The organism is Enterobacter sp. PL_is379 (assembly GCF_055817355.1).
Genome location: NZ_JBVPGT010000030.1, coordinates 56,901 through 286,232, shown reverse-complemented (window position 1 = coordinate 286,232; position 229,332 = coordinate 56,901). Strand labels below are relative to the sequence as shown.

Below are 229,332 nucleotides of genomic sequence, written 5' to 3'. Positions count from 1 at the left end.
TCGTATCGTGCTTGTTGTACCACGCTGCCAGCTGAATACCCGAATTCAGCGAGACGGTTTCCCGCAGGACCGCATTCTGTTGGCAAAGCGTTTCAAAGGTATCGTAAGCGTGAGACATAACCGTTAGCGCGTGATTGACCGGAATCTCAGTCTAAGAAGAGTTGTCTCCCGTTGCCAGTCCCCGCGGAAGAAAAAAGCGCAAGATTTTGCAAGTCACCCGCAAGCCGGTGAAAGCCCGTTACGCATCTCAGCGCCATACTGCGTGCTTTCGGGGTTTGAGAAGAGAAAAATATGAACGCATTACTCTATGGACTGGTGGTGGTCATCTGGGGAACCACCTGGATTGCCATTTTTCTGCAGCAGGGTTCCGTGGCGGCGCCCGTCTCTATTTTCTGGCGTTTCGCCGTCGCCAGCCTCACGATGATGATGGTGTTAATCGCCCTGCGACGCCTGCGCACGCTGGCGCTGCGGGATCACCTATATTGCATACTCCAGGGATGCTGCGTTTTCTGCTTTAACTTCTGGTGTTTTTACACCGCAGCCTCGCACATCAACACCGGGCTGGAGTCGGTGATCTTCTCCATGGCGGTACTCTATAACGCCATTAACAGCTTTATTTTCTTCGGGCAGCGCCCGCCCGCGCGGTTCTGGACGGCGGCGGCACTGGGGCTGGTTGGGATCATCACCCTCTTCTGGGACGATCTTCTGGCCAGCGGCTGGAGCGCGTCACTCCTGACCGGGATTGGGCTTTCCGCACTCGGTACCTACGGCTTCTCGCTGGGCAATATGATCAGCATGCGCCATCAGCGCAGAGGACTGGAAACCATGACCACCAACGCCTGGGCGATGCTCTATGGCACGCTGGTGATGGGCTGCATTGCCCTGTTCAGAGGCGACAGCTTTGTGCCGGAATGGACGGTGAGCTATCTCGGTGCGCTGGTGTATCTGGCTCTGTTTGGCTCGGTGATTGCTTTTGGTGCCTACTTCACGCTGGTGGGACGCATTGGTCCAGGCAAAGCGGCCTATAGCACGCTGCTCTTCCCGCTGGTGGCGCTCTCCATCTCCACGGTGTATGAAGGGTACGTCTGGCATATCAACGGTATCGTGGGGTTAGTGCTGATTCTGGGAGGTAATATGGTGATGTTTACCAAACCGGAAACCTGGTTCAGGCGCTTACGGATGGCATAAATAAAAAGGCCTGCATTACGCAGGCCGTTTTATTTTATTTTGCGGTCTTTTTCACATCAAACATGGTGGCATCCGTCGCCATGTCATCAACAACCTGCTTCAGCGTTGCAAAGGTCATTGGTGTGCTTTCGTTATTCAGCTCTTTACCTTCGCCTTTACGAACCACTTTAATGACCGGCTTGCCGGTTTTCGCATCAATTAACTCACCTTCAAAGTACAGGTGGGTATCCATTGTACGGTGACCCGTCGCCATTTGCGTACCCGCTACAACCAGCGCAACAGGCACCACTTCATAGAATTGCAGACCTTCTTTCTTCGAGCTTACCCCGGTAATCGCACCGCGGAAGATCAGGCTGCGCGGCCCTGGCGTAGTGACGATAGGTTTACGCTGGCCAACCGCGGTTTTCATTTTGTTATTGGTATAACTCAGCAACTCATCCAGCGTTTTTTGACCAATCTGCGTAGTTGGTTTTGGAACGGGATAATACGTAATCGGATTCCAGACGATACTGTCATAATTGGCTTCGTTATATGACGGGTCAACCCAACGCAATGTTGGTTTGCCCGTTGCTGACGTGGTTTCCTTCAAGCCAGAATAGTTTTTTAAATAGCCTGAGTATTGTTCCGGGGCGGCGACTTTTGAAGAACAGCCCGCTAACGCCAACAGACCAGTAAGCACTGCAACTTTAAAAAAAGTTTGAGTACGCATGATAGTTTTCCATGTTATCTGCAAGTATGCATTTGAAGTTATAGCAAAAGACTGGCGGGTTTGTTGTGACAAAAAATGATGCGGTGAGCACAAATTGCAAAAAGACTGCCCGGAGGCGCACCGGGCAGTGAAAAATTACTGATTTATATCCAGTTGCCAGAACAGATGTTTGCCAAACGGGTCGATTTCATAGCCCGTCACCTCCTTGCGCACCGGTTCGAAAATGGTTGAATGCGCAATCATCACCGCGGGCATCTGGTCATGCATCATCTGCTGAGCCTCTTTATACAGCGCCACGCGTTTATCGCGATCGGTCGTTGATTTTGCTTCCGCAATAATTTTATCAAAGGGCTTATAGCACCATTTCGCCGAATTTGAGCCGCCGTTTGCCGAGGTACAGGTAAACAGCGGACCAAAGAAGTTATCGGGATCGCCCGTTGCGGTCGTCCAGCCCATCAGCGCGGCCTGATGTTCGCCGCCCTTCACGCGCTTAAGGTATTCACCCCATTCGTAGGTGACGATTTTGGTCTGTACGCCAATTTTCGACCAGTCCGCCTGAATCATCTCCGCCATGCGTTTCGCATTCGGATTGTACGGACGCTGCACCGGCATCGCCCACAGGTCGACGCTCACGCCACTGGCAAAACCGGCCTCTTTCAGCAGAGCTTTCGCCTTTTCGGGATCGTAATCATAATCCTTAAGCTCGCTGTCGGCGCTCCAGACGCCCGGCGGCAGCAGATTCTTCGCCACGGTGCCGGTACCGTGGAACACCGCATCAATAATCGCCGGTTTGTTGATGGCCATCGCCAGCGCCTGACGGACCTTCACGTTATCCAGCGGCGGCTTCTGCGTGTTGAACGCCAGGAAGCCGGTATTCAGCCCCGCCTTACTCATCAGATTAATGTCTTTGTTGGCCTTCATGCGCGGCAGATCGGCCGGATTCGGGAACGGCATCACCTGACATTCATTCTTCTCAATTTTGGCAAAACGCACTGAGGCATCCGGGGTGATGCTGAACACCAGCCTGTCCAGCTTCGATTTTCCCTGCCAGTAGTCGGCAAACGCAGTGAACAGGATCCGGGAGTCCTTCTGATATTGCGCCAGCTTAAACGGCCCGGTGCCGATGGGTTCCATATCCACCTTCTCCGGCGTGCCTGCTTTCAGCATCGCGTCGGCATACTCCGCTGAAAGGATTGAGGCAAAATACCAGGCCAGATCGGCGACAAACGGCGCTTCCGGGTGCGCCAGGGTAAAGCGCACGGTATGGTCATCGACTTTATCAATGCTGGTTATCAGGCTGCCAAACTCCAGGCTTTCGAAGTTGGAGTAGCTGCCGTTAGAGACCTTGTGGTAAGGATGATTCACGTCTTTCTGCCGCATAAACGAGAAAATCACGTCGTCGGCGTTAAAGTCTCGGGTCGGCGTAAAGGATTTATTGCTCTGGAACTTCACGCCTTTACGCAGATGGAAGGTATAAACCTTGCCGTCGTCGCTCACCTCCCAGCGCTCCGCCAGGCTCGGCACCAGCTCCGTGGTACCGGGTTTGAAATCAACCAGACGGTTATAGACCGGCACGGCGCTGGCGTCCACGCTGGTTCCCGAGGTGTATAATTGAGGATTAAAGTTTTCCGGCGATCCTTCGGAACAATACACCAGCGTTTTCGCGGCAACGGCGGAACTGACCGTGAGTGCAGCGAGTGCCAGCGCTATAGTTGTGAGTTTGCTTTTCATCATTTATTCCTGTCTTTTTAATTCGACGGCTAATTAATTCTTTTGCCATTTCATAAATAACATTAAAGTGAAGTGGCAAACACCTGAAAAATAAATAAGGAATAAATCACTATGGGCTCGCCGCTTTCCAGACAATTAACGCACCGTTTTTTCCGCTATCTCGCGATCACCAGCCAGAGCGATCCCAAAGTCAAAACCCTGCCCTCAACGCCGGGCCAGCACGACATGGCGCGGGAGCTTGCGCAGGAGCTGGCACAGCTGGGGTTAGACGATATTGTGATTGATGAATTCGCCACGGTAACGGCGGTAAAAAAAGGCAACGTGCCCGGTGCGCCGCGCATCGGCTTTATTACCCATATTGATACCGTCGACGTGGGACTTTCACCGGATATTCATCCACAAATATTAACCTTTACCGGTGAAGATCTCTGTCTGAATAAAGAGAAAGACATCTGGCTGCGGGTTAAAGAGCATCCGGAAATTCTGGCTTATCCGAATGAGGAGATTATTTTCAGCGACGGAACCAGCGTATTGGGCGCGGATAATAAATCGGCGGTCACGGTGGTCATGACGGTGCTGGAAAACCTGTCGGCAGAACATCGGCATGGGGATATCGTCGTGGCGTTTGTGCCTGACGAAGAGATCGGCCTGAACGGCGCCAAAGCGCTGGATCTTACGCGCTTTGACGTCGATTTTGCCTGGACCATCGACTGCTGCGAGCTGGGGGAAATTGTCTACGAGAATTTTAACGCGGCGGCCGCGGAGATCCGTTTTACCGGCGTTACGGCGCACCCGATGTCCGCCAAAGGCGTGCTGGTGAATCCCCTGCTGATGGCGACTGACTACATCAACCATTTTGACCGCCAGCAAACGCCGGAGTGCACCGAGGGGCGTGAAGGCTATATCTGGTTTAACGGCATTCAGGCCGGACAGAACGAGGCCGTTCTAAAGGCCAATATCCGCGACTTTGACAAGGACAGCTTTGCCGCCCGCAAGCAGCAGATTGCCGACGTTGCCGCGCTGATTGCCGCCCAACATCCAACAGCCAGGGTGGACTATCGCATTGAAGATACCTACAGCAATATCAGCAATGCGATTGGCGAAGACCGACGCGCCATCGATCTGATGTTCGAGGCAATGGAATCGCTAGGCATCACGCCGAAACCGACGCCGATGCGCGGCGGCACCGACGGCGCGGCGCTCTCGGCTAAAGGGCTACTCACCCCGAACTTCTTCACCGGGGCGCATAACTTCCACTCGAAGTTTGAATTCCTGCCGTTGTCGTCGTTCGAGGCGTCTTACAAGACTGCTCTCCAGCTCTGCCTGCTGGCCGCCCGTTAAGCGGGCTTGCGCGCCAGCATTGTGGCAAAGCGCAGCTTGATGCGGTTGCCGTTTTCATCGGTACGGTGCAGTTCGCCAACGTCTTCGTTGTATTTGAGCAACTCCCAGCCTTCGTAGTAGTTGCTCAGCTCACCGCTTTTAAACGCAAACGGGAAGCCGACGGTGCACGGGTAATCCGCCGTATCCATGGCGGCAACGATCAGGTTGTAACCGCCCGGCCTCGTGCAGCGCTGCATGTTGGCAATAAGGCCCGGGATGGTTTTTGACTCCAGGAACATTAGCACCACGGTGGAGAGAATAAAATCGTACTCGCCGTCAAAGCTCAGGTTGTTCAAATCCTTAATCGCGGTATGCAGATTAGCGATCCCTTCTTCCGCTTTGATGAGCTCGATATTGTCGATGCTCATCGGGTTCTTGTCCCATGCGGTCACGTCGTACCCGTTGGCCGCGAGGTACAGGCTGTTACGGCCGTTGCCGCAGCCCAGATCGAGCGTTTTACCGGGCTTCACAATCTCCGCGCTGTACAGCACCTCTGAATGGGTACGAGTTAAGCCATATTTCTCTGTGAAGTAATTCTCATCGACGGTCATTGTTTTTCCTGCGTTCGCATAAATTTAAAGTGCATTTTACATGCCATTTTAAGGCGTTTACCGTCTGGTTGCCAGCCGTTCTAAAACCGAAAAATTTGCTACGTTTAGTGAAGACGCTTACCAGAGATCAAACGATGAAAAAATACCGGCTCAGCGATGAAACCCGCCTCTGGCAATGGAAAAACGGCGAAACCACCCACTCTGCGACGTTGCGGCAGATCGTCGCGACGGCGGACTTTAACGACGTGACGGCCGGCACGAAAGGCGGCTGGATTGACGATGAGCACGCCCTCGCGCAGGACGGCGACTGCTGGATCTACGACGAAAACAGCGTGGTGTTCGCGGGTGCAACCGTGTCCGGCAACGCGCGCCTTACCCTTCCATGCATCATCAGCCATGACGCGCATATCGGCGACAGCTGCTGGCTGGACGGCGCGGAGGTCAGCCACGGGGCGCGCATAAGTGACAACGTCACCATTCAGCAGTCCTGCGTACGCGGCGAATGCCATATTTACGGCGAAGCGCGCGTGCTGCATCACAGCGTGGTGATTGCTGCCAAAGGGTTAACGCCGGACCATGAACAGATCCTACAAATCTACGATAAGGCGACGGTCAGCCAGTCGCGGATTGTGCACCAGGCGCAAATCTACGGTGAGGCAATGGTTAATTTTGCCTTTGTTGAGCACCGGGCCGAAGTCTTCGACAACGCGATCCTCGAGGGTAACGACCTGAATAACGTCTGGGTGTGCGACTGCGCAAAGGTCTATGGTAACGCCCGCGTGATTGCCGGTTTTGACGACGATGCCATTCCGACGGTACGCTACAGCTCGCAGATTGCGGAGAATGCCGTGGTGGAAGGAAACTGCATCATCAAGCACCACGTCCTGATTGGTGGTCAGGCGTGGCTGCGCGGCGGGCCGATCATGCTGGATGACAAAGTGGTGATCCAGGGACGCGCGCGCATCAGCGGTGATGTGCTTATCGAGCATCGGGTCGAAATCACCGATAACGCGGTCATTGAAGCGTTTGCCGGCGAGAGCATTCACCTGCGCGGCGAAAAAGTGATTAACGGCGACCAGCGCATCACCCGCACGCCGCTGCTGGGGGCGTTATAGGGTACAGATCCTGCCGTAGATATTCACATCGTCAAAGCGACCGTTCAGGTATTCCGCTTCCCGCAGGCAGCCTTCCAGCGTAAAACCGTTGCGCACGGCAACGCTGTTGCTGTGCTGATTCGCCACCCGACACTTGATCACAAAACGGCGGATCTCACCGCGTTCGACGTAGTAGCGCATAAACGCCTGCAGAGACCGGGAGAGAATGCCCTGCCCCTGGTGGTCTTCATCCAGCCAGTAGCCGATGTAGCCGGCTTTGTTGGTCGGTTCAATCGTGTTGAACGACAGCACGCCAACCAGCGCACCATCCTTGAAGATCAAAAACATTTTGGCGTAGCCGCGCTGGTGCAGCATCTGGTTACTCTGCACGTTACGGCGGGTATCCTCTTCGCTGCCCACGTGCTGCGCCCAGTCAAAGGCGGTTTGCAGGAAGGTTTTGTTTTTGACGACGAGATTGTGCAGGTCGGTGGCGTAATGTTCTTCGACGGAACGCAGTTCGATAACGTGGGTAACGGGGATGATTTCTGAAGACATGGTGCCTCTCAATTGCCGGGTGGCGCTAGCGCTTACCCGGCCTACAGTATCGAAACACAGGCCGGGTAAGGCGAAGCCGCCACCCGGCACAAGGGTTAACGCATCACCCTATCATCAACATACTGACGTTTATCCGGCGCCGGCGGGAAATACTGGTACAGCCAGGTTTCGCTGATGGCGTCGCCCTGGCAGCGCAGGAACAGGCGCATATCCACCGGCTCCGTCGAATCCGACGTTGGGTACCAGTCAAACAGAATGCGGTAGCCGTCAAACGGCTCAACGTAGAGGATCTCCACCTGCTTGGCTTCACCGCTGGAGAGCGTGATCACCGGCTCGATGCCTTTTGGCGCAGCGGCCTTCAGGTCGCCGCCGACGAAGTCGATGGCAAAGCGACGGGCCCACACTTTCGGGTAGTTTTCGCCCGGTGCCCAGCCTTCCGGGAAGCCGCCCATACCGGTACGGGTGGCGAAGACGTTGGCCAGCGGGGAGCGCACCGGCGGCATCGCGCTCCAGTAAAGGCGATATTTGAAGTCCAGCTCATCGCCCGCTTTGACAGCTTTTTCCGGCTGCCAGAAGCAGACCACGTTATCCAGCGTTTCGCCGGTGGTCGGGATCTCCATCAGGCCAACCGCGCCTTTACCCCAGTCGTTACGCGGTTCAACCCACAGGCTCGGGCGTTTGTTATACCAGCCCATCACGTCCTGATAGTGCGAGAAATCGCGATCGAGCTGCAGCAGGCCGAACCCTTTCGGGTTTTTGTCCATATAGGCATTGAACTGCAGCTTCTGCGGGTTGTTCAGCGGACGACAGATCCACTCCCCGTTGCCGCGCCACATTGCCAGGCGGTCGGAGTCATGAATTTGCGGGTGAATGGTATCACACATGCGGCGTTCGTTATTGCCGCAGCTGAACATGCTGGTCATCGGTGCGATGCCGAGCTGCTTGATGTCCTTACGCGCATAGAGATGGTTTTCCACCTCCATGATCACCTGGCTCTTCTCGCAGTGGATCACAAACTTATAGGCGCCGGTAATGCTCGGACTGTCCAGCAGCGTATAGACGGTAAAGGTTGTGTCGCCGGGTTTGACGGTTTCAAACCAGAAGGAGGTAAAGTCCGGGAACTCTTCCGGCGTGTCGGTAAAGGTATCTACCGCCAGACCGCGGGCAGAAAGGCCGTACTGGTAGGTGTCATCCACTGCGCGGAAATAGCTCGCGCCCAGGAAAGAGACGATATCGCGACGCGCCAGCTCCGGCGCCTTAAACGCGCGGAAGCCCGCAAAGCCGAGATCGCTTTGCCCTTCCAGCTGTTTGGTATCCACACCCGTTTCGCCGTAGCTGAACAGCTCCGGACGGAAGTGGATCTCGCGCGCCATAGAGGTGGACTGGTCCAGCGAGAACATCCGCACGCGACGGCGGAACCCCATTCCCATATGGAAGAACTGCACGTCCAGCTGACGCCCTTCAATGTTGTTCCACAGTGACTGTTTTTCATCGTAGCGGATGGCGTTGTACGCCTGCGGCGTCATCGTCGCCAGCGTCTCCGGCAGCGGACGCGGTGCGCCACCCCACGGGGTTTTCGCCAGGTCATGCGCCATGGATTGCAGTACGGAGAAGTCAAAACGACGGCTCTGGCCGTCAGCAATGTCAGAGTCGGCAGCATATGCCGCTTTGGAAAACAGGGAAGCAAGGCCGGATGTGCCGCTCAGGGCTGCCACTGCCAGCGAGCCTTTTAGAAAACGTCTGCGATTCATGCCTGGAAAAACGTCCTTATGGTCGTGTGAATGTGTTCCGCGCTCGGCGAAATGACGGCAAGAAAGAACGCACAGCCTAAACAAAAATGGTTAAGAATCCAATTGTTGGCCGGTGATTATCTGAACAAAGTGAGAAATATTTTCTGTCGACCAGAACGGCCCGAAAGTGGTGTAAAGAAAGCCTGGAAAATGTGTATAAAAATGCCCCGGCGCGACATCGTTCGCCGGGGCCAATGAGGAGGTTATTTTACGCTGACATCGATACCCGGGAAGTACTTATCAGCGAGTTTAGCGATAGTGCCGTCGGCACGTACTTTATCAATTGCGGCATCAAGCTGCTTTTTGGTAGCCTCGTCACCCTTACGCAACCCAAAACCGATCCCACTGCCGAGGATAGTGTCGTCAGACACCGGTTTGCCGATGAAGCCAAACCCTTTCCCCTGCGGCTTGCTGAGGAAACCTGCCTGCCCGGCCGCGGACATGACCAGCGAGGCGTCGATACGGCCATTCAGCAGATCGCCCCAGGCCATATTCTGATCTTTATAAGACACCACGGTGACACCCTGCTTTTCCCAGTGCTCTTTGGCATAGGTTTCCTGAATGGAGCCCTGCAGCACGCCGATGGTTTTGCCCTTCAGCCCTTCAGGCGTCGCCTCAACTGCCGTACCGGCCTTGCCGACCAGCTGTGACGGAATACGGTAGATTGGCTGGGTAAAATCAATGCTCTTGCGGCGCTGCTCGGTAATGTTCATCGCCGAGTTGATGGCGTCGAATTTCTTCGCCACCAGCCCCGGGATCAGCGCATCAAACGAGGTTTCCACCCAGCTGCACTTCAGCGCTGCCGCTTTGCAGATGGCATTCCCCAGCTCAACGTCAAACCCTTCCAGCTCGCCTGCCGCATTGCGGCTTTCAAACGGCGGATACTCTGCTTCCAGACCGTAACGCAGCTCGGACGCCGCGAAGGAGGAAAAGGTACACAGCAATCCCATGCCGACAACTAGCGCGCGTAATTTCATCTCAAACTCCTTAGCGTGGTTTAACCCGACACAGGGCCTGGGCACCTGCCCGTAACGTCGCCTCATCTTTCGCAAAAGAGAGACGAATCAATTTATTATCCGTACCGTCCGCATAAAACGCCGACAGCGGAATGGTAGCAACACCGTACTCGACGATCAGCCGTTTCACCAGCTCGCTGTCGCGCTCGTCGCTGAACTGGCTGTAGTCCGCCAGCATGAAGAACGATCCGGCGCTCGGCAGCAGCGTAAACGGCGAATCGGCCAGCAGGCTGTGCAGCAGATCGCGCTTGCGCTGGTAAAACGCCGACAGCGCAAGCCAGGTTTGCGGATCGACCATATGCTCAGCAAACGCGTGCTGCATTGGCGTATCGGCAGAAAACATTAAAAATTGATGGACTTTACAAATCTCGTCCATCAGCACCGCCGGTGCAACACAGTAACCCACGCGCCACCCGGTGACGTGATAGGTTTTTCCGAAAGAGGAAATAATCACGCTACGCTCCGCCAGCTGCGGGTGCGTGGCCATCCCGTGGTGCGGTTCACCATCAAAAACGACGTGTTCGTACACTTCGTCAGACAAAATAATGATGTCGGTATTGCGCGTCAGGGCCGCCAGCTGCTGCAGGTCACTGGCGGAGAAGACCTGACCGCTCGGGTTGTGCGGCGTATTGATGATAATCATGCGCGTGCGCGGGGTGATCGCGGCGCGAACCTCATCCCAGTTGACGGCAAAATCCGGCACGGTGAGCTTGATGGCAATCGGCGTTGCCCCCTGCAGACGGACAATCGGCGCGTAGCTGTCAAATGACGGTTCAAAGTAGATCACCTCATCACCCGGATGCACCAGCCCGCTTATTGCCGAATAGAGCCCTTCGCTGGCGCTGGCGGTCACCAGCACCTCGCTGGCAGGGTCATACCGCGTGCCGTAGAGCGTGGCAATTTTATCGGCAATACGTTCTTTTAGCGGCTGCAGGCCGGTCATTGACGCATACTGGTTATGCCCCGCCTCCATTGCGCGGGTGACGCCCGCAATCAGCTTCGGGTCGCAGGAAAAATTCGGTGCGCCCTGAGAAAGGTTAATCGCGTTATGCTGCGCCGAGAGCTGGCCGATAACGGTAAAAATGGTGGTGCCCACATCGGGCAGTTTGGAGCGCGTTTGCACAGGCGTTCGTAAAGTCATCCTCTTTCCCTTCTCATGGACATTGCATAACTATTCAAACAACATCTGTGCTGTCGGGACAATCGAATTGTTGTCATAATAGCCATGAGAAAAATGCATAGCTGAGGATTTTCCATGTCGCGCCGTTCGCTCCCGCTTAACGCCATCGACGCATTTTTAGTCACCGCGCGTCACCTGAATCTGACCCATGCCGCCGCAGAACTGTGTCTGACGCAGGGGGCCGTGAGCCGCAAGATTGCCTCCCTTGAGGCGTGGTTTGGTTTTCCGCTTTTTGAACGCCACGCGCGCGGGCTGCGCCTCTCACCGCAGGGCAGCGCTCTGCTTCCGGAGCTGCAGTCCGCTTTCGAGCAGCTGCTGTCCGTGGCCGACCAGGCCCGCAGCCAGCACACCGTGATCCGGCTCAAGGCCCCCACCTGCGCCATGCGCTGGCTGGTGCCGCGCCTGCTGGAGGTGGAGCGCGAGCATCCGGATCTGCAAATTGCGCTGACCACCACCACCGATCACAACGTCAATTTCAAAACCGAATCTTACGACGCGGCCATCGTGTTCGGCACGCACATGAGCGCAGGCGATCTGCTGTTCGAAGAGGCGCTAACCCCGGTGATAAGCCCGGTGCGGGCAGGAGCAGCGCTGGGATCGCTGACGTTCCTGCACCCCACAAGGGATAAGACAGACTGGTCGCTGTGGCTGACGAAACAGGAAGGTCCGGGCTTTGTCATGCACAAACATCAACACTTCGACACGATGGATCTCGCCATTACGGCCGCCATTCAGGGGCTGGGCGTTGCCATCGCCGACGAAACGCTGGTGGAAGAAGATGTCCGCGCGGGAAGGCTGCTACGGCCCTATGAAACCAGCATAAAAACCGGCGCAAGCTACCGGCTGGTGCTGCGCGAAACGCCAGGCGAAGAAAATGGACTGGCGGCGTTTCGCGCCTGTTTGCTTAATCGAGGCTGACGTGGTGCTTCATCACCCGTTTGAAGAGGCTCATGCGGGCGCGCATAAAGCGGTTTTCAAGCCTGAAAGCTGCATGTTTATTCACACCAATGCGTAACAGAACGTCCCGCCCTTTGCGACACGCGGGCCAGTGCGTCGGCCCGGGCAGGGTGTCGCGAAGCCCTGCGTATCGCGCGAAGCTCACCCAGTAATCCGCCACCTGGGCTGCAAACTGCAGATCCCGTTCGTTGACATACTGGCGTGAAGGCTCCACCTGGCCGAGGGTATCGAAGACGTAGGGCACTTCGTTGCCGTGCCAGGCGCCGTTGATATACGTGCCATGTTCCGCCTCGGCGACATAGTCAAACCAGTAACGCCAGCACAATCCACCCACGCGCTGCTGAGCCTGCATCACCACATAGCCCATCGTGGTAAATGCCATGTCGCGGCACACCTGTCTGCCCAACTCTTCATCGCCTTTCACGCCCGGATAGAGCAGCTTAATCAGCCCCAGCCCGAAGCGACGCTCCCGGCGAAGCTTCTGAATTTGTTCGGCGAGATCGATGCCAAACACCGCCATCACGCTGGCTTCATCGCTGTTGGAGCCAATCATCACCGGCACGGGATGCTGGCGGGCAGCGAAAAAGACGTCCAGCATCGCTTCGGGCAGAACGCAGTCCCCGACGATGGGCGCCGGGGCGACGTTCAGCGGCGCGGTGAGCGGCCAGAACGCCTCAGGCGGAATGGCACGCAGCTGGTCAGCAGTCGCCTTTTCCAGGCCAAAATGGGCGGCCAGCGCTTCCCCTTTTTGCAGCGCCTGTTCACGCGGCGTGTCCGGCAAGGTGTATCCGCTTTGCACTATCGCCTTATGGAATAATCCTGCTGCCAGCGGCGAGGCCAGCAGAGAGAGCACGCTGCGCGCGCCGGCGGATTCGCCAAACAGGGTCACATTGTCTGGGTCGCCACCAAACCCGGCGATGTTCTCCCGCACCCATTCGAGGGCGGCGATTTGATCCAGCAGGGCAAAATTATGCACCACGCGTCCTTCCTCGCCTTCCAGCGCGGGATGGGCGAAAAAGCCGAGATGACCGAGACGGTAGTTGATCGTCACGACAACCACGCCGCGCGTGGCCAGCGCTTTGCCGTTATACGGCGGCAGGCCTCCGGCACCAATCGTAAACCCGCCCCCGTGCAGCCAGACCATAACCGGAAGCGCCCCGGTGCGCTCTTTGGGGGACCAGACGTTAAGGTAGAGACAATCTTCGGAAAACTGGCCCGGATCGCCGCCGCCCAGCTCCTGACAATATTCGCTGCTTTGCCAGCTTGAGAGCGAGAAAGCCGTAGCCTCGCGCAGGCCATCCCAGCGTTCAGGCGGCCGAGGAGAGCGCCAGCGCCACTCCCCCACGGGCGGTGCGGCGTAGGGAATACCGCACCAGACGTGGACATTTTCATCGGTTAAACCAGAGAGTGCGCCCTGGCGCGTTTCAACCACAGGGGCGGAAGGATTTTGCATAACGACCTTATTTTTTCCATCACACCCCAGCAGAGTAACGATTTCAGAGCAAACCGCAACGCTGTTTGCTGCGGGTTTCAGCCTCCTGATAGAGCGCAAACTCGTCATACACCGGACAGCCCAGCGCGTCTTCAAACTCATCGCGGCTGGCGTTACCGTGGCTGCGGGCCTGGGTTTCATTCCCGAGATTGGACTGGAAAATCCCCGCAGCGCTGACCGGGAGGAAATCTTCGTAGGTGATCGGCTGGGCAACCACCCATCCGCGCTCAATCAGCGGCTGCGGATCGTCTCCCGGCCGGAACGCGTGGCGATGCGCTTCACCCGCAGGCGTCAGACGGTAGCGGAAATACGCCAGCTCCTGACGGCGCATTAACAGCTCGCTGTCCGGGAAAGCGCCAAAGATCTCCCGCAAATGCAGCTGGTGCGTGAGGTTATCTTTGCCGGTACCGGCCTGGGCGAGAAGGCTATCGTACAGTTCCCGGCCTTTCGGCGTCAGCGCCACGCCGCGCTGCTCAATCTCACCGAAGCGCGCGGTGTGGGTGCCCTTATGTTCCCCGGCAAACAGCACCGGCTCTTCCAGTGCCTTAAAGCTGGTTTGACGCAGTAAGACGGGCACCTCGCGACGCGGCGGGCCTTCAATCAGAATTTTTGGCTCGATACCGTACTTCGGCATCAGCTCCTGCACCCGGTCAATATCCAGCGTGCGCGGCGTGAGGTGGTTAATATGGCAGCCCGGGAAGCAGACCACGTCGGCAATCAGGCGATGCTCGTTGCTCAGGGCCAGATAGGTCTCCTGATCGACCGTCGCATGGCGGTGCCAGCGGAAGGTTTCCAACGCTTCCTGTACAAACTCGTGGGCCTGTGCGTCAGTAAAGTGCCCTTCCGACTCGTGGAGGTCGATCAGTTCCAGACAGCGGGGGCTAAAGATGTTCCGGTGAGAGAGGATCTCTGCGGCACGTTCGCGCAGCGCGACGTTTTCAATCAGCTCAAGACGCAGCAGCGAGGTAAAGATACGAAACGGATTTCGACACAGCGCCGCATCATCGATCGGGCGAAACGCCGTTGAGTGGACCGGTACCCCCGCCTGAGAGAGATCGTAATAGCTGACCGGGTACATCCCCATAATGGCAAACATACGACGCAGGGTTGAAAGTTCCTGTGCCGTGCCGACGCGGATCGCCCCGTGACGCTCAACGTTCAGGCGCGCAAGCTCATCGGCGTTAGCGAGTTGCTCATGTAATAGTGGATTATTTTCCAGAACCGCCAGGTTTACGTCCGCAACCAGTTCGAGCAAGGTGCCGTACTGCGGAACTTCCTGCTGGTACATCGCCGACATAGCCTGCGAAAAGTGTTCTCGAATGTCATCAGCCGTGATGGTGTTCGCCATGATGTCATGCCTCCAGTGAATATTACCTGGAGTGTAGAGAAACCCGTTCCTTCCGGGGGGAAGAATTTCTGATTTGTGATCTTAAGACGACAGTGGTCAAACCGTGTGCTACTGGCCACCGAACGGAACCGCCCTTTCGACCTGAACGCTTTTATCCAGGATTTTCCTTATAATTATTTAGGGTTCCGCTTTCTAGCTATAAAGGAGTATTTTTTCTTTTTCTCCTGACTGCAAATTAATCAATTTGAGCACGCCATTATTTTTATCCTCACCTTTCAAATTTTTAGCTCGAAGTTAGGATTAATCCGAATGGTTGTTTACAAGTCCTTCCTGCCTATCCATATTTCCATTTTAAGCGAAGCGCAAATTTACAAATACTTAAAAATAACGCAACCGCAAATAGCAAAACGCATTTGACGGATGACGCACAGCGACTAGAGTTATTACTCGAACGACGAGTGATACGGAAATATTTTCGTATCGTACTGACATAACCAATATATGAATATGAGGTTTAATATGGCAGAGCATCGTGGTGGTTCCGGTAATTTCGCTGAAGACCGTGAAAAAGCATCAGAAGCTGGACGTAAAGGTGGCCAGCACAGCGGTGGTAATTTTAAAAACGATCCGCAACGCGCATCTGAAGCGGGTAAGAAAGGGGGACAGAACAGTCACGGCGGAGGCCGTAAGTCTGATAACTCCTGATCTTATTTAGTACTCTTTTAATAAAACCAGAGAGCATGCTGCGGGCTGAAAAGCTCGCAGTACCCTTTCTTTATTTTACCGGAGCGTAATTATTATGAATATGAAAAGTGTTGAGGATGTATTTATTCATCTTCTGTCGGATACCTACAGCGCAGAAAAGCAGCTTACCCGCGCGCTGAGCAAGCTCGCCCGCGCCGCATCCAGCGAGAAGCTGAGCGCCGCCTTTACCGCACACCTGGAAGAGACGCAGGGCCAGATCGAACGTATTGACCAGATCGTCGAGCAGGAAGACGGTATTAAGATCAAACGCATGAAGTGCGTGGCGATGGAAGGCTTAATTGAAGAAGCCAACGAAGTTATCGAGAGCACGGAAAAAAATGAGGTGCGTGATGCCGCATTAATTGCCGCGGCACAAAAAGTTGAGCATTACGAAATAGCCAGCTACGGTACCCTTGCCACATTAGCAGAACAACTGGGCTATAAAAAAGCCGTTAAACTTCTTGCCGAAACCCTGGAAGAAGAAAAAGAGACCGACCTTAAACTCACCGACCTGGCCGTTGGAAATATTAACCAAAAAGCGCAGAAATGACGCAATAATACAGGTTAAATAAAATGAGCATCAGTCCCAGGACAATTAAACGGTGCCATTTAACGGCAGCCATAATATGGTTCATTCTCGCCATCCCTTCCGTAATATGGTGGAAGAACAGCGTGCTGTGGGTCATCATCATCAGTATTTACGCCAATATTGTCGGCCATTTATCTGGCTACAGTGCCGCGCGTGCCGATCAGGCTGCTGAAAGTGAGACCAAATAAGCGAACCCTAATGAGGATACAATGATGAATCACGTAGAACACTACCATGACTGGCTACGCGATGCCCATGCGATGGAAAAGCAAGCCGAATCTATGCTGGAATCCATGGCCAGCCGTATCGATAATTATCCTGATGTTCGCGCCAGAATTGAACAGCATATTAATGAGACAAAACGGCAAATCACATTGCTGGAGGAAATCCTCGACCGTAATGATATTTCTCGTTCGGTCTTAAAAGACTCGATGAGCAAAATGGCGGCGCTGGGGCAATCCATCGGCGGCATGTTCCCTTCAGACGAAATCGTGAAGGGCTCGATCAGCGGATATGTTTTCGAACAGTTTGAAATCGCCTGCTATACCTCCCTGCTGGCAGCGGCCAAAAAAGCCGGGGACACCGCTTCGATACCCGCTATTGAGACGATCCTCGCAGAAGAGCGCGAAATGGCCGACTGGCTGATTCGCCATATCCCGCAAACGACGGAACAGTTCCTGCTGCGCTCAGGCGCATCGGGTGTCGAAGCGAAAAAATAATCCACAGGAGAGTGCCTATGTTTCGACACGTCAAACAGCTGCAATACACGGTTCGCGTCGCCGAACCCAACCCCGGCCTTGCCAACCTTTTACTGGAACAGTTTGGCGGACCGCAGGGTGAACTGGCCGCCGCCTGCCGCTACTTTACGCAAGGGTTGAGCGATGACGATCCGGGCCGCAAGGATATGCTGATGGATATCGCGACCGAGGAGTTAAGCCACCTCGAAATCATCGGTACCCTGGTCGGCATGCTGAATAAAGGTGCCAAAGGCGCGCTGGCGGAAGGGGTCGAAAATGAGGCCGAGCTGTATCGCTCCATGACCGAAAACGGGAATGACAGCCACATCACCTCCCTGCTCTACGGCGGCGGTACCCCGCTCACTAACTCTGCGGGCGTACCCTGGACCGCGGCCTACGTCGATACCATCGGGGAGCCGACGGCGGACCTGCGCTCAAACGTGGCGGCCGAGGCCAGAGCGAAAATCATCTATGAACGGCTGATCAACGTGACCGACGATCCCGGCGTAAAGGACGCGCTGGCGTTTCTGATGACGCGTGAGGCGGCGCATCAGCTCTCCTTTGAGAAGGCTCTGCAGTCCATCCGTAATAATTTCCCGCCGGGGAAACTGCCGCCAATCGAGGAATTCACCAACAAGTACTACAATATGTCTGAAGGTGGAGAGGTTCGCGGAAGCTGGAACAGCGATAAACACTTCGATTACGTTGAGTCCCCCCAGCCTGCGGTGGATGGCGGCGATGGCAGTGCCAGCGTCACGCTCACAACCGAGCAGGCAACCCTGGTCAAGGCGATGTCTGCCCGCACGAAATCCGATCCACATTCCGACCCGCTGACCGGTGCCGAGCTGGGTGCCGGTAAGACTAAACCGTAATCGGTTTGCCGGGCAGGCCTGAACTGCCCGGCAATTCGCGTGCCCCATCGTCTCAGAGGTACGGACCATGTTCGAACTCGATGCATTTCATCTGGCCAGAATTCAGTTCGCTTTTACCGTCTCGTTCCACATCCTGTTTCCCGCGATCACCATCGGCCTTGCCAGCTATCTGGTGGTGCTGGAGGGCATGTGGTTGCGCACCAAAAACGACGTCTGGCGATCGCTATACCATTTCTGGCTCAAGATATTTGCCGTTAACTTCGGCATGGGCGTCGTTTCCGGGCTGGTGATGGCGTACCAGTTTGGCACCAACTGGAGCGGGTTCTCGCAGTTCGCGGGCAGTATTACCGGCCCACTCCTGACCTATGAGGTCTTAACCGCCTTCTTCCTGGAGGCCGGATTCCTTGGCGTCATGATGTTCGGCTGGAACAAAGTCGGCCCCGGGCTGCACTTCTTTTCGACCTGCATGGTGGCGCTCGGCACGCTGATGTCGACCTTCTGGATCCTCGCCTCCAACAGCTGGATGCACACGCCACAGGGTTTTACTATCGAGAACGGCCAGGTGATCCCGCAGGACTGGCTGGCCATCGTCTTTAACCCCTCCTTCCCTTACCGTCTTATTCATATGGCTATCGCCGCGTTTCTCAGCAGCGCGCTATTTGTCGGGGCATCGGGGGCATGGCATCTGCTGCGCGGTAACGATACGCCTGCCGTCCGCACCATGTTTTCCATGGCGATGTGGATGGCGCTGCTGGTCGCACCCATTCAGGCGGTGGTGGGCGATATGCACGGCCTGAACACGCTTGAACATCAGCCGGCAAAAATTGCCGCCATTGAGGGCCACTGGGAAAATCCCCCCGGCGAGGCCACCCCGCTGCTGCTGTTTGGTCTGCCGGATATGGAGGAAGAGCGCACCAAATACGGCCTGGAGATCCCCGCGCTCGGCAGCCTGATTCTTACGCACAGTCTGGACAAGCAGGTCCCGGCGCTGAAAGACTTTCCGAAAGAGGATCGGCCAAACTCGACCATCGTTTTCTGGTCGTTCCGCGTGATGGTCGGGATGGGACTGCTGATGATTACCCTCGGTCTTGTCAGCCTCTGGCTACGCTATCGCCATCGACTTTACCACTCGCGTCCGTTCCAGTGGTTTGCCCTCTGCATGGGGCCTGCCGGCCTGCTGGCGCTGCTCGCCGGATGGGTGACCACCGAAGTGGGACGTCAGCCATGGGTCGTCTATGGTTACCTGCGCACCATCGACGCGGTATCGCTGCATAGCACCCTACAGATGAGCATCAGCCTGCTGGCGTTCTTCGTTGTCTACTCATCCGTGTTTGGCGTGGGCTATGTTTATCTCATCCGGCTGATTAAGAAAGGACCTCAGCCCGTCGATACGCTGACGTCAAACACCTCGGGCACGCCTGCCCGTCCGCTGTCTGCCGCTGAGTCTGTTCCGGAAGAGGAGAGAATCTGATGGGCGTCGATATCTCAGTGATTTGGTTTGCCATTATCGTGTTTGCCACGCTGATGTACATCATTATGGATGGCTTCGATCTGGGCATTGGCCTGCTGTTTAACTTCGTGGGCGATGCGAAAGAGCGCGATGTGATGGTCAACAGCGTAGCGCCCGTCTGGGACGGCAACGAGACCTGGCTGGTGCTCGGCGGTGCGGGGCTGTTCGGCGCGTTTCCGCTGGCCTACGCGGTCATTATTGATGCGCTGACGATCCCCCTCACCGCGATGCTGATCGGTCTCATTTTTCGCGGCGTCGCCTTTGAGTTCCGCTTCAAAGCCACACCCTCACACCGCCGGTTCTGGGACTACTCCTTTGCCGGCGGCTCCCTGCTCGCCACCTTTAGCCAGGGCGTGGTGGTGGGGGCGGTGATCAACGGCTTTGACGTGGAGGGCCGACGCTTTGTCGGCTCTGCGCTGGACTGGCTCACGCCTTTCAACCTCTTCTGCGGCATCGGTCTGGTCGTCGCCTACACGCTGCTGGGCACCACCTGGCTCATTATGAAAAGCGAAGGCGCGCTGCAACAACGCATGCGCGAGCTGACCCGCCACGTGCTGCTGGCGCTGATGGTGGTTATCGCGGTAGTCAGCGTCTGGACGCCGCTCGGCTGGCAGTACGTCGCCGACCGCTGGTTTACCCTGCCCAACTTCTTCTGGTTCCTGCCGGTTCCTCTGCTGGTCGGTATCTTCAGCGTGCTGATCTGGCGCCTGACCCGCAATCCGGACAGCCACTCTCGCCCTTTCCTGCTGACGCTGGGGCTGATTTTCCTCGGGTTTAGCGGGCTGGGCATCAGCCTCTGGCCAAACATTATTCCGCCGCGCATCACCCTGTGGGAGGCCGCAGCCCCGCCTGCCAGCCAGCTGTTTATGCTGGTTGGGACGTTACTGATTATTCCGGTGATCCTGGTGTACACCGCCTGGAGCTACTACGTTTTCCGGGGCAAGGTCTCGGATACTGAAGGCTATCACTGAGGAACGCTATGACGGACTGGCATACACGGGCCATTATTTACCAGATTGATACCGCACTCTTTTATGATTTGAACGGCGATGGCTGCGGAGACATCGCCGGGATAGCGGCCAAGCTGCGCTACATTCGCCGGATGGGGGCGACGGTTATCTGGATCACCCCGTTTTACCTAACCCCCTTTCTCGATGAAGGCTATGACGTCAGCGACCATCTCCAGGTGGACCCTCGCTTCGGAAAGCTGGCCGATATCATTGCCCTTATCGAACAGGCCCGCGAGCTGGGCATGCAGGTCATTATTGAGCTGCTGATCCAGCACACCTCCGACGCGAACCCCTGGTTCCAGCAGGCCCGCCGTAACCCGGCGTCACCCTACCGGGATTACTACCTCTGGTCAGATACTGACGAGGACGATACGCCCCCGATGTTTCCCGGCGTGGAGGAGAGCATCTGGAGCTGGGATGACGAGGCGGGACAATACTACCGGCACATGTTCTATCGCCACGAACCGGACCTGAACCTGACCTCTCCCGCGGTGCTGAAAGAGATTGAGAACATCATCCTCTTCTGGCTCAAGCTGGGCGTGTCGGGGTTCCGCCTGGATGCCGCCTCCCACCTGACCACGCAGGCGGGAAATGGTGATGAAAAAAAGGGTCTGTGGATCCTCGAGCATATGCGCCGTCTTATTGAGGAGCATAATCCGGAGGCGATCCTGCTGGGTGAAGTGGACGTCGAGGTAGAGGCCTATCAGGACTACTTTGGCAATAATGACCGCCTGAATCTGGTGCTGAATTTCTGGCTCAACAAGTATTTCTACGTCAGCCTGGCCCGCAAAAGCGCCCGCCCGCTGCGCAACGCGGTGAAGAAGATGATCGTCCCGCCTGACGCCTGCTGTTTTGCCAACTGGCTGCGCAATCACGACGAACTGGATCTGGAAGGCCTCAGCCAGAAAGACAAACAGTTTGTACTCGATACCTTCGCCCCTGATGAGGAGATGAACGTCTATCAGCGCGGGATCCGCCGCCGCCTGGCGCCGATGCTTAATGGCGATCGGAAGCGGCTGGCGTTCTGTCACGCGGTGCTGTTTTCCCTGCCGGGTGTCCCGGTGATGCGCTACGGCGACGAGATAGGTATGGGTGACGACCTGGAGCTGGAGGAGCGCTACGCCGTTCGCACCCCGATGCAGTGGGCGGGGTCACAAGGGGGCGGTTTCTCCGCGGCCGACCCTGAAAAATTTATCGCCCCGATTATCGACCATGGCCCTTACCGCTATCAGAAAGTCAACGTCGCCGATTCGCTCCTTCACCACAACTCGCTCCTGCACCGGATAATCGATATTGCCAATACCCGCTCGGAGTTCCCCGAAATTGCCGTTGCGCCTTTTCGACTTATCACAATCGATAATGCCGCAGTGCTGGGGATCTATTACGAGACCGACGAGCGCAGCATCCTGACCTTCGTCAACTTTAGCGACCAGCCGGTGCAGTTCACGGCAAAAGGGATCCGCAACGCCACCTGGACCGCCTGTCTCGAGGACAAGCGCTACGATGACGCGCTGATTTGCGGCAAAACCGTTGAGCTCAGCCTTGGCGGCTACGGCTATCGCTGGTTCTGGACGCACCGTAGCGCGCTGCGCTGATTACGGTTTCCGGCGGGTTATCAGACGCGTCAGCACTATCCCTGCCACCGCGAGGGCGCCCAGCGCCACTTTACCCGGCATGCCGGAGGTAACGGACGGCGCGCGGGTTTTCGCCTCGTCGGTAAAGCGGCCATGGATTTTATGCAGATCGTTAACCGGCTGGTCGAGGTAGTCCCGGCGATCCGGCGCATTGAGGTCGTCGGTCATCTGGCCTTCCCAGGCTTTCCTGACCATCAGCCGGTCCAGAAAACCCGGGAAGAGAAACTGCCCGACAATCGACTGAATGGTGCTGCTGCCTACCCACAGCTCGCGAACCGGTTTTTGCGCCACCCTGAAGATAGCGCTGGCGGCCACCTCAGGCTCAAAGACCGGCGGCACCGGCCGCATCGCCCAGGCGAACTTGTTCCTCGCCCATTCGAACTGCGGAGTATTGAGCCCCGGCATCTGCACCATCGAAAGCTGAACCCGGCTGTTCTCATGCATCAGTTCCGTACGCACCGCATCGGTAAACCCGCGGATCGCCGCTTTGGCACCACAATAGGCTGACTGCAATGGAATGGAACGGTAGGCCAGCGCGGACCCCACCTGGATAATCACGCCCCTGTCGCGCGGAATCATCAGTTCGAGAGCGGCGCGGGTGCCGTTCACGTAGCCGAGGTACGTCACCTCAGTCACGCGACGAAACTCGTCCGGCGTAAGGGTGCGAAACGGTGCCAGCACGGCCCCCATGGCGTTGTTCACCCAGACATCAATTGCGCCGAGGCGATACTCAATTTCGTTAGCCGCATCCACCATCGCCTGACTGTCGGCGACGTCAGCCTGCACGGCGTGCGCATTCACGCCGAAGCGGCGCAACTCTTCCTGGGTGGAGTGCAGGCTTGCCTCATCGCGGGCGATGAGCCCGACATCGTAACCTACCTTTGCAAAGTGCAGCGCCGTGGCTTTTCCTACACCCGCCGTCCCACCGGTAATCACTATGACCGCCATAGAACCTCCACGTGAAATCAACCGTTATGCCCGTCCGACAATGCTGCCAGCAGCTCGGCCAGCGAGAAATGCACCGCTTTTTCCACCACGTCCTGACAGTCACCGGAGAAAAGCACGGTGCGAGTCTTCGTCTCGCCGCGGATGTTCCACGCAAAACAGACCGTCCCCGCCGCCGTGCCGTCGTCGCCCCCTTCCGGGCCTGCGTAGCCGCTGATGGCGATGCTGATATCCGCCTGGGCGATGTCGCGAATACTGGCAGCCATCTCGGTAACCGTCTGTTCACTGACGGCGGTATAGCGCGCGAGCGTTTCAGGGCGCACGCCGAGGATCCGCGTCTTGGCTTCATCGCTGAACACGACCAGGCCGACGTCATAAAATTCGGCGGTGTTTTCCTCTGCGCAAAGCGCCACCGAGAGCTTGCCGCCCGTGCAGGATTCCGCTGTGGTTAAGCGAAGTCCGAGATCGGTTAATTTGCTTGCCAGCTTTTTTGTTAGTTCACCCACGGTATAATTGTTGTCGTGAAAAAGATTGCTCATCTTTCCGCCTCTTATTTCTCGAAAGGAATGATCGAAATATGTCCATTGCGTTCAAGTATGGCATATTTAATATCACTTATTTCTGTAATGCCATTATTTTGCCGGGCTGACACCAGAATATCATCGCAGGAGACATCCACTTTTTTCAGTTTGTCGGCTAACGGCACGCCTTTCTCAACCAGAATCACGGGAGTCCCATCCAGAATATTCTCAACCGGGGAAAAATATTTCTTCATCAGTCCGAATATAATATCTACCACCACCAGCGTGGTAATGGTAATCATCGCGCCGGTGACGGAGAAATCTTGTCCGAGAAGCGCCTGCTGAGTAGCTTCACTAATTATCAGGAGCAGAATGAGATCAAAGCTGGTCATCTGCAACAGCGCGCGACGTCCGGCCACTTTAAATACCACCATGAGGAACAGATAAATCGCCAGCGCGCGAAAGACCATATCCATATCAGCCTCCTACGGGTAAATGAATTGCCAGATGTTAATCTCCGGCTCGCTGTTGACGCGGATGACTGTGTTCCATTTACCGGCTCTGGAAGGTGTCGTGAAGAGTAACACAGTGAAGCTGTCTGACTTTTTCAGATTGTTATAGACAAAATAGAGGGTCTTCCCTCGGCTGAACATGCTGTCAGGCTGCGGCCAGACGCTGCCAGGCTCGTAAACCTCGCTGCTCTCGCTGGTCATGCTGAGGACATACTTTCCCTCTGTCTGCACCGGGAACGCCAGCTCCATTCGCGTTTCTGTCTCCCGCCGTCCAAAGCGTTCATAGTTTATGGTCAGTGATTTAGCGGAATTCATTTTGACCGTGTCGCTGACCATTCCACTGGAAAACAGACCGGCAATCGCCGCGACGATAATAGCCAACAGAACAATAAAACCGACCTGACGAAACGCGTATTCAAACGTCAGCAAACGATAACGCTCATCTATCCCAGGTAACTTTTCATTTTCACGCTTCATGGTCATCGTCACCGTTTCGCTTATTATCCGATAAGTTTGATTTTTCACGCGAATGTTTTTAGGACTTATCACATTTGCCACATAAAGGAATAGCAACAATACTTAATAAGTCAAGACACCCAAAATGAAGGATATCGGATGAAATTATCACTTATTTCCGCTTTATTGATATTTCTGGTTCCAACCGCATGGGCTGATAATAACGGCGGGTTACAAAAAGGTGAAGCCCCGCCGCCACCGCACGCGCTTGATAGCGGATATCGCGGAACCGACGATGCGCGTATTATGACCATCGATCAGGCAAAACAAATGCACGACGGTGCGACAATTTCATTACGCGGTAATCTTATTGATGGTAGCGGCGATAAGTTTGTATTTCAGGATAAAACCGGAAAAATCGACGTTATTATTCCCCAGGCAGTTTTCGACGGCAGAACGGTAAAACCCGACCAGATGATCAGTATCAACGGTTCGCTTGATAAAAAATCATCTCCTGCCGTCGTCCGTGTTGATCGTTTGCAGAAATAATTCAGCGAAGCGTTAACGCTGCAGTTATCCATCAAATCTCACCCCTTGGCTTAAGGAGTCAGCTATGAGTGATACAAAACAACGTACGAACGCTTACCCGCAGCCCCCGTTCCCGGAACAGCCGCAAACGCCGCCGGGACTGGCATCCGAAATGCAGCCTGTACCCGACCACGGGGAAAAAAGCTATAAAGGACATGGCCGCCTTGCCGGCAAAAAAGCGCTGATTACCGGCGGAGACTCCGGTATTGGTCGCGCGGTCGCTATCGCCTATGCCCGTGAAGGTGCTGACGTTGCCATCAACTATCTGCCTGAAGAAGAAAAAGATGCCTCTGAGGTCATCGACCTGATCGAAGCGGAAGGTCGCAAGGCCGTCGCGCTGCCTGGGGATGTCCGGGACGAAACCTTCTGTCAGAATCTGGTCGAAGAAGCCGTGTCGAAACTGGGCGGGCTGGACATTCTGGTCAATAACGCGGGGCGTCAGCAGTTCCGTGAATCGCTTGAAGACCTGACCACCGAGGATTTTGACGCGACGTTTAAAACCAACGTCTATGCCCCTTTCTGGATCACCAAAGCGGCCCTGCGCCACCTGAAAGCCTCCTCCGTTATCATTAATACCTCCTCCGTTCAGGCGGTGAAGCCCAGCCCCGTTTTGCTGGACTACGCCCAGACGAAAGCCTGTCTGGCGGTATTTACCAAATCCTTAGCCAAACAGCTGGGTCCAAAAGGCATTCGCGTCAACGCGGTTGCCCCTGGGCCTTACTGGACGGTACTGCAGTCCAGCGGCGGGCAGCCGATGGAAAAAGTGAAGGAGTTTGGCGGAGATACACCGCTGGGGCGTCCGGGTCAGCCCGTCGAGATTGCCCCGCTGTACGTCACGCTGGCCTCGGATGAATGTTCATTTACGTCCGGCCAGGTGTGGTGTTCTGACGGCGGTGACGGCGTGATCTAACCGCTTAACCCTTCCTCCTCAGTAAAGAGCAATAAATGAACAAGGACGTTCACTCTTATTCCCCTGCCGAAAAACATGTTGTAACTCAAACAGATCAAATGTTAAAAATATTTTGCTATCAGGTTATCAAAATTAAACAACTTAACTTGTCACCCGCATCGCTCTGTTTTTAACATCGCCTATGGAAAAAAATGGTCTGTTCAGTCAGCGCATACGCTTGCGCCATTTGCATACATTTGTAGCCGTCGCTCAACAGGGAACGCTGGGGCGTGCGGCTGAAACTCTTAACCTGAGCCAGCCTGCGCTCTCGAAAACCCTCAACGAGCTGGAACAGCTGACCGGTGCCCGTCTTTTTGACCGCGGGCGGCTGGGCGCACAGCTTACCATCGTGGGCGAACAGTTCCTTACGCACGCCGTAAAAGTGCTGGATGCGCTCAATACCGCGGGCCAGTCCCTGCATCGAAAAGAAGCGCAATCCAGTGAGGTGGTACGCGTGGGCGCCTTGCCTACCGCAGCGCTGGGTATTCTTCCGCCGGTTATCGGCCAGTTCCACAAGCAGCAGCGGCATACCACAATTCAGGTTGCCACCATGAATAACACCATGCTGCTCGCGGGGCTGAAATCGGGCGAGCTGGATATCGGTATCGGTCGCATGTCCGACCCAGAACTGATGGGCGGTCTCAATTACGAACTGTTATTCCTGGAGTCCCTGAAGCTGGTGGTTCGTCCCAATCATCCCCTGCTGCAGGACACGGTGACGCTAAGCCGCGTTATGGAGTGGCCGGTAGTGGTATGCCCGAAAGGGACCGTCCCCCGCCAGACCGCCGAATCCTTGCTGCAGATGCAGGGATGTACGCTCCCTTCAGGGTGTATCGAAACGCTGTCGGCCTCGCTTTCACGCCAGCTCACCCTGGATTATGACTACGTCTGGTTCGTTCCCTCCGGCGCGGTAAAAGATGATTTACGCCAGGGAACTCTGATCGCCCTGCCGATTACCTCCCCAGGTGCCGGCGAACCCATCGGCATTTTGACCCGGGTGGATACCCCCCTTTCCACGGGCGCACAGACGCTGCTGAGCGCTATCCGTAAATCAATGCCGGTATAACACCTTTTTCACCCCTCACCCTAACCCTCTCCCCTTAGGGAGAGGGGACTAGCCCGTGCGTTAATCAATTAATGCGGAATAATTCATTAACAATTGCGTAAAACAATTTAACAGTTTTATCATAACGGTGAATTCACCAAATGGTTCGCAAATCATTTTATAAAACCGAATTCACTCGTATTAATCATTATTCCTCCCGCAATTATTACCCAACTGGTACATACCCGACGCTGCGGGGGATCGAAAGGAGAAAGACATGGCATTTGGCAGCGCGCCGCGCGGGATACCTCGTATTCTGCAGTGGCTTCTTGCCGGACTGATGATGCTCATCGGTCTGGCGGTCGGCGGGTTGGGCTTTAAGCTCGCCACCGTAGGCGGAAGTGGATACTTCCTGATCATGGGCGTGGTGATGGTGATTGCCGCGATCCTGATTTTCCTCAACCACACCAGCGGGATCGTGCTTTACAGCATCGCATTTATTGCCTCGCTGTTTTGGGCGGTAAGCGATGCGGGCTGGGATTTCTGGCCGCTGTTCTCTCGCCTGTTTACCTTTGCCGTTCTGGCCTTCCTCTGCGCCATCGTCTGGCCTTTCCTGCGTGCTGCGAACCGCAGCGCCGCGAACAAGGCGCCCGCTTTTGGCGTCGCGGCCGTGCTCGCGCTGGCCATGCTGGTCAGCCTGGGCTGGATGTTTAAGCCGCAAACCCTCGTGGCAGCGAACGAACCCGTGCCGGTGAAACCCGTCGCACCCGGCGAGCAGCAAAAGAACTGGGAGCACTGGGGCAACACCACCCACGGCGACCGTTTCGCCGCGCTGGACCAGATTAACAAGCAAAACGTCAGCTCGCTGAAGGTCGCGTGGGTTGCGCACACCGGCGATATTCCGCAGAGCAACGGCTCGGGCGCGGAAGATCAGAACACGCCTCTGCAGATTGGCGACACGCTGTATGTCTGTACCCCATACAGTAAAGTGCTGGCGCTGGACGTGGATTCCGGTAAAGAAAAATGGCGTTATGATTCCAAAGCCACCGCACCGAACTGGCAGCGCTGCCGCGGTCTGGGCTACTTTGAAGATAATGCAAACGTGACGGCGTCACAGACCGGGACATCACCAGCAGCATGCCCTCGCCGCCTGTTCCTGCCCACCACCGATGCCCGTCTGATTGCCATCAACGCGGATAACGGCAAGGTCTGCGAAGACTTTGGCGACCATGGCACCGTGGATCTTAGCGTTGGCATGGGCGAGATCAAGCCCGGGTATTATCAGCAGACCTCCACGCCGCTGGTTGCCGGGAACGTTGTTGTCGTCGGCGGTCGCGTCGCGGATAACTACTCTACCGGCGAACCGCCGGGCGTGGTGCGCGCCTACGACGTTCATACCGGTAAGCTGGCCTGGGCGTGGGATCCGGGTAATCCGAACCTGACCGGCCTGCCGCCGGAAGGCCAGACCTACACCCGTGGTACGCCGAACGTCTGGTCTGCGATGTCTTACGACGCCAAACTGAACCTGATCTACCTGCCAACCGGCAACGCCACGCCAGACTTCTGGGCAGGCGAGCGTACCGCGCTGGACGATAAGTACAGTTCCTCCATCGTCGCCGTCGACGCGGCCACCGGTCAGGTCCGCTGGCATTTCCAGACCACCCACCACGATCTCTGGGACTTCGATCTGCCTTCCCAGCCGCTGCTGTACGACCTGCCTGACGGTAAGGGCGGCACCACGCCGGTGCTGGTGCAGACCAGCAAGCAGGGCATGATCTTCATGCTTAACCGCGAAACCGGCAAGCCGGTGGCGAAGGTAGAGGAACGCCCTGTCCCGGCGGGCAACGTTGAAGGTGAACGCTACTCCCCAACCCAGCCGTACTCCGTAGGCATGCCGATGATTGGCAACCAGACTCTCACCGAGTCCGACATGTGGGGCGCGACGCCAGTCGACCTGCTGCTGTGCCGCATTCAGTTTAAAGAGATGCGTCATCAGGGCGTCTTTACCCCGCCTGGTCTCGATCGTTCCCTGCAGTTCCCTGGCTCACTCGGCGGGATGAACTGGGGCAGCGTCTCCGTTGACCCGAACAACAGCCTGATGTTCGTCAACGATATGCGCCTGGGTCTGGCGAACTATATGGTGCCGCGCGCGAACGTGGCGAAAAATGCCAGCGGTATCGAGATGGGGATTGTTCCCATGGACGGCACGCCGTTCGGCGCGATGCGTGAACGCTTCCTGTCACCGCTGGGCATTCCGTGCCAGAAGCCGCCGTTTGGCACCATGTCAGCCGTTGACCTGAAAACCGGCAAGCTGGTGTGGCAGGTTCCTGTCGGTACGGTGGAAGATACCGGCCCGCTGGGCATTCGCATGCACATGCCAATCCCAATCGGTATGCCGACCCTGGGCGCGTCGCTCTCTACCCAGTCCGGTCTGCTGTTCTTTGCCGGTACCCAGGATTTCTACCTGCGCGCGTTTGATACCGCCACCGGGAAAGAGATCTGGAAAGATCGCCTGCCGGTTGGCAGCCAATCCGGCCCGATGACCTACGTGTCCCCGAAAACCGGTAAGCAGTACATCATCATTAACGCCGGTGGCGCCCGTCAGTCGCCGGACCGCGGTGATTACGTTATCGCGTACGCACTACCTGATAAGAAATAAGATGTGAAAAAGGGACCGAAAGGTCCCTTTTTTTGCCCGGTGGCGCTACGCTTACCGGGCCTACCGTTATACGTAGGTCGGGTAAGGCGAAGCCGCCACCCGACGCAACACGCCACTCAGAACGTCTCCCAGTTATCCACGGAAACCGTCGCCGCCGGGCGCAACGGTACGTTCTGCGCCACCGGTGCAGCCGTCACCACGCGGCTCTGCTTTGCGCTGCTCAACCGAAACGCGCCAACCGCCTCGGTCAGACGCGCGCCCTGTTCTTCCAGAGACGCCGCCGCCGCGGAGGCTTCTTCCACCAGCGAGGCGTTCTGCTGGGTCACTTTATCCATCTCAGAAATCGCCTGGCTCACCTGCACAATACCGCGGCTCTGCTCATCGGACGCCGCGGCGATCTCCAGCATGATGTCGGTAACGCGTTTCACCGCGTCGACAATCTCATTCATGGTGTTACCGGCGGCCACAACCTCGCCGGAGCCCTGGTCAATCAGCGATACCGATTCGTTAATCAGGCTTTCGATCTCTTTTGCGGCGTTCGCACTGCGGCTTGCCAGGGTGCGCACTTCACTTGCCACCACGGCAAATCCGCGCCCTTGTTCACCCGCACGGGCCGCTTCTACCGCCGCGTTAAGCGCCAGGATATTGGTCTGGAAGGCAATGCTGTTAATCACGGCGGTGATTTCAGAGATCTTCTTCGAGCTGCTGGAGATATTGCCCATGGTTTTCACCACGCCGGAGACCATCTGGCCGCCGCGGGTCGCTTTGCCAGAAGCATCTTCCGCCAGCTTGCTGGCATGATGGGCGTTATCGGCGTTCTGCTTCACCGTCGCGGTCAGCTGTTCCATGCTCGCGGCGGTTTGCTCGATGGCGGCAGCCTGCTGCTCGGTGCGGGAAGAGAGATCGGTGTTACCGGCTGAAATTTCGCTGGTGCCACGGTAGATTTCCTCCGCCCCCTGACGTACGGTGCCCACGGTGTTTTCAAGCGAGTGCTGCATGGTTTGCAGATCGCGCGTCAGGCGACCAATTTCGCTGCGCCCCGCCACGTCGTCCGGCATCGTCAGGTCGCCCTTAGCGATATTCTCGATACGTTTCGCTGCCCGCTGCAGCGGATTGATTACCGTGCGGCGCAGCACGACAAAGGTCATCGCCGTCAGCACCAGCGCCAGCGCAAACGCGCCCACCATAAACATCAGGCCCAGCTGCGTGCGGCTGTGCGCCTGCGCCGTCAGCGCATTGGCACGGTCGGTACGGATCTTAATCGCCTTCAGCAGTACGGCGTTATAAGCGTCATCCAGCGGACGCGCCGTTTCGTTTTCGTGATTGATGATCGCTTCGAACATGCCGTTTTTGGCGAATTTCACCATCGGCTGCATGCCAGCGATATAGGCGTCGTAACGCGCCTTGAGATCCGCGTCCAGCGCTGCGCCCTCGGCGGTGCGCACGGCACGATTCATGTAGGCGGTAAAGCTCTCCTGGGACTGCTTAATGCGCGTTTCCGCCTCGCTGATGTTCTGCTTCATGGCGTCCATCTCCGCGATACGGCTTGCCGCACCGGCGTGGATCAGATTGATACGCGCGGTTCGAAGATGGTTTGAGCTGTTCGACAGCCCCATACGCACCTGAATTTCAGCTGTGACATCCTGCTGATCGTTATCGGCCTGCAGCAGGAAATAACCCGCCAGACCCGAGCTCAAGGCAAAGAGAAGAATAATGCCACCGAGAATGGAGGAAAACAGCGGAACCAGCCTGATGTGATGCAAGAAGCTCAGCTTGCGCTGCGCCAGCATCGAAGTAGTGTTGTCCATGACCGTCGACTCTCTTGTAGGTAAGATGCGTAAAAACACGCCTGTTAAATAGTCATCGGCACGGCACAGATTAAGATTACGGCTAAAAACGCCGCACTGGTCACACTTTAGAGAAGATTATTAAAGAAATGCCAGCGGCTAAAAACCGCTGGCAGAAGAGTTACTTGTCGCCGAAATGGATAACGGTACGGATGGATTTTCCTTCGTGCATCAGATCGAACGCCTCGTTGATCTGCTCCAGCGGTAAACGGTGGGTAATGAACGGATCGAGCTGAATCTTGCCGACCATGGCATCTTCAACCATACCCGGAAGCTGGGTACGCCCCTTCACGCCGCCAAACGCGGAACCGCGCCATACGCGCCCGGTGACCAGCTGGAATGGACGGGTTTTAATCTCCTGACCCGCTCCGGCCACGCCAATGATGATGCTCTCGCCCCAGCCTTTGTGGCAGCACTCCAGCGCGGAACGCATCACGTTCACGTTGCCGATACACTCGAAGCTGAAGTCCACGCCGCCGTCGGTCATCTCGACGATGACGTCCTGAATCGGCTTCTCGTGATCTTTCGGGTTCACGAAATCGGTCGCGCCCATTTCACCCGCCAGCCTGAATTTCTCAGGGTTGGTGTCGACCGCGATGATACGACCGGCCTTCGCCTGCACCGCGCCCTGAATCACCGCCAGACCAATACCGCCGAGACCGAACACCGCCACGGTATCGCCCTCTTTGACCTTTGCCGTGTTATGCACCGCGCCAATACCGGTGGTCACGCCGCAGCCCAGCAGGCAGACTTTATCCAGCGGCGCCTGCGGGTTTACCTTCGCCAGCGAGATCTCCGCGCAAACGGTGTATTCGCTGAAGGTGCTGGTGCCCATGTAGTGATAAACAGGCTCGCCGTTATAAGAGAAACGGGTAGTGCCGTCCGGCATCAGCCCTTTCCCTTGGGTGGCGCGCACCGCCTGGCAGAGGTTGGTCTTGCCGGATTTACAGAACTTACACTCGCCGCATTCCGCCGTGTACAGCGGGATCACATGGTCCCCCGGTTTCAGGCTGGTCACGCCCTCACCCACTTCCACCACAATTCCGCCGCCTTCATGGCCGAGTACCGCCGGGAAGACGCCTTCAGGATCGTCCCCCGACAGCGTAAACGCATCGGTATGGCACACGCCGGTATGGGTGATTTTGATCAGCACTTCGCCTTTCTTCGGCGGTGCCACGTCGATTTCAACGATTTTCAGCGGCTGGCCGGGACCAAATGCAACTGCAGCGCGAGATTTCATCATGTCTTCCCTTTTTGTCAGGTGTGTGGGTTTATTTTAGATAAGAGCGCAGCAAATGGCCGACTTCAGCCATGCGTACGGCTCGCTGATCCGGCGTGGTTTCCCCCGCTACCAGCTCGTCTTTGAGGTGAATTTCAACCATTTCGCCCATCAGGCCATTGGCAGCCCCGCGCACGGCAGCGATTTGCTGCAGGATGGCCAGACAGGGGTCACCCGACTCCAGCGCGCGTTCAAGGGCATCAACCTGGCCCCGAATGCGACGGACGCGGGTAAGAATACGTTTTTTATCTTCGGGTGAATGCGGCATACGCCCTCCTGATACTATAGGGGGGTATGGTATTTAACTTTCCTGTCGATGTAAACCTTCTGTTTTCGTTGCAACAGCAGCGTATCTACTGCATATCATCAACCAGGCAAATGAAACATCAAAAAGATATAAGATACTGAAATATATAATTTTTTAATGACATTATTTGCCTAACCGGATTGTAGCTTCCGTTGTTTAGTGACGATTTCATATACAACAGGAGTTAACAAATGGCATGGAACAAACACGCAGCAGCCCTGCACGCACGCCAGAATGCGGGAACTTCATCGCAAAGACGCTGTGGAGAATTTACGCGTAAGGCAATACGTGCAGGTGGCGTGGATATTGGCAATGCACCTAACGCAAAGGACTATGGCAGTAACCTTGAACGAGCAGGTTTTCGAGTTTTAGGGCAAGGTGAAACATTACAGGAAGGCGATGTGGTTGTTACTCAGCCCTATGATGGCGGTAATCCTGCGGGTCACATGGCAATTTATGACGGCACTACCTGGTACTCTGACTTCAGACAAAGAGATATGTGGGGTGGCCCCGGATATCGCTCCGCACGCCCCGCTTACAAAATTTACAGGAAAAGCTGATGCGTTACGTTCTCTTGATGTGCCTGTTTCTTACGGGATGTTCAACACAAATGGATGCGCCGGAAAAACGTACTCATGACTTTTACAAGTTTTACCTCACTGCTTTCGTTACAGACAGCAAAGAAGATAATCTCGATTCACCAAAAATGCGTGACTATATTGCGCAAGACACACTCTCCCGACTGCAGAAAATTTCCTCTCTTTATGAACAAGAAATTATCGGTTCCGACTATTTTACCTATACGCAGGACTATGCGGCTGAGTGGATCCCTGACCTAAGCGTAAGCAATGCGATTAACTCTGCGTCCGGGAAAGTTGTTAACGTTCAGTTGGGTGTGGGTAATGAGCGGAAACTGCAGCTAAAAGTGTATCTGCGCATAGAAGACGGTAAATGGAAAATTTATCGCGTCACCGATGCAAGCCATCATTTCGAACAGTATATTTTTGACGACAGCGCGATTGCTGCCGCACAACGGTATGCGGCCAGTATAACTTCTCCATAATTAGCAAGATCGGTCAGGATTCTGGCCGTTCGCTGAGGCAAAGTGGGTCATCAGGAGGATGCAATGAACGATGCAATCAAAACGGCTTACCGCGAGCGCTTCACGATGGTGTGCGACTATATCGCCAGCCATCTCGATGAACCGCTCACGCTGGAGAAGCTCAGCGCGTTAGCCTGCTGTTCGCCTTATCATTTTCACCGGCAGTTTCTGGCATTTAGCGGTCAGCCTCTGTATCGCTATATCCAGTGGCTACGCCTGCGTCATGCTTCCTGGCGGCTGGCGTTTAACCCTCAGGATAAGGTGATTGATATTGCGCTCGATGCCGGCTTCCAGAGCCCTGAATCGTTCAGTCGCGCCTTCAGAAATGCGTTTGGAAAAAGCCCGCGTCAGTTTCGGCAACAGCCGGACTGGCTGAACTGGCACCAGCGCGTACCGAAAATGACCTTTCAGGAGCAAAAAACGATGGAAGTTAAGATTGTCGATTTCCCACAGACCCGAGTGGCAATGCTGCAGCACCGTGGCAGCGCGGATCGGGTTAATGACAGCGCGGCGAAATTTATTGCCTGGCGTAAAACCACGGGCTTGTCGCCAGTGCACAAAAGCAGCACGTTTGGCATTGCCTGGGATGACCCGGCAACCACGCCAGCAGACGCCTTTCGTTTCGATATCTGCGGCAGTATCGCTGAAGCGATACCAGAGAATGAATTTGGGGTTTCCAATGGTGAAATCGACGGCGGACGTTACGCCGTCGGCCGTCACACGGGTTCTCTGGATACCATTTCCGCCACGGTGTGGGCGATGTTTCGTGACTGGCTCCCGGCCAGCGGCGAAACGCTGCGCGATGCCCCGGTATTTTTCCACTACCTCAACTTTATTCACGAGGTGCCAGAACATGCGCTGCAAACGGATATCTACCTGCCGTTAAATTGACGATCCCTTGTTTACCACCTTATTTCCGTTTTATCACAAGCGCTGTTATATGCCTGACTCAGGAACCGCACGCATTACATAAATTATATTAGGATCCGTTACTTATGGGCCACCCGCGCCTGCCGATTGCTTGCGGCAGGCGCTACCCCGCGACTGCGCGATCTGTGCAAAAAATCAAACACACCTTTAGATAAATACCACTTACTGTGACGTATGTTCCCAGGTAGTATTCAGAAACATGACGAATAAAGTCGCGACTTAATCGTCGCAGCACCTCTAATACAGATAAGCCAACACGCGGAGATAAAATGCTGTTCATTTTCACAATGTTTATATTTTCACTGACGCTTTCATTTTCTCCTGGCCCCGTTAATATGGTAATTATATCGTCTGGGGCCGCTCACGGTTTTAGAAAGACCTTCTCATTTGTCTCCGGTGCAACAATAGGGTTTACGTTATTACTTATCTTTATTTGTTTCGGTTTTTACGCTGCAATCGAAAAACACCCTTTGTTCTTCCGTTACCTTAATATTGTCGGTTCTTTATTTATAATGTATCTGGGCTATAAGATAGCGTCATCCCGTCCCGATATATCATTAACAAAAACAGATTCTCCTGGTTTTGCTCAGGGTTTTGTCATGCAATGGATCAACCCTAAGGCATGGACCGCGTGCGCCTCAGGGGCAGCGATGTTTTCCGAACCCTCAAACCCTGCGACAGCATTCGTCTTTGTAACGGTCTATTTTTTAGTCTGTTACCTGTCGCTATCCGCATGGGCATTAATGGGAGCAAAGGTGTCGGTGCTGCTCAGGAGCACACAGCAGATCCGTACGTTTAACGTGTTGATGGGCGGACTGTTGCTTATTACGGCGTGTTACATGCTCGCTTTAGCATTTTAAACCCTTTATAACGAGTGAAACTCAATCGCGTTATAAATATCGTTAATCAATTTGTAGGCAATACTGCTGGTCGACATATTAGAAGGCCATACGGCATAGACTTTCAGCGGTTCTAATGACCAGTCAGGGAGTATTTCCTGCATGTCTCCACGCTTAACGTCCTCTTCGCTTAAATAACGGGGAGGTGCTGCGAGACCAATTTGTTGCCTGGCAAGCGCATAAGCGGCTTCGACATTATCTACATACACGCCAGGCGTATACGTTACGACCGCCACTTCCCCATTTTTATGGCGAAATTCCCGGCTATTCTGCCGCATATTGAGTCCTATCCATGGCAGTTGCGCCAGGTCATCAGGATGCGTAATCGTCGGATAATGGCTGAGCAAATCACGGGAAGCAACGACCTGGCGCGGCAGCACAAAAAGATGGCGCGCTTTCAGTGAACTGTCCGGCAGTTCGCCGATTCTAAATGCAACATCAATGCCGTCGGCAATAATATCTCTGCGCGTATCACTGTAAGAGATATTCAGTAAAATGCCCGGATGTCGCTTTATAAAATCGGCCAGATGCCGGGTAAACGCACTCTTCAAAAAAACGGCAGGAAGTGAAACAGTAAGCTTATTCGCCGTTGATATCGAACGCTGCTTGAATTCAATGACCCCCTGCTCATACAGCGCCAGCATCGATTTAGCCGTTTCCAGCAAATTTGCGCCATCGTGAGTCAGAGAAAGTTTGCGGGTGTTTCTGTAGAGCAGCGCGCAGCCAAGATTTTTTTCCAGCTTTGATAAATGCGTGCTTGCCGTTGCGGTTGTAAGCCCTAACGCTTCTGCCCCACCTGAAATGGATCCAGCTTCAGCAATCTTTGCAAACACTATCAGATAACGGATGTCATCAATCATTTATCGTCCTGTTGCGACGGCGTTCCTGCGAACTCCTCATTCAATCATAGAGTTACGATATCGTACTTTCCTCCACGGCCGCATCTCTTTTTGTAGTGAGAGCTTTAGCGCCCTACCAATTTTAGTGTAAAACAATAAATGTTTATTGTTAAACGATAAACTCCAGGCTAGCCTGCACGCACTTCAACTTACTTTTTGCCTGGAGAGGCATCGAATGAAAAGAAGTCTGCTGTATGGCGTTTTGCTCGCGGGGATCGTGCTTTGCGCCCCCTTACACGGTGCGGAGCTGTCCGGTTACGCGGGTCTGGGCGTCGCGGTCAGTCCCGTTTATTCGGGATCGCGGCATTACGCACCCGGACCGCTACTGAAGGGCGGCCTGAGTCTGAAGAGTAAAGACTGGGGGCAATGGGATCTCTCAACGCAGGGGCTGGCATGGACATATCACCCCGACGCCCCGTTTGCCGTGAGCCTGCTGCTGGCCTCTGATGAGGGGCGAAAAGAGACGGTTAACTATCCCTTCTCCGCTCGAAAAAACCGTGATCTCCAGGGAATGGGTGATATGGCCGACATGCTGATGGCGGGCACGGAAATGCGTTATCAACGCGAGGACTGGATGATATGGCTGCGCGCGTTAAGTGCAACGCAAAAACACCGGTACGGTGGCGAGACGCAGCAGCTGGCGAGGACCGTGAACAGCGGCGTAAAGTCCACCCTCTGGCGCGGGCAGGACGTCGAATTTTCGGTCGCAGGTGACATCACCTGGGCGAACAGCGGCTATCAGCAGCGCCATTATGGCGTCACCGCGAACCAGTCTCAGCGCACCGGGTTTGAGGCGTATTCCCCATCTTCGGGTTTACAGGAAGCTGGAGTCGATAGCGAACTGGTCTGGCACATCAGTGAAAATCTGGCGGCTGGGGTGACCGGTCGCGCAGCCTGCCTGCTTGATGAAGCGGGTAAAAGCCCGCTGGTTAACAGCCGCATGCAGTACACCCTGTCATCAATGATCCAGTACGAGTTCTGAGGCGCAGACCATGAATAAACAGTATGTATACAGCCGCAGGCGAGTGTTAGCCGCAGGGGTGGTTTTTGTGTCGCTGATTGCCGCAGGCATCTACCTGCAGCCGGGCGTCAGCACGCCGTCCCCGCGCCAGACGGGTGATGCAACCATCGTCTCGTTCCTGACGCCACTCCTCAGCGGGGCGCGTGGCAGCGTTGCCGTCGCACTTATCACGCCAAAAGGCGTGCAGTACGCCCTGTGGGACAGCGATTTTACAAAACAGTATGAAATCGCCAGCCTGACCAAAACCATGACCAGCAGCCTGTTGATTGAGGCGCAGCGACGCGGCGAGGCGACTCCGCAAACCCGCGTCGGTGAACTTATTCCGGAGATCGCAGGCCCGGCGAGCGATATTACCCTGGCGCAGCTGGCTTCACATCGCTCCGGCCTGCCGCCGCTGGCGACGTCGTTACCCGAGAAAGTTCAGGTTATTAAGTCCATCATCCTGCGTGACAATTTCTGGGACTTCGATGAGGAGACATTAATAGACATGGTGAATAAAGCCAGCGTCGAACGCCCGGCCGGATTTGACTATTCCAACACCGGTTATGCGCTGCTGGGACTGGCGCTGGCGCGTGCATCGCATCAATCTTTTGCTGACCTCCTGCAAACGCGCGTATTCGCTCAGGCGCACATGACAGACTCCGTCGTCGCCAGTGATACAACGCCCGCCTCTTCAACGTTCAGCCGGGGCCGGTCCGCTTCCGGCCTGAGCGAAGCGCCGTGGATAATGCACGCATTTGCCCCTGCAGGAGGCGTGCGTTCAACCATTGTCGACATGGCCCATTACGCTCAGTCGCTGCTGGCAGGACAGCTCGCATGGCGCGACGCAATGACGCCGCAGTTTGCAACTGACGATCCCGATTCACGCGTGGGCTATGGCTGGTTCACCACACGCATTCAGGGGCGCGATATCACCTGGCATGATGGTGAATCGTCGGGGTTCGCTTCCGCTATCGCCTTCGACCGACAGCGTAAAAGCGCCGTGGTGATCCTCTCCGACACCGCGTGGCCGGTGGTTGTCCCGGCCATGCGGCTGCTATTAACCCAGTCATCTCATACAGCAGAGGCGCATCATGAACTGGATTGATATTCTCTGGGCGATACTGACCTTGGTTTCGGCCCTGCTGTTTGGGCGCGGAACGTGGGCCGCGCAGTATAAACTTCGGCTGATGAACACAATGCTGAGCGATGGGCTCATTCTTTATTGCATGGAAATGATGCAGACCATCACCCATCTGAGCAGTTCAGGCTACCTGTTCAGAATGCTCACCTGGGTGATTCAGGCGTCTTATCTCGCCTTTTGCGTCTATCATGTGTGGCCAAAACCCTGGATGAAACGCGCCGCTAACTGGCTGAACGGCGGTAAGATTGCCATCGCGCTAATGCTTATGTCATGCTTGTGCATGCTGGTCTTAAAATAATATGAAACACTCAGGAAGGTTCGATGTGAATGGTGCGAGGGGTAAACTCAGTCTGGTGTTCATCGCAGGGGTGCTGCCGCTATTTCTCATCCTGGCATTAATCACCCCTTTATGGATTTATTTCACCGGCGAGTCGTTTTTTATTTCCACTCTGCTAAAGCTTGCCGAGGTTCAGAAAGACGATCTGGCTGTTGCAACGGTTTCGTCGCTGCGCCAGATACTCCTGCTGGCGATCCTTTATCTTCCGGTGGGGCTGTTTGCCTTTGCTGTCTGGCAGGGAATGAGCGTCACGCGGCAGGTTCGTCAAAAACAGATCCTCTCCCGGGCTCTGGCAAACAGCGTTCGCAAGATTGCCATCGCGATGTTAAGCCTTGGGATCGCACTGCCGGTCTGTCGCTTTTTGATCCCGCTGACGATCGCGTGGCCGGGACATTACTACCAGGTCACCCTTTTGCTTGGGGATTTTGTTCTGTTATTAACAGGCGGTTTGCTGCTGGTAACCTTTCACTCCCTGGTCGAAGGGATCAAAGCGGAAGAAGAAAATAAGGAGTTCATCTAATTATGGCTGTCGTGGTTCACCTGGACAAAATGCTGGTAGAGAAGAAAATGACGTCCAGAGCACTGGCAGCCTTTGTGGGGATCACTGAGCAAAACCTGTCGCTGCTCAAGTCCGGCAAGGTGAAAGGGATACGTTTTGATACGCTGGCGAAAATATGCGAGGCACTGCAGTGTCAACCGGGCGATATCCTCTCCTGGGAGCCGGACAGCCCGGAATGACGCGCCAACCCCCACTCTCTGTGGGAGTCCCCCGCACAGAGATATATCCGAAAACCACCCTGTTGGGTGCTGAAATTAACCTTTCGTCTCTCACATCCGCAAAGAACGGCTATCCTTTAATTATCAACAAAAGGAGGCAAAAATGTCTGATATCGGTACTGATAAAAACACCCAGTTTGCTGAAGACAAAGCAAAAAATAAACTTGATGAACTTGCAGGTTCGGCGCAGCAGCAGTTTGGTGAGTTCGTTGATTCACCAAAGCATCAGGTAAAAGGTGCGGCAAAAAAATATGCCGCGCAGGCCAGCGATGCTGTTTCCGATGTTACTGAAGCGGTCAGAAATAATCCCCTCACCGGCCTCGTCGCAGCGGGTGCGGTCGGTATTGTTCTCGGCCTGTTGCTGGGTCGAAAATAATAAAAGGCCCTTCGGGGCTTTATTTTTTGTTAACTGAACAACCTGACCATGCGGTCTAACTCTTCCTCTTTCACAGCACGCGATAAATAATAACCCTGAAAGTTTTTGACGCCCAGCGCGACTAATTTTTCGAATTTCTCTTCACTATCAACCCCCTCTGCAATGCAGTCTGCCCCGGTCATGTCGCTATAAATCTGTATCGCTTTAATCAAGTTATAGTCATTGTCGTTTGCCACAAAATGCTCGACGATGTCCCGATCCAGTTTGAGTCCGTCAAAATGCACCTGGCGCACCGGGAAAATGGTTTGGTGGTTAGAGAAACAGTCATCCAGAAACAATCGACACCCCGTATTGCGTAAATGCCGCATGGTTTCAGGGATCCTTTTGTCCTTCGTCACGTCAATATCTTCTGCAAATTCAAAGACCAGCTTTTCGGCCCACTGCGGTTTGAGCAGCATGCCGATGGCTTTTCTCGCCATATCTGGCAAGGCATTGCCGGAAGCCAGACGAGGCGGGATATTCACTGAAAAATAGTATTTCCCGTTATACTTATTAATTCCTGATACGGCGGCATGGATGACTAGCGCCGTTATTTTTAGCCATATCTCATAACTGGAAATATCCGTAAAAAAACTGGTTGGCTTGACAATCTTACCATTCTTATTCCAGCGAATGAGTATCTCAAACCCTACACCTTTTTTATCACGATCGGTAATGATCTGATAGGCAGGAAATATCTCTTTGTTATGCAACGCATTGAAGATTTCTGCTTCCTTATCCGTAAACTCCGTTTTTTGACTTCGCCGATTAATGCTTCCCTCCGTTTTTAAATTGTGCGGATCGTGTAGCCATCGCTTAATTAATCTTAATTTCAGCACACCTTCCTTGCGGTGGGTGTAAACCGTTTTATTAGAGAGTCCCATTCTATCGCACATTTCTTTTACGGACATGCCGCGGTAGAAATTTAACAATACATCAATCTCTCTTTTTGTAAGCCATTTAATATTTTCATGCGGAGAAATATCCGTACTGCGTTCGCGTAATAAACGTGAGCGGTCCTTAAACCCGTTATGGTGGGTGTGAAAACAGGTTATTACATCTGAAACATGGGCTATACGAATTAATGACAATTGATAGCGGTTATTTAAAAGACTGCTAAGGGTGCGATACAACCAGCCATCCGGTATGTCACCATACAGGGTGACGCGTCGAATAACGGGGAGTGCATTGAGCACGGATGCCAGTCGCTTCAGGCTCTCCAGAAGATCGACAATACCTTTGCCGAGAAAAGCTACAATATGAGCATTCTGATTTATAAGGATATTTTGCAGTTCCTGTTGAGAGACCTCATCCCCCTCAAAGTGAATATGCGTGGCCTGTACTCCGTACCTGCTAAGGATCTCACGATATCCCTGGAATGTGAACGCGCAGGCTGAAACGACAAATTTTTGTTCATCGCACGCCCCATTTCTGAGAAAAACTTTGTGGATCATAACCAGCTCCTGGGCACCAAAAGCGCCGTTTCCATTTGTGAATAAATTAAATTTATTGCACACGTTGAGAACAGTAATTTTATCCTGGAGCCTCAGGGTAAGATACAGTTATCAGCCTGATTCACTGGAACATCTTTGCGTTAATCACCAGTTCGCAAATATACCTTTCTTTGCAAATAACAACGGCAAATATCTCATTCTCAGGGTATAATGAGAATTCCGAAAAAGAAGACTGAACACTTCATCTATCGGCTCATTAAAATACGAGAAAAATGCTATGGATAATCACATCTCATCCAGGGCCTTGCTACATCGAAGGGATGTTATAAAGAACAATCCGCGATTCGGTGAGGCAATATTAGAGCACTACACAATTAATGACACCATCTATAAAAAACAACCTCTTTTCTACAAGACAATGCTGCAGGAATCACGATTTAACATTATCCTCTCTATGTGTTGTTTTATTTTTGGAAATCAGGCGGAGTCAGTTTCAGAGATTAAAGATTTATGTTCTCGCTATAAGATAGCCAGCCCCAACAGCGTTATTGCGATCATTACGATACTGAGAACCACCGGGCGCATCAGGACCTGGCGCTGTACGGAAGACAGACGCAAAACGAGAATCGCGCCAACTGAAAAAGGCCTGAATGAACTTAAGCGTTATATGTCCGGCGCTTTTTTACCCGTCAGTATTCTTTACCCGACATTCAATATTAACGTGAACCTGCTGGACAATGATATTTTGAGAAATAACTTCTTCCGCCGCGCGGCAGAATATCTTTTTCGGGGATTAACGTTCAGGAAGGTGTTGCCTGAAGTGGGATTATTTATCGATAAAGATGGCGGACGTATGATTATGCTTTATCTTTACCTGCAGGCTATGAAAAATAAATCTGCCCATGGTGCCGTCATCGACTATTCAGCCAGCACGCTCGCAAAAGAATTTTTCGTTTCGCGTATCCACGTCAACCGGATTATCAAATCAGCTCAGGAGGCAGGCTACCTGAAAGATCGGGGTGATGGTCGGCTATCGATATACCCGGCGTTTATCGAACTCGTCGAAAATTATGTCGGGTTATATTTTGCCTATGTTACGCATTACATCAACGTTGTACCCAAAGAGCGACGCCACGCTCACAACGTGACGTCAACCGTATAATCCTCCAGGCGTTCGGTCTCCCGAACGCCCTTCACCTATCGTTCCCGCAGCGCCTCTTTTGCCTTGTTCAGCGGTTTCAACAGATAATCCAGAATGGTTTTGCTGCCGGTTTTAATATCAACGGTAGCAATCATGCCCGGAAAGACCGGAAATTCCTGCCCTTGCTTATTGGTCAGATGGTTACTGTCGGTACGAATATAGACGCGATAATAGTAGACATCTCTTTTCACCTCATCCTGCAGGGTGTCCGGGGAAATCATGGTCACTTCCCCTTCCAGCCCACCGTAAATGGAGTAGTCATAGGCCGTCACTTTCACCAGCGCCTTCTGACCGGGATGGATAAACGCCACATCGCGCGGCGATATTTTCGCTTCGACCACCATCTGATCGTCAAGCGGGACCAGGCTCATCAGCTTGCCGTTCGGCGGGATAACGCCTCCCACGGTCGTGACGTCAATGTCCTTCACGATCCCACGAACCGGCGCATTGAAGGTCAGCCGGGTCAGGGAGTCCTCACGCCCTTTCATCACCGAACGCTGGGCTTCAATCTCCGCGTTGGCTTTCGCCAGCTCTTCACGGGCGCGAACGTAATACTGGTTTTTCATCTCGGTGATTTTATTCTCAAGCTCATTCTTTTGACGCTCAAGACGCAACACCTCAACCTTGCTGGCCGCCCCCTGGGTCACCAGCGGCCGGGTTAACGACAGCTCGCGCTGCACCAGCTCGGCACCCTGACGCAACCCGGCCAGCCCTTTTTCGAGGCTTTCACGACGGGACTGGTAGAGTGCCGTTTCCTGTTTGACCAGTTCAACGTCGTCATCCAGCTCACCCGGAAACGCCAGTTCCGTGTCGTTCACCTCGGCCTTCAGGCGCGCAGCCGTGGCCATCGCCGCATTCAGACGAGACTCACTCTCCAGCACGCTCGACTCGGTTTTTGTCCGGTCTAGCTGCGCAAGCTGCTGGCCGCGTTCCACAATGTCGCCTTCGCGCACCATCAGGCTGTGGATAATGCCGCCTTCCAGGGACTGGATGACCTGCTCATGCGAAGACGGTATCACCTTGCCGCTGCCGGTCGTCACCTCATCAAGATGGAACAGGCTCGCCCAGGCGATAAACGCCGCCAGCAGGGCGAACAGGGACCATGCCACCAGGGTAGAGCGCGGCAGGCGTGGCTCCTTCAGTCGGCTATTGAAACGGGAGAAATCATTCATGCCGCGCCCTCCTCGGCAACCGCCGCCGGCTTCATGGTCACGGTGCGCTGCGCTGTCTTTTGCGGCGCCATTCCGTGCTGGTGCAGGATGGCGTCGCGCGGGCCGTCCATCACCACCTTGCCGTTTTCCAGCACGATGATGCGGTCGACCAGGTCCAGGATCGGCAGGCGATGCGTCGCCACCACCAGCGTCCGGCGTTTACCCAGCCATGTGTGAAGATGCTGAATAAACTGCTTCTCGCTCATTTCGTCCAGCCAGGCCGTTGGCTCGTCCAGCAGCAGGATAGTCGGCGAGGTGATCAGGGCACGCGCCAGCAGCAGCGCCTGACGCTGTCCGCCGGAGAGGCCAGCCCCGCCCTCGTTGATGATATAGTTCAGCCCCATTTTCTGTTTGCGCACAAACTCCAGCGCGCCGCTGTTAACCAGCGCCTGATGAATTTCGTCATCGGTCGCCAGCGGGTTCCCCATCAGGATGTTGTCCCGCACGGAGCCAAAGAACAGACGGGCCTGCTGGCTCAGCAGCTGCATGTCGCGACGCACGTCGGCCGGGTCGAGGTGATTGAGGGCAATATCATCCAGCAGAATGCTGCCCTGCTGCGGCTCCTGCATGCCCGCCAGAAGCTGTAACAGCGTGCTTTTACCGGAGCCATTACGTCCGAGCACCGCCACGCGCTCTCCGGCGCGGATCTGCAGCTTGCTGATGTTAAGTACGGTAAGTTTCTCTTCCTCGTCGTAATAAAACCCGACGTCCTCAAGCGCGTAGTCGCCGCGCAGGTGGGCCTTGTGCACCTTTTTGCCGTGCTGCGGATCGTCAATCGGCCGCTGCATCAGATCGTCCAGCCCCTTGCGGGCCACTTTTGCCGACTGCCAGCGCGAGAGCACGCCTGAGATCTGCGACAGCGGCGCAATGGTCCGTGACGCCAGAATCGAGGTACCCACCAGCGCACCGGTGGTCATGTCACCGCTGATGACCAGGTAACAGCCCACCAGCAGTACCACCGCATAGACGATAGACTGCACCTCCTGGGTCCAGGTGAGCAGCAGGCCCGTCAGCCAGCGCTGCTTCATGCCGACGCTGGCGGCAACGTCGTTGGTGTTATTCCACTGGTTCTGGAAACGCTGCTCGGCGCGCATCAGCTTGATGTCTTCAATGCCCTGCACCGCTTCCACCAGCGTGGCGTTGCGAATGGCGGATTCACGCATCCCTTCGCTGGAGAGTTTTCCCAGCGGGCGCTGCACCAGCAGGCCCGGAATAAGCAGTAGCGGCACGGCGAGCAGAACCACCAGCACCAGCGGACCGCCAATCATCCACAGAATGAAGACGAACAGCAGGAAGAACGGCAGATCGGAGAGGGCCGCAATGGTCGTCGAGGTGATCAGCTCGCGCACCGACTCCAGCTCGCGGATCTGCGCGATAAACGATCCGGTTGATTTCGAGCGTGCGCCGTTTTTAATCCGCAGCGCGTGGGCAAAGACGCGTTCAGAGATGCGCAGATCGGCGCGCTTCCCCACCACGTCAGAAATGTGTACGCGCAGCATGCGCATGATGAATTCGAACACGATGGCAATCATCACGCCGCCAAACAGCACCCACAGCGTGGCTTCTGACTGCGACGGTACCACCCTGTCGTAGACCTGCATGGAGAAGACCATGCCGGAAAGCGCCAGCACGTTGGCGACCAGCGCCACCAGCATAATGTCGCTGTAGCGTCGCCAGTCCTTCAGCGCCAGCTGCCAGAACCAGTTTTTCTCATACGGTTTGATGTAGTCGTCCACGCGGGCATCCGGCGTGGATTCGAGCGGGCGCAACACCATCAGCCCCTTTAGCCGCGCCCCGAGCTCGTCACGCGTCAGCGTTGTCTCCAGCCCCGCGTCGCCGCTGAACTGCAGGCTGACGTTGCCTTCGCTGTCCATGCGGTTAATGACCGCGATTTGTCCGCCAGTGAATTCCGCCAGCAGCGGCAGGCGCCACGGATCGAGGGATACCGCTTCTGCCGCCACCATACGCATCCCAAGCCCAAGCTGGCGCGCCATCTCCTCCAGCACCAGCTGGCGCGGAGACTGGCTTTCATGGTTAATCGTGACCCGAACATGCTCCGCTGAGAAATCCAGCCGATAGTATTTCGCGATGATAAGCATGCCCTGCAGCCAGGGTTCGTACTGTGGATGTGTCTTCATAATCTCCGGGTTAACGCAATTCGTGTAAAGAAACGCCAAAAGGCCGCGGGGATCGCTCCCCGCGGCGCTGGTTTACGCAATTAACAGCTGATGGTTCGCCAGCAGCGTCGCCAGATCCGTCTGCACGCCGTTCAGGGTCACCAGAGTGGTTGGCGAGAACTGGCCGCCTGTACCGTCGAGGTCAACCTGGATCTCGGTATTGCTGCCGTTCTGCACCACGCGGATGTAATCGCTGATATTGCCCGCGCTGCTGTCCAGCGTGGCCACGCCGTTCACGTAGCTCGCCGAACCCGTGCCGGTATAGCCGCTGCCGGAGAGCAGATCGCGCAGGTCAATACGATCCGTGTCCGCGGTCCCTTCCCAGGTGCCGACCGTAAAGCCGTTCACCACGTCGTGACCGTTACCGCCCGTGGCATCCGAGGCGTTGATCAGCTTGTAGAGCAACGTATCGTGACCGCCGCTGCCGATGTTGAAGGTGTCGTTCCCGCCGCGGCCTTCGAACCGGTTATCACCGCTGTTGCCGGTAATGACGTCGTCGAAGTTCGAGCCGTTGATCCCCTCAATGTTCAGCAGTCGTGACGTACCGAATCCGGTGTTCTGCGCGGTTGAGAGGCGCAAATCAACGGTTACGCCGGAGGTCGCATTGCGGTAATCCACCACGTCCATCCCACCGGTGTTGCTCCAGGTGTCATGGTCGGAATGGGTAGTCCAGCCGCCGGAGCCGTTGTAGGTATAAGTGCCATTTTCGGCGATAAAGGTGTCGTTATACCCGGTTCCGGTAATGGTTCCGCTGTGGCCGCCGGTGGCCGCTTCGGCCGTCAGGACGTAGCCCTCTTTGCCGTTGCCCGCCTCCAGACCGCTCCAGGTGACGTTATCCGACACGCCGTTGGTGATCTTCAGGATCTCGGCCGAGTAGGTTTCATTCGGATCCAGCCCGTAGAAACTCACCAGCGCAGAGGTATCGTTCGAACCGATACCGGACTGGGCGTTGATGATCTGCGAGGCCACCAGTACGCCCGCGGCGTTGTACAGATTGACCGTATTGCCGTAGTAGGCGTTGATGCCCTCGCTGTCGGCAATGTGCAGGTGCATCGCGGTGCCGTCAGCAATGGTTTTGCTGTTTTGTACCAGCACCACCTTGCCGTTCTGCTGAGAGACCAGCAGATCCTGCGCACCGTCCCAGTTGTAGTCCACTGCCGCCACGCCGGTGACGTTCGCCAGTCCGGAAGCCAGCTGGCTTGCAGTCCAGGTCGAGCCGTAACCGTTGTTGGTGAACAGCGTTGCCGTCTGCGAGCCGCCATAGCTGCTGAGCTTGACGATGTCCATCTGCCCGTCACCGTTCCAGTCCACCGCCACCGACAGATACCCCGCCGTGGCGTTAGAGGCCTCGACCGCGCTCTTGGTGGTTGAGAGCTTCCCGGTACCGTCGTTGTAGTAGATCACCCCGCCGTTGTTGTTGTAGCTGCTGCCCAGGTACAGATCCATGTAGCCATCGCCGTTGAAGTCCGCCCACGTCATGGACGCCGCCGTGGTGGTATTCGAGGCGTTGGCCACAAACACGTTCGTCAGGTTCTGACCGATAGAGAGCGTGCCGTTACCGTTGTTGTTGATCACGGTTAACGAGTACGCGCCGCTGCGGTTGGTGTGCTGAACCACATCCACGGTGCCGTCATTGTTAATATCGACGCCGGAGATTTCACGCATGGTGGTGAACTGTCCCCAGAACCCCGCGCCGCCGTACGTGCCGTCAGGCGAGAGTACCCCGTTGTTGTTGATCAGATAGGTAATGGAGTCCGCGCCGGAGTCGCCGTACGCCAGATCCAGATAGCCATCCCCGGTTTTGTCGTACGCAATCACGCCGCCGTACCAGATGGTGGTCCCCATCGCCAGCTGGCTGGCGTTATAGGTGCTGCCATCGTAGGTCCACATCACCTGCGTGGATCCTGAGTAGGTGGTCTCCGTGGCGAAAATATCCTGCGTGCCGTTACGGTCAAAGTCGGCGGCGGTCTGGCTCACCACGTAGTAGCCGCGGGTGTTGGTCAGGGTATTCCCGGCATAGGTCGAGCTATCGCTGCTGGAATAAGACTGGCCGTTAGCAATGATGTTCCACAGACCGCTGCTGTTCATGCCGAGGGTCATGGTGGAGTTGTTGCTGTTCCCCGCCGTGGTCGCCCAGTCGGTATTCACCGAAGTGGTGTCAATCACCAGGCTGCCGGTTGCCGTACCGGTGGTATTGCCGTTACCCGCGCTGCTCTTCACCTGCGCCGTCACGCTGTAGCTCGCCACGCTCAGCGCATCGCCGTCCGGGATCTGCAGATACCAGGTGTTGTGATCCGGATCGACCACCACCGCGCCGCCGGTCTGCGAGGTGTAGGTTTTGCCGTTCACCGTCACCACCAGGTATTCACCGTTCACCAGGTCAGCGGAGACGGTGCCGGTGACAATCGGCGTGGTGTCCGACGTGGTCTGCGCGGTAATCGCCGCCGTGGTGGTCGGGATGCTGGTATCAACGTTCAGCATAAAGCCGTCAGACTCGGTGTAGTTACCGGCCCTGTCGGTGACGCGCACAATGTAGGTGTGATTTCCGTCGCTCAGGCCGTTGTCCTGGAAGGACCAGCTTGCGCTGCCGTTCATGGTCACCTGGCCGAGCAGGACCCCGTCACGATAGAGCTGTACAATTTCGCCGTCGTCCGGAGCGCGGTTAAGCGTCCCGTTGATCAGCGGCGAGTTATCGTCCGTTGCCACCGCGCTGCCAAAGGTGCCCTGACGCTCGCCTTCACCGTCGGTATAGCTCACGACCGTACCCACCGTGGTCGGCGGCGTGGTGTCCACCGTCACCACCTGAGAGGCCGTGGAGCCCACGTTGCCCGCCTGGTCGATAATCCGCACCTGGTAGGTGTAGTCACCGTCAGGCAGATCGCGGGTATCGGTGTAGCTCCAGCGCTGGTTGGTGACCGTGGTATCGAGCCAGGTGTTCCCGCCGTCCAGGCTTATCTGTACGCGCTCGTCGCTTGCCAGCGCGCTGCCCAGCGAACCGTTGATGGTCAGCGTGGTGTCCATGGTGATGAAATCACTGCCGGACTGGCCGGTATCTTCGCTGATGCTGTCGATGGTGATGCCGTACTGCGGCGCCTGCGTATCCACCGTCACCGCCTGCGAGGTGGTTGCCCCAACGTTCCCCGCCTGGTCAACGACCCGCACCTGGTAGTTATGGCTGCCGTCGGTCAGGGTACGCGTGTCGCTGTAGCTCCACTGCGTCCCGCTGACGGTGGCGTATACCCAGGTCGTGCCGCCGTCCATGCTCACCTGCACGTACTCTCCCGCCCCTAACGCTGCGCCAAGCGTTCCGTGCAGCGTGTACGAGGTCGAACTGGTCAGGAAGTCGTTATTGTCGAATCCGGTATCCACGGTGATGTTATCCACGGTCACCGTAATCGCCGCATCCGGGGCGACCGTATCGACGGTCACCTGCTGATGGGCGCTGGCACCCACGTTGCCCGCCGCATCCACCACGCGAACGTAGTAGTCATAGGTCTGGTTACCCAGCGTGCGGCCATCGACGTAGTACCAGCTGTTGCCGGTGACGATGACGTTCTGCCAGGTCACGCCGCCGTCGATGCTGATCTGGGCATACTCGCCGTCGGCCAGCGTCGCGCCGAGCGAGCCGTGCAGCGTCAGGGACGTATCGTTGGTGATAAAGTCGCTGCTGCTCAGGCCGGTATCGTCACTGATGCTGTCGATGGCGATGGTTTTGCTCGCGTCCGGCGCAACCGTATCAATGGTCACCACCTGGCTGGCGGTGGCGCTGATATTGCCCGCGTCGTCAATCACGCGCAGCTGGTAGTTGTAATCCCCGTCGGCCAGCGTGCGGCCATCAACATACGTCCAGCTCAGGCCGCTGACGCTGACGTCGGTCCAGGTGACGCCCCCGTCAAGGCTGATCTGCGCGTGGTCGCCGCTGCCCAGCGCCGCGCCGAGCGTCCCTTTCAGGCTGATCTGGTTGTCGCTGGTGATAAAGTCGCTGCCGGACAGGCCGGTATCCTGCGTAATGGAATCCACGGTAATGGTGGTTGCCGCAGGCTTCGTCAGGTCAATCACCACGTCCTGGCTATCCGTAGCCCCTACGTTGCCCGCGTTATCAATCACGCGGACCTGGTACTGATACGTACCGTCCGTCAGGGTGCGGCCATCGGCGTAGCGCCAGGTGGTGCCGGTCACGGTCAGGTCGATCCAGGTGACGCCGCCGTCGAGGCTGATCTGCGCCTTCTCGTTATTGCCGAGCTGCGCGGTCAGCGAGCCGTTGACGACGACCTGGCTGTCGTTGGTGATGAAATCCGTTGCGCTCAGGCCGGTGTCGTTTTGCAGCGAATCAATAGCGATCCCCATCGACGGCGCGGTGAGATCCACCGTGACGGTATGGTTATCGCTGGCGCTGTTGCCGATGGTATTGCTGACCTGCGCGTTAATCACGTACGAGCCGCCGTCTGCCAGCGCGGTCACGTCAGCGCTTCCCACCGTGTAGCTCCAGGTACCGTCATTCTGCACGGTCGCCGTATAGGTTTTACCGTTCAGCGTGATGGTCACCGTCTGGCCTACAGGCGCGTCGGTGGTGCCGCTGATGACCAGCGGCGTGCCGTGCTCGGCGGCGTTGACGATATCGTCCTGCGCAAAGGTATTAATGGTGATGGTTGGGACATCGCCGTTCAGCGTCACGTCGTGCGTTGCGCTGCCCGGGTTGCCCGCCCTGTCGCTTACCGAAGCGGTGATGGTGTACTCCCCGTCGCTCAGGCCGAGGAAATCACGGCCCGGCACGAAGACCGACCACGATCCGTCCGCCCCGACGGTCGCCTGATAGCTGTGCCCGTTGAAGGAGACGGTCACCGTCTGGCCCTGTTCCGCCGTGGTCGTGCCACGGATGGTCTGGCCCGCCAGCTGCTCGGCGTTGTTGACGATATCGTCATCGGCCACGGTGCTGATGGTTACGGCTGGCGCGACGGTGTCTACCGTTAAGGTGTGCGTGGTCTGGCCGTTATTACCCGCTTTATCGTTGACCGAGGCGGTCACCGTCAGCGCACCCTGGCTCAGCGCAGCCAGATCGGCTGCCGGCACGTCGAGCGTCCAGGTGCCGTCGCTGCCGACAAGCGCAGTGTAGGTTTTGCCGCCCAGCGTCACGGTAACGGTCTGACCCGCCTCCGCGCTGGAAGAGCCGTGCACGGTCAGCGGCAGCTGCGCTTCCGCGGCGTTCAGCATGTCGTCAGCCGACAGCGTCGCAATGCTCACCACCGGCGCAGTGGTATCCACGCTGATGCCGTGGGTCGCCGACGCGCTGTTGCCCGCGCTGTCCTGCGCCGACACGGACACCTGATAGCGCGCGCCATCGGCCAGGGCACCCACGTCTGCGGCCGGAACGGTGGTCGTCCAGCTGCCGTCGCTCTGGATGGTGGCCGTATAGCTCTTGCCGTTCAGCGTCACGGTAACCTGCGTCCCGCTGGCAAGCTGGGCGCTGGAGCCGTTAATCACCAGGGACGAACCGGCTTCAGCCGCGTTGATGACGTCGTCACCGCTAACGGTGTTCACCGTCAGCGCCACGGAGGCGGTGTTGACCACCACGTCATGGGTCTGGGTGCTGCTGTTGCCCGCGCTGTCGGTAATGGTCGCGCTGAGGGTCACGGTGCCGTCGGTCAGGGCGGAAATCACGCTGGCCGGAACGCCCACGCTCCAGTTGCCGCTGGCGTCAACGGTGGTGGTGTACTGGTGCGAACCGAGGGTGATAACCACTTTATCACCGACGTTCGCGCCGGTTGCCGACCCGCTGACGATCTGCGCCTGGCCGTGCTCCACGCTGTTAATCACGTCATCGCCCGCCACCACGTTAAAGCTGACGGTCGGCGGCGTGGTATCAAGCGTAATCGTCTTACCCGCGCTGCCCGGATTACCCGCCGCGTCGCTCACGCTCACCTGCACGGTGTAGCCGCTATCCGCCAGTGCGGTCAGATCGCTGCCCGGAACGTTCACGCTCCAGACGCCGCCCTGCTGCACCTGGGCTGTATAGCTCTTACCGCCCAGCGTCACGGTGACCGTCTGCCCGGCTTCCACCGTGGTGGTGCCGGAGATAGCAACGCCCGCAGCCGCTTCGCTGCCGTTAATCACGTTATCGCCTGCGACCGTATCAATGGTCACGGTTGGCGCAGTCGCGTCCACGCTGTACTCCCGGCCCGCCGTGGCGCTGTTGCCGTGCGCGTTGGTGACGCTCACCTGCACGCTGGCGTCACCGTCTTTCAGGCCCGCGAGATCCGCGGACGGCACGGTGGCCGTCCAGTTACCGTCAGCATCCACCTTCGCGGTATACGTCTTGCCGCCGAAGGTAATGGTAACGGTCTGGTTTTCCTCCACGTTCGAGGTGCTGCCGGAGAGCACCAGTTCCGTACCTTTCTCCGCCGCGTTAATCACGTCGTCGGTGGCAATCGCATCGATGCTGATAGCCACCGCCGCCAGATCGACGGTCACGTCATGGCTGATGGTCACCGGGTTACCCGCCGCGCTCTGGCCTGCAACGGTCACGGTGACCGTACCTGCTGCGAAGGCCGCGACGTCTGCCGCCGGGATCGCCGCGATCCAGGAACCGTCTGCCAGCACGGAGGCCGCATAGGTTTTGCCATTGACGGTCACGGTGAGCGTTGTACCTGCCGCCAGCCCGTCGCTGGAGCCGGAGACGATCAGGTTTTGAGTATGTTCGATGCTGTTGATCACATCGTCGCCCGCTACCGTATCAACGCGCAGGCCCGGCAGGTTAGCGTCGATCGCGATCTCGCGCTCGCCGGTCCCGGTATTGCCATGGCCGTTGGTGACGGTTGCTGACACGGTCAAATCGCCATTGCCCAGCGCCGTCAGGACGGACTCCGGCACGTTCACGGACCACGTCAGATCGCTCTGCACCGTCGCGGTGTAGGTGTTGCCGCCAATGGTCACGGTGACGGTATTGCCCGCTTCCGCGTTCGTTACCTTGCCGCTGAGGGTCTGGCCCGCGGCCACTTCCGCCGCGTTGATAACGTTATCGCCCGCGATGGTGTTGATGGTGACGCCCGGCAGCGCGGTATCGACCAGCAGATTCGCGGTGTTGCTGACGCTGTTGCCCACGCCGTTGGTGGCGGTCGCGTTCAGGGTGTAGTTGGCCTGGCCGAGACCCGCCAGATCCGCCGCCGGGACCGTCAGGCTCCAGGTGCCGTCTGCGGCGGTCGTCGCCGTGTAGTTATTACCGTTGAGGGTCACGGTCACCACGGTGCCTTCCGACAGGTTGGCGCTGGTGCCGCTGACGCTCAGATCCTGCCCCTTCTCCACCGCGTTCAGCACGTTATCGCCGCTGATGGCGTTGAAGGCCACGGACGGCAGGCCGGTGTCAACGGTCACGTTATGGCTGCCGGTGCCGGTATTGCCCGCCGCGTCGGTGACCGACGCCGTGACGGTTACGGTGCCGTCGCTGAGGCCGGAAATCACGCTCGCCGAAACGCCCACGCTCCAGTTCCCCGCCGCGTCCAGCACGGTGGTGTACGTCTGGCCACCAATGGTGACGGTGACCTTATCACCCGCGGCTGCGCCGGTGGCGGTGCCGCTGACGATGTGCGCCTGGCTGTGTTCTGCGAGGTTAATGACATCATCGCCCGCCACGGTATTGATGGTCACCGCAGGCACGGTCACGTCCACCGTCAGAGTGTGATCAACCGACGCCGGGTTGCCCGCCTTGTCGCTTACCGATGCGGTCACGGTCACACTGCCGTCCGTCAGGGCCGCAACATCGGCCGCCGGAACGCTCAGCGTCCAGCTGCCGTCCGCGCCTGCGGTTGTGGTGTAGTCTTTGCCGTTCAGCGTCACGGTCACCGTCTGGCCCGCTTCGGCGGTGGTGGTGCCGGACACGGTCAGATCGGACTGCGCTTCTGCGGCATTCAGAATATCGTCAGCCGCAAGGGTATGAATGGTCACGGACGGCGCGGTCGCATCCACGCTGTACTCACGCCCCGCCGAGGCGCTGTTGCCGTTCACGTTGGTGACGCTCACCTGCACGCTGGCATCGCCGTCCTTCAGGCCAGCCAGATCCGCAGACGGTACGGTCCAGGTCCAGTTGCCGCTGTCGTCCACTGTCGCACTATATATTTTGCCGTTCAGGCTGATGGTCACGGTCTGCCCGGCTTCCACGTTGATGACCGCACCGGACAGCACCAGATTCGCGCCTTTCTCCGCCGCGTTAATCACGTCGTCGGTCGCAATCGCATTGATGCTGATGGCAACGGTCGCCAGATCCACCGTCACATCGTGGCTGATGGTAATCGGATTGCCCGCAGCGCTGTCGCCAGTGACGCTGATTTTGACGGTGCCTTCCGGCCACGCGCTCACGTCCGCAGCCGGGATCGCCGCGCTCCAGCTGCCGTCCGCCAGCACCGTGGCCGCATAGTCTTTGCCGTTGATGGTGACGGTCAGCGCCGTGCCTGGCGCCAGCCCGTCGCTGGAGCCGGTAACAATGAGGTTCTGCGCATGCTCAATGCTGTTGACCACGTTGTCGCCCGCCACGGTGTCCACGCGCAGGCCCGGCAGGTTAGCGTCGATCGCGATCTCGCGCTCGCCGGTGCCGGTGTTGCCGTGGCCGTTGGTGACGGTCGCCGTCACGCTCAGGCTGCCGTTGCCCAGCGCGGTCAGCACGTCAGACGGCACGTTGATGGACCAGGTCAGATCGTTCTGCACTGTTGCGGTGTAGCTGTTGCCGCCAATGGTCACGGTCACGGTGTTGCCCGCTTCGGCATTCGCCACGGTACCGCTCAGGGTCTGGCCTGCGGCCACTTCCGCCGCATTAATGACGTTATCGCCCGCCACGGTGTTAATGGTGACCGTTGGCAGCGCGGTGTCTACCAGCAGGTTCGCGGTGTTGCTCACGCTGTTGCCCACGCCGTTGGTGGCGGCCGCGCTCAGGGTGTAGTTGGCTTCGCCCAGGCTCGCCAGATCCGCCGCCGGGACCGTCAGGCTCCAGGTGCCGTCTGCCGCGGTTGTCGCCGTGTAGTTTTTGCCGTTCAGGGTCACGGTCACCACGGTGCCTTCCGCCAGGTTGGCGCTGGTGCCGCTGACGCTCAGATCCTGACCTTTCTCCACCGCGTTCAGCACGTTGTCGCCGCTGATGGCGTTGAAGGCCACGGACGGCAGACCGGTATCGACGGTCACGTTATGCGTGCCGGTGCCGGTATTGCCCGCCGCGTCGGTGACCGACGCCGTGACGGTCACGGTGCCGTCGCTGAGGCCGGAAATCACGCTCGCCGGGACGCCGACGCTCCAGTTGCCCGCCGCGTCCAGCACGGTGGTGTAAGTCTGGCCGCCGATGGTGACGGTGACCTTATCGCCCGCTGCCGCGCCGGTGGCGGTGCCGCTGATGATTTGCGCCTGGCCGTGCTCAGCGATGTTAATCACGTCGTCGCCCGCCACGGTATTGATGGTCACCGCAGGCACGGTGATATCTACCGCCAGGTTGTGATCCACCGATGCCGGGTTGCCCGCTTTATCGCTGACCGATGCGGTGACGGTCACGCTGCCGTCCGTCAGGGCCGCAACATCGGCCGCCGGAACGTTCAGCGTCCAGCTGCCGTCTGCGCCGACGGTTGTGGTGTAGTCTTTGCCGTTCAGCGATACGGTGACCGTCTGGCCCGCTTCGGCGGTGGTGGTACCGGAAACGCTCAGATCGCTCTTCGCTTCGGTGTCATTCAGAATGTCGTCCGTCGCCAGGGTGTTAATGGTCACGGACGGTGCGGTCGCATCCACGCTGTACTCGCGGCCCGCCGAGGCGCTGTTGCCGTTGACGTTGGTGACGCTCACCTGCACGCTGGCGTCGCCGTCTTTCAGACCCGCCAGGTCGGCGGCTGGCACCGTGGTCGTCCATTTGCCGTCGGCGCCTACGGTCGCGGTGTAGCTCTTGCCGCCGAAGGTGATGGTAACGGTCTGGTTTTCCTCAACGTTCGAGGTCGCCCCGGAGAGCACCAGATCCGCGCCCTTCTCGGCGGCATTAATCACGTCGTCGGCGGCAATCGCATCGATGCTGATGGCAACGGTCGCCAGATCCACCGTCACATCGTGGCTGATGGAAACCGGGTTACCGGCGCTGCTCTGGCCTGCCACGGTCACGGTAACCGTGCCTGCACTCAGTGCGCCGACGTCCGCCGCCGGGATCGCCGCGCGCCAGGTGCCGTCCGCCAGCACGGTCGCCGGATAGGTTTTGCCGTTGACGGTCACGGTCAGCGCCGCGCCCGCCGCCAGCCCGTCGCTGGTGCCGGTAATAATCAGGTTCTGCCCGTGTTCGATACTGTTGATCACGTCGTCGCCCGCCACGGTATCCACGCGCAGGCCCGGCAGGTTAGCGTCTATCACGATTTCGCGCTCAGCGGATCCGCTGTTGCCGACGCCGTTGGTCACGCTGGCTGACACGGTCAAATCGCCGTTGCCCAGCGCGGTCAGCACGTCGGACGGCACGTTAACGGACCAGGTCAGATCGCTCTGCACCGTTGCGGTGTAGCTGTTACCGCCAATGGTCACGGTCACGGTATTGCCCGCTTCGGCATTCACCACCTTACCGCTGATGGTCTGGCCGGCTGCCAGCTCCGCCGCGTTAATAATGTCGTCGCCCGCAATGGTGTTGACGATCACGCCCGGCAGAACGGATTCCACGTTCACGGTGTGTGACGTGCTGGTATTGTTGCCGACGCTGTCCGTTGCCGATGCGGTAACGGTATACAACGCTTCGCCCAGTTGGCTCACCTGATCCGCCGGAACGGTAGTCGTCCATTTCCCGTTATCGTCCACCAGCGCGCTGTACGCTTTGCCGTTCAGCATCACGGTCACCGCCGCGCCTGCCGCCAGGCCGGAAGCCGTACCGGAAATCGTCAGATCCTGGGTTTTCTCGCTGTTATTGATCACATCGTCACCGGAAACGGTGTCAATGGTCAGCACAGGCGCGGTCAGGTTCACCTCCACGCCGTGCGTGGCGCTGTTGCTGTTGCCCGCTTTATCAGTCAGCGCCGCGGTAATGGTGTAATCCCCGGCGGCCAGCGCGGTGACGTCCGCCGCAGGCACGCCCACGCTCCAGTTGCCGGAGGCGTCCAGGGTAGCGGTGTACGATTTGCCGTTGAGGGTAACGGTGACCACGTCGCCCGCCGCCGCGCCGGTCACGGAACCGGTGACAATCAGGGCCTGCGCATGCTCGGCACTGTTGATCACGTCGTCGTCGGAAACGGTGTGAATGGTCAGCTGTGGAACGGTGGTATCAACCAGCACGTCGCGGTCCGCGGAGGCCGGGTTGCCCGCTTTGTCCGATACGGCGGCGCTGACGGTGTAGTTCCCGTCGGTAATACCGCTCAGATCCGCGGACGGCACGGTCACGCTCCAGCTGCCGTTGGCCTGAACGGTGGTGGTGTAGTCCACGCCGTTCAGCGTCACGGTGACGGTCTGGCCCGCTTCGGCGTTGGTGACGCCGTTAATCACCAGATCCTGCTGCGCTTCAGCCGCATTGATGATGTTGTTGTCGCTGATGATTTCAATAGACACCGTCGGCGCGGTCGCGTCCACGCTGTACTCGCGGCCCGCCGACGCGCTGTTGCCGTTCACGTTGGTCACGCTCACTTGCACGCTGGCATCGCCGTCCTTCAGGCTGCCCACGTCGGCAGACGGTACGGTAGCCGTCCAGTTGCCGTCGGCATCGACCGTCGCGGTGTACGACTTGCCGCCGAAGGTGATGGTAACGGTCTGGTTTTCTTCCACGTTGGTGGTGGAGCCAGACAGCACCAGGTCCGCGCCTTTCTCCGCCGCGTTAATCACGTCGTCAGAGGCAATCGGGTTAATGCTGATGGCGACTGCCGCCAGATCCACCTTCACGTCATGGCTGATGGTCACCGGATTCCCCGCGGTGCTTTGCCCCTCCACGGTCACGGTAACCGTGCCCGCAGCCAGCGCGCTGACGTCTGCCGCCGGAATGGCCGCCGTCCAGGTGCCGTCCGCCAGTACGGTGGCCGCGTAGGTTTTGCCGTTGACGGTGACTGTCAGCGCCGCGCCCGTTGCCAGACCGTCGCTGGAGCCGGTGATAATCAGGTTTTGAGCGTGTTCGATGCTATTGATCACATCGTCGCCCGCCACGGTATCGACGCGCAGGCCCGGCAGGTTTGCGTCTATAACGATTTCGCGCTCGCCCGTTCCGGTGTTGCCGTGGCCGTTGGTGACGCTGGCTGACACCGTCAGATCGCCGTTACCGATGGCGGTTAAGACCGTGGACAGCACGTTGACCGACCAGCTCAGGTCGTCCTGAACCGTCGCGGTCCAGGTATTGCCACCGACTGAAACAGTGACAGTGTCACCGCTCGCCGCGCCGCTCACTTTCCCGCTCAGGGTCTGCCCGCTAGCCACTTCCGCCGCGTTAATGACATCGTCCGTGGCCACAGGGTTGATGGTGACCTGCGGCAGCGCGCTGTCGACCAGCACGCTGTGCCCGGTGCTCGCGCTGTTCCCCGCGCTGTCGGTCACGCTCGCCGTCACGGCGTAGCTCGCTTCGCCCAGCGCCGAGACGTTTGCCGCCGGAACGGTCACGCTCCAGTTCCCGCTCGCGTCGGCGGTGGCCGTATAGCTGATGCCGTTCAGGGTCACCGTAATGGTCGTGCCGTCCGGCTGGTTACTGGTGCCGGACACCAGCAGATCCTGGCCTTTCTCAGTCGCGTTGATCACGTCATCAGCCGCCAGGGTATTGATGGCAATCACCGGCGCGGTCAGGGAGACGTCAAACTCGTGCGTCGCGGTGGTGCTGTTACCGGCTTTGTCGGTGAGGGTCGCAGAGATCGTCTGCTCGCCGTTTGCCAGCGCGCCCACGTCCGCCGCAGGAACGCCCACGCTCCAGCTGCCGGACGCGTCCAGCATGGCGGTGTAGTCTTTGCCGTTCAGGGTCACGGTAATCACGTCGCCCGCCTGCGCGCCCGTCACCTTGCCGGAGACGATCAGAGCCTGGCCGTGCTCGGCAATATTCACGATGTCGTCGCCCGCAACGATGTTGAAGGTGATCTGCGGCACGGTGGTGTCGACCAGCACCGAGGAACCTGCGCTGGCCGGGTTACCTGCTTTGTCGGACACGGTCGCCGTGACCGCCGCGCTGCCGTCGGTGATGCCCGCCAGATCCGCCGCCGGAACGTCGAGCGTCCAGCTGCCGTCCGCCTGCACCTGCGCGGTGTACTGATTGCCGTTGAAGGTCACGGTGACCGTCTGGCCCGCTTCGGCAGTAGACGTCCCGCTCAGGGTCAGATCCTGCGCCGCCTCTGCCGCGTTCAGCATATTGTCATTGCTGATGGTGTTGATAGTCACCGTCGGCGCGGTGGTATCGACGCTGAATTCCTGCACCGAAGAGGCCGCGTTGCCGTTCACGTTGGTGACGCTGACCTGCACGCTGGCGCCACCGTCCTTCAGGGCACTCAGATCGGCAGCCGGAACGGTCCAGGTCCAGTCGCCGTTGCCATCTACCGTCGTGGTGTACGTTTTCCCTGCAAAGGTGATGGTGACGGTCTGACCCGCTTCCACGTTGGACGTGGTGCCGGACAGCACGAGGCCCTGGCCTTTTTCCGCCGCGTTAAGCACGTTGTCGTCGGTCACGCTGCTGATGGTGATGGCGACCGGCGCGAGATCGACGTCCACGACGGTGCCGATGGTCACCGGGTTGCCGGAGGCATCCTGCGCGCTTGCCTTGATATCCAGCGAGCCATCCGCCCACTGGGACACGTCCGCCGCCGGTACCGCGGCCTGCCAGGTGCCGTCGGCCAGCACCGTTGCGGAATACGCTTTGCCGTTAATGGTCACGGTGACGGCGCTGCCCGCCGCCAGATCGGTGCTGGTGCCGGAGACAATCAGATTCTGGGCGTGTTCGATGACGTTAATCACGTCGTCCCCTGCGACCGTATCAATACGCAGTCCCGGAAGCTGGGCGTCGATGGTGAAGTCGAGAGAAGAAGAGCCGGTATTACCGTGCGCGTTGGTCACGCTGGCGGAGACGGTGAGGTCGCCGTTGCCGAGCGCGGTAAGCTGGCTTTCGCTTAACGGCAGGCTCCAGGTCAGATCGTCCTGTACGGTAGCGGTGTATGTCTGGCCGCCAAGGATAATTGTGACAGTGTCACCTGGCGCCGCGTTCGTTACCTTGCCGGTCAGGGTTTGCCCTGCCGCCACTTCCGCTGCGTTAACGATATTGTCGCCCGCCAGCGTGCCGATCGTCACCACCGGCAGCGAGCTGTCCACCAGCACATCGTGTGAGGTAGAGGCGCTGTTGCCTACGCTATCCGTAACGCTCGCCGTCACGGTGTAATGGGCTTCTCCCAGCGCGCCTACGGCCGAGGCCGGTACGGTCACGCTCCAGTTACCGCTGGCGTCGGTGGTGGCGGTGTAGTTGATGCCGTTCAGGTTAACGGTGACGCGCGTGCCTTCCGGCTGGTTGCTGGTGCCGGAGAGCAGCAGATCTTCGCCCTTCTCGGTCGCATTGATTACGTCGTCCGCCGCCAGCGTGCTGATACCAATAACAGGCGTCACGGTATTCACCACCACATCCAGTGAACTGCTTCCGGTGTTGCCGGATCGGTCGGTCACGGAGACGTCGATGGTCCAGGTGCCGTCCGCCAGACCCTGCACGACGGATGCGGGCAGGCCGAGGCTCCAGTTGCCCGATGCATCCACCACGGTAGTGTAATCGACGCTATTAATGGTAATGGTCACAAGGTCGCCCGCTGCCGCACCGGTGACGGAGCCGCTCAGGATCTGCGCCTGTGAATGGGCGAGCTGGTTAACGGTATTGGTGCCGGTAACAAAGTCGTTAATGGTCACCTGCGGTACGGTCGCATCCACCAGACCCACGCGATCGGCGCTGCTGCTGTTGCCCGCCACGTCGCTCACGGTTGCCGTCACGGTAACGATGCCGTCCGTCAGGGCACCGACGTCAGCCGCCGGGACGCTCAGCTGCCAGCTACCGTCCGTCTGGACCGTGGTCTGATACGTTTTTCCGTTCAGCGTCACGGTGACCGTCTGGCCGGGTTCCGCACTGCTGCTGCCGCTTAACAGTAAATCCTGCTGCGCTTCTGCCGCATTAATGATGTTGTCGGCGGTCAGGTTATCGAGCGTAATCGCCGGTGGCTGCGTATCCACCGTGACAACGCGCGCCGCTTCCGCGCTATTGCCGCTGACGTTAGTGACGTTGACGCTCACCTGCGCGCGCCCGTCGGTCAGGGTTTCCATGGCGCTGGCGGGTACGGTCAGGCTCCAGGAGCCATCCTGCTGCACCTGCGCGGTAAAGGTCTGGTCAGCGAATTTCACCACCACGGTCTGCCCCGCTTCCACGCCCTGCGTCTGGCCGGAAAGGGTTAAATCACCGCCTTTTTCTGCCGCATTCAGCAGGTCGTCGCCGGAGACGGTATCAATGGTGACCGCCACGGCGTTCAGATCGAGTTCAATCGGGTGTTCAGCCGCAACGGGATTGCCCCAGGCATCTACCGCGCTGACGCTCACCGTCATGCCGCCCGCCGTCCAGGCCTGCAGGTCCGCCGCCGGAACGCCGATCTGCCAGTTGCCGCTGGCGTTTACCGCGGTAACGTACTCAACGTTGTTGATGGTGACGATAATCTGCGTGCCCGCGGCCAGATGGGTGCTGGAGCCGGTGACGGTCAGATCCTGCTGCTGCTCAATGGCGTTGACCACGTCATCGCCGGAAATGGTGTTCACGCGCAGACCCGGCAGCTCCGCGTTGATATTGATATCACGCTCGCCGGTGCCGGTATTGCCGTGCCCGTTGGTCACCGACGCGGTGAAGGTTAAATCGCCGTCGCCGAACGCTTGAAGATCCGCTGATGGGATCTTCACGCTCCAGGTCAGATCGCTGCCAACCGTTGCGGTGTAGCTCTTGCCGCCTGCGGTGATGGAGACGGTATCGCCCGCCGCCGCGCCGGTAACGCGACCGCTGAGGGTTTGATCGACGCCCGCTTCGGCGTTATTGACCAGGTTGTCGCCCGCAAACGTATTGATGATGACCTGCGGAAGGACGGTATCCACCAGCAGATTCGCTTCGGCAGAACCGCTGTTACCCACGCTGTCGGTACCGCTGACGCTGACGGTGTAAAGGGTGTTTGCCAGATTCAGGACGTCGGACACCGGCACCTGGATCGCCCAGATACCGTTTTCGACGGTGGCCTGATAGTTGACGTTGTTCAGCGTCACGGTGACGGTGGTGCCGTCCGGCAGGTTGCTGGTGCCGGTCAGGCTCAGCGGCTGCATCGCCTCTTGGGCATTCAGGACGTTATCCTGGCTGATGGCGTCAATCGTAAATTCTGGCGGATGTCCACTCAGCGTAATGTTGTGCGTGGCGCTGCCGGTGTTGCCTGCCGCATCAGTGACGGAAACCGAAAGCGTATGGTTGCCTTCGCCCAGCGCGCCCAGCACGGACGCCGGCACGCCCACGCTCCAGCTGCCGTCCGCCAGCACCACGCCGGTGAAGGTCTGACCGCCAAGGGTTACGGTGACCACATCGCCCGCGGCGGCACCGCTCGCCTGGCCGGAAATAATGTGCGCCTGGCCCTGCTCGCTGATATTGAGGATATCGTCGCCCGCCACGGTATGGATGGTGATGACCGGCGCGACGGTATCCACCGTGAAATCTGCCGTCACGGACGAGCCGTTGCCCGCTTTGTCGCTAACGTTCACCGTCAGGGTGTGATTGCCCTCTCTGAGCGCCTGCACGTCGCCAGCCTCCAGCGTGACGGACCAGGTGCCGTCGCTGCCCACCGTGGCGTTATAATTTTTACCGTTCAGGGTGACCGTGACGATCTGACCGGCTTCCGCATTCGTTTTACCGGTTAGCGTCAGCGGCTGATTATGCTCAGCCGCATTAATGATGTTGTCCTGTGCGAGGGTATCGACAGAGAGGGTTGGCGCGGTGGTATCCACGCCAATCGTCTGGCTTCCGCTGACGGTATTACCCGCCGCGTCTTTGCCGCTGACGTTGACGGTCCAGGTACCATCGACCAGCGCCTGGGCGTCGGCCGCGGGTACGTTAACGCTCCACGCGCCGTCTGCCCCGACTTCAGCCGCGTAGGTTTTGCCGTTCAGCGTCACGGTGAGTTCGGTACCCTGCGCCAGATTTTTGCTGGCGCCGGAGAGCGTAAAGCCCGCAGATTGCTCGCTGGCGTTCAGCACGTTATCGCCCGCCGTGGTGGCAAGCGTAATGGCGGCCTCGGCGGTCGAGACCGTTACGGTGATGTTGCCCGCATTGGTGGTTTTACTGCCGTCGATCTGCACGACCGACCAGGTGTGCTCCCCGTCCGTCTGGGTCGGTAATATTACCGTCCACGTGCCGTCTTTACCGACCATGGTGCTGGCAATGGTGCTGCCGCTGCTGTCTTTGATCTGAATGGTCGCGCCCGGCTGACCGGTGCCGCTAAAGGTTGGGTTGCTGTCGTCCGTGATCTCGTTTGCACTCAGCACGCCCTGCTTGTCACCCGCTTTATCCGACAGCAAGAAGGTCGGCGTGGCGCTTTCAACTTCTTTGGTATTATCAATGACTTTTGTTTTCGTCTCGCCGTCACCGCCGTTTGCCAGCAGTGCCCCGATGGCACCGCCGCCTAACGCAGCTCCCGCAATCCAGCCCCACGGCGCGTCGCTTAAAACACTTTCCTGCTCGAGGAAAGGTTGAATGCTGCTAATCGGTGTGGCCTGCGCGGTTAACTCGGTCACCGCAACGCCTGACGCTTCCCCGGCATCGGCAAAAGAAATATGTGTCAGTTCCTGACGGTCGTTGAATACCAGTTCTGACTGGTTATGCGTCTCTGAATCTTCGACAAAATAGTTGTTGCAGCGAATAACGCTGCCATCTTTCATATAAATGAGGAGGTCTTTCCCCTGACGGACATAACGCGCCACATCCTGAGCAGAACCCTGGATTTCAATCACGCTCGGCGATGAAATAGAGACCGACAGATTTCCTTCGCCGGTTAATTTCGTTTTCTCCGCCGTTTTGCGAATGATGACATCAACAACCTTTACGTTACTCATTTCTTCTCCTTGCAGGTGTGCGGATTCCTGTGGATATGTCCACCAGACGGATGTAGCTATCCCTGGGAAAAAACACCCATTATTTTCAGACTTATTTTTGCGCAACACTGCGCGTCTTTTTTTAACTCAAGTCAGGTAATTTTGCGGCAGCGTTTTTCTCTATTCCAATAAGCGGCATTAAATTATCAACCGCGGAAGCATAATTAATTGCCGAACTCCAGCCATCATACTCAGCGATTATTTTCGCTGATGTGGCCTGCCAGACATCCTGCTCAACGCTGAGCAGATCGTTAATGCTCCGCTTGCTCAGGGTGTATTCATTTTTGTAAACATCGCGGGCGCGCAGCGCATTTTCCAGCTGCTGTTTCCCGGCCTCCATTCTTCCCCGTGCACCAGCCCAGTCCGCCTGCGCGACGGAGGCTTTTTGCAGAACATCGAAACGCGCCTGATCGACCTGAGAGGAGGCCATGGCCCGTGCGCCTTCCGCCTGCCGAACGCGAGCGGAAACCGCGCCCCCCTGATACAGCGGAGCATCGATATTGAGCTGTATCTGGTCGTCCCAGTATGAACGGTTGTCCGATTCATAACGGGTGCGCCCCCCTTTCAGGCTTAACGTCGGCCAGTGCTGGGACTTCGCCGTTTCCACGCCATACTGAGCCGAACGTTCCATATTCTGCGCGGCCATCACAGCCGGTATTAACGAATAATCAATACGGTTGAGCGAATCTGGCTCAACCGCGAGGTTCGCAGGCACTGGCGAAAAGGCTTCTGCCTGCATCCCCGTTAATACCGCAAGCCTTGCGCGCGCGCTGTTTAAGGCGGCGTGATACTGCGCGACCGTCGCCTGCATGCCGGCAATACGCGTGCGGGTCTGGAGCTCATCGGAGGTCGAACTCACGCCCGCGTCAGCGCGCAGCTTCGCCAGTTGCTCAACGTTTTGGAGCGCCAGAACGTTCTCCTTTGCCGCCTGCAGCAGATCGGAATAGCGTTTGACCTCTACATAGCTCAGCGCCGTTTTTTCCGCCACGTCCGAAAGCGTGCCCATCAGCTGATAGCGGTAGCTATCGCGCTGGGCGGAAGACTGGCTGATGCTGTTATTGGTCTTACCAAAATCGTACAGCAACTGCGTCAGGCTCAGCCCCCAGGCGGCGGAATTCTTCAGCGACCCGCTGGAATCGGTGGTCTGGCTGTGCCCTGTACTCCCGTTCAGCGATATTTGTGGCATCCAGCCGCTGCGCGCTTCATCTATTTGTGCCTGGCCAATACCTAATTGCGCGGCCTGCTGACTAATTGACGGATCGCGATCGATAGCAAAAAGAATACTTTCTTTTAAGGTTGTGGTTGCCACCGGGGCAATTCCCACCTGACTACTATTGGCGTACGCCGTATTTATGGCTAATAAAATGAATGCCAGTGCTGCTGTAAATCGGCGTAACATAGGCTTTCGTAATATCGTCATGTTATCTCCCTGACTCTGAGTGATACTCAAGCAAATACCCAAAAAGAGGTACAGATAATTAGACAAATATCTTATTAAGCTACCATGCTGAATTTTAGGTAATAATCCCCATACCCATTTCCATTGGAGATGAGATCTGCCTGTGTCTTATTTCAATTAAGAATTTACTTATTTCTTAAACTGGTTAGCAGCATAACAAAATGTGGTATAGCCCACTACACCCACAATGTTAATGTGGTGTTACAAGTAAGAAAAAACATGGGGTTTCTGGACAAAACTCTAAAAGTCTCCTTTCAGATGAAACATATAAACCTCCTGTTATCTAAGGAAAATTCTTAATTCTTTCTGTGCACATTTTTGCGTTAATTTCATAGCGGGTCAGACACAAAGATTTTCAAAGAAATGTCAATTTAAGTAACCAAAGGGGTATATTTAAAATTAAAAGCTTTTAAAAAACTAATTAAAGCAATTAAAAACTGCATTATTTTAATTTAACAGCATTTAAAACCACACAATGACAATACGTTGGTTACATAGCCCAAATCGTTAAATAAAACATAACAATAACATTGTGATTAACATTCAAAACGGCTTCCTTATACCTGCTTAATAAAATTTTAATAATCACCTATCTGAATCATCACACCGCTGTACATCGTCATGACCACAATCCTCTTCTCTCTGCGTCAAAATGCTGTATTATGCAAACTATTGCGACATTTTGCAGGAATGTACTCCCATGCACAAAACCGCTCGTCAACGCTACGTCCTGGATATCCTCAGCGAGCATGGCCAGGCCAGCATCACCGACCTGGCCGAAAAGCTGCAGGTTTCAGCCGATACTATCCGTCGGGATCTGACCGACCTGGAAAACCAGGGCCTTGCGCAGAAAAACCACGGCGGAGCCATCGCGCTCAACCTCTCCGCCATGAACCGTCAGGGCCGCAATACGCTGCTGCCAGAGACCAAACAGCGCCTGGGTAAACAGGTCGCACAGCGGGTTCCACCGGGTTCCACCCTGTTTCTGGATGCCGGAAGCACGGTGATGGCCGTCGCCACCTTTCTTCAGGGGCCGCTCACCGTCATTACCACATCGCTGGATATCGCCCAGCACTTTAGCGACCGGGAAGACGTTGAGCTGATCCTGCTCGGTGGAAAATGGGACCACAAGCAGCGCCTGTTTGCCGGCAGCGCCACGCTGTCTTTACTGTCCCGCTATCGGGCAGATATCGCCATCCTCGGGGCATGCGCCATTCATGCCGAACTGGGGTTGAGCGCCGGTAAAGAAGCGGATGCCGAGGTGAAACGCGCGATGCTCGACGCCAGCCATGCGCACTGGATTGTCGCGGATCACCTGAAAATTAACCGCTGCGAGCCGTATCTGGTATCCGGGTTATCCGGCATTCAACAACTCTTTTTAGATCGTCCCTGGCCTGAGCTTGGGGACCATAGCGCACTGCAGGTCACGGTGTGCGCGAATTAACGTGGAGAAGGTCATGAGTAACGTTCAAACAATCAACATTGCGCTGATCGGGTATGGATTTGTCGGTAAAACCTTCCATGCCCCGCTGATCCAGTCTGTGGACGGGATTAAGCTGGCAGTGGTCTCTTCTCGTGATGAAGAGAAGGTTAAACGCGATCTGCCGGACGTACAGGTGGTGGCGACACCGGAAGAGGCCATTCAGCATCCTGATATCGATCTGGTGGTGATTGCCTCCCCCAATGCCACGCACGCCCCGCTGGCGACGCTGGCCCTGAACTCGGGTAAACACGTGGTCGTGGATAAGCCTTTCACCCTCGACATGCAGGAAGCCCGCGACCTGATTGCGCTGGCGGACGAAAAGCAGCTGCTGCTCTCCGTCTTCCATAACCGCCGCTGGGACAGCGATTTCCTCGGCATTAAGCAGATTATTGAGCAAGGCACGCTCGGCAAGGTTAAACACCTGGAGTCGCATATTGACCGCTTCCGCCCGGAAGTGCGCGTGCGCTGGCGCGAGCAGAACGTCCCCGGGAGCGGCCTGTGGTTTGACCTGGGCCCACATCTTATCGACCAGACGCTACAGCTCTTTGGCCTGCCGCAGTCGGTTCAGGGGAATATCGCGACGCTGCGCGACGGCGCAGAAATTAACGACTGGGCGCACGTGGTCTTAAACTACCCGGAGCATAAGGTGATTCTGCACGCCAGCATGCTGGTGGCTGGCGGCACGGCGCGCTTTACCGTCCACGGGGACAAAGGCAGCGTGGTGAAGGCCAGAATCGATCAGCAGGAAGCACAGCTGCTGTCAGGGGTGATCCCGGGCAGTGAAGCCTGGGGCGAAGACAGCGACAGTATGGTGTTCTTTGGGGCTGACGGTGCACCACAGACGATCCCTACCCCGAAAGGCGATCAGCGCCAGTATTACATCAGCGTACGTGATGCGTTACGCGGGAAAATCACCAACCCTGTCCACCCTGTTGAGGCGCTGGCGGTCATGGCCGTGCTGGAAGCGGTGGTGAAGTCGTCGGAGACGGGGTCAACGCAGGCGCTGGCGTTAACGGCTGAAGAGCGTGCTCTGTTGGGTTAAAAACAAGCCGGGTGGCGCTGCGCTTACCCGGCCTACGATTCAGAGCCGTTTGTAGGCCCGTGAAAGCGAAGCGCCGCCGGGCGAGAAGACTACGAACGCTTTTTCGGCATCATGCGCAGAAGAGTATTATCTTTCCAGAAATAGTGATGCATCAGCGCCGCCGCCGCGTGCAGGCCAATCACAAAATAGCCCAGGTTTGCCAGCGTCTCGTGCCACTCCTTCAGCGTATCCACCAGATCAAAATTGGACTCCGCCGCATGCGGCATCGCCAGGCCAAAGGCAAACCAGTCGCTGCCCCGGTTGTACATCATCACAATCCCGATCAGCGGCAGCGCAATAAACAGCAGATACACCACCAGGTGCCCCAGATGAGACATCCCCGTCACCATCGCTTTTGGCTTCGGCTGAATCGGGGGCGCACGGAATTTCAGGCGAACCAGCAGACGCGTCACCATCAGCACCAGAATACCGATCCCGCATGACACGTGGATCATATTGATCGCCGGACGCGCGGTGCGCGGGAAGAAACCTTTGAACTCCATGGCGCAGTAGGCGACGATGATTAACAGAAACACCAGCCAGTGGATGCCGATTTGCAGGCTTGTATATTTAGTGCGCATGTGATTTCCCGATTAAAAACAGTTACCGCGCCAACATAATCCCCTTTCCTTAAAAATTCATTAACTTTTCTGTATGGTTTTTCAAATACTTCCTCCCGCATGAAGCATCTTCAATTGCCGCCCTGCCCGTGATGGTCTAAGCCTGGATGAGTTCAAACTGTCGCATCGACACGTTTACAGGAGAACACCATGAGTAAAATTGGCATTAACGGCTTTGGACGCATTGGGCGCCTTGTCCTGCGTCGCCTTCTTGAAACCCAGGACAGTAATACCGTCGTCGCCATCAACGACCTCACCTCCCCGAAAGTGCTGGCCTACCTGCTCAGGCATGATTCCAACTACGGTGGCTTCCCGTGGAGCGTGGATTTCACCGAGGATGCGCTGATTGTTGACGGTAAAACCATTGCGGTGTACGCCGAAAAAGAGGCGAAGCACATTCCGTGGAAATCCGCCGGTGTGGATATCGTCGTGGAGTGCACCGGCTTTTATACCTCTGAAGAGAAATCACGGGCGCACCTGGACGCCGGCGCGAAGAAAGTGCTGATCTCTGCCCCTGCGGGTGACATGAAAACCATCGTCTACAGCGTGAACGACGACACCATTGACGCTGGTGATACCATCATCTCCGTCGCCTCCTGCACCACCAACTGCCTCGCCCCGCTGGCCAAAGCCCTGAACGATGCGTTTGAAATAAAAGTGGGCACCATGACCACCATTCACGCCTATACCGGTACGCAGGCGCTGGTGGATGGCCCGCGCGGGAAAGATCTTCGCGCCTCGCGGGCGGCGGCAGAGAATATCATTCCGCATACCACCGGTGCCGCCAAAGCCATTGGTCTGGTGATCCCTGCGCTCAGCGGCAAACTGAAAGGCCACGCGCAGCGCGTGCCGGTTAAAACGGGTTCGGTAACCGAGCTGGTGGCCATTCTGGGCAAGAAAGTGACCGTTGAGGAGATCAACGCCGCGCTGAAAAAGGCGACGCAGGGCAATAAATCGTTCGGGTATACCGATGAAGAGATTGTCTCATCAGATGTGATTGGTTCACATTATGGTTCGGTGTTTGACGCCACGCAGACGGAGGTGTCAGAAGCGGGAGAGCTGCAGCTGGTGAAAGCCGTCGCGTGGTATGACAACGAGTATGGTTTCGTGACGCAGCTGGTGCGGACGCTGGATAAGTTTGCGGCGCTGTGATTTTTCCTACCTACCCCTCACCCTAACCCTCTCCCCAAAGGGGCGAGGGGATTGTTCCGTGCCTAAATTATATTACGTGCACCCGTCAGGACAGGATCCTGCTGCAGCTGTTTCCATGCGGCGGTGACGGCCTCAGGGAATTCAACGTGCGTGATAAAATCCCGCCCGGCCGGGCCATAGCCGTTGGCGTCATCATACAGGCGCGGCAGTTCCCCCATAACCAGTGAAAGATAACGGTCAACGGGCCACAGGCCGGTGTTGCCCTCGCTGAATTCCACGCCCTCGTTACCGTTTTGCAGCGTCGGCGTAAACCCGGGATGGCTGACCCACTGCGGCGAAACGGGCTCATCCCGACAAACGCGGGCAAACGTCGCCATCGTGCGGCGCTGCATCGTGGGATCCTGCACCACCAGCACCCGCCCGGTCGTTCGATGATGCTGTTTCAGCATGTTCCAGCTAAAGCGCGCGTTTTCACCGCAGTTGGTGGAGCGATCCTCAACCCACAGCTGCGCCTCGGGGATCTGCCAGAACGCCCGCGCAATGTCGGCAAGAATGCTCGCTTCAGCCCGCCCGGTGACCGGTACGGTGTGGTAACACGGATGATTGCCAATCGCGGTATATAAAAAGCTAGTCGAATGCCCGATGCCGCCGCTAATCAGAAGCGGCACGTCTTGCTGAGAGGCCATCCGGCAGGCCGCGTCAATGGTTGGGATCACCGCGTTTCCTGCCAGAATCACCGCATCGACTTCCGGGAGCGGACGCGTCGCGCTCAGGTCATCCTGCGCCAGCCATTCACCGACAGTATTGATGGCCGCCAGCGTGGCATTCGCCAGAACGGGAAAATGGGGCTGAACCATGGTGAACTCCTCACGTTGTTGAAGCACCGAATTTATCATTTTTCTGAAATAACCAGAAACATCCAAAAATCATCGGGTTGCACCTGCCTATTATGCTTTTGATTTCCAGCCTTACAAAACATTGTATTGTACAGGCGTCATGAAAAAGCACCCAGCGCTACTTATTTCACCGTGATCTGACCAGTTTTATCCCCCCTGCGCTTGCCAAACGCAACATCCAACCCTAAGTTGCTTAACAATTTCACAACCTTTTTCATCATCACAGGTTGCACCTGAAGCGCGCCAGGTGACACCTCTCTCATCATCAACGTGGCGGGGTTTCTGGTCATGACAGAACATGAAAGTACGACGACGGTATTACGAAAAAATAAAAAGGTGTTAATCGCCAGCCTTACCGGGAGCGCCATTGAATGGTTTGACTATTTTCTCTACGGTACGGCGGCCGCGCTGGTCTTCAATAAGATCTTTTTCCCGATGGTCGATCCGGTGATCGGACTCATTCTCTCTTATCTCTCTTTCTCCTTAACCTTCTTTATTCGCCCCATTGGTGGGGTACTTTTCGCCCACATTGGCGACCGCATCGGACGTAAAAAAACCCTCGTGTTGACCCTCTCTTTGATGGGAGGTGCAACCGTCATGATTGGCCTGCTGCCCACGTATGAGATGATTGGCCTGTGGGCGCCCGCTCTGCTGATCCTGATGCGTATCATTCAGGGGATGGGCATTGGCGGTGAATGGGGCGGCGCGCTACTGCTGGCCTATGAATATGCGCCAGAAAAACGTAAAGGCTTCTTCGGCAGTATTCCGCAGGCGGGCGTCACCATCGGTATGCTGATGGCAACTTTTATCGTTTCGCTGATGACCCTGTTCAGCGAGGCGGATTTCCTCTCCTGGGGCTGGCGCATCCCGTTCCTGCTAAGCTCGGTTCTGGTGTTGCTCGGCCTGTGGATCCGCAAAGATATTGATGAAACGCCCGATTTTAAGCGAGTCAAAGCGTCCGGTCAGGTGGCTAAGGCCCCGCTGCGCGATACGCTGAAGCATCACTGGCGTGAAGTGTTGATTGCCGCCGGTCTGAAGGTGGTTGAAACCGCCCCCTTCTACATCTTCTCGACCTTCGTGGTGAGCTATGCCACCAGCACGCTGACGTATCAGAAATCGCAGGCGCTGGAAGCCGTGACGCTGGGTGCGCTGGTGGCGACCATTATGATCCCGCTAATGGGGCTGCTCTCCGATAAGGTAGGCCGTCAGCGCATGTACGCGATCAGCGTCTTCGTGCTGGGCCTGTTTATCGTACCGTGGTTTATGCTGCTCAATACCGGCACCACATGGGGTATCGTGCTCGCGACGATCATCGCCTTTGGCGTGCTGTGGGCCCCTGTCACCGCGGTACTGGGCACGCTGTGCTCTGAAATCTTTAGTGCAAACGTGCGCTACACCGGCATTACTCTAGGCTATCAGCTGGGTGCCGCGCTGGCAGGCGGTACCGCGCCGCTGATTGCGACCGGACTGCTGGCAAAATACGACGGCGACTGGGTGCCGGTGGCCTGGTATCTTGCCGTCACGGTGACCATTTCTTTAATCGCGATTTTCTGCGCCAGCCGCGTTAAGCGCGCCACTCTCATCCAGGCGCAGCCCGAACGTCTCTGACCCTTCCCGGCCCGTCCTGCGGGCCGCTCTTTTTCCTTAAATTTCCCTTCACCATTTGATTAACATGCGTAAATCATATTCACTTGAATTATCATTTGCGGCAGACGTAGAATCGCTAGCCCGCTAATTATTCAATTATTTCTAAGGTAAACGACGTTATGCGCCTGCCCGAACGCGACCCTTATGCTCCTCGCGAGTGGCAGCCACATGAGAAACCCGCTCTGCTGGGTTCGCCCTCCACGCCCGAACACAGTACGCCAAAACGCATTGCCTACGGCGTCGTGGGCCTGCTGGTGTGCCTGACGGGGGCGCTGGGAAATGCGGTGGTGACCGCCAACCTGCAAAATCTGCAGGGGACCTTCGGGGCCTGGTCGACCGAAATCGCCTGGCTGCCCGCGGTCTATGTGATGACCAACATCTCCATCAACCTGCTGCTGGTTAAATTCCGCCAGCAGTACGGCCTGCGCGCCTTTACGGAAGGTTTTCTGGTGCTGTACGTGCTGGTGACCTTTTTCCACCTGTTCGTGAACGACCTCAGCTCGGCGCTGATGGTTCGCGCCGCGCACGGGATGGTGGCCGCCGCGCTCAGCTCGCTGGGGATTTACTATCAGATCCAGGCCTGGCCGGCGAAGCACCGCCTCAAGGCGCTGACCATCGGCATCACCGGATCGTCACTCGCCATCCCGCTGGCCCGCCTGTTTTCGACCGAACTGCTGCAGCTGGACGAGTGGCGCGGGCTCTATTTCTTTGAGCTGGGACTGGCGCTGATCTCCCTGGCCTGCGTCATCGCCTTAAAACTACCGCCGGGCGACCGGCGCAAGGTCTTTGAGAAAAAAGACTTCATCACCTTCTTTTTAATGGCCCCCGGTATGGCCCTGCTCTGCGCCGTGCTCTCCTTAGGCCGTCTTGACTGGTGGTTCGAAGCGCCGTGGATCGGCTGGTCGCTGGCGCTATCGCTGGTGCTGATTGTGGCTGCCATCGTCTTTGAACATAACCGTGCCAACCCGCTGCTGAACACCCGCTGGCTGTCGAGCGGCAGCATCGTTCGTCTGGGGCTGATTATGCTGCTGATCCGTATCGTGCTGGCAGAGCAAAACACCGGCGTCATCGGCTGGCTGCAGTATGTGGGATTACAGAATGAGCAGATGACCTACCTGGCGTGGTCCATTTTCGCCGGGATCGTCTTCGGGATTGTCACCAGCTGTCTCACCATCAAGCCGACGAAACTGGCGTGGCCAATCATCACCTCTCTGGCCCTGATGATTGTTGCCTCGCTGCTGGACAGCCAGTCCAACAACCTGACCCGGCCGGATCAGCTGATGTTGAGCCAGTTCCTGCTGGGCTTTGGCAGCGCCTTCTTCCTGGCGCCCGCCATGCTGGCCGCCATTGGCGGGGTGATCGCCGACCCGCGCAACCTGGTCAGCTTCTCGGTGATGTTTGGCATGAGCCAGAACCTGGGCGGTCTGCTGGGCTCCGCGATCCTCGGCACCTTCCAGACCTGGCGCGAGAAGTACCACTCCAGCCTGCTGGCGGACCAGCTCACCACGCTCAACCCGCTGGTCAACGAGCGAATTCAACTTTATACCCAGATGTATAAAAGCCTGATTGGCGACAGCGCGCTGCTGGGAACGCAGGCGATAACGCAGCTGCAAACGGTCACCGCGCTGGAGGCGAATATTCTGGCTTACAACGATACTTATCTGCTAACGGCGAGCATCGCTGCAGCCACGCTGGTCTGGATTTTATGGCGCTTGCTGCGCCTGCGCATCACTGCCCGTCTGGCGCTGAAGAACGCCACCGGCAACAAATAATTAAAATATTTCTGGAGAGTTTATGAGTCAGCAGGATGCCGCCAAAGAGCAGGCCAACACCCGCAAAAATGTGCGCATTGTTTCCGTTTTCACCGCCGCTGCCATCGGTATTGTCGGCGTTCTGGTGATCCTTTATGCGTGGCAGCTGCCGCCGTTCACTCGCCACGCGCAGTTTACCGATAACGCCTACGTGCGTGGCCAGACGACGTTTATCAGCCCCCAGGTGAATGGCTATATCACCGAGGTGAAGGTTCAGGACTTTGTGCAGGTCAAAAAAGGCGACCTGCTGCTGCAGATTGATGACCGCATTTATCGTCAGCGCGTGCACCAGGCCGAGGCACAGCTGGCGATGAAAATTGCCGCCCTCAATAACAACCTGCAGCAGCGTAAAAGCGCCGAAGCCGTCATCGCAAAAAATGACGCGGCGCTGAAAAACGCCCGCGCCCAGAGCCTGAAAACGCAGGCGGATTTAAAGCGGGTGAAAGAGCTGACGTCAGACGGCTCGCTCTCGATTCGCGAGCGCGACGCGGCGCTGGCCAGTGCCGCTCAGGGTAGCGCCGACATCGACCAGGCGAAAGCGGCGCTTGAGATGTCGCGTCAGGATCTGCAGACGGTGATTGTCAATCGCGGTGCGCTGGAGGCGGATGTTGAAAACGCAAAAGCGGCGCTGGAGCTGGCGCAGATTGACCTGCAAAACACCCGCATTGTGGCGCTGCGTGACGGTCAGCTCGGCCAGATCGCCGTGCGTCTCGGGGCGTATGTGACCGCCGGGACCCATCTCACCACCCTTGTGCCGCCTCAGCACTGGGTCATTGCCAATATTAAAGAGACCCAGCTCGCGGAGCTACGCGTCGGTCAGCCTGTAAAATTCACCGTCGATGCCCTGAACGACAAAGCGTATCAGGGCCGCGTGGAGAGCATTTCGCCTGCAACCGGGGTTGAATTCAGCGCCATCACGCCGGACAACGCCACCGGCAACTTTGTCAAAATAGCCCAGCGTATCCCGGTGCGCATCGAGGTGCTCGGCAAGCCAGAAGATTCCGCGCTGCTGCGTCCGGGTATGTCGGTACAGGTGACCATTGATACGCGGGAGGCGAAGTAATGATCCTTCGCCCGATAGCCGCGCTGGTGGCAGCGGTCATGCTGGCCGGGTGCCAGTCCGTCGATGTCAAACCGGCGCAGCCGACGCTGCACATCCCCACCCAGTGGCGAGCTGACGCCGGCCCTGCCAGCCCGGCGGAGCAGCTCTGGTGGCGCAATTTCCATGACAACAACCTCAACCGCTATGTGGATCAGGCGCTTAAGAATAACAGCGACGTGCTGATCGCCCGCGAACGAATTAACGAGTATCAGGCGCGGGTCTTCGCGGCCGACGGCAGCCTGTTTCCTTCGCTTGACGCGGGCGTAACGGGGACGCGCGCCCGTTCGCAATCCGCCGCGACCGGGCTGCCGGTCTACGGCACGCTGTACAGAGGGAGCCTGACGGCGAGCTATGACGTTGATATCTGGGGCGTCAACCGCAGCACGGCCAATGCCGCCGAAGCCTCGCTGGAGGCGCAAAAAGCCGCCGCTGCCGCCGCGGATTTGACCGTCGCGTCTTCCGTTGCATCCGGCTATGTCACCCTGCTCTCGCTTGACGAACAGCTGCGCGTGACGGAGTCCACGCTGAAATCGCGCGAAGAGGCATTTAACCTTGCGAAACGTCAGTTTGAGACGGGCTACAGTTCGCGCCTGGAGCTGATGCAGTCGGATTCCGAACTTCGCTCAACGCGGGCGCAGGTGCCCGTGCTGCAGCACCAGATTGCGCAGCAGGAGAATGCCCTGAGCCTGCTGCTGGGAAGCAATCCCGGCGCGGTGGCACGCAGCGAAAGCTTTGCGGCGCTGACGCCGCTGACGCTGCCGTCGCAGCTGCCTTCTACGCTCCTGAATCGTCGACCGGATATCGTTCAGGCCGAACGCCAGCTGGTGGCGGCGGATGCCTCGCTCGCGGCGTCACGTGCCAGCCTGCTGCCGTCGATCAACCTGACCGCCACCGGATCGGTTCAGGATCGCACCCTTTCAGGCCTGCTGGACAACCCGCTTCAACTCTGGAGCGTCGGGGGCAGTATTCTCGCCCCGCTGCTGAACCGCCAGGCGCTGAATGCGCAGGTGGATATTTCTCAGTCCCAGCGGAACCAGGCGCTGTACGCCTATGAAAAAACCGTGCGTAACGCGTTTGCCGAAGTGAACAACAGCCTTGATGCGATAAGTCGCTATCAGGAACAGCTGACGGAACTGCTTGCCCAGCAGGATGTGGCCCAGGATACGCTGCGCATTGCGCAGAATCGCTATCGCAACGGTTATTCCTCCTATCTTGACGTGCTGGACGCGCAGCGCACGCTGTTCTCGGTTCAGACCAGCGTGGTGCAGGTGAAAAATAACCTGCTGCTGGCGCAGATTGATTTGTATAAAGCGCTGGGCGGCGGCTGGAAGAGTGCATGAACCCGGCTTGCGCGCTGATGCCCTCACCCCGACCCTCTCCCACAGGGAGAGGGAGAAAAATCCAAGGAGTCAATCTATGCAACAACAATGGTCTGCAGTAGATAATTACATGATTTCTTCGCTTATTCCTGACGATGACGTACTTCAGCAGGTACTGGAAAACAACAAACGCGCCGGGTTACCTGAACACGATGTCGCGGCCAATCAGGGGCAACTGCTGGCGCTGTTCGTGCGCATGACGCAGGCAAGGCGCATTTTTGAGATCGGGACGCTGGGTGCCTATAGCTCTATCTGGATGGCGCGCGCCCTGCCGCCGGACGGAAAGCTGATTACGCTTGAGGCCGATCCCGCGCATGCCAGCGTTGCGCGCCAGAATATTCATCTCGCGGGGCTAAACGAACGTATTGAATTAATTGAAGGCCCGGCCCTGAGCTCGCTGGAGAATTTCGGTGACGTTCCACCGTTCGACCTGATCTTTATCGATGCCGATAAGCCAAACAATCCCGGCTATCTGGAGTGGGCGCTGCACTATTCCCGTCCCGGCACGGTAATCATTGGCGATAACGTGGTGCGCGACGGCGAGGTCATTAACGGGCAAAGCGACGACGCGCGCGTGCTGGGCGTGCGTCGGTTTATTGAGATGACTGGAGATAATCCGCGCTTAACCGCCACCGCGCTGCAAACGGTGGGGGTTAAGGGATGGGATGGGTTTACGCTGGCAATGGTGAACGGGTGAAAAAATGTGCGGGCTGATGCCCTCTCCCACAGGGAGAGGGAGAAAACCGGGTTTTAACCGGAAATCTGCTCCATCGCCTGCAGGATACGTTTATCCGAAATCGGATACGGCGTACCGAGCTGCTGGGCAAAGAAGCTGACGCGCAGCTCCTCGATCATCCAGCGGATCGCCTGCACGTCTTCATCGTCGCGGCGGGCAGGCGGTAGCTTGTTGAGCCACTGCTGCCACGCCTGCTGCACGCTCTCCACTTTCAACATCTGCGCGCGATCGCGGTGCGGGTCGATAGCCATTTTTTCCAGACGTTTTTCAATCGCCTGCAGATAGCGCAGCGTATCGCCCAGGCGCTTAAAGCCGTTGCCGGTGACAAAGCCGCGATAGACCAGCCCCGCCATCTGCGCCTTCACGTCCGAGAGCCCCAGCGCCATGGTCATATCCACGCGCCCCTTCAGGCGCTTGTTGATGTTGAACACGGCGGTGAGGATCTGCTCGACCTGTTTGGCAATCTCCACCACGGTGTCGTTCAGCTCCGCGCGCACCTTTTCATGAAGCTGAGCAAAGCCCTCTTCCGTCCAGACCGGACCGCCCGCCTCGTGGATGAGTTTGTCCACGCCGCAGGAGATGCAGTCGTCAATCAGATCCAGCACCTTGCCGTACGGGTTAAAGTAGAGCCCCAGCTTGGCCTTGTTCGGCAGCTTCTCGTGCAGATACTTGATCGGCGACGGGATGTTGAGCAGCAGCAGGCGACGCAGCCCGCGCCACATCATCTGCTGCTGTTCCTGCGGGTTATCAAACAGTTTGATCGCCACGCTGTCGCGCTCGTCCACCAGCGCAGGCCAGGCTTTCACCTTATAGTTGCCGCGCTTCTGCTCGTAGCTTTCCGGAAGTTGGCCAAAGCTCCAGATGTGCAGCCCGCTCTGCTCGATACCGTCGTCCGCCACCGCAGAGAGCGTCTCCTGGACTTTGCCTTTCAGCGCCTCTTTCAGCTCGCTCAGGGAACGCCCTTCCAGCAGCTTTTTGTTTTTATCGTCCACCACGCGGAAGCTGATTTTCAGGTGATCGGGCACCTGATCCCAGTTCCAGTCGTCGCGGTCGATGGTCGTCCCGGTCATGCGGCGGAATTCACGTTCCAGCGCGTCCAGCAGCGGCAGCTCCAGCGGCGTGACGCGGCCTAAAAACGCTTCCGCGTAGTTTGGCGCAGGCACAAAGTTGCGGCGCACTGGTTTCGGCAGGGATTTGATCAGCGCAATCACCAGCTCGCGGCGCAGGCCGGGGATTTGCCACTCGAACCCGCTCTCGTCCACCTGGTTTAACAGCGGCAGCGGAATGTGGACGGTCACGCCGTCCGCGTCTGCCCCCGGCTCAAACTGATAGGTCAGACGCAGCTTGAGGTTGCCCTGATGCCAGAAGTTCGGGTAGTCGAGCTTGCTGACCGACTCCGCCCCCTCTTTAATCAGCATGCTCTTTTCGAAGTTGAGCAGGTCCGGCGTCTCTTTGCTGGCCTTCTTCCACCAGCTGTCGAAGTGGCGGGCAGAGATAACATCGTGGCTGATACGCTGATCGTAAAACTCAAACAGCGCCTCGTCGTCCACCAGAATGTCGCGGCGGCGGGACTTGTGCTCCAGCTCCTCCACTTCGGCGCGCAGCTTCAGGTTTTCACGGAAGAAGGCGTGGCGCGTCTGCCAGTCGCCCTCCACCAGCGCGTGGCGGATAAACAGCTCGCGACTGAGCGCAGGGTCAATCTGGCTGTAGTTGACCTTACGCGCGGCGACCACCGGCAGGCCGTAAACGGTCACTTTCTCGGTCGCCATCACCGCGCCCTGCGCGCGCTCCCAGTGCGGTTCACTGTACGAGCGCTTAAGCAGGTGCTGCGCCACCGGCTCCACCCATTCCGGATCGATACGTGCGGCAATGCGCCCCCACAGGCGGCTGGTTTCCACCAGCTCCGCAACCATGGTCCATTTCGGCGGCTTCCTGAACAAGCCGGAACCCGGGAAGATGGAGAAACGGGCGTTACGCGCGCCGGTATACTCCTGCTTTTCGGCGTCCTTCATCCCAATGTGGGACAGCAGGCCGGTCAGCAACGCGATATGAATTTCGCGGTACTCCGCCGGTTCGCTGTTGACCGGAATGCCCAGCTCTTTCACCACCTGGCGAAGCTGGGTGTAGATATCCTGCCACTCGCGCACGCGCAGGTAGTTGAGGAAATCCACGCGGCACTGGCGGCGGAACTGGTTCGAGGAGAGCGCCTTCTGCTGCTCGCCGAGGTAGTTCCACAGGTTCACAAAGGCGAGGAAATCGGACTCTTTGTCGTGGAAGCGGCGGTGCTTTTCGTCCGACGCCTGCTGTTTGTCCATCGGACGCTCGCGCGGATCCTGAATGGAGAGCGCCGAGGTAATGATCATCGCCTCGCGCACGCAGCCGTGCTTTTGCGCTTCCAGCACCATGCGTGCCAGACGCGGGTCGACCGGCAACTGGCTGAGCTGGCGACCCAGCGGCGTCAGCTTGTAGACCGTCGCCTGCTCGTCGGTGGTAATCGCCCCGAGCTCTTCCAGCAGACGCACACCGTCCTGAATGTTGCGTTTGTCCGGCGCTTCGACGAACGGGAACGCCGCGATGTCGCCCAGCCCCAGGGCGGTCATCTGCAGGATAACGGACGCCAGGTTGGTGCGCAGAATTTCCGGGTCGGTGAATTCCGGACGCGACAGGAAATCGTCTTCGGAATAGAGACGAATACAGATCCCTTCAGACACGCGCCCGCAGCGGCCCTTACGCTGGTTAGCAGACGCCTGCGAAACGGGCTCAATCGGCAGGCGCTGGACCTTGGTGCGGTAGCTGTAGCGGCTGATGCGCGCCGTACCCGGATCGATCACGTATTTAATGCCCGGCACGGTGAGCGAGGTTTCCGCCACGTTGGTCGCCAGGACGATGCGGCGTCCGCTGTGCGGCTGGAAGACGCGGTTCTGTTCGCTATTGGACAGGCGGGCATACAGCGGCAGGATCTCGGTGTGGCGCAGGTCGCGCTTGCTGAGCGCATCGGCGGTATCGCGAATTTCGCGCTCGCCGCTCATGAAGATCAGAATATCGCCCGCGCTTTCGTTACCCAGCTCGTCAACGGCATCAAAAATCGCCTGCAGCTGGTCGCGCTCGGTATCATCCGCCTCTTCAACAATCGGGCGATAGCGCACCTCGACCGGATAGGTACGACCAGAGACTTCGATAATCGGCGCATTGTTGAAGTGCTTCGAGAAGCGCTCCGGGTCGATGGTCGCGGAGGTGATGATAACTTTCAGATCCGGGCGACGCGGCAGCAGCTCTTTCAGGTAGCCGAGCAGGAAATCAATGTTCAGGCTACGCTCGTGCGCTTCGTCAATGATGATGGTGTCATACTGCATCAGCAGGCGATCCTGCTGAATTTCCGCCAGCAGAATACCGTCGGTCATCAGCTTGACCATGGTGTTATCGCTAACGTGGTCGCTGAATCGCACCTTGTAGCCGATGCAGCCGCCCGGCTCCGTCTGCAGCTCTTCGGCAATACGGTTGGCAACGGTGCGCGCCGCCAGACGACGCGGCTGGGTGTGGCCAATCAGGCCTTTGATCCCGCGGCCCAGCTCCATACAGATTTTCGGCAGCTGGGTGGTTTTCCCCGAACCGGTTTCCCCCGCGACAATCACCACCTGGTGGTCGCGTACGGCCTCGAGAATGTCCTGTTTCTTCTGGCTGACGGGCAGGTTTTCCGGATAGGTAATCGCCGGACGTGCGGCTTCGCGCAGCACAACTTTCCCTGCAGCCTGTTCAATCTCTTTCGCCATCTCCTGGTAAATGGCCTGTTGTGCATCAGGATTTTTAACCTTCTTGACGCCGTGCAGACGGCGGGCGAAGCGCTGTTTGTCGCGCAGCGTCAGAGAATCAAGCTGTTGCAGGAGCATCGGGAAGGTGAATTTTTGTTGTTCTGTCATAGCGTTAAAGGGCAGTACACGCCCTGATAAACTCTCTTTTTAATGATTGCTATAGAGTACCACATCGGCGCCTTTCGCGCCTTATTCAAAAAATTCGAACATAGGCTTCGATATATTGCGCTATCTCTGTGGCAGGATTGTGAATAGAGTGTCAACAAGCAACGGGGCAACCCCCTTCAATCAAATGCAACAACAGGAATCACCCATGAGCAAAGTATTAGTTTTGAAATCCAGCATTCTGGCAGGGTACTCTCAGTCTGGTCAGCTGTCTGATTACTTCGTTGAACAGTGGCGTGAACAGCATTCTGCTGACGAAATCACCGTGCGTGACCTGGCTGCAAACCCAATTCCTGTGCTGGACGGTGAGCTGGTTGGCGCGCTGCGCCCAAGCGATGCACCGCTGTCTCCGCGTCAGCAGGAAGCGCTGGCCCTGTCCGACGAACTGATTGCTGAGCTGCAGGCGCACGACGTTATCGTCATCAACGCCCCAATGTACAACTTCAACATCCCAACCCAGCTGAAGAACTACTTCGACCTGGTAGCGCGCGCTGGCGTAACCTTCCGTTACACCGAGAACGGCCCGGAAGGTCTGGTGAAAGGTAAACGTGCGATCGTCCTGACCAGCCGCGGTGGCATCCATAAAGACACCCCAACCGACCTGGTTGCGCCATACCTGAGCCTGTTCCTCGGCTTCATCGGCATCACTGACGTGAACTTCGTGTTCGCGGAAGGTATCGCTTACGGTCCGGAAGTGGCGACCAAAGCGCAAACCGACGCGAAAGCCGCAATCGACAGCCTGGTTGCAGCGTAAGACTTCACCCTCTCACCGCCCGGTGGGAGGGTTTTTCTTTTCCCCGCTTTTCGTTATCATCCGCTCCCACTCTCCAGCCGGGCGGCCTGATGTCTGTAATCGTCGATAACTTTATTGCCCCACCTTGTCTCGATGAGATCGAAATTCTCTGGCAGGACGAGCATCTGCTGCTGATCGATAAGCCTTCCGGCCTGCTCAGCCTCTCGGGCAAAAATCCGCAAAACCTTGATTCCGTCCATTATCGTCTGGTTCAGACGTTCCCCGGCTGCACGCTGGTGCACCGTCTGGATTTTGGCACGTCCGGGCTGATGGTGGTTGCGCGCAATAAAGCCATCAACGCGGCGCTGTGCCAGCAGTTCAGCCAGCGCAGCGTGGAGAAAGCCTACAGCGCCCTGCTTTGCGGACATGTGGAAAATGACGAAGGTGTAATCGATGCGCCGATTGCCAAAGACCCGGCGCTGTTCCCGCTGATGTCGATCTGCGCCATCACCGGTAAACCCGCCCGCTCCCGCTATCGGGTGGTGGAACGGTTTTATCAGGGGACGGGGCTGCCGTTAACGCGGGTGAAACTGATCCCGGAGACCGGGCGAACCCATCAGCTGCGTATTCACTGCCAGCAGCTGGGGCACCCTATTCTGGGCTGCGATCTGTATGGCGGTCTTGACGTGCCGGGCGCTGAAGAAACGCCCCGGCTGATGCTGCATGCCAGCGAGCTGAATTTTATTCATCCCGTGAGCGGCGAGCCGGTTAACGCCCGTCACGCCGCCCCGTTCTGAATGCGGTTTACCACATCAAATCGTCAGGGATTTTGAAGTCCGCGTACGGATCGTCTTCGTCCTGCTCTTCCTGGCTGAGCGCGCTGTTTAACACGATGCTGTCGGCATCGCGCTGGGCAATTTTATCGGCCACCACTGCCGGAATGATCGCGTAGTCGCAGTCACCGTTAGCATTTAGCACCAGACGCGCAATCGCCAGACGGCCATTGATCAGCTGGGTCTGCGTTTGCTTATCGACTTCAATCTTTTTAATCAGCGTACCGTCGGTAAAGTTAAAGGTGATGTTGCCTTTTGCCACGGTGATGCGGTTCATCTCAATTAGCTGCTTCACCTGCGCCTTAAACTCTTTCGCCAGCACGGCCTGCTTCTGCTGCTCGCTCAGCAGCTTGTCACGCTCGATCTGCGCCTTCTTGTTCTCTTCGACCGCTTCACGGGCCTCACGCGCCTGCACGCGTGATTTCTTTGCCGTACGCTGCACTTTCGCCGCTTTCTTGCTGCTGACGAGGCCCGCTTTCAGCATCTGCTCTTGTAAGGTGAGTTTTGTCATGATTGTTTCTAAACCGGTTGGAAATTTTGGGGATTATAGCGGGAATTGAGGAAAGAGTGCGACATTAGCAGAATCGTAGGCCGGGTAAGCGCAGCGACACCTCGCGCATTACACTTCATGAAGTTCGCTCATGTTGCAGTGAAATTAAGTCACTTCCCCTGCGCCGCGGGCTCAGGCATAAATTATGCATTGGTAACTTCTTAGCAACATGAACTTAGGATGCATAACCACAATGAGCAAAGCTTTCACATATAACCTTAAGCGCAGTTGCTTCGATGAGAATTACAACCCGTCAGAAAATACGCGTACGACCACTAACTTTGCCAACCTGGCCCGCGGGGAAAAACGTCAGGAGAACCTGCGCAATACCCTGGTGATGATCAACAACCGCTTCAACGCCTTAGCGCGCTGGGATAACCCAAATGCCGATCGCTACGCGGTTGAGCTTGAAATCATCTCTGTCGATTTGAACATTGGCGCGGAAAAACCGTTCCCGGCCATTGAGATATTGCAAACGTATATTGTCGACAAGAAAAACAACCAGCGCATCCCTGGCATCGTCGGGAATAACTTCTCGTCTTACGTGCGGGATTATGATTTCAGCGTCCTGCTGCTGGAGCATAACAAGAACCAGCAGCACTTCAGCATTCCGGAAAAGTTTGGCGAGCTGCACGGCAATATTTTCCGCCACTTTGTGAACTCACCGGAATACAAAGAGAACTTCACAAAAGGACCGGTGATTTGCCTGAGCGTCTCCAGCAAAGACACCTACCGCCGCACCGGTAATCAGCACCCCGTGCTGGGCGTTGAGTATCAGCCGGATGGCGAATCGCTAACGGAGCAGTACTTCGCGAAGATGGGCCTGAGCGTGCGCTACTTCATGCCGGAACACAGCGTGGCGCCGTTCGCGTTCTTCTTTACCGGGGATTTGCTGAGCGATTACACCGATCTGGAACTGATTGCCACCATCAGCACGATGGAGACGTTCCAGAAGATCTATCGCCCGGAAATTTATAACGCCAACTCGGCGGCCGGACTGTTCTACCGACCGGATCTGAACCAGCAGGATCACTCCTTAACCAAAATTGTGTATGACCGGGAAGAGCGAAGCCGTCTGGCGATTGAACAGGGTCGATTTACTGAAGAGTACTTCATTAAGCCTTACAAACACATTCTTGAGCAGTGGTCTGATAACTACACGCTTTAATACTTCAAAAAAGGTCTCTTATTATGAAAACATTGCTCCCGACTTCAACGGCTGGCAGCCTGCCTAAGCCGACCTGGCTTGCGCAACCTGAAACGCTGTGGTCACCCTGGAAATTGCAGGATCAGGAACTGCTGGCGGGCAAGCAGGATGCGCTGCGCCTGTCTCTGGATGAGCAGATCCGTGCGGGAATCGATATCGTCAGCGACGGGGAACAGACCCGTCAGCACTTCGTCACCACCTTTATTGAACACCTGAGCGGCGTCGATTTTGAGAACCGCCAGACGGTGCGCATTCGTAACCGCTATGACGCCAGCGTGCCGACCGTGGTCTCCGCCGTCGCGCGCCAGAAACCGGTCTTCGTCGGCGATGCAAAATACCTGCGCCAGCTCACGGACAAGCCAATCAAATGGGCCCTGCCCGGGCCGATGACCATGATCGATACCCTTTACGACGCGCACTATAAAAGCCGCGAAAAGCTGGCCTGGGAATTCGCCAAAATCCTCAATCAGGAAGCGCGAGAGCTAGAGGCCGCAGGCGTGGATATTATCCAGTTTGATGAACCGGCGTTTAACGTCTTTTTTGATGAGGTCAACGACTGGGGTATTGCCGCGCTGGAGCGCGCCATTGAAGGGCTGAAGTGCGAGACCGCGGTACACATCTGCTACGGCTACGGCATCAAGGCCAATACCGACTGGAAAAAGACGCTCGGATCCGAGTGGCGCCAGTACGAAGAGGCCTTCCCTAAGCTGCAGACCTCTAACATCGACATCATCTCTCTGGAGTGCCACAACTCCCGCGTGCCGATGGATCTGCTGGAGCTGATCCGCGGCAAGAAAGTGATGGTTGGCGCGATTGACGTGGCAACCAACACGGTTGAAACGCCGGAGGAAGTGGCCGATACGCTGCGTAAAGCGCTGCAGTTTGTCGATGCCGACAAGCTGTATCCGTCAACCAACTGCGGTATGGCTCCCCTCTCCCGTGAGGTCGCTAACGGCAAGCTGAAAGCACTTAGCGCTGGCGCAGAGATTATCCGCAAAGAGCTTGGCGCGTAATCCCCTTACCTTTGCCAGTAAAGCGGCGTACCAAAGCGCTCGACGTAATAATCAATTACCGCCCTGACGTTCAGGGGCGGATGTCGGGCATCAGGATAGATCGCCGCAATAGCCTGCTGTTCCGTATTGATGGCACACTCCAGCGCGGGCAGGAGCGGAATCAGCTCACCGCGCTGGAGCTGTTCACTCACCAGCCAGTCCGGGAACAGCACGATCCCCATTCCACCCAGCGCCGCAGCGAGTAACGCCTCCGCATTATTGGAGGTCATCAATGGCGTCACGGGATAGTGTATCCACGCCTCGCCCTTCCTGCGAAAGAGCCAGCGGTTTGGCCCTGACGATCCGCGATAGACAAGACAGTGATGACGGTTCAGATCGTCCGGTCCGTCAGGTGCACCATGTTTACGCACGTAATCCGGCGACGCGGCCAGATGATAAACCTGCTGCCCGAACACTCGCGCATGAAACGAGGAGTCCGTCAGCACGCCAATCCGAAATATAACATCCGCCGCATCCCGGTGGGGATCGATAAAATCATCGGTCAGCGTCAGCTCTACGCTCAGGCGAGGATAGCGTTCCGACAGGCCGGGAAGTCCTGGGGCTATGTGCTTCTGGCCGAAAAACACCGGTCCGTTAATGCGGATCGCACCGGACGGTTCCACCGCACGCGCGTCCAGCTCCCGGCGCGCCTCTTCCAGATTTTCCGCCATCGACCGGGCGTAGCGAACAAACAGATGACCGCTTTCCGTGGGAATGACGGCCCGCGTATTGCGATAGAAAAGCTGCTGCCCGAGCGCGTCCTCAAGCTGGTGGATCACGCGCGATATCTGCGAGGCCGATATCCCCTGCCGCCGCGCCACGACGGAGAAGTTCTGCGCTTCATACACATCGATAAAGATCAGCAGCGCGCGGATGTTGATGTTGCTGGCGTCAACCATTAATGCATTTCTCGCAAAGGTGTTTCCAGCATTATGGCATTTTTCTCATTGAACAACCCACGTAATCTTCTCCGCCTGAAAACGGAGGAAGAAGAATGCAGTTTGTTTTGATTTTACTGGTGATTGCCGGCGGGATGGGCCTCTCCGTCGAGGCGGGACTGCTGGGACCGCTGGGGGGAAAGGTCGGGGATTTGTGGGCGACGTTCAGCATTTTTGGCGTCGGCGCCGCGCTAACGTTTCTGCTGATGCTGTTTTTCAGCCCGCGCAACAGCCCGTCATTTTTCGCACAGCCCGGCTGGCAGCTGCTCGGTGGCGTGCTCGGGCCAGTGTACGTGGTCATCCTGACCGTGGCGACACCCACCATCGGCATCGCCATGACCATGATTGGCATTCTGGCCGGCCAGGTCTTTAAAAGCCTGATCATTGACCATTATGGTCTGCTGGGTTCGCCACACAGGAAGATAAACGCGAAGCGCATTATTGCACTGGTTTTCATCATTGCGGCACTGATTCTGGTCGCACAGGGGTAACGTATGACACTGATTATGATCCTTCTGGCCGTGTGCGGCGGCGCGACGCTGAGCATTCAGGCCGCCATTAACGGACAGCTCGGCAGCAGCGTGGGCGTTTTTAAAAGCGCGTTTCTGACGTTTTCCGTCGGCGCGCTGGTGACCGCCCTGCTCATTTTCTTCTTTGAGCCTGAGCAGTCGGCTACGCTGCTGGACGTGCCGAAATGGCAGCTTCTCGGAGCAATGTTCGGCGTGCCCTATATCGTGATTATGGTACTCGCCGTACAGCGCATCGGCACCGCCGTCGCCACGGTGGCGGTCATCTTTGGCCAGCTCGCCATGAGCATGCTGATTGATCACTTTGGCTGGCTGGGTAATCCCGCCATTTCCTTTTCAACGAGTCGTCTGGGGGCGGTAGTCTGCCTGGGGATTGCGCTTGTCTTTATTTACTCGGGTAGTAAAACCCGTTCTGCCGGGGCATGACATCACACCTTGCGGACACAGCGTAGACACGAAACAGTTCCCTCGCCCCTTTGGGGAGAGGGTTAGGGTGAGGGGGAACATACGGCTGTAGTGGTCATTCCGTTCACTTTATGTTCCTTGCTACTCTGTAACGACATGACCTGTGAACGTGCCAGGGTGGCTCAATCGCCACCACCCTGGCGACCCGGGCTCCCGGCGGTAAATCGCCGCTTCGCGGTCCCTTCGGCTTATTCCTTCCGGCTTATCGGGGACGGGCGGAGGTAACATCCCTGTAAAGCCCGCCCTCTCGGCGCATCCCTGCGCCTCGCCCCGGCCTGCAGGAAACGCCTCAGCGATTTACAGCCGGACCAGGTCATCGCTGCAAAATAATCATGTCATTTAAAAAATCCGAATCGCTTCTGGTTACAAATTGAGTGGGGATCCCTTATCCCTTGGTGAAAAACAGCGTCACCGTGGCGACGGTGACGCCCAGTTTCTTCATCTCGGTTTTATTAAACAGATGGTTCTCATCCTGCAGGTACATCCAGTCGTCAAAGTTCAGTAGCCAGGTGCTGCCGTTGGCCTTCACGTTCATGCTGTAATGCCAGTTGAACGCGTTGCCTGCGGCCTGCCCCGTCGCCACCCCTTCGATATCTCCCGCCGTGCCCTCATAGCGATCGTTCCCCAGGCGCCGGATATGCCAGACCCGCTGCTGCTTCTCACCGTCGTCGTAAACAAAATGTTCGTTGAGCGTCAGCGTATCGCCGATAACGTCTCCGGCAATCTCAACGTGAAAACGTCGGATCTGCTTGCCGCTGCGATCCTGCACCATCCCCCACGCTTCGGTTTTTCCCTGGAAGTAATGGAAAATATCAAGCCGCGGCTGCTGCTGGCGGTACTCGGTCACCTCCGTGCTACAGCCCGCCAGCAGCATCGTTAATGCCAGCACCATCATCAGAAAACGTTTCATTTTTGGCCTCCGATTAACTGCTGACGCAGCTCAGGATATTGCGTACGGGGAGCCAGCCAGATGGCCAGAAAGCGGGTACTGAACGCTTCTGACTGGCGTGGTCCCAGGGGAATAAAGGTTTTCTGAAGGACCGGATCGCGGTACCAGAACTGCCCCTGCTGGTCATCAAGGACAAACGCCAGCTGTGAGCCCGGTCGAACATCCGGCCACAGCGACCGGAGCATCCGCAGCCAGGCTTCGCTTTGCGGTTCCTGCGCCAGGATCCCCTGCGCCTGCCACTGGTCGCGGGTCGCCTCAACCAGCTCATCGCGATCGATGTCGCGCGCATAGGTAATTATCAGCGCCTGATCCTGGTTCTCCCGACCGTAACGCCCGTCCGGCGTGCGCAGCTGGGAGGTATAGACGGTGAACGGCCCCCAGGTAAGCGTGGCATCGCCCACCTTACGCCACGCCAGCCAGTCGGCGGCCTGGGCCGCGGGCATGGCGATGAGCCAAAGCAGCAAAATCGCAGCTCTCATTTTTGTCTCCCCATCAGCAGGTGGAAAAACAGCATCAGCACCAGCCAGCCCGGCGCCATCCAGCTGACGACGATAAAGGTCGGCTCCAGAAATGTGATGGCATCCAGCCGCTCGCCAATCAGGTACGCCACCGGGCCTCCTACGGCCGCCAGCAGTGTCAGCAGCCACCCGGGCAACGTGGTGGTGCGCGTAAGCTGCGTCCAGACGGTGGCGAACATCAGCCACAATGCCACCATCCATAGCGGCATCAGAGACTCGCCCGTGAAGGCTATCAGTCCCGTCAGCGCCCAGAGCGTATCCAGCAAACTGCCCGCCGCGGCCAGCCCAATGGCGTAAAAACGGTATACAGACGGCAAGAGCAGGCATGCCAGGATCGACAGCGCAAGCCAGACAGTCAGGCCTTGTTCGCGAAAGAGCACCACCAGCGCCCAGTAAAGATCGAACGCGACGGCCAGCAGAAAGACCTGAAGATATCGTTTCATACGCGCTCGGCGGTCAACTGCACCACGCTGATGGTGCGGGCGTTAAACCCGGCTTCGCAGTAGCCAAAGTAATACAGCCACATGCGGCGAAACCGCTCATCAAAGCCGAGCTTTTCAATCTCCTGCCAGGCGTGGACAAAGCGCTGCCGCCAGTGGGCCAGCGTGCGGGCATAGTCGGGACCCATGTCGAACAGATTGCGCACCACGAAATCGGTGTGGCGCGTCATCAGCTCGTTCATCGCGGTAATGCTCGGCAGGAAGCCGCCTGGGAAAATGTAGCGCTGGATAAAATCGACGCTTTTGCTGTAGTCGCGATAGCGCTGATCCTGAATAGTGATGGCCTGAATTGCCATGCGACCTCCCGGGCGCAGCCGCGCCTGGCAGGTACGGAAGAACGTGGGCAGATAGCGCTGCCCGACGGCTTCAATCATCTCTATCGAGACCAGCTTGTCGTACTGTCCGGTGAGGTCGCGATAGTCGCAGAGCAGCACCTCGACCCGATCCTGCAGTCCGGCGCGGGAGATCCGCTCGGTCGCCCAGACGTATTGCTCCTGCGATAGCGTGGTGGTGGTCACCCGACAGCCATAATGACGGGCCGCGTATTCCGCCATCGCGCCCCAGCCGGTGCCAATTTCCAGCAGATGGTCACCCGGGTTTAGCGCCAGCTGTTCACACAGGCGCGCCATTTTGGCCTGCTGAGCCGCAGTGAGATCCTGCTCGTCAGCGGTAAACAGCGCGCTGGAATAGAGCAGCTCCTTATCCAGAAAATGGGCATAGAAGGTGTTACCCAGATCGTAATGGGCGGCAATATTTTCACGCGCCTGCGCGCGGGAGTTTCGTCGCGTCCAGTGGCGTAGCCGCTCCAGCGGCCTGCCGAACAGACGGAACCCGTTTTCGAGACGACCAAGCACCTCGCCGTTGAGCGCCAGAAGTTCCAGTAGCGGCGTGAGGTGCGCGGTTTCCCATTCGCCGTCCATCCAGGCTTCTGCCGCGGCAAGGCTCCCGCCCGTTAAGACGCGCCAGTAAACGCCGGGCGTAAGTATCTGCACGTCGGCATGCAGCGCGGAGGATGTCTCGCCAAAATGAAAGGTCTGTGCCCCTTCACGCAGCGTGAGCGAGCCGCCGCGAATGCCGCTTAACAGACGAAAAAGCAGCCAGCGCGCAAGGCGCACGTTGCGCGGGATATCGGGTTCTAACGCAAAGACGGGATCGGTCATGAGCGTTCACTCCTGCTGACGGGATGGTTATACAGCGGCACGCGCTTGAGCCACAGGCGCAGCGCCTGCCAGTAAATGGCGAAAACGGTTTTCAGGGTCATAAGCGGGATACGCAGGAGCAGCGAACGCAGCGCGGGGCGCGTCAGAGGCTCCCGGCGCAGCGCAAGCGTGGCGTCGAACACCTTCGCCTCCTGATGATTTTCAATGTGCATATGCAGCGTGTTATCCGGGTCGTTGAAGCGCCAGTGGTAGATCATGTCCATCGGGTTGAAGGGAGAAACGTGAAACGCTTTTTCCGTGGGCTGGGCATGTTGCCCGTCGACCGCGTAATAATGACGCTCGTTCCACGGCGTGTTGCGGACCTCCGCCAGCACCCAGCGCAGGGTACCCTTCCCGTCATAGCAGTAGTAAAAGTTGACCGGATTGAAATGGAACCCGAAATAGCGCAACTGCGTCAGGAGCATGACCCGACCGTCCGGACGTTCCCCGGTCAGGCTCTCCAGCCTGCTCAGCACGTTCTCTTTAAGCGGCGTGCCGAGCGGGTAGTCCGCGTCGTGGAACGAGGCGGCGGCAAAGCCATTGCGCCGCACGCCGACGGACGCCAGTAGCGGCAGCTCATCGAGATCCAGCCAGGCCATAAAGACGCTGTAGCGAAACTCATGGGTTTTCGGCTGCAGGCGGCGGTGGCGTAAGATGCCGTGGTAAAGGCAGCTGTTCATCTCAGTTCCCCTCTCCGGCCGCTATCGCATTGACCACGTCCAGCGCGCTGCGCACGCCGTCTTCATGAAAACCGTTGTACCAGTAGGCCCCGCAGAACCAGCTCCGCCGGTGGCCGTTGATCTCGCCGCGCCGTGCCTGCGCCCGCCAGCTTTGAGGGTTAAACAGCGGATGTTCATAGACGAAGCGTTGCAGAACGAAGCGTTCATCCACCGGCGCGTCCGGGTTCAGGGTGACGCAGAACAGCGGACTGCCCGCAGGCAGCCCCTGCAGGATGTTCATGTTGTAGGTGACGCAGGCGCTGGCCTGCGCCTGCTCGCTCAGGCGGTAGTTCCAGCTGGCCCAGGCGCGCGGCCGCACAGGCAGCCAGCGCGGATCGCTGTGTAAAACGACCTCGTTGCGCTGCCAGCCGATATCACCCAGCACTTCGCGCTCGGCGGGCGTCGGGTCATCAAGCATCGCCAGAGCACTGGCGGAGTGGCAGGCAAAGATCACCTGGTCGAAGGTATGGCTGGCGTCGTCGAGCTGGAGGGTGACGCCATCCGCATGGCGTTTCACACGCTGCACCGGCGCGTTCAGGTGCAGCGTCAGCCGGTCGCCCAGCTTATCCAGCATGGCGCGGATATACTCCCGCGAGCCGCCCGGCACTACGTACCACTGCGGACGATGGGTGATATCCAGCAGGCCGTGGTGGTGAAAGAAACGCAGGAAGAGCGGCAGCGGGAAACGCGTCATCTCCTGCAGCGACGAGGACCAGATGGCGGCTCCCATCGGCAGAATGTAGTGTCGCGCAAAAAACGGCGTGAAGCCGTGCTGCTGCAAAAACGTCTGCAGCGTGGCGTTCGGGTCCACCTCCCCGTCCAGCGCCGCTTTCGCCAGGCGATTAAAGCGAACGATCTCGCCCAGCAGCCGCCAGAATGCCGGATTCACCAGGTTTCGACGCTGGGCAAACAGCGATGTCAGGGTGTGTCCGTTGTACTCAAACCCCGTAGCGGGATTGTGCACCGAAAAGCTCATCTGCGTTTTTTGCCCGCTGATGCCCAGCTCGCTGAGCAGACCCATAAAACGCGGATAGGTGCGATCGTTATAGACGATAAACCCGGTATCGATCGCGTATGTGCCCTGTGGCGTTGTCACGTCAACCGTTGCGGTATGGCCGCCCGGCGTGGCGCCTGCTTCAAACAGGGTCACCTGATGGTGCCCGGCCAGCCGCCAGGCGCAGGTCAGCCCGGCAATGCCGCTGCCGATAATCGCAATGTTCATGAACGCACCATCCTGCGCAGCAGCGCGCGCTGAAGAAACGCAGGCAGCCCGGAGAGCAGCCGCAAAATGAAGCCAAACCCGTCAGGAAACGCAATATGCATTTTCCCAGCCGCCAGTCCGATACGGATCGCCTTGACCGCCTCGTCGACGGTCACCCTGCCCGGCATGGCAAAATCGTTTTTTTGCGTCAGGGGCGTATCGACAAAGCCCGGAGAGACAACCGTGACGGCAATCCCTTTTGGCTCCCAGTCCAGGCGCAGACTCTCGGCAAACCAGCTCAACGCTGCTTTGGACGCACCGTAGGCCTCTGCCCGTGGGAAAGGCAGCCAGTGGGCCATCGAGCTCACCAGCACCACGCGATTACCTGCCACCAGCTGCGGCTGGAGCGCTTCAAGGCAGTTCACCGGGCCGAGGAAATTGGTTGCCATCACCCGCTCCACCAGCGCCGCATCCACCACTCCACTGTCGAGGTATTCGCAGGTACCGGCGCAGAGAATAATCAGGTCGGCGTAGCTGCCGGTCAGCGCCTGGCGACAGGCGTCCCTGTCCGTCATATCGAACAGGCGAACGGTGAGATTAGGACAGGTCTGATGCAGCGCTTCCAGACGCGCCGGATCTCGCCCGCAGGCAATCACATGGTAGCCGTCAGCGGAAAAGGATTTTGCCAGCCCGGCGCCAATGCCCGAGCTTGCGCCGGTAATCAGCACCGTCTTCATGATTTGACCCTCCGCTTCACGCCGCGAACCGCCCAGCCAAGCAGAGGAAGATGTTCGTAGATCATCTCTCCCGCATCGTAGTAGTCGCGCTGGTGCGTGATGAGATCGTTTTCCGTCTGCACCACTGAACATCCGGGCAGGTCGAGCGGTTCGCCTCCGGCAATGCGCGGGTGCGACCAGTGCATCACCCAGGTGACAACAAACCGGTTCCCGCTGCACAGCGGCGGATCGATAGAAAAACGGCAGTTCTCGACGTTGGCCAGCAGATGGGTGAAATAGCGCTGAAGCGCAAAAATACCGTTGTGCTCACCAAACGGATCGATAAGCGTGGCGTTCGAATGATAAAGCCCCGCCAGCGCGGACGGCGGCTGGCTATCCAGTGCGGCGTAGTACTCGACAAACCGACTCACGACAGAGGGCAAAGTGCTCATGGGTCACATCCTGGCTGTAAACAACGTGGCGTAATCGCATAATTAAAACTTACACAATTAACGTTATTTGTCCAAGTTTGTGCAAATTTATTTTTTATTACCTATAAATATCAACAACTTGATAACTCAATCGTTTGACGGTTTTGTAGGCCGGGTAAGGCGTAGCCGCCACCCGGCTTTCACTTTCAGGATATCCTTAGGGCAAATTCGTCGGTCTTCTTCCAGGCTTATCCTTTTTATTCAAAAGGATGCCCGTATGAAACGTTTCTTCCTCTCCCTTTTCTCAAGCCCGGAATCCTTACTGCAGGTGATGAGTCAGCAGGAAATTATTGAAGCCGTGGAAGATGGCGATCGCATCATTATCGACCAGGACGGGAACGCCTCGGTGAACTACAAGAGCAACGAGGTGAGGCAGGATTTTCTGCGTCACGTTAACGCGCTGAAGAGGGCCTGATATGGGAACGGCGATATTTATGGTGCTGATGGTCTGCGGGTACTGGTACACCAGCCGCGACCTGTCGACCCGCTTTAAAATCAAGCGTTCCTTCGGCTGGGATGTCTATTTTCTCGTTGCACTTTACGGCTGTATTTTCGTTCTGCAGGGCGTGATTGCCACCGGTCTGCTCTGGCTACTCTTGCTCGCCCTTTCCGCCGCCAACAACGCTTTTCACTTTGCCTCACCGAAATACACCGACTGGCAAATCGACTTTATGAACTGGAGCTTTTTAGGTATTCAGGCGCCGGTGGTCGTGATGCTGGCGTTTGCCATCCTGTTTTGCCTCTACCGCTCTAACTGGGCAGGCAGCGCCAGGCTGGACGGCGAGAGCCGGAAAAAGCTCTACAAACGGCTGGCGCAGTCGAGCGGTATTGAACAGCTGCTGTACCAGTGTATGGAGCAAGGCGAGCTGGCGCAGGTCACGCTGCGCTCGAGGCGGATTTACGTGGGTATGATCCACACCGCGACGCTGGAGTATGAAAAAACGGCCAACATCGTGCTGATCCCGATGTTGAGCGGGTACAGAGACGCGAAGACGATGAACTTTCGCATCGAGAATAATTACAGCCGGTGGTATGCGGAGCATGACATTACGCTCGACTCGGAACCCCGCAGCGCCATGTCATTCCGCAAAGTGATTTTACTCAATCAAATTGAGAGCATCTCGCTGTTCGATCCCGCCAGCGCCAGCGCGCTGTCGCTGGCACAGCATGACTCGCTTTCTAAAGAGGCATCCCCATAATCCTGAGTATGCTCTGCTGTGAGGCGGTTTCGAAAAGGACGTTCTTAACGCAGAGCATGCCCTGCTTCTGGTAGAACCGGTACGCTCCCGCGTTCTGCTCAAGCACCTCCAGCCAGAGATAGTCTTTCCCCCTGCTCCGGGCCATGTCTGTGATGTTGTTGAACATCACCTGACCATAGTTCTTGCCGGTTGCGGCGGGATCAAGGTAGAGCTTATTGAGGAGAACACCCTTCTTGTCCGTTTCTGGAAGCATGGCTTCCCAGGTCACTTTCATGAATCCCACTGGCCGATCGGTCTCTGCAACATACCAGGAAACAGCGTTATCTTTCAGGCTCTGTTCAACTACAGAACGCGCGTACTCTCCGTGCAGAAAATCCTTCATCTCTGCCTTTGACACCCACAGATGCTGAAAATGGGCGGGATAGATGCGATATCCCAGCTCGCTTAACAGCGTTGAATCGGCCCCGGTGGCCTGTCGAATTCGAAGAGACATGGAGGGTGTCCTTACTAACCGCTTTAGGTGTGATGCCGTGCGAAACGAGAAAGACAAAACAGTTACATTCTTGCCGCATATATTATTGCGGTGAACGACGTTAAGTACAGCCCGCGTGTTATGGATCTCGCCCGACACACCAAAACGGGTGGGTGAAAACCCTCACCAGATCGCGCTAGTCTGCCTGTGTTGAATGGATGACCAGGACTAGCGATTAGAACGTATGGAGATTATTTTGATGCGGCATGGAGAACCCCATTATAGGGGGGCGCCAAGGGTCTCGTGCAGGGAAATGACCGAATGGATCGACAGCTATAACCTCTCTTCGACGGGCAGCGACAGGCCGCCTGAAAGGGCTCAAATTCAGGCGTACCGCGCGCTCACGTTTCTCAGCAGCCCTCTCCCGCGAGCCCTTTCATCGTTGAAAACGCTGGGGTGTGAACCGGGCTTAATTGATGAGGTTTTTCGGGAAGCAGAGCTGCCGGTGTTCCGTATTCCAGGGTTACGACTATCGCCTTTTTACTGGGCAGCGCTGTTTCGCGTTCTTTGGCTCTGCGGCCTGTCTGGCGAGGCAGAGTGCGTGAGCGTCGCAAAAGAACGTGCCGTTAAAGCGGCAGAAATCCTGGTGAATGTCGCGAAGGACTCTGATGGCCCCGTCTTGCTCATGGGGCACGGAATGATCAATCGGTTTATTGCGAAGGAACTGATCGCATCAGGCTGGAAAGAACAGACTTCCCCGGGTACCGGTTACTGGGGAGCGGGGGTTTACAGCCTTGCGTAAGGGCACATATGGACACCGAGGATTTTTTCATCCTCGGTGCCTGGGTCATAGCGTCTGGCCAAGAATAACGCGATCGAACAGACGGTCTCCCAGCCAGAGACGCATGCGGATGAGCATCTTTGCATACTTGCCGGCTGCATAGCGTGTACGCGGATGAGGGCTTTTAACGGCGCGGGCAACCACGTCCGCAATCACCTTCGGGTCGCTGCCTCTGCCATTCCCGTATGCATTTTTGACCGATTTAGCCACCTTCTCCACGAGGCGAGCGTAAGGGCCATTTGCTGAACGTTTAACTATATTGCCGCTGACCACATCACCAAAGCCTGTCTCGATTAAACCCGGTTCAACAATCACAACCTTAATGCCAAATTCAGCCACTTCAAGACGCAGACAGTCAGACCATCCCTCAAGCGCATGTTTCGTTGCGTGATACCAGGCTCCCAGAAGGGTGTAAATCTTACCCCCCATAGAGGTGATATTAATAATGTAACCGCTGCGTCTGGCACGCATGGCCGGGATCAGCAGTTGCGTAAGGCGGGCCGCACCAAACACGTTAACCTCAAACTGATAGCGAGCTTCTTCAATACCGATCTCTTCTACCGGTCCATAGAGCCCAAAACCCGCGTTGTTGACCAGTACGTCAACCCCACCTGTCTGCGACATGATGGTATTCACTGCAGCCAAAATGTCTTCATCACGTGAGATATCCATCCGCAGAGGGTACGCGCCAAGCTGGGCGAGATCGTGCATTTTCTCAACGCTACGGGCAGCAGCGTAAACCTGATAGCCATCCTGAATGAGACGACGGGCGATGGCTTTGCCCATACCTGACGATGCACCGGTGACCAGCGCAGTTTTTTTGTCCTGAGTAAACATAGATACCTCGGTGAGTAGACTGCGGCTAGTTTGCTCTCCTTCGACCTCATGTTAACTAGCGTATCGCGCCATGTGACTCGCAAACTGCGCCATCAGAGCGATACATACGCACGTGTTTACTCAAGACGCATGGCTGTCCTGGCCGCTTCAGGAGTCTGACCCGTCCAGGTCATAAATGCGCGATAGAATGAGTTAGGATCTTCGAAACCCAGCAAAAACGCGATCTCATACCCGGAAAGACGCGTATTGCGAAGATAATGACGGGCCAGGTGTTCACGACACGCGTTGACAAGGTTGCGAAAGTTTTCCCCTTCCTGCTCAAGCCTGCGCTGCAGCGTGCGTTTGCTCATTCCCAGACGCTCCGCCGCTTTTTCAATAGTCGCTTCGTTACCGGGAATAAGCTCCAGGAGTACCGCTCGTACACGATCGGCGGTTGAAGCCCGTTCATTTAACTGACCGAGACGACGCTGCAGTTCCGGTTCAAACACCTGCCACATCCCCTCATTGACCGTTAAAAAGGGTCGAAGCGCATCGGCTGCGGAAAAGCTGATGGCGGGCTGTTCTCCGTATTGCACGTCAGCACCAAAGAAACGCGAAAAGTGGCTGTTCTGAACCGATGACGGTAGCGCAGAAACGCAGATCCGTAAGGGGTTAACCGGTTCGCGAGTTCCCAGCCGCAGAAGCTTGAGCAGGAAGCCCAGTTCTGCCACCTGGAGAAACGGCGGAATAGTTGTCGCAAAAAGCCAACGCGGTGAGACGGTAAGGTTGCCGTTTTGGTCGACCGTTGTCTCCAGAACCATGGGAGCAATAAGCTGTTTATATCTGGCCAGACGCTGGACAGCCTGCATCATATTGCTGCTACACAGTGCGGCAAAAAGGGGCGGATCAAACACATCCGCAGAGATCAACTCAATGAGCGGGACGGGAAAGGCAGGATCGTTCGTTTCAGCCTCCAGCGCGTTCCAGAAGCGAATGTATTCATTCGTATCGAGTCCGCGCGCTTTTTGCAAAAAGAGATCGTCAGGTAATCCTGCCCTGCGGAGAATGCGTTCTGGCTCAAGCCCCGCGTCTTTCAGCAGCGTTTTCCAGCTTATATCGAGAGCGAAAGTACGGTTAGAAGCCATTTGCTCATTCCCGGTTGAAGGTTATGTAACGCTTAGCGTTATTGTTCATCGACGGATGAACGGGCGCTATGCAGTATGGTTGGCTGGCAGGTCACCGGGAAATTCAGTGAGTTAGCAATAAAGCAAAGCTCATGCGCGCGGTGATGAAGTGCCACAGCGCGATCGATATCATCCCCTGGGCGAAGCGTGATTTGAGGCTTCAGGACTATAGAGGTGAAACCCCCCTTTTCTCCTTCGCGCATCGTTCCTTCCGCCCAGTCAATATAGGTATAAACGCTTATCCCCGCTTCCGCGCAAAGATGCAAATACCATAATTTGTGACAGGCAGAGGCTGACGCGACAAGAAGATCTTCAGGATTCCAGCATGATGCATCCCCCAGAAATGCAGGGTCTGATGAACCTGAAATCGGAGATTTATCACCCGCCGTGATGTCATAAAGACGATCGTAGGCTTTATAGGATTCCGTCCCCCGGCCTTTGTTCCCTTTCCACTCGACCTTAACCTGATAATGATGCTCACGATGGCTCATCTTGATGCTCCCGATAATGATATCCGATGGATTTTGCTGGGGATGCTTGTTCGCAATCACCTGTCTCGACGTAAGCTATCAGATGGTATACCATTATTCTATCTTTTCAGGAGAAACAGTATGCAACTTAACGCCCTTTCGACCCCGGACGTGCTCGCCAGTGAATTAAGAAAGATGATAAACAGCGGTCGTCTGCGTGATGGAGAGAGGCTTGTTGAAAGGGATCTTGCCAGTCATTTTTCTGTCAGCCGAATCCCAATGAGAGAAGCAATCAGGCAGCTTGAACGCGATGGGCTGGTGGAAATTTTCAGGAACCGCGGCGCTGTTGTCAGAACGCTTTCTGTTGATGATCTGGATGAGATTTACTCCCTGCGTGCCTTACTGGAAGGGGAAGCCGTCTTTCAAAGCGTGAAAAACCTGAGCTCTGATACGCTGGCGAGGGCCGAACTGACGCATACGCTTCTCGCCAGAACGACTGAATTTGACATGCAGGGCACACTTAACCGGGAGTTCCACGATCTTGTCTACAGTGGGTGCAAAAACCAACGCCTGCTGAGGCTGATTAATGATACCCGCAATCAGATAGAGCGGTATGAATACCTTCAGCGAAAGCTCCTTTCCGCAACACCGGTTTTTCAGGATGACCATGCAGGTATCCTTACAGCCTGCAGGGAACGGGATGCCGGGAATGCACGAGCTGAAGTCATGCGACATATTCTCAGTGCCGGAGAAATGCTTAAAACGTTTATCAGCCGTCGCGACGAAGGTTAAGGGGAAATCCCGTTAACCCGGCTAATGCCCGCTTCAACGGAGTGATGACATCATCCGTCTCCATGCCCATTTGCGCATGAATAATGGCACCGTCAATGAGCAGCATGATTTCATTGACGACGCGCTCATCCGCGATCTTCGTCAGCGACGCAATAATATTCTTTGTTTCGATTTTATGATCGCGACATATCTCTTTTATTTCGCTTTCAATATCTTCCGATTTTGCCTCAGCGCTAGCATTAATAAATGCGCAGCCGTGGAACTCAGGCGAAATAAACCATTCGTAAAGCGTTGCCGATATTGCATCAGAAGGTATTTCACCTTCATCAAGATGTCGACGCAGCGTGGTTTCAAACCAGCCAATCCATATTTCGTGCCGATAGCGCAGATAGGCGAGAATAAGTAAACTTTTACTCGGAAAATGGCGATAAAACGTCACCTTGGTCACCTGCGATGCTTTAATCAGCGTATCCACGCCCGTCGCCCTGAAGCCTGTGGAATAAAACAGATCGTGCGCCGTAAGTAATATCTTATCTCTGACGCTGATTTTGGTATCGTTGCCTGCGGATTCTGTTTTCACTTTTGGGTAGCCTCAAAACGGATGTTGACAGCGTTATTTTACAGGCATAGATTACCGCATGTAGACAGATCTGTCTACATAATATAACACTGAGGTAATCGCCATGAACACACGTCCTCCTTTACCGCCCTTCACGCGTGAAAGCGCCATCGAAAAAGTCAGACTGGCAGAAGATGGCTGGAACAGTCGCGACCCGGCGAAAGTCGCGCTGGCCTATACGCTGGACACCCAATGGCGCAACCGCGCGGAGTTCGCCACTAACCGTGAAGAAGCCCGGGCATTTCTGGAGCGGAAATGGAAAAAAGAGCTGGACTATCGTCTGATTAAAGAACTCTGGGCATTTACGGATAACCGCATCGCGGTGCGCTATGCCTATGAATGGCATGATGATTCCGGCAACTGGTTCCGCTCGTATGGCAATGAAAACTGGGAGTTTGAGCCGGACGGGTTGATGAAGCGACGCTTTGCCTGCGTAAACGATATGCCAATAAAAGAATCCGAGCGGCTGTTCCACTGGCCGCTGGGCAGACGCCCGGACGATCACCCTTCGCTGAGCGATCTTGGCTTATAGGATTTTCGCATCACTCCGGGCCGCCCCGGAGTGATGAATTTACAGGGCGCCCAGCTGTTTCATCAGCGTCAGGTTGTCCTCAATATGCCAGTTAGCCGCAATCTTGCCGTCAGCGATCTCATAAATATCCGTGGCGATAAAATCTATTTTCTGCCCCTTTCCCTTCAGCTTGCCAAATGTCCCGGTGAAGGTGCCGTGAAAATGTAAATGCGAGACCACGCGATTGCCTGAAATAATCATTTGCTCAACGTCGCAGCGTAAATCAGGCACGGCTGTACGAAACGCACGGGAGGCTAAAATAGCGCCTTCGGGACCTTGCTTACGACCTTCCGGAGGCGTTTTATCAATGAAATTCACTGCCAGCGCATCACGCCCCAGGGACTCTTCTCCCGTATTCCAGAAGGTTGCATATTCTCTGGCAACGGCTTCATTCGCTCTTAATTGCGCCTGGGGTAGGCTCTTATCAACAATAAGCTGTTTCGGTGGAAGCCATTCCAGCTGCGCCGAAAATGCGGTGCCGGACAGACCGGCAAGAATAAGCATCGCCACAGCTGGACGAAAACACGTCGTATATTTCATGATATCTCTCAATAGAGTATTACATTACCCGCAGTCGATTTCCTGCGGTTCAAATTCGCGAGGGTCAGTTAATTAACGCCCCGCCCTCAATATCAATGATCGACCCCGTGACAAAGGGATTATCAATGGCGAAAAGATACCCTTGCGCGATGTCCTCCGCCCTTCCCCAGGCTTTGGCTGGCAGGGTTTCCGCCGCACCGGCAAGCATTTTTTCCCGCGCGGCGGAGTCCATGCCCGCGTACGCCTCCGTGTCGGTCAGCCCCGGACTCACGACGTTGACGCGCAGCGGTGAAAGCTCTTTCGCCAGCGCTTTTGTCGCGGCCTCAATCGCGGCATTCATCGTCGTTTTAACAATGGCACCCGCTACGGTGCGACGCGCCACGAAGCCGCTGGTGAACGTCAGCGTACCGCGGGGAGCGATGTTCCCGCTGAGATAGCGGGCGACATTGATGCTTCCCCAGAATTTTGTATCAAAGGCCAGCCTTGCAGCGCGGAGATCCAGCCCGGAAAGAAGCCCTCCCGGAGCCTGTGAGCCCGCGGTAACGACAATATTATTGACCTCACCCAGCGTTTCACCGAGCGCGACAAGCTCTGCCTCACGGCTGATATCCAGCACGAGGGTGTGAACAGACGCGGCGTGAGTGCTCAGCCGCTGCCGCGCAGCGTTCAGCTTCGCGCCGTCGCGGCCCGCAAGAATAATTTCCTCGCCTCGCCCGGCAAGCAGGCTGCCCACGGCGAAACCGATGCCCGACGCGCCGCCAATAATTAAGGTTCTACGGGTCATAACGTTTCCTCCTGCAGGGTGTAAATGGGGTAATCGGTATAGCCCGTCGCGGTGCCGCCAAACAGCGTGGCGGGGTCGCGAACCTGGGCCAGAGGCAGCTGGTGCGCCAGCCGGTGCGGTAAATCCGGGTTGGCAATAAACGGTCGTCCGAAGGCAATCAAATCGGCATAGCCGGCAGCAAGGATCTTTTCCGCTTTTTCAAGGTCATAGTTACCCGCAACGATAAGGGTTCCGCTAAACGTCTCGCGAAGCGATCGACGGAACTGTTCAGGTACCTGCGGCGCATCGTCCCAGTCGGCTTCCGCCAGGTGGATGAAAGCAATGCCTTTTTGCTCACACCAGGCCGCGAGCGCGAGTATGGCTTCCGTCACCTGCGGATCGTTCATCCCGCGCTGGGTAATAAACGGGGAAAGGCGAATGCCCGTACGCTCGCGGCCAATGGCCTCAGCAATGGCGCTTAACACCTCCTGAGCAAAGCGGATCCGGTTCTCCAGCGTGCCGCCGTACTCATCCGTGCGTTTATTGGATGTCTGACGCAGAAACTGGTCGATCAGATAGCCGTTTCCGCCGTGGATCTCCACGCCATCAAACCCGGCCTGGACGGCATTCAGTGCCGCCTGACGATAGTCCGCAACGATGCTGTGAATCTCCTTGCGCGAGAGCGTTCTCGGCTGCGGGCAGTCAACCATCTGGCCTTCCCCCTGTTCATTCACCACCCACACCTGCGCGTCCGGCGCCAGTGCTGACGGCGCAACGGGCTGACCATCCTGATGAAAACGGGCGTGCGACATTCGCCCCACGTGCCAGAGCTGAGAAAAAATAACCCCGCCCGCCTGATGCACGGCACCCGTCGTGAGCTGCCATCCTGAAACCTGCTCCGGCGAATGGATGCCGGGTGTCCATGAGTATCCCTGGCCCTGAGGCGAGATCTGCGTGGCTTCCGTGATGATTAATCCGGCGCTGGCCCGCTGCCGGTAATACTCTGCCATCAGCGTGGAGGGAATATTGCCCGGTTGAAGGGAGCGTGCGCGGGTCATCGGCGCCATGACGATACGGTTTTTCAGGTCTTGCTGCCCCAGCCTGTAGCGTTCAAAAAGTGAGGTACGGTTCATGTTTTCATCCCTTATGGTTTGGATGAAATCACTTTACAGACGGGATCTGGTTTTGATAATTACGCTAAAAGCAGATGCACTTTTCGGAAAATATGAATAATGGGCAAACTTGAAGACATGGCATTACTGGTTGAAGTGGCCGAGGCTGGCGGTCTTTCTGCCGCCGGACGACGTCTGTCGCTTTCCCCCGCCACCATGACGGCCAGGCTGAAGGCGATTGAGGAGCGTTACCAGACACGTCTGTTTCACCGCTCAACGCGGTCCATCACGCTGACCCGCGCCGCGGAAGAGTTTTACCATGCCGCGCTGCGCGTGCTGGAGGAGGCGCGTCACGCCGAGTCGTTACTGACGCAAAAAGAAGGCGTGCTCAGCGGCAACATTCGCCTTTCTGCCCCCTCGGACTTTGGCAGACAGTATCTTAGCCCCGCCGTCGTGGAATTCTCCCGACGCCATCCTGACGTTAAATTTTTCATCTCGTTAAAAGAACACGTTGAGGACCTGGTCGCTAACCGGTTGGATATGAGCGTGCGTTTCGGCAACCTGCCGGACAGCAGCCTTGTCGTCAGAAACATCCGCCCGAACCATCGGGTACTGGTCGCCTCCGGGGAGTACCTTAACGAACGCGGCATCCCCGCCACGTTTGCAGATTTGGCTCAGCATCGGTGCCTGGCACTTGAGTCTCAGGGTGTGGTGATGAACGAATGGCGCTTTGAAACCAATGGCGAAGAAAGCATTGTACGCGTAGAGCCTGCCATGGTGTGCGACGACGGAGCATTGCTTCGCCAGTGGGCGCTCAGCGGGGCTGGCATCGCGGGGAAATCGTGGTGGGATGTAAAAGACGATGTTGATACAGGCAGACTCACAGTACTGTTTGCCCACAGCTTCACCGGTTTCAGTCGGTACGATCGCAAAGATGTCGGGCTGCAGTTTGTTTACCCGCAGCGCAAGCTGCAGCCGCTTCAGGTCACTGCGTTTAGCCAGTTTTTTCTCGACTGGCTAAAAAAACAATAACGCAATAAACAGTGATACACTCGCCCGATATAACTCATTATCCCGTCTTAACGGCTTATGACTACAAATATTGCTTTTTTCGACTTCGATGGAACGATAACGTTTTCCGACACCTTCACCCCGTTTATTTATCGCTCTGCTGATGAAAAAACGCTACGGCGTGGAAAGCTGCGCCTTCTTCCCTACATCCTCGCCTATAAAATCGGTGCGTTGTCGGGGTCGGTTTTACGAAAAAAAGTGGTAAGAATAGCGTTAGCTGGCAAATCTGAAGCTGAATTAAAAAAGGCCGGGCTTTTCTACAGTAAAACCGAAATTCCTGCCCTGTTGCGGGAGGATGCCATGAAGAAAATCAGCTGGCATAAGTCTCAAGGGGATACGGTGGTAGTGGTCTCAGCCTCGCTTGATTTATACCTTAAACCGTGGTGCGAGCAGAATGGTCTGGAACTCTTATGCAGTGAAGTGGCATTTTCAGGTGGAAAAGCAACCGGAAAATACAAAAAGGGTGATTGCAGCGCCCGCTTAAAAAAACGAAGATAATTGATCATTATGATTTATCTTCCTACAACATCATCTATGCCTATGGCGATACGAAGGAAGATTTAGACATGCTCTCGCTTGCCTCGAAAAAATTTTATCAGTGGAAAGAGATGGCCTGACCCCGCCATGACATATTAATAAAACATCAAAATAAGAGATAGCGCGCATTTCGGTGACAACCTCAGGACTACTCTGGGAGCGGTTTTCAGGAGGTACAAAACATGAAAAAGCTTCTGATATGTTGTTTGTTTGGTAATACCGCAAACTCTCTCGCCAAAAAGATGCAGTCTCTGGCAGAACGTGAAGGCTATCCGCTGATGATTAGCGCTGTTGGGCTGGATAACTTCGCCAGTGTCGCTCCCGCTTTCGATGGTTTCCTCGTCGCACCGCACATTCAGTACAAACTCGATGAGATAAAAGAGACGGTGGGTAATACGCGTTCAATCGCCATTATTGAGAGCCTGCCCTATGCGTCCCTGGACGCGAAGAGGGTGTTGAATTTCGTGAAGGAACAGATGCCTGAACTGGCTGCGTGATAGATAAGGCCGCATCGGTTTTGCGGCCTCCGCTCAAAACTCGTCGATACAAGGTTGACCAACCTTATTAATCGCATTGATTATCCTGGCTCTGAGTTCAATTAACGCCGCTTCTTTCTCTTCCAGCTGCTGCAGCTTGCGGCGCAGGGACGCTTGTTTTTGCTCAGCGGTAAATTTGTCGTCAATCCAGACAGCTAAAACCTCTGAGATTTCGGCTAAGGTAAAACCCAGCATTTTGGCATGCTTGATCATGTTTAAACGCTGTAAATCAACGGCGGAATAGACTTTGTAGTTATTGCTGCGATTAGGTTGCGGGATATTCTCTAATAGCCCTTGCCGCTCATAGTAACGCACCGTCTCTTTCGATAATCCCGTTTTCGCACACAGTTCACCAATTCGCATCGCGCCGCCCTCACCTTGTAAAAATCACGCTTGACCGTGTACCTAAGTGCACGGTTTATCCTGTGCGGCATACATTAGGGAAACGGGATTAAAAATATGAATTCTTTTGATTATACAGGAAAAACAGCGCTGGTTACCGGAGCGTCTTCGGGCATAGGTCGTGATTTTGCAAGGCAGCTCGCGGCCCGCGGCGTGGCCTTGATCCTGATCGCCCGCTCCGAACCAAAGCTGCAGGCGCTTGCCGCAGAGTTAGTCAGAAAGCATGGCGTATCCATCACGATTATTGTGCAGGATTTAGTGAAACCGGAAGCCATTCCCCACATTGTGGAACGGCTTGAAACCTTAAGGCGTATTCCCGACATTCTGATCAACTGCGCCGGGTTCGCCACCTATGGGCCATTCGAAAAGCTGTCTATCGACAGGCAGCGTGATGAGATAAACGTGAACTGCCTGGCCCCTGTGGAGCTGACGCACGCCATGCTGCCGGGAATGCTCCAGAAAGGCTCGGGGATGATTATTAACGTGGCCTCAACGGCCGCGATGCAACCGGATCCCTATATGGCGATTTATGGCGCAACCAAAGCCTTCCTGCTCTCGTTTTCGAATGCGCTGTGGGGTGAATATCGCTCAAAGGGCATCCGCGTTCTGGCGCTTTGCCCCGGCGCAACGGATACGGCCTTTTTTGATGTGGTGAATGCTGAGGAAGCCTCGGTAGGTAAAAGAATGCCCGCAGACAAGGTGGTCGCCCTGGCGCTAAAGGCCGTGGAGAGTAACCGTAGCACCCTGATTACCGGATGCGGTAACTGGCTTCTGGGGCAGCTACACCGGTTCGTGACGCGAAAGCGTCTGGTGCTCATCGTTGAAAAAATATTGCGTCCACGCTCGGCTTAAGCAAAAACGGCTCTGTTCAGTGCAAGGGAGTTGCGCTGAAATCCTCGCTTATCGCAGACAGATAGATGCCATAGTGCGCGAAAAACAGTGATACACTTACCCCACCTGGTTGATCATCCCGTCTGAAGGGCGCATGATGAATGACGGTAACCAAAGTACGAAATGGTCACTCGTTGTTAATCGTAGCCTGTCACGCTAAGCTTAAATAATGACTAAAAATATGAACCCCCCATCAGCACGTGGTCCACTTGACCACGCTGTCAGAGAGCAAATCGTCGAAGCCGCTTTTGAGCACTTCGGTCACTACGGCTATGAAAAAACCACCGTCGCCGAGCTGGCTAAATCCATCGGTTTTTCTAAGTCCTACATTTATAAGTTTTTCGATTCCAAACAGGCTATCGGCGAGGTGATCTGCGCTAACCGCCTGGAGTTGATCATGGCGGCGGTGCTTTCCGCCATCAAGGATGCGCCGTCAGCAAGCGAAAAATTACGCCGTCTTTTCAAAGCGCTCACCGAAGCGGGAAGCGAGCTGTTTTTCCACGACCGTAAGCTGTACGACATTGCCGCCGTCGCCGCACGCGAGCAGTGGCCGTCGACAGAACGGTATGCAGAAAGCCTGATGAAGCTAATTGAGAGCATCATTATCGAAGGCAGGCAGGCCGGAGAGTTTGAGAGAAAAACGCCGCTGGATGAGGTCACACAGGCTATCCACATGGTGATGTGTCCTTTTATCAATCCCATCCAGCTGCAGTACAACCTCGAAATGGCCCCCACCGCGGCGGTGCTTCTCTCTTCACTGATTTTAAGAAGCCTGGCCCCCTAAATTGTGACCATTGACATTTTTGGTCACTAGTCAGAGAATGCGGATACCGTCCTGTTACGTCAAAAAGGTTTCCCATGCTCAGGCTCACTTCAGCCCGCGTTGCCGTTTGTCTCCTGCCGTTTGCCCTGGTGGCATGCGGCGATATTTCCGCGAGTGACGATCCGCGCACAAAGCCACCGCTCGTCAGATCCGCTTCCGTTGAGCTTGCGAACAATACCGCCCGCGCCTTCACGGGCGTTGTGGTCGCAAGAACGCAAAGCGATTTGGGTTTCAGGGTTCAGGGAAAAATCCTTGAGCGACTGGTTGATACGGGGCAGACCGTCAAACAGGGCCAGCCCTTACTGCGCCTGGATCCCGTTGACCTGAAATTACAGGCTCAGGCGCAGCAGCGCGCGGTAGATGCTGCCCTGGCGCGCGCGCGAAAAGCCTCCAGCGATGAAGCGCGCTATCGCGGCCTTGTGGCATCCGGCGCCGTATCTGCCTCGGAGTATGACCAGATCAAAGCGGCGGCCGATACGGCCAGGGCCGATCTCAGCGCCGCCCGGGCACAGGCCAACGTGGCGCAAAACGCCACGGGCTATGCCGTACTGCTGGCGGATTCAGACGGCGTGGTCATGGAGACGCTCGCCGAGCCGGGTCAGGTCGTCAGTGCCGGACAGGTAGTGATCAGGCTCGCCAGAGCGGGACAGCGCGAAGCGCTCGTGCAGCTTCCGGAAACGCTGCGCCCTGCCGTCGGCAGCGAGGCGCAGGCCACCCTTTATGGCAAAGAAGAAAACCCGGTCACCGCAACGCTGCGCCTGCTGTCTGACTCTGCCGATGCCGCGACCCGCACATATGAAGCCCGCTACGTGCTGGATGGCCTGCTGGCAAACGCGCCGCTGGGGGCGACCGTCACGCTGAACATTCAGGACAATAAAGCGGAAGGTCAGGTCATGCAGGTTCCGCTGGCTTCACTCTATGATGCAGGAAAAGGTCCCGGCGTCTGGCGTATTTCCGCCCAGCCGGCAAAAGTCGCATGGACGCCCGTCAAGGTGCTGAGCGTGGGTGAAGACGCGGTGCAGGTTACGGGCGGCGTGAAGCCCGGTGAGAAAATTGTTGCGTTAGGCGCCCATCTTCTGCACGAAGGTGAGGTCGTCAGGCTTGCTAAACAACGCAATGCCGCCCTGACGGAGAACACGCCATGAGCGGAAGCCGCTTCAACCTGTCAGCGCTGGCCGTCCGCGAACGTTCCATCACGCTGTTTCTGATCGTTCTGGTAACGATAGCCGGAATTTACGCCTTCTTTGGGCTCGGACGCGCGGAAGACCCACCCTTCACGGTAAAGCAAATGACGGTGATAACCGTCTGGCCTGGCGCCACCGCGCAGGAGATCCAGGATCAGGTCGCCGAACCGCTGGAAAAGCGCCTGCAGGAGCTCAAGTGGTACGACCGTACCGAAACCTATACCCGTCCCGGCATGGCGTTTATCACGTTGTCATTGCAGGACAAGACCCCGCCCGCCGAAGTGCAGGAGGAGTTCTATCAGGCGCGTAAGAAGCTTGGAGATGAATCTCAACGTCTTCCGGCGGGCGTCATCGGCCCGATGATCAATGACGAATTCTCGGATGTCACCTTTGCCCTCTTTGCCCTGAAAGCGAAAGGCGAACCGCAGCGGCAGCTGGTACGTGATGCCGAAGGCCTGCGCCAGCAGCTTCTGCACGTTCCCGGCGTGAAAAAAGTGAACATTATCGGCGAACAGGCCGAGCGGATTTATATCTCCTTCTCCCATGACCGTCTGGCGACGATAGGGCTCTCACCCCAGGATATTTTCAATGCGCTCAACAGCCAGAACGCGTTGACCGCGGCGGGTTCCATTGAGACCCGAGGCGCGCAAATTTTTATCCGCCTGGACGGCGCGTTCGATGAACTGCAGAAAATCCGCGATACGCCTTTTGTTGCTCAGGGCAAAACGCTCAAGCTGTCCGACGTGGCAACGGTTGAGCGAGGCTACGAAGATCCCCCGACGATGCTGATACGTAATCAGCATGAACCCGCCCTTCTGCTGGGCATCGTGATGCGCGAAGGCTGGAACGGTCTGGCGCTGGGTAAAGCGCTGGATGCGGAAACGGCAAAAATCAATGATAGCCTGCCGCTTGGCATGTCCCTGACCAAAGTCACCGACCAGTCCGTGAATATTCGCTCGTCGGTCGATGAGTTTATGATCAAATTCTTCGTCGCCCTGCTTGTGGTCATGGTGGTGTGTTTTGTCAGCATGGGCTGGCGCGTGGGGGTGGTGGTTGCGGCGGCGGTCCCGCTGACGCTGGCGGTCGTCTTCGTGGTGATGGAAGCCGCGGGAATAAACTTTGACCGCGTGACATTGGGCTCCCTGATCCTCGCCCTCGGCCTGCTGGTTGACGATGCGATTATCGCTATCGAAATGATGGTGGTAAAAATGGAGGAAGGTTACGACAGAATCAAAGCCTCGGCCTTCGCCTGGAGCCATACCGCCGCGCCCATGCTGGCCGGAACCCTGGTGACGGCCATTGGCTTTATGCCGAATGGTTTTGCCCAGTCGACCGCCGGAGAATACACCAGCAATATGTTCTGGATTGTCGGCCTCGCCCTGATTGCATCGTGGTTTGTCGCGGTGGTGTTCACGCCCTATCTTGGAGTGAAGATCCTGCCGGCGATCCCCAAAGTAGAAGGAGGTCATGCCGCCATCTATAACACGCCTCGCTATAACCGTTTTCGCCAGCTGCTTGGCCGCGTTATCGCCAGGAAATGGCGGGTGGCCGGCGCTGTGGTCGCCATATTCATCCTGGCCGTGCTCGGCATGGGGCTGGTAAAAAAACAATTTTTCCCGACCTCCGATCGCCCGGAAGTGCTGGTTGAAGTGCAGATGCCCTACGGCACCTCGATAGCGCAAACCAGCGCCGCAACGGCAAAAATAGAAGCGTGGCTGGGCCAGCAGCCTGAAGCCAGAATTGTTACCGCCTATATTGGTCAGGGTTCGCCCCGCTTTTATCTGGCGATGGCGCCTGAACTGCCCGATCCGTCTTTTGCGAAAATCGTGATCCTGACAGACAGCGAGACGTCACGCGAGGCGCTCAAGCTCCGGCTGAGAGAAGCGGTCGCCAACGGCCTGGCGCCTGAAGCGCGCGTGCGGGTGACCCAGCTGGTGTTTGGCCCTTACTCACCCTTCCCGGTTGCCTGGCGCGTGACGGGTCCGGATGTCGAACAGGTGCATGACATCGCTGATAAGGTGAAAGCCGTGCTCCAGGCAAGCCCGATGATGAGAACCGTCAACACCGACTGGGGGTCACGCGTTCCCGTATTGCATTTCACCCTCGATCAAAACCGCCTGCAGGCGACCGGCTTAACCTCCAGTGCCGTTGCCGAGCAGCTTCAGTTCCTGCTCTCAGGTGTGCCCGTCACCTCCGTGCGGGAAGATATTCGCTCGGTAGAGGTGATTGGCCGCGCGGCGGGAGATATCCGTCTTGACCCGGCAAAAATCGAGGGCTTTACTCTTGTCGGCAATGCGGGACAGCGCGTTCCGCTGTCTCAAATCGGCAAGATTGAGATTGGTATGGAAGATCCGATCCTGCGTCGTCGCGATCGCACCCCGACGATAACCGTGCGGGGCGATATCGCTAACAATCTTCAGCCACCGGATGTGTCGGTCGCCATCATGAAGCAGCTCCAGCCGATCGTTGATGCGCTGCCGGCCGGATACCGTATCGACATGGCGGGTTCGATTGAGGAATCGGGCAAAGCCACGCAGGCCATGTTGCCGCTGTTCCCGATCATGATTGCCCTGACGCTGCTGATCATCATTTTGCAGGTGCGCTCAATCTCAGCGATGGTGATGGTGTTCTTAACCGCTCCGCTGGGGCTGATTGGCGTGGTGCCTGTACTGTTGATTTTCAATCAGCCGTTTGGCATCAACGCGCTGGTCGGTTTGATCGCCCTTTCCGGCATTCTAATGCGCAATACGCTGATCCTGATCGGTCAAATCGATCATAACCAGAAGGACGGTCTCGAGCCGTTCCAGGCTGTGGTTGAAGCGACGGTCCAGCGCGCGCGCCCGGTCCTGCTGACCGCCATGGCCGCCGTGCTGGCGTTCATTCCCCTGACGCATTCAGTGTTCTGGGGCACGCTGGCCTGGACGCTGATCGGCGGGACGCTGGGCGGGACGATCATCACGCTCGTCTTCCTGCCCGCGATGTATGCGATATGGTTCCGGATCCGCCCTGTGGAACAACGCGTGCAGCGCCCCGCAGAAAGCGTGTAAACTACCATGAGTAGATAACAGTTTTGAGGAAAGTATGGTTGTTAAGCGCTTAAGAAAAGAGGACCGCCGCGTGCAGCTGCTCGAGGTTGCACGCGGAATCGTTCGCCAGCAAGGCACGGAGGCCTTGACGCTTGGCTACCTGGCCGAGCGGGCCAACGTGACCAAGCCTATCCCCTATGACCACTTTGGCGATCGTGAAGGGTTGCTGATGGCGCTGTACCAGGATTATAGCGATCGGCAGCTGGCGAAATTCCGTGAGACGCTGGCGGTCGACAGCAAAACGCTGGAAAAGACGATCCGCTTTTTCAGTGCCGCCTATATCGACTGTGCCATTACTGCCGGGCCTGAAACCGGGCCAATCGCGGCTGCGCTGTCCGGTTCCCACGCGTTGCAGACGTTTCGTGAGGCATGCGTGGCCGAATGTGCCGACTGCCTGCGTACCGCGCTTTCCCCTTTTATCGTCTTAAAAGGCGTTCAGGGGGAAGCGGTACTGACGGCCATCATTGGCGCGGCGGACGCGCTCAGCACCGCGGCGGGCAACGGCGTACTCGCCCGAAATATTGCGGAAGATATGCTCAGCGGCGCCATGACCGGCGTGCTGGAGACCTACGCGAATAGCACAAAATGATCGTCGGGGGCGGATTGACACCTAAGTTACCAATAGTAATATAGGTATCACTTCTCCCCCATTCTGAGGTCGCTATGTCTGCTATACCAGCCATTAATAACGCACTGATCGTGACGGCTCACCCTGTCGACAATTCATTATCCCATTCGCTGGCAACCCATATTGCCGGAAAATTACGCGAGCAAGGTACGCAGGTTGAAATCGCCGATCTGCATGCTGAAGGGTTTAATCCGGCCATGTCTCGCGCCGACCTTGATTTGTATCACGGCGATCCGAGCGCCCTTCCCGACGATATTCTGCGCGAGCAGCAGCGCGTCGAGCGAGCGGATATGCTGGTGTTTGTCTTCCCCGTGTACTGGTGGTCGGTCCCCGCGCTGTTGAAAGGCTGGTTCGATCGCGTATTAACCCTGAACTGGGCGTATAAGGTGGCCGACGACGGACGGATTGTGGGCAACTTACGGGATGTTCCCGTCCGCCTGATTGCCACTGGCGGCAGCGATCTCACCGGATTTGATAAACACGGCTATTCGACGGCGATTCAGACGCAGATTATCGAAGGTGTATTTGGCTTCTGCGGGTTGAAGAACGTTAAGATCGATATCCTTTACCAGGCAGATACGGCGACGCCTGAGCAGGTTGAGGAATTCCTGCAAGGGCTCGGCAGTATTCAATAATATCATCCCAGCGCAATGCTAACGTTGCACCTACTGATGTTGGTGTATTGAAGAGAATCTCTCACCAGCGCTATAACTGTACGCGATAGTTACGCTAACAGCGAAATAAACAAAGGTCATTGCATGTATCAGTCAGTTCAGCCAACAACCACGCTCACCACCACCGGAACCTTCGGCGGCGTGAGTGTATCTGTAGCAAACGACTGACAAACAGAACCTCAATCCCCGCCACTCTGGCCGGGGAAATATCTCTCCGTTCACCACCCTCTGAATGGAGAAATAAAATGGTTTCGTCTGACAATGCACTCCTGGTTATCGACATGCAGCAGGGCCTCTTCCGGGGCCCGGTTTCCCCCTGTTCCGCCGATGCCGTTCTGGAAAATATCCGTTTGTTAATCACCCACGCGCGACGCGCGCAGGTGCCCATCTTTTTTGCCCGCCATATTGGACCAGACGACTCCCCGCTCTCAGAGAAGGGGCCGTTAACACAGCTGATACCCGAGCTGGACGTGAAGGAGCAGGATGTTGTTTTCACCAAGCGCTATCCCTGCTGTTTTAGGGATACGGTATTGCTACAAGAACTTAATCAGCGAGGTGTCAAACAGCTGGTCATTGCCGGGATGAAAACAGAGTTTTGCGTTGATACGACCTGTCGGGCCGCACCGGAGCTGGGGTTCAGGACGGTATTGATTTCTGATGCGCATACCACAATGGATAATGACTATTTATCCGCCAGCGACATTATTGCCCATCACAACAGCACCCTGGCAGGTCCGTTCGTGACGCTGTCGACTGCCAGAGGCTGGCATTTTAATAGGGCGAGTTGAGCTGGCGGGTTCGTCTCTCTCTTCCCCGGTGCGCCTTTGCGCGCCGGGGACATGAGTGCACAATTACAGGGTAAAACCACCGTCACCCACCTGCGCCTGAGCGTACCATTTCATCAGCTCCGCGCTACCGGGTGCGTTCTCAGCCGGTGACCATGGGGCGGTATCGTGCTCAGGAACGGGCTGGTAGCCACCGTGTTTTACCTCAAAAATAACGCCGCCCTTATCCAGCGACAGCACGGCATGCCAGGTACCGGCATCCATCTCCAGCACTTTGCAGTCTTCACCTAACACCACGCGCTGGGTCACGTTACCGCTGTCATCAAAATTCAACACCAGAAAGCGACCGCTCAGCGCCGTCAGCAGTTCAAACGTGTGCGGGTGGCGATGGGGGCGAACATAGGTACCGGGTTCCATCGCGATGGCCAGGCGCTGCACCGGGTCGCTCAGCTCAGGGTGTAAATTGCGATGGGCGCGTAAGCGAGGAGAATTTGCAGCCTGCTCGCTTTGTTGCTGCAGGTCACTGAAAGTAATTTGTTTCATATACACCTTTGTGAATGGGGTCATCTTACGGCAACCCGATTGCCGCAAGACGTTATACCATCCTGAACGGTTGATGGGCGATGGCATTTGTGAAACAAATCGCTGCATGGATAAGCTTTCATATCTCCCGGCAGGAGGATCATCAGTAGAACTGACATGAAAATCGCCATTCCCCTTCTGATGACCGGTGAAAGTAACCGATACCATTATCCGCCCACATCCAGTTTACTTTTTCTTCCGACCCAACCTGAAAAACAAAATCGTCGATTCCCACACCGTGTTGTATCTCAGCAGGAAATCCCCCGACCTTGGTTCCCCTGTAGCGATTAAAGTCCTCAAAAAAACTATCACAGGCCTGCTCATCATCATTTACGCAAGAGAGATCAATAATGTCCCAGGCATCTTCCCATCCAGGTGCATCGTCAATGACACTCAGCCATTGAACAGGAAACGCGCGATACGGCGTGTCCAATTCAGGCAATAACTGAAGCCCTTCAAGGGTGGCATACTCGCGGATTAACCATCCTTCACCGTGCGGTTCGTCAAAGGGATGTTGTTCCAAATTGTGGAATAACACCAGAAGGGCTATCCCCTTTAACTGGTCGGGAATAACAGGAAGCTCGTCGACCCGAATCTGAAGAAGCGGAAACATCGGCTTGCCCTTCCAGGTGGGTAATCCTTCATCTGCAAGAGAAACGCCCTTTAGAAACCAGGATGTCATGGGATCTTCAGACGGCCGGAACCCACCTACCTGCGCGACCGATGCGGGTCTTAGTTTGGTCCGGAGTTCTTCTAAAACTGATGCACTCTCGAATTTCATGTTTGCTCGCTTTGTAGACTCTTTCTGCGTAGAAGTTTTACCACTCATTGTAAGGTAATCATCAGGCTCTAAGAAACGCATAGGATATTAAACCCTATGTTGAGTAAAACTCACATTGATTCCCACTATTTATCGTTTTTCAAAAGTGACGCCCCTGAAATACCATCCATTCATCCCTGGGATAGAAAAAATAAATAATACCAAGCCTGTATGGAGCACCTATGACACTCGATGTTTTATTCCATGTAATGAACATTATCTCGCCTCATAAATTTAGCGCCCAAGCAAATGTGCATGAGTTGATAACGTTACTTTCAACAGAAAAAGAAAGCTCAGAAGCGCTTTCACCTTTCATCCACCGACTGCACCTCCTCTCTTTCGCCCAAAGCAATCCGGGTAACGCCGAAGAGTTGCTCTCAGCGCATTTACCAAAAGAGGATGGGATCCTTCCGCTGCTTGACTTTGCGCAGTGGCCAAAGGTGCATTACGCCGCGTCAGGCGAAGCTCAGACGCGTGAATCCGAGGAGTATTTCCGTGCCATGACCTCGGCAGCCAATCTGTTACGCACTGCGCTGATCGATGCTGAACGTGCAAAAGGGACGCCTGCGCTTTATATTCTCGATAAATTACTTAACCTGAACAGCGCCCTGCCGGAAAGATATAAAAAGATGGCGAATATTCCCTACGCATAAATACGTTCAATATGCGGGATACCCCATAATAAATATTCCGCTATTTATTAAACCCGCTTTTCATTGTAATCAAGACAGACGATATCCAAAGAAGGCACCACCGGCGCGTTAAGGTTAAGCCACGCCAGCAGCCGTTCAATACTCTGTCCTCTGAGCGAATTTTTGGGCCAGACAAGGTAGTAACCGTCCCCTGTTGCTATCGCCTCCCTGAAGGGCAGCCCGAGCAGGCCGCTTTTCAACGCGTCGAGCGTGAGCCGGAGATCGGCCATCGCCACGCCGTGTCCGTGCATGGCCGCAAGGCTTCCCTGCTCCAGGGTGTCGAACACGATTCCGCCGCTCATGTCGAGGCCGGGGAATAAGCCCGTCCTTTTCAGCCAGCGCTTCCAGTCCCGTCTGTCCGGTGACGGATGAATAAGATCGCAATCTGGAAGCGTATGCCGGGCAGACTCCAGCAAAGACGGAGTGCAAACGGGAATAAGCCATTCGCTGAACAGCAGCCTGCTTTCTGTTGACTCGCCGAAATAGCCGTTACCGAGGAGGATCGCACAATCGTAAGGCTCACGACTGAAATCAACCGTGTCGAAGTCCATCCAGACGCTGGCAATTTCGATTTTCGGCTTCGCGTGGTTCTCGCGGAAGGATTTAAGCACATCCAGAAGCCATCGCATCGTCAGCGAGCTGGGTGCTTTAAGGCGCAGAAGGTGGTTTTCACTTTTGAATGCACGACAGGCCCACTCAATATTCGAGAAACTTTCGCTAAGCTGCCCGGCCAGAATACGTCCGGCATCGCTGACCTCCACTCTCGGCCCCTGTCGTTTAAACAATTCGCAATCGAACCACATTTCCAGCGTCTGGACATGCCTGCTGACCGCCCCCGGCGTGATATGGAGTGTTTCAGCCGCTTTGCTGAAGGAGTTCAGCCTTGCGGCAACTTCGAACGCGCGCAGCGCATACAGTGGCGGTAAAGACATACATTCCCTTTCTGTGAGGTTTAACTATGCAGTTTTTGTATTATCGGCACTCGGTGACTTGTCGCCCAGGTCCTCGGACGGAAACGTCAGCAGCAGCTCCCTCAGCAGGGACTCAAGCTGCGCGCGCTGCGCGTCAGACAAGTTGCTCAGCAGCGCATTTTGCGTCTGTGTGTGCACGATCAGCGCCTGTTCGATACGCTCCTGCCCGTGTGCCGTCAGGCTTACGAGGGTACTGCGCTTGTCATCCGGATCGGCAATTCGCCTGATAAGCCCTTGCTTTTCGAGATGGCTGAGCCGGTTCGTCATCGCCCCTGAGGTGATCAACAGCGATTTATACAGCTGTGTGGGGGAAAGGCAGTACGGCTCACCGGCGCGGCGCAGCGTGGCGAGCACGTCAAACTCCCCCTCGCGAAAACCAAACTGCGCCATCGCCTCCGCCCATTCTTTTCCCAAATGCTTCATCAGCCGGAGCATTCGGCCAAAAATTTTCATCGATGAGGCGTCCAGTTCCGGCATGGCACGGTTCCACTGGCCGACAACGAAGTCTACATGGTCTTTCATTTTCACCCCTGATGGCGTGGGTATTTATCCTGTTGTGCGGTACATCTTACGCAAAAACACATTTTATCTTAACGTTAAGATAAATGCTTGTGGCAATTTGCCCGGCCATTCACAACCGAAAAGGATCTCCTGTTGAAACGCACATCGCCTTTACTCTTCGCCGTTATCGCTTTTATCGTCGGGCTGAACCTGCGCCCCATTCTAGCCTCTGTCGGACCGTTGTTTTCCGTGCTGCAGCGCGAAGCGGGGCTAACGGCTACGCAATTTAGCCTGCTGACCACCCTGCCGGTCGCGATGATGGGACTGGCCGCCCTGTGTGGACCCAGCCTTTTAGCCAGAGTTGGTGCCGTACGGGGAATTATGCTCGGGCTCTTCATCCTGCTTGTGGCCTGTTTATTACGCGGTTTTAGCGCCTCACCGGAGAGTCTTATGGGCACCGCGTTACTGGGCGGGGCCAGTATCGGCACGATCCAGGCCTTAATGCCTGCCCTGATAAAAAAGGAATATACGCAAACGGCCAGCACGATAATGTCGCTATTCAGCACGGGCATTATGGCCGGTGCGGCAGTCGCCGCCGCCAGCGCCGAGCCGTTGTTTTCATGGCTGACGCTGAAGCCCGCGCTGGCAATGGCCGGGCTGTTAGCGCTGCTGTCGCTGATACTGTGGTTAACCCTGGTAAAGCATCCTCAGGGGGAAAAAACAGCCCCCGAAACCGTTACGCTCTCCTCCTCCCGTACGGCACTGCTGTTGCTCTTTTTCGGCGTGGGAACGGGAGCCTATACGCTGGTATTGGCCTGGCTGCCCCCGCTTTATATTCAGGCGGGATGGTCCGCACGCAGCAGCGGCTACATGCTGGCCTGGCTGACGTTAACCGAGGTTGTCGCAGGGTTTGCCGTCTCCGCGCTGATCGGTAAATTCCCCGACCGTCGCGTGCCGCTGATCGCCGTATTGTTGCTGCTGCTGGCGGGACTCCTGTGTCTGGTCTTTGCGCCGGGTACAACGCCGGTATTATCCACGTTGCTGCTTGGGACCGGGATCGGCGCCCTCTTCCCGCTGTCGCTCATCGTTACGTTCGATCATGCGCGAACGCCCGCGCAGGCCGGGAAGTTACTATCAAAAGTTCAGGGAGGTGGATACATGATCGCCGCGCTTATGCCGTTAATTGCGGGGATCGTTCGCGACAGTTCGGTCTCGCTGACCAGCGCATGGCTGATCATGAGTGCGGGAGTCGTGCTGCTGATCGTCATCGCGTTGAATTTTAAACCCGTCGTGGGCGTGCAGGCACGATGAATGCGATACCAGAATTGAGAGTCGTATTTCAGCCAGTCGTAATATAAATTCAGGGTGAATTTCACCTCACGCAGGAGTAGATATGTCGCAGACGTTAGCGGGAATGGATGTCTTGTTTGTCGCCGGGTTCGGGCCAATTTCTCGGGATACGGAGTCCAGCACCGCGTTTTATGTCCAGACACTCGGCCTTCCTCTGAAGCCGATGGAGGGGAATACCGATTATCTGCTCACTGAAGAGGGCCAGCTGGCAGGCGTGAAGCATTTTGCCGTCTGGCCGCTCGCACAGGCGGCTATGTCATGTTTTGGCGAAGAACAGTGGCCCGCAGAGCACCCGATACCGCAGGGATGGGTTGAATACGAAGTACAGGATCTCGATTCTGCTACCCGTATTCTGAGTGGAAAAGGCTATCGGTTACTGGTGGCTAACCGTATGGAACCGTGGGGGCAAACCGTCACTCGCCTGCTCAGCCCGGAAGGCTTGCTTACCGGGCTGACGATTACGCCGTGGTTGCGGGGATAATGTCTTATAGCGCGAAGCAGACTTGCATAAGGGCAATGTCTGCTTTGAGCGCGCGTGGACCAGGCAATGAACCGCTAAATATAGCGGTTTTTTCTTAATATTAAATAAGCTCTCACCTGTTTTCGAACCATCCGGATTATCTATAAAAATTTAGGAATTGACTCTTATTGTTCAATCCGCGCGGAGATCGTTCGGGTTTAATATTGTATTGCTGATGTTAAATCTATCGTAACTACATTTGTTAGTTATAACGCTAACTCACCCTCTGCTTATAAAAAGCTTGCACCTCGCAATGGCTAAAGCCTGTTAAAAAGTTAACATCTGGTTTTGCAATCATTTCCGACAAATTGTATTTATAACTCATTCAACCGGCAGGTTTCTGCACTCTTTCAACAAGTTGTTAAAGCTAAATATAACACAGTAAGATGTGTGATGAATTACATTACTAACTAACTATTTAATAGCGGAAGTTTTTCTTAATTGAGCACGAGCAGGAAATCTGTCGCCACATATAATTAACAATCCCTTTTCATTTCATTATATAAGTTTCACAATGGAATATTTAGTTAGCTAAATATAAATTTTTTTAATGCTTTACATTTTTTTTAATCAAGAGTATTACTTTTTAACGCCATATATAGATGAGGAATGGATGATGCATATATCGTATATTGATACGTACTTACCAGGATGTAATATCAACAATGAAGAGCTTGGGAGTAGATTAAACTTCAAACCTCAGTTAATAGAAAAATTATTTGGGAACTATGGGCGTCACTTCTCAACCAATCTAAAAACGGGAGAGAACACAGCATCGTGCACCGATTTAATACACTTAATGATGCAAAAGCTTATTTCGTTAAATGATAATGGAATGAGGGACATTGATTTTGTTCTGGTATCAACAGCTACTCCTGACTTGCTTTTACCCACCAGCATCAATGAAGCGTGTAGCATGATAGGGTTCAAAAATATTGAGACCTACCAAATCATTGGTGGTTGCTCTGGTGCCGTACAAGCATTAAAGATGGCTGATTATATGCTCAAAAGTGGCCAGCACCATAAAGGGTTAGTAATTGGCGTCGAATGTTCAAACAAGTTCCTCAATTTATTTGATGAAACCAAGACTAAAGTTGAACCGAAAGAAATGGTTAACTACTGTCTGTTTGGTGATGGCGTTGGTGGTTGTATTGTTAGCTCTGAAAGAACTTCGGGTTCTGTCTATGTGAAGGGTATTGATTACAAATACAATGGATTGCAGGAAAAAATTGGCCAACTGGCTAACTGGAGCGGCTCAAGGAAAGATTTTGATGATGGGCAACCTATGCTTAAAGAGGAATATAAATTAATTGAATGTTTAGTCCCTAAATTAACAAATGAGACATATACTGAGTTAAAAAACAAATACTCATCCAAACGAGACATCAGATGGTTTATGCCTCCTCAGCTGTCCGGACGTATGGTTAATAACATTTGTAATGGCATGAACATTCATGAGAGTAAAATCCTTTCGCTTGTTCATGAGATCGGTAATTGTGCAAATGCAGCTTTGTATTTTCAACTGAAAGAGTTTTTTGATCTATCAGATGAAGGCGATGAAGGGATTGCCATATCAATCGAATCATCACGGTGGTTATCTTCTGGTTTATATTTAAAAAAGGAATATTAAAATGAACCTCGACTTATTGAAAAAAATAAGAGAAGAGAAAACAAAAAACTATAATGGAATGAAAAAAATAAATAGCCTTTTCTTATGTAACCTCAGTCACAAAGCTGGGCTTTCTCTCATGAAGCATGGCGCTTCAGCGCTTGGTGTATTTCTGGATTTTATAGATATTGAATACAGTGATTTCTTTACCCTTCTAAATTTCAAAAAGGAAGATCTAAAGAGTTACAACCTTCAGAATATATATATTCTTTTGGATGAAAACTACTATCTTGATGAGTTTGGCCATTGCGAGGACATTGCATTAGCCAGACAGAACCTTTCAAAATTAAAAGATGAAATTAACGCCTCTCTGAAGATACTAGAGGAGTTGACTTGCAATAAAATAGACATTGTAATTTCAACTCTTTATTTAAACAGTGAGTGCATAAATGAATATATAAGTTTAGATGAAAGGAACGCACTGTCCGATTTGGTTTTTGACTTCAATATGTTTCTTGCTACAAAGAGGGATGAAAGCAAGCACAGCATACACCTCGTAAGCATGGCAGGGTTTAGAGGTAAAAGCATTGAGAATATTTATTCTGAACACAACACAGTAGCCAGTTTAGATTACCTCAATTTCTTTAGTGAAAAATCAATAAGTTACCTTCGTTTAAGCGAAGGTAAATCATTAAAGTGCATAATCACAGACCTGGATAACACTGTTTGGGGAGGTGTAGCTGCTGAGGGAGAGTATGAGAATAATGACTTGTATAACCAGGGAGCTTACAGGAAATATCAAAAGTGGTTGAAATGCATGCACAGACAAGGTGTTATCCTCTCAATATCCAGTAAAAATGATTTTCATGTAATAAAAGACTTTTTCTCAGAAAAGACACACGCGCTGGAAATTCAGTGGTCGGACTTTTCGTTCCCTGAGATAAACTGGGATAATAAAAGTGATAATATTTTAAAAATATGCAAAAACCTTAACTTAAGCCCTGAGCATGTTCTTTTTGTAGATGATAGTGATTTTGAGTTAGAGGAAGTAACCAACGCCATACCTAACATTAATACATTCCACTTTTCTAAAAATATTGATGAAAACATATCCAAGTTAGTTAATAGCGATTTTTTTATTAAAGGTTCAATCACTTTAGAAGACCGCCTCAGGAATGAAAGCTTTGCCAATAACATGAAAAGAGATGAGTTTTATAAGAGCAATAATTCCAAAGACGATTTTTTAAAAAACATATCCATGGAATTATCTGTCAGTAATTGTACCCCAGAGAATCACCCCAGAACCTCTGATCTAACTATGCGTACCAATCAGTTTAACCTGACAACCATGCGAATGGATACCACAGATGTTCAAAATTACATGTCGGAAAATTCAGGACAAATATTGCTTTTCAGATTCAGTGATAGATTTGGTAGTTATGGGATCATTGGCGCCTCATTTCTAAAAATTGAAGCAGACGCATGTTTGATCGAAAACATTGTCTTGAGTTGCAGAGCATTTGAACGAGGGGTCGAGTTTGCAATCATAAAATCCATAGGTTCTTTTGCTTCAGCAGAAGGTTGTTCTAAACTAATCGGCAGCTTCATTGAAACGATTAAAAATAAAAAATTCAAGAATTTTTATACTGAATGTGGCTTTGGAAAAATTAGCAATAATATATTTAGCATAGACATTGATGATCTTGATGTTTCTGAAAAATGTAAAAATATCACTATACTAAGGAGTTAAAATGGAACCCAATGAATTTATTGATTTTCTTAATCAAAAAACTGGCATGAATTTGAAGCATGACCAGGTTGACACCGATTTGACTCAAATAGCAGAATGGGATTCATTGACCTTTGTATATACAATAATGGAACTGGAATTCAGAAATAGCATCACATTAAATGTTGAAAAAATATTAAAATGCAACACCTTGCGTAAGATATTAAAGGTTGTAAATGATGAAATACAAAAAAATTGATAGCAACAGAAAGCAAACTCTTATTTTTCTGGAGCTGGCTAAAGCCATCAGAGGTGTTGCATTAATCGATGAAATAAAATCCCATCGACAATACACAAAATATGCCACATCACTCCTTATTAAGTCGATTAGTGACGCTCTTGATGAGGAACGACATCTAAATTGCATGATTAAATACGGAAGCGATAATAAACTGATCGAATTACAAGATATATCTGCGAGATTGACCGTATCATACGAAAACGATGGTTTCTCGACTGGAGTCTACTCTTCTGTTATCACCAACACAAATAATATGTCTACGTTAGAAGTATACAGAGCCATATCTGATTTAAAAAGCAAAGGAATAAGCAGTTTTGATGACTCCAAACGAATTAGGATGTTACAGAGATTGCCATATTTTTTTGCAAAATGGGTTTCGAAGTTCATTTTTTACTTTCGCCCTGCCGTTCAACGTGATTTTTTCAGGAGCTTTACTGTCACCTCCTTAGGAAAAAAAAGTTTAAAATTGTGCATCCCTATATCAGGCTCAACGTTTACATTTCAATTAGGATCCCCCAAAATTTTAGATGCAGATGAGTGCTTGTTTAATATTGTCATGATCTACGATCATCGAGTTATTGATGGCATTCAAGCTTCAAATCTGCTGGACAAGATAAAAACCTTTTATTCTAAACATTTAAATGATTTAGGGCAAACAGATGTATTCGTTGAATGAATGTAAGAAATTTGTCTCTTTGCATGCTAAGACATTAAACCTCGGGAAGGATTTTACTAATTCATTATCCCTAATCACTACGCTATCCGACGACTCACCCCATGGTTGGGCAAGAGTGTTTTCAGAGGAGGCTGACAAACAATTAAAGAAAAATCAAACGGAGAAAGCATTAGGTTACTTAAATATTGCACGATTCCCGTATGCAGATACTCCAGTCCAAAAAGAAGCATATAAACGCTATCTTTCACTATTCCATAAAGAATACGTAGAAACAGGCTTTCTGGAATCGAAGAAGACAGATAATGGAAAATCAAGCTTCTATTACAAAAAGGGAAAGTCAAAAGTCACAGTTATCATTTGCGGAGGAATAATCTCTCTTAAAGAACAATGGATTCGGGCATTAAAAACCTTCAATAAGTTGGGGTGTTCAGTAGTGCTGTATGAAATGCCCGGCGTAGGTGAAAATCGCGAAGCTTACGATAATAAATCACTTAATCTATTCTCGCACATCATTGATTCGATAGGTTTTGCTGATGATGAAATATGCCATGTTGTAGGAATAAGCTTTAGTGGTTATTTTGCATTAAAAGATACCTGCACTAACGCAAGAATTAAATCAATAACGATGACAGGAACACCGCTTGTGGATTTTTTCCACGACCGTCAGTCTTTTGACAGGTCGCCGGAAATTACTAAAGATATACTTGCATATTTGATTTCCCAAAAAACATCCCTTAAAAGATTCGCAAAACTCGCTTTATAACTTCCTGGACGAGCACTTCCCAAGAATTAACATTATTAGAAATGACATAGCCATTTACTACTCGCAAAGTAAATTTGATGAGGTTATTTCTGCCAATGAAGTGCAGGCATTAGTCAAAGGTTTTGATGATATTTATTTACTTTTGTTACCTGATGAGCATGGCTCACCAAAATTTTACAAAGTTGTCTTTATGTTCGTTTTATGGAGTATATCAAAAACCATCAATGCCAATTGGTTTGTACCTCGAATGCTAAGAGCGGGGATACATTTACTATATGTTATCCTTTTAATAAAAAATGCTTTCCCTTGCAAACATAAAGAGTCTGCGGGCACAGAGATACCGTCAGTTCAGGGGGAAAATATATAAAGAGTCAGTGGTATTTTGCAACGATCATGAACGGGAATGCGCTGGCTTCTGCTTACTCTCCCATGGCACGTAGCGGACCGCCTGAAGTGCCGAGCGGTCTGCGATGAGCGAGAAGCAAACATCAGTAATAGTCATACGGTCAGTCACCTGACGCACACAGGCTTAAGGGTGTATGCAAAACGATATGAAAATCATAATAAATATGGCTGAAGAATACTTTGTTATCTCTTTCTCCAGGCTGGTTTATAATTGACTGCTTGCTCGAAGCCAAAACGAGGGTAATATGACGCGGTAAGATAGTTCCAGGCACCAAACTATCACCTCCTCAGTGCCTCAACAATTGCCCCCTCCATTTTCTCGGGCGTAGTCATCGGTGCAAAACGCTTGAGCGGTTTACCGTCGCGTCCGATTAGAAACTTAGTAAAGTTCCACTTAATCCGCTCGCCCAGCACGCCGGGCAGTTCGTTTTTCAGATAACGAAACAGCGGATGCGCTGCGTTACCGTTAACCTCGACTTTCTCAAACATCGGGAAGCTCACGCCGTAGTTGATGTAACAGGTTTTCGAGATTTCGTCGGCGCCGCCGGGTTCCTGTTTGCCGAACTGGTTACAGGGGAAGCCCAGCACGACTAATCCTTCATCGGCGTATTTCTTGTATAGCGCTTCAAGGCCACCGTACTGTGGCGTGAAGCCGCACTGGCTGGCGGTATTAACGACCAAAACCACCTTTCCTGCATAGTCGGCCATAGAGATAAGCTGCCCATCCAGACGGGTGGCGGTAAGTTGATAAAAGCGAGTCATACTGAAATCCTCAAAGCAGGCCGAAAAGTCACGGTAACCATCAACGAGCCGCCACCGTGTAGAAAGTTTACATTCACGCAGGCTATTTGTGATACATTCCTGGCGCGCCAATGACCACCACACTCGCTACCAGGTATGCAGAACATAACAAAAAAAATTATCTGGCTTCTGCTTACTCTCCCACTCCTCAGCGGTTGTGGCACGCTCTCGCAAATGTCCTCCCCGGAAGGTACTCAGGAACTTCTCACCCATGATTCACTGGATGGCGACGTTGACAGCGTGGTGCGTCACTACATGGCGCAAAAATCCGTTCCCGGGATGACGGTCGCGGTGATCCATAATCACGGCTCACCGCAGTTTTACACCTGGGGCGTAACCGATGCGGTCAATCGCTATCCGGTCAGGCCAAATACCCTGTTTGCGCTTGGCTCCCTCAGCAAAGGGATCACGGCGGAAGTGGTGGCTTGTCTGGTGAATGAAGGGCAACTGAACTGGAACGATAACCTGGCGACATTGCTTCCGCCGGGGACGCCGCTTAGCGCGGATGCACAAAAAATCACCCTGCTTGAACTGGTAACCCACACCTCCGGCCTGCCGCGTCAGAATATGGATGTTCCGATGCTTGGAAAATTCATCAGCTACTTAAGCACGGGCGATAATTTCTACGGTGAGCTGGATAGCGATAACGTGCTGCGCTACCTCGCCGACTGGCGAGCGCCAAAGAATAAAGTGCCGCAGTACTCCAATACCGGCTACGCCCTGATCGGCTATATCCTGAAACACAAAACCGGCGAAGATATCCAGAGTTTAGCCTCGCGCTATATTTTCCATCCACTGCAAATGGCTAACAGCAGCTTTACACCCCGGCAGCTAAAAGGGTATCCACAGCGGGCGCTTGGCCACGCGGGCGATCAGCCGAAGTTTATCCCGCGCGGGCAGCTCACCCCGGACTGGCATTTTTCCAACAACATGGTGGCGGCAGCGAGCTTATACAGTAACGCCGAAGATCTGGCGATCTATGCCCGCTATCACGTCTTAACGACCCACAATCCCCTGCTGGACAGCGTCTTTGCCGAAGTCAGAAATACCGATATTCAACGTCCCGACGGGGTACAGGGTATTGCCTGGACCACCGACTTTATCGGTCTGGAAAAAATCACCTATCAGGTCGGTTATATCGGCGGCTACTCCAGCTTTATCGGCTATGACAAAGAAAAAGGCAATGCGGTGGTGGTGCTGCAAAATACCTTTAACTGGAGTAATTACATTGGCATCGCGCTATTGATGGATATGGCGAAAAAAGACGGCCTTATTACCTCTGGCAACCGTTTTGCGAGTAATGGGATGCCTGAACGCGTTTATCAGCAATAACGGTGAACGCCCGCCGTCAGATTCAGGCCTGATGTGCCAGATCTTCACGAGTCGGCCCCTGAAAGTAGATGGTACTAATATGGCAACTTCGAGGCTGAGTCAGCACAAAACGCATCGTTTCCCAGATAGACCGTCCATTAACCAGACGCTCCCCCATTCTTGTTTGATTATCGACATGCGCATCTAAACCGGTCAGTTCAAAATCAGGCGGATACAACCCGGTTACCCGAATATTTTCTTTGGATAAGTGTTCTGACAGTTTCGTTGTAAATCCGCTGAGCCCGTGTTTGCTGGCAAAAAAAGCGGGATGGGCAATGGAATCTGTAAAATTCGGAATACCGCATGCGGAAATAATCGCAATGATGTCAGCGCTCTCTGAGCGTCGCAATCCAGGAAGCAGCGCCTGGGTGAGCAGGATTGAACCAGTCAGGCCTGAACTGACGGTACTGACGATTTCTGTGCTCGATTGTTCGTCTATCGTCCCTGACAGCCACTGAGCAGCATTCAGTATTAAAATATCGATTGGCCTGTCTGAACGTAAGACCTGTGAAGAGAACTGAGAAACGGATTCCGGCTGGGCTAAATCGCAGAGATACCCTCTTGCCACACCCCCTTCAGCCGCGATGAGGGCGCAGGTTTTTTCTATATCATCGATCCGACGGGCGCTAAAATCCACGTCAACGCCCTCTCGCGCCAGCCAGACGCAAAGCGCCTGACCAAATCCCCCACCGCCACCCGTGATAACAGCGCGTTTTCCTCTCAGCATAACTCTGCGTCCTCTATCGTGATGAATCTGTGTCGGAGGATTTATAGCATGGTGAGGCGGGGTAACATCTTCCCGTTAGTGCCGTGGCGCGATCTTCCCGTCCTACACCGCCGACTTCGGCCTTAAATTCTCATCAAACGTCAGCCGTTTCCGTTCAGGCTCAACCTCGCGCAGCGGCTCCACCTGGTGCATAGTGAGCTTGCAGCGTTCCACCAAAACCTGATACTCCCGCGTCCCCTGCTGCTTCCATGCCAGCTCCTGCTCGCTCAGCGCGCGAATCGCTTTGGCCGGGCTGCCGATAATCAAATGGTTAGCGGGCATCTCCGCTTTCGCCTTCACGAACGCCGCCGCGCCGACGATGCTGTTTTCGCCGATGACCGCCCCGTCCATCACCACCGCGTTCATGCCCACCAGCGCATTGCGGCGGATCACGCAGCCGTGAAGAATGGCGCTGTGGCCGATATGCCCATCCTCTTCCACCACCGTGTCCTGCTCCGGGAAGCCGTGCATCACGCAGTTATCCTGAATGTTGGCACCGTCTTTCACCACGATACGGCCAAAATCACCGCGCAGGCTGGCGTTAGGACCAACATAGACGCCTTTGCCCAGAATCACGTCGCCAATCAGCACCGCCGTTGGGTGAACGTAGCTCTCGTCAGGTACCACCGGCGTCAGACCATCAATTTGATAAACAGGCATCTTCACTCCTTATGCGCTTGTAAGACCACCAAAGCGTTGATAGTAGAGCGTGCCGGGCACGGGCAGTTCGCCCACGGAGGTTTCGCCCTTCTCGCTGACAAACGCCAGCGCCCCCGGCGCGACACGCTGATAGATATTAATGCAGAGCTGTCGGGCGCTTTGTCCCGCCCAGTGCGCGGGCAGCAACTCTTCCGGCAGCAGCGGGTCTTTCAGCACCACGCGACGATAAAAATGAATCAGCAGCAGCTGGATCTGGAAGCAGCGTTCCGGCGTCAGATCCTCCGGCGCGGCCTCTTTCAGCAGCGGGAGCAGCGGCCGGAACGAGTTGATAAACGACTCGTACATCGCGTTTTGCTCGGTTAACTGCCAGCACTCTTCTACGCGTGAACGCAGCGCGGCGCGGGAGAGCGCCAGCGGCGAGTGGGCTTCAAAGAAAATCACGTTTTCCGCCACCCCGGCATCGTGAAGCAGAGACTGCACGTCTGCCAGATGCTGCGACGGCGAGGCCATCAGGCTCGGGGCCAGCGTGCCAAACCCCTGCCAGATCAGCTGTTTTTTGACGTCGGCGAGGGTGGTTTTGTCCAGCCCTTCTGAGAGCAGCAATAGCCATTTTCCGTCCCAGGCGGGCAGTTCCGCACGGTAGATCTTATTTTCCGCACGGCGCGTCAGGCGCAGCCCCTTATCGCTCAGGCGGTAAAAGCTGCGTCGCCCGAGGCGGGAAACATCCAGCCAGCCCTCTTTGTTAAGGCGAAACAGCGCGGTGCGTACAAAGCGCTCTCCAAATCCCATCCCTTCCAGTAACGCGGCCAGGCTGCCGAGCCAAATCTCTCCGCCGCGATGGGAAAGCGCGTCACCGTATAACGAGGAGATAAGCGAGGTCCCGCTGACGGGAACGGAACTGACCGCGTGCTGGATAAAGGCGTCGAGTTTATTCATGTGATTCATTCTGTTGTTATTTTTGTCCTGGATGAATCATAGCATAGGACCCACACCCTAACCCTCTCCCAAAGGGAGAGGGCCGGGGTGTGGGAAAACTTAACCGTTGGCCGCCGCTTTACGCAGGTCAAACACCCGGCAGGCTTTCCCCTCCGAGCGCGGAATGCTGCCGCAGTTCACGATCGTCACGTCGGTGGAAATCCCCACCATCGACTTAATGCGGTGGCGCAGCTGGTGACACACCTGGCAACGCTGCTCGTGCGTCAGCGTGAGGCTGCTCTCTTTCAGCTCCACCTTCACGGAAAGTGAATCAAGATGCCCGCGACGGTTCACCTCCAGCTGGTAGTGCGGCGAAAGATGTTCGAACTTCACAATCTCCTCTTCCAGCTGCGACGGGAAGACGTTGACGCCGCGAATGATCAGCATATCGTCGCTGCGGCCGCTGATGCGGTCCATACGGCGCATGCTGCGCGCGGTTGCCGGGAGCAGACGCGTCAGGTCGCGGGTGCGGTAGCGGATCACCGGCAGCGCCTCTTTGGTCAGCGTGGTGAACAGCAGTTCGCCCTGCTGGCCGTCATCCAGCGGCGTGCCGTCGTTCGGGTTAACGATCTCCGGGTAGAAGTGGTCTTCCCAGATGGTCGGGCCGTCGACGGTTTCGATACATTCCATCGCCACGCCTGGCCCCATCACTTCGGAGAGGCCATAGATGTCCAGGGCCGTAATCCCTAAGCGTTTTTCAATTTCACGGCGCATGGCCTGCGTCCACGGCTCGGCGCCGAAGACGCCCACGCGCAGGGAACAGGTGCTGGCATCGCCGCCCATCTGACGCTCCAGTTCCTCAATCAGGTTGAGGCAGTAGGATGGCGTCACCATGATCATGTCCGGCTGGAAATCGCGGATCAGCTGCGCCTGCTTCTCCGTCTGGCCGCCGGACATCGGGATCACCGTCGCGCCTAAACGCTCGGCGCCGTAGTGCGCCCCCAGCCCGCCGGTAAAGAGGCCATAGCCATACGCCACGTGAATTTTGTCCTTCGCGCTGCCGCCCGCGGCGCGCAGGGAGCGAGCCACCAGGTTGGCCCAGTTGTCGATGTCACCCTGGGTGTAGCCGACAACCGTCGGTTTGCCGGTGGTGCCGGATGAGGCGTGAATGCGCACCACCTGCTCCATCGGCACGGCGAAGGTATCGAACGGATAATTATCCCGCAGGTCCTGCTTGGTGGTGCACGGGAACTTACGGATATCCGCCAGCTCTTTGAAATCGTCAGGATGAACGCCCGCGGCGTCAAACTTGCGTTTGTACATCGGCACGTTGCTGTAGGCGTGATGCAGCGTCCACTTCAGACGTTCGGTCTGCAGCGCCTGTAACTCGTCAAGGGAGGCCGTTTCAATCGGATCAAGCTTTGTTGTATTTGTCATTGTAGGGTACTCACATTGTTTTTATGCTCAAACACGCTCAAGGATCATGGCAATGCCCTGACCCACACCGATGCACATCGTACACAGCGCGTAGCGCCCGCCGCGTCGGTGCAGTTCGTTACTCGCGGCCAGCGCCAGTCTGGCACCGCTCATGCCCAGCGGGTGGCCCAGCGCAATCGCGCCACCGTTCGGGTTGACGTGCGCGGCATCATCCGGCAGGCCCAGCTGACGCAGCACGCCCAGCACCTGCGCGGCGAAAGCTTCGTTAAGCTCGATCACGTCCATATCGTTAATACTGAGTCCGGCGCGCTCCAGCACCCTGCGAGTGGCCGGTACCGGGCCGAGCCCCATCAGACGTGGCTCCACGCCCGCCGTCGCCATCGCCACGATCCGCGTGCGCGGGATTAACCCCTGAGCCAGCGCCATCTTCTCGCTGGCGACGATCAGCGCCGCAGCGCCGTCGTTGACGCCGGAGGCATTTCCCGCCGTAACCACTCCGTTCTTACGGAACGGCGTTTTCAGACCGGCAAGCTGCTCGAGTGTGGTGTCCGCGCGCGGATGTTCATCCACGCTGAACGCTGTGACTGCCCCTTTTTTGCCCGGCACCAGCACCGGCACAATCTCCTGCGCCAGAATGCCGTTCTGCTGCGCCTGCGCGGTACGCTGCTGGCTGCGCAGCGCGAACGCGTCCTGATCGGCACGGCCGATATTTAACAATTCAGCTACATTCTCTGCCGTTTCCGGCATACTGTCAGTTCCGAATTGCTGATGCATGAGCGGATTCACAAATCGCCAGCCGATGGTGGTATCGAAGATCTCCGCCTGACGCTGAAACGCGGCGGTGGCTTTACCCATCACAAACGGCGCGCGGGACATCGACTCCACGCCGCCCGCGATCAGCAGGTCGCCGTCGCCCGCCTTAATGGTGCGGGCGGCAAAACCAATCGCGTCCAGCCCGGACCCGCACAAGCGGTTAAGGGTGGTCCCGGACACCGTCTGCGGCAGCCCGGCCAGCAGGGAAGACATGCGCGCCACGTTGCGGTTATCTTCCCCCGCCTGGTTGGCGCAGCCGAAAATCACGTCGTCAATCCGCTCGAGGTCGAGCTGGGGATAGCGGGCCAGCAGCGCGCGCAGCGGCACGGCACCGAGATCGTCGGTTCGGACTGCGGCAAGCGAGCCACCGTAGCGCCCCACCGGGGTTCGAACGCCATCACAAATAAATGCGTCACGCATCTGTCTCTCCTGTCACGCTGCCGCCGATGCGGTGAGATTTTCCGCGAAAAAGGGCGACGGTTTTCTGTTGTTGGTTCTGGATTTCAATGTCGTACACGCCGGTCAGCTTGCCCTGATGCTTCACCCGCGCGGTGGCGGTGAGCGTGTCCCCGGCAAAGCCCGGACGCAGAAAATCAATCGAGCAGCCGGAGGCTACCGCCGCCAGCCCCTGGCTGTTGCAGGCGTAGGCAAAGGCGGTGTCCGCCAGCGAAAAAAGCTGGCCGCCGTGGCAGGTTTTATGGCCATTCAGCATCTGCGGGGTGATGGTCATGGTCACCACCGCGTAGCCCTCGTCCATCTCGACAATGTCCATCCCCATCGCCTGCGCGCAGGCGTCCCGTTCGTACATCGCGCGGGCGTTATGCCAGGCGTTATGACTCATAGCTACTCTCCAGAAGCGCGCGCTGGCGCAGCAGTGAACAGGGGCGATAGCGCTCTTCGCCGTAATGACGCTGCAGGTTCTCCAGCAGCGTCAGCAGGCGCTGCCAGCCCAGGCGCTCGCCCCAGGCGATCGGCCCGCTCGGGTAGTTCACGCCGAGGCGCATAGCGGTATCGATGTCCTTCTCGCTGGCGACCCCTTTTTGCAGGGCATCCAGCGCCTCGTTGGCAATCATCGCCAGCGTCCGCCAGATCAGCAGGCCGGGATAATCGGCAATTTGCACCACCCGATGCCCCTGCTGTTGCAGGTAGCGGATGGCTTTTTGCGTCGCGGTGTGCGGGTTGCTGGCCGCGGCGGCAATGACCGCCACGTCACGCTCAATGCGGTCCACCACCACCACCGGGCCGTTGAGCCGCAGCGCCAGCGCCTGCGCGGTCTCTCCCTGCGTTTCAACCAGATAGACATCATCTATTTCCGTGACACCGTCACGTATTTTTTCCACGCGCATCGGGCTATAGCTGTCGTTCACCGACTCAACCCACTGCACGTCAGGTTTGTCACCCTGCCAGTCGTAAACGCCTTTCCCGCTCTTTTTGCCCAGCCTTCCTGCCAGCACTAGCTCCTGCTGCACCAGCGAAGGCAGAAAACGACGCTCCTGCCAGAAGGCGTTAAATACCGAGCAGGTCACCGCAAAGTTCACGTCCTGACCAATCATGTCGGTCAGCTCCAGCGGCCCCATCGGGAAACCGCCGCCTTCCCGCAGGGCGGCATCAATCACCGCCGGCGGAGCGACCTGTTCCTCCAGCGCGCGCCAGGCTTCAGAATAGAACGGACGGGCGACGCGGTTGACGATGAACCCCGGCGTTGACTGGCAGCGAACGGGCTGTTTGCCCCAGTTCAGCGCCAGCTCGCACAGCTCGTCGGCCACTTCCGCAGAGGTCGCCAGCCCGCTAACCACCTCCACCAGCTTCATCACCGGCGCCGGGTTAAAGAAGTGCAGCCCTGCGACCCGCTCCGGGTGGTGGACGTCCGCCGCAATCGCCGTGACGGAGATGGAAGAGGTATTGCTGGTCAGCACCGTCTGGGGCGGGCAGATCTCAGCCAGCTGAGCAAACAGCGCCTTTTTCACCTCCAGACGCTCTGAGGCCGCTTCTATGACCAGATCGGCCGCACAGAGCGCGTCGATATCCGTGACGGGAACCAGCCGGGCCAGGATCTGGCTCCCGGCATCGGCGGAGAGTTTTCCGCGCGTTACCCGGGAGGCCAGACGCTGGCGGATCCCGTCGATAGCGCGCGATATCGCATCGCTGGAGATGTCGTAGATCAGCACCTGATGACCGTGGCTGGCGGCGACTTCGGCAATCCCTGCGCCCATCGTGCCGCTGCCGATCACGGCGACAGTCCGTATATTCAGCATCTTATTTCCCCGTAAAGTTCGGCGCGCGCTTCGCCAGGAAGGCGCTAATGCCCTCGCGGTAATCGTCGCTGCGTCCGGCCAGACGCTGATAGTCGCGCTCCAGATCGAGCTGGTCGTCCAGGGTGTTGGTTTCTGCAGCGTTGATGGCCTGCTTGATCAGCCCCAGCCCGAAGGTCGGCTGCGACGCAAAGTGCAGCGCCATCTGCTGCGCCGTGGTGGAGAGCTGCTCGTCATCCACCACCTGCCAGATCATCCCCCACGCCTGCGCCTGTTCGGCGCTGAGTTTGTCCCCGAGCAGCGCCAGCCCCATGGCGCGGGCGCGTCCCGCCACGCGCGGCAGCAGCCAGGTGCCGCCGCAGTCCGGCACCAGGCCGAGCTTGCTGAAGGCCATCACGAAGTTGGCGGAACGGGCGGCAATGACCATGTCGCACCCCAGCGCCAGCGTGGCCCCCGCACCTGCCGCCACGCCGTTAACGGCACAGATGACCGGTTTAGGCAGCTTTGCCAGGCGGCGAACCAGCGGGTTATAGAAGGTTTCAACGGACATCCCCAGATCCGGCGCCGGGCCGTTGGGGTCGACGTTGCGGTCATTCAGATCCTGACCGGCACAGAAGCCGCGTCCTGCCCCGGTGATCAGCAGACAGCGCACGGTGTCATCACGCTCGGCCTGTTTCAGGCACTCGGCCAGCTGCTGGTGCATCACGTCGTTAAAGCTGTTCAGACGCTCCGGACGGTTCAGCGTAATGGTCATCACGCCCTGTTCTACATGACTGAGAATAAATTCCACAATTAGCGTCCTTTAAAGTCGGGGGTGCGTTTTTGTAAGAAGGCGTCGATGCCTTCCCGGCGGTCTTCAGTGGCGGAAAGTAGCGTAAACAGCTGGCGCTCCTGAGCCAGACCGGCCTGGAGCGGCACCTCCTGTGACTGGCGCAGCGCCTGTTTGGCCGCCTGCAGCGCCAGCGGCGAGTGGCGCGCCATCAGGGCCGCCTGCTTCAGGGCATACTCCAGCGTCAACGCCGCCGGGAAAACATCGCTCACCAGCCCGGCGTTCAGCGCCTGCTCGGCGGAAATGCTCTCGCCGGTCAGCACCATTTTGCTGGCCAGCGATTTCCCGACGCTGCGGATAAGGCGCTGGGTGCCGCCCGCGCCGGGCATGATGCCGAGCGTGATTTCCGGCAGGCCGAAACGGGCGTTGTCACCGGCAATCACCACGTCGCACAGCAGCGCCAGCTCGCAGCCCGCGCCCAGCGCGAAACCGTTCACGGCGGCGATCAGCGGTTTAGGAAAAGCGTTGATACGCGCCCACAGCTGCGGGCGAATATCGTTCAGGGTGGCAGGCAGGTCTTTCTCCGCCATCTCATTGAGATCGGCCCCGGCGGCAAAGCAGCGCTCGCTGCCGTAAATCACGCAGACGGCAATGTCGGCATCCACGGCGGCGGCCTCAAGCTGTTCCGCAAGCTGGGTTAACAGCGCGTTGTTGAGGGCGTTGCGCGCCGCCGGACGGTTGAGCGTCAGCTGCAGCACGCGGCCATGACGGGTAACAGTCAGCTCGCTCATGCCATCCCCTTCGCGTCGAAGTCGACGATCACGTCGGCGGTTAACGGTAATGACTGGCAGCTCAGCACATACCCGGCGGCCAGCTCGTCCGGCTCCAGGCTGTAGTTGGTCGCCATGTCCACCTTCCCGCGCAGCACTTTGCATTTGCAGGTGGCGCAGACGCCGCCCTTGCAGGCATACGGCAGATCTGCCCCCTGACGCAGGGCGGCATCAAGAATGCTTTCGTCGTCCGCCGTCAGGGTAATTTCACGGTCGCGCCCGTCCTGGCGAACGGTCACTTTCTGTCCGCCCGCCTGCACGTGCACCGCGCGCTTAACGGTGATTCCGGAGGTGTTAAAGCGCTCAAGGTGAATGGATTTGTCCTGCATCCCCAGCGCCTTCAGCGTGGCTTCCGCGTCGTCCATCATCGCCGACGGGCCGCAGATAAAGGCCTCGTCATACTGGCGGAAGTTAATCAGGGTTTTCGCCAGCGCCTGCAGTTTTTCCCCGTCGATGCGGCCATAGAGCAGATCGCTGTCCAGCCGCTCCTGGCTGAAGATGGAGAGCAGCTGCAGCCGCTGAGGGTATTTGTCCTTCAGGTCCGCCAGCGCCTGGCGGAACATCATGCTCTGGCTGCTGCGGTTGCCGTAGATCAGGGTGAAATGGCTGTTCGGTTCAGTCGCAAGCGTCGCGGAGATAATCGCCAGCATCGGGGTGATCCCGGAGCCTGCCGCAATCGCCAGGTAGTGGCCTTCACGTTCGGCCTGTGGCTGGTAGCCAAACTGCCCCTGAGGAACCATCACCTCCAGCGCCATGCCCGCTTTGATCTCATCCCGGGCATAGCGGGAAAAGCGCCCGCCGTCGATGGCTTTGACCGCCACGCTGATTTCGCCCGGAGCGGTACTCCGGCAGATGGAGTAGCAGCGGCGCAGCTCGTCTCCGCCAAGCGTCGTTTTTAACGTCAGGTGCTGGCCGGGACGGAAGCGGTAGGCCTCCTGCAGCGCCTGCGGCACCGCAAAGGTAATGGTCACCGCGTCGCGGGTTTCGGGTTCCACTTTTGCCACTGTTAATGAATGAAACGTTGTCATGGCAGCCTCAAATACATTTGAAATAGTCGAAGGGCTCACGGCAGCTATTGCAGCGGTAGAGCGCTTTGCAGGCCGTTGAGCCAAATTCACTGATAAGCGAGGTGTCGGTGCTGGCGCAGCGCGGGCAGCTCACCTCAACCGGGGCGTGCGCGTGACAGCTATGCCCCACCGGTGGACTGATGCCGTACGCCCGCAGGCGCTCGCGCGCGTCGGGGGTCATCCAGTCGGTGGTCCAGGCGGGTTCAAGCTGGAGCACAATGTGCACCGGGGTAAAGCCGTGCGCGGTCATCGCCTCGCGGATCGCCCCCAGCAGGTGTTCCGTCGCCGGACAGCCCGAATAGGTCGGCGTAAAGCCAATGACCCAGCCTTCCCCCTGCGCCTTCACGCTGCGCACCATGCCTAAATCGGTGATGGTTAACACCGGCACTTCCGGGTCCGGGATCTGGCTTAGCAGCGCCCAGATCTGTGGGATTTGCGCGGGCGCGATGTCGACGAGGCGTTGCATAGCGTTCTCCTTTACCACTGCTGACCGGGATACGCGCGCTGGAGATACTGCATTTCCGCCAGCATCGGGCCCAGATGTTCGGTATGCAGCCCCTGCTTGCCCCCGGTGCGGTACGCCATCTCGGCGGGCACCTGCAGGCAGGCTTCATTCAGACCGGCATACACTTCGCTTTCCCACGGCTGGCGCAGGAGGCGCGGGTCAACCGCCACGCCGGACTCAATCAACTCCCGCTCGACGTCATCGGCCTCAAACAGCTCGGCCGTAAAACGCCACAGGTTGTCGATGGCCTGCTGCATTTTTTGCGCGGACGTTTCGGTCCCGTCGCCCAGACGCACCAGCCAGCCGCGGCTGAAGCGCAGGTGGTAGCGCGCCTCTTTAATCGCTTTGGCGGCAATGGCGGCAAGCTGGCCGTCGCGGCTTTGGGCCAGGCGTTCATACAGCGCCACGTTCCAGGCATCCATCAGGTACTGACGGGCAATGGTGTCGGCGAAGCTGCCGTTCGGCTGCTCCACCAGCAGGAGATTGCGGAACTGGCGCTCGTCGCGGCCAAACGCCAGCGTGTCTTCATCGCCCTGGCCTTCCAGCTCCGCGGCATAGGTCAGGAAATTGCGCGCCTGGCCCAGCAGGTCGAGACCGATATTGGCGAGTGCGAGGTCGATCTCCAGCTCCGGCGCGTGGCCGCACCAGGCGCCGAGACGCTGGGAGAGGACCAGACCGTTATCGCCCAGACGCAGGGCATAGGCAGTGACTGAATTCATTCTTTGCCTCACATGTGCTCGATGCCGTCAGGGATGGTGTAGAACGTCGGATGGCGGTAAACCTTGCTTTCCGCCGGGTCGAAGAACTCGCCGCGCTCTTCCGGCTGGGAGGCGACAATCTCGCTCGCTTTAACCACCCAGATAGAACACCCTTCGCTGCGGCGGGTGTAGGCATCACGCGCATTTTCCAGCGCCATGCGATCGTCGGCGGCATGCAGACTACCCACGTGACGGTGGGATAACCCTTGTTTGCTGCGTACGAACACTTCGTACAGCGGCCAGTAGACATTGCTCATCGTGATTCCTCTTAAGCCACTTTGCGGGCGTGTTGTTTTTCCGCGTGCGCCAGTGCGGCTTCCCGCACCCACGCCCCCTCTTCCCAGGCTTTACGTTTGGCGGCCAGGCGTTCGTGGTTGCAGATGCCGCGCCCGTTAATGACCTCGTCAAACTCGTGCCAGCCAATCTCGCCGAAGCGGTAGTGGCCGCTCTCTTCATCAAAACGCAGGTCGGGATCGGGCACCGTCATGCCCAGCATCTCCACCTGCGGCACCGTGTTGTCGACAAAGCGCTGGCGCAGCTCGTCGTTGCCGAAGCGTTTGATTTTCCACGCCAGGCTGCGGGCGCTGTTCGGCGAGTTGTCGTCGTTCGGACCGAACATCATCAGCGCCGGCCACCAGAAGCGGTTGATGGCGTCCTGCAGCATCTGGCGCTGGCCCTCGCTCCCCTGCGCCAGCGCCATGCAGGCTTCAAAGCCCTGACGCTGGTGGAAGCTCTCTTCTTTACAGATTTTCACCATCGCGCGGGCATAGGGACCGTAGGAGGTTCGGCACAGCGCCACCTGGTTGACGATGGCCGCGCCGTCCACCAGCCAGCCGATCACGCCGATATCGGCCCAGCTCAGGGTCGGATAGTTGAAGATGGAGGAGTATTTCATCTTGCCGTCGAGCATCTTCTGGTAGATATCTTCCCGCGCGCAGCCCAGCGTTTCCGCCGCGCTGTAGAGGTAGAGCCCGTGTCCGGCTTCGTCCTGCACCTTCGCCAGCAGGATCGCCTTGCGGCGTAGCGTCGGGGCGCGGGTGATCCAGTTCCCTTCCGGCAGCATGCCGACAATTTCGGAGTGCGCATGCTGACCAATCTGGCGGATCAACGTCTTACGGTAGGCGTCAGGCATCCAGTCCTGAGGCTCAATCGCCGTCTCCTGCGCTATGCGCTGCTCAAACCGTTGTTCTTGCGTCACGTCATCACCTTTATGATTCGTTAGTTTGCAAATTAAAGCGTAATGTTGAATCACTTTGTTTTTTAAAAGTTACACAAAGGTTAAATATAACCCCAAGAATTGTTTCCTTGTTTTGTGATACCGCTCGCAAGGCTTTTACTGCAGGCGTACTGAAGAGCGTCCTCGCGCGCCGCGTTTCATCAGAGCGGATCACAATGTTAACAATTCATTAAAACTCAGCTTGATTTTTATGATTCATGATCAAACTATTAATGGGTAAATTACGTAACATTTGGAGATAAGCGATGCAGCAGTTAGCCAGCTTCTTATCCGGTACCTGGCAGTCTGGCCGGGGCCGCGAACGCACTATTCATCACGCCATCAGTGGCGAAGCGCTGTGGAGCGTGACCAGCGAAGGGCTGGACATGGCGGCCGCCCGTCGCTATGCGATTGAGCGCGGCGGCGAAGCGCTTCACGCGATGACCTTTATCGAACGCGCGGCCATGCTGAAGGCGGTGGCAAAGCACCTGCTTAGCGAGAAAGAGACGTTTTATGCCCTGTCCGCCCAGACCGGCGCCACGAAAGCGGACAGCTGGGTCGATATCGAAGGCGGGATCGGCACCCTCTTCACTTACGCCAGCCTGGGTAGCCGCGAGCTGCCGGATGACACCGTGTGGCCGGAAGACGAGCTGATCCCGCTGTCAAAAGAAGGCGGCTTTGCGGCGCGCCACGTCCTGACCTCAAAATCCGGCGTGGCGGTGCACATCAACGCCTTTAACTTCCCCTGCTGGGGAATGCTGGAAAAGCTGGCGCCGACCTGGCTTGCCGGCATGCCTGCCATCATCAAACCCGCCACCGCCACCGCGCAGGTGACTCAGGCGATGGTGAAATCCATCGTCGACAGCGGGCTGGTGCCGGACGGCGCCATCAGCCTGATCTGCGGCGGCGCCGGGGATCTGCTCGACCAGCTCGACAGCCAGGACGTGGTGACCTTTACCGGCTCCGCCAGCACCGGGCAAAGCCTGCGCGTGCACCCGAATATTGTGGCGAATTCCATTCCGTTCACCATGGAAGCCGACTCCCTGAACTGCTGCGTGCTGGGGGAAGACGTCACGCCGGAGCAGCCGGAGTTTGCCCTGTTCATTCGGGAAGTGGTGCGCGAGATGACCGCCAAAGCCGGGCAGAAATGTACGGCCATTCGCCGCATTATCGTCCCGCAAAACCAGATTGACGCCGTGAGCCAGGCGCTGGTTGCCCGGCTGGAAAAGGTGGTGGTGGGCGACCCGGCGCAGGAAGGGGTAAAGATGGGCGCGCTGGTCAACGCCGAACAGCGTGCGGACGTGCAGGAGAAAGTGGAGCAACTGATCGCCGCAGGCTGCCAGGTCCGCCTGGGTGGCAAAGCGGATCTGCAGGCCGCGGGCGCGTTCTACCCGCCGACCCTGCTGTTCTGCCCGCAGCCGGATGAAACTCCGGCAGTGCACTCCACCGAAGCTTTTGGCCCGGTTGCGACGCTGATGCCGTATCGCAACGCCCGCCACGCGATGCAGCTTGCCCGCGCGGGCGGCGGCAGCCTGGCGGGCACGCTGGTCACCGCTGACCAGGACACTGCCCGCCAGTTTATTCTCGGCGCGGCGCGCGCCCACGGGCGTATTCAGATCCTCAACGAGGAAGCCTCGAAAGAGTCCACCGGCCACGGCTCCCCGCTGCCTCAGCTGGTGCACGGCGGCCCGGGCCGCGCGGGCGGTGGCGAAGAGCTGGGCGGTCTGCGCGCGGTGAAGCACTACCTGCAGCGCACCGCGATTCAGGGCAGTCCGACCATGCTGGCCGCCATCGGCAAACAGTGGGTGCGTGGCGCAACGGTGCAGGAAGATCGCGTGCATCCGTTCCGCAAATACTTTGAGGAACTGCAGCCGGGCGACAGCCTGCTGACGCCGCGTCGCACCCTGACGGAAGCGGACATCGTGAACTTTGCCTGCCTGAGCGGCGACCACTTCTACGCCCATATGGACAAGATCGGCGCGGCAGAGTCGATCTTTGGCGAGCGCGTGGTGCACGGCTACTTCCTGATTTCCGCCGCGGCGGGACTGTTCGTTGATGCGGGCGTCGGGCCGGTGATTGCCAACTACGGCATGGAAAACCTGCGCTTTATCGAGCCGGTTAAACCGGGCGATACCATTCAGGTGCGTCTGACCTGCAAACGTAAAACGCTGAAGAAACAGCGTACCGCGGAGGAAAAACCGACGGGCGTGGTGGAGTGGGCGGTTGAGATCTTCAACCAGCACCAGCAGGCCGTGGCGCTCTACTCCATTCTGACACTGGTGGCGCGCCAGCAGGGTGATTTCAGCTAAGTTCCCTGCTCCTCATCCTCTCCACAATGGCTGAGCGCTCTCAAGTAATGTGCAAGCAGAAGCAATAACGCTGCTTTTAGAATGGCTGAGGGCCTTCAGCGATGCCCTGGTCCGGCTGTAAATCGCTGAGGCGTTTGCCTTCCGGCCGGGGCGAGGCGCAGGGATGCGCCGAGAGGGCGGGCTTTACAGGGATGTTACCTCCGCCCGTACCCGATAAGCCGGAAGGAATAAGCCGAAGGTACCGCGCAGCGGCGATTTACCGCCGGGAGCCCGGGTCGCCAGGGTGGTGGCGACTGAGCCACCCTGGCACGTTCACAGGCCATGTCGTTACAGAGTAGCAAGGAACATAAAGTGAACGGAATGACCACCAGTGCCGTATGTTCCCCCTCACCCCAGCCCTCTCCCTCAAGGGAGAGGGGGCCGTCTGTGCTGACATCATTTGTGGGGTTCCCTCAGCCTCAATGGGGAGGGGAAATGGCCCGGCATGTGATTTACCCCCGCTCTTTTTTTAACCTGGCAAGGCTGACAAATAATCTGGCAGATGCAGGCAAACGCTTTTCTCAGGCGCCTGTCAGGATAAGGCTGTCACAACACAATAAACACAACAAGATGAGGTCTACGATGGGAAGCAATTCTTCTTTTTCTGCCCGTAGAACGGCGCTGGCTATGGCCGTTGCGCTGTGTTGCGCCTGGCAATCCCCTGCTTTCGCCCACGGCAGTGAGGCGCATATGGTCCCGATGGACAAAACGCTGCAGGACTTTGGCGCCGACGTTCAGTGGGATGATTACGCACAGATGTTCACCATTGCGAAAGACGGCGCCTTTGTGAAGGTCAAACCGGGCGCTAAAACCGCCATCGTCAACGGTAAAACCCTCAAGCTCGAGGTGCCGGTGGTAATGAAAGGCAAGAAAGCCTTTATTTCCGATTCCTTTATCAACGATGTTTTCCAGTCAGGCCTCGATCAGACCTTCCAGGTTGAGAAACGCCCTCACCCGTTAAACGCGCTGACGGCGGACGAAATTAAGCAAGCCGTTGAGATTGTGAAAGCCTCGGCGGATTTTAAACCGAATACCCGCTTTACCCAGATTGCCCTTGCTGAGCCAGAGAAAGCCAAAGTGTGGGACTTTGTGCTTAACGGCACGGCGGTGGATGCCCCGCGTCAGGCGAAGATCGTGATGCTCGACGGAAAGCACGTTATCGAAAGCGTGGTGGATTTGAAGGATAAAAAAATCCTGCGCTGGGAGCCGGTGAAAGACGCGCACGGCATGGTGCTGCTGGATGATTTCACCGCGGTTCAGCAAATCATCAACGACAGCACGGAGTTTGCCGAGGTGCTTAAAAAACACGGCATCACCGACCCGAAAAAAGTGATTACCACGCCGCTGACCGTCGGCTATTTCGACGGTAAAGACGGCCTTAAGCAGGAAGATCGCCTGCTGAAGGTAGTGAGCTATCTGGACGTTGGCGACGGCAACTACTGGGCGCACCCGATTGAAAACCTGGTGGCCGTGGTCGATCTTGAGCAGAAGAAAATCCAGAAGATTGAGGAAGGCGCCGTTGTTCCGGTTCCGATGACGCCGCGTCCCTACGATGGCCGCGACCGTATAGAGACGCCGAAAAAACCGCTCGACATCATTGAGCCGGAAGGCAAGAACTACACCATCACCGGCGATATGGTGCACTGGCAGAACTGGGATTTCCACCTGAGCCTGGACTCCCGCGTCGGCCCGATGATTTCAACCGTCACCTATAACGACAACGGCAAAAAACGCCAGATTATGTATCAGGGGTCGCTCGGCGGCATGATCGTCCCTTACGGCGATCCGGACGTGGGCTGGTACTTTAAAGCCTATCTCGACTCCGGCGACTACGGTATGGGCACCCTGACCTCACCGCTGGTGCGCGGCAAAGACGTGCCGTCCAACGCGGTGATGCTCAATGAAACCATCCCGGATTACACCGGCGCGCCGATGGAGATCCCGCGCGCGATCGCCATTTTCGAACGCTACGCGGGGCCGGAATACAAGCATCAGGAGATGGGCCAGCCTAACGTCAGCACCGAGCGCCGCGAGCTGGTGGTGCGCTGGGTGAGTACCGTGGGCAATTACGATTACATCTTCGACTGGGTGTTCCATGAAAATGGCACCATCGGCATTGACGCCGGTGCGACAGGTATCGAAGCGGTGAAAGGCGTACAGGCGAAAACCATGCACGACGCCACCGCCAAAGACGATACAAAATACGGCACGCTGATCGACCATAACATCGTGGGCACCACGCACCAGCACATCTACAACTTCCGGCTTGATATGGACGTGGACGGCATCAACAACAAGCTGGTGGCCATGGATCCGGAAGTGAAGCCGAATACCGCCGGTGGCCCGCGCACCAGCACCATGCAGATCAATCAGTACGATATTGATACCGAGCAGCAGGCGGCGCAGAAATTCGACCCGGGCACCATTCGCCTGCTGAGCAACACCCGTAAAGAGAACCGCATGGGCAACCCGGTCTCGTACCAGATTATCCCTTACGCGGGCGGTACGCACCCGGTGGCGACCGGCGCGAAATTTGCCCCGGACGAGTGGATCTACCATCGCCTGAGCTTTATGGACAAACAGCTGTGGGTGACCCGTTACCACCCGGATGAGCTCTACCCGGAAGGCAAATTCCCGAACCGCTCCGTGCACGACACCGGCCTGGGTCAGTACAGCAAAGATAACGAGTCGCTCAACGATCAGGATGACGTGGTCTGGATGACCACCGGCACCACCCACGTGGCCCGCGCGGAGGAGTGGCCGATCATGCCGACGGAATGGGTGCATACCCTCCTTAAACCGTGGAACTTCTTCGACGAGACACCAACGCTCGGAAAGAAAAAAGACGATAAATAACCATCCGCCGGGTAAATGCCCGGTTTTTTTTGCCCTGGCGTTTGAGGATCGCCCTGGCTTGCTTATAGTTACTGATATCTCACCTGCATGATTTATCCCCCGGACGGGAAAGGGCTTTATGGAAAAAAGAAAAAAACCGACACTTGAACGGGCAACCTGGCCAACGCGCCATGCCATGGTCATGCACGGGCTGGCGATGAACCTGCCGTGGCTGGCCTTCGTCAATATCAGCTTCGCGGTGATGATCCTGCTGCGACACGTTCTGCTTAACGCCAGCGATCCCCTTTATCCCCACTCGCCGCAGCTGACGAGAATGGTCGATGCCTCCATGCTCGGCATTATTATTCTCTCAGCCGCGCTGATCCTGATGGCCTGGCGGCGTATCGCCGGTATTAGCGTGGTGTTGTTTATCTGTAGCGCCATCTGGTCGGTCTCCTGCTTCTGGTTTATCACCCAGCTGCTGCTGCCTCATGTCTGGCCGCTGTGCGTCATTTTATTACTCGCCGGTTTAACGGCGCTCTATTTTTACCCCGAGGGGCTGCTCGCCTTTGTGCTCCCGCTCTGGATCACCCTGCCGATAGCAAGCTGGATACTGAATGATGGTCTCAACCTTCATTTCGTCGTCATCTGGAGTGTGTTTTCGCTGATCCTGATTTGCGGACGTTTTATCCTGTTGAGCTGGTTTGACGAGGCCTGGCGCCGTAACCAGCAGAATCAGCTGCTGATTTCGCGGCTGGATGCGCTGGCGCATCAGGATCCGTTAACCAAAACCGCCAATCGCCGGAAAATGGAGGTGGTGCTGGAGAACGCGGTTGAGCAGAAGAAAACCTTCTCGGTGATTATGCTGGATATCGACTATTTCAAGCTCTACAACGACACGTACGGGCACCAGGCAGGCGACGACTGTCTGACCCGCGTGGCGCGGGTGCTGAAGCAGTCGGTGCGCACACCTGACGATGTGGTGTCGCGTTACGGCGGCGAGGAGTTCGTGGTCATCCTCTTCAATTGCCCGGAAAACATCGCGGAAAAGGTTGCCTTACGCATTCAGGACGGTCTGCGCGCGGAGTCCATACCACACAGCGCGTCAACCGTTAGCGACCATGTCACCGTGAGCATGGGGATTGCGAGCATGGCGGAGGGGTTAGCGGGCACCGAGATCATCGCCCGCGCCGATGCGGCGCTGTATCGGGCGAAGGAGGCCGGGCGGGATCGAGTATGCCGGTGAGAACGGCGGCTATTCCGCATGACGCTCGGCGATCCATTTGCGGTATTGACCGGGCGACATGCCCGTCACCCCCGTAAAAGCGCGCCTGAATGCCGTGTCGTCAGCGTAACCGCAAGCGCCGGCAATTTCCGCGATTGCGTACCCCGGTTGCTCCAGGAGACGCATTGCCTTTTCAATGCGCATGCGCGTCAAAAAGTTTTTAGGGCTTTCATTCATCTCCTCAGCCATTTTTCGGTGAAGGGTACGAGTGGTCATATTCAGCGCCCGGGCAAGCTGTTCTACGGTAATCGCCGGATTTTCATAACGGACGATATGTTCCGCTTTCATTATCATCGGATGGACTGAATTTAAAAAACCTGCTGGCGCGTAAACCTGCTGAGATAACGGCTGGCTGTCAGCCACGGCCATATCGGCCGTCAGACGCGCCAGCTTCTGCCCGGCGTGCAGACGGATGATATGCAACGCCAGGTCAACCCACGAGAGCGGGCCACCGGATGTGATAACCCGTGCGTCCTGCACCAGCGCTTTACCCCAGACAGGTTTGCTCAGCGGATAACGCTGGCGGAAAGTATGGTAAAGCCACCAGGTCGTCGTGCATGCCCGGCCATTGAGGATCCCCGCCTCGGCGAGAACCAACCCACCGGCACAGGCTCCCGCAAGCATCGCGCCTTTATCATACTGGCCGCGCAGCCATGCGCCAGCCTCGAGGACGGCCGCTGACGAGACCGGGCGTTTCTGCTCGTCAAGCTTCATCCCGCAGGCAATCACGAGATCGAAGGTTCCTCCGGTAACAAAGCTCGCTTCGGCCTCGATCGGCCGCCCCTGCGCGTCCGGGACCGGCTTTCCTTCCGCCGTGATGATGACCGCCTCAAAAGGCGAAATGCCCTCGCCGTCCGGCTGCTGGGCAATCACCTCGTTAGCCAGCCAGAACATGTCGCAGAGCCCAGCCACGGCGGATTTCATGCTTCCGGGTAACGCTAAAATGGCAATTCTCATGATTCAGGCCTGAGTAAAATGTCTGATTTCGTATGTTAACAGTCATTTCAGACACTACAAGCCTCTTTGTCCCTCTCGTTACACTGTGCTTCAACGTCTCTCAGGAAATTACGTCACGCTTATGAAACCGACACGCTTGCCCGTTCTTCTTTCTTTGCTTTGCATGGCTGCATCGCAGTCTGTGCAGGCGCGGATTAATAACATCATCCTCGTGCATGGTGCCTTTACCGATGGTTCCGTCTGGCAGGAAGTGATAGGCCGTTTGCAGACCCGGGGCTACCACGTCACGGCAGTGCAAAACCCTCTGACTTCGCTTGAAGAGGACGTCGCCGCCACAGAGCGTGTCATCAACCGTCAGCAAGGGGACGTAGTGCTTGTTGGCCACTCCTGGGCCGGCGCGGTCATCGCTCAGGCAGGCAATAACCCGAAGGTGAAAAAACTGGTTTTTCTCTCCGCCCTTGCCCCCGACAGCGGTGAATCGGTTACCTCTCTTCTTACCCGCCTCAACGCCCCGATGGCCGACATGCGCCCGGATAAAAAAGGGTTAATCTGGCTTGACGATCCCGATGCCTATCAGCGCACGATGGCCAACGATCTGCCCCTCAAACGCGTAAAACTGCTGACGGCAACGCAGCAGCCTATCGCGGCAAGCGCCTTCAGCGAGAAGGTAGAACATGCAGCATGGCGTGAAAAACCCTCATGGTATCTGATAACCGAAGAGGATCGCGCCCTCTCTCCCGGTATCCAGCAGCAGCTCGCCGGCACCATGAACGCCACCGTCCTGCGTATTAAGAGCAGCCATATGTCGATGATTTCCCACCCGCACGCCGTGAGTCAGTTTATCGAACAAGCAACCCAAACCGACGCAAAGGAAACAGAGAAATGAATATCCTGCATATAGATTCAAGTATTAACGGCGAGTTCTCACTTTCACGTCAGCTGACGGCAGAGGTGGTTCGCCAGATCGCGTCAGAGAAGGTGGTCTATCGCGACGTCGTTAAAACCCCCATCGCCCATCTCACCGGCACCGTTGCCGCTGGGTTCCGGCCGCTGCGGATAGCCACCGATGCGACGGCTGAAGATATCCGCGAACACGCGCTGTCCGGGGAACTTGTGAACGAATTTCTCAATAGCGACCTCATCGTGATAGGTGCGCCTATGTATAACTTCTCCGTCTCAACTCAGCTTAAAGCCTGGTTAGATCGACTCGCCCAGCCGGGAAAAACCTTTAGCTATACCCCGACGGGCCCGGTGGGACATGCGACCGGCAAGAGGATTATTGTCGTTTCAACCCGCGGCGGGATATATCACGGTACGCCAATCGAAGACATGGATTTTCAGGAGAGGTACCTGCAGCGATTCTTTGGTTTTCTGGGTATCGACAGAGTGGAATTTGTCCGTGCTGAAGGGGCGACGCGCAGTGAAGAAGTCAGGACTAAAGGCGTTGCGCAGGCGTTTGACGCTATTCCATCGGTCATTGCCGCAGCATTGAAATAGCCGCCGGGTTAAAGCCTGCCGGGTAACCGCAGCGTTACCCGGCAATGTTTTTAATACCGCACGCACACCGACTTGGTTTCGCACCAGCCGTCCAGCCAGTCCGGACCAAAGTCACGCCCCGTACCGGACTGTTTCATGCCGCCGAACGGCAGGTTGGCGTCGATCAGCGTATGGCTGTTTACCCAGACGGTGCCCGCCTGCAGCCGGTCGGTGTACTCCAGCGCCTTGCTGATATTTTGCGTCCAGACGCTGGCCGTCAGGCCATATTCACTGTCGTTTGCCAGCTGAAGCGCCTCTTCCCCGTCCGCGACGCGCACCACGTTGACCACCGGGCCAAACACCTCTTCGCGGGTCAGGCGCAGTGAGGCATCCGGGTTCACCACCAGCGTAGGTGAAACGTAATAACCTTTGCCTTCCGGCCCCCGGTTACCGACGATCAGCTCCGCGTTGCGCGACTTCGCCTCATCAAGGAAGGTCTGCACCTTGTCACAGTGCGCGCGCGACACCAGCGGGTTGATAAACGCCTCCGGCGACATGCCCGGCCCGACGCTCAGGGATTTCACCGCCTGCTCAAACCCGCTGACCAGCGTGTCAAACAGCGGCGCTTCAATGTAGATGCGCGAGCTCGCCGCGCACACCTGCCCCTGGTTCAGGAAGCTGCCGGTCATCAGGCCTTCGATCACCCACGCCGGGTCGGCGTCTTTCAGTACAATAGCCGGGTTTTTCCCACCCAGCTCCAGGGTCACGCCGGTTAACGTGTCCGCCGCCGCACGGGCAATTTGCTTACCCGTCGCCGTTGAGCCGGTGAAGCTCACCTTTGCAATATGCGGATGCGAGGTCAGCGCTGCGCCGCACACCGCGCCGCTCCCGGTCACCACGTTGAACACCCCGTCCGGGATGCCCGCTTCGCTGGCCAGTTCCGCCACGCGCAGCATGGTCAGCGGCGTGGTTTCTGACGGCTTGATGACAATAGAGCAGCCCGCGGCCAGCGCAGGCATCACTTTCCACATCCCGATCATCAGCGGGAAGTTCCAGGGCACAATCCCGGCCACCACGCCAACCGGCTCTTTACGCGTCCACGCCTGATAGCGGGCGCCCTGCGGCAGCGGGATGGAAAGGTCGAGGGTCTTACCCGTAATTTTGGTGGTCAGCCCGGCGGTATAACGCATCCAGTTCAGGGTGCAGCTGACTTCAAACATGCGGGAAATGTTAATGGATTTCCCCTGCTCCAGCGTTTCAAGCTGGGCCAGCTCTTCGCTGTGCTGTTCCACCAGATCGGCGAAATGGAGCAGGATCCGCTCGCGCTCCGCCGGGAGTTTTCCGGCCCAGATGCGGGCGACAAACGCGCGCCAGCCGGACATGACGGCACGGTCAACGTCGTCGACGCTGGCATCGGCAGTCGAGGCAATGACTTCGCCAGTGGCCGGGTTGTAGACGTTCAGCCGCTTTTCACTGTCCGATGCGGCCTGACGCCCTTCAATCCACAGGCCATGCTGTCGGTCTAAAAATTGTTGTACGGCAGGCTGAATGGCCACCTGTGATTCAGACATAGGATACTCCTTCGTTATTCTTCGCAGGGTGTCCATCCAGTCTAAGTGGGGTTTTGCATTCTCGCTTTTGTCTCTGTGACATTCGCTTTGCCACCTGTGACAGGCTCCGCAAATCGCGATAATTGCCGCTTATATCGCTGTTACCGGTGAGTGTTCTTTCCTATAGTCAGCCTCATAGCTCTGACAAAATGCAACACAAATGTAACAATGCGAAAACGTTGACGGTGCAGTGAGAGAAACGATGGCGTGTGCAAGCGAGCAGGAACAGTATCAGCAGTGGCTGGCGCAAATTAACCAGGTTTGCGGGCGTTTTAACGCGCAGCCCACCGAGGGGAAATTCTTCGGCGAGCTGGAGACCAGCTATGCGCGCAGCCTGAAGCTCAGCACCGTGACCGCAGGCGGCGTTAATCTGTTCCGCTCCCGTCAGGAAATTACACAGAGTAACGATGCCTGGTTCTATACCGTGTTCCAGCTAGAAGGCAGCGCGGAAATTGAACAGGATGACCGTCGCGCGCTACTCAGGACCGGTGATATCACGCTGATTGACGCGTCGCGTCCCTGCTCGATCAACTGGCGGGAAAAGTCCCGCCAGATTTCGCTGCTGGTTCCCCGTCAGATAATTGAGCAGCAATGTCGTTTCCAGGAGATAAGCTGCGCGACCGCCCTTTCCCGAACCTTGCCCACGGTACAGCTGAGCCATCGCCTGCTGATGGAGAGCATGAGCAATCCCGACCTGAGTGACCGCGAAAGTGAAGCGGCGCTCGAGGCGATGATCTGTCTTCTGCGTCCCGCTTTCCAGCAGCGTGAAATCATTCAGCCGCGCAAGGAGCGCCAGTTCCAGCATGTGGTGGCGCTGATTGACGACCATATTCAGTCTGAATCGCTGCGCCCGGAATGGATTGCCGCCGAGAGCGGTATGTCCGTGCGCAGCCTCTACCGCATGTTTGCCGAGAAAGGGCTGGTGGTGGCGCAGTACATCAAAAACCGTCGTCTGGATCTGTGCGCGCAGGTACTGCGCGCTGCCGGTGATGATGAAAAGCTGGCGGGCATTGGCTACAGCTGGGGGTTCACCGACCATAGCCATTTTTCAACGGCGTTTAAGCAGCGTTTTGGCGTCTCGCCGGGGGAATACCGCAGGCGCTACCGCTAGCTACTTTTTGAGCCATTTTCCGTTAATGCCCTTCACGTATTCGCCCGGCTGCGCGCGGGCAACCAGTTTCTGCCCTGCCATTTTGGCCACTTCATCGACCGGCAAATTATTGCTGTCAGCCAGCTTCTGGTAGTTTTCCGTGCGCGCCGCGTTGATGCGATTAACCAGCGCCAGCGTTTCCGCGTCCTGTTGAACCGGGGCAAGATAACCGCTGAGGGTTTCCCCCACGCGCCCCTGGGCCCGGGCATCGTTTAAGGTCAGCGCAGCTGCCTGCACGTTCATCCCCAGCGCCAGCAAAATCAGAGCTACTCGTTTCATGGCGTCCTCAGAACAGATCGCTGCGCGACTTCAGCAGGGTTTCAACGTCTTTATCGACCTTGATGTGGATCTCATGTTCGATTTTGACATTCATATTGATGGTAATCGGCTCCTTTGGCGCAGCGACTTCAATACGCGGCGTACAGCCGGTCAGTAGCGCGGCAACGGCAACGGTGAGCACACCAGCCATCTTTTTCATTGTTGTTCCTCACTTTCCTTGCCAGTCGAACTGCGGGGAGCAGGTATCGCCGCATGTTGCTCAAACCAGGTTTGCAGGTTGTCCCCAAAACGCAGGCTGCGCCAGAGGGTAAAGACATTCTCGTCGTGGGTATAGTTCAGGTTGACGGAGCTGCTTTTGCCATCGACCCGGCTGGTCCCCTTGATGGTCGCCTGCATGGTTAATTCACCCAAGTTATCTAAATTGATTCTCGTCCACGAACGCGAAATTTCCATATAGCGGAGCCAGTTAATCGCGGCACCCGCAACCATATTATCTTTCACGATGGCGTCGGCCGTATCTTTGTCGATGCGCAGCGTCATAGGCCCCGGGTTGGTCAGCCAGCCATCTTTAATGATCCATTTTTCGTTGTCCAGCCAGAACGGCAGCGCCCCGCTCACCGGCCCTGACATGGCAAACTGCTTCGGATTGACGGCGCTAATCAGCTCGCTCGAAGAGATATTGTCCACCCGCAGCAGGGCCGGATCGTGCTGCGGCATCCGCAGCTGTTGCATGGTGATCTTCCCGCCGAGGGTTTCCACCTTCACGTTGGTGAGCAGCAGCGGATTGTCCTCCGTCCAGGGATAATCCCCCTGTAAATCCGCGGTAATGTTGCGCGCGGTCACCAGGTTTTCCACTTCGCCGATGCGTAGCGTGACCGGACCGCGCGTGCCGAGGGACCAGGTTCCCTCGCTGAAGCGGAACGGCAGCACAAAGTCGACGCCGTTAATCTGGTTGTCCGACATCCAGGCGCTGCCGGATTTCAGCACGCCGTGCCCGCCCGCTTCAAAGCCCTGATCGGCCGCCGCCGAGAAGGCGACCTGCGCATAAAGCTCCCCGTCGCGCAGCGTCATTTTCCAGTCCGGCGGGATCAAAGGCTGGAATACGGTGAGGGACTGTTTCGGCCACCAGGCCTGCCCGCGAAGGCGCACGCCATCCCAACGACCGTTCACCTGTACCGGACCGATTTTGTCCGCATGGAGGTCGCCCTTAAACTGAAAAATTGTCGGGTCGGTGCCGTCGACGCTGAAGGTCAGGACCGAGGGCGGCAAAACGCTGCCGCCGGAGAAACGGGTTTGTCCTGCATTGAGCGACAGCGCGCCGCTGAAGGCCGGTTTTTCGGCATCGCGCAACCAGCGTACCGGCTGATCCAGCACCAGACGCGGCTTGCTGACCTCCATCGTGCCGTACTGGAGCTTGTCAAAACCGGTGGAGAGCGCCGTCAGCTCAATAAGGTTGTCACGCCACTCGCCTTTCCCGGCGACATCCCAGCGGGCATGCATCGGCGTAAAACCGCCTTTTCCCCAGTAGCGCCACTGCCACAGGCCGTTATCAGGTAAAAAGTCATTGGCCTGGCCGTCCAGGTGGAGTTCAAAATCACCCATCTCGTTTTCATGGGCGCGCAGAATCGCCTGTAAACGACCGTCCACGCCCTTCTGCGTCAGCTTCACGCCCGCCAGCGGCCAGCGGATTTCATCGATATCGAGCGAATTGATGATGCGCCCGCGCGAGCGGAGCAACGCGCCCGGCTCAAAGGCCAGCTGCGGTTCATACAGGCTGCCGGTCAGCGTGGCGGGCAATTTGGCGTAAAGAATGAGATCGTTTTGCTTCGCCTCGCCGCTGAGATGCAGGGGCATTTCGCTGTTTTCCATACTGAGCCTGCCGGGCCCAATATTCAGTACCGCGTTGCCTTTCCCCGCATCGCCGTGCGTCAGCACATTCAGTCGTCCGGTCAGGGTTGTTTTCTCCAGCCCCTGCTGCCAGTTGTCTGCACGAAGGGACACCCGCCCGCTCAGCGGCATACCCGAGAGATCCCAGTTCCAGCGCCCGTCGCTGATGTTCAGCTGCTCCGCCGTGATCTGCCACGGCAGGTCGAGCAGCGGATCGGGGTTGTCCCGCGCCATCACCACCAGCTGTCCCTGATTCTCTTCCCAGTCCAGATCGGCGTCGACCAGGGACGTTAACTGTGGCACGTTAAAGGTCGCCACCGCGTGGCCTTTCACCGGCACGCCGTCCGGAACCAGCGGCAAAGTAAACTCGCCCACCAGCTTAATCGGCTGCGGCTGGTCCGGGAGCTGTACATCAAACTGGCTGACCGAGAGCGTTTGGCCGCGAAGCGTGCCTTTAATGCTGACCTGCTCGCCTTTATAGGCGATCTCCTGGCTGGACGGGGTCAGCGACGCATTAAGCTCACCCTGCCACTGCTGCCAGGGCGACAGCGTCAGGCGGTGAACCGTAAGCCAGGTATTGGGCAATACCGCCTGCCACTGGGCCAGCGTTTTGGGAGCAACCGTTGACGGCGCGGACTGGGGAATTTTGCTGAGGCAGACGGAGTTTAAATCGAGCGTGCCGATATCCAGCTTCCAGCGGCTGGGATGTGACAGCGTCACGTTATCGATGCGGGCAATTTCGCAGTCTTCAACCAGATAGCGAAGATCGGGGATCACCAGCGCGTGGCGAGTCAGTTTCGGACTCTCTTCGAAAGCGATGCGCGTCCCGACGGGCAGCCAGATCCCGGCGAGCGTCGGTACCCACTGGGCGAGCGTCATCAGCAGCGTCAGCGGCAACAATATGAACAGCAGTAAAAGCGCAAGAGCGGCTTTGTATTTACCCTTCATGGGCAGTTAATATCCTGATTTAGCGAAAGAATTAAGCCGGCAGTGCCGATCATTGTCGCATGTTTAGCTGGTCAGTTGAAGTCAAAGCCAGGTTTAAGAATAGATGCTGTAACGTTAAGTTGCGAAACTAGGGCCTGTTCCGAGGCAACGCCAGAAGGTAAAGCATGGCGAATATCAACGACCCCCAATACACCGAGTTGTACCGCCAGGGATCAAAATCAATAAGTAAAAATGCGCTAACAAACTCATAGCCGTTGGCAAAAACGTTAATTTGAATGGCAGCAATGGCTATCACAAACAGCGTATAAGCAATGAACAGTGGATATTTCCGGAGCCGGTTAACTTTCAATTTCCCGAAGTACAATAAGAAGAAAATCACAATAGAAACAATAAAGTAGCACAAAGCAGGCAGCATCGGCGGAGATAAGGACAACTCCAATTGTTGAGACATGCATCATTCTCCCTCTTTATCAGAAACTCACCCAGTTTCTGGTATCGTCCCATCACATCAGGAAGGATTGCAGTTTTCGCACCCTCTTGCCATTCTTTAACGTAATTCAGACAGGCGTTTCTCGCATCCTCTACCCACTTCATTTTCCGCTACATGTCCCGATCAGATCCGCGCCGAAGATTTCTCGTAGTAAGAATATCATGGAGTTAGGGTGCACATATGCTCTAGAATAATTGATAGAACTTATTGAATTCAATAATATTTTATAAATTGTAAGATAATTTTAATCATGCTAACGTGAATGCAAAATCACTGGAGAAAGTCTTATGAAACTCGCGGTATACAGCACAAAGCAGTACGACAAAAAGTATCTGCAACATGTTAACGAGGCTTACGGGTTTGAGCTTGAATTTTTCGACTTTCTGCTGTCCGAAAAAACCGCCAAAACGGCGCACGGCTGTGAAGGCGTCTGCATTTTCGTAAACGATGACGGCAGTCGTCCGGTGCTGGAAGAGTTGAAAAAACAGGGGGTGAAGTACATCGCCCTGCGCTGTGCGGGCTTTAACAACGTGGATCTCGATGCGGCAAAAGAGCTGGGTCTGAAGGTGGTTCGCGTTCCGGCGTACTCCCCGGAAGCGGTCGCGGAACATGCGATTGGCATGATGATGTCCCTCAACCGTCGTATTCACCGCGCTTATCAGCGCACCCGTGACGCCAACTTCTCGCTGGAAGGGCTGACCGGCTTTACCATGTACGGCAAAACCGCTGGCGTGATCGGCACCGGTAAAATTGGCGTGGCTACCCTGCGCATTCTGAAAGGCTTTGGCATGCGTCTGCTGGCATTCGATCCGTACCCAAGCGCTGCAGCGCTGGATCTGGGCGTGGAGTACGTTGACCTGCCGACGCTGTTCTCGCAGTCCGACGTGATCTCCCTGCACTGTCCGCTGACGCCGGAAAACTACCACCTGCTCAATCAGGCGGCGTTTGACCAGATGAAAGATGGCGTGATGATCATCAACACCAGCCGCGGCGGACTGGTTGACTCTCAGGCCGCAATCGAAGCGCTGAAAACCCAGAAAATTGGCGCGCTGGGGATGGACGTGTATGAGAACGAACGCGATCTGTTCTTTGAAGACAAGTCTAATGATGTCATCCAGGACGACGTGTTCCGTCGCCTCTCTGCCTGCCATAACGTCCTGTTTACCGGACACCAGGCGTTTCTGACTGCCGAAGCCCTGATCAGCATTTCGGAAACCACGCTGGGCAATCTTCAGCAGTTAGAACAGGGTGAGCCGTGCCCTAACGAGCTGGCTTAAGTGATACGCCGGGTGGTGGCTAAGCCTCACCCGGCGCGTTTGTTTCCCAGCTGCGGTGCGCAACGCGCCACCAGATCAGAACGGCGGCCAGCGCAATCGCGCTCAGGACACTGAATGCCGTCGCAAACGAGTAATGACCGGCGATCGTCCCGGTTAACGCCGGGCTCATGGATGCCCCTACTCCCTGCATCAGCATCACCACACTCTGCCCGGCATTGACGTGCCCGCTTCCGCGCAGCAGCACCACAACAAACGACGGTACGACGACACCGAGGATCCCGGCAGCCAGGCCGTCGAGAATTTGTACCGGGATCATCATGAACGGCGCGTCCGTGGATGCCGCCAGCGCCGCGCGTACCGGCATGACCAGCAGCGCCAACATAATTAAGCGCCAGTAGCCATAATGTTCGATCCGGCGCGAAGCCCAGATGGCGACGGGGATCATCACGGCCTGCGAGATGATGACGGTACCCGCCGCGTACAAACCGGGGTTGATTGTGGCGGGCGCAGCAGCCACCCTCATGCTCAGCATCGGTAATAGCGCGGCGTTCGCCAGGTGGAACAGCAGCAGCGTCAGTCCGGTCACAAACAGCGCCCGGTTTTTCATCAGCATCGCAAAACCGAGGACCGGCAGGCTCGCTGAAGAGGACAGCCCGCGCGCCGCGTCGTTATCGATATCGCTGTTGCGAATGGCAAGCAGCGCATACAGCGTTAGCAGCGTGGTACAGGTCATCAGCAGGAAAATCCCGCCCACGCCCCAGTACCAGGCAATGCCGCCTGCAATCAGAGCGGTCATGAAATTGCCGCCGTGATTGAACGCCTCGTTTCTGCCCATCTGCGCGCTGAACCCACTCTGCCCGGTCAGCCCCAGAGTAATTCCGGCGATCAACGGCCCGACAAATGCCGCACAGATACCGGTGACGATTTGCGACACGGCGACCACGCCGCTCTGCTGGCTAAACCAGAGCAGAAGCGTGCTTAGCGTGATCAGAATGCACAGCAGCGCGAGCACAGCGCGTTTGTTGCGGGAGGTGTCGGTGATGAATCCCGCCGGCAGCGTGGCCAGTAATCCCGCCAGCCCGCCGGCCGTCATCAGGATGCCGATATCATCAGGGGTCCAGTGGCGTTCGGTCAGAAAAATACCGAGAAAAGGCCCCAGGCCATCGCGAACATCCGCAATGAAAAAACTTGTCAGGCATAACGCCCGCAGCGAACGAAGAGACATACATCCTGCCTTTGTCTGTTATCGCCTGTAAAAAAGGAAATGTAGTATAGCGGGTATTTTTGAAAATCAGATGACGTCTTAAAAAATATGCCTTCCGAACTTAAACAATTCATAACGGACGTTGTTTTTTCACTTTACTCATTATCGACCCTGACTATACTGGCAATAAATTTTCACAGGAGTCCTTCGTTGGAAAGTTATTTTATCGTCGATACGAAGGTAAGCTGACGCGATTTTCTCGCTGCTTACCTTTACGGTGGGCAGCAATCCTCTTTACGTGATTGCATCCCAATACATTATGAACGACCAAATTTGTGGGGCATCACGATGTTCATGTTTAACCATTCACTCTTTCCGCCACCCTCGCGCTGACATGCTTTGCGTTTTAACGGCGTCATACTGTGCTATGTGAAGCACTGACGCTTATCGTTTAATCATGTTAACAGGCGACAGGCTGATGTTCCCTTATATCTCTCATCTGCTCGCAGCGATGCTGCTGGGCGCAATTATCGGCGCGGAAAGACAGTGGCGCCAGCGTATGGCCGGGCTTCGTACCAATGCACTGGTTGCGACGGGCGCTGCCGTGTTTATTTTAAGTTCCATCTCGACGTCACCCGATAGCCCGGGACGCATTGCAGCGCAGATCGTCTCCGGAATAGGTTTCCTTGGCGCTGGCGTCATTATGCGTGAAGGAATGAATATTCGTGGTCTAAATACCGCCGCAACGCTATGGTGTTCGGCCGGAATTGGTGTGCTGTGCGGCTTAGGTCAATTCTGGAATGCCGGTATGGCCAGCGTGATTATTCTTTGTGCCAACATATTGCTTCGCGAAGCTGCGCAACGGATTAATCAACTGCCCGCGCTCCATGAAGGCGAAAAATGCTATGTCCTTAAAATCACCTGTAATGACGAGCATGAAGATGCGGTGCGGCAGAATATTGTCAACATGGCGAAAGAGTTGACGTTAAGTCTGAAAGCCATTTATTGCGATACGGCGCAAGCAGAAGGTAAAACTGAAATACGGGCGGAAGTGATGACCCGGGAGGAATACCGGAAATTACTCGATCTGATTATGGGTAATATTGGCGGGAATAAAATTATCGCGTCCGTCAGCTGTCACGCAATTTAAGTCTATTACCGGGCATTACGCCCGGTACAACCTTTCCGTTTTGCACAGCCTCTGACAATAACGCGGAGAGCTTCATAAGGCAGCACTGATTTTAGCCAGACGTTTCATCATCTCCGTCGTCAGGCTAAGCTGCTCGCTGCCCATTAGTTGGGACAACTCCTGCTTAGCGGATTGCCATACCGGCATGACCTCTTCAAGCAGACGCCAGCCTTCAGCTGTCAGCGTGAGTCGTTTTCCGGCACGTCCACGGCCTCCAGCCGAGTCAATAATGCCCCGGGATTCCAGACTACGGATATTACGACTCAGTGTTGTCGCATCCACCCCTGCTCTGGCGGCGAGTTCCGCAACGGTTTCATTAGGAGAACCCCCGATGCCAACCATCAGACTGAACTGCTCAGCGGTCAGATCAAACGGTCTGAAACAGGCGTTGTAATAGCGCGTAATAGCCCGAGCGGTAGCGCGCGCCTGAAACGCCGGACAGACCTCCGGAATGGTCTCCAACAGCGCCACATCAATGTTGTTCATCATTTCATCTCGACAAGCAATGCTAAAGTTAATACTGTATATACACTATTTATATTACTTGAGGAACCATTATGCCTGCCTTTGTTCATATCAACTTACGGGTCATTGACCCTGCCAGACAGGCCAGCCTGGCCCCTCGCTTCACGTCAGCATTAGAGGAAGCAGGCGGAAAAATTGTCCATTTTGGAGCTGTCGCACAGGCACTGGAAGGGGAAGTAGAGCCGTTACCCTATGCAGGCATTTTTGAATTCCCGACGTTGGATCAGGCCATTGCCTTCTATCATTCGGAAAAATATGCGCCGATTAAGGCTGAACGCCAGCTCGCCCAGGAAGCAAGAATGTTCATTGTCACGACGGAATGACAGGCAGGTTCAACTGTACCTAAATCACAGAACCGAAATTTGTCCCCGTTATGAAAGCCTGCTCTCTGTTTTGCTGGAAATAACGGTTTACCCTGAACTGTGCAAAAAACACTCAGGAGGAACACATGTACAATTCAATTTTGGTTCCCATTGATATCTCCGAGGATAGCCTGACGCACATGGTTATCCCCTTCGTTCAGGCACATACAGCACTTAACACAGCTAAAGTTCACTTTCTTACTGTTATTCCATCTCTTCCTTATTACTCATCATTAGGTTTGGCCTACTCCGTAGAAATGCCGAAGATGAAAGAGTTCCAGCACGCTGCTTTAGCTAAACTGGATGAAATTGTTAAGCAATTCAAAATCCCTGCAGATAAGATTCAGACTCACGCCGTGACGGGATCCCCTAAGGATCAAATCCTTAAGCTCGCTGACACGATCGGCGCCGACCTGATTATCATCGCCTCCCATAAGCCTGACATATCGACCTATCTGCTGGGTTCAAACGCTGCGGCTGTGGTGCGGCATGCGAAATGCCCTGTGCTGGTTGTAAGATAAAAAAACCGGGCGACATGCCCGGTTTTTCATTTACGTTTCCCTGAATGAAAGCACGCTTTAGAGATTGACTCTGTTTGCGTTTAAATTTAAGTCCGCAATAGCGGCCGGTTTTCCAAGCAAGTAGCCCTGAACTTCATCACATTTATTTTTTTTAAGAAAAGAGAGTTGTTCGGCAGTCTCCACCCCTTCTGCGGTTACCGCCATCGAATAGGCTTTACCCAGATCGATAATTTTCTCTACGACTGATTGGTTCTGCGGTGAATCGCCCAGGGTAAAAATAAAACTCTTGTCGAGCTTGAGCCCGTCAAACTGAAACTTCCGGAGATAGCTCAGGGATGCATAGCCGGTACCGAAGTCGTCGATCAGAATGCGGACACCCATCTTTTTGAGAGACTTCATGGTCTGCAAGGTTTTTTCTGGATCGGAAAGCGTGACATTTTCAGTCACTTCTATTTCCAGACGGTTAGGCTCAAGCCCTGTTTCGTGAAGTATCTCTTTTATCCTTTCGGCAAGATCGCTTGCCTGAAATTCGATAGCAGAAATATTTACGGATACCGATAACCCCGGCAATTTATCTTTTGTCTCCGCACACGCTGTACGTATGACCCAGTTGCTGAGGTTAATAATCAGGCCTGTTTCTTCCGCCAGGGTGATGAACTGATCGGGCATCATAGTCCCTCTCTGCGGGTGCTTCCAACGTACCAGCGCTTCGACGGCGTCTATTTTCGAGTATCGGAGGTTATAACGCGGCTGGTAAACAAGATAGAGTTGCTCTTCGCGAATCGCTGTCTTCAGTTCTAATTCCAGTTTTCTCCGTTCGGTCAATTTTTCCGACATATCCGGGCGATAATAGACCCATCTGTTTCTGCCGGATTGTTTCGCCTGGTAAAGCGCAATATCCGCATAGCGTAAAAGATCGTTTGCGCTGCTGCTATCCTGGGGAGCCAGCGCAATACCCATGCTTACGCCTATCGCCACATCATTGCCCTCAATGGAGAAAGGACGGTTAAGTTCTTGCACGATGCGGTGACACACCTCCTCAATGTGCTCTTTTTGGCTGCTGTTGCCGAGGAGCAGCATAAATTCATCCCCTCCCTGCCTTGCGACAAAATCACCTCGACGAACGCAGTTTTTAAGCCGTAAAGCGACCTCGCCAAGCAGAGCATCGCCCGCGGAATGCCCAAAAATATCATTGACGGGTTTAAACTTGTCTAAATCGAGGCAAATCATGGCAAAGGGATAATGATTGACGCCTTCTTTAGCGAACTGGCCTGCAAGAAACTCCTTAATATGATACCGGTTCGGCAGACCGGTTAATTCATCATGGCGTGACAGGAACTCCACACGTTTTGTTGCTTCAACTTCCTGAGAGACGTCGGTTGCCGCGCCCCGCAACACCACCGTTCCGTCAGGCTGTGCAGAAAACTTTGCCAGAAGCGTGCAATAGGACGTGGATTGTTGCGCGTGAGTATAAGGGCAGTTCTTAAATTCAAAGCGTTCAGTTAACTCGCGGCGGCTGACACAGCCATGTAATAATCCAGCTGTCGAGGGAAAGAGTTCATCCAACCTGCGGCCTATCCATTCGCTATTTTCATATCCCGTCACCGTAGAAAAACGACCTGAAAGCCACGTTATCTTTAACGATAAATCTGTTTCCCAGAACCAGTCGCTGGTTGTTTCACTGACGTCCCGGAATCGTTTTTCACTCGTGATGAGATTCAACCGTGCCTGCTCGAGGAGAAAGGTATTTTCGTCAAGCATTCTCGCCTTCTGCATAATATGACGCATGAGAATAACCATCATCGATACCGTCAGAATGACTGAAAGGATGAGTAAGGGTAAAAAATAAATAATCAACGCCTGGCCTGGGTTTTCGCTGTCCCAGATAATTTGCACATCACCATTCTGAGCACTTAAGGTAAATTCAGTCTGGTTGTTTATTTGAGAAGTGACTGGTTCAGGTGAAGTACGAACATTTTTGACGCCGGCATCCTGCCCAATCGTGAGGAGTTTTTTAGCCGTTAGCTTGTCTATAAACACCATTGTCGAAGCTTTCCCCGGTAAGGACTGCACGCTCGTATCATCGCCCGTCGTTATCCATTCCGCAGAAACAATGGCCGGAACGGAATCGATAAGCGTTAGCATAGAAACCGGCAATCCATTTTTTAGGCTCACCTCACGGAGTAAACGGTCTTTGGTGGATTTATCTAACCAGCGATCCAGATCCTGAAGCTTCAGTTTCCCGTCAACCAAGCTGTACCGCGTTCTCCCTTCCGGGGAGAGAACAAACACCCCTTCGTAGCCAAAGTTGTCATAGAGGGACTTACCCAGGTTTTGCTTATCCCATGCCCAGTGAACGTCAGTGTTCAGATGAAGATATTTGTAGGCATCTCCCCACTCTGCATTGTCTTTCAAATGACTTCGCATGCTTTCCTGGCGGGTATCCAGCGCTTTCCTTAACAAAAATTCATCATGCTTGTCGCTGATTTCATTAACATTATCTTTTATTATTAGCAGAGATATTATTGCGGCGATGAAAATACTTATCAACAACGTAACAATATAGGTAAAGGTTTTATTTATCAGGCCTTTAGAAGGCTCGGTATCCGTGAAAGCCGGATTGTTCAGAGGTAGGGTCATCTTTCGCCTTCTTAACTGCTATTACGTCAATATTTATGCCACCTTCATTTATCGGCAAAAAATAATAAAATTTTATAGCAAAAAATCTGAAGCTAAAGAATATGTGGTTTTTACAACCCAGTTCAAATTATTAATCATTAACTCTTTTACAGCCTAAATTCGGTTAATTAAATATACCGGTCAAAGTAAATTATCACCTCAGCGGTTGTATTTACACAGAATGGATATTAAGACTATTTTTTGCTGTAGCGGTCACAGGAACGATGAAACGTATAAAAAAACCGGGCGTAAAGCCCGGTTCTTTTTTTCTGATGAGACTGACTCTATTCGCTCAGCCCGCGATTCTCCAGCATCGGCTCAATCTTCGGATCGTGCCCGCGCCAGTTGCGATACAGTTCGGCTAAATCCGTGCTGTTACCACGGGACAAAATCGCCTCGCGGAATTTTTGCCCGTTTTCACGGGTCAGGCCGCCGTGCTCAACAAACCACTGGTAGCCATCGTCAGCGAGCATCTGCGTCCACAGGTAGGCGTAATACCCCGCCGCGTAGCCGCCGCCAAAAATATGGGCAAAATAGCTGCTGCGGTAGCGCGGCGGCACGGCGGGCAGATCCAGCCCCTCTTTTTTCAACGCAGCCGCTTCAAAATCCTCCACGCTCGAAACGGCCTCACTGATGCCGTGCCAGTTCATGTCCAGCAGCGCGGCAGCCAGCAGCTCCGTCATGTCATAACCCTTGTTGAAATGGGTCGCGTTGAGCATGCTTTCCCGCAGCGCGTCCGGCATCGGCTCACCGGTTTCGTAATGGCGCGCATAATGGGTAAACACCTGTGGATGGCTGGCCCAGTGCTCGTTGATTTGCGACGGGAACTCAACAAAATCACGCGGCGTATTGGTGCCGGAAAGCGTGGCGAACCGCTGGCTGGCAAAGAGACCGTGCAGCGTATGGCCAAACTCGTGGAACAGGGTTATCACGTCATCCCAGGAGAGAAGCGCGACACCGCCATTCGCCGGTTTTTGGTAGTTACAGACGTTGTAGATCACCGGACGGGCAGCAAACTCGAAGGATTGCTCGACGAAATTCCCCATCCATGCCCCGCCCTGTTTGGAATCACGGGCAAAGAAGTCACCGTAAAACAGCGCCATGCCCTCACCGGTGTGGTCGAAAATTTCCCATACGCGGACGTCCGGGTGATACACCGGGATATCGAAGCGTTCGACGAAGCGAATGCCAAACAACTGGCTGGCTGCCCAGAATACGCCATCCTGCAGCACGGTATTGAGCGCAAAGTAGGGCCTGATCTGCGACTCATCAAGGGCATATTTTGCCTGGCGCACGCGCTCCGCATAAAAGGCCCAGTCCCAGGCCTCCACGGTGAAACCGCCCTGCTCATCGTCGATAACGTTCTGAATGTCGGCCTGCTCGCGTTCCGCGCGGGCGCGGGCGGCAGGCACAATGCCGCGCATAAATTCCAGCGCGGCGGCCGGGGTTTTCGCCATCTGGTCAGCGATGCTCCAGCTGGCGTAATCCTCAAAGCCCAGCAGACGGGCCTGTCGCGCACGTAGCGCCGTCAGACGCAGGATCAGCGCGCGAGTATCGTTTTCATCCCCTTTCTGGGTACGCGTCCAGCCTGCGTTGAAGAGGTTTTCGCGCGTCTGACGATTGCGCAGCGCGGAAAGCGCGGGCTGCTGAGTGGTGTTCAAAAGCGGGATCAGCCAGCGATCGTTTAGCCCTCGCTCCGCGGCAGCCTGCGCCGCATCAGCAATCTCACCGGCGCTTAGCCCGTCAAGCTGGTGCGCGTAATCCACCACCAGCCCACCCATTTTATCGGCAGCCAGCAGACGCTGGTTAAACTGGCTGGTCAGGGAGGCCGCCTCGGTATTCAACGCCTTTAGCTCGGCCTTTTCTGTCTCATTCAGACGCGCGCCGGCCAGAATAAACCGCTGATACGTCTCCTCGACCAGACGACGGGATTCAGCGTCCAGCACGGCACGGTCCTGCCAGACGCTCTCCACGCGGGCAAACAGTACGTCATTCAGCCAGATATCGTTTGCCAGCGCGGCAAGCTCGGTGGAGAACTGTTCCTCGAGCTCCTGTAAATACGGATTGGTGTGCGCGGAAGTCATGGCGAAGAACACGCTGCTGACGCGCTGGAGCAAAGCGCCGCTTTTCTCCAGCGCCAGCACGGTGTTAGCGAAGTCAGGCGCAGCGGCCTGAGCGACAATCGCGTCAATGTCCGCCCGCTTCTGGCGAAGGGCTTCATCGAAGGCCGGACGATAGTGGCTGTCGTTGATCTCATCAAAATGGGGGGCCTGGTAAGGCAACAGGCTGATGTTGAAAAAGGGATTCGTGGCCGTCATCTTTCGCTCCTGAGTACGGGTATCCTCCCAGAGTAGGCCAGGCCGCCATCCCCTGCAACGCTGTCATACAAATGTTGCCTTAACGCACCCTCTGCGGCCGTGCTATGTTAGTACAACACAAAAAGCGTTGAGGAACAGTGAGATGATTATTTTAGTTACCGGGGCAACGGCAGGTTTTGGTGAAAGCATCACGCGTCGCTTCGTCGCCAACGGGCACAAGGTTATTGCGACCGGCCGCCGTCAGGAGCGTTTACAGGAGCTCAAAGACGAACTAGGCGACAGCATCCTGACCGCGCAGCTGGACGTGCGTAACCGCGCGGCGATCGAAGAGATGATCGCTAATCTGCCAGCAGAATGGCGCGCCATCGACGTGCTGGTCAACAATGCCGGTCTGGCGCTGGGCATGGAGCCTGCCCACAAAGCCAGCGTGGAAGACTGGGAAAACATGATCGACACCAACAACAAAGGGCTGGTCTATATGACCCGCGCGGTGCTGCCGGGCATGGTCGAGCGCAACCGCGGTCACATTATCAATATCGGTTCCACCGCCGGGAGCTGGCCTTACGCGGGCGGCAACGTCTATGGCGCGACGAAAGCGTTTGTGCGCCAGTTCAGCCTTAACCTGCGTACCGATCTGCACGGCACCGCCATTCGCGTCACCGACATCGAGCCGGGCCTGGTGGGTGGCACCGAGTTTTCCAACGTGCGTTTCAAAGGCGATGACGCGAAAGCGGACAAAACCTATGAAAACGCGAACGCCCTGACGCCGGAAGATGTCACCGAAACGGTCTGGTGGGTGGCGACGCTGCCAAAACACGTCAACATCAATACCGTAGAAATGATGCCAGTCAGCCAGAGTTTTGCCGGACTTAGCGTCCATCGTGGCTAAATCGACCCTTCCCGGCCTGCGGGCCGGGTCTGTTTCGGATTATAAAAGAATGGTAGTATGTTCGGGCTAACTCTCTGAGAAATGACAACTCATGGCCGCTGAATCGCAACTCAATCCCACCCAGCCCGTAAACCAGCAAATCTATCGCATTTTGCGACGTGATATTGTCCATTGTCTGATCCCACCGGGAACGCCGCTTTCAGAAAAAGAGGTCTCCGTGCGGTTTGACGTTTCCCGGCAGCCGGTGCGTGAAGCGTTTATTAAGCTTGCGGAAAACGGTCTAATTCAGATCCGCCCGCAGCGCGGCAGCTACGTCAACAAAATCTCCCTCTCTCAGGTGCGCAACGGCTGTTTCGTTCGCCAGGCCATTGAATGCGCGGTGGCGCGGCGTGCCGCAACGCTCATCAACGACAACCAGTGTTACCTGCTGGAGCAGAACCTGCATCAGCAGCGGATTGCGATTGACCGTAAGCAGCTGAATGACTTCTTCCAGCTTGATGATGAATTCCACCAGAAACTGGCGCAGATTGCCGATTGCCAGCTTGCATGGGACACCATCGAGAACATCAAGGCCAACATCGACCGCGTGCGCTACATGAGCCTCGATCACGTCTCCCCGCCGGAAATGCTGCTCCGACAGCATCATGATATTTTCAGCGCGCTGGAAAAACGCGATGCGGACGCTGTGGAAAAAGCGATGACGCTGCATCTGCAGGAAATCAGCGAATCCGTGCAGCTGATTCGTCAGGAAAATAGCGAGTGGTTTAGCGAAGAGTGATATTCGCCGCCCCTTTCGGGTGCGGCGATGGGTTTAGCGAACGACTAATACCGGAATTGTGGCGTAGCGCAGGATAGATTCCGCATTTGATCCCAGAAGATGGGTAGTGATGCCCGGATTTTTCGACCCGATGACAATCACGTCATATTCCCCTTCCTTGCTCAGCCTGATAATTTCATCGCGGACGTTGCCAAAGCGAACGAGGGTGTCAATTTTCTCCGGCGAGATATCGAACAGTCTTTTTAACGCGTTCATTTTCTTCCCGGATTCTTCAGTCATATATTCTTCGAACTTTTTAATATCGGCGTTAAATCCGCGCAGCAGGGACCGACTGCTGGCCGGCAGAATATTGACCAGGGTAATCGAGGCGCCCTCTGCCTTCGCAAGGTTTGCCGCGTGGCGAACCGCTTTGTCGCTCAAATCCATTTCAAACACATCAACAGGCATCAAAATCTTCTTATACATAAGCCTGACTCCTTATTCCGATGAAAGGGTTATTTCCTGTACCCAGAATGGCACCGGGAATATAAACCAACCCTCAACGCTTCCCTGTCGAAACTATCAATTAATGAAAATAACGGTCTGCTTTGTAAATTGCTGTCGTGAACCGTCAGTGCCCGGCACAATAAAGAAAAAAGTGTGAGTTTGATCAAAAACAAAAACATGTGATGCAGACAGGCGTATTTATATGCTCCGTGAACGGCAACCCTGAAATAGCGCCGTAACGAACAGGTTAGAGAGGAGAAAATACCATGATGACATACGACCGTAACCGCAATGCAATCACCACCGGCAGCCGCGTCATGATTAGCGGCACGGGCAAAACTGGCGTGATTAAAGCGATCCACAGCGACGGGCTGGATGCCGCGCAGGTGCGCCGCAGCAAAACGGTTGAAGTGGAAGGATGCGAAGGTAAGTTCGAGCCGATTGAGCTGATTCGCCTGGGGATGCACTAAGCTGTGCGTAGACATGCCGCCGCGAACGGCGGCATGTGCTGAATTACCGTTGAGAGACGTACTGGGCCACGGTCGCTTTCGCACCCTTTTGCAGCAGCGTCTGGTACGCCTTCATCACCGCATCAACAAAGCCTGCTTCCTGCGGTAACTCTTTGCCGAAGATGGCTTCGATGCCGAGCAGCGCGTTAACCCGGCTTTCCCCTTCCGCACTGCCCTTCACCGCCGCCTGAATCACCGCCAGTTGCGGATCGCTCACGTCAATCGCATTACCCTGCTCGTCCACGCCGCCGACATAGCGCATCCACCCTGCCACGCCCAGCGCCAGCAGCGGGAAAGGCTTCTGATGCACCAGGTGCCAGCGCACGGAATCCAGCATGCGCTGCGGAAGCTTCTGGCTGCCGTCCATCGCAATTTGCCAGGTCCGATGGCGCAGGGCCGGGTTGCTGTAGCGGGCAATCAGGAGATCGGCATAACGACCTAAATCAACGCCTTTGACCTTCAGCGTAGGCGCCTGCTCGTTAAGCATCAGCGCGTGCGCGGCGAGGCGGTAGTTCTTATCTTCCATACAGTCGTTGATATGCTGGTATCCGGCCAGATAGCCCAGATACGCCAGGAACGAGTGGCTGCCGTTGAGCATGCGCAGCTTCATCTCTTCAAACGGGATCACGTCCGACACCAGCTCGGCGCCAGCTTTTTCCCATTCCGGACGGCCCGCAACAAAGTTATCTTCGATCACCCACTGACGGAACGGTTCACAGGCTACTGCCGCCGGATCGCGCACGCCGGTCAGCCGTTCTATTTTATCCAGCGTTTCGGGGGTGACCGCGGGCACGATGCGATCCACCATGGTTGACGGGAAGGTGACGTTAGCCTCGATCCAGTCCGCCAGCTCACCGTCTACCGCCCGGGCATACGCGCAGGTGACATTGCGCATCACGTGACCGTTCTCCGGCATGTTGTCACAGGACATCACGCTAAACGCCGGCAGACCCGCCGCTTTGCGACGCGCCAGCGCTTCCACGACGACACCCGGCGCAGATTTCGGCTGGTGTGGGTTTTGCAGGTCGGCGACGATAAACGGATGATCGAGCATCAGTTGCCCGGTCGCTGGTGAGTGACAGTACCCTTTCTCAGTGATGGTCAGCGAGACAATCGCCACCTGCGGTTCACACAGCGCTGCCAGCACCGTCTCCAGCCCGTCTACCTGCGCATGGAGGGCCTTTTTGACCACGCCCACCACGCGGGAGGTCCACGCATCGGCAGACATCTCCGCCACGGTATAGAGATTATCCTGCGCGTTCAGATCGGCAATCTGCTGCTCGCCGCCAATCAGGTTAACCTCACAGTAACCCCAGTCGCTGCCGTGCTCAGCGGCGAGGATATCGGCATACACTGCCTGATGCGCCCGGTGAAATGCGCCAAAGCCTAAATGAACGATGCGTGCTTTAAGGCTGTCGCGATCGTACTGAGGCAGCGTCGCGTTGGCCTGTAATAAGGTATTTTCCATGATTAAGACTCGTTAATTAGAAAGCTGTGGTTCGCTGCCGCTCTTTCTGAAGCGGCAGCGCCTGCTGACTACACCAACTAGAATGGCAGTTGGGGTAAAAAAATAACTGCCATCAACCATACTGATACTGACGTTTGAGATTTTGATTTATATTAACTTTTGCTCATGTGGTGTGACATAAACATAAAGTTGTGTGATAAATCACTCAAGATATAAGCCATCAGCGCCGCGAGGAGATTGCGCCGTAACCCACACGCTCTTCTGGTGAGGACTCCGCTGCGTCTTGCGCCGCGCTCAAATCACGGTCGCGCACTTCCGGCATCAGGATCGCCGAGAGCAGCCCAATCACGGAATAGGCCACCAGCATGGCAACAATCGGCCACCAGGAGCCGGTCATATTGCAGAAGATCCCCGCCAGTACCGGACCAAAGCCCACAGCTACCAGACCGCCCGCCTCTTTCGAGATGGCCATACGGGTAAAGCGATTTCGCGAGCCAAACATCTCCGCCATGGTGATATTTTCCAGCGCGAACAGACCCAGAACGGCGAAGTTATGGATAACGATGATAGAGAGCATGATCGTCCCCGGCGCATAGCTCTTATCGACAATGATCGACAGCATCGGGTAGGCGAGCAGAATGGCGGAGATATTGAGGATAATGTACGGCAGACGGCGCCCCACTTTATCGGAAAGCCAGCCCAGCAGCGGGATGGAGATAAACCCGAGAATGGAGCTGATCATCAGCGCATCGGTAGGGATGGCCTTATCGAACAGCAGCGTCTGGACCAGATACCCCGCGAGGAACGTCTGGATCAGACCCGAGTTGCCCGCCTGGCCGAAACGCAGGCCAGTCGCCAGCCAGAAGGATTTGCTTTTCACCATTGAACCGAGCGATGTGTCCGGCTGAACGGTTTGTGCATCGTTCACTTTCTCAAAGACCGGGCTCTCCTTGAGGTTCATCCGCAGCCAGATGGCAAAGATCATCACCACGACGCTGGCGAGGAACGGCACGCGCCAGCCCCAGGCGAGCAGCTCTTCACGGTCAAGGACAAAGAACATGATGGCCCAGATCGCCGTGGCGCTTAGCGTCCCGCAGTTAGTGCCCATCGCCACCAGCGAGGAGATGATGCCGCGCTTTCCTTTCGGCGCGTACTCCGCCAGCATGGTCCCGGCTCCGGAAATCTCAGCCCCGGCCCCGAGCCCCTGAATAATGCGCAGCGTCACCAGCAGAACCGGGGCAAAAATCCCGATCTGCGCGTAGGTCGGCAGGACGCCAATCAGCGTGGTGCAGATCCCCATCATGGTGATGGTGATGAACAGCACCTTCTTACGGCCAATGCTGTCGCCCATTCTGCCAAAGATAAAGGCGCCGACAATGCGTGCGATATAGCCTGCGCCGTAGGTGCCCATCGCCAGGATCAGCGCCATCGCGGCTGACTGTTCCGGGAAGAAGATCTCATGGAAGACCAGGGCGGCCCCCAGTGAGTAAAGCTGAAAGTCCATAAACTCCAGAGCGGTGCCGAGCCAGCCGGAAACGGCGGCTTTCACCAGATCGGCAGTGGATCGTTGCGGTTGTGCTTGTGTCATGATGGCTATCTCTGAAAGGTAAGATGCGAACCACATAGAGCCTGTCTGCGCAGGCCCTTAATCGCGTAAATGATTATTGGCCGAACGTGAGTAAGACTTTGCAGCACTGCCGCTGATCTTTCTCAAACAGTTCGATGGCGTCTGTTACGTGGTGATAGTCAAAAGTATGGGTGATCAGTTTTTCCGGGTCGATCAGCCCCCTCTTCAGCCAGTCGATGACGACCGGGAATTTGTTGGCATTGAGGCGCGAGGAGAAGATCGCCAGCTCTTTGCCGGTAATGCCCTGCTGAACAATCTGGCTCGGCTCGCTGGAGAAGCCCATCAGCACGATGCGCGCCGCCGGAGAGGCCAGGGTTATCGCTTCCTGCAAAATAGATGGATGGCAGGCGGCATCAATGATTAACGTCGGTTTGATGCCTTTTTCCTCCAGCGCGTCCTGCAGCGACTGCTCGCCATTATTAAAGACCCAATCCGCGCCGCTGCGCCGGGCCATCTCAAGGCGCTCGTCTATGCGGTCAACCACGATAACCTGCTTCACCTTATAGACGCCTTTCAGCGCCTGCACGGTGACCAGCCCCATCGGGCCAGCGCCGTAAATCAGCGCGACGTCCTGTTCCGTCGGTTTCGCCTGCCCCGTTACGTTGGCGGCAATGGTAAAGGGCTCAACCATGACGGCGTGTCGGTCGGGAATGTCATCCGGGATAGGCCAGGCATTTTTAGCGGGCACTGCCGCATATTCGCTGAAGCCGCCGTCACGGTGAACCCCCAGCACCACCAGCGAGGTGCAGACGTTCGGTTTTCCGACGGAGCACGGATAGCAATGCCCGCAGCTGATCACCGGGTCAACCGAGACGCGCTGGCCCAAGCGGGCACTGTCTACGCCCTCGCCCACGGCGTCAATCACGCCAAAAAATTCGTGGCCGATGACGCGTGGATACTTCGCAAACGGATTATGGCCGCGATAGATGTGGCTGTCCGAACCGCAGATCCCCGCCAGCGTGATTTTGACGCGGACGTCACCTGCGCCTGGCTCCGGGCGTGGCCGCTCTTCAATCACCAGTTCGTTCGGCTGTTGAATCACTACGCTTTTCATCGTTCGCTCCTCGTTTACCAGTTCCACAGCGTGCCGTCTTCAAGACGGGCCACCGGCAGATAGGCCGGATCGTAGGGGTATTTCGCCGCCAGTTTTTCATCAAACTCGATGCCCAGCCCCGGCTTGTCGCCCGGGTGCATATAGCCATTATCAAAGCGCCAGCTGTGCGGGAAGACCTCCAGCATCTGTTCGGAATAGCCCATATACTCCTGGACGCCAAAGTTTGGCACCCACAGGTCGAAATGCAGCGCGGCGGCGTGGCAAACGGGCGAGAGATCCGACGGGCCGTGCGAGCCGGTACGCACCTGATAAAGCGAGGCGAAGTCGGCGATGCGACGCATCCCGGTAATGCCGCCCGCGTGGGTAATGGTGGTGCGAATATAGTCGATAAGCTGCTCTTCGATGAGCTGCTTGCAGTCCCAGATGCTGTTAAACACTTCCCCCACCGCAATGGGCGTAACGGTATGCTGGCGGATCAGGCGGAAGCAGGCCTGGTTTTCCGCAGGCGTTGGGTCTTCCATCCAGAACATGCGGAATGCTTCGATGCTCTTGCCGAAGCGCGCCGCTTCGATTGGCGTCAGGCGGTGGTGCATGTCGTGCAGGAGATGTTCATTAAAGCCGAATTTACTGCGCACCGCGTCGAACAGCTTCGGCGTGAAATCGAGGTATTTTTCGGTGGACCACAGCTGCTCTTCCGGCCAGTCACCTTTGGTCGCAGGCTCGTAGGCCAGCCCCTTCCCTTTGGCCATGCCGTAGGTGGTTTTCATGCCCGGCACGCCGCACTGCACGCGGATCGCCTTAAAGCCCATCTCTTTATGACGGGCGTAGTCTTCCAGCACGTCGTCAATGGTGTGCCCGGTGGTGTGGCAGTAAACCATCACCCCTTCCCGGGAGGCGCCGCCCAGCAGCTGGTAGAGCGGCATGTTGGCCGCCTTGGCTTTGATGTCCCACAGCGCCATGTCCACGGCGGAGATGGCCGACATGGTGACCGGTCCGCGACGCCAGTAGGCGCCCTTATAGAAAAACTGCCAGATGTCTTCGATGCGGTGCGCATCGCGGCCAATCAGCTGGGGGCAAAGGTGATCCTTGAGGTACGAGGCAACGGAGAGCTCGCGTCCGTTTAGCGTAGCGTCACCGAGGCCGACAATCCCCTCATCGGTGGTGATTTTAAGGGTGACAAAGTTCCGCCCCGGGCAGGTAACAAACACGTCAGCCGCGACAATCTTCATAATTCCTTTCCTTACATCGTTCGTTGTGATGCTGGAAATTTACCCATCAACCCTACTACCATACAAGTATAATGATCATAAAATCAGCTAGAGATCACAAAACCCGGGGACTCAGGCGCGCCCCCATCCCGCCACAATAATCAGCATACCGCACAGGGCAATCAGCGCCCCGGCCCAGTCGTATGCGCTGAGCTTGACGCCGTCCACCACGCGTAACCACAGCAGCGCAGTACACACATAAACACCACCGTAAGCCGCGTAAACGCGCCCACTGGCCGCCGGATGCAGCGTTAACAGCCAGACAAACAGGGCCAGCGCGACGCTTGCCGGAATGAGCAACAATACGGTTCCTCCCTTCTTCAGCCAGAGCCAGGGCAGGAAGCAGCCGATGATTTCGCATAGCGCGGTGGCAAAAAAAAGCAGCGTCGTTTTAAGCATATTTCACGTCAGGTGAGGATCTATTTAACCATCATACCTGATGATGCCCTTTACTTTTCCATACTTGCTCCGCGGGTATGCCGTCATTTCGCTTTAGTGTAGAATCTGTACGGGGTAACTTGATTATCTGCACCCATTTAAAAGGAAACGCTATGACCACATTAAGCAAACGCCTTTGTCTGACAGCCCTGCTGGCGCTGTCATCGTTCGCCTTTGCCGCCTCTGCGACAGCGGAAACCAGCAAGCTCGTTATTGAGTCTGGTGACAGCGCGCAAAGCCGCCAGAACGCCGCCATGGACAAAGAACAATGGAATGACACCCGTAACCTTCGTCAGAAGGTCAACAAACGTGCTGAAAAAGAGTGGGACAAAGAAGATGTCGCTTTTGACGCGCGCGATAAGTGTCAGCAAAGTGCAAACGTCAATGCCTACTGGGAGCCTAACACTCTGCGCTGCCTGGATCGCCGCACTGGCCGCACGGTAGCCCCGTAATGTCTGGATCCTGCGACGTTAAACTCCGTCCGCTGGAGCGTGAAGACCTTCGTTTCGTCCACCAGCTCGATAATAATGCCAGCGTGATGCGCTACTGGTTCGAAGAGCCTTACGAGGCGTTTGTCGAGCTATCCGATCTCTACGATAAGCACATTCACGATCAGAGTGAACGTCGGTTTGTGGTGGAGTGTGAAGGCGAAAAAGCCGGTCTTGTTGAGCTGGTTGAAATCAACCACGTTCACCGTCGGGCGGAGTTCCAGATCATCATCTCCCCTGAGCATCAGGGAAAAGGCCTTGCCTCACGGGCAGCGAAGCTGGCAATGGATTACGGATTCAACGTTCTGAATCTCTACAAGCTTTACCTGATTGTGGACAAAGAGAACGAGAAAGCGATCCATATCTACCGCAAGCTGGGCTTTATGGTGGAAGGCGAGCTGATTCACGAGTTCTTTATCAACGGTGAATACCGCAATACCATTCGCATGTGCATCTTCCAGCATCAACACCTGGCCGGGCACAAGCCGTCAGGCGCCAGCCTGCTGAAACCAACCGCGCAGTAACCTGCGCGGTTTTATTCTCAGTAATATTCAATCGTGTTCTTGATGGTGTATTTGCGCTCAACGGCGGGTTTGACGCTTTCGTCCGTGATCGTCAGATCGCAGCTCACCGGGTTATTGTGTCGATCGTAATCGCAGCTCTGCTTGACGTTACCCAGCGGCTTGTCATTCAACATGCTCACCGCCGAGTAATCCATTCTTTTGCGAACATCTTTAGACGGCGTCGACTGGACGGACAGGTGCTGATCGCCGGAGACGGTGGTTTTGCCCAGCGGATAGCCATCCGCATCGTAGCGATACTTCACCTCCATCTCTTTGCCGTGCGCCGCCACCACAAAACCGTTGTCGTCGGTATCCCACGTCACCCCGGCTGACGGCAGTTCGGCCAGCTGGCATTTCCCCTGCAGCTTCACTTTTCGCTGCTGGGTTTCTGCGTCAAGATAGTAATTGGCATCCAGCACCAGCGCCACGCCGGTGTTGGCCTCCAGGTCGTGCAGCTCCAGCGTATCGAAACACCCTTCTGTCGAGACGGTGCCGGTGACCCGTTTGGACACTTCGCCCTTCTCGTTGAACAGCGTCTGAGTAAAGTCTTTGACCGGGCCGCGCAGCGGATCAAAATCAAATTCGTTCGAAAAACTCGCCATCTCGGGCGTAAACGACAGCGGCGCGGAGCTGTTGTCGCACCCCACCAGTGTTGCTGCCAGTAGCGTTATCGCTGCGTATTTCTTCACATTTATTACCGTACAGGGAGATTATTCCCAATCATATTAGCAAATACAGTTGTTTACACGAAGCCTGCTAAAATTAATCTCTACACAGAGAAAAGGAGCTACAGATGAAACGGTTACCCTGGATTACCGCCCTGCTGTTAATGAGTGCCTCAACGGCCGCGCTGGCGGCACCGGATTCCTGCGAGCGCGTGAAAAGCGACATTCAGCAGAAAATTATCAATAACGGCGTGCCTGAATCAGGCTTTACGCTGAGCATTGTGCCTAACGACCAGGCCGATCAGGCGGGCACGCAGGTGGTGGGCCACTGCGCGAACGACACCTTTAAAATTTTGTACACCCGCACAGGCAGTGGTGCGGCAGCTGAACCTCAGTAATTGACCCTCAATCCCCTTTGATTTGATAAGGATTAATATTTAGTCCCCCCAAATCAGTAACACTCACCCCATCATTAGCCCGGATATCATTTCGGGAAAAATAATACGCAATTATAATGATGGGGTGAGCCATGTCCGATATTGAACATCACGGCGGAATTAGCCGTCGAACTCTCGTGAAATCTACGGCGATAGGTTCTCTGGCGCTTGCCGCTGGCGGGATCTCGCTTCCGTTTGGTTTAAAAAGCGCCGCCGCGGCGGTGAAGAACGCCGGCCAGCCGCCTGAAGATACCGTGGTGTGGGGCGCCTGCTCGGTCAACTGCGGCAGCCGCTGTGCGCTGCGTCTGCACGTGCGTGACAATGAAGTGTACTGGGTCGAAACGGACAACACCGGCGAGGATATTTACGGTAACCATCAGGTGCGAGCCTGCCTGCGCGGACGTTCAATTCGCCGTCGTATCAATCACCCTGACCGTCTGAACTACCCGATGAAGCGCGTGGGCAAACGCGGTGAAGGCAAGTTCGAGCGCATAACATGGGATGAGGCACTGAACGCCATTACCGCCAGCCTGAAAGACGTGGTGGCCAAATACGGTAACGAAGCGGTGTATATTAATTATTCCTCCGGCATTGTCGGCGGCTATATCACCCGCTCCTCCCCTTACGCTTCGCTGGTGGCGCGCCTGATGAACTGCTACGGCGGTTTTCTGAGCCACTACGGCACCTACAGCACGGCGCAAATCGCCTGCGCGATGCCCTATACCTACGGCAGCAACGACGGTAACAGCACGTCCGACATCGAAAACACCAAACTGGTGGTCATGTTCGGCAATAACCCGGCGGAAACGCGCATGAGCGGCGGCGGGATTACGTACTATCTGGAACAGGCTCGCGAGCGCTCCAACGCGCGCATGATCGTCATCGACCCGCGCTATACCGATACGGCAGCCGGGCGCGAAGATGAATGGATCCCGATCCGTCCGGGTACCGATGCCGCCCTGGTGGCGGGTATTGCCTGGGTATTAATCGACGAAAACCTGGTCGACCAGCCGTTTCTGGATAAATACTGCGTCGGCTATGATGAAAAAACGCTGCCGGAAGGCGCGCCCGCTAACGGTCACTACAAAGCGTATATTCTCGGCCAGGGTGATGACCACACGGCGAAAACGCCAGAGTGGGCCTCACGCATCACCGGCATTCCGGCGGATCGTATCGTTAAGCTTGCCCGCGAAATCGGCTCCGCGAAGCCGGCCTACATCTGTCAGGGCTGGGGACCACAGCGCCAGGCAAACGGCGAGCTGACGTCCCGCGCCATCGCCATGCTGCCTATTCTGACTGGGAACGTGGGGATTAACGGCGGTAACAGCGGCGCACGTGAGTCAACCTACACCATCACCATTGAACGTATGCCGCTGCCGGACAACCCGGTCAAAACGCAAATCTCCTGCTTCAGCTGGACGGACGCCATCGCCCGCGGGCCGGAGATGACCGCCCTGCGCGATGGCGTGCGCGGGAAAGATAAGCTGGACGTGCCGATTAAGTTCATCTGGAACTACGCGGGCAACACCATCATCAACCAGCACTCCGATATCAATAAAACCCACGAAATCCTGCAGGATGAAAGCAAGTGCGAGATGATTGTGGTCATCGATAACTTCATGACTTCGTCAGCCAAGTACGCCGATATCGTGCTGCCGGATCTGATGACCGTCGAGCAGGAAGACATCATTCCGAACGATTATGCTGGCAATATGGGCTATCTGATTTTCCTCCAGCCCGTGACCGCGCCGAAGTTTGAACGCAAGCCGATCTACTGGATCATGAGCGAAGTGGCGAAACGCCTCGGACCGGATATTCATCAGAAATTTACCGAAGGACGCACGCAGGAACAGTGGCTGCAGTACCTGTATGCCAAAATGCTCGAAAAAGACCCTCAACTGCCGTCCTATGACGAGCTGAAAAAAATGGGTATTTACAAGCGTAAAGATCCAAACGGACACTTCGTGGCCTATAAAAAATTCCGCGAGAACCCGGAAGCCAATCCGCTGAAAACACCATCGGGCAAGATTGAAATATACTCCAGTAAGCTGGCGGAGATTGCGGCCACCTGGGAGCTGGAAAAAGATGAAACCATCAGCCCGCTGCCCGTCTACGCATCAACCTTCGACGGCTGGGACGCGCCCGAGCGTGCGCAGTTTCCGCTGCAGCTGTTTGGCTTCCACTTTAAGGCCCGTACCCACTCGAGCTACGGTAACGTCGACGTGCTGAAAGCGGCCTGCCGTCAGGAGGTCTGGCTTAATCCCGTCGATGCCGAAAAGCGCGGCATCAAGAACGGCGATACGGTGCGCGTCTTTAATCGTCGCGGTGAGGTGAGAATTGAAGCAAAAGTGACGCCGCGCATCATGCCCGGCGTGAGCGCCATGGGCCAGGGCGCCTGGCACGACGCCAATATGAGTGGCGATCGTATCGACTACGGCTCATGCATCAACACCCTGACCACGCACCGCCCTTCACCACTGGCGAAAGGCAACCCGCAGCACACCAATCTGGTACAGATCGAGAAGGTGTAGCGGGTGAATGGCTTGACCGTAGTTTATTCTATGATTTGTATGATCGTTTAACACCGTCGCGCGGACACTCTCCGCGCGAAAAAGGAAGATGTAATGAAAGACGTCTCACATCGTGAATCGTTCGCGTTCAGCGCCCGGGTGCTGGGTGCGCTGTTTTATTTCGCACCAGACAGCGAGCAGGCCGCGCCGCTGGTGCAGGCCCTCACTGCGGGCGAATGGGTTCAGGACTGGCCTCTGCCGCCGGAAACGCTGCGGCCCGTAGCCGACACCTTTGCCGCGTCTGCCGATGAGCCGCTGGCGGACGCCTGGCAACGGCTGTTTATTGGTCCTTACGCCCTGCCCGCTCCACCGTGGGGCTCCGTCTGGCTGGACCGCGAATCCGTGCTGTTTGGCGACTCGACCCTCGCGCTGCGCCAGTGGATGCGGGAGAACAATATCGCATTTGAAATGCAGCAGAATGAACCGGAAGATCACTTCGGGACTTTGCTGCTGCTGGCGGCATGGCTGGCCGAGAACGGCCGCGAGGCGGAGTGCGCTCAGCTTCTGGCGTGGCACCTGCTGCCGTGGAGCACCCGCTTCCTGACGGTGTTTGTCGAGAACGCCAACCATCCGTTTTATATCGCGCTGGGTAAGCTTGCGCAGCTGACGCTTGCGGACTGGCGATCCGGGCTGCTTATTCCGGTTGCGGAAAAGACGCTGTATCGCTAAGGGGTGTGGCTTGCTCGCGGTTTGCGGGCAAGCTACGGTCAAAAGAGGAGGCTTAAAAAATTTAACTCGAAACAGGAGGCATATTGAATTTAATAATATAAAATAGCTTTTCCTGGTAAGGTCAACACTTTCGTTTGATACATACAAAACAAAACCATGACTAAAAATTATTCCTTCGAAGATAAACGCAAGAAATTACTTGTTACAGCCGTGATATTCATCGTTTTAGGTGGATGGCTCTGGTATATGTCATGGGCATCTGGCATCTCCCATAATACTATATTAAAAAAATCCGTTCCTGAATGGATGACATATATTTCACTTGGCGTTTTGATTGGAACAATTTTTGTTATGCGCGCTTTTTATCTGCGCACTTTTAACAAAACATTAGAATATATTGCCAATGCTTTTTTTAGCGGCTTTTGCCTTGGTTTTGTATTGAGCTTAAATTGTTATGATATTTATGTCTATCTCTTTCCGGACAAAACAATTGGCTATGAATCTGAATATGAGGTTGTCTTTCCGGGGCCTTCGAGAGGTAAGTATGGCCATTGTGAAGCGGGTCTCTGGTTAAAAGATCAGAACACCAACAGATGGATACAGCTTTGTACAAACAAAGAATATCTGCACAGCCATCGTAAGCAGGGAATGACTGGGGTGTGGGTAACGGCTCGTGTGAATAATATTGGAAGTTACATTGTGAATTATGAGTTCATTTATTTGTAGGCACTACCCTATCTATTTTTGTTCCGGCGAAAATGAATGGTACTTAAGGTCCGCTCCTTGCTTATAGCCGTCAGCCTGATACTTCGCACCAGAGATTGCGCATTCACAGCGGAGAAACCGGCTATGGGAGGGTCATCTCAAAATCGAATCAGGGTAAATTTCATTCATACCCCCACTTTTAGTGGTGGATACGTGACGGCTGTTCATCTATTCTGCTTTTTCAGCGAGCAAGCCGGAGTCATTTTTAGTGGATAATCCCATATTTCAGAAAACCATCATTATCTTTATTCTCATCCTGTGGGTAATAGACGAAGTCAGGAGAAAGAAAAAAAAGCGTTATGACTCCGCTATAGCAGAGGCTAATGCCAGAGAACGCTATGAATGGCGCTATCTCAGATGGGGTTGGCAGGCAATACGAGTGGCGGCGGCAGTGTATATCTTTGTTCAGCTGATTCAGTTTTTACTGAGATAGATGGCAGAAGAAAGTAAGACAGGCAAGGAACATCTCACTGTCCAGGCCAACAGTAGCTGAGCCTCGGTGGTAGAAATTGTGAGGGGTCCCTGCCTGCCAGTAGCATGCGTTACAAGCCTTTAACCAGTATTTGGTTATGTGTCACCGACTGATTCTCCCTCACTCGCACTCTCTTTACTTTGAATGAACCGAAGTGCCAGGTAGAGGTCTGGCGCCAGAATCATGTCATCATCATTCATTGTTGGCCGACTGTCTTTAAACCAGCGTGTTAATTCCGTTTTCCTGCCCGCGAGGATTAATTTAATCTGTCGACCTTTCAGGTCACGCTTTAACTCATTAATGGTTGCCAGGACACTGATGTCTGAATAGGTGAAGCAGGCAACGGCATCAATCACCACCCATTTAGGCTGTAAAGCGGCACCATCAACCAGGTTCAATACCCGGCGTTTAAAATAAGCCACATTAAAATAGGTCAACGGTGAGTTAAATCGATACATCAGTACGCCAGGAACCATTTTAATATCGGTGGTATTCCCTAACGAGTGAATCATTCCATCTTCGTCAGTGCCCAGCAGGTGCTCAGAGGGACGAAACACCGTACGAAGGAACTGTAACAGCCCAAGCAACACCGCAAGGCCGATCCCCTGGATAACGCCGATAATTAACACACAGCCAAAGGTGAAGAAAGCCAGGCGAAATGCCTGTTTATTTCTGCGCCTCAGGTTCCATAGCCCTCGTAAATCAATCAATGACCACGATGCATACATTAGAACAATACCTAACGCAGATACCGGAATGTATTGTAATGGTTGAGTGAAAAATACCACGACGATACCGATGAGTAAGGCTGCGACCACGGAAACCAGCTGACTTTTCCCACCAACCGAATCATTAACCGCGGTCCGGGAATCGGCGCCACTGATAGCAAACCCCTGAGATAACCCAGACATAATGTTCGCAATACCCAGAGCCCGGAACTCAGCATCAGCATTAATTTCATAGCCATTTTTTGCGGCGAAACTGCGGGCGGTCAGCATCAGACTGACAAAACTCACCAGGGCCAGGTTCAGCGCCGGGATCACTAAATCACGCATCGGACCGGGCTGGAACGCCCCCCAGTGAACGACGGGTAAACCAGACTGGAAGCCATCCCCACCGATAGTGGCAATACCATACTGTTGCGCAGATGTCCCCCATACCAGTGCCGTTGTTATCACAATGGCAATTAAAGGTGCTGGCCACTGGCTGCGGTACGTTTTGATAACCATTAAAATAATTAACGTTATAAGCGATATCCCTATCGTTAATAAATGGCTGTCCGAAAGTCGGCCTGGCAAGGCCATTATTTTCTCAATAACCTGCGCTTCATCTAGCTTGATCCCAAAAACCTTGCCTAATTGCCCGACAATAATCGTCACGGCTACGCCATTCAGCAAACCCGTAAGAATGGGATGAGAAAGCAGATCGGCAAGTGCCCCCAGGCGAAATTTACTGGCAAGGAGGCACCACCCGCCCATCATCAATGTCATGATGATCGTCAGTTGCCAGTGCAGTTCGGGGTTACCTGCAGAGAGAGGAAACACGACGGCCGCAATCACCGCGCAGGTCGTGGCATCAGGGCCAACAATAAGCTGACGTGAAGAGCCAAACAGTGCATAAGCTATCATCGGTAAAATGCAGGAATACAGCCCTACTATTGCCCCAACCCCCGCCAGCTCAGCATAAGCAATAGCAACGGGTAGCGCGACAGCCGCAACGGATAACCCGGCTTTAACATCATGTTTTAGCCAGCTTTTATCGTAGGCTAACAAATTTTGTAGCCCTGGCATGTAGTTCAACAATAGCTTTCCGACCACGTTATTCTCCGGACATTAATATTACCCACGAGATGTTGGCACACTTTTATGTGAGGTTCTGGCTTTCAAATGCTCCGGACGGAGGCCCCGCCGCTCAGGTCCTGTAAATGCTTAACCATTTTATTATTCTGACTGGTGTTAAACATAGTTCAAAAACGAACGGTTAGTCGGAGGTGGAACCGGCAGCCAGGTCGCCGACGTTGTAACCCGTTATTGGTAGTTGAAAAGAGGCCAGGAATTACGGAAGAATATTTAAACATTACTGAAGCTTAAATGGATTGCGGGGTAAGAAGTGGGAATGTCTCAAGCAGTAAAGAAAATCGCTATGGTGGCTATACTGGTGAACCTGGCCGCGGGATGCGCGCCGCTACACCCTTCCGGTTGCCATAAGACCACGGCAACGGGTAATTGCGGTTCAGGACGCTGGGACGATCGGGATGAATGGGGCGCGCAGGCGCGGGCAATCAGGGCGGCAATAAACGCCGAAATTGAAGAGCCACAAAACTGGAAAGGGAAAAAATGCAGATTGCATATGGAATTTGCTCAGGATGGCACACCTTTAAGCATCTCAACCAGTAACGGCAATAGAGCCTATTGCGAAGCGATAAAATCAGCCGCCCATAAAGCCAAATTCCCGGCCTTCAGCAATCCAGAAGTTTATAGAGATTTTCAAAAATCCGGCTTCGACATGCGCGGCTAGCATCATGATTATGTGTTGAATGGCGCGCTTTGCTCAACTCCGCCATGCTGCTTCAGGCCATGTACTCTTTATGTCATGAGCGGATTTTTTGGTAGTTTCAGTAGGACTGTATTTCAGCATAATGCACCTGTCTGTAAGCATGGTTGTTTTTAATACAGCCACACACTATTGAATCTAGCTCCGGCAGGCGCTACCGACCCACAAAAGAAAGGATGCCCGAGATCGAGCTATGCGTACTCATCAACAGAATAAGTCCCGTAAGCTGTATCGCAGCGTCAACACCACTACACGACACCATTCTAATAATCCTGGTGCTGAGTATCGCTGGGAGCGCAATTGTAAAAAAGTCGGAAAAGAGCTACTTGCAAAGCGCGGGACAATGCATGGCAGACAGAAGCGTGGCCGAGATTACACACCATTGTTTCATTTTCTGATCAAACACATTGGCAAACCATGGGATGAAATATTCAGTGAAGTATGTGGGCGTCTTGATACTACCGAGCCTGTATTCTGGTTAGTTGCACGACATGAGCATCAGCGAAGAGATTTAGTCTGCATTGGCGAAAGTAGTTTTTATCCGGGTCTGTTTGTTGATGAGAATGGAATTCTGCAACAGGTAAATCCTTCAATTACGGGAAAGGACGTGAAAGTAACTTGCCGCTGCTGCACACACACCTATATTGGTGAACCTGTCCCCTGGATAGAGTAACTGACAACATTTCCTGGGTTGACATGCGTGCCGCTGACATCAGCTATGAGAGCGATTGCATACTTCCGCTCCTCGATCCAAACTGACCTACTATTTCTGCAATGTCAGTTTGTGCCAAGAGCGGAAGTTGGAGTGCCGGAGACTCTTTAATAGCGGAACGGTAGTTTTGCAAGGATGTTAATGCTGATATTAAGATGGTAATGGCGTACGCTCAATTTGCACCGGATCGTCTCAACGAAGCCACCACTTGCCCCTCTTAACAACAAGGATTGAAAAACGTTATGGAAAATAAATACAAACTTGACCTTCACGAAATTCTTTGTTTGAAAACGTTTGGTGAATCTTTCGAGGCTTATCGCGTCGATGATTATGACAAGATGATCATTGAGTGGGCAGAAAGAGAGCTACTCTACGGCAAAAGTTCTGAATCATTGTTAATTTTAGCCTCCCTCAATTTAGATAAACGCCCTGATTCAGATGAAATTGAGCGCTACCTTTGTGCATATATGTTTGAACAAAACATCGTTATGCCCAACATTAACGCTAGTGCAATGACGTGGCTAAGGATCAAAGCTTGGTTTCTGATGCATGCCGAGACTTCCAAAGAATTAGAGTTACGGCTGCATCAAATCCCAGCGTTTCACTCATCTCCGGGGTCTCGTATCCTCAGCAACATCTGCTGGCAGTTTTACCGCATATACGATGATCTCTATGATGATTGGGGGCCTGGCTACCCCTCTAGGGCCTCAGCGATGAGCGAAGCAGAAATTCTTGATTTTGTGAAATGCCGCGTGAAACCTTTCTATCGTGTTCTCTGTAGCTCTGATTGGGCCTGGGTTCTGGTCCGAGCAGTATAAGCAATCTCATGACTGCAAAGTGCCAAGCGCTGACGTTGTTATCCAGGTGCGTGTTATTCTTTCTGGAGCAGACCTTGGGAGGTTCGAATGCTATATAGCTGCATGAATAATACAAAATGGAATGAGATCCGCGTCGCAATGGTTAGCATGGAATCACCTCCCTTATGGAAAGTCACTCTTCTCAATGGCTATGAATCCGCACTTGATGGCGAGTGGTTTTACCATTTCAGTGGAGGTGGCTATTTGGAAATCCGGTATCTTGATATTTTTACCAACACGGTTGAACAGCATACCACGGTAGGTACTATTCTTCGTGCTATTCATCTCCCTGGAATGGAGACCTCAACCGGTTATAGGATTTGGGGATACGCAGATTCGGTTAGCGATGTAGATTATCTTTCACTAGACAATATCGTTTAATGACCAACAGGAATACTGTAATCTTTGCGTAGAATTGGCCTCTACTCCTCGCTGTATTATGCGTGGTTGAGACGTTACACTGAAAGTTATTTAATCAAATTCTAAACAATCAGAGATCTTCCCACAGTGGTAACAATTCTACAGGTAATTGTTCCTTATCAAACCCGTTAAACCAATACACTGAGCCTTGTGGCCCAACCATCGGCCCTTCTCCCCATCCTTGATGAAACAACGCGCGACCCCAGTCCGGCTTGAGACGACCACGCCGTTTAAGGCGCTCACCATTACACAAACTTGCTCGTATTGAGGGAAAGTTAATAAAGAAACTTAACGGCATTTCCTCTTTGTGCACACGTTGCAATTGCCTTGATATCCAGTCCTGGTTACGTTTGCGAAGTTTTTGTTTCATTGGCTACAGCTTTGATTCGACTTACTTATCAATCAATGTCCTCACTGTAATCCGACGCTATGCTTTGTACAAGTATGTCCGTTCCTCGCTCACAACAGACCTTCAGCCTAGCCATCTTGTCCGCTTCGTGCCAGGAGGGGACGTAACGAATAACTGTTTGTGTGGAGCAATGGGGAGCAGGCAAGCTGAACTTTTTATTCGGAAACAACACCTGCCATCTCATACAGAAGATTTCCAAACTCAATAGCGGAAGGAGTCTTTCCCCTCCTACTCCAAATGAGAGTGAAGTAAGCGGTCGGCAATTCTGGTAAACCGTATTGTCTGTCAATAACGGTCATCCCCGGCTCCAGGTCACTATGTGGTATGGCCGTAATAGCAAGTCCAGCCAGAACCGCAGCACGCAATCCCTGCTGGCTTGGTGATGTAAAGGCCATACGCCACTTAACGTCGGCTCCGTCCAGGGCTTTAACTCCAATCTGTCGATGAACACAAGGTTCCGGAGCAAATGCCAGAGGTAGTGGCGTGTCACACTTATATTCAAAAGATCGCGCTGCTGCCCAGACAAACTGTGTTTTTCGTAACACCATGCCATCATCGTGCTTACCTGACAAAGACATCACCACTGCCAGGTCCAGCCCGTTAGCATCGACTTCTGACTGCAAGTTCAAGTAAGTATCCACAGTGACATCAAGTCGAACATCCGGAAAAAGATGGGCGAATCTTGACAACAGAGGCGGAAGCCGATTTCCAATGAAGTTTTCGGGCACACCAAACCGCACCACGCCGGAGACTGAGGAACGCTGGAAACGGCGGACCAAAGCATCCTGAGCACGTAAAACCTGATCGGCGTAACGAACGAAGTCTTCTCCATCTTCTGTCAGAGTCAGACTACGTGTCGTTCGCATCAGCAAAGGCGTGCCCGCCTGCTCTTCAAGGCGACGGATTTGGTGACTGATGGCGGATTGGGTAAGGTTCATTCGCTGAGCCGCCCTCGTGAAACTCCCAGTGTCCTTGACTGCGATAAAAGCCCGTAAAAGATTGGTGTCAAAGTCCATATCTACGATTAATGATGAAATTTAATTAATGTAACGAAATTATATCATTTCCGTCATAGCGTCAATGACGCCAAAATAAGAGCTCAAATATTAATTGCACCTCATGATAATAATGTCCGGCTTGTTTTAAAGCCGGGAATTAATGTTCAGCTATCTCAAGCTACAGGGAACCACCATGACCATCTCCCCCTCAGCCAAAAATGCATTAACTCTTGCGGCTGTCTGTCTGGCTTCGTTGATGTTCGGTCTGGAAATATCAAGCATTCCAGTGATACTACCTACACTTGAAACAGTATTGCTTAGTGATTTCAAAGAATTGCAGTGGATTATGAATGCCTATACGCTCGCCTGCACCGCTATACTGATGGCTATTGGCACTTTGGCTGACCGTTACGGGCGCAAACGCCTTTTTGTTGTCAGCCTGATGTTATTCAGCGTGACGACGTTAGTTTGCGGACTGGCAACAAATACGTCAGTTCTCATTGCCGGTCGCTTTTTGCAGGGTATGGCGGGAGGAGCCATGTTAATTTGCCAGATCGCAGTGTTGTCCAATCAGTTTACTGAAAGTGGGGCACGTGGAAAGGCTTTTGGCTCATGGGGCATTGTTTTTGGCTTGGGGCTGGGTTTTGGTCCGATTATCGGCGCCGCAATTGTCGCCATTTCAAGTTGGGAATGGGTCTTTCTTGTTCATGTTCCGATAGCTATTATCGCGTTAGCACTTGTATTTATGGGTGTTGAGGAATCTCGTGACCCTCAGAAACGTAGTCTTGATGTCAAAGGTATCATATTCCTGTCACTGTCCGTATTTGGACTTGTCTGGTACATCACTCAGGCACCCACATTAGGCTTCATAAGTCCTGTTGCCATTACTCTCCTCGGTGCAACGCTACTCTGTTTGGTCATCTTTATCATGGCAGAACGTAGTAATAGTGCGCCTATGTTTGACTTCTCGGTGTTTCGTATCCGTCGCTTCTCTGGGGCATTGCTCGGTTCGGTTGGTATGAACTTCAGCTTCTGGCCCTTCATGATATATATCCCACTGTATTTTCAGAATGTTTTAGGTTATAGCAATGTCGCTGCAGGACTCTCACTATTGGCCTATACATTGCCAACATTGGTATTTCCACCAGTGGGCGAAAAGTTGTCCCTACGATACCGTGCAGAGGTTGTCATTCCGGCCGGGCTATTTACTATAGGAGCAGGTTTTCTTCTGATGAAATGGGGCAGTAGCCTGGAGTCTGCAAGTTGGTTAACAATGCTGCCGGGATGTCTGCTGGCGGGTATTGGGCTGGGTATTACCAATACGCCAGTGACGAATACCACAACAGGTTCAGTGGCGAATGAGTGCGCTGGAATGGCTTCTGGCATTGACATCAGCGCACGAATGATCAGCCTTGCCATCAATATTGCACTGATGGGGTTTATTCTTGTCGAAGGGATATCCGACTACCTTCGTTCCACATTATCAGGAGCAACGGATTTCACGCAATTGCGTCAGTTGGCTGAGGGGCTGTCTGCAGGAAATATTACGATGATGGAACAGATCACCCCAGTTATGAACATTTCCAGTACTACTGTCCAGGGAGCGCTATCTCAAGGTTTCGGATGGGTGATGATTTATGGTTCAGTTTCTGTATGGATATTGGCTATATGCAGTTTTCTTATTTTTAAAGAAAATGGCGTTAAAATACCTGGAAGTGGTGACTGGAAATGAAAAATGAAATAAAGAAAACAGTAATCGAGATCATTAAAATACTATCCTCAAATGAGGAGGATTCATGGGCAAAAACATTTGAAAAACTGGCGATCGAGCTCGATATTGATTTTGAATCATCCATTTATTCATTGAAAAAACTTTACGGCGGGATGGGATCATTTAACGATATTGTTCTTCATAAAAATGGGATGCCTCTAATTCGAGAAAATGACGCATTAGATGATTTGAGATACAAGCTCTACAAGCAACTTGACCATGCAATCGGCTTGTTAAAAGCAGGTGATTGACCATAACGTCGTTACCAGCAACGCCAGTGAGGTACTGGCGACGTTTCCGGTACGGAATACCACGCGGCTCGCCGAAACATGGCCAATCGGCGGACAACACTAAGGTCCGCTTTTCGCTCACTGCGGACCTTAAGCACAGTCAGATCGTCCGCATCGAGCCAGAGGTGGACTGTACCAGCCGTGTACTGAATTAAGATTACTCGTTGGGAACGCCCTATTACACGGCTGATTTAGTCACCGCCAAACATCCTAAATTTCATCCGTGGAGTAACTATTGTTCCTTTGAATCCTCATCTGCCTCCGGAGAATAATGCTGACAAACACATGCCAGCTTATTCCCATCAGGATCGCGCAGGTAGGCAACATAAAAATCGGGTCCGTACGCGGTTCGTGTACCCGGCGCGCCTTCATTCTTCCCGCCCGCAAGGAGGCCTGCCGCATGGAACCGTCTGACAAGGTCCGCGTTATCGGCACGGAATGCGAACATTGTCCCGTTTCCCGCCGTTGCAGGATGCCCGTCAAAAGGAGGGCAAATACAGAAGCTGAAACCCACCTCCGTATTATTTTCATCTCCCCACATTGCCCAACCTTCTGTCCAGGCAGGCACACGTGAATAGCCAAGCACTCTAAAAACAGCGTCATAAAACGCCACGGAGCGCTGAAGGTCATTTGTACCTATGGTGATATATGTCAGCATCTTATCACACCCTCTTTGCCGTTTATCTGAGCGGACATTATACCTGGAGGCTGCTCTGCCGATGAAATAAAACTGTACTCAATAAACTATAGATTTATGTCTTATTTTGGAATGGATGTGGATATTATCATCCCCTCCGTGTTTGTCATTACAGCACAATGGAGCTTTAGATAAATCCGACAACCACGTGTGCAGTGCTGTAACTATCAGCAAGGATAACCGCCCCGCCATCTCAACCGGAGCGGCTTATCTACACTGTTAGTGCGCGCTCAAAACGTTAAGCCACCACGGCCATCCATCAAAAACTGTACGTCACCTTCAAACTCCCCGTAGGGGACGTTTTACGATGCACAATCGGGCTATCGCCCGCATCCCCCGTCAGCTGCGTAACGCCCGCAGAGGCAAGCACGCTCCAGCGCGAGGTGAGCTTGTGGGTCCAGTCAAGGTTCATCGACCAGGCATAAATCCCGGCCCCGGCGTCATGTCGGGCAAATCCCGATGCGGCCGACTGGGCGGCGTTGACCCCGTAATACGTCTGCATATACTTGTCGGATCCCCAACTGCCGGTCAGCGCCAGCGTCACCGCATTTGTTGGTGAGGTGTAGAACGGGCTGGAAATGCCGAAATGTACCGCTTCACCGTTGTCCCTTTCAGAAACCGGTACCTCAGCCTGCAGCTGCAGATGAAGCCAGTCGGTCACCTTGTACTCCAGCCCAGGCACAACGATAGCCGAGCCTTTTATCTCGCCCATCCCCCGCAGCTCGTCGCTGCCGGAGCTGATCGAATCGCTGCTCACGTCTTTATCTTTACGACCAACTCGATAGCTCAGCGCTGCGCTGTAATCCAGGTTACCAATGTTGTTGCCGTAACCGATCCCCCGTGTGGTACCGATAAAAAAACCGTTGGCCATGGCGTAATCCACCACCTGAGCTGCGCTGACGCGAGTTTTATCTGAACCCGAGTAGCGTGGCGCGATATCCACGCCGCCCCCCAGGGTTAAGACGTTTTCGTGACTCTGTTCTGCCGCCAGTACGGGCGTGGCCAGTAACGCCAGCACGACGCCCGGCGCGATGTTTTTCAGGCTGCGGCCTGAAAGTAAATGGGGGAACGTATGACGCAGTTCGATGTTTCTCATTACAGAAGCCCTTTTGGATTCAAATGATGACGATGCATGCGGTTAACCGCCAGAACGCCCATTTTTAAATACTGACCCTAAGGTTCTGATGAGCCGAAAATGAAGAAACACTGAAGCGCGAGCAGATGCTGTAACCCGGACAGATTTCCTGATACCGTTTTTTTCTTAAGATGTTCTTCATTCACGGTTGATACAGTTACCAGTGTGAAAATTCTACTAATCGAAGACGACCTCGATCTCGGCAATGGCGTACGTATCGCCCTCTCAGATCAAGGATTTGACGTCATATGGGTACGCCGTAAAGAAGATGCGCTGCATCAGCTGGACGTCTGCGTGCCGGAACTTATTTTGCTCGACCTGGGACTGCCCGACGGCGATGGCATGAGCCTGATGACGCGTTTGCGTCAGCAGCTCAAGGGGATCCCGGTCATCATCCTGACGGCGCGAGGCACGTTGCAGGATCGGCTGAGCGGGCTGGATGCCGGTGCAGACGACTATCTCGTCAAACCTTTTATTCTCGCCGAGCTGCTGGCGCGAGTCAGAGCCCTGGCGCGGCGCAGCTACGGTTTCGAGAATGAGGCGATAGAAATTCGAGGCTTATCTCTTCATGTCCCGACGCGTCGCGTGACGGTAAGTGCGCGCCATATCGATCTGACGGCCAGTGAATACGCGCTACTGGAAACGCTGATGCTGCGCGCTGACCGCGTGATTACGCGACGGTTTCTGGAAGAACGGATATTCGGCAACAAAGAGAACCTCAGTAATGCGCTCGACGTGCATATGGGGAATTTGCGGCGAAAGATCGGCGACGGCTATGTGCGAACGGTGCGGGGCGTCGGGTACGTCATTGATACCGTATCCATTCAGAAGGTGACCGGCTGATGCAAAACGTCTGGTATCACCTGAGACGCCCGACGCTGGTACGTCGAATTATCATCGCCCAGATGCTACTGCTGACCCTGCTGTGGTGTCTTTTTTTAACCTTCATTCTCTGGGAGGACCTGCGCAGCCCTCCCATCCTCACGGGCAGTAAAACGTACGACACCGTTTTTACCCTAGCCGAGCGTATGGACGGACGCCCGCAGGACCGTACCGCCGTGCTGGAAGACTTCAGCCAGGCCCTGCGTGAAGGTTACGGCGGAGGGGAAGACCCCGTGCTGTCGATTAACCTCATCGTTCGCAAAAATAATACCGTTATTTTTGCCTCAGACGGTGCTCCCGCGGGGATAACAAACACCCGGTTCGGCGAACTGGAGCACGTTCAGAGTGGAGATCGTACCTGGACCAGCCGCACCCTCAAATCCCCTCACTCCGATGTGGAGGTTACCCTTTTCACCCCAGCCAGCGGCTGGAACTTCTTTATCTATCTGAACTCACGTGGCTACTACATCCTGCCGCTGCTGGTTTGCTTCCCTTTTCTGCTGTTTCCCGCATGGCTGTCAATACGCATTGCGATGCGCCCCTGGAGTAAGGTGGTCAATGAAATTACGTTACGCACGCCTGACGATCTCTCCCCCTTAAAAGCCGTTCCCAGGCACAGGGAGCTTCGTCAGATGGTGGACGCGATCAATGACTTCCTTGCCAGAGTCCGTGAAAGCGCGGAAAGGGAACGGGTTTTCATTGCGGATGCCGCGCACGAGCTGCGTACCCCCCTCGCGGCGATGCGCATCAACGTGGAAGCGTTGCAGTCCTGGGTCATCAGCGAGAACCAGCAGGAGCTGCTTGCGGGAGTGGTTCGCAGCAACAGCCGCGCCGCGCGTCTCGTCAACCAACTGCTGCTGATGATGCACAGTGAAGCGCGTATTGATACGGCTATGGAGCCCGTGCCGCTGACAACGCTTATTCAGGAACGAATGGCCGAGCTGGAGCCGCTAGCGTCGGCGCGCGACATTGAGCTGGAATTCTTCGCCGAGGATGAAATCCGGATCTCAGGCGTCAGGGAACGCCTGGTGTCGCTCATTGATAATCTTATTGAGAACGCCGTGAAGTACAGCCCCGAGGGCGGGCGGATTCAGGTCGATGTCCGTGTAGTAGATAGCTTCGCGCGGCTTCGCGTTTCAGATGCAGGACCCGGCATTCCGACCGAGCTGCGGGAGCGCGTGTTCGACCGCTTCTTCCGCGATCCCAATCAGGTGCAAAGCGGCAGCGGGCTAGGGCTTGCCATCGTCAAAGCGGTGGCGCAGCAACACAGCAGCAGCGTAAACCTGAGCACTTCCGCTGAAGGAGGCCTCATGGTGACGGTTGACTTCCCGAACCGCACGTTTAGCTAAAGCAGAACCGGGGGTTTGATCGCAAATGCCGCAGATTGCTTCAAAATAATTACCGTATTTGTTATATTGTTGTTTATTGCTTATTCACCTCTGCGGTGCCAAAAAGAACAAGATTCACCGCAACCCAGGACAGAGAAATGTTAGATTACCGCTTCCCGACAGCTTTGCAGATGGTTCTCAGCGTAGCGATGGCGGAGCAATTGGGTGAACGTTCGACGAGTGCGATTCTGGCCTACGGTCTGGAAGCGAACCCGAGCTTCATCCGCAAATTGATGGTTCCGCTGACGCGTGACGGCATTATCGTCTCAACGCTTGGCCGTAACGGCTCAATTCACCTTGGTCGCCCGCCGGAAGAGATCTCCCTGCGCGACATCTACCTTTCGGTCATCGAAGATAAAAAACTGTGGGCGTCGCGCCCTGACGTACCGGCCCGCTGTGTTGTCAGCGCGAACGCCTGCTGGTATTTCAAATCGATTTCCGAAGAAGCTGAGCAGGCGTCGTTAGCGGTACTGGCCCGCCATACCGTGGCAAGCGCCCTGGAAGCGGTCAAAAACGCCGACAGCAGCGGATGGGATCCGCTCCCCGACCTCATTGCCCAGTATCAAAAAACGTCGTAACGCGTTATTTGTTGCGAAAAAAAACCGCCTTCACTATGAAGGCGGTTTTTTATTGTCTGCAATATCCCTAGGCAGGCAGAACTTCCCTTTCCTCTTTACCACGCGTCACTAACTTACGCAGCGTCACGTAAAACACCGGCGTCAGGAACAGACCAAACAGCGTCACGCCCAGCATCCCGGAGAAGACCGTGATCCCGGTGACGCCGCGCACTTCTGCACCCGCGCCGTGACCGAGGATCAGCGGAATGGTCCCGGCAATAAAGGCGATGGAGGTCATCACAATCGGGCGTAAACGCAGGCGGCACGCCTCCAGCGCGGCCTCCATGATGCCTTTGCCCTGAATTTCCAGCTCGCGGGCAAATTCCACGATAAGAATGGCGTTTTTACAGGCCAGCCCCATCAGCACCACCAGCCCTACCTGCACGAAGACGTTGTTATCGCCCCCGGTCAGCCAGACGCCAAACAGCGCGGAAAGCATCGTCATCGGCACGATGAGGATCACCGCCAGCGGCAGCGTCCAGCTTTCATACAGCGCCGCCAGGACAAGGAACGCCAGCAGCACCGCGACCGGGAAGACGATCAGCGCCGTACTCCCCTGGGTGGCCTGCTGGAAGCTCAGGTCCGTCCATTCAATGTTCATCCCGTTCGGCAGGATCTGCTTAGACATCGCGTCCAATTGCGTCATCGCCTGCGCAGATGAAAGCACGCGCGGGTCGGCATCGCCAATCAGGTCCGCCGCCGGGTAACCGTTGTAGCGGATCACCGGATCCGGCCCGTAGGTGGTCGTGATGTTCACCATGCTGCCAATCGGCACCATTTCGCCCTGGCTGTTGCGGGTGCGCAGATTCGCAATATCTTCCACGCTGTCGCGGAACTGCCCGTCGGCCTGCGCCATCACGCGCCAGGTGCGCCCGAACTGGTTGAAGTCATTGACGTACGACGAGCCCAGATAGGTTTGCAGCGTCCCGAAGAGATCGGTCAGCGACACGCCCTGCGCTTTCGCCTTATCGCGGTCAACCTGCACGTCCAGCTGCGGCACGTTAGCCTGGTAGGTTGAGATCGGGAAGTGCATTCCCGGCGTCTGCATAATCGCACCGGACATGGTGTTCACCGCGTTTTGCAGCGCGCCATAGCCCAGACCACCGCGGTCCTGAATGTACAGGGAATAGCCCGACCCCTGACCCAGCCCTAAAATCGGCGGCGGCAGAATGGAGAAGCCAAAGCCCTGCTGGATTTGGGCGATTTTCGCGTTGATCTCCGCGTTAATTTCCGCCGCGGAATGTTTACGCTGGTCGAACGGCTTCAGGCCGAAGAACACCGTCCCGGTATTCGGCGTGTTGGTGAACTGCAGCGCATTCAGCCCCGGAAACGCGACCGCATAGTCCACGCCTTCGGTATTCATCCCGATTTCGCTCATTTTGCGGATCACCGCATCGGTGCGCGCCAGCGAAGAGCCTTCCGGCATTTTCACGCCGCCAATCAGGTACAGTTTGTCCTGCGTCGGAATAAACCCGCCGGGCACCGCTTTAAACATGACGCCTGCGGCACAGAGCAGCAGCAGATACACCACAAATACCGCGCCGCGTCGTCCGAGCGTTTTGCCCACCAGCCCCTGATAGCCGTTAGAGCTGCGGAGGAAGAAGCGGTTAAACGGACGGAAAATCCAGCCGAACAGACGATCGATAAGCCGGGTCGGGAAATCTTTCGGCGCGCCGTGCGGTTTTAACAGCAGTGCCGCCAGTGCCGGAGAGAGCGTCAGCGAGTTAATGGCGGAGATGACCGTGGAAATCGCGATCGTCACCGCAAACTGCTTGTAGAACTGCCCGGTAACGCCCGAGAGGAACGCCATCGGCACAAACACTGCGCACAGCACCAGCGCGATGGCGATGATCGGCCCGGACACTTCGCGCATCGCCTGATGCGCCGCCGCAAGTGGAGCAAGCCCCTCTTCAATGTTTCGCTCGACGTTTTCCACTACCACGATGGCGTCGTCCACCACGATACCGATGGCCAGCACCAGCCCGAACAGGCTGAGGGTATTCAGCGAGAAGCCCAGCAGGTAGAGAATGCTGAAGGTACCCACCACCGACACCGGCACCGCGATCAGCGGAATGATCGACGCGCGCCAGGTTTGCAGGAACAGAATGACCACCAGCACCACCAGCACCACCGCTTCCAGCAGCGTTTGCACCACCGCACGGATCGAATCGCGCACAAAGACCGTCGGATCGTAAGGTGCCGCCCACTTCATGTCCGCCGGGAAGCGCGTTGACAGCTCGTCCATTTTCGCGCGCACCGCGTTAGACAGATCGATGGCGTTCGCCCCCGGCGACTGGAAGATACCAATCCCGACCGCGTCTTTATTGTTCAGCTGGGAACGCAGCGCATAGCTGCCGGAGCCCATTTCGATACGCGCCACGTCGCGCAGGCGGACGACCGTGCCGTCCTGCGTTGTTTTCAGGACAATATTGCCGAACTCTTCTTCGGTATGCAGACGGCCCTGGGCGTTAATGGAGATCAGGAAATCGCTCTCTTTCGGCAGCGGCTCGGCGCCAAGCTGTCCGGCGGAGACCTGCACGTTCTGCTCCTGCATCGCCGTGACCACGTCCGAAGCGGTCAGCCCGCGGGCCGCCACCTTGTTGGGATCCAGCCAGACGCGCATCGCGTATTCACCCGAGCCGAAAATCTGGATCTGGCCGACGCCGGGCAGACGCGCCAGTTCGTCCTTCACCTTCAGCGTGGCGTAGTTACGCATATACAGGGAGTCGTACTTACCGTTAGGCGAAAACAGATGCACCACCAGCGTCAGCGTCGGGGACTGTTTCTGGGTGGTGATGCCCAGACGCCGCACGTCTTCCGGCAGACGCGCTTCGGCCTGCGCGACGCGGTTTTGTACCTGAACCTGCGCCTGATCCGGATCGGTGCCCGGACGGAAGGTGACGGTAGTGACCAGCACGCCATCGGAACCCGCGACGGACTTCATGTACATCATGTTCTCAACGCCGTTGATCGCCTCTTCCAGCGGCGTCGCCACGGTCTCGGCAATCACTTTCGGGTTGGCGCCCGGGTACTCCGCGCGCACCTGAACGCTTGGCGGCACGACGTCAGGATATTCGCTCACCGGCAGCAGCGGGATGGCGATTAACCCTGTGATAAAGATCAGAATCGACAGGACCGCGGCAAAAATCGGCCTGTCGATGAAAAAGCGGGAAAAGTCCATGGGTGGATTCTCAGGTCAAGGGATCAGTTGAGGGCGCTGGTGGCGGTCATGGCAACGGTTTTGGCATTAACCGGCATACCCGGCATAAACACTTTTTGTAAACCCTCGACGATGACTTTATCGCCTGGGTTCAGCCCCTGCCGCACAATGCGTAAACCGTCTGCCAGACGTCCCGGCGTAATGTCGCGACGCTGCGCTTTCCCCTCTTTATCCACGATATAGACGTATTTACGATCCTGATCGGTCAGCACCGCCTTGTCGTCGACAAGCGTGGCTTTGAATTCCGCGCTGCCCGGCAGGCGTACGCGGGCAAACAGTCCCGGCGTAAACTGACGCTGTGAGTTATCCAGCAGCGCGCGCATGCGGATGGTCCCGGTGCTCGGCGTGAGCTGGTTATCCAGGAAATCCACTTTGCCCTGATGGGGATAGCCCTCCTCGCCCGTCAGGCCAATCTCAACCGGCAGCGCCGTGTGATTGCTGGACGCCCCCTGCCCGCTGCGGGCCAGGTTTTGATAGTGAAGGTAGGTTGACTCGTCCACGTCAAAGTAGACGTACACCGTCTTCTGCGAGACCAGCGTGGTGAGGACGCTGGCGGTGTCGCCCGCAGTCACCAGGTTCCCGCTGGTGATCAGCGCCCGGCTGGCGCGACCATCGATAGGCGCGGTCACTTTGGTGAAGTCCAGGTTGAGCTGGGCTGCATCAACCGCCGCCTGCGCGGCGCGAATGTCGGCCTGCGCCTGAACGGCAGCCGAACGTCGCTGCTCCCACTCTTCCCGTGAGACCAGATGGGTATTGATCAGCTTATCGGTACGGTTAGCCTCACTTTGCGCCAGGCTGGCCTGCGTTTTGGCTCTCGCCAGGTTCGCCTGCGCCTGCTCCAGCGCAGCGCGATAGGTACGATCATCAATGGTGAACAGCACCTCGCCCTTCTTCACTTCCTGACCGTCGGTGTAATTCACCTTATCAATGTAGCCGGACACGCGCGGGCGCAGCTGAACGCTCTCCACCGCTTCAATCCGGCCGTTAAAGCTATCCCACTGGCTAATCGATTTCACCACCACGTCAGCGGCACTCACGGCAGGCGCAGGTGGCGCGGCATTTTGCGCGACGCTGTTATCGCATCCGACGAGCAGCACGGAGAGCAACATTGCCCCCAGCGCGCTCAGATGAGAATTACCCCAGGTTTTTTGCAGGCTCATTATTTTTATTCCGATAATTGTCGCCACCGGGCAAGACGCAGCAGGAGGCACCGCGCCACTTCCTTTGTCCGGGGGCTGTCTTAAGGCCATTTGTGTCGTTCATCGCCACAAAACTGTAACAGTTGCGAATACACTATTCGCGGCGATTGTAGGAAGGCGCTTAACTAAGTGCAAGAATAATTGTTGCACTTTATGTGCTATTTGAGTGAATGTGAAAAGACCCGTTTCGGTCAGGGATTTAAATGCAACAATAAAACTTGCAATTACTGCAAAAACGCGCCACCTTTAAATGCAACAGACAAAGATACTTTTTAATCCGCTGCGTGGGGGTAACCAGATGAACACTGGCGCATTTATGCATGATTTACTCGACTGGATCGACAACAACCTGGACAGCCGACTGGACATTGAGACCGTCGCCAGGCGTTCCGGCTACTCGAAATGGCACCTTCAGCGCCTGTTCAAAGAGCATACGGGCTACCCTCTCGCCGGGTATATTCGCGCGCAAAAGCTGCAAAAATCGGTTGAGCGGTTATCCCACAGCGATGAACCGATTCTGAACGTGGCGATCGCGCTGGGCTTTGACTCCCAGCAGTCCTTCAACCGCAGCTTTAAGCGTCAGTATGGTCAGGCGCCTGGGGCATGGCGACGGAGTATGAGTGGCCCGGAAACGCAGCAGCTACGCTAGCAATGAAATTGTCACGGATGACATCCTCCCTGCTTGCGTCCCAGGCAATACCCACCTCCCAGCTGATTGACTCCCCCGTTAGCGGAATAATCGCCAGCTCCGGCGGCGCGATATGCGTCACGCTGGTGGGCAAAATGGCCACGCCGATACCCGCAACCACCATCGCGACGATAGTTTGGATATCGTCAGTCAGCTGAGTCGAAGAGATGAAAAGACCGTTGTCATGCAGGAAGCGGTCAATCTGCGCGTTTAAACCCCGCCCTCGCTCATCATACAGCCGCAACAGAGGGCGTTTCGTGAGCCACTTTGCAGCAGACATTGCTGGCGACGCGGCGGGCGTAACCAGAACCAGCCGATCGGTAAATAACGGCAGGTATTCAAGCGCCACGGGGGGAGGAACCCTGACAAAACCGACCTGTAGCTCATCATTTTGCAATCGCTCGTACTGCTGGAAGGAAGGCAGATCCGTCAATGACATCTCTACTTCCGGATAGTCTCGACGAAAGTCAGCGATACAGCGTGGCGCCAGATAAAAGCTTGAGAGTCCGAACCCGACGGCGATATGCCCCTCCACGCCTTTTGATACCCGCTCAGCATGCTGCATAAATTGCCGGGTCTGCCTGACCACTTTTTCAGCCTCTGGCAGCAAACGCCTGCCGCTGGCCGTCAGTATTGCGCCGTGACGACCTCGTGAAAAAAGCGACATCTTCACCAGGGATTCGAGGAGATTAATCTGTTTGGTCAATGCCGGCTGCGAGATAAACAGCGCCCGCGCCGCATCGGCATAATTTCCCTTTTCAGCCAGTATCAAAAAGGCCTTTAGCAACCGGGTGTTCATTTTTACATTCCAGATGGTTATCGAATTAGGAAATGATTTGATTATACAGTTATCGGCAATCGTTATGTAATTCAGTCTCGATGACAACCGGAGACGCAACATGAACGAACTGACATCCTTAAAGGCGGCAACCGTACAGTTTCAGCATCAGGCCAGTAACAAAAAATACAATCTCCTGATAATGGAGAAATTTATTGAACAGGCGGCGCTTGAGCAGGTGAACATTCTCACTTTCCCTGAAATGTGCATCACCGGTTACTGGCATGTCCCTAAGCTCAGTGCTGCGGAGGTGTCTGCGCTGGCAGAGCCGGTTGCCGACAGCCCTTCCCTGACGCTAATACGCTCCCTGGCGATAAAACATCAAATGCTGATTGGCGCCGGGCTTATTGAACGCGCCGACGATGGCCGCTTCTACAATGCGTATGTTGCCTGTATGCCGGATGGCTCAATGCATACGCATCGTAAACTCCATGCATTTGAACATCCGGCCATCAGCAGCGGGGACAGCTTTACCGTCTTTGATACGCCGTGGGGCGTGAAGGTCGGTATCCTGATTTGCTGGGACAATAATCTGGTCGAAAACGTGCGCGCGACGGCGCTGCTGGGTGCCGATATTCTTCTCGCACCGCATCAAACTGGCGGTACCGACTCCCGCAGCCCTCACGGGATGAAGCCTATTCCGCTGGCGCTTTGGGAAGAGCGGGAAGCGCGCAAGGAAGAAATTACCGCGGCATTCAAAGGGCCAGGCGGTCGGGAATGGCTAATGCGCTGGCTGCCTGCTCGCGCGCATGACAACGGGTTATTTCTTCTCTTCAGCAACGGTGTCGGTGCCGATGATGACGAAGTGCGCACAGGCAATGCGATGATCCTCGACCCCTATGGCAGGATCGTGAATGAGACCTGGGCGGCTGAAGATGCGATGGTGAGCGCTGAGCTGGATTTAAGCCTGCTTGCTATGAGCACCGGACGCCGCTGGATCCATGGTCGCCGCCCTGATTTATACCAGATACTGACGCAGCCGCAGGGCTATGAACGTGACGCGATCAGCGCACGCTTTTCGAATGAGCCCCCGGCCCGCTAAAATGTGAGCAATTTTTAGCTGCAACATTAATCCGGAACTGTTATACTGTATATAATTACAGTATGAGGTGCGCATAATGGCTGTTGAAACAAAATTTGTTGTCGTTAGAAAAGGTGAAGAGAAAATGACATTTGCCAGTAAGAAAGAGGCTGACGCTCACGACAAGCTGCTCGATATGGCAGACGCGTTCACCGACTGGCTGTTGCAAAGCGGAATGCAGATGGATGAAACGCAGGCTGAAAATCTTGGCCTGTATCTCGCCGAGCAGAAAGAGACCGTGCAGCATATTCTGCGCACCAGCAAGCTTCCCGAGCTCAACGCTCCAGCTGCTGCGGATAAAACAGAATCCGATGCGGCTGACACGAAAAAAATCAGGGCTGTGAAAGCGGCCTGATTGTCAGAACATCATCACCGATCCGGAAGCCGTAAGCAGACATATGCTTGCGGCTTTTTTTAGCCCGAACATGAAAAGCGTAAAGGAGATGACGTGCGCCAAGGAATGAAGGAAAAAATCATCAGGATCTGTGATTCAAAAATCGCCTCTAAGGGAAGCGATGTTGGGCTTTCGTTTTATGCTTTTTTTGCTAATAAAAACGACGATCCTGAACTGCTTATGGAAGTGGCACACTGGTGGATTATGGAGATGAAACTGGACCATTTTGAAAAGGCTGAAAAGATCAGGAACCTTGTTTCAGCCCTCTAACACGCTAAAGCGGGATGGCCGGTAGCATTGCGGGATTTCATCGCTCTGACCGTCGCATAATTCTTCACCGACCAGTCTGCAATCGTCGCTGCGCCCGTAGCCTGCTTCTTATCGCGCGTTGTGCAGCATCCGTGTTTCTTTGACGTTGGCGCTAACAGGGTAATTTTTGTTCCTAGTGCAGTCAGTTTTGTGCCAGTAGCGGACTGTCCAGCAATATATTTCTTGAGGAATGTAACATGTATAGAGACGAATCTAAGTTCATTAACAGATTAACAAAAACAGGCAGAGACCTGCCGGTCTCGGCCTGAAAGGCTAAACCGCTAATCTTCGTCCTCAAGAACGGGTTCGATAAAGACGGAGATTTTCCCGTCCTCACGCTCCTGAAAACCTCTGATGATGCGTACTGCTTGCAGATGTTCAAGAATTGATATCACGCGTTCCCTGTTTGCAACAGCAATTGTTGCTTGGGTTCGATTGATGAATACATTCCTCAATTCATCTTCGCCCAGTTGATGACATAGCCCGGCCAGTTGATGTTTATTCAGGCCTGACACAATAAATCGCGTAAACAGCATGACCTTGAATTCTTCATTACTGGTACTGTTAAACACCTGTAGCAGGACATCATGAGGGTAATTAAGATCAGCGATATCAGACTCAATGAAATAATCAATGAATAGCGATACCAGGTCCGCTCTCTCTTGCACGGTAAAATGTACGTAGGTTATGACTTTTGTGAGCATGACGTTAAAGAAGCGCGTGTCTTTTTCTTTTCTTAGATAGAACTCGGGCTGCGTCAAAAACTCACTTTTATACTGGCTGAACCAATAGACGAAGGCATTACTGATATTTACATCTTGAATCGCATATTGAGCCGCAATTTTTTCATACACATCCGCCTCGAGAGGCAACTTCTGCATGGCTACCAGGGTGCAGAAATGATGCGCGCTAAGCTGGTCATCAATTTCCCGCATGTTAATCTCAATCGGTGCAACTAGGTTCTGATAAACCTGTTCTTCAAGGTCATTGTTGCAAATAATTTTCATATACAGCAGGTCATAGCGGTCGCCATCATAAACTTCCGGGGATGATTGCCCCAATACAGGCGCATGTTTTGTCACATAAGCCGTCAGTATCTCCATGTCGCAATCTTCACAGATATAGTCTATCAGTGCCCCCCATCCCGGTGCGACGCGGTCATATCGGTAAAACAGGTCGTGATATGAAATCGTTAGCTGGTCTTCAATAAATTCTGCTTTAGCCGATATCCCGGACAGGTCGGTAAACGAGAAGGTCATGTTTCTGACAATATCGCCTTTGGAATCGTCGCTTAGGGAGGTGCGGGTCAGAATGTAGCGGATACAGTCGGCATCCTCAGCTGAGTAGATGAACACATCCCTGACGAATATGTCGATGTTTTGACTAAAGTAACCAGAAACCTCATTGAGTTTATGCTCATAGGCGAGCGTCCAGGGTTTCATTACCGCCTCTTCAGGCGTTATGTTGTCAATAAGACTCGAAATGGCAATGCCAACATTGTGTGGGGTTAATTGATAAAGACTGTTTTGCGCAATAAACTGCAGACAAAACTGCTCCGTTGGCGTTATTGGTTCGAACAGCTCGTCATAGCATGCATCCGCCTGTTGAACATGACGCATGAACGCTTCCTGATTCTCCTCGGTGAGCTGAGAGATGATGCGGCAGCCCAGCGAATGAATAAGCTGGCGGTATTGCGGTTTATCCAGCGCATGTTCAGGCGATACGCAGGCTATCACGCTGATAGCAATATCGTTGGTGAATTTTTCACTAGGCTGTCCTGCGAGAACGGCAACCATTCTGTCAAGATAATCATTTTTTTGCAGTGAAGTAACAATTAACTTATCGAAGGTCTCGGGTTTGCCAAATCGACTATAAAGTTCAGTAAAAGCAGTAAGAATGTGTTCATCAGACTTGCTGAATAGCGAAGCGAACATGCCCACCAGATGTTCATCTTCGTTATCAATCAGATGAGCCACCAGCTGATGATGAAGTGCGCCATCGGCATAAATACGGTTATGTTCAACCAGTTCACTGATGACTCTGTTCTCGTCATCGATAAAATATTCACCGTTTGAGGTTGCGCAGCCCAGATCCTGACCGACGGCTTTAAGAAAGTCGTTATCATTTACGGTCATCGATCCTTCATGGAAAATAGAGCGGTAGGCCATGAAGTCTTGCATCACCAGACCATCGGACAGCAGCAGATACAACGCGTCTAAGCCGCCATTGCGCATATCGGTACACAATGCATGAAGTTGCTGTTCAGAGACGAAGTCATGATCCTCCATCGCCTCAAGATAACCTTGCGCAATCTCTGCAAATTTTTCACGCCCGATGATTAGTGTAAGTTCTCGCAGCGAAAGGGCATTTTTTAATTTTATTGACTCTTTAAGTTCCTTTATTTTTACTTGCAGTTCACTAAAAGCCGAGTTTTTATCCTTACCCATTTTACTTTTCCGTTTCAGGTATTCTTCTTTTAATTGTTCTCTTAATGCTCTATCAAAAAGTGAGAGTGATTTTATTTGATAATTATAGAAGTAACCTATATACAAATTTTCCTTTCGCGATAAAAATTCTAAAAAACTATTCTCATCATCAATTAAAACCAAGGTAGGTAGGTGATTGAAGTCATTGTGTCCATTTCCCGTGCCAAAATAAACGCTATCCCAGAGTATTTTTGGAATATATCGGCACACTATATCCTCTCTGATTCCCCTGTGGTCATACATCGGCTCGTGGTTAAGATGTTCTATTTCGGCCTGTAAAAGTTCTAGTTTTGTTTCCAGAGAGTCGAAATGATTACGATGAAGTTTGCGAGTTCGATAGTCGCGAATAAATGAATATAAAACCCCTGTTTTTTTATCGGTAAGGAAATAGTCTAAAGCGTAGATGTTTTTATAAAACACTAGCGATAACAGTTTGATCTTATCCTTTCCGTTATCAACGATATTGCTGAATACATGGTACTCATTGACTAAATTCTGCAGACTGCGCATATCATTTATATATGACGAAATGTCTTTCAGATAACTATCGTTATGCGTATCGAACGACATTTTTCTCTTTAATAACGTAAAGGCATTTCTGCTGTCCATAAATGGAATGACGGGAAGAATGAAATCAAAGAATTTAGTTCTAGCATCAGCACCTAGAAATAAGTCGTCTCTTACCGCATAAACAAACCTGACCGGATTGCCATCAACAATGTTGTTATTAACTATTTTGTTAATTTCACGTAGCTTAACGAAAATCTCAGGCGTTCCTAGCCTGTCAAGATCTTCAAAGATAACCACCTTATATTCCAGCTTGGTGAAAAAATACACGATCTCGTCAAGGCAGTTATTCAGTAAGGATGGTATCTCTTGGTCGCTTGCCTCTACATCTCCGCTTAAAAAGGCGATCTTGCTCAGCTTAAGTTTCTTATCAAAAATACCGATTCTAGATGCGCTAGCAGTTATAAAGTACAGCGCGGTAAAAGCCAGCAAAACTAATACAATGCCTTTTATGATGTAGTGTGCATTAAATCCCTCGTTCCAGGATGGCGGAAGGCTTAGAAACTCTGCAATTGTTTTGAAATAGATAATAAATGCGGCTACCGCGATAGGTGCAATGACTTTAAGCAAGGCCCGATAAGCTCCTCTGACATAGTGAGGGCCCCTGTCGATTATTCTGTCTATCCTTGAGTCAGGAAGTTTCTCCCTATCCTCTTTATAAAGAATTTGCTGCAAGATACTGAGTTCAACCTCTTGGTGGGTTGGGCTGACGGTTTCTTCATTTTCCGTCATATCGAATCCCGCAAGAGATACATTAATGTATTTATCATCGCAGTGATATTTCATAAATGATGAAATAACCGTACTTTTCCCTGCGCCATAGCTACCTGTAATAGCTATGTTTCTTACGTCTTTCTGAGATAATGCGTATTTCAGGGCAATGAAATACTCTCGCATACTGGCATCATTGATGGTTTTCGGGGCTAAGGTGTCATAGCGATCACTTAATTCTTCTTCCATAAGACTCAACCCCTGCTCTACGCTCTGTAGTTGACCTTTTGCCTGGAGCTTGACCAGCCACGCTTCCATCTTCCCGCATAGGTCTATTGCCCAACTCAACACACTCATTCAGCGACTCCATTTTGCCAACATCCTATTACGATAAGTGGAAATTCCAACTATGTTTCGTAACGTTCAGAATAATCTTGATGCTTCTATCGTAATGTTTCAACACGATGAAAACATGTTCTTTTTTGAATTACTCTTGCGAATTTCGCATTCGGCATGTATGCGAAGGCACCTCTGGGGATCATGACATAGCCTTAACCACATACTTTCTAGCAAACATAGCAGGAACAGCAACAAGTTACCCTTTACATCTTCAAGTTCAGATAAAGAACACACCGCTATAATACGCCTGACTCGGCACCGTCATTGTGAACTGGTGCCAAGTAAAACAGCATGGTAACGCGCTCCTAAGTCGAAACGCTTGTACACGCTGTTGGCAATATGCATTAGCTTATCCACAATTTTCCACTGCCGGTTCAGCATTAATGCTTAGCTACGGTCCGACTGAAATTGTAAGTATCTTAGAAAACGAGCTATTCGTTTTATGAGAAGATCAGCAAGCATTACTTCCGCTTCTCGCTCTTAGCAGACCTAACATTACCTCCCCCACCTGCTCCTCCCCAACGCAACCAGCCATAAAACCTGGTAGCTATACAAACACGCCAGCCTGTTATGTTAATGTGCGTTCCCCCCTTAACGAGGAAACGCGCATGACCCCACATCCGCTACGCCAGATAATCGAATCCTGTGACCACGCCATCACCACCAAAAACTATGACGCGCTGATGGAGTACTACGCCGACGATGCGGCTCTGGTGGTCAAGCCAGGCATGACGATTAAAGGCAAAGAGAACATCCGCAGCGCGTTTATTGCTATCTCCGATTATTTTCAGGATCAGCTGATCGTCGAACAAGGGGAGATGCAGGTGATCGAAGGTGGCGGTAATGCCCTCGTTATCATGGAAACCGTTCTGCGTTTTCCTGATGGTCAGGGTGGAATAACAGAAATGTCGCGCCGCGCGACCTATGTTTTTCGACAGGAAGGCGACGGTCGCTGGCTTTGTACCATCGACAACTCTTACGGTACGTCGCTGCTGGATACCGGGAACCGATCGCGTTAATCACACTTTCAAAGGGGCGCTGCCGCCCCTCCACTCCAGCGCCCTTAATGTGTAGTGATGCGCGGCTCTCTCACAAACTCAGCCAGCAGCCACACCATATCGTGCAGCAGGCCTGTTAGTTCCTTCGCTATGTGAGCGGGCAGCATTCCCCCCATCACCGCCTGTGTCAGCGCCAGAACGTAGTCCACCTGAGTCAGGGTGTCCTGCCAGCAGTCCGGCACGCAGGAGTTGATTTTCTCACCCATGATCAACTGTTCAATCAGGTATGGAGGAAGATCGGCATCGCAGAGCTCACGCAGCTTGCGCAGGGTCTGAAGGATACGCTCGCACAGCGCAGTGCGGCTCGCGACATCATCGATTTCGACCAGCACGCTCACCAGCGCGGCGCAATTGTCGGCGACGACAAACAGATCGGCATCAGCCGGAAGCGGCCGGGAGATAAGTTGCAGAATGACGTTTTCGTCAGATGGAAGATAAGTCAGGGTTGGGATAGTAGCCATGGTAAGGCATCCTCCGTGTATAAATTTGGGTGAACCACCCGATGAGTTCCTACGCTCGAGGGGGTAGCGCTGACAGAGGTAGGAATACCGCCCACAGAGAAAACGGCCAGCCTTACGGCTGCTCCGTCAGCGCCACCGCAATTTTAACGAGATCGGCGCTGTCGCGACATATAAATATCGCTCTGCAGATGCGGGTTCCTACGCCCGATTGCGGATGTGCCGCAACGCAGGCACTTTACGACCGCGACCCGTTGAGGAAAAGACATAACGCTGAATTTCATAAGGTTACTTTGCGGTTTGCGAGGCACCTTCCAGAAACGTTCACCGGGGTCAGACAGAGCACGCCCCACCAAATTTTGCCCCAACCTCTCTGGCACATCTGGTGTATTGTTTTTAAACAATAACATCCATTAAAGGACACCAGCGTAATGATCAGCATCCTCGGCAAAACCACCTCCATCAACGTGCGTAAAGTACTCTGGACCTGCGAAGAAACAGGCCTCGCGTATCAACAGGAAGATTACGGCAGCGGTTTTGCCTCGACGGAAACGGATGCCTTCCGCGCCCTGAACCCCAACGCCATGGTGCCGGTGCTGATCGATGACGATTTCGTGCTGTGGGAGTCCAATTCCATCTGCCGTTATCTGGCGCGCAAGGCCGAACGTCACGATCTGCTGCCCGCAGAACCGCAGGCCTGCGCCAACGTTGAGCGCTGGATGGACTGGCAGGCCACTGAATTTAACAACGCCTGGCGCTATGTCTTCCCGGCGCTGGGGCGTAAAAACCCGGACTTTAACGACCCTGAGCGCATTGCGGCGGGAATCAAAGAGTGGAACCACTGCATCACCATTCTGGAAAACCAGTTACAGCGCACCGGGGCCTTTGCGGCGGGCGAGACGTTTACCCTCGCTGACGTGGTGCTTGGGCTGTCGGTGAATCGCTGGAAAATGACGCCGTTTGATAAGCCAGACGTGCCCGCCATTGAGGCCTGGTTCGAGCGCCTTAACCAGCGTCCGGCATTTTTGCGTCACGGCAATAACGGCATGGTGTAAAACTTAATGCCTGAATGAATACCGCAACGAGGCTGTTTTTTTAATTACGAAACCCTGATTGTCGTCAGAGGGAATAATAATTAAGCCATATCCTGGACAGCCCGTTGCACCGCTTTGCTAGCCTGAATAGTCAGGCAAAGCTCAACCCGGAGGTATTCTTGCTGATTAAACTCAAGAAAGAACGAACGCATCAGGAGGATCGCCGGCTTGCTCTCTGGCTGGCGACCTCAGCAGGTTTGCTGAACGCCATCGCCCTCGGGGCATTTGGCTTTTTCCCCTCACACATGACCGGCAACACCTCACAATTATCCAGCGAAGTTTCTTCTACCGATCTGAGCGATATTATTTTCTTCGGCTCGATAATTCTCTCTTTTGTGGCTGGCGCCATTATTGCGCGCACGATCGTCATATGGGGTATTATCCATAACGTCAGGCTGGTTTTTTGCCAGATCCTTTTTGTCGAGGGGATATTACTGACCGGCGTTTCCTTCTACGAAATGTATTTCCATGCGCTCACCAGCAATCGCGAGATTATTCTTTTTCTCTGCTTTCTGATGGGCATTCATAATTCCACCTCCACGCAGCTTTCCGGCGGACGGGTAAGATCGACGCACATTACCGGTACGTTAACGGACGCGGGGATTTCCCTGGCCTCCGTCATGGTGGCGATGCTTCGCCGGGATTACTCCAAAGATACGGCGGCGCAAAAAAGTCAGCTGAAAACCCACTTAACCACCCTGTTTTCGTTTATTACGGGCGGTATCGCGGGGCTGCTGCTTTTCCGATGGATTGGCTTTAACGCCATGCTAGCGCTTGGGCTGATGCTCGCCGTAGTCGCTATCGTTTCAATTATCACCGTCTCGACGCGGGTTAGACGGGTTCGCGCTACCGTCTGAGCGTTGCAGCTGCCCCAGCAGGCGCTGCATGTTGTCGTCGCAGGAGATCCCCTCCGGCCGGTTGGTGATACTCGCGACCAGCGTCAGCAATTCCCTGCGGTTTTCCTCAAGCTGCTTTTGCATCGCTTCTATTTCGGCAATACGCGTCTTCAGGGACTGGATCAGTCCCTCATGATCCCAGTGCTGTTGCGGCTGCGGCAGGAAGCGGCGTATTTGCTCCAGTGAGAACCCGGTACGCTGCGCGTTGTCGATGATGTTCAGCAGCGCTGCCGCCTCTTGAGAATACGTTCGGTAGCCGTTCCCCTGCCTGACGGGTCTCGGCAGTAAACCTTCCGCCTCATAGAACCGAATGCGCGACGGGGAAATACCCGTCATTTTCGACAGCTCGCCAATTCTCATTTGATCTGCTCTTACGTCTTGACCTTAAAGTTAACTTTAAGCTTAAACTTTTTATACGGTCAACCGGATCGTCATCTCATCAGGGAGCTCATATGCAAACTATTCTGGGTGCCAGCGGGCAAATCGCCCGTGAACTGACCCGCGAATTAAAACGCGCCTATACCGACGATATCAGGCTGGTCAGCCGCCATCCGCAGAAAGTCCACGCCAGCGATATCACGGTTGCGGCCAATCTTCTGGATGCGCAGCAGACGCAAGTGGCGATTAACGGTAGCGATACGGTCTATTTTACCGCCGGTCTGCCGCCTGATTCCGCGCTGTGGGAGCGTCAGTTCCCAACCATGCTGGACAATGCCCTGGAGGCCACGCGAAAGGCTGGCGCAAGATTCGTCTATTTTGACAATACTTACATGTACCCCCAGAGCGACGTGCCACAAACTGAAGAGACGCGCTTTGCGCCCCGGGGGCGGAAAGGCAACGTGCGTGCGCTGATGGCCAACCGGGTGCTTGCCGAAATGCAGCGGGGCGACATTCCCGTCCTCATCGGTCGGGCCCCGGAGTTTTACGGGCCTGAGAGAACGCAGAGCTTCACGAATACGCTCATTATCGACAGGCTGAAGCAGCACAAACGCCCGCGAGTTCCGGTACGTGACGATACGCTTCGCACCCTCATCTGGACGCCGGATGCCAGTCGCGCGCTCGCCCTGCTGGGCAATACGCCTGAGGCCTACGGGCAGACGTGGCACTTGCCCTGCTGTGATGAAAGGCTGACGTATCAACAGTTTGTTACCCTCGCCTGCGATATCTTCGGCCAGAAGGCGGACTACGCCGTGCTGGGCGAGCTGGCCTTCGCCGCGACGGCGCTGTTTTCGCAGGGCGCGCGCGAAATGCGGGAGCTGTTGCCCAGATACGACGTTGATAACCTGTTTGATTCGACGAAGTTTAAGCGGCATTTTCCCGACTTCGCGGTCACCTCATACCGGCAGGGTCTTGAAAACATCTGGCAGGAATGGAGATCAAAAGCGCACAAAACAGCGTAAATGCACTGCCGCACCGACAGAGGTGCGGCCATTACTCGTGACAACGTCACTTTCACTTCTCGTCTTTAGGACTATTCTGCCTCTTCCTCAATCAGCCCTTACGCCATAAGGCTTAACCCGAGGTTGTCAATGTTTTCATAGGGTTACTGATTCTACCCCTTCGCTGGAACCCTTCCCAAACGCTTGCTATAGGTGAAATACCTCTGCCGAAACATGGCATAACAACAGGCAACCTGTGGTTGCTATAACGCATGCGCACAGGGAGACACACCGCAATGCACCCATTACTCAAACGTTCGCTGCTGTTTGTCAGCGCCATTATCGTGGTCCTCGCCCTCCTCGTCTGGGGGATCGGGATGGAGACGATAAAGGCGCGTCAGGTTGACCTGATCTATCTCGGGCAACAGCACATGACTCTGGTTTTCTCGTCGATGTTTTTTGCCCTGCTGGTGGGTATTCCAGCCGGTATTCTGCTGAGCCGCCCGGCAGCGCGGGGTATCGCCGAATATGTGATGCAACTCTTCAACGTCGGCAACACGCTGCCGCCGCTGGCCGTTCTGGCGCTGGCAATGGTGGTGATTGGCATTGGCGACACGCCCGCCATCATCGCCCTGTTCCTCGCCTCGCTGCTGCCGATCGTGCGTAACACCTACGCCGGGCTGTGCTCAGTCCCGCCGTCGTTGCTGGAAGCGGCAAACGGCATCGGGATGACCAAATGGCAGCGTCTGCGTCAGGTTGAGCTGCCTGCCGCCTGGCCGGTCATGCTCTCGGGGATCCGCATCGCCACCGCCATTAACGTCGGTACAGCGCCGCTGGCCTTCCTGATTGGCGCCAGCAGCTACGGCGAGCTGATTTTCCCCGGCATTTATCTGAACGATTTCCCGACCCTGATCCTCGGCGCGGCGGCCACCGCCCTGTTCGCCCTGATCCTCGATACCCTGCTGGCAGCGCTGGGTCGCGTGATGAGTCCCCATCTCGCTCGATAACAATAACAAGGAGCTTTTATGAGACTGTTTTCCGGCCTGACGGCGCTGTGTGCCGCGGCGCTGTTCACCAGCCAGGCGATGGCGGCCCCGCTGATTCTGGCGACCAAGAGCTTTACCGAGCAGCACATTCTCTCGGCGATGACCGTGCAGTACCTGCAAAAGAAAGGTTTTCAGGTCCAGCCGCAAACCAACATTGCCACGGTGATCTCCCGCAACGCGATGATCAACAAGCAGATTGACATGACCTGGGAGTACACCGGCACGTCGCTGATCATCTTTAACCACATCAACAAGCGCATGTCGCCGCAGGAGTCTTACGAGACGGTAAAACGCCTGGACGCGAAGCACGGTCTGGTCTGGCTCAAGCCCGCCGATATGAACAACACCTATGCTTTCGCCATGCAGCGCAAGCGCGCCGAGGCGGAACACATCAACACCATGTCGGAGATGGTGGCGAAGATTGAGCAGATCCGTAAAACCAACCCGGACAAGAACTGGCTGCTGGGCTTAGACCTGGAGTTTGCCGGGCGCAGCGACGGCATGAAGCCACTTCAGGCGGCCTATAAGATGGAGCTGGACCGCCCGCAGATCCGTCAGATGGACCCCGGCCTGGTCTATAACGCGGTGCGCGACGGCTTCGTTGACGCCGGGCTGATTTATACCACCGATGGTCGCGTGAAGGGCTTCGACCTCAAGGTGCTGGAAGACGATAAAGGCTTCTTCCCAAGCTATGCGGTCACCCCGGTGGTGCGTAAGGACACGCTGGAGGCCAACCCCGGCCTGGAAGAGGCGCTCAACACCCTCTCGGCCCAGCTCAACAACGACGTTATCACCGAGCTGAACAAAAAGGTGGATATCGACCATCAGTCACCGCAGCAGGTCGCCCGCGATTTCCTGCGTAGCAAACAGCTGCTGTAGGAGGCGCTATGGAGACGATTCACTACATTCTGGACAACTGGGATTACCTGTTAACCCTGACGCTGCAGCACCTGTGGCTGGTGGCGCTGGCCGTAGGCTTAGCCATTCTCATCGGCGTACCGCTGGGCATTCTGATTGTTCGCCACAAGTGGCTGGCAACACCGGTGCTGGGGATTGCCACCATCGTGCTGACCATTCCGTCCATTGCGCTGTTTGGCCTGATGATCCCGCTGTTTTCGCTGATCGGTCAGGGAATTGGTGCCCTGCCCGCGATCACGGCGGTATTTCTCTACTCGCTGCTGCCGATTGTGCGTAACACCCATACGGCGCTCGACAGCCTGCCGCCGGGCCTGCGTGAAGCCGGGCGCGGCATCGGCATGACCTTCTGGCAGCGGCTGCGCTGGGTCGAAATCCCGATGGCGCTGCCGGTGATTTTCGGCGGCATCCGCACCGCCGTGGTGATGAACATCGGCGTGATGGCGATTGCCGCGGTGATCGGCGCGGGCGGCCTGGGCCTGCTGCTGCTCAACGGCATCGGCGGAAGCGATATTCGCATGTTGATTGCGGGCGCGCTGATGATTTGTCTTTTAGCGATTGTGCTCGACTGGCTGCTGCACCGTCTGCAGGTGGTTCTGACTCCAAAGGGGATTCGATAATGATAAAACTGGAAAACCTCACCAAACAATTTTCCCAGAAGCACGGCCAGACCTTTAAGGCCGTGGACAACGTCAACCTGAACGTGCCCGAAGGGGAAATGTGCGTCCTGCTCGGCCCGTCCGGCTGCGGGAAGACCACCACCCTAAAGATGATTAACCGCCTCATTACCCCCAGCAGCGGGACAATCCTGATCAACGGTGAAGACACCAGCGGGATGGACACCGTCACCCTGCGCCGCAACATCGGCTACGTGATCCAGCAGATTGGCCTGTTCCCGAACATGACCATCGAAGAGAACATTACCGTCGTGCCGCGCATGCTGGGCTGGGATAAAGCACGCTGTAAAACCCGCGCCGAAGAGCTGATGGATATGGTGGCGATGGATCCGCATAAGTTCCTGAATCGCTATCCGCGTGAGATGTCCGGCGGCCAGCAGCAGCGTATCGGCGTGATCCGCGCCCTGGCGGCGGATCCTCCGGTACTGCTGATGGATGAACCTTTCGGCGCAGTGGACCCGATCAACCGCGAGGTGATCCAGAACCAGTTCCTGGAGATGCAGCGCAAGCTGAAAAAAACCGTCATGCTGGTGAGCCACGATATCGACGAAGCCCTGAAGCTCGGCGACCGTATTGCGGTGTTCCGTCAGGGGAAAATCGTGCAGTGCGCCAGCCCGGACGAACTGCTGGCGAAACCAGCAAACGAGTTTGTCGGCTCGTTTGTCGGTCAGGACCGCACCCTGAAGCGTCTGCTGCTGGTCTCGGCGGGCGACGTCACCGACCAACAGCCGACCATCACGGTGCGGGGCTCTACGCCGCTCCCTGAAGCCTTTGCGACCATGGATGATAATGACATTCGTGCCGTTACCGTAGTTGACGAGCACGGCAAACCGCTGGGCTTTGTGAAGCGTCGCGAAGCGCGAAACGCCAGCGGGACCTGCGCCGACATCCTGCATCCGTTCCGTATGACCGGCAAAGCGGAAGATAACCTGCGCGTGGTGCTTTCGCGTCTGTATGAGAGTAATACCAGCTGGATGCCGATCGTGGATGAGGACGGGCGCTACAACGGCGAGATTTCGCAGGACTATATCGCCGAGTACCTGAGTTCAGGACGTACGCGCCGGGCGCTGAATATTCATAGCGACAGTTAATCTTTCAGGCCGGGCATTGCCCGGCTTTTCCGCACGCATACCTTTTGCTAACCCCGCGATTTCCCGCCACAATATTGTATCTTTCCCGTTGACTCGCGACCCATGCAACGTCTTCATACGTACCCCGACATCCGCGCGATGTTTCGCCGACTGCTGATTGCCACCGTCACCGGCGTGCTGGCCGCGCTGGCCGTGGCGGTGTTCCGCCACAGCATGTACCTGCTGGAGTGGCTGCTTCTCAGCAACGACAGCGGCAGCCTGGTGAATGCCGCCGCGTCGCTCTCCCCCTGGCGGCGCGCGCTGACGCCAGCGCTGGGTGGTCTGGCGGCCGGGCTGCTGCTCTGGGGATGGCAGCGTCTGACCGCGCAGCGGCCTCATGCCCCCACCGACTACATGGAAGCGCTGGAGACCGGTGACGGCCAGTTTGACTACGGCGCCAGCCTGGTTAAATCCCTCGCCTCACTGCTGGTCGTTGCCAGCGGAAGCGCCATCGGGCGTGAAGGGGCGATGATCCTGCTTGCCGCCCTCGCCGCCTCCCTTTTCGCCCGGCGCTTTACGCCCAAATCCGAGTGGAAATTATGGATAGCTTGCGGTGCCGCCGCCGGGATGGCCAGCGCTTACCATGCTCCCTTAGCCGGAAGCCTGTTCATTGCGGAGATTCTGTTTGGCACCCTGATGCTGGCCTCGCTCGGGCCCGTGGTTATCGCAGCGGTGGTGGCGCTTCTCACCACGCAGCTTCTGGCGCCGGGTACCGGCACGCTCTACGCGGTCCATCTGAGCGGTATCCTCACCGCTACCGATTATGCCCTGCTGGTCGCGATGGGGCTGGTGGCGGGTCTCTGTGGGCCGCTGCTGATGTGGCTGATGGCGTTCAGCCACGGTCTTTTCCTGCGCCTCAAGCTTTCGCCACCGTGGCAATTAGCGCTGGGCGGTGCGATCGTCGGGCTGCTGTCTCTTCTGACGCCGAAGGTGTGGGGGAATGGCTACAGCGTGGTTCAGGCTTTTCTGCTCGCGCCGCCGCTGCTGTCGGTGATTGCCGGGGTGTTTATCTGCAAACTGCTGGCGGTACTGGCGAGCAGCGGATCGGGCGCGCCGGGCGGGGTGTTTACGCCCACGCTGTTTGTCGGCATGGCGACAGGCATGCTGTTTGCACAGCTTTTCGCGCTGTGGCTGCCGGGTTCTGAAACGGCGATTCTGCTGGGGCTGGCAGGAATGGCAACCCTACTTGCCGCGACCACGCATGCGCCCATTATGTCGGCGCTGATGGTCTGTGAAATGACCGGACAGTATTTTTTACTGCCCGGCCTGCTGGTCGCCTGCGTGCTGGCGTCCGTATTGTCGCGGACGTTACGCCACGACTCTGTCTACGGTCAACACGCCACCGAGGGCAGAGAGATCGATGTACTGCGCTAGCTCGCGCTGCTCGGCGCGTGGCAGATAAGGCAGCTCGCCCACCAGCGGTCCGGGCAGTTTGGTGCTCAGCACGTCGATGATCTCCGCGTAGTGCGCCAGGCCCGGGTTGATGCGGTTGGCTACCCAGCCAACCAGCGGCAGGCCGTCATTGGCAATGGCCTGCGCCGTCAGCAGCGCGTGGTTGATGCACCCTTCCTGGATACCCACCACCATCACCACCGGAAGCTGCTCCTGCACGACCCATTCAGACAGCGGGCGCAAATCATTCATCAGGCTGCGCCAGCCGCCCGTCCCTTCAACAACCACGTGGTCAACCTTCTCGCTCAGGTTCGCCAGGCCGTCGGACAACAGGGGATAATTAATCAGGCCGCTGTGCGCTACGCTGCTCTCCTCTTCGCTTAACGCAATGGGATTGACCGCGTGATAGGGCAACTCCAGTGACGAGACGCTTTGCAGCACCAGGGCGTCTTTATTGCGCAATCCCTCTGGCGTCTCTTTACTCCCTTTTGCGACCGGTTTGTACCCTGCCACGCGTTTACCGCTTGCTGCCAGCGCCTGCAGCAATGCGCGGGATACGACGGTCTTGCCGACAGAGGTATCTGTACCAGTAACAAAGAAACGCTTAAGCATGACTCACTCCACCTCTTGGGTATGCTTCGAAAATATAAACCAGGTAAATAATTCAGTGGAGGAAGTCTACGGGATGCATGCGCTACCCGGCTTGAGATAGCGCAATTTTTCTTACATCTGCGGAAAAGAGTTAACCCTGTAACAGGCGGATCAACAGCGAACCGTTATACATGGCATCTTTGACCAGCGCCGCGCCGGCCATCGTGCCCTGATTGGAAAACTGGGTGCTTTCTACCGCAATGTTCCGGCTGTAGGCGGGAAGCGACTGCTGCTGAATACAGGCCGTAATCGCCGGGAAGAGGATCTCCGCCGCCTGGCTTAGCGGTGAGCCAATAAGAATTTTTTGCGGGTTGAAGAGGTTCACCATAATCGCCAGAATGCGGCCAACGTTATTCCCCACCCCGGTAATGATGTCCTTCGCCAGCAGATCCCCCTGGCGCGCGGCGGCGCAGAGTGAATCCACCGTTAAGGGTTGTCCGTGCAGCGAGGAGCTCATGGACTGGCTGAGCCTGACCTGCGCCAGCTCCAGCACGCTTTCCACGCTGGCAATGGTCTCCAGACAGCCGTGGTTGCCGCAGTAGCAGCGCTTACCGTACGGGTCGACCTGGGTGTGGCCAATTTCCACCAGGCTGCTGCTTCCGGCGTGGAGAAGACGTCCGTCGGTAATCACCCCCGCCCCGACGTTATGGTCGATAACCACCTGAATCACATCCCGCGCGCCGCGGGACGCGCCGAAGAGCGCCTCCGCCATCGTCCAGGCGCTGATGTCATGCTGAATGTAGACCGGCACGCCGGTATGGTTTTTCAGCACCTCTCCCAGCGGCATCTCTTTGACATCGTCATAAAACGGCATGCGGTGGACAATACCATTTTCGGTATCAATAATGCCCGGCATGGTGATGGCAATCGCCGTTAAGCGTTCAAGCCGCTGCTGATGGCGGATAAAGAAGCGATCGATGTGCGAGACAATCGCCTCGAGGAGCGATTCCTCGGCGTTGAGCGGCAGTTCAAGACGGTCCTCTACCACCAGCTTGCTGCTCAGATCGCGCAGCGCAAGGAAGATCTCGCCGCGGCTGATGCGCAGCGACAGGTAGTGCCAGGCTTCCGTCTCCACCACCAGCCCGACTGCCGGACGGCCACGGCTGCCCGGCTCCTGAATTTCCGTCTCCTGAACCAGGTGCGCTTCCAGCATCTCGCGGACAATCTTGGTGATACTGGCGGGTGCCAGCTGTGCCAGGCGCGAAAGATCGATACGCGAAACCGGACCAAGCTGATCGATCAGGCGATATACCGCGCCAGCGTTGGTCTGCTTAATCTGATCAATGTGCCCTGGCTGACTATCAGCGACCACCTCGTACTCCCTTATTTTCGAGCTTCGAAATAAACTGTTGGCTATGGTGAAGCACTTGCATGGCTGCCGTCAAATATTTACTTAGCCATGTGATTTACTGCACATTTTTGCCCACTTTTCCCTGAAAATGCCCCCCGGCGGAGGCGTTCATCAACTGCTGTTTGAAGCGCTGTGCGGCATGGCTCTGTTCGCGATGTTTTGCCCAGACCAGCCACATCTCTGAAACGGCATCCTCTTCGGCGATGGTCACCCAGCGCATTTCGCGCAATTGTACCCGTTTAAAGGAGGCCGGAAGAATCGAGACACCCAGCCCGGCGGCGACCAGCCCGATAATGGTCATTGCCTCCCCGACTTCCTGGGTAATGACCGGGGCAAGATCGTAGCGGCGCATCAGCCCCAGGATATCGTCGTACAGACCCGTTCCGACCTGCGGATCAAAAAAGACAAACGGCTCTTTTGCCAGCTCTGCCAGCGACACCGTCGGACGCGACGCCAGCGGGTGATCGTGTGGGATCATGGCCATCAGCGGCTCGCGCAGGATCACCTCCCACGCCAGCGAGTCCGGCAGTTGGGTATTACGCATCAGGCCCAAATCCAGCGAACCTTCATTTAGCGGCGCAATCTGCTCGCGGGTATTGATCTCGCGCGTCTGAATATGAACATCCGGGAAATGGCGGCGGAATGACGACAGCGTTTCCGAGACGGCGCTGATAAACGGCGCGGACGAGGTAAACCCGATGCGCAGCTCTCCGGCCTCCCCGAGATACAGCCGTTCTGCCCGAGCGGCGGCGTCCTCAACCATGCTCAGAATTTGTCGGCTGTCGATGAGAAATTGCTTGCCCGCCGCCGTCAGGCTCACGCTGCGGTTGGTGCGGGCCAGCAGGCGCGCGCCGACCTGCTGCTCCAGGATCTGAATCTGCTGGCTTAACGGGGGTTGAGAGATATTCAGTCGTGCCGCCGCGCGGCCAAAATGCAGCTCTTCGGCGACGGCGACAAAGTAGCGAAGATGACGCAGCTCGATATTCATATTTCTAAAGTATCATTTGAGATTATTAATATATTAGACAGAATATTTACATTTTCCTACCCTGAAGAGGTGGTCATACCCGTCACCAGAAATCACGGGGATGTTTAAGCAAGGAAACTGTGTGAGTCGTACAACTACCATTGATATCGATCCGGCAAGCGATATCAATGATTTACCTGCAACATCGCAGCCGGTTCAGTTCATTAAACGTGGTACTCCCCAATTTATGCGCGTCACACTGGCGCTCTTTTCCGCCGGTCTGGCCACCTTCGCCCTGCTCTATTGCGTTCAGCCGATCCTGCCCGTGCTCTCCCATGAGTTTGGCGTATCGCCTGCCAGCAGCAGCGTTTCACTCTCCATTTCTACCGGCATGCTGGCGATTGGCCTGCTCTTTACCGGCCCTCTTTCCGACGCCATTGGGCGTAAACCGGTGATGGTAACCGCGCTGATGCTGGCCTCGGTCTGTACGTTACTCTCAACCATGATGACCAGCTGGCACGGCATTCTGGTGATGCGCGCGCTGATCGGGCTCTCGCTCAGCGGCGTGGCGGCGGTTGGGATGACCTATCTCAGCGAGGAGATCCACCCGAGCTTTGTTGCCTTCTCTATGGGGCTTTACATCAGCGGGAACTCGATTGGCGGGATGAGCGGACGTCTGCTGAGCGGGGTATTCACGGACTTCTTTAGCTGGCGGATTGCGCTGGCGGTCATCGGCTGTTTCGCGCTGGCATCTGCCCTGATGTTCTGGAAAATTCTGCCGGAATCGCGTCATTTCCGCCCGACATCGCTGCGCCCGAAAACGCTGTTTATCAACTTCCGTCTGCACTGGCGCGACAAGGGGCTGCCGCGCCTGTTCCTGACCGGCTTCCTGCTGATGGGCGCCTTCGTCACGCTGTTTAACTATATTGGCTATCGCCTGATGCTCTCACCGTGGCATCTGAACCAGGCTATTGTCGGTTTACTCTCGGTGGCTTATTTGACCGGTACGTGGAGTTCACCGAAGGCCGGGGCGATGACCGCACGCTATGGACGCGGCCCGGTCATGCTGTTCTTCACGGCGGTGATGCTGGTCGGCCTGCTGCTGACGCTCTTCTCCTCCCTGTGGCTGATTTTTGCCGGCATGCTGCTCTTTTCTGCGGGGTTCTTCGCGGCCCACTCGGTCGCCAGCAGCTGGATTGGCCCGCGCGCGCGTCGCGCCAAAGGTCAGGCATCGTCTCTTTATCTGTTTAGCTATTACCTGGGGTCCAGCATCGCCGGGACGCTCGGCGGCGTGTTCTGGCATAACTACGGCTGGAACGGCGTGGGCGGGTTTATCGCGCTGATGCTCTGTGCCGCACTGCTGGTGGGCGCAAGTCTTCATAAACGTCTGAAATAATAGGCTTGCGGGCGGATGTCCGTTTCCCGAAAAACGGCACCAGCGTACTGGTGCCGTTTTTCGTTCAGGAATCCCAGGCCTGTTCTATCTTACCGGCTTCAAACTGCGGAGGCGGTTTGCGGAAACGGCGCGTGAGCCATGTCAGGTAAAGGATCCCCAGTGCCGCCCAGATGAGGCCAAGCGTCAGGGACGTCGCTTCGAGGTTTATCCACAGCACGCCGACCGTGACGGCACCAATGAGCGGCAGCAGGAGATAGTGGAATCGATCTTTCCACGTTTTGTTCAGCCCCTTACGCCGCCAGAAATGGTTGTACACCGAGAGATTAACAAACGTAAACGCCACCAGCGCGCCAAAGTTGATCAGCGCCGTCGCGGTCACGAGATCAAAGTACAGGGCCGACAGCGCCACTATCCCAACCATAATGACGTTCAGGGCCGGCGTACGCCATTTCGGATGCACGTAGCCAAACACCCGCTCCGGAAAGACGTTGTCACGCCCCATCACATACAGTAAGCGCGAGACGCTGGCGTGCGAGGCCAGGCCTGAAGCGAGCGTATTCACAAACGTGGTACACAGAAACACCGACTGGAAGAGCTTGCCGCCCACGTACAGCGCGATTTCCGGCAGCGCGGCGTCCGGGTTCTTGAAGCGGGCGATCGTCGGGAAAAAGAGCTGCATGAAAAACGAGGCAACAATGAATATCAGCCCGCCATACAAAGCGGTGAGGAAAATGGCTTTGGGGATCACCCGCGCCGCGTTTGGCGTCTCTTCCGACAGCGTGGTGACCGCGTCAAAGCCGAGGAAAGAGAAGCAGACAATAGTCGCACCGGTAATAATCGGGATCAGGTGAGCGTTCTCGCTGATAAACGGCTGGAGCGACCAGACGGTGCCGACGCCCTCCCCCTTATGCAGTCCGTGCACCACGAGGATGACAAACACCACCATGATGGCGATCTGCACCAGCACAAACAAGGTGTTGAAGTTGGCGACCAGATTCACGCTCTTGAGGTTCGCCAGCGTCAGGATCGTCACAAACCCCACTACCCAGACCCACGGCGGAACTTCAGGGAACAACGCGGAAAGGTAGATCTTCGCCAGCAGCACGTTAATCATCGGCAGGAAGAGATAGTCCAGCAGCGATGACCAGCCGACCATAAAGCCTAAGTGGGGGCCGATCGATTTCTGCGTGTAGGTGTACGCGGAACCCGCTTCCGGGAACTGTCGTACCAGTTTGCCGTAGCTGATGGCGGTAAACATGACGCCAGCCAGCGCCAGGAGATACGAGGCGGGCACGTGGCCGTTGCTGATACCGGACACAATGCCGAAGGTATCAAACACGGTCATAGGAGTGAGGTAAGCCAGCCCCATCATGACCACCTGCCAGAGCTTGAGGGAACTGCGCAGCCGGGTTCTTCCGGCCATGCGCGGCGAGTCAAGAGAGGTGTTAGTCGCCATAAACCGTCCCCCCCATGCTTACCGTGGTTTGCAATCGCGCTGTCCTTAACGCAAACCTGCTTAGCAAAGGGGGAAGTTGTAAAGAACACACGCGATCGTAACAGCGCACCGTCTCTGGCTCGCACTCACAGCAGGCGCCTGACTGGCCCCCTTCGCCCTGCGGATAGTTGAACATCTGCATCATTTCCTACCTCGTCACACAGTGTCGTTGAGAAAATCCCTGTGCCGCCTGCGCTCCATAACGCGACTCCCGGGAGATAGCTGGCGTGCCAGCAAACAGTTAGGCCAGGCTCCGCGCAGGCCGTTTGGTGATACGTATGAGATGAAACAAAGCGGCCCCTTACCGGGGCACGTCATCAGGCGTTTTTGAGCATCCACTCAATTTCAGTTTCGGTAATCAGGCGTTCAAACTGCAGTAATTCATCATTTTTGCAGGCGTGATAGACGTGGCAGAAACGTTCGCCCAGCCGCTCGCGAAGGCTATCGTTTTGCATAAATTCCCACAGCGCATCGCTCTGACGAATCGGGAACGGCAGTCCGTCCTGCTCCAGACCATTGCCTTCCACTTCTTCCTGCAGGGGCAAATCGTTATCCAGCCCATGTAAAATACCGGCAAAAATCGCCGCCATCACCAGATACGGATTCGCGTCAGCGCCCGCCACCCGGTACTCGACCCGATGGTTATGGCGATCGCCGCAGGGGATACGCAGGGCAACGGTGCGATTATTGTGTCCCCATGACGCCTGTGTCGGCACGTACATTCCCGGCTGGAAACGGCGATAGGAGTTGACGTTCGGTGCCAGCAGCGCCATGGACGCAGGCATCAGATCGATCATCCCGGCCAGCGCGCGTTTCAGCAGCGCGGAATCCTCGCCGTTGGCGTCTGCGAGCACGTTTTCGCCTCGGTTGTTTTGCATGCTGATGTGGATATGCATCCCGCTGCCCGCATGCTCTTCATACGGCTTTGCCATAAACGTGGCGTGCATCTTATGTTTTTCCGCCATCTGCCTGACAAGACGTTTTAGCGCCAGCGCATCGTCGCAGGCATCGAGCACGTTTTCCGTATGGTGCAGGTTTATCTCAAACTGGCCCGGGGAGGCCTCAGCCACTGCCCCGTCGGCGGGGATCAGCTGCAGCTGCGCCAGTTCGTCAATATCGTTCAGCACGTCAGCAAAATGGTTAAGATTATCAACCGAGTAGACCTGGCTCTGCGTATTACGCACGTCGGTGCCCGGCGCGCAGGGTGGCTGCAGATAGCCGTCGGCATCGCGTTTACGGTCAAGTAAATAGAACTCCAGCTCTACCGCTACCACGGGGAACAGACCGCGCTGGCGCAGCTGCTGCCAGAGTCGGTTGAGTACGTTCCGCGGCTCAACGTCAAAGGGAGCGCCATCTTCATCGACCATGGTGAGCTGCACCTGACCAATGTATTCCGGGTCGGCGGCGGACGGTGTCAGGGTGCCAGGTACCGGCACGCAGATGCAGTCCGGCTCGCCGAGCTCCTGCCCCAGGCCCGCCTCTTCCACGACGTTACCCAAAATGTCCATGGCGAAAACCGATGCCGGGAAATAGCAGCCTTTTTCAAGCTTGCTCAGTCCGGCAACCGGGATGCGTTTGCCGCGAAAACAGCCGTTCAGGTCGGTCAGGAGGACATCAATAAACTGGGTGTCAGGATACTTTTCTAAATAGCGCTTCACTTCCTGCGTAAAGGCGCTGCCCCGCCTCTCATCCGTGTGCTGCACAAAGTTCTCAACTTCTACGATATTGGTTTCCATGATTTACCACCGTTTTTGGATTTGCGTTCGCTGCTCTGGACTGTCAAATATAATGTCCACCCTATCGAATCTGTATGCAAATAAATTGTTTGTCAAATGTTAAATTAAGTTTGCAAAAGGCAGATCCCGTTGCTAGATTGAGAAAATATTGAACGAAAAGGCCGTTTTGCAGGCGATTATGGCCTAAATTTAGTCCACTTTGTGAGGGCGATCATGGAAAATATAATGAACAAGCCAGTTATTGGCGTGGTGATGTGTAGAAACAGGCTTAAGGGTCATGAGACCCAGACCCTGCAAGAAAAGTACCTGAATGCCATTATTAACGCGGGAGGCTTACCGATTGCCTTACCGCATGCGCTGGCAGAGCCAGAGCTCCTTACCGCTCTGCTCCCAACCCTCGACGGGATTTACCTGCCGGGCAGCCCAAGTAATGTGCAGCCGCACCTTTATGGTGAAAACGGCGATGAGCCTAACGCCGATCCCGGGCGAGATCTTCTGAGTATGGCGCTGATTGCCGCCGCGCTCGAAAGGCGCATCCCCATTTTCGCCATCTGCCGGGGGCTGCAGGAACTGGTTGTTGCAACGGGAGGGACGCTGTATCGCCGCCTGTTCGAGCAGAACGACCTGCTTGAGCACCGGGAAGATCCTGAACTGCCGGTTGAGCTACAATACGCCCCGTCTCATGAAGTTCAGGTTCAGGAGGGAGGACTGCTGTCTCAATTAATACCAGGCTGTAACACATTTTGGGTAAACTCGTTACACGGGCAAGGTGCACGGACGTTAGGACCACGGCTTCGCGTGGAGGCCCGCTCGACGGACGGGCTGGTCGAAGCGGTCAGCGTTCATGACCACCCTTTTGCCCTCGGTGTGCAATGGCACCCCGAATGGAACAGCAGCGAGTACGCCCTGTCACGTATGTTGTTTGAAGGTTTTATCACCGCCTGTCAAAGCCACATTGCTGAGAAGCAGCGGCTTTGACCACTACCCTAAAGGAAATGCAACTATGAGCGATGACGGACTGGCGCCAGGGAAACGTCTGTCTGAGATCCGCCAACAGCTGGGTCTCTCGCAGCGGCGTGCCGCCGAACTGTCTGGGTTAACACACAGTGCCATCAGCACCATTGAGCAGGATAAAGTCAGTCCTGCCATCAGTACGCTACAGAAGCTGCTGAAAGTTTATGGGCTGTCGCTCTCGGAATTCTTTTCGGAACCGGAAAAACCTGATGAACCGCAGGTGGTTATTAATCAGGAAGACCTTATCGAAATAGGCAGTCAGGGGGTTTCGATGAAGCTGGTTCATAACGGAAATCCGAACCGTACGCTGGCGATGATTTTTGAAACTTACCAGCCTGGAACCACGACCGGAGAGAGGATCAAACACCAGGGTGAGGAGATCGGTACGATACTGGAAGGTGAAATATTGTTAACCATTAATGGCCAGCAATATCACCTGGTTGCGGGGCAGAGCTATGCCATCAATACCGGCATACCACACAGCTTCAGCAACACCTCGGCAGGCATCTGCCGCATTATCAGTGCCCACACCCCCACCACGTTCTAATTACCACTCAGTCCCGGCGTAAGCGCGCTTACGCCGGGACACATAAAAACGATCGCTGTCGGCATTTAACGGGTTAATTCCCGGGATGCCCCACGGCTTCGTATTGCCTGAAACGGCCATGCCTTTATTTATCTGATTGCGAAAGAAAGGAGTGAATATGCATTTTCAGCACCTGACTTACTGGCAGGATAAAGCAAAAAACAGCGCCATTGAGACCCGGTTATTTATTAACGGCGTCTATTGTGACGCCGCCGATAACACCACGTTTGACACCGTCAATCCCGCGACCCAGCAGACGCTGGCGAACGTCGCCCGGGGCAAACAGGCGGACGTGGACCGCGCGGTTCAGGCCGCGCGTGAGGTATTTGAGCGCGGTGACTGGTCGCAGGCGTCTCCGGCGCAGCGCAAGGCCGTGCTAAATACGCTCGCCGATTTAATGGAACGCCATAGCGAAGAGCTGGCCTTACTGGAAACGCTGGACACCGGTAAACCCATCCGCCACAGCCTGCGCGACGATATTCCCGGCGCGGCGCGCGCCATTCGCTGGTACGCCGAAGCGGCGGATAAAGTCTACGGCGAAGTGGCGCCTACGGGGCCGGGCGAGCTGGCGATGATCGTGCGCGAGCCCATCGGGGTTGTTGCGGCCATCGTCCCCTGGAACTTCCCGCTGCTGCTGGCCTGCTGGAAGCTGGGCCCGGCGCTGATCGCTGGCAATAGCGTGGTATTGAAACCGTCGGAGAAATCACCGCTCACCGCCCTGCGCCTGGCCGGGCTGGCGAAAGAAGCGGGCCTGCCGGACGGCGTGCTGAATGTGATAAGCGGTTACGGCCACGAAGCGGGCCAGGCGCTGGCACTGCACCCGGAGGTCGAGGTGCTGACGTTTACCGGCTCTACCCGTACCGGCAAGCAGCTGTTGAAGGACGCGGGAGAAAGCAACATGAAGCGCGTCTGGCTGGAGGCTGGCGGCAAGAGCGCCAACATTATCTTTGCCGACTGTCCGGACCTGGACAAGGCCGTGAGCGCGACCGCCGCCGGGATTTTTTACAACCAGGGGCAAGTCTGTATCGCCGGTACCCGCCTGCTGCTCGAAGAGAGCATCGCCGATGAATTCCTGACCAAGCTGAAAGCGCAGGCCCGTCACTGGCAGCCGGGCGATCCGCTCGACCCCGACAGCACGATGGGCATGCTCATCGACGCTGCGCACGCCGATACCGTCCACACGTTTATTCGCGAAGGAACCCGGAAAGGCTCGCTGCTGCTGGACGGACGGGAACAATCATGGCCTTCCGCAGTCGGTCCAACCATTTTTGTCGACCTCGAGTCCGACTCCCCGCTGTGCCGGGAAGAGATTTTCGGCCCGGTGCTGGTCGTTACCCGATTTAAAACCGAAGAGGACGCCTTAACGCTGGCCAACGACAGTGAATACGGGCTTGGCGCGGCGGTATGGACCCGCGATCTCTCCCGGGCGCACCGCATGAGCCGCCGCCTGAAGGCCGGCTCTGTCTTCGTCAATAACTATAACGACGGTGATATGACCGTTCCCTTTGGCGGCTATAAGCAGAGCGGCAACGGTCGCGATAAGTCCCTGCACGCGCTGGAAAAATTTACCGAACTGAAAACCATCTGGATTGCCCTGGAGCCTCAATCATGACCGAACATACCACCAGCTACTACGCGGCCAGCGCGAACGCTTACGAACCTTTCCCGACGCTTAACGAGTCGATCAGCTGTGACGTGTGCGTGGTGGGCGGCGGCTATACCGGCCTCTCCTCCGCGCTGCATCTCGCCGAAATGGGCTATGACGTGGTGCTCCTTGAAGGGGCGCGCATCGGCTTCGGCGCCAGCGGACGCAACGGCGGCCAGCTGGTTAACTCCTACAGCCGCGATATCGACGTGATCGAGAAAAACTACGGGCCCGATGCCGCCAGAATGCTCGGGAGCATGATGTTTGAAGGCGGGGAAATCATTCGGGAGCGAATCCAGCGCTATCAGATCCAGTGCGACTATCGTCCTGGCGGGCTGTTTGTGGCGCTAAACCACAAGCAGCTGGAGACACTGGAGGAGCAAAAAGCCAACTGGGAACGCTACGGCAACACGCAGCTCGAGTTGCTGGACGCCAGCGCCATCCGCCGGGAGGTCGACAGCGAACGCTATACCGGCGCGCTGCTGGACCGCAGCGGGGGGCATATTCACCCGCTGAACCTGGCGATCGGCGAAGCGGACGCCATTCGCCTGAACGGCGGGCGGGTGTATGAGCAGTCCCCGGTGACCGCCATTCAGCACACCAGCCCGGCCGTGGTGAGCACGCAGCATGGCCAGGTGACGGCCCGCTACGTGATCGTCGCCGGGAATGCTTATCTGGGCGATAAGATCGAACCGGAACTGGCAAAACGCAGCATGCCCTGCGGCACCCAGGTGGTGACCACCGCCCCGCTGCCGGAAGAGGTCGCCCGCACGCTGATCCCCAATAACTACTGCGTGGAAGATTGTAACTACCTGCTGGATTACTACCGTCTCACCGCCGACAACCGCCTGCTGTACGGTGGTGGCGTTGTCTATGGCGCGCGCGATCCGGACGATGTCGAGCGCCTGGTGATGCCAAAGCTGCTCAAAACCTTCCCTCAGCTGGCAGGCGTCAAAATCGACTACCGCTGGACGGGCAACTTCCTGCTGACCCTGTCGCGTATGCCGCAGTTTGGTCGTCTGGATAAAAACATCTATTACATGCAGGGCTACAGCGGCCACGGTGTGACCTGCACCCACCTGGCCGGACGGCTGATCTCGGAACTGTTGCGCGGTGACGCTGAGCGCTTTGATGCGTTTGCTAATCTTCCGCACTACCCCTTCCCGGGCGGTCGCAGCCTGCGGATTCCATTCACGGCGATGGGCGCGGCGTATTACAGCCTGCGCGATCGTCTTGGCGTATGATCGTTTTCGACAAAAGGGTATCTGACATGAGTAACCAGGAATTTCATCAGCGCAGACTTTCTGCCACCCCGCGCGGCGTTGGCGTAATGTGTGATTTCTTCGCCCGCACGGCGGAGAATGCCACGCTTACCGACGTGGAAGGCAACGACTATATTGATTTCGCCGCCGGGATCGCGGTACTGAATACCGGCCATCGTCATCCTGAACTGGTGGCCGCGGTGGAAAAACAGCTTCACCAGTTCACCCACACGGCCTACCAGATTGTGCCGTATGAAAGCTACGTTTCATTGGCCGAAAAACTTAACGAGCTGGCCCCGGTGCAGAGCCCGGCCAAAACGGCGTTCTTCACCACGGGCGCGGAGGCGGTGGAAAATGCCATTAAAATCGCCCGGGCCCACACCGGCAGACCGGGTGTGATTGCCTTCGGGGGAGGTTTTCACGGCCGAACCTATATGACCATGGCGTTAACCGGCAAGGTCGCGCCTTACAAGCTCGGATTTGGTCCCTTCCCGGGGTCGGTTTATCACGTGCCGTATCCCTCCGAGCTGCACGGCATCACGACGCAGGATGCCATCACGGCGATAGAACGCCTGTTCAAAGCAGATATTGAGGCGAAACAGGTGGCGGCGATTATTTTTGAACCCATTCAGGGTGAAGGCGGATTCAACGTCGCCCCGCCAGAGCTGGTGGCCGCCATCCGCCGCATCTGTGATGAGCACGGGATCGTGATGATTGCCGACGAAGTGCAGAGCGGCTTCGCCCGTACGGGTAAGCTGTTTGCCATGGAACACTACGCGGACAAACCCGACCTGATGACGATGGCTAAAAGCCTGGCAGGCGGAATGCCGCTGTCCGGCGTGGTGGGTCGCGCCAACATCATGGACGCACCGGCTCCCGGCGGCCTGGGGGGAACCTATGCCGGCAACCCGCTTGCGGTGGCCGCCGCGCACGCGGTGCTGAAGATTATCGACAACGAGTCGCTGTGCGCGCGCGCTCGTCAGCTGGGCGATCGGCTGAAATCCACGCTGGAGGAGATTCAGAGCACCTTCCCTGCGCTCGTGGCGATAAGGGGAAGAGGATCGATGATCGCGGCGGAGTTTTTTGATCCCGAGAGCCGTGAACCTTCAGCCGCCATCGCACAGGCGATCCAGCAAAAGGCGCTCGCTCAGGGCCTGCTGTTATTGATCTGCGGCCAGTACGGCAACGTGATCCGCTTCCTTTATCCGCTGACCATCCCGGATGCCCAGTTCAACCAGGCGCTGGCGATCCTGCAACAGGTTATGCGCGATAAGTCCTGAGTGCCCACCGAAAACCGTCCCCCGGAATGCCGGGGACGGTTTCAACGGACGAGATCTGCACAGATTTCCTCCGCGTGGGAAATGTTGGGGAATTTGGTCTGTTTCATTGTATGCTCCCTGAAACACATCCCCGGCATGAGGAAATAAGAATTGGAAAAAACATCAGCCTATCAGTCACTTGTGAAAACCTTCCAGCGCCTCTCCCGCTTCTCGCACCTCTCCTCCATCGCCAGCTGGGACATGTTCACCATGATGCCGCCAGGCGGCAGCGCCGCGCGCGGTGAAGCACTCGCGGAGATGAGCGTCCTGCAGCACCAGATCCTGACCGATAAAAAAGTCGGTGACCTGTTAGCGGCAGCGGCAGGAGAAGATCTGAATGACGTCGAGCAGGCCAACCTGCGCGAAATGACGCGCCACTACCAGCAGGCGACCCTGCTGCCCGAATCGCTGGTGGAAGCCAAATCGCTGGCGGGCAGTAAATGTGAACACGCCTGGCGTACCCAGCGTCCCGCCAACGACTGGCAGGGCTTTTCCGCCAACCTGAAAGAGGTGGTCAAACTCAGCCGCGAAGAGGCTCGCCTGCGGGCGGAAGCCAAAGGCTGTACGCCTTACGACGCGCTGCTGGATATTTTTGAGCCCGATATGACAAGCGCGCGTCTGGACGTTCTGTTCGGCGATATGAAGTCCTGGCTACCGGACCTGCTGGCAAACGTGGTGGAAAAACAGGCTCAGCGCTCGTTCGTTCCCCCTCAGGGCCCCTTCCCGACGGCAACACAGCGTGAGCTGGGCCTGGAAGCCATGAAGATGCTCGGCTTCGATTTTAACGGCGGCCGCCTGGACGTGAGTGCGCACCCGTTCTGCGGCGGCGTCCCGGAAGACGTGCGTATCACCACGCGCTATGACGAAGATGAACTGCTCAGCGCGCTGTTTGGGGTGATCCACGAAACCGGACATGCCCGCTACGA

General features: G+C 55.6%; 211 protein-coding genes (2 of these 211 running past the window's edge). 114 read left to right on the top strand and 97 right to left on the bottom strand.

Annotated elements, in window-relative coordinates; genetic code table 11:
- Positions 1-118, bottom strand: partial view of a helix-turn-helix transcriptional regulator gene (locus AC0TOY_RS15515; RefSeq protein ID WP_024908429.1) — the start only. Its footprint begins 755 nt before the window's first position; the window shows 118 of its 873 coding nt (coding positions 1-118); the start codon lies at positions 116-118; its stop codon lies off the left edge, out of view.
- 173 nt (positions 119-291) lie between these two features.
- Here AC0TOY_RS15515 and AC0TOY_RS15510 point away from each other — a divergent pair, with 173 nt between their 5' ends.
- Positions 292-1,188: a DMT family transporter gene (locus tag AC0TOY_RS15510; RefSeq protein ID WP_024908428.1), complete on the top strand. Its 897-nt coding sequence runs from the start codon at positions 292-294 to the stop codon at positions 1,186-1,188.
- 34 nt (positions 1,189-1,222) lie between these two features.
- Here AC0TOY_RS15510 and AC0TOY_RS15505 read toward each other — a convergent pair whose 3' ends face one another.
- Complete coding sequence (locus AC0TOY_RS15505) at positions 1,223-1,897, bottom strand: DUF3313 domain-containing protein (RefSeq protein WP_032647158.1); 675 nt, start codon at positions 1,895-1,897, stop codon at positions 1,223-1,225.
- Positions 1,898-2,032: 135 nt separating this feature from the next.
- Entirely contained in the window at positions 2,033-3,628 is a 1,596-nt protein-coding gene (locus AC0TOY_RS15500; RefSeq protein ID WP_473722079.1) for an ABC transporter substrate-binding protein, read from the bottom strand.
- A 111-nt stretch (positions 3,629-3,739) separates the two neighbouring features.
- Here AC0TOY_RS15500 and pepT point away from each other — a divergent pair, with 111 nt between their 5' ends.
- The gene (pepT, locus tag AC0TOY_RS15495) at positions 3,740-4,969 is read left to right on the top strand and encodes a peptidase T (protein WP_148769346.1); all 1,230 of its coding nucleotides are present in this window, start codon (positions 3,740-3,742) and stop codon (positions 4,967-4,969) included.
- Here the strand turns inward: pepT and tehB are convergent.
- Positions 4,966-5,559 carry a tellurite resistance methyltransferase TehB gene (gene tehB, locus AC0TOY_RS15490; RefSeq protein ID WP_473722078.1) on the bottom strand — a complete coding sequence of 198 codons (594 nt, stop codon included), beginning with the start codon at positions 5,557-5,559 and terminating at the stop codon, positions 4,966-4,968. The genes pepT and tehB overlap by 4 nt on opposite strands.
- 134 nt (positions 5,560-5,693) lie before the next feature.
- On the opposite strand from tehB, the gene ydcK reads away from it, so the two are divergent.
- Positions 5,694-6,674 carry a YdcK family protein gene (gene ydcK, locus AC0TOY_RS15485; protein WP_048991125.1) on the top strand — a complete coding sequence of 327 codons (981 nt, stop codon included), beginning with the start codon at positions 5,694-5,696 and terminating at the stop codon, positions 6,672-6,674.
- Here ydcK and rimL read toward each other — a convergent pair.
- The 4 genes from rimL to AC0TOY_RS15465 all read right to left on the bottom strand — a co-directional run bounded on the left by rimL (position 6,669) and on the right by AC0TOY_RS15465 (position 11,155).
- Entirely contained in the window at positions 6,669-7,208 is a 540-nt protein-coding gene (rimL, locus tag AC0TOY_RS15480) for a 50S ribosomal protein L7/L12-serine acetyltransferase (RefSeq protein ID WP_407820817.1), read from the bottom strand. The genes ydcK and rimL overlap by 6 nt on opposite strands.
- 95 nt (positions 7,209-7,303) lie before the next feature.
- The gene (locus AC0TOY_RS15475) at positions 7,304-8,959 is read right to left on the bottom strand and encodes a glucan biosynthesis protein D (RefSeq protein WP_090416997.1); all 1,656 of its coding nucleotides are present in this window, start codon (positions 8,957-8,959) and stop codon (positions 7,304-7,306) included.
- A 242-nt stretch (positions 8,960-9,201) separates the two neighbouring features.
- Positions 9,202-9,975, bottom strand: a complete 774-nt coding sequence (locus tag AC0TOY_RS15470; RefSeq protein ID WP_021242531.1) for a transporter substrate-binding domain-containing protein — start codon at positions 9,973-9,975, stop codon at positions 9,202-9,204.
- Positions 9,976-9,985: 10 nt separating this feature from the next.
- Positions 9,986-11,155 (bottom strand): pyridoxal phosphate-dependent aminotransferase, encoded by a 1,170-nt coding sequence (locus AC0TOY_RS15465; RefSeq protein WP_248272048.1) that lies wholly within the window; start codon positions 11,153-11,155, stop codon positions 9,986-9,988.
- Between the two features lie 114 nt (positions 11,156-11,269).
- On the opposite strand from AC0TOY_RS15465, the gene AC0TOY_RS15460 reads away from it, so the two are divergent.
- Positions 11,270-12,112, top strand: coding sequence for a LysR family transcriptional regulator (locus AC0TOY_RS15460; protein WP_248164509.1), 843 nt, complete (start codon positions 11,270-11,272; stop codon positions 12,110-12,112).
- On the opposite strand, the gene AC0TOY_RS15455 is transcribed toward AC0TOY_RS15460, so the two are convergent.
- Entirely contained in the window at positions 12,099-13,604 is a 1,506-nt protein-coding gene (locus AC0TOY_RS15455; RefSeq protein WP_473722075.1) for a carboxylesterase/lipase family protein, read from the bottom strand. The genes AC0TOY_RS15460 and AC0TOY_RS15455 overlap by 14 nt on opposite strands.
- Before the next feature lie 43 nt (positions 13,605-13,647).
- Positions 13,648-14,991, bottom strand: a complete 1,344-nt coding sequence (hglS, locus tag AC0TOY_RS15450; protein WP_473722074.1) for a 2-oxoadipate dioxygenase/decarboxylase HglS — start codon at positions 14,989-14,991, stop codon at positions 13,648-13,650.
- A 519-nt stretch (positions 14,992-15,510) separates the two neighbouring features.
- On the opposite strand from hglS, the gene AC0TOY_RS15445 reads away from it, so the two are divergent.
- From AC0TOY_RS15445 to AC0TOY_RS15410, 8 genes are all read left to right on the top strand, one after another.
- Positions 15,511-15,696, top strand: coding sequence for a con-10 family general stress protein (locus AC0TOY_RS15445; RefSeq protein WP_004150795.1), 186 nt, complete (start codon positions 15,511-15,513; stop codon positions 15,694-15,696).
- Between the two features lie 94 nt (positions 15,697-15,790).
- Entirely contained in the window at positions 15,791-16,285 is a 495-nt protein-coding gene (locus AC0TOY_RS15440; RefSeq protein WP_023311678.1) for a YciE/YciF ferroxidase family protein, read from the top strand.
- 23 nt (positions 16,286-16,308) lie between these two features.
- The gene (locus AC0TOY_RS15435; protein ID WP_013096662.1) at positions 16,309-16,512 is read left to right on the top strand and encodes a hypothetical protein; all 204 of its coding nucleotides are present in this window, start codon (positions 16,309-16,311) and stop codon (positions 16,510-16,512) included.
- Between the two features lie 24 nt (positions 16,513-16,536).
- Positions 16,537-17,043, top strand: a complete 507-nt coding sequence (locus AC0TOY_RS15430) for a ferritin-like domain-containing protein (RefSeq protein WP_473722073.1) — start codon at positions 16,537-16,539, stop codon at positions 17,041-17,043.
- A 17-nt stretch (positions 17,044-17,060) separates the two neighbouring features.
- Positions 17,061-17,933, top strand: coding sequence for a manganese catalase family protein (locus tag AC0TOY_RS15425; RefSeq protein ID WP_008502274.1), 873 nt, complete (start codon positions 17,061-17,063; stop codon positions 17,931-17,933).
- 67 nt (positions 17,934-18,000) lie between these two features.
- On the top strand, positions 18,001-19,404 hold the full coding sequence (locus tag AC0TOY_RS15420) for a cytochrome ubiquinol oxidase subunit I (protein ID WP_045910508.1): 1,404 nt from the start codon (positions 18,001-18,003) through the stop codon (positions 19,402-19,404).
- Positions 19,404-20,414, top strand: coding sequence for a cytochrome d ubiquinol oxidase subunit II (gene cydB, locus AC0TOY_RS15415; protein WP_048030525.1), 1,011 nt, complete (start codon positions 19,404-19,406; stop codon positions 20,412-20,414). The genes AC0TOY_RS15420 and cydB overlap by 1 nt, the downstream gene beginning before the upstream one ends.
- Positions 20,415-20,422: 8 nt before the next feature.
- Positions 20,423-22,048 carry an alpha-amylase family protein gene (locus AC0TOY_RS15410; protein ID WP_473722072.1) on the top strand — a complete coding sequence of 542 codons (1,626 nt, stop codon included), beginning with the start codon at positions 20,423-20,425 and terminating at the stop codon, positions 22,046-22,048.
- Here AC0TOY_RS15410 and AC0TOY_RS15405 read toward each other — a convergent pair whose 3' ends face one another.
- The 4 genes from AC0TOY_RS15405 to AC0TOY_RS15390 are packed head-to-tail and all read right to left on the bottom strand — an operon-like array spanning position 22,049 to position 24,542.
- Entirely contained in the window at positions 22,049-23,035 is a 987-nt protein-coding gene (locus AC0TOY_RS15405; RefSeq protein WP_473722071.1) for an SDR family oxidoreductase, read from the bottom strand. It abuts the gene before it with no gap.
- 17 nt (positions 23,036-23,052) lie between these two features.
- Positions 23,053-23,571 carry a 2-oxo-tetronate isomerase gene (locus AC0TOY_RS15400; RefSeq protein ID WP_032647124.1) on the bottom strand — a complete coding sequence of 173 codons (519 nt, stop codon included), beginning with the start codon at positions 23,569-23,571 and terminating at the stop codon, positions 23,053-23,055.
- Positions 23,572-23,582: 11 nt separating this feature from the next.
- Positions 23,583-24,029: a DUF421 domain-containing protein gene (locus tag AC0TOY_RS15395; RefSeq protein WP_248272052.1), complete on the bottom strand. Its 447-nt coding sequence runs from the start codon at positions 24,027-24,029 to the stop codon at positions 23,583-23,585.
- Between the two features lie 9 nt (positions 24,030-24,038).
- Positions 24,039-24,542 carry a hypothetical protein gene (locus AC0TOY_RS15390; protein WP_248272053.1) on the bottom strand — a complete coding sequence of 168 codons (504 nt, stop codon included), beginning with the start codon at positions 24,540-24,542 and terminating at the stop codon, positions 24,039-24,041.
- A 138-nt stretch (positions 24,543-24,680) separates the two neighbouring features.
- Between AC0TOY_RS15390 and AC0TOY_RS15385 the strand changes: the two genes are divergently transcribed.
- From AC0TOY_RS15385 to AC0TOY_RS15370, 4 genes are all read left to right on the top strand, one after another.
- A complete protein-coding gene (locus AC0TOY_RS15385) occupies positions 24,681-25,070 on the top strand; it encodes a YdeI family stress tolerance OB fold protein (protein WP_024908408.1) in 390 nt (129 codons plus the stop codon).
- A gap of 64 nt (positions 25,071-25,134) precedes the next feature.
- Entirely contained in the window at positions 25,135-26,019 is an 885-nt protein-coding gene (locus tag AC0TOY_RS15380) for an SDR family oxidoreductase (RefSeq protein WP_048991107.1), read from the top strand.
- A 181-nt stretch (positions 26,020-26,200) separates the two neighbouring features.
- Positions 26,201-27,124 (top strand): LysR substrate-binding domain-containing protein, encoded by a 924-nt coding sequence (locus AC0TOY_RS15375; protein ID WP_024908406.1) that lies wholly within the window; start codon positions 26,201-26,203, stop codon positions 27,122-27,124.
- Between the two features lie 256 nt (positions 27,125-27,380).
- Entirely contained in the window at positions 27,381-29,762 is a 2,382-nt protein-coding gene (locus AC0TOY_RS15370) for a glucose/quinate/shikimate family membrane-bound PQQ-dependent dehydrogenase (protein WP_473722070.1), read from the top strand.
- Positions 29,763-29,878: 116 nt separating this feature from the next.
- Here AC0TOY_RS15370 and AC0TOY_RS15365 read toward each other — a convergent pair whose 3' ends face one another.
- The 3 genes from AC0TOY_RS15365 to AC0TOY_RS15355 form a co-directional block, all read right to left on the bottom strand.
- Entirely contained in the window at positions 29,879-31,570 is a 1,692-nt protein-coding gene (locus AC0TOY_RS15365; RefSeq protein WP_473722069.1) for a methyl-accepting chemotaxis protein, read from the bottom strand.
- Between the two features lie 160 nt (positions 31,571-31,730).
- Positions 31,731-32,849, bottom strand: a complete 1,119-nt coding sequence (locus tag AC0TOY_RS15360) for an S-(hydroxymethyl)glutathione dehydrogenase/class III alcohol dehydrogenase (RefSeq protein WP_021242543.1) — start codon at positions 32,847-32,849, stop codon at positions 31,731-31,733.
- Positions 32,850-32,880: 31 nt separating this feature from the next.
- Complete coding sequence (locus AC0TOY_RS15355) at positions 32,881-33,156, bottom strand: metal/formaldehyde-sensitive transcriptional repressor (RefSeq protein WP_021242544.1); 276 nt, start codon at positions 33,154-33,156, stop codon at positions 32,881-32,883.
- Positions 33,157-33,386: 230 nt separating this feature from the next.
- Between AC0TOY_RS15355 and AC0TOY_RS15350 the strand changes: the two genes are divergently transcribed.
- From AC0TOY_RS15350 to AC0TOY_RS15335, 4 genes are all read left to right on the top strand, one after another.
- On the top strand, positions 33,387-33,755 hold the full coding sequence (locus AC0TOY_RS15350) for an NlpC/P60 family protein (RefSeq protein WP_157189152.1): 369 nt from the start codon (positions 33,387-33,389) through the stop codon (positions 33,753-33,755).
- A complete protein-coding gene (locus AC0TOY_RS15345; RefSeq protein WP_157189151.1) occupies positions 33,755-34,258 on the top strand; it encodes a YqhG/Tai3 family protein in 504 nt (167 codons plus the stop codon). The genes AC0TOY_RS15350 and AC0TOY_RS15345 overlap by 1 nt, the downstream gene beginning before the upstream one ends.
- Before the next feature lie 63 nt (positions 34,259-34,321).
- Positions 34,322-35,188: an AraC family transcriptional regulator gene (locus tag AC0TOY_RS15340; RefSeq protein WP_473722068.1), complete on the top strand. Its 867-nt coding sequence runs from the start codon at positions 34,322-34,324 to the stop codon at positions 35,186-35,188.
- A 308-nt stretch (positions 35,189-35,496) separates the two neighbouring features.
- Positions 35,497-36,087, top strand: coding sequence for a LysE family translocator (locus AC0TOY_RS15335; RefSeq protein ID WP_032647107.1), 591 nt, complete (start codon positions 35,497-35,499; stop codon positions 36,085-36,087).
- A gap of 5 nt (positions 36,088-36,092) precedes the next feature.
- Here AC0TOY_RS15335 and AC0TOY_RS15330 read toward each other — a convergent pair whose 3' ends face one another.
- Positions 36,093-36,986 carry a LysR family transcriptional regulator gene (locus AC0TOY_RS15330; RefSeq protein WP_267216499.1) on the bottom strand — a complete coding sequence of 298 codons (894 nt, stop codon included), beginning with the start codon at positions 36,984-36,986 and terminating at the stop codon, positions 36,093-36,095.
- A gap of 214 nt (positions 36,987-37,200) precedes the next feature.
- Between AC0TOY_RS15330 and AC0TOY_RS15325 the strand changes: the two genes are divergently transcribed.
- From AC0TOY_RS15325 to AC0TOY_RS15300, 6 genes are all read left to right on the top strand, one after another.
- Positions 37,201-38,007, top strand: coding sequence for a MipA/OmpV family protein (locus AC0TOY_RS15325; RefSeq protein ID WP_208763879.1), 807 nt, complete (start codon positions 37,201-37,203; stop codon positions 38,005-38,007).
- A gap of 10 nt (positions 38,008-38,017) precedes the next feature.
- Positions 38,018-39,133, top strand: coding sequence for a serine hydrolase domain-containing protein (locus tag AC0TOY_RS15320; protein WP_157189146.1), 1,116 nt, complete (start codon positions 38,018-38,020; stop codon positions 39,131-39,133).
- Positions 39,120-39,467: a hypothetical protein gene (locus tag AC0TOY_RS15315; RefSeq protein ID WP_473722067.1), complete on the top strand. Its 348-nt coding sequence runs from the start codon at positions 39,120-39,122 to the stop codon at positions 39,465-39,467. Before AC0TOY_RS15320 ends, AC0TOY_RS15315 begins: the two co-directional genes overlap by 14 nt.
- 1 nt (position 39,468) lies before the next feature.
- Entirely contained in the window at positions 39,469-40,026 is a 558-nt protein-coding gene (locus tag AC0TOY_RS15310; protein ID WP_032647099.1) for a DUF2975 domain-containing protein, read from the top strand.
- A gap of 2 nt (positions 40,027-40,028) precedes the next feature.
- Positions 40,029-40,244 carry a helix-turn-helix domain-containing protein gene (locus AC0TOY_RS15305; protein WP_024908393.1) on the top strand — a complete coding sequence of 72 codons (216 nt, stop codon included), beginning with the start codon at positions 40,029-40,031 and terminating at the stop codon, positions 40,242-40,244.
- A gap of 142 nt (positions 40,245-40,386) precedes the next feature.
- Positions 40,387-40,659: an ElaB/YgaM/YqjD family protein gene (locus AC0TOY_RS15300; RefSeq protein ID WP_024908392.1), complete on the top strand. Its 273-nt coding sequence runs from the start codon at positions 40,387-40,389 to the stop codon at positions 40,657-40,659.
- Between the two features lie 29 nt (positions 40,660-40,688).
- Here AC0TOY_RS15300 and AC0TOY_RS15295 read toward each other — a convergent pair whose 3' ends face one another.
- On the bottom strand, positions 40,689-42,152 hold the full coding sequence (locus AC0TOY_RS15295; protein WP_473722066.1) for an EAL domain-containing protein: 1,464 nt from the start codon (positions 42,150-42,152) through the stop codon (positions 40,689-40,691).
- A gap of 277 nt (positions 42,153-42,429) precedes the next feature.
- On the opposite strand from AC0TOY_RS15295, the gene AC0TOY_RS15290 reads away from it, so the two are divergent.
- Complete coding sequence (locus AC0TOY_RS15290) at positions 42,430-43,314, top strand: MarR family transcriptional regulator (protein ID WP_473722065.1); 885 nt, start codon at positions 42,430-42,432, stop codon at positions 43,312-43,314.
- Positions 43,315-43,349: 35 nt separating this feature from the next.
- Here AC0TOY_RS15290 and AC0TOY_RS15285 read toward each other — a convergent pair whose 3' ends face one another.
- From AC0TOY_RS15285 to AC0TOY_RS15270, 4 genes are all read right to left on the bottom strand, one after another.
- Positions 43,350-44,525: an HlyD family type I secretion periplasmic adaptor subunit gene (locus tag AC0TOY_RS15285; RefSeq protein WP_024908389.1), complete on the bottom strand. Its 1,176-nt coding sequence runs from the start codon at positions 44,523-44,525 to the stop codon at positions 43,350-43,352.
- Positions 44,522-46,702 carry a type I secretion system permease/ATPase gene (locus AC0TOY_RS15280; RefSeq protein ID WP_473722064.1) on the bottom strand — a complete coding sequence of 727 codons (2,181 nt, stop codon included), beginning with the start codon at positions 46,700-46,702 and terminating at the stop codon, positions 44,522-44,524. Before AC0TOY_RS15280 ends, AC0TOY_RS15285 begins: the two co-directional genes overlap by 4 nt.
- Before the next feature lie 72 nt (positions 46,703-46,774).
- Complete coding sequence (locus AC0TOY_RS15275) at positions 46,775-64,780, bottom strand: Ig-like domain-containing protein (RefSeq protein ID WP_473722063.1); 18,006 nt, start codon at positions 64,778-64,780, stop codon at positions 46,775-46,777.
- 121 nt (positions 64,781-64,901) lie between these two features.
- Complete coding sequence (locus tag AC0TOY_RS15270) at positions 64,902-66,239, bottom strand: TolC family outer membrane protein (RefSeq protein WP_473722062.1); 1,338 nt, start codon at positions 66,237-66,239, stop codon at positions 64,902-64,904.
- A gap of 739 nt (positions 66,240-66,978) precedes the next feature.
- On the opposite strand from AC0TOY_RS15270, the gene AC0TOY_RS15265 reads away from it, so the two are divergent.
- Both AC0TOY_RS15265 and AC0TOY_RS15260 read left to right on the top strand, forming a co-directional pair.
- Complete coding sequence (locus AC0TOY_RS15265) at positions 66,979-67,722, top strand: DeoR/GlpR family DNA-binding transcription regulator (RefSeq protein ID WP_061715203.1); 744 nt, start codon at positions 66,979-66,981, stop codon at positions 67,720-67,722.
- A 13-nt stretch (positions 67,723-67,735) separates the two neighbouring features.
- Positions 67,736-68,803 (top strand): oxidoreductase, encoded by a 1,068-nt coding sequence (locus AC0TOY_RS15260; RefSeq protein WP_473722061.1) that lies wholly within the window; start codon positions 67,736-67,738, stop codon positions 68,801-68,803.
- Positions 68,804-68,892: 89 nt separating this feature from the next.
- On the opposite strand, the gene cybB is transcribed toward AC0TOY_RS15260, so the two are convergent.
- The gene (cybB, locus tag AC0TOY_RS15255; RefSeq protein WP_473722060.1) at positions 68,893-69,423 is read right to left on the bottom strand and encodes a cytochrome b561; all 531 of its coding nucleotides are present in this window, start codon (positions 69,421-69,423) and stop codon (positions 68,893-68,895) included.
- A gap of 189 nt (positions 69,424-69,612) precedes the next feature.
- On the opposite strand from cybB, the gene gap reads away from it, so the two are divergent.
- Positions 69,613-70,614 carry a type I glyceraldehyde-3-phosphate dehydrogenase gene (gap, locus tag AC0TOY_RS15250; RefSeq protein ID WP_473722059.1) on the top strand — a complete coding sequence of 334 codons (1,002 nt, stop codon included), beginning with the start codon at positions 69,613-69,615 and terminating at the stop codon, positions 70,612-70,614.
- Between the two features lie 62 nt (positions 70,615-70,676).
- Here the strand turns inward: gap and AC0TOY_RS15245 are convergent, their stop codons facing one another.
- Complete coding sequence (locus AC0TOY_RS15245) at positions 70,677-71,471, bottom strand: YdcF family protein (RefSeq protein WP_473722058.1); 795 nt, start codon at positions 71,469-71,471, stop codon at positions 70,677-70,679.
- Positions 71,472-71,798: 327 nt separating this feature from the next.
- Here AC0TOY_RS15245 and AC0TOY_RS15240 point away from each other — a divergent pair, with 327 nt between their 5' ends.
- The 5 genes from AC0TOY_RS15240 (at position 71,799) to AC0TOY_RS15220 (ending at position 78,146) form a co-directional block, all read left to right on the top strand.
- Positions 71,799-73,118: an MFS transporter gene (locus tag AC0TOY_RS15240; protein WP_090418188.1), complete on the top strand. Its 1,320-nt coding sequence runs from the start codon at positions 71,799-71,801 to the stop codon at positions 73,116-73,118.
- A 158-nt stretch (positions 73,119-73,276) separates the two neighbouring features.
- Entirely contained in the window at positions 73,277-74,929 is a 1,653-nt protein-coding gene (locus AC0TOY_RS15235; RefSeq protein ID WP_473722057.1) for an MFS transporter, read from the top strand.
- 22 nt (positions 74,930-74,951) lie between these two features.
- Positions 74,952-76,031: an HlyD family secretion protein gene (locus AC0TOY_RS15230; protein ID WP_473722056.1), complete on the top strand. Its 1,080-nt coding sequence runs from the start codon at positions 74,952-74,954 to the stop codon at positions 76,029-76,031.
- Positions 76,031-77,410 (top strand): efflux transporter outer membrane subunit, encoded by a 1,380-nt coding sequence (locus AC0TOY_RS15225; protein ID WP_473722055.1) that lies wholly within the window; start codon positions 76,031-76,033, stop codon positions 77,408-77,410. The genes AC0TOY_RS15230 and AC0TOY_RS15225 overlap by 1 nt, the downstream gene beginning before the upstream one ends.
- A 76-nt stretch (positions 77,411-77,486) precedes the next feature.
- A complete protein-coding gene (locus tag AC0TOY_RS15220) occupies positions 77,487-78,146 on the top strand; it encodes an O-methyltransferase (RefSeq protein WP_473722054.1) in 660 nt (219 codons plus the stop codon).
- 53 nt (positions 78,147-78,199) lie between these two features.
- On the opposite strand, the gene hrpA is transcribed toward AC0TOY_RS15220, so the two are convergent.
- The gene (gene hrpA, locus AC0TOY_RS15215) at positions 78,200-82,102 is read right to left on the bottom strand and encodes an ATP-dependent RNA helicase HrpA (protein WP_473722053.1); all 3,903 of its coding nucleotides are present in this window, start codon (positions 82,100-82,102) and stop codon (positions 78,200-78,202) included.
- Between the two features lie 205 nt (positions 82,103-82,307).
- Between hrpA and azoR the strand changes: the two genes are divergently transcribed.
- Together azoR and AC0TOY_RS15205 are read left to right on the top strand one after the other, a co-directional pair.
- Positions 82,308-82,913 carry an FMN-dependent NADH-azoreductase gene (azoR, locus tag AC0TOY_RS15210; protein ID WP_008502313.1) on the top strand — a complete coding sequence of 202 codons (606 nt, stop codon included), beginning with the start codon at positions 82,308-82,310 and terminating at the stop codon, positions 82,911-82,913.
- Between the two features lie 89 nt (positions 82,914-83,002).
- Positions 83,003-83,689 (top strand): RluA family pseudouridine synthase, encoded by a 687-nt coding sequence (locus AC0TOY_RS15205; protein ID WP_048990896.1) that lies wholly within the window; start codon positions 83,003-83,005, stop codon positions 83,687-83,689.
- Positions 83,690-83,696: 7 nt separating this feature from the next.
- On the opposite strand, the gene AC0TOY_RS15200 is transcribed toward AC0TOY_RS15205, so the two are convergent.
- Positions 83,697-84,236, bottom strand: a complete 540-nt coding sequence (locus AC0TOY_RS15200) for a DUF2058 domain-containing protein (RefSeq protein ID WP_008502315.1) — start codon at positions 84,234-84,236, stop codon at positions 83,697-83,699.
- A gap of 232 nt (positions 84,237-84,468) precedes the next feature.
- On the opposite strand from AC0TOY_RS15200, the gene AC0TOY_RS15195 reads away from it, so the two are divergent.
- Entirely contained in the window at positions 84,469-85,443 is a 975-nt protein-coding gene (locus tag AC0TOY_RS15195; RefSeq protein WP_290094912.1) for a DUF1852 domain-containing protein, read from the top strand.
- 23 nt (positions 85,444-85,466) lie between these two features.
- Positions 85,467-86,495, top strand: coding sequence for a methionine synthase (locus AC0TOY_RS15190; RefSeq protein ID WP_473722052.1), 1,029 nt, complete (start codon positions 85,467-85,469; stop codon positions 86,493-86,495).
- A gap of 5 nt (positions 86,496-86,500) precedes the next feature.
- Here AC0TOY_RS15190 and AC0TOY_RS15185 read toward each other — a convergent pair whose 3' ends face one another.
- On the bottom strand, positions 86,501-87,433 hold the full coding sequence (locus tag AC0TOY_RS15185; protein ID WP_473722051.1) for a LysR family transcriptional regulator: 933 nt from the start codon (positions 87,431-87,433) through the stop codon (positions 86,501-86,503).
- A gap of 95 nt (positions 87,434-87,528) precedes the next feature.
- On the opposite strand from AC0TOY_RS15185, the gene AC0TOY_RS15180 reads away from it, so the two are divergent.
- Together AC0TOY_RS15180 and AC0TOY_RS15175 are read left to right on the top strand one after the other, a co-directional pair.
- Positions 87,529-87,963 carry a DMT family transporter gene (locus AC0TOY_RS15180; RefSeq protein ID WP_157189127.1) on the top strand — a complete coding sequence of 145 codons (435 nt, stop codon included), beginning with the start codon at positions 87,529-87,531 and terminating at the stop codon, positions 87,961-87,963.
- 3 nt (positions 87,964-87,966) lie between these two features.
- Positions 87,967-88,425, top strand: coding sequence for a DMT family transporter (locus AC0TOY_RS15175; protein ID WP_473722050.1), 459 nt, complete (start codon positions 87,967-87,969; stop codon positions 88,423-88,425).
- A 424-nt stretch (positions 88,426-88,849) separates the two neighbouring features.
- Here AC0TOY_RS15175 and AC0TOY_RS15170 read toward each other — a convergent pair whose 3' ends face one another.
- The 8 genes from AC0TOY_RS15170 to AC0TOY_RS15135 are packed head-to-tail and all read right to left on the bottom strand — an operon-like array spanning position 88,850 to position 94,718.
- Positions 88,850-89,374, bottom strand: coding sequence for a DUF3833 domain-containing protein (locus AC0TOY_RS15170; RefSeq protein WP_048989718.1), 525 nt, complete (start codon positions 89,372-89,374; stop codon positions 88,850-88,852).
- On the bottom strand, positions 89,371-89,892 hold the full coding sequence (locus tag AC0TOY_RS15165; protein ID WP_473722049.1) for a chalcone isomerase family protein: 522 nt from the start codon (positions 89,890-89,892) through the stop codon (positions 89,371-89,373). Before AC0TOY_RS15165 ends, AC0TOY_RS15170 begins: the two co-directional genes overlap by 4 nt.
- On the bottom strand, positions 89,889-90,374 hold the full coding sequence (locus AC0TOY_RS15160; protein ID WP_473722048.1) for a DUF2878 domain-containing protein: 486 nt from the start codon (positions 90,372-90,374) through the stop codon (positions 89,889-89,891). The genes AC0TOY_RS15165 and AC0TOY_RS15160 overlap by 4 nt, the downstream gene beginning before the upstream one ends.
- Positions 90,371-91,591 (bottom strand): class I SAM-dependent methyltransferase, encoded by a 1,221-nt coding sequence (locus tag AC0TOY_RS15155; RefSeq protein ID WP_473722047.1) that lies wholly within the window; start codon positions 91,589-91,591, stop codon positions 90,371-90,373. Before AC0TOY_RS15155 ends, AC0TOY_RS15160 begins: the two co-directional genes overlap by 4 nt.
- Complete coding sequence (locus AC0TOY_RS15150) at positions 91,588-92,310, bottom strand: DUF1365 domain-containing protein (RefSeq protein ID WP_473722046.1); 723 nt, start codon at positions 92,308-92,310, stop codon at positions 91,588-91,590. Before AC0TOY_RS15150 ends, AC0TOY_RS15155 begins: the two co-directional genes overlap by 4 nt.
- A gap of 1 nt (position 92,311) precedes the next feature.
- Positions 92,312-93,571 carry an NAD(P)/FAD-dependent oxidoreductase gene (locus AC0TOY_RS15145; RefSeq protein WP_024908364.1) on the bottom strand — a complete coding sequence of 420 codons (1,260 nt, stop codon included), beginning with the start codon at positions 93,569-93,571 and terminating at the stop codon, positions 92,312-92,314.
- Entirely contained in the window at positions 93,568-94,287 is a 720-nt protein-coding gene (locus AC0TOY_RS15140) for an SDR family NAD(P)-dependent oxidoreductase (RefSeq protein WP_024908363.1), read from the bottom strand. The genes AC0TOY_RS15145 and AC0TOY_RS15140 overlap by 4 nt, the downstream gene beginning before the upstream one ends.
- Positions 94,284-94,718, bottom strand: a complete 435-nt coding sequence (locus tag AC0TOY_RS15135; protein ID WP_024908362.1) for a nuclear transport factor 2 family protein — start codon at positions 94,716-94,718, stop codon at positions 94,284-94,286. Before AC0TOY_RS15135 ends, AC0TOY_RS15140 begins: the two co-directional genes overlap by 4 nt.
- Before the next feature lie 256 nt (positions 94,719-94,974).
- On the opposite strand from AC0TOY_RS15135, the gene AC0TOY_RS15130 reads away from it, so the two are divergent.
- Both AC0TOY_RS15130 and AC0TOY_RS15125 read left to right on the top strand, forming a co-directional pair.
- Positions 94,975-95,172, top strand: coding sequence for a hypothetical protein (locus tag AC0TOY_RS15130; protein WP_008502331.1), 198 nt, complete (start codon positions 94,975-94,977; stop codon positions 95,170-95,172).
- A gap of 1 nt (position 95,173) precedes the next feature.
- Entirely contained in the window at positions 95,174-95,956 is a 783-nt protein-coding gene (locus AC0TOY_RS15125) for a hypothetical protein (protein WP_061715223.1), read from the top strand.
- Here AC0TOY_RS15125 and AC0TOY_RS15120 read toward each other — a convergent pair.
- Positions 95,937-96,449 carry a GNAT family N-acetyltransferase gene (locus AC0TOY_RS15120; RefSeq protein WP_473722045.1) on the bottom strand — a complete coding sequence of 171 codons (513 nt, stop codon included), beginning with the start codon at positions 96,447-96,449 and terminating at the stop codon, positions 95,937-95,939. The genes AC0TOY_RS15125 and AC0TOY_RS15120 overlap by 20 nt on opposite strands.
- 238 nt (positions 96,450-96,687) lie before the next feature.
- Here AC0TOY_RS15120 and AC0TOY_RS15115 point away from each other — a divergent pair, with 238 nt between their 5' ends.
- Positions 96,688-97,230 carry a histidine phosphatase family protein gene (locus AC0TOY_RS15115; RefSeq protein WP_090418191.1) on the top strand — a complete coding sequence of 181 codons (543 nt, stop codon included), beginning with the start codon at positions 96,688-96,690 and terminating at the stop codon, positions 97,228-97,230.
- A 45-nt stretch (positions 97,231-97,275) separates the two neighbouring features.
- Here AC0TOY_RS15115 and AC0TOY_RS15110 read toward each other — a convergent pair whose 3' ends face one another.
- The 3 genes from AC0TOY_RS15110 to AC0TOY_RS15100 form a co-directional block, all read right to left on the bottom strand.
- Positions 97,276-98,106: an oxidoreductase gene (locus AC0TOY_RS15110; RefSeq protein WP_032647039.1), complete on the bottom strand. Its 831-nt coding sequence runs from the start codon at positions 98,104-98,106 to the stop codon at positions 97,276-97,278.
- A 116-nt stretch (positions 98,107-98,222) separates the two neighbouring features.
- Positions 98,223-99,230, bottom strand: coding sequence for an AraC family transcriptional regulator (locus tag AC0TOY_RS15105; protein ID WP_225283314.1), 1,008 nt, complete (start codon positions 99,228-99,230; stop codon positions 98,223-98,225).
- Between the two features lie 38 nt (positions 99,231-99,268).
- Positions 99,269-99,760 (bottom strand): OsmC family protein, encoded by a 492-nt coding sequence (locus AC0TOY_RS15100; protein ID WP_148769430.1) that lies wholly within the window; start codon positions 99,758-99,760, stop codon positions 99,269-99,271.
- A gap of 120 nt (positions 99,761-99,880) precedes the next feature.
- Here AC0TOY_RS15100 and AC0TOY_RS15095 point away from each other — a divergent pair, with 120 nt between their 5' ends.
- The gene (locus AC0TOY_RS15095) at positions 99,881-100,531 is read left to right on the top strand and encodes a GntR family transcriptional regulator (protein ID WP_032647034.1); all 651 of its coding nucleotides are present in this window, start codon (positions 99,881-99,883) and stop codon (positions 100,529-100,531) included.
- Here the strand turns inward: AC0TOY_RS15095 and AC0TOY_RS15090 are convergent.
- On the bottom strand, positions 100,509-101,111 hold the full coding sequence (locus AC0TOY_RS15090; protein ID WP_148769429.1) for a TetR/AcrR family transcriptional regulator: 603 nt from the start codon (positions 101,109-101,111) through the stop codon (positions 100,509-100,511). The two genes, AC0TOY_RS15095 and AC0TOY_RS15090, sit on opposite strands and share 23 nt — an antisense overlap.
- A gap of 103 nt (positions 101,112-101,214) precedes the next feature.
- Between AC0TOY_RS15090 and AC0TOY_RS15085 the strand changes: the two genes are divergently transcribed.
- On the top strand, positions 101,215-101,682 hold the full coding sequence (locus tag AC0TOY_RS15085; RefSeq protein ID WP_032645324.1) for a nuclear transport factor 2 family protein: 468 nt from the start codon (positions 101,215-101,217) through the stop codon (positions 101,680-101,682).
- Positions 101,683-101,721: 39 nt separating this feature from the next.
- Here AC0TOY_RS15085 and AC0TOY_RS15080 read toward each other — a convergent pair whose 3' ends face one another.
- From AC0TOY_RS15080 to AC0TOY_RS15070, 3 genes are all read right to left on the bottom strand, one after another.
- Positions 101,722-102,261 carry an ester cyclase gene (locus AC0TOY_RS15080; RefSeq protein WP_267216517.1) on the bottom strand — a complete coding sequence of 180 codons (540 nt, stop codon included), beginning with the start codon at positions 102,259-102,261 and terminating at the stop codon, positions 101,722-101,724.
- Between the two features lie 64 nt (positions 102,262-102,325).
- Positions 102,326-103,045 (bottom strand): SDR family oxidoreductase, encoded by a 720-nt coding sequence (locus AC0TOY_RS15075; protein WP_473722044.1) that lies wholly within the window; start codon positions 103,043-103,045, stop codon positions 102,326-102,328.
- Complete coding sequence (locus AC0TOY_RS15070) at positions 103,042-104,157, bottom strand: alkene reductase (protein ID WP_267216519.1); 1,116 nt, start codon at positions 104,155-104,157, stop codon at positions 103,042-103,044. Before AC0TOY_RS15070 ends, AC0TOY_RS15075 begins: the two co-directional genes overlap by 4 nt.
- A 99-nt stretch (positions 104,158-104,256) precedes the next feature.
- Between AC0TOY_RS15070 and AC0TOY_RS15065 the strand changes: the two genes are divergently transcribed.
- The 3 genes from AC0TOY_RS15065 to AC0TOY_RS15055 all read left to right on the top strand — a co-directional run bounded on the left by AC0TOY_RS15065 (position 104,257) and on the right by AC0TOY_RS15055 (position 106,241).
- Positions 104,257-105,168, top strand: a complete 912-nt coding sequence (locus AC0TOY_RS15065) for a LysR family transcriptional regulator (protein WP_473722043.1) — start codon at positions 104,257-104,259, stop codon at positions 105,166-105,168.
- Between the two features lie 57 nt (positions 105,169-105,225).
- Entirely contained in the window at positions 105,226-105,705 is a 480-nt protein-coding gene (locus tag AC0TOY_RS15060; protein ID WP_473722042.1) for an HAD-IB family phosphatase, read from the top strand.
- Between the two features lie 221 nt (positions 105,706-105,926).
- The gene (locus AC0TOY_RS15055) at positions 105,927-106,241 is read left to right on the top strand and encodes a PTS sugar transporter subunit IIB (protein WP_024908011.1); all 315 of its coding nucleotides are present in this window, start codon (positions 105,927-105,929) and stop codon (positions 106,239-106,241) included.
- 33 nt (positions 106,242-106,274) lie between these two features.
- Here AC0TOY_RS15055 and AC0TOY_RS15050 read toward each other — a convergent pair whose 3' ends face one another.
- Entirely contained in the window at positions 106,275-106,643 is a 369-nt protein-coding gene (locus tag AC0TOY_RS15050) for a MerR family transcriptional regulator (protein WP_024908012.1), read from the bottom strand.
- A 96-nt stretch (positions 106,644-106,739) separates the two neighbouring features.
- Here AC0TOY_RS15050 and AC0TOY_RS15045 point away from each other — a divergent pair, with 96 nt between their 5' ends.
- From AC0TOY_RS15045 to AC0TOY_RS15015, 7 genes are all read left to right on the top strand, one after another.
- Positions 106,740-107,534, top strand: coding sequence for an SDR family NAD(P)-dependent oxidoreductase (locus AC0TOY_RS15045; protein WP_473722041.1), 795 nt, complete (start codon positions 106,740-106,742; stop codon positions 107,532-107,534).
- A 208-nt stretch (positions 107,535-107,742) separates the two neighbouring features.
- Positions 107,743-108,357, top strand: a complete 615-nt coding sequence (locus tag AC0TOY_RS15040; protein ID WP_024908014.1) for a TetR/AcrR family transcriptional regulator — start codon at positions 107,743-107,745, stop codon at positions 108,355-108,357.
- A 74-nt stretch (positions 108,358-108,431) separates the two neighbouring features.
- Positions 108,432-109,541: an efflux RND transporter periplasmic adaptor subunit gene (locus AC0TOY_RS15035; protein ID WP_473722040.1), complete on the top strand. Its 1,110-nt coding sequence runs from the start codon at positions 108,432-108,434 to the stop codon at positions 109,539-109,541.
- Entirely contained in the window at positions 109,538-112,627 is a 3,090-nt protein-coding gene (locus AC0TOY_RS15030; protein WP_473722039.1) for an efflux RND transporter permease subunit, read from the top strand. The genes AC0TOY_RS15035 and AC0TOY_RS15030 overlap by 4 nt, the downstream gene beginning before the upstream one ends.
- Positions 112,628-112,661: 34 nt before the next feature.
- The gene (locus AC0TOY_RS15025; RefSeq protein WP_024908017.1) at positions 112,662-113,255 is read left to right on the top strand and encodes a TetR/AcrR family transcriptional regulator; all 594 of its coding nucleotides are present in this window, start codon (positions 112,662-112,664) and stop codon (positions 113,253-113,255) included.
- A 74-nt stretch (positions 113,256-113,329) separates the two neighbouring features.
- Positions 113,330-113,929, top strand: a complete 600-nt coding sequence (locus AC0TOY_RS15020; RefSeq protein WP_473722038.1) for an NAD(P)H-dependent oxidoreductase — start codon at positions 113,330-113,332, stop codon at positions 113,927-113,929.
- Between the two features lie 284 nt (positions 113,930-114,213).
- The gene (locus AC0TOY_RS15015; protein WP_473722037.1) at positions 114,214-114,756 is read left to right on the top strand and encodes a cysteine hydrolase family protein; all 543 of its coding nucleotides are present in this window, start codon (positions 114,214-114,216) and stop codon (positions 114,754-114,756) included.
- A gap of 63 nt (positions 114,757-114,819) precedes the next feature.
- On the opposite strand, the gene AC0TOY_RS15010 is transcribed toward AC0TOY_RS15015, so the two are convergent.
- Together AC0TOY_RS15010 and AC0TOY_RS15005 are read right to left on the bottom strand one after the other, a co-directional pair.
- On the bottom strand, positions 114,820-115,296 hold the full coding sequence (locus AC0TOY_RS15010) for a WbuC family cupin fold metalloprotein (RefSeq protein WP_014883727.1): 477 nt from the start codon (positions 115,294-115,296) through the stop codon (positions 114,820-114,822).
- Positions 115,297-115,438: 142 nt separating this feature from the next.
- Positions 115,439-116,116, bottom strand: a complete 678-nt coding sequence (locus AC0TOY_RS15005; protein ID WP_473722036.1) for a DUF1963 domain-containing protein — start codon at positions 116,114-116,116, stop codon at positions 115,439-115,441.
- Positions 116,117-116,337: 221 nt separating this feature from the next.
- On the opposite strand from AC0TOY_RS15005, the gene AC0TOY_RS15000 reads away from it, so the two are divergent.
- On the top strand, positions 116,338-116,808 hold the full coding sequence (locus tag AC0TOY_RS15000; RefSeq protein ID WP_024908022.1) for a hypothetical protein: 471 nt from the start codon (positions 116,338-116,340) through the stop codon (positions 116,806-116,808).
- Positions 116,809-116,855: 47 nt separating this feature from the next.
- Here AC0TOY_RS15000 and AC0TOY_RS14995 read toward each other — a convergent pair whose 3' ends face one another.
- Both AC0TOY_RS14995 and AC0TOY_RS14990 read right to left on the bottom strand, forming a co-directional pair.
- Positions 116,856-117,779 carry a LysR substrate-binding domain-containing protein gene (locus AC0TOY_RS14995; RefSeq protein WP_473722035.1) on the bottom strand — a complete coding sequence of 308 codons (924 nt, stop codon included), beginning with the start codon at positions 117,777-117,779 and terminating at the stop codon, positions 116,856-116,858.
- 24 nt (positions 117,780-117,803) lie between these two features.
- Entirely contained in the window at positions 117,804-118,340 is a 537-nt protein-coding gene (locus AC0TOY_RS14990; protein WP_048993110.1) for a MarR family winged helix-turn-helix transcriptional regulator, read from the bottom strand.
- A gap of 132 nt (positions 118,341-118,472) precedes the next feature.
- Here AC0TOY_RS14990 and AC0TOY_RS14985 point away from each other — a divergent pair, with 132 nt between their 5' ends.
- From AC0TOY_RS14985 to AC0TOY_RS14955, 7 genes are all read left to right on the top strand, one after another.
- A complete protein-coding gene (locus tag AC0TOY_RS14985; protein ID WP_473722034.1) occupies positions 118,473-119,630 on the top strand; it encodes an MFS transporter in 1,158 nt (385 codons plus the stop codon).
- Positions 119,631-119,712: 82 nt separating this feature from the next.
- The gene (locus AC0TOY_RS14980; RefSeq protein ID WP_473722033.1) at positions 119,713-120,150 is read left to right on the top strand and encodes a VOC family protein; all 438 of its coding nucleotides are present in this window, start codon (positions 119,713-119,715) and stop codon (positions 120,148-120,150) included.
- 655 nt (positions 120,151-120,805) lie between these two features.
- Positions 120,806-121,819 carry a 3-oxoacyl-[acyl-carrier-protein] synthase III C-terminal domain-containing protein gene (locus AC0TOY_RS14975; RefSeq protein ID WP_473722032.1) on the top strand — a complete coding sequence of 338 codons (1,014 nt, stop codon included), beginning with the start codon at positions 120,806-120,808 and terminating at the stop codon, positions 121,817-121,819.
- Between the two features lies 1 nt (position 121,820).
- Positions 121,821-123,548 carry an HAD-IIIC family phosphatase gene (locus AC0TOY_RS14970; protein ID WP_473722031.1) on the top strand — a complete coding sequence of 576 codons (1,728 nt, stop codon included), beginning with the start codon at positions 121,821-121,823 and terminating at the stop codon, positions 123,546-123,548.
- Between the two features lies 1 nt (position 123,549).
- Positions 123,550-123,786: a hypothetical protein gene (locus AC0TOY_RS14965; RefSeq protein WP_090417092.1), complete on the top strand. Its 237-nt coding sequence runs from the start codon at positions 123,550-123,552 to the stop codon at positions 123,784-123,786.
- Positions 123,767-124,504: a hypothetical protein gene (locus tag AC0TOY_RS14960; RefSeq protein WP_473722030.1), complete on the top strand. Its 738-nt coding sequence runs from the start codon at positions 123,767-123,769 to the stop codon at positions 124,502-124,504. Before AC0TOY_RS14965 ends, AC0TOY_RS14960 begins: the two co-directional genes overlap by 20 nt.
- Positions 124,488-125,267, top strand: a complete 780-nt coding sequence (locus tag AC0TOY_RS14955; protein WP_473722029.1) for an alpha/beta hydrolase family protein — start codon at positions 124,488-124,490, stop codon at positions 125,265-125,267. Before AC0TOY_RS14960 ends, AC0TOY_RS14955 begins: the two co-directional genes overlap by 17 nt.
- A gap of 684 nt (positions 125,268-125,951) precedes the next feature.
- On the opposite strand, the gene AC0TOY_RS14950 is transcribed toward AC0TOY_RS14955, so the two are convergent.
- Positions 125,952-126,434, bottom strand: coding sequence for a glutathione peroxidase (locus AC0TOY_RS14950; RefSeq protein WP_157189102.1), 483 nt, complete (start codon positions 126,432-126,434; stop codon positions 125,952-125,954).
- A gap of 135 nt (positions 126,435-126,569) precedes the next feature.
- On the opposite strand from AC0TOY_RS14950, the gene AC0TOY_RS14945 reads away from it, so the two are divergent.
- Positions 126,570-127,805 (top strand): serine hydrolase domain-containing protein, encoded by a 1,236-nt coding sequence (locus AC0TOY_RS14945; protein WP_473722028.1) that lies wholly within the window; start codon positions 126,570-126,572, stop codon positions 127,803-127,805.
- 22 nt (positions 127,806-127,827) lie between these two features.
- Here the strand turns inward: AC0TOY_RS14945 and AC0TOY_RS14940 are convergent, their stop codons facing one another.
- The 14 genes from AC0TOY_RS14940 to paaA form a co-directional block, all read right to left on the bottom strand.
- Entirely contained in the window at positions 127,828-128,571 is a 744-nt protein-coding gene (locus AC0TOY_RS14940) for an SDR family oxidoreductase (protein ID WP_473722027.1), read from the bottom strand.
- 102 nt (positions 128,572-128,673) lie between these two features.
- Positions 128,674-129,270, bottom strand: coding sequence for a phenylacetic acid degradation protein PaaY (gene paaY, locus AC0TOY_RS14935; RefSeq protein ID WP_032651188.1), 597 nt, complete (start codon positions 129,268-129,270; stop codon positions 128,674-128,676).
- 9 nt (positions 129,271-129,279) lie between these two features.
- Positions 129,280-130,215: a phenylacetic acid degradation operon negative regulatory protein PaaX gene (gene paaX, locus AC0TOY_RS14930; RefSeq protein ID WP_248164348.1), complete on the bottom strand. Its 936-nt coding sequence runs from the start codon at positions 130,213-130,215 to the stop codon at positions 129,280-129,282.
- Positions 130,216-130,305: 90 nt separating this feature from the next.
- Entirely contained in the window at positions 130,306-131,622 is a 1,317-nt protein-coding gene (gene paaK / locus AC0TOY_RS14925; RefSeq protein WP_024908034.1) for a phenylacetate--CoA ligase PaaK, read from the bottom strand.
- Positions 131,623-131,649: 27 nt separating this feature from the next.
- A complete protein-coding gene (gene pcaF / locus AC0TOY_RS14920) occupies positions 131,650-132,855 on the bottom strand; it encodes a 3-oxoadipyl-CoA thiolase (RefSeq protein WP_473722026.1) in 1,206 nt (401 codons plus the stop codon).
- Positions 132,848-133,276 (bottom strand): hydroxyphenylacetyl-CoA thioesterase PaaI, encoded by a 429-nt coding sequence (gene paaI / locus AC0TOY_RS14915; RefSeq protein WP_148768479.1) that lies wholly within the window; start codon positions 133,274-133,276, stop codon positions 132,848-132,850. Before paaI ends, pcaF begins: the two co-directional genes overlap by 8 nt.
- Positions 133,266-134,690 carry a 3-hydroxyacyl-CoA dehydrogenase PaaH gene (paaH, locus tag AC0TOY_RS14910; RefSeq protein WP_473722025.1) on the bottom strand — a complete coding sequence of 475 codons (1,425 nt, stop codon included), beginning with the start codon at positions 134,688-134,690 and terminating at the stop codon, positions 133,266-133,268. Before paaH ends, paaI begins: the two co-directional genes overlap by 11 nt.
- Position 134,691: 1 nt before the next feature.
- On the bottom strand, positions 134,692-135,480 hold the full coding sequence (paaG, locus tag AC0TOY_RS14905) for a 2-(1,2-epoxy-1,2-dihydrophenyl)acetyl-CoA isomerase PaaG (RefSeq protein WP_473722171.1): 789 nt from the start codon (positions 135,478-135,480) through the stop codon (positions 134,692-134,694).
- Positions 135,480-136,247 carry a 2,3-dehydroadipyl-CoA hydratase PaaF gene (gene paaF, locus AC0TOY_RS14900; protein ID WP_196346257.1) on the bottom strand — a complete coding sequence of 256 codons (768 nt, stop codon included), beginning with the start codon at positions 136,245-136,247 and terminating at the stop codon, positions 135,480-135,482. The genes paaG and paaF overlap by 1 nt, the downstream gene beginning before the upstream one ends.
- A complete protein-coding gene (paaE, locus tag AC0TOY_RS14895) occupies positions 136,244-137,314 on the bottom strand; it encodes a 1,2-phenylacetyl-CoA epoxidase subunit PaaE (protein ID WP_473722024.1) in 1,071 nt (356 codons plus the stop codon). The genes paaF and paaE overlap by 4 nt, the downstream gene beginning before the upstream one ends.
- A 7-nt stretch (positions 137,315-137,321) precedes the next feature.
- On the bottom strand, positions 137,322-137,819 hold the full coding sequence (gene paaD, locus AC0TOY_RS14890) for a 1,2-phenylacetyl-CoA epoxidase subunit PaaD (protein WP_025911360.1): 498 nt from the start codon (positions 137,817-137,819) through the stop codon (positions 137,322-137,324).
- Positions 137,820-137,830: 11 nt separating this feature from the next.
- Complete coding sequence (gene paaC / locus AC0TOY_RS14885; RefSeq protein WP_148768674.1) at positions 137,831-138,577, bottom strand: 1,2-phenylacetyl-CoA epoxidase subunit PaaC; 747 nt, start codon at positions 138,575-138,577, stop codon at positions 137,831-137,833.
- A gap of 8 nt (positions 138,578-138,585) precedes the next feature.
- Complete coding sequence (gene paaB, locus AC0TOY_RS14880; protein WP_008502380.1) at positions 138,586-138,873, bottom strand: 1,2-phenylacetyl-CoA epoxidase subunit PaaB; 288 nt, start codon at positions 138,871-138,873, stop codon at positions 138,586-138,588.
- 11 nt (positions 138,874-138,884) lie between these two features.
- Entirely contained in the window at positions 138,885-139,814 is a 930-nt protein-coding gene (paaA, locus tag AC0TOY_RS14875) for a 1,2-phenylacetyl-CoA epoxidase subunit PaaA (RefSeq protein ID WP_473722023.1), read from the bottom strand.
- 284 nt (positions 139,815-140,098) lie between these two features.
- Here paaA and paaZ point away from each other — a divergent pair, with 284 nt between their 5' ends.
- From paaZ to AC0TOY_RS14860, 3 genes are all read left to right on the top strand, one after another.
- On the top strand, positions 140,099-142,141 hold the full coding sequence (gene paaZ, locus AC0TOY_RS14870) for a phenylacetic acid degradation bifunctional protein PaaZ (RefSeq protein ID WP_090417111.1): 2,043 nt from the start codon (positions 140,099-140,101) through the stop codon (positions 142,139-142,141).
- Positions 142,142-142,762: 621 nt separating this feature from the next.
- Positions 142,763-145,036 (top strand): primary-amine oxidase, encoded by a 2,274-nt coding sequence (gene tynA / locus AC0TOY_RS14865; protein ID WP_473722022.1) that lies wholly within the window; start codon positions 142,763-142,765, stop codon positions 145,034-145,036.
- A 118-nt stretch (positions 145,037-145,154) separates the two neighbouring features.
- Positions 145,155-146,261 carry a GGDEF domain-containing protein gene (locus tag AC0TOY_RS14860; RefSeq protein WP_267216548.1) on the top strand — a complete coding sequence of 369 codons (1,107 nt, stop codon included), beginning with the start codon at positions 145,155-145,157 and terminating at the stop codon, positions 146,259-146,261.
- 9 nt (positions 146,262-146,270) lie between these two features.
- On the opposite strand, the gene AC0TOY_RS14855 is transcribed toward AC0TOY_RS14860, so the two are convergent.
- The gene (locus AC0TOY_RS14855; protein ID WP_473702455.1) at positions 146,271-147,257 is read right to left on the bottom strand and encodes a GlxA family transcriptional regulator; all 987 of its coding nucleotides are present in this window, start codon (positions 147,255-147,257) and stop codon (positions 146,271-146,273) included.
- A 121-nt stretch (positions 147,258-147,378) separates the two neighbouring features.
- Between AC0TOY_RS14855 and AC0TOY_RS14850 the strand changes: the two genes are divergently transcribed.
- On the top strand, positions 147,379-148,143 hold the full coding sequence (locus AC0TOY_RS14850) for an alpha/beta fold hydrolase (RefSeq protein ID WP_473722021.1): 765 nt from the start codon (positions 147,379-147,381) through the stop codon (positions 148,141-148,143).
- The gene (locus AC0TOY_RS14845) at positions 148,140-148,754 is read left to right on the top strand and encodes an FMN-dependent NADH-azoreductase (protein ID WP_473722020.1); all 615 of its coding nucleotides are present in this window, start codon (positions 148,140-148,142) and stop codon (positions 148,752-148,754) included. Before AC0TOY_RS14850 ends, AC0TOY_RS14845 begins: the two co-directional genes overlap by 4 nt.
- Before the next feature lie 50 nt (positions 148,755-148,804).
- On the opposite strand, the gene AC0TOY_RS14840 is transcribed toward AC0TOY_RS14845, so the two are convergent.
- Positions 148,805-150,304: an aldehyde dehydrogenase family protein gene (locus AC0TOY_RS14840; protein ID WP_473722019.1), complete on the bottom strand. Its 1,500-nt coding sequence runs from the start codon at positions 150,302-150,304 to the stop codon at positions 148,805-148,807.
- 241 nt (positions 150,305-150,545) lie between these two features.
- Between AC0TOY_RS14840 and feaR the strand changes: the two genes are divergently transcribed.
- Positions 150,546-151,454 carry a transcriptional regulator FeaR gene (feaR, locus tag AC0TOY_RS14835; protein WP_267216552.1) on the top strand — a complete coding sequence of 303 codons (909 nt, stop codon included), beginning with the start codon at positions 150,546-150,548 and terminating at the stop codon, positions 151,452-151,454.
- Here the strand turns inward: feaR and AC0TOY_RS14830 are convergent, their stop codons facing one another.
- The 4 genes from AC0TOY_RS14830 to AC0TOY_RS14815 all read right to left on the bottom strand — a co-directional run bounded on the left by AC0TOY_RS14830 (position 151,455) and on the right by AC0TOY_RS14815 (position 155,058).
- Positions 151,455-151,772: a YdbL family probable chaperone protein gene (locus AC0TOY_RS14830; RefSeq protein WP_024909488.1), complete on the bottom strand. Its 318-nt coding sequence runs from the start codon at positions 151,770-151,772 to the stop codon at positions 151,455-151,457. It lies immediately after the preceding gene.
- Positions 151,773-151,779: 7 nt separating this feature from the next.
- Positions 151,780-151,971: a YnbE family lipoprotein gene (locus AC0TOY_RS14825; RefSeq protein ID WP_014169918.1), complete on the bottom strand. Its 192-nt coding sequence runs from the start codon at positions 151,969-151,971 to the stop codon at positions 151,780-151,782.
- A complete protein-coding gene (locus AC0TOY_RS14820; protein ID WP_473722018.1) occupies positions 151,968-154,607 on the bottom strand; it encodes a YdbH family protein in 2,640 nt (879 codons plus the stop codon). Before AC0TOY_RS14820 ends, AC0TOY_RS14825 begins: the two co-directional genes overlap by 4 nt.
- A gap of 127 nt (positions 154,608-154,734) precedes the next feature.
- Entirely contained in the window at positions 154,735-155,058 is a 324-nt protein-coding gene (locus AC0TOY_RS14815; protein WP_024909490.1) for a hypothetical protein, read from the bottom strand.
- Between the two features lie 326 nt (positions 155,059-155,384).
- Between AC0TOY_RS14815 and AC0TOY_RS14810 the strand changes: the two genes are divergently transcribed.
- On the top strand, positions 155,385-156,374 hold the full coding sequence (locus tag AC0TOY_RS14810) for a 2-hydroxyacid dehydrogenase (RefSeq protein WP_048989528.1): 990 nt from the start codon (positions 155,385-155,387) through the stop codon (positions 156,372-156,374).
- A gap of 19 nt (positions 156,375-156,393) precedes the next feature.
- Here the strand turns inward: AC0TOY_RS14810 and AC0TOY_RS14805 are convergent, their stop codons facing one another.
- A complete protein-coding gene (locus AC0TOY_RS14805; protein WP_473722017.1) occupies positions 156,394-157,599 on the bottom strand; it encodes an MFS transporter in 1,206 nt (401 codons plus the stop codon).
- Positions 157,600-158,056: 457 nt separating this feature from the next.
- Here AC0TOY_RS14805 and AC0TOY_RS14800 point away from each other — a divergent pair, with 457 nt between their 5' ends.
- The gene (locus AC0TOY_RS14800; protein WP_473722016.1) at positions 158,057-158,728 is read left to right on the top strand and encodes an MgtC family protein; all 672 of its coding nucleotides are present in this window, start codon (positions 158,057-158,059) and stop codon (positions 158,726-158,728) included.
- Between the two features lie 72 nt (positions 158,729-158,800).
- Here the strand turns inward: AC0TOY_RS14800 and AC0TOY_RS14795 are convergent, their stop codons facing one another.
- Positions 158,801-159,256 carry a MarR family winged helix-turn-helix transcriptional regulator gene (locus AC0TOY_RS14795; protein WP_230581872.1) on the bottom strand — a complete coding sequence of 152 codons (456 nt, stop codon included), beginning with the start codon at positions 159,254-159,256 and terminating at the stop codon, positions 158,801-158,803.
- Positions 159,257-159,324: 68 nt separating this feature from the next.
- Here AC0TOY_RS14795 and AC0TOY_RS14790 point away from each other — a divergent pair, with 68 nt between their 5' ends.
- Complete coding sequence (locus AC0TOY_RS14790) at positions 159,325-159,615, top strand: DUF1330 domain-containing protein (RefSeq protein WP_473722015.1); 291 nt, start codon at positions 159,325-159,327, stop codon at positions 159,613-159,615.
- A gap of 125 nt (positions 159,616-159,740) precedes the next feature.
- On the top strand, positions 159,741-160,175 hold the full coding sequence (uspF, locus tag AC0TOY_RS14785) for a universal stress protein UspF (protein ID WP_023335555.1): 435 nt from the start codon (positions 159,741-159,743) through the stop codon (positions 160,173-160,175).
- Between the two features lie 57 nt (positions 160,176-160,232).
- Here the strand turns inward: uspF and AC0TOY_RS14780 are convergent, their stop codons facing one another.
- Entirely contained in the window at positions 160,233-162,815 is a 2,583-nt protein-coding gene (locus AC0TOY_RS14780; protein ID WP_473722014.1) for a bifunctional diguanylate cyclase/phosphodiesterase, read from the bottom strand.
- A 323-nt stretch (positions 162,816-163,138) separates the two neighbouring features.
- A complete protein-coding gene (gene dcp, locus AC0TOY_RS14775; RefSeq protein WP_473722013.1) occupies positions 163,139-165,172 on the bottom strand; it encodes a peptidyl-dipeptidase Dcp in 2,034 nt (677 codons plus the stop codon).
- Positions 165,173-165,314: 142 nt separating this feature from the next.
- On the opposite strand from dcp, the gene ydfG reads away from it, so the two are divergent.
- Complete coding sequence (gene ydfG, locus AC0TOY_RS14770; RefSeq protein WP_023292548.1) at positions 165,315-166,061, top strand: bifunctional NADP-dependent 3-hydroxy acid dehydrogenase/3-hydroxypropionate dehydrogenase YdfG; 747 nt, start codon at positions 165,315-165,317, stop codon at positions 166,059-166,061.
- 91 nt (positions 166,062-166,152) lie between these two features.
- A complete protein-coding gene (locus AC0TOY_RS14765) occupies positions 166,153-166,839 on the top strand; it encodes a GntR family transcriptional regulator (RefSeq protein WP_248164311.1) in 687 nt (228 codons plus the stop codon).
- A gap of 33 nt (positions 166,840-166,872) precedes the next feature.
- Here AC0TOY_RS14765 and AC0TOY_RS14760 read toward each other — a convergent pair whose 3' ends face one another.
- Positions 166,873-167,304 carry a universal stress protein gene (locus tag AC0TOY_RS14760; protein ID WP_048989540.1) on the bottom strand — a complete coding sequence of 144 codons (432 nt, stop codon included), beginning with the start codon at positions 167,302-167,304 and terminating at the stop codon, positions 166,873-166,875.
- Positions 167,305-167,591: 287 nt separating this feature from the next.
- On the opposite strand from AC0TOY_RS14760, the gene ydfZ reads away from it, so the two are divergent.
- Positions 167,592-167,795: a putative selenium delivery protein YdfZ gene (gene ydfZ / locus AC0TOY_RS14755; RefSeq protein ID WP_014883679.1), complete on the top strand. Its 204-nt coding sequence runs from the start codon at positions 167,592-167,594 to the stop codon at positions 167,793-167,795.
- Positions 167,796-167,838: 43 nt separating this feature from the next.
- Here ydfZ and AC0TOY_RS14750 read toward each other — a convergent pair whose 3' ends face one another.
- The 5 genes from AC0TOY_RS14750 to AC0TOY_RS14730 form a co-directional block, all read right to left on the bottom strand.
- Entirely contained in the window at positions 167,839-169,302 is a 1,464-nt protein-coding gene (locus AC0TOY_RS14750) for a mannitol dehydrogenase family protein (protein WP_473722012.1), read from the bottom strand.
- A 220-nt stretch (positions 169,303-169,522) separates the two neighbouring features.
- On the bottom strand, positions 169,523-170,890 hold the full coding sequence (locus AC0TOY_RS14745; protein WP_157189075.1) for an MFS transporter: 1,368 nt from the start codon (positions 170,888-170,890) through the stop codon (positions 169,523-169,525).
- A gap of 73 nt (positions 170,891-170,963) precedes the next feature.
- The gene (locus AC0TOY_RS14740) at positions 170,964-171,983 is read right to left on the bottom strand and encodes a Zn-dependent oxidoreductase (RefSeq protein ID WP_148769467.1); all 1,020 of its coding nucleotides are present in this window, start codon (positions 171,981-171,983) and stop codon (positions 170,964-170,966) included.
- Positions 171,984-171,997: 14 nt separating this feature from the next.
- Positions 171,998-173,212, bottom strand: coding sequence for a D-mannonate dehydratase ManD (manD, locus tag AC0TOY_RS14735; RefSeq protein ID WP_023292552.1), 1,215 nt, complete (start codon positions 173,210-173,212; stop codon positions 171,998-172,000).
- A gap of 111 nt (positions 173,213-173,323) precedes the next feature.
- Positions 173,324-173,650, bottom strand: a complete 327-nt coding sequence (locus tag AC0TOY_RS14730) for a YnfA family protein (protein ID WP_048989542.1) — start codon at positions 173,648-173,650, stop codon at positions 173,324-173,326.
- A 152-nt stretch (positions 173,651-173,802) separates the two neighbouring features.
- Between AC0TOY_RS14730 and AC0TOY_RS14725 the strand changes: the two genes are divergently transcribed.
- Both AC0TOY_RS14725 and speG read left to right on the top strand, forming a co-directional pair.
- The gene (locus AC0TOY_RS14725; protein ID WP_028017573.1) at positions 173,803-174,141 is read left to right on the top strand and encodes a DUF1283 family protein; all 339 of its coding nucleotides are present in this window, start codon (positions 173,803-173,805) and stop codon (positions 174,139-174,141) included.
- Complete coding sequence (speG, locus tag AC0TOY_RS14720) at positions 174,141-174,701, top strand: spermidine N1-acetyltransferase (protein ID WP_024909098.1); 561 nt, start codon at positions 174,141-174,143, stop codon at positions 174,699-174,701. The genes AC0TOY_RS14725 and speG overlap by 1 nt, the downstream gene beginning before the upstream one ends.
- Positions 174,702-174,718: 17 nt before the next feature.
- Here the strand turns inward: speG and AC0TOY_RS14715 are convergent, their stop codons facing one another.
- A complete protein-coding gene (locus AC0TOY_RS14715) occupies positions 174,719-175,429 on the bottom strand; it encodes a YnfC family lipoprotein (RefSeq protein WP_473722011.1) in 711 nt (236 codons plus the stop codon).
- A gap of 104 nt (positions 175,430-175,533) precedes the next feature.
- Here AC0TOY_RS14715 and AC0TOY_RS14710 point away from each other — a divergent pair, with 104 nt between their 5' ends.
- The 5 genes from AC0TOY_RS14710 to AC0TOY_RS14690 all read left to right on the top strand — a co-directional run bounded on the left by AC0TOY_RS14710 (position 175,534) and on the right by AC0TOY_RS14690 (position 180,279).
- Positions 175,534-175,803, top strand: a complete 270-nt coding sequence (locus AC0TOY_RS14710) for a DUF1161 domain-containing protein (RefSeq protein ID WP_024909100.1) — start codon at positions 175,534-175,536, stop codon at positions 175,801-175,803.
- A 131-nt stretch (positions 175,804-175,934) separates the two neighbouring features.
- On the top strand, positions 175,935-178,373 hold the full coding sequence (ynfE, locus tag AC0TOY_RS14705; RefSeq protein ID WP_473722010.1) for a selenate/tellurate reductase subunit YnfE: 2,439 nt from the start codon (positions 175,935-175,937) through the stop codon (positions 178,371-178,373).
- Positions 178,374-178,466: 93 nt separating this feature from the next.
- Positions 178,467-179,081, top strand: coding sequence for a Tat proofreading chaperone DmsD (dmsD, locus tag AC0TOY_RS14700; protein ID WP_267214745.1), 615 nt, complete (start codon positions 178,467-178,469; stop codon positions 179,079-179,081).
- 156 nt (positions 179,082-179,237) lie between these two features.
- Positions 179,238-179,807, top strand: a complete 570-nt coding sequence (locus tag AC0TOY_RS14695; protein WP_267216561.1) for a hypothetical protein — start codon at positions 179,238-179,240, stop codon at positions 179,805-179,807.
- Between the two features lie 247 nt (positions 179,808-180,054).
- Entirely contained in the window at positions 180,055-180,279 is a 225-nt protein-coding gene (locus tag AC0TOY_RS14690) for a hypothetical protein (protein WP_024909104.1), read from the top strand.
- Between the two features lie 134 nt (positions 180,280-180,413).
- Here AC0TOY_RS14690 and AC0TOY_RS14685 read toward each other — a convergent pair whose 3' ends face one another.
- Entirely contained in the window at positions 180,414-182,135 is a 1,722-nt protein-coding gene (locus AC0TOY_RS14685) for a SulP family inorganic anion transporter (protein WP_024909105.1), read from the bottom strand.
- A gap of 298 nt (positions 182,136-182,433) precedes the next feature.
- On the opposite strand from AC0TOY_RS14685, the gene AC0TOY_RS14680 reads away from it, so the two are divergent.
- From AC0TOY_RS14680 to AC0TOY_RS14665, 4 genes are all read left to right on the top strand, one after another.
- A complete protein-coding gene (locus tag AC0TOY_RS14680; protein ID WP_152680650.1) occupies positions 182,434-182,835 on the top strand; it encodes a cell envelope integrity TolA C-terminal domain-containing protein in 402 nt (133 codons plus the stop codon).
- A 229-nt stretch (positions 182,836-183,064) separates the two neighbouring features.
- Positions 183,065-183,544, top strand: a complete 480-nt coding sequence (locus AC0TOY_RS14675; RefSeq protein WP_248272120.1) for a hypothetical protein — start codon at positions 183,065-183,067, stop codon at positions 183,542-183,544.
- Between the two features lie 281 nt (positions 183,545-183,825).
- Positions 183,826-184,401, top strand: a complete 576-nt coding sequence (locus AC0TOY_RS14670; RefSeq protein WP_370883736.1) for a hypothetical protein — start codon at positions 183,826-183,828, stop codon at positions 184,399-184,401.
- Between the two features lie 87 nt (positions 184,402-184,488).
- Complete coding sequence (locus AC0TOY_RS14665) at positions 184,489-184,821, top strand: DUF6678 family protein (RefSeq protein WP_157189070.1); 333 nt, start codon at positions 184,489-184,491, stop codon at positions 184,819-184,821.
- Between the two features lie 109 nt (positions 184,822-184,930).
- Here the strand turns inward: AC0TOY_RS14665 and AC0TOY_RS14660 are convergent, their stop codons facing one another.
- Both AC0TOY_RS14660 and AC0TOY_RS14655 read right to left on the bottom strand, forming a co-directional pair.
- Positions 184,931-185,230 carry a hypothetical protein gene (locus AC0TOY_RS14660; protein ID WP_370883737.1) on the bottom strand — a complete coding sequence of 100 codons (300 nt, stop codon included), beginning with the start codon at positions 185,228-185,230 and terminating at the stop codon, positions 184,931-184,933.
- Between the two features lie 194 nt (positions 185,231-185,424).
- Positions 185,425-186,285, bottom strand: coding sequence for a LysR family transcriptional regulator (locus AC0TOY_RS14655; RefSeq protein WP_473722009.1), 861 nt, complete (start codon positions 186,283-186,285; stop codon positions 185,425-185,427).
- 175 nt (positions 186,286-186,460) lie between these two features.
- Here AC0TOY_RS14655 and AC0TOY_RS14650 point away from each other — a divergent pair, with 175 nt between their 5' ends.
- A complete protein-coding gene (locus AC0TOY_RS14650; protein WP_473722008.1) occupies positions 186,461-187,999 on the top strand; it encodes an MFS transporter in 1,539 nt (512 codons plus the stop codon).
- Positions 187,996-188,289, top strand: coding sequence for a DUF6966 domain-containing protein (locus AC0TOY_RS14645; protein WP_048989553.1), 294 nt, complete (start codon positions 187,996-187,998; stop codon positions 188,287-188,289). The genes AC0TOY_RS14650 and AC0TOY_RS14645 overlap by 4 nt, the downstream gene beginning before the upstream one ends.
- 271 nt (positions 188,290-188,560) lie before the next feature.
- Here AC0TOY_RS14645 and AC0TOY_RS14640 read toward each other — a convergent pair whose 3' ends face one another.
- Positions 188,561-188,986, bottom strand: a complete 426-nt coding sequence (locus AC0TOY_RS14640; protein WP_473722007.1) for a VOC family protein — start codon at positions 188,984-188,986, stop codon at positions 188,561-188,563.
- 298 nt (positions 188,987-189,284) lie between these two features.
- A complete protein-coding gene (locus AC0TOY_RS14635; RefSeq protein WP_473722006.1) occupies positions 189,285-190,121 on the bottom strand; it encodes a MipA/OmpV family protein in 837 nt (278 codons plus the stop codon).
- A gap of 204 nt (positions 190,122-190,325) precedes the next feature.
- Between AC0TOY_RS14635 and AC0TOY_RS14630 the strand changes: the two genes are divergently transcribed.
- From AC0TOY_RS14630 to oqxR, 3 genes are all read left to right on the top strand, one after another.
- Positions 190,326-191,003 carry a response regulator gene (locus tag AC0TOY_RS14630; RefSeq protein WP_061715351.1) on the top strand — a complete coding sequence of 226 codons (678 nt, stop codon included), beginning with the start codon at positions 190,326-190,328 and terminating at the stop codon, positions 191,001-191,003.
- Positions 191,003-192,391, top strand: a complete 1,389-nt coding sequence (locus AC0TOY_RS14625) for a sensor histidine kinase (protein WP_473722005.1) — start codon at positions 191,003-191,005, stop codon at positions 192,389-192,391. Before AC0TOY_RS14630 ends, AC0TOY_RS14625 begins: the two co-directional genes overlap by 1 nt.
- Positions 192,392-192,528: 137 nt before the next feature.
- A complete protein-coding gene (oqxR, locus tag AC0TOY_RS14620) occupies positions 192,529-193,008 on the top strand; it encodes an efflux pump transcriptional repressor OqxR (RefSeq protein WP_024909112.1) in 480 nt (159 codons plus the stop codon).
- A gap of 67 nt (positions 193,009-193,075) precedes the next feature.
- Here oqxR and oqxB read toward each other — a convergent pair whose 3' ends face one another.
- Together oqxB and oqxA are read right to left on the bottom strand one after the other, a co-directional pair.
- Positions 193,076-196,228 (bottom strand): multidrug efflux RND transporter permease subunit OqxB, encoded by a 3,153-nt coding sequence (oqxB, locus tag AC0TOY_RS14615; RefSeq protein ID WP_473722004.1) that lies wholly within the window; start codon positions 196,226-196,228, stop codon positions 193,076-193,078.
- Positions 196,229-196,251: 23 nt separating this feature from the next.
- Positions 196,252-197,427 (bottom strand): multidrug efflux RND transporter periplasmic adaptor subunit OqxA, encoded by a 1,176-nt coding sequence (gene oqxA, locus AC0TOY_RS14610; RefSeq protein ID WP_473722003.1) that lies wholly within the window; start codon positions 197,425-197,427, stop codon positions 196,252-196,254.
- Between the two features lie 337 nt (positions 197,428-197,764).
- Between oqxA and AC0TOY_RS14605 the strand changes: the two genes are divergently transcribed.
- Complete coding sequence (locus tag AC0TOY_RS14605) at positions 197,765-198,115, top strand: helix-turn-helix domain-containing protein (protein WP_473722002.1); 351 nt, start codon at positions 197,765-197,767, stop codon at positions 198,113-198,115.
- On the opposite strand, the gene AC0TOY_RS14600 is transcribed toward AC0TOY_RS14605, so the two are convergent.
- The gene (locus AC0TOY_RS14600) at positions 198,039-198,953 is read right to left on the bottom strand and encodes a LysR family transcriptional regulator (RefSeq protein ID WP_473722001.1); all 915 of its coding nucleotides are present in this window, start codon (positions 198,951-198,953) and stop codon (positions 198,039-198,041) included. The two genes, AC0TOY_RS14605 and AC0TOY_RS14600, sit on opposite strands and share 77 nt — an antisense overlap.
- A 100-nt stretch (positions 198,954-199,053) precedes the next feature.
- Between AC0TOY_RS14600 and AC0TOY_RS14595 the strand changes: the two genes are divergently transcribed.
- The 3 genes from AC0TOY_RS14595 to AC0TOY_RS14585 all read left to right on the top strand — a co-directional run bounded on the left by AC0TOY_RS14595 (position 199,054) and on the right by AC0TOY_RS14585 (position 200,737).
- Positions 199,054-200,034 carry a nitrilase family protein gene (locus AC0TOY_RS14595; RefSeq protein WP_208763817.1) on the top strand — a complete coding sequence of 327 codons (981 nt, stop codon included), beginning with the start codon at positions 199,054-199,056 and terminating at the stop codon, positions 200,032-200,034.
- A gap of 76 nt (positions 200,035-200,110) precedes the next feature.
- On the top strand, positions 200,111-200,428 hold the full coding sequence (locus AC0TOY_RS14590; RefSeq protein WP_061715357.1) for a YebG family protein: 318 nt from the start codon (positions 200,111-200,113) through the stop codon (positions 200,426-200,428).
- Positions 200,429-200,521: 93 nt separating this feature from the next.
- Positions 200,522-200,737, top strand: a complete 216-nt coding sequence (locus AC0TOY_RS14585) for a DUF6500 family protein (RefSeq protein ID WP_023292566.1) — start codon at positions 200,522-200,524, stop codon at positions 200,735-200,737.
- 320 nt (positions 200,738-201,057) lie between these two features.
- On the opposite strand, the gene AC0TOY_RS14580 is transcribed toward AC0TOY_RS14585, so the two are convergent.
- Positions 201,058-204,897, bottom strand: coding sequence for a YobI family P-loop NTPase (locus AC0TOY_RS14580; protein ID WP_248164275.1), 3,840 nt, complete (start codon positions 204,895-204,897; stop codon positions 201,058-201,060).
- Positions 204,898-205,547: 650 nt separating this feature from the next.
- Here AC0TOY_RS14580 and AC0TOY_RS14575 point away from each other — a divergent pair.
- The gene (locus AC0TOY_RS14575; protein ID WP_473722000.1) at positions 205,548-205,958 is read left to right on the top strand and encodes a YybH family protein; all 411 of its coding nucleotides are present in this window, start codon (positions 205,548-205,550) and stop codon (positions 205,956-205,958) included.
- A 44-nt stretch (positions 205,959-206,002) separates the two neighbouring features.
- Here the strand turns inward: AC0TOY_RS14575 and AC0TOY_RS14570 are convergent, their stop codons facing one another.
- Positions 206,003-206,458 (bottom strand): hypothetical protein, encoded by a 456-nt coding sequence (locus tag AC0TOY_RS14570; protein WP_473721999.1) that lies wholly within the window; start codon positions 206,456-206,458, stop codon positions 206,003-206,005.
- Positions 206,459-206,886: 428 nt separating this feature from the next.
- Between AC0TOY_RS14570 and AC0TOY_RS14565 the strand changes: the two genes are divergently transcribed.
- Positions 206,887-207,510 carry a glutathione S-transferase family protein gene (locus AC0TOY_RS14565; RefSeq protein WP_473721998.1) on the top strand — a complete coding sequence of 208 codons (624 nt, stop codon included), beginning with the start codon at positions 206,887-206,889 and terminating at the stop codon, positions 207,508-207,510.
- A 158-nt stretch (positions 207,511-207,668) separates the two neighbouring features.
- A complete protein-coding gene (locus AC0TOY_RS14560) occupies positions 207,669-208,406 on the top strand; it encodes a YoaK family protein (protein ID WP_148769452.1) in 738 nt (245 codons plus the stop codon).
- Here the strand turns inward: AC0TOY_RS14560 and AC0TOY_RS14555 are convergent.
- Positions 208,356-208,805: a MerR family transcriptional regulator gene (locus tag AC0TOY_RS14555; protein ID WP_473721997.1), complete on the bottom strand. Its 450-nt coding sequence runs from the start codon at positions 208,803-208,805 to the stop codon at positions 208,356-208,358. The two genes, AC0TOY_RS14560 and AC0TOY_RS14555, sit on opposite strands and share 51 nt — an antisense overlap.
- A gap of 92 nt (positions 208,806-208,897) precedes the next feature.
- On the opposite strand from AC0TOY_RS14555, the gene AC0TOY_RS14550 reads away from it, so the two are divergent.
- From AC0TOY_RS14550 to clcB, 6 genes are all read left to right on the top strand, one after another.
- A complete protein-coding gene (locus AC0TOY_RS14550) occupies positions 208,898-209,845 on the top strand; it encodes an NAD-dependent epimerase/dehydratase family protein (RefSeq protein ID WP_473721996.1) in 948 nt (315 codons plus the stop codon).
- Between the two features lie 275 nt (positions 209,846-210,120).
- Positions 210,121-210,831 (top strand): osmoprotectant ABC transporter permease OsmY, encoded by a 711-nt coding sequence (gene osmY / locus AC0TOY_RS14545; RefSeq protein WP_473721995.1) that lies wholly within the window; start codon positions 210,121-210,123, stop codon positions 210,829-210,831.
- 18 nt (positions 210,832-210,849) lie between these two features.
- On the top strand, positions 210,850-211,749 hold the full coding sequence (osmX, locus tag AC0TOY_RS14540; RefSeq protein ID WP_024909127.1) for an osmoprotectant ABC transporter substrate-binding protein OsmX: 900 nt from the start codon (positions 210,850-210,852) through the stop codon (positions 211,747-211,749).
- 8 nt (positions 211,750-211,757) lie between these two features.
- Positions 211,758-212,405 (top strand): osmoprotectant ABC transporter permease OsmW, encoded by a 648-nt coding sequence (osmW, locus tag AC0TOY_RS14535; RefSeq protein WP_014169860.1) that lies wholly within the window; start codon positions 211,758-211,760, stop codon positions 212,403-212,405.
- Complete coding sequence (gene osmV, locus AC0TOY_RS14530; protein WP_473721994.1) at positions 212,405-213,553, top strand: osmoprotectant ABC transporter ATP-binding protein OsmV; 1,149 nt, start codon at positions 212,405-212,407, stop codon at positions 213,551-213,553. The genes osmW and osmV overlap by 1 nt, the downstream gene beginning before the upstream one ends.
- 102 nt (positions 213,554-213,655) lie before the next feature.
- The gene (gene clcB, locus AC0TOY_RS14525; protein ID WP_090417192.1) at positions 213,656-214,966 is read left to right on the top strand and encodes a voltage-gated ClC-type chloride channel ClcB; all 1,311 of its coding nucleotides are present in this window, start codon (positions 213,656-213,658) and stop codon (positions 214,964-214,966) included.
- On the opposite strand, the gene bioD is transcribed toward clcB, so the two are convergent.
- From bioD to AC0TOY_RS14510, 3 genes are all read right to left on the bottom strand, one after another.
- Positions 214,901-215,596, bottom strand: a complete 696-nt coding sequence (gene bioD, locus AC0TOY_RS14520; RefSeq protein ID WP_024909130.1) for a dethiobiotin synthase — start codon at positions 215,594-215,596, stop codon at positions 214,901-214,903. The genes clcB and bioD overlap by 66 nt on opposite strands.
- 130 nt (positions 215,597-215,726) lie before the next feature.
- Positions 215,727-216,947, bottom strand: a complete 1,221-nt coding sequence (gene mlc, locus AC0TOY_RS14515) for a sugar metabolism global transcriptional regulator Mlc (RefSeq protein WP_045910384.1) — start codon at positions 216,945-216,947, stop codon at positions 215,727-215,729.
- A 94-nt stretch (positions 216,948-217,041) separates the two neighbouring features.
- A complete protein-coding gene (locus tag AC0TOY_RS14510) occupies positions 217,042-217,974 on the bottom strand; it encodes a LysR family transcriptional regulator (protein WP_045910383.1) in 933 nt (310 codons plus the stop codon).
- A 121-nt stretch (positions 217,975-218,095) separates the two neighbouring features.
- Here AC0TOY_RS14510 and AC0TOY_RS14505 point away from each other — a divergent pair, with 121 nt between their 5' ends.
- Positions 218,096-219,349 carry an MFS transporter gene (locus AC0TOY_RS14505; protein WP_048030688.1) on the top strand — a complete coding sequence of 418 codons (1,254 nt, stop codon included), beginning with the start codon at positions 218,096-218,098 and terminating at the stop codon, positions 219,347-219,349.
- Positions 219,350-219,413: 64 nt separating this feature from the next.
- Here the strand turns inward: AC0TOY_RS14505 and AC0TOY_RS14500 are convergent, their stop codons facing one another.
- A complete protein-coding gene (locus tag AC0TOY_RS14500; protein WP_008502450.1) occupies positions 219,414-220,805 on the bottom strand; it encodes an APC family permease in 1,392 nt (463 codons plus the stop codon).
- A 356-nt stretch (positions 220,806-221,161) separates the two neighbouring features.
- Positions 221,162-222,580: a glutamine synthetase family protein gene (locus AC0TOY_RS14495; RefSeq protein ID WP_008502452.1), complete on the bottom strand. Its 1,419-nt coding sequence runs from the start codon at positions 222,578-222,580 to the stop codon at positions 221,162-221,164.
- 213 nt (positions 222,581-222,793) lie between these two features.
- Here AC0TOY_RS14495 and puuD point away from each other — a divergent pair, with 213 nt between their 5' ends.
- From puuD to AC0TOY_RS14465, 6 genes are all read left to right on the top strand, one after another.
- A complete protein-coding gene (gene puuD / locus AC0TOY_RS14490) occupies positions 222,794-223,558 on the top strand; it encodes a gamma-glutamyl-gamma-aminobutyrate hydrolase (RefSeq protein ID WP_045910614.1) in 765 nt (254 codons plus the stop codon).
- 25 nt (positions 223,559-223,583) lie between these two features.
- The gene (gene puuR, locus AC0TOY_RS14485) at positions 223,584-224,141 is read left to right on the top strand and encodes an HTH-type transcriptional regulator PuuR (RefSeq protein WP_008502454.1); all 558 of its coding nucleotides are present in this window, start codon (positions 223,584-223,586) and stop codon (positions 224,139-224,141) included.
- 157 nt (positions 224,142-224,298) lie between these two features.
- Positions 224,299-225,792: an aldehyde dehydrogenase PuuC gene (gene puuC, locus AC0TOY_RS14480; protein ID WP_473721993.1), complete on the top strand. Its 1,494-nt coding sequence runs from the start codon at positions 224,299-224,301 to the stop codon at positions 225,790-225,792.
- Positions 225,789-227,069, top strand: a complete 1,281-nt coding sequence (locus tag AC0TOY_RS14475; RefSeq protein WP_063621496.1) for an NAD(P)/FAD-dependent oxidoreductase — start codon at positions 225,789-225,791, stop codon at positions 227,067-227,069. Before puuC ends, AC0TOY_RS14475 begins: the two co-directional genes overlap by 4 nt.
- Positions 227,070-227,095: 26 nt before the next feature.
- On the top strand, positions 227,096-228,367 hold the full coding sequence (gene puuE, locus AC0TOY_RS14470; protein ID WP_473721992.1) for a 4-aminobutyrate transaminase: 1,272 nt from the start codon (positions 227,096-227,098) through the stop codon (positions 228,365-228,367).
- Between the two features lie 150 nt (positions 228,368-228,517).
- Positions 228,518-229,332: the 5' portion of a carboxypeptidase M32 gene (locus AC0TOY_RS14465; protein WP_473721991.1), read on the top strand. It continues 673 nt past the right edge of the window; 815 of the gene's 1,488 nt are visible here — the first part of the coding sequence; its start codon is at positions 228,518-228,520; the stop codon falls past the right edge of the window.

Bases quoted from the DNA above. Each gene is read 5' to 3' on its own strand.
- AC0TOY_RS15510 (WP_024908428.1), top strand. From the start codon at position 292: ATGAACGCATTACTCTATGGACTGGTGGTGGTCATCTGGGGAACCACC.
- AC0TOY_RS15505 (WP_032647158.1), bottom strand. From the start codon at position 1,897: ATGCGTACTCAAACTTTTTTTAAAGTTGCAGTGCTTACTGGTCTGTTG.
- AC0TOY_RS15500 (WP_473722079.1), bottom strand. From the start codon at position 3,628: ATGAAAAGCAAACTCACAACTATAGCGCTGGCACTCGCTGCACTCACG.
- pepT (WP_148769346.1), top strand. From the start codon at position 3,740: ATGGGCTCGCCGCTTTCCAGACAATTAACGCACCGTTTTTTCCGCTAT.
- tehB (WP_473722078.1), bottom strand. From the start codon at position 5,559: ATGACCGTCGATGAGAATTACTTCACAGAGAAATATGGCTTAACTCGT.
- ydcK (WP_048991125.1), top strand. From the start codon at position 5,694: ATGAAAAAATACCGGCTCAGCGATGAAACCCGCCTCTGGCAATGGAAA.
- rimL (WP_407820817.1), bottom strand. From the start codon at position 7,208: ATGTCTTCAGAAATCATCCCCGTTACCCACGTTATCGAACTGCGTTCC.
- AC0TOY_RS15475 (WP_090416997.1), bottom strand. From the start codon at position 8,959: ATGAATCGCAGACGTTTTCTAAAAGGCTCGCTGGCAGTGGCAGCCCTG.
- AC0TOY_RS15470 (WP_021242531.1), bottom strand. From the start codon at position 9,975: ATGAAATTACGCGCGCTAGTTGTCGGCATGGGATTGCTGTGTACCTTT.
- AC0TOY_RS15465 (WP_248272048.1), bottom strand. From the start codon at position 11,155: ATGACTTTACGAACGCCTGTGCAAACGCGCTCCAAACTGCCCGATGTG.
- AC0TOY_RS15460 (WP_248164509.1), top strand. From the start codon at position 11,270: ATGTCGCGCCGTTCGCTCCCGCTTAACGCCATCGACGCATTTTTAGTC.
- AC0TOY_RS15455 (WP_473722075.1), bottom strand. From the start codon at position 13,604: ATGCAAAATCCTTCCGCCCCTGTGGTTGAAACGCGCCAGGGCGCACTC.
- hglS (WP_473722074.1), bottom strand. From the start codon at position 14,991: ATGGCGAACACCATCACGGCTGATGACATTCGAGAACACTTTTCGCAG.
- AC0TOY_RS15445 (WP_004150795.1), top strand. From the start codon at position 15,511: ATGGCAGAGCATCGTGGTGGTTCCGGTAATTTCGCTGAAGACCGTGAA.
- AC0TOY_RS15440 (WP_023311678.1), top strand. From the start codon at position 15,791: ATGAATATGAAAAGTGTTGAGGATGTATTTATTCATCTTCTGTCGGAT.
- AC0TOY_RS15435 (WP_013096662.1), top strand. From the start codon at position 16,309: ATGAGCATCAGTCCCAGGACAATTAAACGGTGCCATTTAACGGCAGCC.
- AC0TOY_RS15430 (WP_473722073.1), top strand. From the start codon at position 16,537: ATGAATCACGTAGAACACTACCATGACTGGCTACGCGATGCCCATGCG.
- AC0TOY_RS15425 (WP_008502274.1), top strand. From the start codon at position 17,061: ATGTTTCGACACGTCAAACAGCTGCAATACACGGTTCGCGTCGCCGAA.
- AC0TOY_RS15420 (WP_045910508.1), top strand. From the start codon at position 18,001: ATGTTCGAACTCGATGCATTTCATCTGGCCAGAATTCAGTTCGCTTTT.
- cydB (WP_048030525.1), top strand. From the start codon at position 19,404: ATGGGCGTCGATATCTCAGTGATTTGGTTTGCCATTATCGTGTTTGCC.
- AC0TOY_RS15410 (WP_473722072.1), top strand. From the start codon at position 20,423: ATGACGGACTGGCATACACGGGCCATTATTTACCAGATTGATACCGCA.
- AC0TOY_RS15405 (WP_473722071.1), bottom strand. From the start codon at position 23,035: ATGGCGGTCATAGTGATTACCGGTGGGACGGCGGGTGTAGGAAAAGCC.
- AC0TOY_RS15400 (WP_032647124.1), bottom strand. From the start codon at position 23,571: ATGAGCAATCTTTTTCACGACAACAATTATACCGTGGGTGAACTAACA.
- AC0TOY_RS15395 (WP_248272052.1), bottom strand. From the start codon at position 24,029: ATGGATATGGTCTTTCGCGCGCTGGCGATTTATCTGTTCCTCATGGTG.
- AC0TOY_RS15390 (WP_248272053.1), bottom strand. From the start codon at position 24,542: ATGAAGCGTGAAAATGAAAAGTTACCTGGGATAGATGAGCGTTATCGT.
- AC0TOY_RS15385 (WP_024908408.1), top strand. From the start codon at position 24,681: ATGAAATTATCACTTATTTCCGCTTTATTGATATTTCTGGTTCCAACC.
- AC0TOY_RS15380 (WP_048991107.1), top strand. From the start codon at position 25,135: ATGAGTGATACAAAACAACGTACGAACGCTTACCCGCAGCCCCCGTTC.
- AC0TOY_RS15375 (WP_024908406.1), top strand. From the start codon at position 26,201: ATGGAAAAAAATGGTCTGTTCAGTCAGCGCATACGCTTGCGCCATTTG.
- AC0TOY_RS15370 (WP_473722070.1), top strand. From the start codon at position 27,381: ATGGCATTTGGCAGCGCGCCGCGCGGGATACCTCGTATTCTGCAGTGG.
- AC0TOY_RS15365 (WP_473722069.1), bottom strand. From the start codon at position 31,570: ATGGACAACACTACTTCGATGCTGGCGCAGCGCAAGCTGAGCTTCTTG.
- AC0TOY_RS15360 (WP_021242543.1), bottom strand. From the start codon at position 32,849: ATGAAATCTCGCGCTGCAGTTGCATTTGGTCCCGGCCAGCCGCTGAAA.
- AC0TOY_RS15355 (WP_021242544.1), bottom strand. From the start codon at position 33,156: ATGCCGCATTCACCCGAAGATAAAAAACGTATTCTTACCCGCGTCCGT.
- AC0TOY_RS15350 (WP_157189152.1), top strand. From the start codon at position 33,387: ATGGCATGGAACAAACACGCAGCAGCCCTGCACGCACGCCAGAATGCG.
- AC0TOY_RS15345 (WP_157189151.1), top strand. From the start codon at position 33,755: ATGCGTTACGTTCTCTTGATGTGCCTGTTTCTTACGGGATGTTCAACA.
- AC0TOY_RS15340 (WP_473722068.1), top strand. From the start codon at position 34,322: ATGAACGATGCAATCAAAACGGCTTACCGCGAGCGCTTCACGATGGTG.
- AC0TOY_RS15335 (WP_032647107.1), top strand. From the start codon at position 35,497: ATGCTGTTCATTTTCACAATGTTTATATTTTCACTGACGCTTTCATTT.
- AC0TOY_RS15330 (WP_267216499.1), bottom strand. From the start codon at position 36,986: ATGATTGATGACATCCGTTATCTGATAGTGTTTGCAAAGATTGCTGAA.
- AC0TOY_RS15325 (WP_208763879.1), top strand. From the start codon at position 37,201: ATGAAAAGAAGTCTGCTGTATGGCGTTTTGCTCGCGGGGATCGTGCTT.
- AC0TOY_RS15320 (WP_157189146.1), top strand. From the start codon at position 38,018: ATGAATAAACAGTATGTATACAGCCGCAGGCGAGTGTTAGCCGCAGGG.
- AC0TOY_RS15315 (WP_473722067.1), top strand. From the start codon at position 39,120: ATGAACTGGATTGATATTCTCTGGGCGATACTGACCTTGGTTTCGGCC.
- AC0TOY_RS15310 (WP_032647099.1), top strand. From the start codon at position 39,469: ATGAAACACTCAGGAAGGTTCGATGTGAATGGTGCGAGGGGTAAACTC.
- AC0TOY_RS15305 (WP_024908393.1), top strand. From the start codon at position 40,029: ATGGCTGTCGTGGTTCACCTGGACAAAATGCTGGTAGAGAAGAAAATG.
- AC0TOY_RS15300 (WP_024908392.1), top strand. From the start codon at position 40,387: ATGTCTGATATCGGTACTGATAAAAACACCCAGTTTGCTGAAGACAAA.
- AC0TOY_RS15295 (WP_473722066.1), bottom strand. From the start codon at position 42,152: ATGATCCACAAAGTTTTTCTCAGAAATGGGGCGTGCGATGAACAAAAA.
- AC0TOY_RS15290 (WP_473722065.1), top strand. From the start codon at position 42,430: ATGGATAATCACATCTCATCCAGGGCCTTGCTACATCGAAGGGATGTT.
- AC0TOY_RS15285 (WP_024908389.1), bottom strand. From the start codon at position 44,525: ATGAATGATTTCTCCCGTTTCAATAGCCGACTGAAGGAGCCACGCCTG.
- AC0TOY_RS15280 (WP_473722064.1), bottom strand. From the start codon at position 46,702: ATGAAGACACATCCACAGTACGAACCCTGGCTGCAGGGCATGCTTATC.
- AC0TOY_RS15275 (WP_473722063.1), bottom strand. From the start codon at position 64,780: ATGAGTAACGTAAAGGTTGTTGATGTCATCATTCGCAAAACGGCGGAG.
- AC0TOY_RS15270 (WP_473722062.1), bottom strand. From the start codon at position 66,239: ATGACGATATTACGAAAGCCTATGTTACGCCGATTTACAGCAGCACTG.
- AC0TOY_RS15265 (WP_061715203.1), top strand. From the start codon at position 66,979: ATGCACAAAACCGCTCGTCAACGCTACGTCCTGGATATCCTCAGCGAG.
- AC0TOY_RS15260 (WP_473722061.1), top strand. From the start codon at position 67,736: ATGAGTAACGTTCAAACAATCAACATTGCGCTGATCGGGTATGGATTT.
- cybB (WP_473722060.1), bottom strand. From the start codon at position 69,423: ATGCGCACTAAATATACAAGCCTGCAAATCGGCATCCACTGGCTGGTG.
- gap (WP_473722059.1), top strand. From the start codon at position 69,613: ATGAGTAAAATTGGCATTAACGGCTTTGGACGCATTGGGCGCCTTGTC.
- AC0TOY_RS15245 (WP_473722058.1), bottom strand. From the start codon at position 71,471: ATGGTTCAGCCCCATTTTCCCGTTCTGGCGAATGCCACGCTGGCGGCC.
- AC0TOY_RS15240 (WP_090418188.1), top strand. From the start codon at position 71,799: ATGACAGAACATGAAAGTACGACGACGGTATTACGAAAAAATAAAAAG.
- AC0TOY_RS15235 (WP_473722057.1), top strand. From the start codon at position 73,277: ATGCGCCTGCCCGAACGCGACCCTTATGCTCCTCGCGAGTGGCAGCCA.
- AC0TOY_RS15230 (WP_473722056.1), top strand. From the start codon at position 74,952: ATGAGTCAGCAGGATGCCGCCAAAGAGCAGGCCAACACCCGCAAAAAT.
- AC0TOY_RS15225 (WP_473722055.1), top strand. From the start codon at position 76,031: ATGATCCTTCGCCCGATAGCCGCGCTGGTGGCAGCGGTCATGCTGGCC.
- AC0TOY_RS15220 (WP_473722054.1), top strand. From the start codon at position 77,487: ATGCAACAACAATGGTCTGCAGTAGATAATTACATGATTTCTTCGCTT.
- hrpA (WP_473722053.1), bottom strand. From the start codon at position 82,102: ATGACAGAACAACAAAAATTCACCTTCCCGATGCTCCTGCAACAGCTT.
- azoR (WP_008502313.1), top strand. From the start codon at position 82,308: ATGAGCAAAGTATTAGTTTTGAAATCCAGCATTCTGGCAGGGTACTCT.
- AC0TOY_RS15205 (WP_048990896.1), top strand. From the start codon at position 83,003: ATGTCTGTAATCGTCGATAACTTTATTGCCCCACCTTGTCTCGATGAG.
- AC0TOY_RS15200 (WP_008502315.1), bottom strand. From the start codon at position 84,236: ATGACAAAACTCACCTTACAAGAGCAGATGCTGAAAGCGGGCCTCGTC.
- AC0TOY_RS15195 (WP_290094912.1), top strand. From the start codon at position 84,469: ATGAGCAAAGCTTTCACATATAACCTTAAGCGCAGTTGCTTCGATGAG.
- AC0TOY_RS15190 (WP_473722052.1), top strand. From the start codon at position 85,467: ATGAAAACATTGCTCCCGACTTCAACGGCTGGCAGCCTGCCTAAGCCG.
- AC0TOY_RS15185 (WP_473722051.1), bottom strand. From the start codon at position 87,433: ATGGTTGACGCCAGCAACATCAACATCCGCGCGCTGCTGATCTTTATC.
- AC0TOY_RS15180 (WP_157189127.1), top strand. From the start codon at position 87,529: ATGCAGTTTGTTTTGATTTTACTGGTGATTGCCGGCGGGATGGGCCTC.
- AC0TOY_RS15175 (WP_473722050.1), top strand. From the start codon at position 87,967: ATGACACTGATTATGATCCTTCTGGCCGTGTGCGGCGGCGCGACGCTG.
- AC0TOY_RS15170 (WP_048989718.1), bottom strand. From the start codon at position 89,374: ATGAAACGTTTTCTGATGATGGTGCTGGCATTAACGATGCTGCTGGCG.
- AC0TOY_RS15165 (WP_473722049.1), bottom strand. From the start codon at position 89,892: ATGAGAGCTGCGATTTTGCTGCTTTGGCTCATCGCCATGCCCGCGGCC.
- AC0TOY_RS15160 (WP_473722048.1), bottom strand. From the start codon at position 90,374: ATGAAACGATATCTTCAGGTCTTTCTGCTGGCCGTCGCGTTCGATCTT.
- AC0TOY_RS15155 (WP_473722047.1), bottom strand. From the start codon at position 91,591: ATGACCGATCCCGTCTTTGCGTTAGAACCCGATATCCCGCGCAACGTG.
- AC0TOY_RS15150 (WP_473722046.1), bottom strand. From the start codon at position 92,310: ATGAACAGCTGCCTTTACCACGGCATCTTACGCCACCGCCGCCTGCAG.
- AC0TOY_RS15145 (WP_024908364.1), bottom strand. From the start codon at position 93,571: ATGAACATTGCGATTATCGGCAGCGGCATTGCCGGGCTGACCTGCGCC.
- AC0TOY_RS15140 (WP_024908363.1), bottom strand. From the start codon at position 94,287: ATGAAGACGGTGCTGATTACCGGCGCAAGCTCGGGCATTGGCGCCGGG.
- AC0TOY_RS15135 (WP_024908362.1), bottom strand. From the start codon at position 94,718: ATGAGCACTTTGCCCTCTGTCGTGAGTCGGTTTGTCGAGTACTACGCC.
- AC0TOY_RS15130 (WP_008502331.1), top strand. From the start codon at position 94,975: ATGAAACGTTTCTTCCTCTCCCTTTTCTCAAGCCCGGAATCCTTACTG.
- AC0TOY_RS15125 (WP_061715223.1), top strand. From the start codon at position 95,174: ATGGGAACGGCGATATTTATGGTGCTGATGGTCTGCGGGTACTGGTAC.
- AC0TOY_RS15120 (WP_473722045.1), bottom strand. From the start codon at position 96,449: ATGTCTCTTCGAATTCGACAGGCCACCGGGGCCGATTCAACGCTGTTA.
- AC0TOY_RS15115 (WP_090418191.1), top strand. From the start codon at position 96,688: ATGCGGCATGGAGAACCCCATTATAGGGGGGCGCCAAGGGTCTCGTGC.
- AC0TOY_RS15110 (WP_032647039.1), bottom strand. From the start codon at position 98,106: ATGTTTACTCAGGACAAAAAAACTGCGCTGGTCACCGGTGCATCGTCA.
- AC0TOY_RS15105 (WP_225283314.1), bottom strand. From the start codon at position 99,230: ATGGCTTCTAACCGTACTTTCGCTCTCGATATAAGCTGGAAAACGCTG.
- AC0TOY_RS15100 (WP_148769430.1), bottom strand. From the start codon at position 99,760: ATGAGCCATCGTGAGCATCATTATCAGGTTAAGGTCGAGTGGAAAGGG.
- AC0TOY_RS15095 (WP_032647034.1), top strand. From the start codon at position 99,881: ATGCAACTTAACGCCCTTTCGACCCCGGACGTGCTCGCCAGTGAATTA.
- AC0TOY_RS15085 (WP_032645324.1), top strand. From the start codon at position 101,215: ATGAACACACGTCCTCCTTTACCGCCCTTCACGCGTGAAAGCGCCATC.
- AC0TOY_RS15080 (WP_267216517.1), bottom strand. From the start codon at position 102,261: ATGAAATATACGACGTGTTTTCGTCCAGCTGTGGCGATGCTTATTCTT.
- AC0TOY_RS15075 (WP_473722044.1), bottom strand. From the start codon at position 103,045: ATGACCCGTAGAACCTTAATTATTGGCGGCGCGTCGGGCATCGGTTTC.
- AC0TOY_RS15070 (WP_267216519.1), bottom strand. From the start codon at position 104,157: ATGAACCGTACCTCACTTTTTGAACGCTACAGGCTGGGGCAGCAAGAC.
- AC0TOY_RS15065 (WP_473722043.1), top strand. From the start codon at position 104,257: ATGGGCAAACTTGAAGACATGGCATTACTGGTTGAAGTGGCCGAGGCT.
- AC0TOY_RS15060 (WP_473722042.1), top strand. From the start codon at position 105,226: ATGACTACAAATATTGCTTTTTTCGACTTCGATGGAACGATAACGTTT.
- AC0TOY_RS15055 (WP_024908011.1), top strand. From the start codon at position 105,927: ATGAAAAAGCTTCTGATATGTTGTTTGTTTGGTAATACCGCAAACTCT.
- AC0TOY_RS15050 (WP_024908012.1), bottom strand. From the start codon at position 106,643: ATGCGAATTGGTGAACTGTGTGCGAAAACGGGATTATCGAAAGAGACG.
- AC0TOY_RS15045 (WP_473722041.1), top strand. From the start codon at position 106,740: ATGAATTCTTTTGATTATACAGGAAAAACAGCGCTGGTTACCGGAGCG.
- AC0TOY_RS15040 (WP_024908014.1), top strand. From the start codon at position 107,743: ATGACTAAAAATATGAACCCCCCATCAGCACGTGGTCCACTTGACCAC.
- AC0TOY_RS15035 (WP_473722040.1), top strand. From the start codon at position 108,432: ATGCTCAGGCTCACTTCAGCCCGCGTTGCCGTTTGTCTCCTGCCGTTT.
- AC0TOY_RS15030 (WP_473722039.1), top strand. From the start codon at position 109,538: ATGAGCGGAAGCCGCTTCAACCTGTCAGCGCTGGCCGTCCGCGAACGT.
- AC0TOY_RS15025 (WP_024908017.1), top strand. From the start codon at position 112,662: ATGGTTGTTAAGCGCTTAAGAAAAGAGGACCGCCGCGTGCAGCTGCTC.
- AC0TOY_RS15020 (WP_473722038.1), top strand. From the start codon at position 113,330: ATGTCTGCTATACCAGCCATTAATAACGCACTGATCGTGACGGCTCAC.
- AC0TOY_RS15015 (WP_473722037.1), top strand. From the start codon at position 114,214: ATGGTTTCGTCTGACAATGCACTCCTGGTTATCGACATGCAGCAGGGC.
- AC0TOY_RS15010 (WP_014883727.1), bottom strand. From the start codon at position 115,296: ATGAAACAAATTACTTTCAGTGACCTGCAGCAACAAAGCGAGCAGGCT.
- AC0TOY_RS15005 (WP_473722036.1), bottom strand. From the start codon at position 116,116: ATGAAATTCGAGAGTGCATCAGTTTTAGAAGAACTCCGGACCAAACTA.
- AC0TOY_RS15000 (WP_024908022.1), top strand. From the start codon at position 116,338: ATGACACTCGATGTTTTATTCCATGTAATGAACATTATCTCGCCTCAT.
- AC0TOY_RS14995 (WP_473722035.1), bottom strand. From the start codon at position 117,779: ATGTCTTTACCGCCACTGTATGCGCTGCGCGCGTTCGAAGTTGCCGCA.
- AC0TOY_RS14990 (WP_048993110.1), bottom strand. From the start codon at position 118,340: ATGAAAGACCATGTAGACTTCGTTGTCGGCCAGTGGAACCGTGCCATG.
- AC0TOY_RS14980 (WP_473722033.1), top strand. From the start codon at position 119,713: ATGTCGCAGACGTTAGCGGGAATGGATGTCTTGTTTGTCGCCGGGTTC.
- AC0TOY_RS14975 (WP_473722032.1), top strand. From the start codon at position 120,806: ATGCATATATCGTATATTGATACGTACTTACCAGGATGTAATATCAAC.
- AC0TOY_RS14970 (WP_473722031.1), top strand. From the start codon at position 121,821: ATGAACCTCGACTTATTGAAAAAAATAAGAGAAGAGAAAACAAAAAAC.
- AC0TOY_RS14965 (WP_090417092.1), top strand. From the start codon at position 123,550: ATGGAACCCAATGAATTTATTGATTTTCTTAATCAAAAAACTGGCATG.
- AC0TOY_RS14960 (WP_473722030.1), top strand. From the start codon at position 123,767: ATGAAATACAAAAAAATTGATAGCAACAGAAAGCAAACTCTTATTTTT.
- AC0TOY_RS14955 (WP_473722029.1), top strand. From the start codon at position 124,488: ATGTATTCGTTGAATGAATGTAAGAAATTTGTCTCTTTGCATGCTAAG.
- AC0TOY_RS14950 (WP_157189102.1), bottom strand. From the start codon at position 126,434: ATGACTCGCTTTTATCAACTTACCGCCACCCGTCTGGATGGGCAGCTT.
- AC0TOY_RS14945 (WP_473722028.1), top strand. From the start codon at position 126,570: ATGCAGAACATAACAAAAAAAATTATCTGGCTTCTGCTTACTCTCCCA.
- AC0TOY_RS14940 (WP_473722027.1), bottom strand. From the start codon at position 128,571: ATGCTGAGAGGAAAACGCGCTGTTATCACGGGTGGCGGTGGGGGATTT.
- paaY (WP_032651188.1), bottom strand. From the start codon at position 129,270: ATGCCTGTTTATCAAATTGATGGTCTGACGCCGGTGGTACCTGACGAG.
- paaX (WP_248164348.1), bottom strand. From the start codon at position 130,215: ATGAATCACATGAATAAACTCGACGCCTTTATCCAGCACGCGGTCAGT.
- paaK (WP_024908034.1), bottom strand. From the start codon at position 131,622: ATGACAAATACAACAAAGCTTGATCCGATTGAAACGGCCTCCCTTGAC.
- pcaF (WP_473722026.1), bottom strand. From the start codon at position 132,855: ATGCGTGACGCATTTATTTGTGATGGCGTTCGAACCCCGGTGGGGCGC.
- paaI (WP_148768479.1), bottom strand. From the start codon at position 133,276: ATGAGTCATAACGCCTGGCATAACGCCCGCGCGATGTACGAACGGGAC.
- paaH (WP_473722025.1), bottom strand. From the start codon at position 134,690: ATGCTGAATATACGGACTGTCGCCGTGATCGGCAGCGGCACGATGGGC.
- paaF (WP_196346257.1), bottom strand. From the start codon at position 136,247: ATGAGCGAGCTGACTGTTACCCGTCATGGCCGCGTGCTGCAGCTGACG.
- paaE (WP_473722024.1), bottom strand. From the start codon at position 137,314: ATGACAACGTTTCATTCATTAACAGTGGCAAAAGTGGAACCCGAAACC.
- paaD (WP_025911360.1), bottom strand. From the start codon at position 137,819: ATGCAACGCCTCGTCGACATCGCGCCCGCGCAAATCCCACAGATCTGG.
- paaC (WP_148768674.1), bottom strand. From the start codon at position 138,577: ATGAATTCAGTCACTGCCTATGCCCTGCGTCTGGGCGATAACGGTCTG.
- paaB (WP_008502380.1), bottom strand. From the start codon at position 138,873: ATGAGCAATGTCTACTGGCCGCTGTACGAAGTGTTCGTACGCAGCAAA.
- paaZ (WP_090417111.1), top strand. From the start codon at position 140,099: ATGCAGCAGTTAGCCAGCTTCTTATCCGGTACCTGGCAGTCTGGCCGG.
- tynA (WP_473722022.1), top strand. From the start codon at position 142,763: ATGGGAAGCAATTCTTCTTTTTCTGCCCGTAGAACGGCGCTGGCTATG.
- AC0TOY_RS14860 (WP_267216548.1), top strand. From the start codon at position 145,155: ATGGAAAAAAGAAAAAAACCGACACTTGAACGGGCAACCTGGCCAACG.
- AC0TOY_RS14855 (WP_473702455.1), bottom strand. From the start codon at position 147,257: ATGAGAATTGCCATTTTAGCGTTACCCGGAAGCATGAAATCCGCCGTG.
- AC0TOY_RS14850 (WP_473722021.1), top strand. From the start codon at position 147,379: ATGAAACCGACACGCTTGCCCGTTCTTCTTTCTTTGCTTTGCATGGCT.
- AC0TOY_RS14845 (WP_473722020.1), top strand. From the start codon at position 148,140: ATGAATATCCTGCATATAGATTCAAGTATTAACGGCGAGTTCTCACTT.
- AC0TOY_RS14840 (WP_473722019.1), bottom strand. From the start codon at position 150,304: ATGTCTGAATCACAGGTGGCCATTCAGCCTGCCGTACAACAATTTTTA.
- feaR (WP_267216552.1), top strand. From the start codon at position 150,546: ATGGCGTGTGCAAGCGAGCAGGAACAGTATCAGCAGTGGCTGGCGCAA.
- AC0TOY_RS14830 (WP_024909488.1), bottom strand. From the start codon at position 151,772: ATGAAACGAGTAGCTCTGATTTTGCTGGCGCTGGGGATGAACGTGCAG.
- AC0TOY_RS14825 (WP_014169918.1), bottom strand. From the start codon at position 151,971: ATGAAAAAGATGGCTGGTGTGCTCACCGTTGCCGTTGCCGCGCTACTG.
- AC0TOY_RS14820 (WP_473722018.1), bottom strand. From the start codon at position 154,607: ATGAAGGGTAAATACAAAGCCGCTCTTGCGCTTTTACTGCTGTTCATA.
- AC0TOY_RS14815 (WP_024909490.1), bottom strand. From the start codon at position 155,058: ATGTCTCAACAATTGGAGTTGTCCTTATCTCCGCCGATGCTGCCTGCT.
- AC0TOY_RS14810 (WP_048989528.1), top strand. From the start codon at position 155,385: ATGAAACTCGCGGTATACAGCACAAAGCAGTACGACAAAAAGTATCTG.
- AC0TOY_RS14805 (WP_473722017.1), bottom strand. From the start codon at position 157,599: ATGTCTCTTCGTTCGCTGCGGGCGTTATGCCTGACAAGTTTTTTCATT.
- AC0TOY_RS14800 (WP_473722016.1), top strand. From the start codon at position 158,057: ATGTTCCCTTATATCTCTCATCTGCTCGCAGCGATGCTGCTGGGCGCA.
- AC0TOY_RS14795 (WP_230581872.1), bottom strand. From the start codon at position 159,256: ATGATGAACAACATTGATGTGGCGCTGTTGGAGACCATTCCGGAGGTC.
- AC0TOY_RS14790 (WP_473722015.1), top strand. From the start codon at position 159,325: ATGCCTGCCTTTGTTCATATCAACTTACGGGTCATTGACCCTGCCAGA.
- uspF (WP_023335555.1), top strand. From the start codon at position 159,741: ATGTACAATTCAATTTTGGTTCCCATTGATATCTCCGAGGATAGCCTG.
- AC0TOY_RS14780 (WP_473722014.1), bottom strand. From the start codon at position 162,815: ATGACCCTACCTCTGAACAATCCGGCTTTCACGGATACCGAGCCTTCT.
- dcp (WP_473722013.1), bottom strand. From the start codon at position 165,172: ATGACGGCCACGAATCCCTTTTTCAACATCAGCCTGTTGCCTTACCAG.
- ydfG (WP_023292548.1), top strand. From the start codon at position 165,315: ATGATTATTTTAGTTACCGGGGCAACGGCAGGTTTTGGTGAAAGCATC.
- AC0TOY_RS14765 (WP_248164311.1), top strand. From the start codon at position 166,153: ATGGCCGCTGAATCGCAACTCAATCCCACCCAGCCCGTAAACCAGCAA.
- AC0TOY_RS14760 (WP_048989540.1), bottom strand. From the start codon at position 167,304: ATGTATAAGAAGATTTTGATGCCTGTTGATGTGTTTGAAATGGATTTG.
- ydfZ (WP_014883679.1), top strand. From the start codon at position 167,592: ATGATGACATACGACCGTAACCGCAATGCAATCACCACCGGCAGCCGC.
- AC0TOY_RS14750 (WP_473722012.1), bottom strand. From the start codon at position 169,302: ATGGAAAATACCTTATTACAGGCCAACGCGACGCTGCCTCAGTACGAT.
- AC0TOY_RS14745 (WP_157189075.1), bottom strand. From the start codon at position 170,890: ATGACACAAGCACAACCGCAACGATCCACTGCCGATCTGGTGAAAGCC.
- AC0TOY_RS14740 (WP_148769467.1), bottom strand. From the start codon at position 171,983: ATGAAAAGCGTAGTGATTCAACAGCCGAACGAACTGGTGATTGAAGAG.
- manD (WP_023292552.1), bottom strand. From the start codon at position 173,212: ATGAAGATTGTCGCGGCTGACGTGTTTGTTACCTGCCCGGGGCGGAAC.
- AC0TOY_RS14730 (WP_048989542.1), bottom strand. From the start codon at position 173,650: ATGCTTAAAACGACGCTGCTTTTTTTTGCCACCGCGCTATGCGAAATC.
- AC0TOY_RS14725 (WP_028017573.1), top strand. From the start codon at position 173,803: ATGACCACATTAAGCAAACGCCTTTGTCTGACAGCCCTGCTGGCGCTG.
- speG (WP_024909098.1), top strand. From the start codon at position 174,141: ATGTCTGGATCCTGCGACGTTAAACTCCGTCCGCTGGAGCGTGAAGAC.
- AC0TOY_RS14710 (WP_024909100.1), top strand. From the start codon at position 175,534: ATGAAACGGTTACCCTGGATTACCGCCCTGCTGTTAATGAGTGCCTCA.
- ynfE (WP_473722010.1), top strand. From the start codon at position 175,935: ATGTCCGATATTGAACATCACGGCGGAATTAGCCGTCGAACTCTCGTG.
- dmsD (WP_267214745.1), top strand. From the start codon at position 178,467: ATGAAAGACGTCTCACATCGTGAATCGTTCGCGTTCAGCGCCCGGGTG.
- AC0TOY_RS14695 (WP_267216561.1), top strand. From the start codon at position 179,238: ATGACTAAAAATTATTCCTTCGAAGATAAACGCAAGAAATTACTTGTT.
- AC0TOY_RS14680 (WP_152680650.1), top strand. From the start codon at position 182,434: ATGTCTCAAGCAGTAAAGAAAATCGCTATGGTGGCTATACTGGTGAAC.
- AC0TOY_RS14675 (WP_248272120.1), top strand. From the start codon at position 183,065: ATGCGTACTCATCAACAGAATAAGTCCCGTAAGCTGTATCGCAGCGTC.
- AC0TOY_RS14670 (WP_370883736.1), top strand. From the start codon at position 183,826: ATGGAAAATAAATACAAACTTGACCTTCACGAAATTCTTTGTTTGAAA.
- AC0TOY_RS14665 (WP_157189070.1), top strand. From the start codon at position 184,489: ATGCTATATAGCTGCATGAATAATACAAAATGGAATGAGATCCGCGTC.
- AC0TOY_RS14660 (WP_370883737.1), bottom strand. From the start codon at position 185,230: ATGAAACAAAAACTTCGCAAACGTAACCAGGACTGGATATCAAGGCAA.
- AC0TOY_RS14655 (WP_473722009.1), bottom strand. From the start codon at position 186,285: ATGGACTTTGACACCAATCTTTTACGGGCTTTTATCGCAGTCAAGGAC.
- AC0TOY_RS14650 (WP_473722008.1), top strand. From the start codon at position 186,461: ATGACCATCTCCCCCTCAGCCAAAAATGCATTAACTCTTGCGGCTGTC.
- AC0TOY_RS14645 (WP_048989553.1), top strand. From the start codon at position 187,996: ATGAAAAATGAAATAAAGAAAACAGTAATCGAGATCATTAAAATACTA.
- AC0TOY_RS14640 (WP_473722007.1), bottom strand. From the start codon at position 188,986: ATGCTGACATATATCACCATAGGTACAAATGACCTTCAGCGCTCCGTG.
- AC0TOY_RS14635 (WP_473722006.1), bottom strand. From the start codon at position 190,121: ATGAGAAACATCGAACTGCGTCATACGTTCCCCCATTTACTTTCAGGC.
- AC0TOY_RS14625 (WP_473722005.1), top strand. From the start codon at position 191,003: ATGCAAAACGTCTGGTATCACCTGAGACGCCCGACGCTGGTACGTCGA.
- oqxR (WP_024909112.1), top strand. From the start codon at position 192,529: ATGTTAGATTACCGCTTCCCGACAGCTTTGCAGATGGTTCTCAGCGTA.
- oqxB (WP_473722004.1), bottom strand. From the start codon at position 196,228: ATGGACTTTTCCCGCTTTTTCATCGACAGGCCGATTTTTGCCGCGGTC.
- oqxA (WP_473722003.1), bottom strand. From the start codon at position 197,427: ATGAGCCTGCAAAAAACCTGGGGTAATTCTCATCTGAGCGCGCTGGGG.
- AC0TOY_RS14605 (WP_473722002.1), top strand. From the start codon at position 197,765: ATGAACACTGGCGCATTTATGCATGATTTACTCGACTGGATCGACAAC.
- AC0TOY_RS14600 (WP_473722001.1), bottom strand. From the start codon at position 198,953: ATGAACACCCGGTTGCTAAAGGCCTTTTTGATACTGGCTGAAAAGGGA.
- AC0TOY_RS14595 (WP_208763817.1), top strand. From the start codon at position 199,054: ATGAACGAACTGACATCCTTAAAGGCGGCAACCGTACAGTTTCAGCAT.
- AC0TOY_RS14590 (WP_061715357.1), top strand. From the start codon at position 200,111: ATGGCTGTTGAAACAAAATTTGTTGTCGTTAGAAAAGGTGAAGAGAAA.
- AC0TOY_RS14580 (WP_248164275.1), bottom strand. From the start codon at position 204,897: ATGAGTGTGTTGAGTTGGGCAATAGACCTATGCGGGAAGATGGAAGCG.
- AC0TOY_RS14575 (WP_473722000.1), top strand. From the start codon at position 205,548: ATGACCCCACATCCGCTACGCCAGATAATCGAATCCTGTGACCACGCC.
- AC0TOY_RS14570 (WP_473721999.1), bottom strand. From the start codon at position 206,458: ATGGCTACTATCCCAACCCTGACTTATCTTCCATCTGACGAAAACGTC.
- AC0TOY_RS14565 (WP_473721998.1), top strand. From the start codon at position 206,887: ATGATCAGCATCCTCGGCAAAACCACCTCCATCAACGTGCGTAAAGTA.
- AC0TOY_RS14555 (WP_473721997.1), bottom strand. From the start codon at position 208,805: ATGAGAATTGGCGAGCTGTCGAAAATGACGGGTATTTCCCCGTCGCGC.
- AC0TOY_RS14550 (WP_473721996.1), top strand. From the start codon at position 208,898: ATGCAAACTATTCTGGGTGCCAGCGGGCAAATCGCCCGTGAACTGACC.
- osmY (WP_473721995.1), top strand. From the start codon at position 210,121: ATGCACCCATTACTCAAACGTTCGCTGCTGTTTGTCAGCGCCATTATC.
- osmX (WP_024909127.1), top strand. From the start codon at position 210,850: ATGAGACTGTTTTCCGGCCTGACGGCGCTGTGTGCCGCGGCGCTGTTC.
- osmW (WP_014169860.1), top strand. From the start codon at position 211,758: ATGGAGACGATTCACTACATTCTGGACAACTGGGATTACCTGTTAACC.
- osmV (WP_473721994.1), top strand. From the start codon at position 212,405: ATGATAAAACTGGAAAACCTCACCAAACAATTTTCCCAGAAGCACGGC.
- clcB (WP_090417192.1), top strand. From the start codon at position 213,656: ATGCAACGTCTTCATACGTACCCCGACATCCGCGCGATGTTTCGCCGA.
- bioD (WP_024909130.1), bottom strand. From the start codon at position 215,596: ATGCTTAAGCGTTTCTTTGTTACTGGTACAGATACCTCTGTCGGCAAG.
- AC0TOY_RS14510 (WP_045910383.1), bottom strand. From the start codon at position 217,974: ATGAATATCGAGCTGCGTCATCTTCGCTACTTTGTCGCCGTCGCCGAA.
- AC0TOY_RS14500 (WP_008502450.1), bottom strand. From the start codon at position 220,805: ATGGCGACTAACACCTCTCTTGACTCGCCGCGCATGGCCGGAAGAACC.
- AC0TOY_RS14495 (WP_008502452.1), bottom strand. From the start codon at position 222,580: ATGGAAACCAATATCGTAGAAGTTGAGAACTTTGTGCAGCACACGGAT.
- puuD (WP_045910614.1), top strand. From the start codon at position 222,794: ATGGAAAATATAATGAACAAGCCAGTTATTGGCGTGGTGATGTGTAGA.
- puuR (WP_008502454.1), top strand. From the start codon at position 223,584: ATGAGCGATGACGGACTGGCGCCAGGGAAACGTCTGTCTGAGATCCGC.
- puuC (WP_473721993.1), top strand. From the start codon at position 224,299: ATGCATTTTCAGCACCTGACTTACTGGCAGGATAAAGCAAAAAACAGC.
- AC0TOY_RS14475 (WP_063621496.1), top strand. From the start codon at position 225,789: ATGACCGAACATACCACCAGCTACTACGCGGCCAGCGCGAACGCTTAC.
- puuE (WP_473721992.1), top strand. From the start codon at position 227,096: ATGAGTAACCAGGAATTTCATCAGCGCAGACTTTCTGCCACCCCGCGC.